Raw genomic sequence first — 230,686 nt, forward strand, 5'->3', positions numbered from 1 at the left:
ACCGAAAAAGCTTGTGTTGAAGTCTAAGCCAGCTCTAAAAAGAACTGTCGCATTTGGGTCTTCATTCGCAATCACTTCTTGAGCTTGCCCACCTTGGGGTTGTTCTGGATTGGGAGGTGTGGAAACGGTACGGGTAATGCGAGATCCATCAAATCCACCTGCGTTGACTGCAAGGATAACTTGACCAGTCAGTTTGGTGGTTGTAGAGAATTGATTTGCCTCTATTTTTGCCGTGTTGGCTTCCAACGCATCTACCCGTCCCCGCAACGTTGCTAATTCAGCAGAAAACTCCTGTTGTAGTCGTTGCAAAGTGGCTAGGTCATCGCGAGAAACTATTCCCTCTGTACTCGCTGCGATGAGCTCATCAATTCGCTCAAGGGCAGCATTTAAACCGGCAGCAAATTCATAACGCGTCATGGCACGATTCCCCCGAAATGTGCCATCGGGGTAACCTGCGATCGCTCCGTAGCGCTCTACTAACGACTGAAGTGCTTGAAAAGCCCAGTCAGTGGGTTGCACATCTCTAAGTTGGCTAACTGAGGTGACTCTATCGGCTGGATTAGAGGGGGATGGCGGCGTCTGAACAATGGGTTCTGCAATCGGTGTAGGAGCGGGATCGCTTTGAGCGATTTCCACAGTCTCAGCTAGTCCGGGATTGTGCGAAAAAATCACATAAGAGCAAGCAATCGCAAGGTACACCCCATGCTCGATGGTCTTTGGTCTTCCCTCAAAACTCTGCTTTGACGAAGTGAGAGAAAACTGACTTGGGCGAATAGGGGCGCACGCACCAGTGAAAGTTTGAAAAATCTTTCTCATAGAGAAGTTTTTATACTAACAGCTTACCCAACAGTATTTTTGAATTGAGTTATAAAACCGATTACAAAAAACTACCGCCCCTGTTCGTCCCGTGTAAAGCTTTTTTTGGGTAATCTTATTAAAAAATCATAGTTTTTGGGCTTTTTTCGCTCTTTTCCTGTGGGAGAGTTAGGATAGGACGGGCGAGCCGCCCGTTCCACAAGCTACCACAAGATACCACAAGGGGAATTCAGCAGTTCAAAGGATATCAAAAAAGTGGACTTAGGTGTTATTTAGTATCAACTGTTACAATTGCTGACAAACCGGGGGTCATTTTAGATTCATAACCCCGAATACTTCCAGGCTCAAACATAATTTTGACGGGAACTCGTTGCTCATCTGAACTCTTTATAGAGTTACCTGTAGCATTTTCTTGTGAGAGAGGAGCAACCTTGCCAAAAGAGGTGGGGAATATACTCTCTACCGTACCTTTAAACTCCCGATTGGGGAAGGCAGCCATTCTGATAGACGCTTTTTGTCCTGGCTGTATTTTTTCTAACTGAGTTTCCTTAAAGTTCGCTACTACCCAGGGGTTTGGCTGTACGACTGTCAGCAGTGTTTGCCCTGGTTGCACCTGTTGCCCTACTTGGACTTTTTTGCTACCTACCTTTCCAGGCACTAAGGCAGTTATGGTGGTGTAGGATAACCGGAGTTGTGCTTTTTTGAGATCTGCTTCTTTTTGAGCGATCGCAGCTTGTGCTGTTTTATATTGTTGTTGGTTTACGTCTCTTTGACGATTTAGGACTTGTGGTTGTGATTTGCTGTCGCTGTTAAGTGGCACAGGCATTGGTACATAGTTACTATCAGCAATTAGTTTGATATTTTCCTGTGCTAATGCTGCTTGCTGCTTGGCTAATTCGAGAGATGCTTTTGCCTGTAACACAGATGCTTGGTAGTCGCGGGGATCGATCTTTACCAACACAGTTCCAGGTGTTACAGTTTGATTATCATTGACAGCGACTTGGGTGACAATACCCGATACACGAGGTGTCACCGGGTGAATGTTTGCACTTACATAGGCGTTATCTGTTTGTGGATATCTTTGAGTATGCTGCCACCAACGATTTGTGGCAATTCCAGCAGCAACCGCCCCCGTAAATAACAACGTGCCCAATAACACTTTGGGTACGAGATGGCGGCGAGAGGGCGATGCAGGTTGAGCATCACTGTTTGATTCTGGTGCAACCAGAGCTGTATGCGCCTCCAAAGTTGCTCCCTGCTGAGTCTGATGTGAAGAATTTAAGCTTTCCATTAGTGACCTTAATTAAGGCAACGATTTTAGGAATATTAATATTTAGGATAGTAGTCAATATCTCAACAGATAGACTTTAACCTAGTTAGTAACATAAATTAGTATTGCTGCTGAGTATTGTGGAACACAAACACCCTCAGATTTGTCGGGAAATTTAAGGATTAGTTAATGATTGGAAATATGAATAGGTTGCTACAGTTTGTAAATGTTTGTTTTTTAGCTTCGAGTTTATTGACTGGAAGCATTGTCTATCTGTCAAAGCCAGTGTTTGCTGGTGAACCATTGTTTGATAAGAATTGCCGTCATTACCCCAGAACAACGGAAAACTTTAAAGGTCCATCTGCAAGGGAAGCAACCTATATATTCAGAACATTAAGTTTTACAGCTAATCGTGAAAAATTCTTTTTAACCGTTCTTCGCGCTCGTGATGGGAGAGCAGTTTTCTGTATCTCGCCTGCGAATTCTTTGCAAAAGAAACGTTTAAGCAATGTTGAAAGAATACAATCCAAATATATTTATCAAATCGTCAAAGAACAAAATAAAAGTGCGGGATTTTTGATTACCCTAAGAGAGGATAGCCATCGCTCTTGGCGCAAACCGTACCCTGCTGAACGCAAAACGAGAACCGCAGTTTATAAACTCAATTTAGAAAATCCCGATTTTCCAGTACTCGCACAAACAAATTCTAAGTAGATAGAGTATGATTTCTAACAATTTGCGGCATAACTACGTAACAGTTGTGTCCGAGCCATAACATTCACCTTGTTTTGTCGTTATTTCCAATTTAATATCTTGACTATATTAAGGTAGAACATTGAAGTACTAAAAACCTTTGGCGACATTATGTTGGGGGAAATATTAGACAGGCGTTACCGAATCATTCAAGTCTTGGGCGCTGGAGGTTTTGGTCAAACCTACCTTGCAGAAGACACAAAATTACCTGGGAATCCTAAATGTGTAGTCAAGCAACTGAAACCCACGTCTAACGACCCCAATACTTTGCAGATAGCAAGACGCTTGTTTGCCTCGGAAGCACAAGTCTTACAACAATTGGGTAACCACGATCGCATTCCCAGGCTTTTGGCTTATTTTGAAGAAAATAAAGAATTCTTTTTAGTACAGGAGTTTGTTGACGGTCAATCCTTAAGCTTAGAACTTGTCCCCGGTCAACGTTTGAGCGAACCAGAGGTTATTAATCTGTTACAAGGAATCTTGGAACCTCTTGCCTTTGTCCATCAACGTCAAATCATCCATCGCGATATCAAACCAGCTAATTTAATTCGACGCAATCAGGATGGCAAGATTGTTCTGATTGACTTTGGTGCAGTGAAAGAGGTTGCTTTAACTCAAGTTAATGCTCAAGGGTACACCACTCCAACAGTTGCTATTGGTACCTTTGGTTATATGCCCAGCGAACAAACAAAAGGGAGTCCCAAATTAAGCAGCGATGTTTATGCTGTAGGAATCATTGGTATCCAAGCCTTAACAGGAATAACGCCCAGCGACCTGACAGACGACCCCGTTACAGGTGAAATTGGTTGGCGTCACCATGTCAGCGTTAGCCCAGGGCTAGCAGATGTTTTAGATCTCATGGTGCGTTATGATTTTCGCGATCGCTATCAATCGGCAGTTGAAGCATTACAAGCACTGCAACAGCAGCAAGTTGTTTCCCAAAACATTTCACCGACTATCATTCCTGCTGCCACACCATTACACGAACTGACGTTACAGTGGTTTGAAGACCGACAGTATAGAACTCAGACAATTCTCGAAAATCAATTAACTAAAAATCCCGGTACTTTTCGCATTGGTCGCGATCCGGGAATGTGTGACCTCGTTTTCTCAGAACCAACGGTATCAAGGCTACACGTAGAAATCTTTTTTAACACATATCAAAAGTGTTTTTACTTACACTCTTTGAATCAAAATAACCCACCAGTAGTAGACGGGCAAGTCCTAATGACAGGAGAAGCCTTGCTTCAAGAAGGGAGCATTCTGCGGTTAGGACAAATGGAATTGAGAGTAGCAAGTATTGTTTTTAACCAATACCCTGGGGAATACGTACCAAATCAACCATCACCATACGCCACACCACAACAACCACTTCCTCCCACCCGGCGACCACCTTCAAGCGTTCCCCAACAACCGCAGTATTATCCGCCACCCGTGTTACCCCAGTATCGACAAGAAATTCCTGCTGAACCTCAGTTGCAGCAGCCTTATGCCACTCCCATGCAGGCTGCACGCCCAACTGTAGGATGGAAATTTTGGCTGAGGTGGGTGTTGGTAAATGGCATAGGCTTTGTGATGAGTCTTCCAGTTGGCATCTTGATTTTTTCTTTATTTTTCAACTCGTTACTCACACGTATAGCATTTGGTTTAATGCTTGGAGCAACCCAATGGCTGGCTTTGCGAGGAGTCGTTGAGAGGGGTTGGTTGTGGGCATTGGTAACCGGCGGGACAATTACTATCTTTGGCTGGACTTTAATAACTGGCGCGGTTATAGTTGATACTTTCTTCGCTTGGTTAATTGTTTTACCTCTCAGTGGGGGGGTATTGTTCTGGCGGTTGCGACGTGCAGCTTCTTTAAAGTGAATCGCCTCTCCAGAAGCGGAGAGGGTGTTGTAGAACGGAAGTGAGTGGCTGATTAGGTTTACAGCAATAAAAGCAGAAAGCCCATCGGCTTTTAGCGGTGGGAGGATGTCAACAGCTCAACAGTTTGCGTCGAAGATTATCTAATGCCGTACACGCGCTGACATGACGAATTAAAGACCGACCCCGCACCGCACCAAAACGATACTCAAAACTTTCTACTTCCTCGTTTGGCCCTGCTAATCCGATATAAACCAAACCGACAGGCTTGGTTTCCGTGCCACCCGTTGGACCCGCAATGCCCGTGATACTCAGCCCCCAAGTGGTTGCAAGATGCGATCGCACTCCCACAGCCATTTGCTCGGCGACAATAGAACTAACTGCCCCAAACTTTGCCAAATCTTCTGAATTAACACCCAAGAGTCTCTGTTTTACGGAGTTATCGTAAGAAATGACTCCACCCCAAAAGTAATCAGAACTCCCAGAAATTTCTGTCAACATCTGCCCCAATCCACCGCCAGTGCAAGATTCTGCAACAGAAAGAGTTTGCCCAACATTACGCAATAAGTGACCGACCACGGAAGCAAGGGAATCATCATCAGCACCGTAATAATCCAATCCAGCAATATCTTTAATTTGTTGCTCAACAGGTGCAATCAATTCTCGTGCTTGTGTCTGTGAAGCAGCTTTAGCAGCAACTCGTAACTTAACCTCTCCCCTAGCAGCATAGGGTGCAACTGTGGGGTTGGGTAAATTGAGGTAAGCCGAGACCTTTTCTGCCAAAGCTGATTCCGAAATACCCCAAAACCTTAACATCCGGCTGTAAATAATTTCTTTGCCCCAACCTTGACTTTTCAGATAAGGTACAGCGGTTTCTTCCCACATTCGGTGCATTTCACTTGGCACACCGGGAAAAGTGAGCACTGTTAACCCTGGTTGGGGTTGCCAAATAATACCGGGTGCTGTTCCAGTGGGGTTTGGTAAAATTTCTGCTCCTTTGGGGATCAAAGCTTGCTTGCGATTGCTTGGGCTCATCATCCGTCCGCGTTGAGCGTATTTTCGGGTAATATCCTCAAGAACTTCTGGATGTTCGACCAAAGGAACATCAAAAAATGCAGCGATGGTTTCGCAGGTTAGGTCATCAGGTGTCGGACCAAGACCTCCAGTAAAAATCAGAATTTGTGCTCTTTGACTGGCAATTTCTATAACCCGCTTTAACCTTTCTGAGTTATCTCCTACAACGGTTTGATAGTAGTGTGGGATACCTAGGTTGGCTAACTGCTGCGCTAAATACTGAGCATTGCTGTTAATGATATCTCCTAACAGCAGTTCTGTACCAACACAAATAATTTCTGCGCTCATTAAATTATTATGAAGTAGGTCGGTACAAATAAATTTAACTCGACAGAGCCGTCCTTAGTCACTTCTCAAGAGTCATTTCAAATGACACTGGACAAATAACCCATAACTAAGCCTGCCGAGAAATTCTCCACACTTTCCAAGTTGCGTAAGTCAGCAGTGAAGTAGTCCCACAGGTGTAAATAAAGCCACTGGGAATACCCGCAAGAGTCAATGCTAAAGTTCCAACCCATAGGGTTAAAGAGTAAATGAATAAAACAGTCAATCTGTGAGACAAACCCGCCCGCAGCAATCTATGATGCAAATGGCTTTTATCAGCAATAAAAGGTGATTTACCACGACCAATCCGCGCCAAAATGACTGCTGACATATCCACAATTGGTACTGCTAGAATCAAAAAGGGCAGTAATACGGCAGTAGCTGCCGTTTTGACCAGACCAACTACACTAACGGCGGCTAGAGTAAATCCCATAAAGTAAGCGCCGCCATCTCCCATAAAGATTTGTGCGGGGTTGAAGTTATAACGAAGAAAGCCCAGTGCAGCACCAGCCAGTGCTGCAGCTATTAAGGCGGCTGCGCTTTGGTGCATGAATAAGGCAACAACCAAAATTACCAAAGCCCCTATTCCCGAGACTCCAGCGGCTAATCCATCTAAACCGTCAATCCAGTTAATTGCATTGACCATTCCTACTAGCCATAGGATTGTGATCGGTAAACTCAACCAATCAAGGTGAAGGACTCCACCTGTAGGAATGCTCAAAAAATCTATACTTACGCCTGCTTTCCATGCGCCTGCAGCTACAATAATTTGCATCAACAGACGTGTCATGGGCGACAGGTTTAACAAATCGTCTGCTAAACCAATCAGAAAAAAGCCCACACCACCTAAAGTAATTCCCCAAATTTGCCATTCTTTTTCAGTTGGCAGAGTTCCAAATCCACCTATAAGCCAGACAATTAACAGGGAAATAATGGTACCTGCGAAGATAGAAACTCCTCCAAGGCGTACCATTGGGCGCTGATGAACTTTTCGGTCATTAGGTCTGTCTAGGTGTCCGCTCTTGATGCCAATGTTTTTAACATCAGGTGTCGTCCAGAGAACGACTACAGCAGCAACAAGAAAGGCAATCAGATGGTAAATCTGAACTGGCATCTGTACTCACAGTATATTGGGTTCTACGACAAAACTTTAGTAAATTTTTGTCTACATCTATCTACTTCATCAACTGCTTGTTATCAGCAAGAGATTTTTACAATTTGGATTTTAAAAGGCAGAAGTACGAGGGCAGAGGGCAAAGGGCAGCTATGTCATGCCCTTGTGCCATTTGCCTTCTTCACATTTCAGGGCTGCGATTGAGGACGGTCAAAAGAAAAATGTTAGGAATTATTAATGATAAATTCCTAACATATAAAAATTAATTATTTATACCCGCGCAGGCAGGGTATTGTCTACCATTGACACGAACAAAAAACCCTAAGTTAAGCTAGAGCAGGTACGGGAATCTCTATGTGGGGATACAAGGGGAAGCGATCGCACAACGCTTTGACACGTCGTCGGCAATCTTCAGCCACTGCCTCTGAATCTGGATTCAATAAGCGCTCGGCAATAATATTACCAATCTCAATGAATTCTTCGACTCCCAAACCTCGTGTTGTCATTGCTGGAGAACCCAATCGCAAGCCACTTGTGACAAATGGGGATTCTGGGTCGAAGGGCACTGTATTCTTATTAGCAGTGATATTGATTTCACTAACCAATTGGTCTGCTTGCTTCCCTGTCAGACCGATATTCCGTAAGTCTACTAGCATCAAATGATTATCAGTGCCATTTGATACTAATTTTAAGCCACGATTTTGTAATTGGGTTGCAAAAGCGCGGGCATTTTCAATCACTTGGGCAGAGTAGGCTTTAAACTCGGGTTTCAAAGCTTCTCCAAAAGCCACTGCTTTACCAGCAATGACGTGTTCCAAAGGTCCGCCCTGAGTACCGGGGAAAACAGATTTGTCCAGCTTTTTACCTAATTCTGGGTCGCGGGTTAATATTAAACCACCGCGAGGACCGCGTAGGGTTTTGTGAGTGGTCGTGGTCACGACATCACAATAAGGAATTGGGTTGGGATGATGACCGGTAGCAACTAAACCGGCAATATGGGCAATATCTGCCAGTAAGTATGCACCAACTTCATCAGCAATAGTGCGAAATTTTTCAAAGTCAATGATACGGGGGTATGCGGAGTAACCACAAATGATGAGCTTTGGACGCTCCCTAAGCGCCAGCTCTCGAATTTGGTCGAAGTCTAGTTGTTCTGTCTCTGGATTGACACCGTAGTGGCAAGCTTGAAACCATTTCCCAGAAACGTTTACAGGCGAACCGTGGGTTAGGTGCCCACCATGAGACAAATCCATACCCATGAATTTGTCCCCCGGTTCTAGTAGCGTTAAAAACACGGCAAAATTTGCTTGTGCGCCAGAATGGGGTTGCACGTTGGCACTTGCTGCACCAAACAATTGTTTGGCACGGTCTATAGCCAGTTGCTCCACCTTGTCTACAAACTCACAACCACCGTAGTAACGTTTACCGGGTAGCCCTTCAGCATACTTGTTGGTTAGTACAGAACCTTGAGCAGCCAGTACGGCAGCAGAGGTAAAGTTTTCACTAGCTATGAGTTCCAAGTGATCCCTTTGGCGCTGCAGTTCTTGGTTAATTAACTCCGCTACACCAGGGTCGGAGGAGGTAAGAAAATCTGAGTTAGTCAGAGACACTTTAGTTATCCTTGAGGAAATTTGCAAACTGCGATCGCGTAACCCACGCAAAGCACGTGTTTTACACTTGCTGAATTTCAAGTCTATGCCAAAAGTCACTCTTACGACTATTGACTTGACCTTTATCAATCGTGTATCTATCTTGGCTGAAATAGCTATGAGTTGGGTGTCTGGGTTCTAAAGTTTGTTATGTTTTTTAATTTTGAAGTTGTGGTGGCTTGTCAATGGTTGTGCATTAATTAATGTATTAGTTTTTACTACACCAAGAAAATTTCAACATACAATAAAGTAAAGTCTACTTGGGGATTTTGATTGGGCTGTCAACCCGCAGGATTTCAAAGTAAGCGTGGCAAGTTAGATAAAAGCAACAAAGACCACCATTACCAGTGTCCTCCCCAAGTGCAAAGTTGGGTCATAATTGAGGATTTACAGGAGGCATTGGATGCTAATGATTGTTATGGAAGACCAAATCTTGGCTCCTCAACAGGTTTGTCAGTCCTGTTTACTGGCTGATGGCACCGGGCAGCCTCGGTGGCGTCAAGGTCAACTGCGTTGCGGTCATGCTATCCGCAATACCAACGAACAGCAACCGGAACAGTATGAGTGTTTGATGGGTTTCCGTGTTGTTCATGTTGAATGATTCTGATGTTCTACCAGAAAGATAGACTAACTGCGTTATTCTAGGGTCATGTAGCTATTGAAATTTAACTATAGGAGAACGCACGATGGCTTGGCGCGGGTCTACCACGGTTCAAGATCGGATATTTGCTTGTTTACCCTATTTGCTTCCTCTGGTAGAGGTTTTAAAATACGGTTCATATTTGTTCACACAATTCCCACTTCTAGGAGTTCCGTTTTTTCCCCTTGTGCCATTAGTCAACATTTACCAAGGGATTCCTTTTGCAGGATTAATTGTTTTCTTTGCTCTATTTTTTTTGGTAGTGAGAAACGAAAAGCTCCCTCACTTCATTCGCTTTAATACCATGCAGGCAATTCTTTTGGATATTGTGATTATTCTGTTTAGCATCTTAACAGACCTCATTCAATCCATTCCTACAGGTGTTTTTGCTGTACAAACTCTGTATACAACGATTTTTATTGGTATCGTAGTAGCAGTTGTATATTCGGTGATTCAATCCGTGATGGGACGGTATGCAGAAATTCCTGCCATCTCTGATGCCGTTTATATGCAAGTGCGCTAATTGACGTTAACGGGCTTTCACGGTATTTTCCAAACGTCCAATACCTTCGATTTCCACTCGAATGCGATCGCCAGGGACGACTGGTCCAACACCTAATGGTGTACCAGTTAACACGACATCTCCAGGTAGTAAAGTCATGACCTGACTAATGTAGGAAACAAGAAAATCAGGGGGAAATACCATCCGATCTATACAGGCAGATTGTACGGGGGTTGGCTGCTCATTTAAAAACGTTTGTAATCTTGCGCCTGGGCTGACTTCCCGGACAATCCACGGACCTAGGGGGCAAAAAGTGTCAAAACCTTTAGCCCGCGTCCATTGACCATCACGTTTTTGTAAATCTCGAGCTGTTACGTCATTGGCAATAGTATAACCCCAAATTTTTGTTTGGGCTTCCTCTGGCGTACATCCAGTCGTGCGATCGCCAATTATAAGTGCCAATTCTCCTTCATAATCAACCCGTTGGGATTGTGGCGGATAGTAGATTTCTTCCAAAGAAGCAATGATAGATGTAGGCGGCTTGAGAAAAAGCAAGGGCTCACTGGGTACATCTGTTCCCATTTCGGCTGCGTGGTCTGCATAGTTCTTACCTACTGCCACAATTTTGGAAGGAGCACAAGGGGCAAGAATTTCGTAACTTTCTGGTTCCAGCACTAAATCGGTTGGTTGGCCCTGAAGCCAGGGTGGAGCATCTAGTACCTGTACATCAAGGGATAGTTGTAGTAAGCCGTAATACACCTGTCCTTTTTGATTTTGGACTCGCACGTAGCGTTGCGCCATAAGCTTGATGAGTATCCTTATATTCTCCAATCAAACGCTACCATGCAATCGCTCGTAAAAAACCTTGTAGGAATTTGGAAACGAGGGCGGCTTTAGCTAAGGGAGCAGTTTGCCCAAGTAATATGATGAAAAACTGCTAATATTATAAATCTATGCGGGGAGCTGGCTCACCCATGTGTTTGATTTACTAGCTGCCCGATTATAATCAGGAAGTATCTCAAATACCTTGCTGCTTTAAATGTGAATTGTTGTAGGTATTGTTAATGGCATTGCCTGTACAAATTTACACTAGCAGCCTTTTAGTCCAAAAGGAGACATAGACAATGGCAACAACAGCTTACGAAACAATGTATATCCTTCGTCCCGACCTGACTGACGAGCAGGTGGAGCAAGCAATAGCTAAATACGAAAACTTGTTGCGGGAACAAGGATCTGACAATGTGCAAATTCAAAATCGGGGAAAGCGCCGTCTTGCCTATGAAATTAATCGGCAGCGGGATGGTGTGTATATCCAGATGAACTATACTTCCCCCGGTAACGCAATTGCTATTATGGAACGCGCTATGCGTTTGAGCGAAGAAGTCATTCGTTATTTGACTATCAAGCAAGAGGTTGAAGAGCCAAAAGCTGAGCCAGCAACGTCAGCAGCTTAATCAAGGATAAGTGAATGGGGGCGAGTTTTTCCCCCAATGTCTGCTGTCCTACAGGGTTTGTATAGAACCCGTGTATGGGTGGTTAGTAGCAAAATATACATAGAGAAACGTGACATATCGCGTCTCTACAACTAACCACTCTATTTTTTAAATAAAGTAAAAAAATTAGTATATCTATGTATTGCCGATATGTCTGGTAATGCTACATTAACTATTACTTGTATTCATCATGAGTACTATAGTAACTCATAAAGTAAAAAATATTCTTCTTAACTGGATCTGTAAGCACTGTGAGCCAAACTGATAACTCCTCAATCCAAGCTCTCTCCGCAGAAGTATCGAAGCTTCGACAAGAATTGCAGCTCCGAGACCAACTGGTGCAACAACTGTCGCAAGAACTCTTCCGACTCGTCAAGGGCAATACTAATTTTATGCCCCAAACAGAGGTTTCTGAGCGTCATTTAACCCAGTTGCACGAATTGCGGGAACAACTGCAAGCTGTTGAGCAGCAGGTGACGTTTTACCAAGAACAAATATCGTCTCGCGATGCGGAAATTTACCAATTGCGACAGTCCGTTCAGGAACTCACAGACCGCAGTCGAATGCTAGAGCAAGTGGTACAAGAATTGCCCCATATTTATCGTCGAAAATTTGAGGAGCGAATGGCTCCAGTTAGGGAAAAGGTAGCAATGTTACAACGGGAAAATCGCCAACTACAAGCAGAACTGCAAAGTGTGAGTTACCGTTTGGCGTTAAAAACCCGCACTGCTAGCCATAGCGGCATAGATTTGCCAAATTTTCCTCGTGTTGCACCAGGGCAAAACAATATTTCGACCCAAAATGCTTAAATCAGTGACCAGTAACCAGTGAACAGTGACCAAAACTAGATAGTTGGTAACTGATAACTGATAACTGAACACTGCTAAAAATCTAGCATTTCAAGAGTTGTAAACTTTTTCCCAGTTGCAGGAGATTACTTTTTTGTCAGCCTGCGCTGTTCTTGCCAGAAGATATAGTTTGCTCCTTTTTAAAAATTGTTTCAGTTTGCCGAAATGTTTTCGGATGGCGTTAACATTCTTTTTGGCAACAACAAATAGATACAGCTAGCGCTTGATAATGGCTGCTTTTGGTTACCAGTGGTACTTCAAGGTAGAAAGCTACTTTATAAATTAAGCATTGCTTTCTCTTGGAAATTGATGGGGAAAAAGTTAGTGAATAACCTGTTGTTTGTTAACTTAACTTACTATTGAACTATCCATCTTTCAGATTTGTCGAACAAATCCTTCCCACAAGATGGCAGATAACCTCCTGCAATCTTTATCTAGCACCACCAGTCACTCCCACCCTTTTACGAGGTTTCAGTTGGCGTTGACTAAACTTTCCTCCTTGGCGTCAGTGAAAATATCTTCATAAGTGCTAAAAATCTCAAAAACTAAATCCAATTGAGTGAGTTCCAGTATCAACCTGACAGCAGCTTGGACATTACAAAGAACCAAGCGACAGCCGCTTTGACGAGCTTCTTTCAATCCTTTCACTAGGGAAACTAGCCCAGAACTATCCATGAAATCGACTCTAGCTAAGTCAATCACCCAGAGTTGATTACATTGGGGAACTACGGCAGCCATTTTTTCACTGAGAGCCACTCCACCCTGCAAATCTAGGCGTCCTTCGGGTTTGAACAAGATTACTTGACAGTCTGTTGTGATAGTCATGAAATTAACTGGGTAGTTGAAACATTTTACAGAAAATAGAAAACGGACACGAACACTGATAAATTTTCAACCATTAAAAATGCTGCTTCACCTAGCGATCTGGTGATTTGCAGCAATATGGCTAAGACAGATAAATTCAGTATCCATGCCGTATAATTTGTCCTAACTTTCCCCAATATAGGCATAACAATTTGTGGAATTCAGTATCAAACGTATCTTTTACGTAATTTTTACATTTAATTCGGTTTTTTGTAAAATTTCTGTTAAAAAGAAAATTTTTTCGTAAATATACTGTGAGTGTGTGATATGTCTTAAAGTAAAATTATAGTAAAAAGTCAATAAGAATTATTGATTTTTAATTATGGCTGAGAGACTGCACCAAATTCAGTTGATTGACACTTCGCATAAAAACAAGTCAACATAGTAGGGAAGGTAAAAATTTGTAACAGCGGTGGTGCTGGATGTCTCTTGAGTTTATATCGCTAGAAAACATCCAGAAAGTTGCCCATGAGTATGGGTATTGGGCAATTTTTTTGGGAATACTGTTAGAGAATTTAGGGATTCCTCTTCCAGGCGAAACAGTGACTATAGTAGGGGGTTTTTTGGCTGGTAGTGAGGAACTGAATTACTGGCTAGTTCTCAGTGACGCCGCAACCGGTGCCGCCCTTGGAGGTATCTGCGGATATTGGATCGGTAGAATTGGTGGCTGGTCTTTACTTGTAAGACTTGCTAGCATATTTAGAATTTCAGAAACAAGAATTTTGGCAGTAAAAGAAAAATTTAGTGAAAATGCTGCAAAAGCTGTCTTTTTTGGACGCTTTTTCGCATTGCTAAGAATTTTTTCGGCTCCTCTTGCAGGCATAGCCGAAATGCCATTTGGAACCTTCTTTTTATGCAATCTTGCAGGCGCATTTGCTTGGGCTGGTGTGATGGTCACATTAGCTTTCTTTGCAGGAAAGATTGTCTCTCTCGAACAACTAATCGCCTGGGCGAGCCAGTTCGCTTTCGCCGCATTGTTGATTTTAGTAGCTGCGATCGCGATTCCCCTATGGTTGGAATCCCGGAAAGTCAAGGAAATCAGCAACGAAGACTGAATAAGTCAGAAGAAGCGTTAATGGCTCAACACGTAGTAATCTGAAATTATTTACTATATCAAAGGCAGGGTGTTATTTGATGAGGAACCGCACCCTCATTAGTTTTCTACCTTGCCCGCACTGTTTTGTCATCTGTTAATAGTTTAGTTCCGTATAGTCAAATATAGGCAGACATAGCTTTCTATAACACCTACAATTCTTTCAAAGCTGTTATCCCCAGCTTAAGAAGACCGTGGAATTACGGCGATTCCGTTAAAATCGATATATGGTGACATAGGGTCTAGTTAAGCCAATCGGAAAGTGAACGCGGGTCAATTAAAGATGGATATAAAAAACGGTTTTGTAGGTGCTGTTGGGAACACACCGCTTATTCGCCTAAACAGCTTTTCTGAAGAAACTGGGTGCGAAATTTTGGCTAAGGCAGAATTTCTCAACCCTGGAGGTTCTGTGAAAGACAGGGCAGCACTTTACATTATCGAAGATGCTGAGAAAAAAGGATTACTTAGACCCGGTGGTACGGTAGTAGAAGGAACTGCAGGTAATACGGGTATTGGACTGGCGCACATTTGTAACGCCAAAGGATACAAATGTCTGATTATTATTCCCAATACCCAATCTCAAGAGAAAATGGACGCTTTGCGGGCATTAGGTGCAGAAGTTCGCCCAGTTCCCGCTGTACCCTATAAAGACCCAAACAACTACGTTAAACTCTCTGGCAGAATAGCCTCCGAGATGGAAAATGCTATTTGGGCAAATCAGTTTGACAACTTAGCAAACCGTCAAGCTCACTATGAAACCACAGGGCCGGAAATTTGGGCGCAAACCGACGGAAAAGTTGATGCCTGGGTAGCCGCAACAGGTACTGGGGGAACCTTTGCTGGTGTGGCGATGTACTTAAAAGAAAAAAATCCAGCAGTCAAATGCGTTGTTGCCGATCCTATGGGAAGCGGATTGTACAGTTATATCAAAACAGGTGAGATCCACATTGAGGGCAATTCTATCACTGAGGGGATTGGGAACAGTCGCGTCACCGCTAATATGGAAGGCGCACCTACTGATGATGCGATCCAAATTGACGATCGCTTTGCCCTAAGAGTCGTTTACCAGTTACTGCAGAAAGACGGCTTATTCATGGGAGGTTCCACAGGTATTAATGTAGGGGCAGCTGTTGCTTTAGCCAAACAGTTGGGACCGGGGCATACTATTGTTACCATTTTATGTGACAGTGGTTCTCGTTACCAATCGCGGATCTTCAACCCCGAATGGTTGGAATCAAAAGGGTTAGTAGTTGGTAGTTAGTCATAAAACACAATCAGTAGACCGAAAACTTTTGCGATAGCTTCGCTGCTGCCTTTAGGCACCTTGCTCTGAAGAACAGAGTAAAATTCAGATTTTTGTCGAAAAACTGTATTTTAAAATACAGTTTTTCGATTTCTGAGAGAAAGATATGATAAGCAACCCATAAGTAAACTCCAGAAGCAATGCAAAACAGAAATGCCAAAATCTGCTCAAGAGTGCCATCTGCCCTATGCTTTCTGCACGCTTTGTACTTTGGCTCGATAACGGCAATCAGGGCGATAGCTTCGCTCCTGCCCTTTAGGCAGATGGCGTTAACACGGATTCAGACGTAATGATAAACCGCTGAATATATACTGAAAAAAAATTCTCAATCCCAGTCATTGAATGAGTAACAGCACTCTAGTAAAAAAAATTTTGATTTTAGCAGCAAATCCGCAAGCGACAACATTCTTACGTCTAGGTGAGGAAATCCGTGATATTCAAGAAGCATTACGTCTGTCAAGAAATAGAGATCAATTTGTTATAGAGTCAAGGTTGGCAGTGCGTCATAGAGACTTGCAAAGAGCTATGTTGGAAGTCCAACCTCAAATTATTCATTTTTCCGGACATGGATCTGGAGTTGCGGGTTTGGTATTTGAGGATGAAATAGGACAGGTAAAGTTTGTTGATGCAGAAGGATTAGCTGGATTGTTTAAGTTATTTATCCAGCAGGTGGAGTGTGTTGTTCTGAATGCTTGTTATTCAGAAGTTCAAGCAGAGGCAATTGCTCAATATATTGATGTAATAGGTATGCAGCAGGCAATTGGAGATAAAGCTGCCATTGAATTTGCTGTTGGTTTTTACGGTGCTTTGGGAGCAGGACGATCCATTGAGTCTGCTTACCAATTTGCTTGTGCTGCAATTCGACTAGCGGGTTTACCAGAGCATCTAACCCCTATTTTGAAAAAAAAACCTGAAGGTAGTGAGATAGATGCTAAAGATTCGTTGCCATACGAGCAGCCTTCTATTGTTAACCAATCAACATTCGCTCTGATTGAACAATATTGCAAAAAAGTTGAAGAATGGGTTGTTGATGGCAAGATTTCTGATATCATCCGTGAAAGCTTAGAAGCGGAAAGGCAAAAACTAGGAATACCAGTCGAACAGGCTTTGGCAATTGAAGCTGAGGTTTTAAAACCTTATCAAGAGTACAATAAAAATTTAGAAAAATACTTGCGAACTTTTGTTAAAGAGATAAATAGAGAGTCAAGTATTTCAGAGGAATCGCGTCATGAATTGAAAATTTTACAGCAAAATTGGCAACTCAAAGATGAAGATCTGGAAAAAATGTATAATGGTTTAGGAAATGTTATGCAGAAAAAAAGTCTAGATAAGGCTATCATCATTTATAAAGAAGCAATTAAGATTAATAATAACAATGCAGTAACTCATAAGTACTTAGGATCGGCTTTATTTATTCAAGGCAAAATCAATGATGCTATCTTTGAGTATAGAGAAGCAATTTGTATAGAGCCTGATAATGCAGAACTGTCTGCAGAATTAGGAAATATTTTTCATTCTCAATCTTTACTTAATGAAGCAATTACTGAATACAAAAAAGCGATTAGCCTCAAACCGGAAAATGCAGAATTTCACAATGATTTAGGACTGGCTTTGTATTCCCAAGACAACTTAGAAGAGGCAATGACTGAGTATAGAAAAGCAATTGAGCTTAACTCTAATCTAGCAAAGGCTTATGATGGCTTGGGTATAGTGCTGTATAGAAAAGGTAATTTAGAAGAGGCAGTAACTAACTTTGAAACAGCAATTAAGCTCGAACCAGAAAATTCTGTTTTCCATAAGAACTTGAGTATGGTTTTATACAGCCAAGGCAATCTCAAAGAAGCTATTGGGAAGCTTAAAAATGCTATTCATATCAATCCCAATGATGCAATATCTTACACACACTTAGCGTTCGCTTTGCTTAAACAAGGTAAGCAAGATGACGCAAAATCTGAAATTGAATACGCTATAAATTTGTTTAAAGAGCAAGGTGGAGTCAACTGCTGCTGAAATAATAGCTGTTGTTATGCCACCTGAAATAAATACTACCTCTTTACGTTTCTGCCATTTCTCTAAACGTGGATAAAACTTTTGCTCAACTTCCTCTAGCATGGTCTTATGTACCTCATTCATGTTTACTTGATTTTGTATTCCTGACTGAACCAATCTAAAAGCTGTTGTCTCCGCATATTGGTTAGCATAATCGCTAACAAAATCTATCTCATTTAATACTTGCTCTGCAATCTCTTGGAATTTATTTTGAATAGTATATTGGTCAGTTGCATACTCCAACGATAGTTTCCCATTTTTAACAACTATTTTTCTGATTTCATCTTGCATTACTGATTGATTTTTTTGAGAAATGACTTTCTGCAAAATCGCCCTTTCCGCAAGTTTTTTTTCTGCTCGCTTTATTGCAATATGAGCTATTTCTATGTACCATTGCTCCTCATTAAGAGTTTTGGGTAAAGATATATCTAAGTTAGAGCTTGTTGCTTTCCTAGGCTTAATAGAGCCAAAATTGTCAAATTTCGGCGATTTTCTGGATCTAAAAGGTTTAGTTATGGGCAATTTTAGCGATCGTGCTGACCACGACATAATCATATTATGATTATTGGTCGTGTTCCACACTTTACCTAGATATTCTGAATTGGCTGAAAGCTTATTTGCAAATTCTGGACAATCTTGGCGATTTTTTTGAGAAAATGCTCGTTGATTATAAAATGATTTTCTATTACATCCTGTAGTTATCAGGAGGCTGTTAATTAAAACTAAACTTATTAAAGCTTTTCTAGAGTATTGGTATATTTTCATAGTTTTGCTCTTTTTTTAAGAAGTTTGGGCAATCAGCTACTCTTTCTTGGACGAATAATGCTGGCATTGCAATTTAGAGCAATTGCAAAAGGTATGCTTTAAGGTTTTACTATTAGCTTGCATTAAAATTTAGTAGTCACACAGTTATATACAAACTTACTGTACAATTTTCCAGATTTTTAGGTGTCTCCAAAGTACGGTTCTTTTAGGGATAATAGAGAGAGCATTCTACGAAATCGCATTCAAGTGGAATGCAGTCTGTATACTTGTTTACCAATGTATACAGTTAGCGCTAACATCCGGTAATACGGGTGCGCTTGAAGTTATCACTATTGCTTACCACACAGCGTTTCCTGCCTTACATCTTAATATCGTTATTGGAAGTACAAAGCGTGAAGAAAGCATAGGGCAGATGGCACTCCTGAACGGATTTTGGCATTTCTGTTTTGCATTGCTTCTGGAGTTTATTTATTAGGTTTGCTTATCATATCTTTCTCCCAGAAAATCGGAAAACTGTATTTTAAAATACAGTTTTTTAGACAAAAATCCGAATTTTACTCTGTTCTTCAGAGCAAGGTGCCTAAAGGCAGCAGCGAAGCTATCGCAAAAGTTTTCGGTCTACTGACAATTAACCACTAACCATCATCCACTATCCCCCATATTAAAAAATGAGCACAATACCTCAAGCATCCGATTCTTCCAAGTGCGTCCGCGTCTGCCAAAATCGTGCTTGCCGGAGGCAAGGTGCAGCAAAAGTGCTAGCTGCTTTTGAAGCGCAGCCAGTCCCAGGAGTAACCGTAACAGGTTGTGGGTGTTTGGGACAATGCGGCAACGGCCCGATGGTTTTGGTATTGCCAGATAGGGTTTGGTATAGTGGGGTTCGCCCGAATGAAGTACGTCTGCTGGTAGAACAGCATCTGCAAAGTGGTAAAAGAGTGACACAGATGCTCTATTATCGATTTCATCAAGATGAATAGTACTTGGTGGTTAGGAGTTAGTAGTAAGAAGTTAAAACAACTAACCAATAACCACTAACCCATAACCACTAACTCCGTTCGATGAATATTCAGCAACTCCGCCAGTCTTTGAAGCTTAAGTGGGTGAATTACTACTATAAAAATCGTGCTTGGCTAGTAAAAATGCGAGTTTGGGGAACCTACAATGGTTCGCGTCGCCCATCTTCTAGCTTTATTTTGGCTACTGTGTCTATTTTGGAACCCGAGCTTGAGCAGTTTCTTCCTTTTATTGTGGAACTCAATAGCGATCCCGATGGAATTGTATCAGCTTTAGGTCTTAACTTTAATCCAGAGGAGGAATTAGATCTAGTTAATTTGGAAGCCCCTACGGCAGAAAATCAGATTTCTAACTCTCTACAAGAGACATTGCTAAATGGTAAATCTTCTTCCAATAGAGTTGCAACTGTTGTAGAAAGTAAAAGCCAACCAGTGGGTTTTGTTGAAATAACGGGTGAATTTGAAAGCAAGTCTTTGCCTGAAATACTGTGCGATCGCAAACCTTGGATTTCCACTGTAGTTGGCATCTATGAGGAAAGCAAGACTGCACCATCACTTGTGGCTACCATAGGCATTGAGGAAAGCACGAGGAAATCTTTACCATTGGTGAGTGCTGGTGTTTCCCCTAAGATAGAAAGTAAAAGTGACACCGTGCCAACAGTTGCAGTTGAGCCCTCCACTGTCGAAAATGAAAGTACACTTGTACCATCATGGGCTTTTTTTTCTAAGGAGGTGGCGCTTCAAAGCAAATTTTTTCGCGCTGTTGACTTTGCTACAGAGTTGGAACTTAAAAGCAGCCCCATATCACCTGTTGCAGTTGCTACTTGTCATGGTGAAAATGACAATCAATTTAGGCAAATGGTTGCACTTTATGATAACACGGCGGCGAGAAATTGTGTATCACGTTTCGCCATTGATACAAATGTGGAAAGCAAAGACAGGTTTGTAACGATACCCCACAACCATATTCAAAAAGAGGTGAATCTACTGCCAAAACATAGAGTGCGCCATCTAGCTGATTGGATAGATGAGTGTTGTCAGGGTAGGGGGTAGTCTTGAGAAACAAAGGGAACTTCAACTATTTCACCCTCAACTTCTCCGACATGAACCTTTAACCCGGCACCACCAGCCTTAGTGCGGATGTAGCCAAGCCCGAAATGACCGTTAGTGGTTTCGGTGTAGCTGGTTAACTTGCCCACTTTTTCTTCCCCGATTGTAATTGTACTTCCTGGTTCGGCAGGGGCGGTGAGATGGATACCCCACAAATGTTGTTTGACGCCTTTATAAGTATTTAAACGGGCAATAGTTTCTTGTCCTATGTAGCAACCTTTGTTAAAGGAGATAGTCTGCCACAATCCTACTTCTAAGGGGTTGTAATCTTCGGTGAGTTCTTGGTCTGGGGCTGGTCGTCCTTGTAATATTCGCAATATATCCCAAGCGCGATCGCTCATCGGTACTGTTCCAGTTTCAGCAAGTTGACTCCAAAGTTGCTCTTTATCAGTAGCTGGCATAATCAAGGTGTATCCGGGGGAAGCTAAGCCACTTCCAACAGCAACTGTCACACTCCCGTCTCCAGAGGCTAAAGGGGAGATGTTGATATGAGTGCCGTAGGGTTGACCGATAATTGCTGATGCCCCTAGTTGTTTAATAATATCGTCACTTTCCGGTCCAATGAGGCTGAAGGTAGCAGTTTCCCGTGTGACATCTGTCAATTGCACTTTGTCAGCAAAAAAGATGTAGCGATCCAGCCATTGCATCAAAAACTCGCGGCGGTTGGGAGAAACTAGAAGTAAAACCCCATCTTCTTGGATATACGCTGTCACCAAGTCAAGAGTCCGGGCTGTAGAATTAACAAAAACCGTATCGCAGCCTTGTCCCGGCTTGAGTTGCTGTATATCGTTGGTGCTTTGGTTGTGCAGGAAGCGGAGGCGATCGTCATCAGATACTTTGATGCGTCCCCAGTGGGTGCGATCGCATACTGCAACTCCCTCTTGCGCTGCTTTGATAGCTGCTGCGTCTTTGGCGTCAATTGCAGATGTAGACATGGTGATGAGGTGTCCCGCTTTTGAATGTTTTGGCTTTAAAAATCTTATCAGATCGGGGTTTTTAGATTCAATTTCTTGATAGTTGTTAAACTAGATATTGTTTTTGTTACATGGGTTCAGGAACGGACGTCAAGTTCTTCTTCAACATTTTTCATAATTAACGCGTTTTTTTAAGACATAATACCGTTTAAAGTCTGCTCCCAATCTACTACTAACAACCTTAGTTTCTCAAAACGTGATATGTGTTTAACGTTGGTTGTTATAATGGTAACTTCATTAAAATTCCGTAATTGAAGAATAGCTTGAGACGCAAGAATTACATCTATATCCAAACTCTCTTTACTTGCTGTTGGTTTCCCTTGGTTTCGCACTTCTGCCCATAGTTCTGCTGCTTGTCGCATCGTTTCATTAGTCAGTGGAATAAGGAATTGACTAAGTTGGTCAAGGCGCTCAATACTTTTCTGTTTCTTTCCCCTAATCAATTCACGCCTAAGTTCGTAGTCCACTATTTCTGGTACTCGCATAACAACACCAGATTTTTGCAAGGAATGTAACCATTGTTTAACTCTCGTATCTCCTTTTGGGTGTGTTACTTCGCTTAATGGGTGAGAATCCAGCAATACGGCTCTTTTCATCTATTTTTCAACCAACCGATTTTGGTCAAGCCCTGCCTTAATCTCAGGAAGCACCGTTTCGTCGTACCCAGACTCATCAGACATCCATTCGTCAACAAGCTCTATAATTTTTTCCAAAGAATCATCTTTTTCCAAAGGGGACTTCTCTTCGTCTAATATCTGTTTAAAGTCAGATAAGGATAAAAGTCGATCTTCTTCCCACGACCTCATTAGCTGTTTAGCAAAGAGTTGAGACTTTTCAAAAGTTTTCAGTAATTCAGGAGTGTATAGCTGTCGTAAAGCAAGCCTTTGGAGAGCAATTGCTTCTAAAAGCTCTATACTTTTTTGCCCTTCGTCAGCAAGTGCTCTTAAAATCTCTAGATTTTCCATCGGAAGGAGAGCACTTTTTTGGTTGGTTTCCCGATTGTCTTGCTCAGCTTGTGATAATTTTTCTACAATTAACACGTCAACTTTTGCCCTAACAAGTTGCAACTCATCTAAAGAAAGGGCTGCTAATTGCTGGTTAATTGCATCAAACACTGATGTTTTGGGCATCACATCACAAGAGATAAACTTCTCTTCTTATGCTATCTCAAATCCATCAGAGCCACAAAATTGTTGTGAGTTACGGATACCATGTATCCTATAACACAATTTTTTATCTGAGTAGCATAAGCAGCATGAGATGATAGCATCACCTGATATCCTGATAGCATAACCTGCTAGCAATGGCTGATAGCACTGAGAACTAAAAGCAACCTGCAAGCCAAATGATACCTGCCCCATCCGTATAGATGGGATTTAACCGTTCAGTTGAAAAGACCAGAAGAATGAGGGATGTTGCTATCACGCATTGCCGTATTAACCATCATAAAAAACCTATTTTTCTATCTTTTTGCAATACATCCTGCTTCTAAAACCACCAATTCCCCTGCATGAAATGCAGTACAATTTTGCACCGCTTTCGATAAAGCTGGAACTTTTCCTTGCTGCAAACCCTCTAAAGTTTCTCTTGTGATTTTTGCCAGCATATCATCTGGTAATTTTGGAGATAGATATTGCCGCAACCATCGTGTTTTTGTGATATGTTCTGGGGCAAAGGCTGCTTTTTCTACTAAGAAGAAATCAACTCCATATTTTTGAATCAATTTCTGAGCATCTGCTATGTCAGGGCTGTAATGGGCACGCATAAAATCGGCTAGACGTTGGCGAAATTGGCGATAATAGCCAACATGATAAGCAAGAGCATGTTCGCCACTGACTAAAATAGGACGTTGGGCAAAGCTGGGTATGTTACTAGCTTCTCCTATCAAGGATGCTGTCAGGGTATCTTTAGGTTGCTGCTGGAAGAACTGATATAATGTTGGAAAATTACCAACTACATAACTATTTCTGGGAAATGCATTTTTCCAAAAAAGATGAGGATAAAAAACAATAACTCCTCCGACGATCGCTGTTGCACAAACTGCTAAAATCTTGCGCTTACTGTTTGTGTTAAGAATGGCATCAAGTATTAATGTCAGTGCGATCGCAGTGGCTAAAGCAAGAACAATTTTGAAACTATGTACTGTGAAACGACTGGGAAGATACAACTTGAATAGCAGAATATGAGCCGCGAAAAACAAAAATAGCGAAACGACGATGAGATGCAGCAAAATAGAAACATTCCCTCTTACCTGCTTCACCAAAGGAAAACGAGATTTTAATTGCAGTAACAGAGGCAAAAATAACCCCAAAACAATTATCGGTGGATTGAATGATAACCTAAGCCCAGCACGGCTTGCACCAAACCAAAATCTCAATGGATTGTCATCGTGAAAAAAGCTCATTCTTCCTGATGGTAGAAACTCTGGTAAAGCTCTCGCTTCTTTAACAGTAATTAAAGAACCAAATTGTGAAGTATCTAAAAAATAAGGGAGAAGGGTTCCTAAGCCAACCACGACTCCCAGCCCGCCGAATAAATAATCCTTGCGTTCTCTAGAAAGTCGCGGTAATCCATTTTCAAATTTGACAATTTGTAGAATTAATATGCCAACAGATATTAACAAAAAACCCGGATAGAATAATCCCAATATTGATAGAAATATAAGACATGGTAATAAGGAACGTTTTAATAGGTAGTACGCAAAGGCAAAAAATAAAGGGTATATAAAAGCTCTAGACGTTGCTGAATTGATATCATCTGCTAACCATAAATTTTGATTGAGCAATAATGTACCAAGAAAACCTGTAACTGGTATTGGCAAGATTTCTACACACACCCCAAAGCAATATGCTGTTGTCATTACTCCCAGAAATACTGGGACAATTTTACTTGCCAAAATTGGATTGATTCCTACTGCTGCTAGGAGTTGATAAAAAGCTTTGTATCCAGGTGGCGAGATGGATTGAAAGTAATCAGCAATCAAATCTTTTGGAAACAGTTGTTTATCCACAAATCTCTGCATCCAAAAAATATGCTGTCGGGCATCATCATGAATGATGTACTCATGTTGAAAAGCAGGTAATATAGCTCGAACGCTATAAATACTTGCCACTACCATACTTAAAGTTAACCAAAAAATTATGTTATTTTTATTTCTTTTGCTGGTGAGAAATGTAAAATTTTGATGTGTACTAGTCATTGCGATTTGTTTAATGTTTTAACATCTTTCAACTGAAGCTTCTTGAGTTTTAGAAAACTAGATAAAAAATTCTGAGTTCCCTTGATTATCTAATTAGCTTCTCCTATGCTTAAATGAACAAAGTTATAGATATAAGCCTGTTAAAAAGTCATCATGCAGCAAGACACGCGAACAAGTAAAGAAAGTTTATCCAATTCTGAACTGACAGCGTCTGTCTGTCCAGCTTTTTCGCTTGTCCTGCCCGTGTATAATGAAGAAAGAGGTATTGCAGCAACACTGAATAATTTGCGCCGCACCCTTGATTTGGCTAACTGTCAGTACGAAATCATTGTGGTTAACGATGGTTCCACAGATAGCACGGGTGATATTTTAGGCTCCTACAGCGATATTCGTATCATTGACCATATCAGAAATCGGGGATACGGTGCAGCTCTAAAAACGGGAATTCGTCAAGCTAAGTACCCCCTAATCGTCATTACAGATGCTGATGGCACTTATCCTAATGAGCGTATTCCCGAATTAGTGGCTCTGAGCGATCGCGCTGATATGGTTGTGGGGGCTAGAATAGGAAGTAATGTCACCTACTCCAATCTCCGTAAAATCCCTAAGTGGTTTTTGGTGCGCTTTGCTGAATGGGTTGCAATGAGGAGCATCCCAGACTTGAATAGTGGGTTAAGAGTGTTCCGTAAAAGTATTGTTGAGGAATTTCTGAATATTCTGCCAGATACCTTCAGCTTTACCACCACGATTACACTGGCAATGCTTACCAATCACTACATCGTTCATTATGTACCGATTGACTATCATCATCGTGTAGGTAAAAGCAAGATTAAACCCATTCAAGACACTTTACGTTTTGTACAACTTATTTTGCGAACGGGAGTCTATTTTGCTCCCCTACGAGTCTTCTTGCCTGTCGCTGGGTTATTTTTTGTTGGTTTTCTAATTACGCTTTCTCAAGATATCTTTATTAGACGGGATTTGACGGAGCGGACTTTGATTCTATTTGTTGCCGCTACTCAATTGGGAATGTTTGCTTTGCTGGCTGATATGATTGACAAGCGTAGTGGGAGAAAATATTGAGCGTTATTGACTCGCTAATCGGTCTGTTGACTTTACAAATTGGTAATAAAGTGAAATAGTATTAATATTACGCCTACGAAGTAAATGGCAATGGTTTCCAAACCACATAATTCTAAAGAATTGGAGTCGTGGCAGCAAGTTCGCGCCCCTTACGGCATGGGCTACCGCATTAAACTCCTTTCACAACTCCTTGCCCGCAAATTGACGGAACGGTTGGAGCCGTTTGGGTTAACGCCCTTTCACTGGGTAGTCCTGTGTTGCTTGTGGGAAGAGGACGGTTTACCCACCTCCAGTATAGGGGAAAAACTACAACAGGTTGGAGGTACGTTAACTGGTGTACTCGATAGAATGGAGGAGCGAGGGTTGATTCGCCGAGAACGCGATTCCCGCGATCGCCGTATATGGCGTATTTGGTTGACGGATGCAGGCAAGGAACTAGAAACTGTTTTACCACCTATTGCTGTCGAAATTCGCGAGCAAGCTATGCGTGGTACCACTTATGCAGAACGAGATATATTTTCCCAAATTTTAAATAAGGCTATCGACAATTTGTCATAAAAGTTTCACCTGATTGGGTGAGGTGGATAGAAAAGTCTTTCTTTAGAATATTACGTACACTAAATAAATGTTTTAAGGTTAAACTCAACCTAATATTACGGACTCGAAGTAATAAGAAGTTTTACTTTTACTCCTTTTCCGTTCTAAAAGTACCGCACAAAAGCGAACGGTGGGCAATGCCTACCCTACGTCTTGAAAAGTACTAAACAAAAGTAATCGGTGGGCAGTGCCTACCCTACATCTAATATTACGGGCTCGAAGTAATTAAAATTTTTACTCTTAAAATACCAGGGAAGCAAGTGACTATGAAATTCGCAAACACTAATGGTAACGAAAGCAACGGACATAAAACAATTGTTTTAGAACCAGAACTCGTAAAGGATATAAAGACGCGGGAAACAAGGACATTAGATAAACCTGTCAATACCGAGATTGTGACACTCACTCCAGAAACAGATGTAGACTCCCAGCCAGAGATTGGGGGTGAGGAACCCAAAATTCAACCACCGCAAACACCGAAGCGAAAAAAGCCAATAGGATTGATATTGGCAGCATTAGGCGTAGGTGGAATTGCTCTTGGTGGTTTTGGCTATCGTTGGTGGCAATATGCGTCTAGCCATCAGGAAACAGACAACGCTCAGGTGGCGGGACACATTCACCAAATCAGCAGCCGCATTCCCGGAACAGTGAGTCAAGTTCTGGTAAATGACAACCAGTTGGTAAAACCGGGGCAACTTTTGGTCAAACTAGATCCACAAGATTATCAAAGCAAAGTGCAGCAAGCAGAGGCAGCATTAGAGAATGCTCGCCGTCAAGCTGAAGCAGCAAGAGCAAATATTGCCCTAGCTTCAGAAACAACCACAGCTAAGACAACTCAAGCACGGGGAGATGTCACCGGTGCTTTAGCTGCGATTTCCACTGCTCAAGCCGCAGTGCAAGAAGCAAAAGCAGGGATTCCCGCAGCACAAGCTGAAGTGAAACTAGCTGAAGCAGGGATTCCCGCAGCCCAAGCACAGGTAGCACAAGCAGATGCTAATTTGCTAAAAGCTCAAGCTGATTACAACCGTTACAATACCCTCTATCAACAAGGGGCAATTGCCCGCCAACAACTAGATACAAGCAAAGCAGCATATGATGTGGCGCAAGCGCAAAGGAATGCTGCTGTTCAGTCAGTAGAACAAGCACAAGCAAGACTGGCGGCGGCAAGAGTTGGTGTAGCCAAAGCCCAATCTCAACTGGCACAAGCACAAGAAGGCGTCGTCAGCGCCCAAGCAAAACTGGCTGCCTCCAAGGGAGGATTGCAACAAGCCACAGCGAGTGGACAACAAACAACTGTAAACCGCAGTCAGTACGAAGCAGCAAGGGCAGGAATAGCCCAAGCAGAAGCATCCTTGAAAGACGCCAAGTTGCAGCTATCGTACACCAATATTACTGCTCCTACGAGCGGACGGATAGGGCGCAAAACAGTGGAAGTTGGTAACAGGATACAAGCGAGTACACCATTAATGGCGATCGTGAATAACGATTATTGGATTGTTGCCAACTTCAAGGAAACTCAGTTGGAAGACATGAAGTTAGGGCAGGAAGTAGAAATCGAACTGGATGCATTTCCCCATCATAGCTTCAAGGGTCATGTTGATAGTATTGCTCCAGCTTCTGGTGCTCAGTTTGCCCTTCTACCACCAGATAACGCCACAGGTAACTTTACGAAAATTGTGCAACGCATTCCAGTAAAAATCGTTTTCGACCAAGAGAGTATCAAAGGATATGAAACACGGATTACTCCTGGAATGTCTGCTGAAGTGAGCGTCAACGTTAAATAAGGATGAAGGATGAAGGGTGAAGGATAAAAATTTATACTTCATACTTCACACTTCATACTTTACTCTACGTCTAAGGAGAGGGGTTGAGGCTATGGTCTTATGGTCTGATGATATCTATAAATAGATATTAAGGATATAGAACAAACATTACATGAACACAAAATCAACTATAACCAAATTTCTGCCACCTGCATTAAGGTCAAGAAACTATCAGTTGTTTTTTCTCGGACAAGGCATTTCCCTAATTGGATCTTGGATGACTCAGCTGGCTACAATTTGGCTGGTTTATGACTTAACAAACTCCGCCTTTATGTTAGGAATTGTGGGTTTCACCAGTCAAATTCCTAGCTTTTTTCTAACTCCTTTTGGTGGGGTTTTTGTGGATCGCTTTTCTCGCCATCGTACTCTCATTGGCACCCAAATACTAGCGATGATTCAGTCGCTAGCGCTAGCAGGGCTGGCATTTACTGGGGTGATTCAGATTTGGCACATTATAGCCTTGAGTTTGTTTCAAGGATTTATTAATGCTTTTGATGCACCAGCCAGACAAGCATTGGTACCGGAGTTGGTAGAACGCAGAGATGATTTGGCAAATGCCATTGCTATTAACTCAACAATGTTTAATGGGGCGCGGTTAGTTGGTCCGGCGATTGGGGGTTTACTGATTGCCAGAGTCGGCACTGCGTACTGTTTTCTGATTGATGGTCTCAGCTACATTGCCGTTATTATAGCTTTACTGGCAATGAAAGTTAAGCCTTGGAGAATGACAGCCACCAATGAGAATCCTTTAATAAAAATCAAAGAAGGGTTTGTTTATGCCTTTGGGTTTGCACCGATTCGAGCGCTCTTGTTACTATCAGCTTTAGTCAGCCTTTTTGGGATGCAATATACTGTTCTTGCTCCAATTTTTGCAGAAGAAATTTTGAAAGGTGGTGCAGAAACTTTAGGCTTTTTAATGGCTGGTTCGGGAGTTGGAGCGTTAATGGGTGGAATTCATCTAGCGACAAGAAAAACTGTTGTGGGACTTGGGAAGTTGATTGTTTTAGGTCCAGCAATTTTAGGAATTGGTTTAATTGGTTTTGCCTTTTCGCGCTTACTTCCACTTTCTTTACTGGCAATGGTGTTTATTGGTTTGGGAACAATAATTCAAATTGCTAGTAGCAATACAGTTTTACAAACAATTGTTGAGGAGGACAAACGCGGGCGAATCATGAGCATATACACAATGGCGTTTTTGGGTACGATCCCCTTTGGTAATTTAATTGGAGGTGCATTAGCTCGCCAAATTGGTGCTCCTTCAACTTTAATTATTGATGGTATTGTTTGTATGTTAGGTTCTATATATTTTGCCAGACAGTTACCTGCTTTAAGGAAATTAGTGCATCCAATTTTTGTGGAAAAGGGTATTGTAGTTAGTGGAAAACGCTAATCTCTCTGCGCGATCGCAGTAAAGATATTAATAAGTAGGTGAGGCAGAATCAACAGAACTAAATTACAAAATGTAAATACGTTGGAAAACCTTACAAATGACTAAAAACAACCATTTTCAGTTACGTTTTTTCATACTGACTTACTTATCTTCCTATTGTAATATTTGTGGAGTCCTGCTGTGACTAATACAAATGCCGTTGACAATCAAGGCAATAGAGGTTCTGCCAATTCTCCTGCCAATCAAAAAATACCATTAAGAACCTGGATAGGCGTTTTAGCGAGTATGCTTGGCGCTTTTATGGCAGTACTAGATATTCAGATTACCAATGCTTCCTTACAGGAAATTCAGGCAACCTTAGGGGCAACTCTAGAAGAAGGTTCTTGGATTTCTACTGCCTATCTTGTTGCAGAAATCGTAGTGATACCCCTAACAGGGTGGTTATCTCGGGTGTTTTCTTTGAGATGGTATTTGTTAGTTAACACTGCCTTGTTCATCTTTTTTTCTATATGTTGTGCTTGGGCGTGGAATCTCAACTCCATGATTGTTTTCCGGGCTTTACAAGGCTTTGCTGGAGGTGTTTTAATTCCCACAGCTATGGCAGTTGTACTGACTTATTTGCCTCCATCCAAGCAACCCGTTGGTCTAGCTGCATTTGGACTTACAGCAGTTTTTGCACCATCTATTGGTCCAACATTAGGAGGTTGGTTAACAGAAAATTACAGTTGGCAATATAGCTTCTATATAAATATATTTCCAGGGTTATTGATGCTGGCTGGGGTATGGTATGGAATCAAGCAAGAGAGACCTCAATTGCAATTGCTCAAACAGGGTGATTGGTTGGGAATCATTTCAATGGCAATTGGGTTAGGTTCCCTGCAAATCGTTCTGGAAGAAGGTAGCCGCAAAGATTGGTTTGGGACCACAGGATGGATAATTTATTTTTTGGAAATCCCTTAACACATTGACTCGTAAAAAATCCCGGAGATAGACAAAAACTCGGACATTCATCCCACACCTCACTTTGTGTAGGATGTGGGGCTTCTGTCTGATTCAGCTAAAAATTTGTCAAAAAGATCGAAAAAATCTTCAACTGGGTCTAAAAGTTTGTCAAAATAAGTGCAAGAATGTATACCTGTTAATGTGCTATGAGTAAAGACATAGAACCCCAGGAGATTGAAATCACGACGGCAGACGCGATCGCTGCACAACTCACTCCCTATGAAGTTATTCAAAAATACCTTGAGGTTTTAGAAGCAGTACAGAAATCAGTAGGTGTTCAACCAGTAATTCAGCATCATCAAGTCATTGAGTCGGAACCTAAGAACGAGTTAATTGATTTAGAACCCAACTGGGAACTGAGTTCCGACATAACAGATAGCCAGCCTTCTTGTGAAAAAGATAGTACTTGCATTGTGGCTCAACTAGCCGAACAAAGATTTCGCCTAGCAGATTTAAAAGCACAGAATATGAAGTTGACGGCAGAAAATAGCAATATGATGGCTAGAAATCACCAAAAATTTATTGAGGCTCAATCTAGGTTTGCTGAATGTCAAATTCTATTTAAAAGTATTTCTGTTCGCAAAAAAAGCTAATATTTTGTCGTTCGGCTTCTTGCATCGCCAATTTAATTTAAGCTCGCTTAATTTTCGCCAGCCTTCAATCACTTATTAGAAGCCCAGTGGTTCATCGATCGCTCTACAGGCAGAGGAAGTGAGAGCGAAATTCCGTTCTAGGGCTGAGGAATTACTACCCAAATACTATCTAAAATGAAACCAAATTGAAATCTTAGGAGTGTAGCGATGACCCAAGAACGTCCTGATATTGACCAGCACAATTCTGAGCCTGAAAGAACTACCCCAGCTTCAGGTGGTAACCCAACTCCCGTTGACGAAAGCAAACGCAAGACGGGCATGGGTGTCGAAAGTGAAGCTAAGCAGTCTGCTAAAGCAGAATCCGGTGAAGGTAGTGGAATTACTACGGGCGCTGCCAACCAGGGAACTGATTCTCGCTAAACGAAGCTTTCTGGTTTTGATAGATTTTGTCGGTTCGGCGCGGGTGAAATAGAGAAGAGAGCGATCGCAACTGTTGGAAATTTCACTCTCTCTCTAAATTTCACCTTTCTATAGTAAGGGGATAAAAAGACTTTTTTAACCTGAATTTGATATTATAATCTTTATTTTATATTTTAAAATTCTTGAAAATTTGTTTCGATTTAGTGTTGTTATTTTTAATGGCTGCTTTGCCTGAAGTCGTAAATTATTAACTTATTTAATTGTTGGGTTTCGTTCCTCAACCCAACCTACGAGGTTTACCATAATGGTGTACAAGTTGAATTTACCTGCCTTATAAAGGGAGGATCTCTGCAGATCCAATTCCCTCCCCTTTATAAGGGAAATGTCGCTTATACCAATTTGAAAACAGAACGCGACAGATAGATTCACAAAACCTAGATACACAAAGTGATTGTCAATCCGAAATCCAAAATCTAAAATGGTATAACCATTGACTCTTGACTATTGACACCCTAAATAAAACCCCTTTCAGTTTGTAGCTGGAGGGGCTTTTTATTAATGTTTTAACGTTGCTACTTCAGCCATTACTGTCTAAATTGGGCTGCTGTGATTGTCTGTGGCTGTGTACCTTTGATCTGTCTAAACAAGAAATTCTGATAATTTCCATCTTTTTCAGCATATGTATATACTTCATATCGCAAGCCGTCCAGTTTTCCATCAGCTACCAGTTTGTTCCAGTCATTACCATTGACTCTTATAACGGCGGTTGGGGTACAGACATCATATTTAACATCTGTGGTAACAACTCCTTTATACCAACCAATTGTTGCGGTTGGTTGTGTAAACCAGCCGGCTTCAACAGTAGCAGATCCCTGATTAAGAACGTTTTCACAACTGTCTGCTGCTAGTGCTTGTCCCTGTTCTATAGAGAAAGTCAAGCAAATGACGAGTAATAAAGCGGCTATAAGTTTTTTCATGAGTTTTAAACCTCTAGCAAACTAAAGTGCAAATAACATTACATCAGCACCTTAACAAGAATTGAAGATTATTTAAAGTCAGAAAAGTAGGAAAATTATCCTATTTTTATTTGCATAATAATATAAAATCTTAAAAATAAATTAACTAATTTTAGCTAATTCGTCCAAGTGAAACTTGACAAAATAAACAGAATATATGTCTGAATATTTTATTTGAGGACAGGCATCTTACCCAACAATTAAAACGGATGAAACGCCCATCATGCAATAGTTTGCTAATACTAAAATTTAGCCTTAAGCATGACCAAAAATTTTTTGCTTCTTAGTTGAGAGAGAAAACACTATCTACCTATCTGTAGATTGTTCGACTATTAAATCAGATTGCTATAGCTTATTAAATATTAAGAAAAACACGCAGCAGAATAATAACCATTTAAGAAAAATCAGTAGCAGTTATCTTCCCACGAGTGTGGCAATACACGCTGCTAACACATCGGGGTCAATAGGTTTTTCTACGTACATATCAAATCCAGACTCAAAAGCTAGTGCGCGTCCTTCTTCTGTCATCCAAGCTGTGATGGCAATAGCCGGAAGCAGGTTAATTCGTTGATTTTCTTGGTGTCTGACAGAGCGCATCAGGGAACAACCGTTTTCACGAGGCATTGCAATATCAATAATCAAAACATCTGGCTGCAATTGTGTTAACACTTCTAAAGCTTCCTTTGCAGATATCGCTGTCGTTACCTGCACCGAAAACTCTTCAAGAATTAACTTAATCAATTCACGGGTATCTGTATTGTCATCTACTACAAGCACTCTTAAGCTACTAAGTGATAAAGATTTATTTTGATAAGCGAAACTACTGGGCATAAATGGTGTAATGGAATAAACAGGAAGGAATTAGGTAATTAAACTAAGTAGGTTGGTACAAATAAAGCGAACGGGTTAAGGTCGTCCTTTGTCATTTGTAAGGCTTATAGCATTTTTACAGTTCTTAATATAACTGCTTTTATTTCTGCTTACTTACTTATTTTCACAATCAATATTTAACACAGCTTCTATTTTTAAAATATAAAAAAATTCCAAGCTTTACCAGATGAGGCTTCTTTAACTGATTCCCCTACAACGTTGACTAAGTCAACGTTGTAGGGGAACCGCGATTTTTTTGATAGAATTTTCCTTTGAATGCCTCAATCAACAATTGTGACGTCAAGTGAGCCTTTAGCACCTTAGCAAAGACGCGATGCTCAAGATTTACGGTAGTGAAGAGGTGCATATCGGGTGCTATTTCACTCTTACCAAGAAAGAGAAAGCCATTTTCGTTGAGACTAAAGTAAAAGCGCACCAAAGTTCTTGTTTGCGCTTTTAGGTTAAAGTAAATCAGTGCGTTACGACATATCAAGAGGTCAATTCTAGGTATTGGAGGATTTTCAATCATGTTGTGACATTGAAAGACAAAGGAATGGCGCAAGTCATGGCGGAAAACATAGCAGTTATTGGTTAGTTGAAAATACCGATTAAGCAAAGAGCCTGGAATATTGTTGACTTCACTACTAGGATAACTGCCCTTACGAGCTCGATTCAGTACCTCTTGGTTTATATCTGTCCCATAGATTCGCACCTGTTGGCTGAACCCTTGTAAGCCCAAACTTTCAGCGAGAATCATTGCTACAGTATATGTTTCTTGTCCAAATGCACATCCAGCACTCCAAACTCGTATAGGTTCATTTAGTGACTTACTTGCAATAATTTGAGGAACAATCTGGTTGCTGATATAATCCCAAGCAGATCGATCCCTAAAAAAGCTAGTTACATTGATTTCTATGGCATTAAAAAGGGGAAGGATTTCTTCTGAATGGACTTCCAAATAGTCCTGATACTCCCTAAAGTCATTAATGGAAACCTGTTGCATGCGAGAGGAAATTTGACGCCTCAGACTAGAACTCTTATAACTGGTGACATCAAAATGGTGTTTTTCCTGCAGGTAGTTAAGTAATGCCTCAAAATTTTTTTGATCTGGTAGCAAAGACATTTGATTCCTTGTTTGTCTATCTTGTGATTTTCCCGACTTTGCGCTTACCCACTGGGAAGTCGGCTCGGCAAAGTTCCTCAGTTGGCAAGAACACCTTGATTTTCAGACAGACTAGTACAACAAGGCTGAAGTATGAAGGCTAAAGGATGAAAGTTATAGGCTGATACTCCAAGCTTTACAACGATCGTGCAATGGTAGCCTTATTTTCGCCAATGTGTACTAGAGTATTGGCGCTTTGAATGAAATTTATTATCATTTCTTAGTAAGTATAGGATTTCAAGCAAAGAATAACAATTAAAATTTACAATTTACAAAAACTCAAATTTAGCGGTGATATTTTATGCTCTTTGTCTTTTATGAGTGGATTCACCGAAGAACAAAGGGCGGAAGCCCCTGGCTTTAGACATGGCGTGTTGCCTTGCGTCTATACCGGGCAAAGACAGCGTAGGATATTCAATCAAAAAAAGACCCCGATATTACCGGGGTTTAGGCGTAATGTGATTTACTCCTACTTTGTATTCTGTTGCTAGGCAAGCAATTCCACCATAACCAAAAGGTACAAAGTCTAAATAGTAATGTTGTATACAAAGCTTTGAGATGCTGGTGCTGGCAAAGTGTAATAAAAAACCAACAAAGTTAACTTTGTTGGGTTTATAGCAGAACTTGATATATCTGCAATCATCAATCTATCTCTTTAAGAATTATGTGATTCTTTGAATCAAAACCAATTTTCCCTTGTTTTTGTAACTTGCCCATTAATCGTGTAATAGTTACCCTGGTAGTGCAACAAGCGCTGGCCAGGTCTTCATGGGTCAAGCGAGCCAAAAGGCGAGTACCCTCTGCCACTGGTTGACCAATTTCTTTCTTTAAAAGTTGCAGCAGACAGAAAAAGCGGTCTTCTACCCGTCTTCTGCCAGCAATGGCTAAAAAAGATTCTGTTTGCCGCAAGCGCTGGTTAATTTTGGGTATGAGAATTTGATTGAGCATTGGTGAAGCGGCAATTTCTCCCAGAGAAATTGACACCAAACTCACATCTGATAAAGCTGTTGCTTGGTAAGTGGGCAAAGTGGTTAGGCTCGAACCAAAAACCATGCCCGCTGAAACTAAGCCGACAAGCACTTCTTCACCCGTTTCACACACCGTACTTAGCTTGACTAAACCGCAATGAACATACCAAATTGTGTTCTGACTGAGAGGAACAACTTCCCCTTTACAATATTTCTGTAGAAGGCGTCCATCACTGAGATCGCAGTCATTGTTAACAGATGCAGACTCTGTCACCTTACGCTCAGTGATATCCCGTAAAAGCCAGCGTAAAGCTATTGCCTTACCCTGCTGATTGTAGACAACTCCTGCTGTAGAAGCGCCATCAAAAGACTCGCCATTGCGTTTTTGCCAGCGTACTGTTAAGTCTGTTATCTTGTGGTGTTGACATAAATGGATTAAAAAACTGCGAAAAGTCTGACGGTCTTGTAGTGTGACATAGTTAATCAGTGGTTTGCCCACGAGATTTTGCTGTGGAACGTTGAGTAACTTAAAAGCAGTAGAGTTGGCTTCTTGAATTATGCCGAGGGTATCAGTTACAAAGTAGGCGTCTGGTGCAAATTCAAATAAATCTTTATACCGTTTACGTTCCTTTTCCAGCAGATCTCGTGTTGTTATCAGTTCCTCATTCTGCTGGTATAGTTCCTGTGTAGCCATATTCACTATTTCTGATGCGCTACCAAGTTCTATAAGTGCTTGCGGCAACACCTCTGGTATTACAGGCACAGTATTTAGATGCTCGTACAAATTTGTTAAACGCCTGTGCATTCCTTGTGCGCGTCTAGAGAAGGTGTCTAAATCAATTTTTTGTATATCCACGTCAAGTTCTTGCTACAAAGCTTATGGGACTAGGAGATTTTCAAGCAATAAATTATCGACCTCGTGGGGTAGGCATTCCTATGGACTAAGACGGACGAAACACCCATCCCACTTATAAGTGGCTGAGTACTTTTTATTTAAATCTTAATTGCAATCACATTAAATCGTAACTCGCAATTACAAATTACGAATTACGATTTACAAAATTTAAAAACAAATTGTTTAGTACCTGGACTCAGAACGAGCTACTTCATTGGGATCGCGATATGCATGAGTTTGAGAGCGTTTGGGTATAAGACCCGAAAGACCAATCAGACCGAGCAAGCCAAGCCAGCCCCAATCAAAACCACGATTCCCCCTCACTTCGCTAGTTCCTTGATTTGTAGTGGTAGTGTCTGTTGTAGTTGTAGTGGTACCTGTGGTGGTGTCAGTTCCTGTTGTTGTTCCATCTGTAGTACCAGTGCCTGTGGTACCGGTACCGGTTGTACCAGTTCCTGTTGTGGTATCAATCCCTGTGGTACCAGTGCCAGTACCCGTTGTACCAGTACCTGTTGTACCAGTGCCTGTGGTGCCAGTACCCGTTGTACCAGTGCCTGTTGTGCCAGCTCCTGTGGTGCCAGTACCCGTTGTACCAGTTCCTGTTGTGGCGTCAATTCCTGTGGTGCCAGTACCCGTTGTACCAGTTCCTGTTGTACCAGTGCCTGTTGTGCCAGTGCCTGTGGTACCAGTACCCGTTGTACCAGTTCCTGTTGTGGCGTCAATTCCTGTGGTACCAGTACCCGTTGTACCAGTGCCTGTTGTGCCAGTGCCTGTGGTACCAGTTCCTGTTGTGGCGTCAATTCCTGTGGTACCAGTACCTGTTGTACCAGTGCCTGTGGTGCCAGTTCCTGTTGTACCACCAGTACCTGTTGTGGTACCAGTTCCTGTTGTACCACCAGTACCTGTTGTGGTACCAGTTCCTGTTGTACTAGTACCAGAACTTGTACCAGAACCGGCTGAACCGCTTTGTGCAGCAACAGGCAGAGATGTAGGTAAAGTAACTAAACTAAAAGCAAAGGCACTTGCCCAAACAAGTTTCGATAAATAAGAAGGTTTCATGGTTACAATTCCTTGGATATTCTAAGTTCTTTGTTTTGTCTTAATTTCCAAAAACGTTATTGTCTAACGTTCCCAGATGCTCCCTCGGTAATCATGACTTAGATAAATTAAGGAGATATCAATCTAATTGAGTAAAATTTGAAAACTATTACTTGCAAAAAGATGGAGCTTCAAAAATTTCATTATTCACTAGATTTTGAAATACAAAAATGATTAAATTAATAATGGTAGGATAACTTTTATTTTTCTACACAACTTCCTCTAAGGGCAGAAAGTTGCTAATCCAATAGGAATAGGCTAGGAAATAAGTAGGTCGGTATGAAAAAAGGTAACTGGGAATGGTCGTTATTTGTCATTAGTAAGGCTTTCCGGGGTATTGACATTTTATAATATAGTTCTGCTTATTCCCGCCCACCTACTTACTTCTTGAATTTGAGATTGGGTTGAAGGACGGGCGTCTCGCCCGTCCCACAAGAGTTTTACAAGAGTTGCACAAGAGTTGCACAAGAGTTCTACAAGAGATCCCCAAGAGTCCCTCAAGGGATTTTTGCAGACCTTTTTATTTGGAAACCCTTTATCTGAGAGTCTCTGGCAACATCTGTACGATCAGTTGGAGGGGAATTTCTACCCAGTCGGGGCGAGCGCTAATTTCAGAACCCAATGCATAGATGGTCTTCTCGAAAATAAAGGCATTCAAAAGCACTTGCAGTTCTGTAGTTGTGCTTGGCAAGAATGTATCTTCACCAGCGGTCAGTAGATAACTATTCAGGAAAGCAGCGCTCACCCACCCATACCAAAACTGACTCCAGGCTGCTATTAAGGGCAAGCCCTCAGTGCGAACCATTCCACTTTCTATTTCATTGCGAAGCCCGACTTGTGCAGCATAATGGAACGATAGTAGCATTCCTGCCACATCTCTCAAGGGAGAACGCTTCATGCGCCGTTCGCTCAAACTGCGACCCTCACTGCCCTCAAAGTCATGAATGATGAAATCCTTACCCGTATACAGCACGCGTCCCAAATGGAAATCCCCATGATAACGGGTACGCATGGCAGTAATTTTTTGGTTCACGATTAACTGGTAACGTTCCAGAATTTCCTGTTGGCGATTCAGAACGGTTTGTGCCAGTTTTTGGGTATGAGATGGCAAGGAATTGAGCTTATCTTCTAATATCAAGAAGACTTGCCCTGTTAAGTTGCGGGCGGATTGGTAAATGGAACGTTGGTAAAATGATGAAAATGGCTCAGGTGCAAAGTCACGATTCTCGAAATCGCAGGTTAGAGCAATATGGAGTTCTGCCGTACATTGACCCAGTAGTTGGGCACTTACAAGATAGGAACCAATGGTTTGGTTAACCAATTCCGGAGTTTCAAGACTCAGCAATTCTAATGGAGAACCTGAAGGAACGGGTACCTCTTCAATATCTGCTTGCTGCGTCGTTACAAGGTCAAAATAGTCCTGCAAGCTATCCAGGGTGTAGTCCCAGCCATTGCGGGTATCTTGGATATATTCTTGCAAGATTCCAATGGTCATAGGTTGAGCAAGATTTGCCCCTACTCTGTTTGAACTGCGGTACTCTAATGCCCCAGCAATCGGTGCAAAGTGTGTTATGCGTTTTTTCTCACTCAGGAAACGCCGCAGTTCTAAATCGGGATGCATCCCTTCGTCAAGTTTGCGGAGGATTTTTAGAAACAGGCGATTTCCATAAACGACATAAGTATTCTTGAATTCTCCCTGGAGAATGGTTGGTTCGAGGTAGGTATCTCCACTCAATTGGGGTAACAGATCCGTTGCAGTTGCCCCCAATTCTCCTGCCATTCCCTTGTAGGAGCGATTGTGAGTAATTGCATCCACCAATAGAGAGAGAAAGTTTTTGTCTGCTGTCGCATCGAATAAAATCCCTACTTCCTGCCTGCCCTGAACTTCTAGGCGAGCAACTACAGCTTGAGGGTTTTCTGCTAAAATCCCCCTTGCTTGCTCACCTTCTGCATAAGCAAAGAGCAAGAGGTAGGTTTGAGGATCTCCCTGGATGTACTCCAAGCGCAACCAAACTATCTTAGCCTCTGTGTCCTTATAGGACATTAAGACTGTCTCGGTGATATGTGTGGATTGAATAGTCAGGTTTTTACTGTCAAACCATTTACAGGTGTAGAGGTAGTCCTGCAAAATCAACTCTAAAGTGGCTTTTGCTTCTCTTTGGGTAAAAACATTTTGCCACTGACCGCTTACAACTAATGTTGTAAGTTCAGATTGGGGTTTAGGTGCCAAGGTGAGACTGGGTTTGACCGATAATGCAAACCAGTAGAATCCATAGGGACTGAGACTGAGGAAATAACACGAATCCCCAATTGCCGGAAACTCTGTATGACCAAAAATTTCCATTGGCACCAGCCCCTCAAAGGCTGATAAGTTTAATTCCACCGTTTGCACAAATCGGGACAAATTTGCCACTACTAAAATTGTTTCCCCATCATAAGTTCGGGTAAAGGCAAGAACTTTGCGGTTCTTAGGATGCAACAATTCAAAACTGCCCAAACCAAATGCTTGGAAACGCTTCCTAGTCGCTATCAGGCGTTTAGTCCAATACCATAAGGAATTGGGGTTGCCACGTTGTGCTTCTACGTTGATTGCCTCGTAATGGTATTCTGAATCAACAATGACTGGTAAATACAGCTTTTGAGGGTTGGCACGACTAAACCCAGCATTGCGATCCGAACTCCATTGCATTGGGGTGCGAACACCATTGCGATCGCCTACATAAACGTTATCCCCCATACCTATTTCATCCCCGTAATAAAGCACGGGTGTTCCTGGAAGAGACAATAGCAGACTGTTCAGCAGTTCTATTTGACGGCGGTCATTTCCTAAAAGCGGTGCTAACCTGCGACGGATACCCAAATTAACTCTCATTACTGGGTCTTGTGCGTATACCCGGTACATATAGTCCCGGTCTTCATCAGTCACCATTTCCAAGGTTAATTCGTCATGGTTACGCAGAAATACAGCCCACTGACAGTTCTCGGGAATGGATGGAGTCTGGTTGAGAATATCAATAATGGGGAAGTTATCTTCCATCCGCAATGACATAAACAAGCGAGGCATGAGGGGAAAATGAAAGTTCATGTGACACTCATCCCCTGCCCCGTAATATTGGGCTGCATCTTCAGGCCATTGATTTGCCTCAGCCAGAAGCATGCGGTTGGAGTATTTTCCGTCAATGTGCGATCGCAGTTCCTTTAAGAAATGATGGGTTTCCAACAAATTCTCGCAGTTTGTCCCTTCTCGCTCGTACAGGTAAGGCACTGCATCCAGACGCAACCCATCTACCCCCATCGCCAACCAAAAATCGAGAACCTCAAATACCGCCTGCCGAACTGCAGGATTATCATAATTTAAATCTGGCTGGTGGGAGTAGAAGCGATGCCAGTAATATGCCTTGGCTATCGGGTCCCAAGCCCAGTTTGAAGTCTCAAAATCCTTGAAAATAATCCGCGCCTCTTTGTATTTTTCTGGGCTGTCACTCCAGACGTAGAAATCCCGTTCTTTACTACCCTTAGGTGCGCGACGTGCCCGTTGAAACCAAGGATGCTGGTCGGATGTATGGTTGACAATTAATTCAATAATGACGCGAATGTCTCGTTGGTGGGCAGCCTCTAACAATTCCTGAAAGTCTTCCAACGTACCGTAAATTGGGTTAACGTTGGTATAATCGGCAATATCGTAACCATCATCCTTAAGTGGAGAGGGAAAAAACGGCAGCAACCAGATAGCAGTGACACCTAAGTCTTGCAGATAATCCAGTTTTTCTGTCAGTCCCCGAAAATCGCCAATACCATCACCATTACTGTCCGCAAAGGCGCGAACAGGGACTTCGTAAATAATTGCGTTTTTAAACCAAAGAGGATCGTTTTTCAAGATTGAGTTTTGCATTTTTCTTTCAACCGTTCTTAGGCGAGCACCTGTAAAAGTGAATTTACCAGAGCCAAAGCCCGCTTGGGGGCTTCGGTCATAGATTTAACTTGAATGTTAATTAACCTGGCTAATGTAACGGTATCAGTTAAGACCATAGCTGAAATACTTACGTTGCCCATCTAACGTAGGTAAGAGCAATATTGATTGATGTAATTTTACCAAATAAACAATTTTCAACAGATGCCAGTGCTAGTAAGTAGGGTTGTCACAAGTAAAATTATCTAGTTAGGGTTACCCTTTGTCATTTGTCATTTGTCAAATTTAATCTTTTTACATTTCTTAACACGGCTTTTTTTCTTTTCGTCTACCTACATTGAAAAGCAAACATTCTATAATGTAGTTTATGTTACATTTTGGCGAGGGCTTAAGAAATTTATATATTTTGACCCACAATCATTTAACAATATTTAGTTCTTGGGATAGACGTTCGTTAAATGAGTAAAGCTTAATTTGTTAATCAAATGAATTGGCAATTTGCAGCATCCATAAAGTACAAAGAAGTTGTTCATTTAGGTGTAGGTAGGGGCGAACGGTTGTTCGCCCTTACAACTGAATTGCAATCAAGTGTAATAAATCAATCGTTACAAATAAGGGTTGTTCTTTGTCATTAGTCATTTGTCTTGAGCAAAGGACAAAGGACAAATAACTAATAACTCTCAACATAAATTCTGTTGACCGACTTAATCGTGAATTTGTTTGTCTCTACTCCTAACTCAACTTGTGTAAGCCCTGAGATTGATGAATTTTCCAGCTTTGCTGCCAAAAATAGTAAAAGAAATTACAAAAAATAATGCGTATAAGTGCATTAACCTGAGAATAGAAGCAAATATGAGGAAGATATGGTTGTAACCCATGAAAAACGTGCCCTGGGAGTATTTAGCAGTCGTAGAGTAGCAGAGCAAGCACTGAATGAGTTGAAAGCATCGGGTTTTCCAATGGAGAAAGTCTCCATTATTGCTAAGGACGTTGACCAAGGCGAACACCTTGCTAATGCTGAGATGAGTTCGCAAATAGGTCAGGAAAATGTCAATACTGCCGCAGGAGTAGTTGGAGATACTCTCACAGCCACAACTTGGGGTAGCGTTTTAGTTGGTCTTTCAAGTCTGGCACTTCCGAGCTTGGGAGCAGTGTTAGCAGCAGGTTCCCTAGGTGTGGCTTTAGCAAGCAGTATTGGGGGTGTTGCTGTAGGAGCCGCAGCATCTCATAATGTGGTGAATGCGATCGCTAATTTAGGTATTCCTGAAGAACGAGCCAGAATTTACAGCGATCGCATCCATCAAAGTGAATTGTTAGCGATTCTAGAAGGCACAGATGAAGATCTCCAAACAGCAGAGAGAATTCTGAAGGATCGCGATATTCAATATTGGGGCATTTATGATTCCCCGACAGCGTAAATTAACTTATCCTACACACCTCTAAATTGTTAACCGATGTTAACGAAAATATCAATATGGCTCCACAAGCAGTACTTTTAGATGTCGATGGCACGCTGGTCTTAAGCAACGATGCCCATGCTCAAGCCTGGGTTGATGTATTCAAGGAATTTGGCTATGAAGTGCCTTTTGAGGGAGTTCGACCACTGATTGGCATGGGTAGCGATCGAGTCATACCAAGAATGGTACCAGGGCTTACGAAAGAGGAGGGTGAAGGAAAAGCAATCGCCGAGCGACGCAAAGAACTGATTATCAACCACTTTGGCCCTAAATTGACACCAGCTAATGGCGCAAGGCAATTAATACTGCATATGAAAGATGCTGGATTGCGCCTCATTGTTGCTACCTCGGCTTCTAGTCAGGAACTTTCGGTGTTGCTGAAAGCCGCTCAGGTTGACGATTTGCTAGATGAAGCCACTACATCCAGCGATGCCGAAGCATCTAAACCCTCACCAGATATTGTGGAAGCAGCACTGGACAAGCTGAAGATGAAGCCCGACCAAGTTTTGATGCTGGGCGATACACCCTACGATATCCAATCAGCTAATGCGGTAGGAGTCGATCTGATTGCATTGCGTTGCGGCGGTTTTGACGATGCTTCACTAAAAAGTGCTGTGGCGATCTACAACGATCCCGCCGATCTGTTGGCTCACTACAATGATTCGCCTTTTGGGAAACGCTCTTTAACTCAAGTACAAAGCTAGATATTGAGAGCAAACGCAATACACGTTAACTCTCTAGTAGGATGACAAATACAACTGGCAGGACCCTAACAATGACAGATAAGGCAACCAAATCAAATAATCATTTGATAGAGATAAAACAGTACGGTCAGAGTATCTGGATGGATAATCTGACCCGTGACATGATTCAGTCCGGGGAACTCCAAGGGCTGGTTGAGAATGGAGGGATCTGTGGGCTTACCTCTAACCCAGCTATCTTTGAAAAGGCGATCGCTGGTAACGCGATTTACGACGCCGATATTGAAGCTGGTATCCGAGCGGGTTTACCAACTTACAAAATTTACGAGTCGCTGATTTTTGAAGATATCCGCAATGCGTGTGATATTTTACGACCTGTCTATGAAACGTCAAATGGTTTAGATGGCTACGTTAGTATTGAAGTGCCGCCAACCATTGCCCATGATACTCAAGCGACAATTGAGGAAGCCCGACGCTACTTTCAAGAAATTGGTCGTGAGAATGTGATGATCAAAATCCCCGGTACTGAAGCGGGCTTGCCAGCTGTTGAGCAGGTTATTAGCGAAGGGATAAATGTCAATATCACTCTGCTGTTCTCAGTTGACAATTATGCAAAGACTTTCTGGGCTTACATTCGGGGATTGGAAAAGCGCTTAGCTGAAGGTAAAGACATTAGTAAAGTCGCATCTGTAGCGAGTTTCTTCCTCAGCCGGATTGATAGCAACATTGATAAGCGTATCGACCAGAAACTTAGCAAGGGCGTTGACGATCTCAACTTGGAGGCGAAGTTGAGGGCAGTGAAAGGCAAAGTGGCGATCGCTAATGCTAAAATCGCTTACCAGAAATACAAAGAGATTGCTAAGAGCGATCGGTGGCAAGCCTTGGTACAAAAAGGTGCCAAAGTCCAGCGGCTCTTATGGGCTAGCACCAGTACTAAAGACCCCAACTACAGTGATGTTATGTACGTAGATGAGTTAGTTGGTCCCGATACTGTTAACACTTTGCCACCAAACACAATTGAGGCTTGTGCCGATCACTGTGCTCCTGCGAATCGTATTGAAACTGATGTAAACCAAGCCTACAACCTGCTCGAAAATCTCAAAGACCCAGACATCAACATTAATCTGCACGAAGTAATGGATGAACTTCTTGTTGAAGGAATTGAGAAGTTTGTTCAGCCCTTCAACTCCTTGATGAAATCATTAGAAGGGAAGATTAAACAGCTCTCGCCTGTTTAAATAAATATTCGAGGGATTCCTCCTTTCATAGGTATGACCTAAAAAAGTAGGGTGGGCACTGCCCACCATTTAATAACAACAACAAACTGTAGTATTGCGTCTAGCTTAATTTGTTGGGTAGGAATTAATCAATTGATTGGGCTGCTTTCTTTCTCAGGAGCGCCCCTGCACCCCTGCAGCCTTAACCCAACATTTTAGTGCGGACACAGTACTACAATTACAACTTTGTTGCGAATAGATGATTGGTGGGCAGTGCCCACCCTACAACTACAACTACAACTTTGTTGTAAATAGATGATTGGTGGGCAACCCTACTACAATGTAGATGTTTGTGCAGCAGCATCATTATTAGTGCGCCGTGAAGTTGTTCGGCAAATCGGAGTGTTTGAAAATTACTTTTTACACTTTGATGATGTAGAGTGGTGCTTGCGAGCTAAAAAAGCCGGTTGGATTGTTGCAGTCAATCCTGCTTCAATTGTTTGGCACTGTTCACCCGATTTTAAATGCAGACCCTGGATTCATTATTACGATGAGCGCAATATTTGTTACTGTTGGCAAAAACACCGACCCGATCTGGTATTAAAAAGAGTTGTCGTCAGTATTCCTCGGCTAGTTTATTACGCTGCTACGGGACGTTACTTTCTAGCTGAGATTTCCATGAATGGTTTTCAAGATTTTATTAAGGGCGTTTGGGGGCCAATGCCAGGTAAACTTAATTATATTGAATATTCTCTAGAAGAAATTATTCATACACAAGCTAAAGTGTTTGTTCAAACTCCCATATATCAAGATGTTTTCCAAAGCCGGGTTTTAAGAAAGATGGAGGTCGAACAAAAACTAAATCTCTGGGATTTACCTAAGAAATTAATAGGTCGTCTTTGGCTTTGGCTGATGGCTTGGTTTCATAAGCCTATTGATGTTGCCCTAGTGAACTGCCAACATCCTAAACTTTACGCTCTACATCTGGCAAAACAGGTTTACTACTTTACAGGTAATGGGTACGTGCCTGTCTCAATCAATCCCTTTGTTCTTATAAAAGCAGTTATTAAAACCGGAAGCCAAATGTGGCAAATATACTGGCAAATTCATAAGCTTAAGTTATCGCAAATACCAAAACCAAGCCCAACTCCGTTGTTTCCTCTAGTTTCTATCATCATTTGTACGAGCGATCGCCCTAATTTTCTAGAAAAGGCTCTTCAATCACTTGAATGGAGTTGTTATCAAAACTTTGAAGTGATTGTCATTGATGCTTCATCTACAACAAAAACAACTGAAATAGTCTATCGGTTATCTACTAGCGAGAATAGATTCAAACTGAAATTTCTCAAAGTTGAGCAACAAAACATCAGCTACTCCCGGAATATAGGAACTAAATTAGCATCAGGCTCTATTGTTGCTTTTTTCGATGATGATGCAATTCCGCCATCTGAATGGCTAGAACAATTGTTGATTACCTATTCAATACACGGTGACAAATGCGCTGCGGTAGGAGGTAGAGTTCGAGACTTAACTCGTCCGGGCTTTCCCCTACAGTTCTGTCATGGCATCACCAATATTTTCAGCGAAACCATCGCGATCCGTTCTGCTGAAGCTGCCAATTTTAACCAACAAAAAGGTTTTTGGTTCAACAGTTTAATGGGTACTAACTCATCTTTTCGCAAAGACTTACTTGAAAAAATTAACGGCTACGATGAGTTTTTTGATTACTTTCTTGATGAAACAGATGTCTGCTTGCGCTTGATTCAGGCAGGGTATGAAGTTCACTACGCTGATGTTATTATGGATCACTATCCTCAACCCAGTCACAATCGCATTGACCAAAAACACCTTACCTGTTGGTATTCTCTAGCAAAAAATACAACTTACTTTGCTCTAAAACATGGATTAAAAAAAATTCCGTTTCTTATCTTTATCACTCGTTTGGGGTTACTTTTAATTTATCGTTGTCTGTTGAGAATTATTCGTCTTAAATTTACCCATCGTCTTCCAAACTCAACTTTAATTCAGTACATTCAGCAGGCTTCCGACGGGATGCATGATGGTTGGAGTGCTGGGCTAAACCTGCACAAACTCAATCTTGGGAAAGCTAGTTTTAGTGGGGAAACTTGTTGAGCCTTTAAACTTCATTTCTTAGATTTTTAATTTCTAAACTATTATTGGTGTGTGGAAATGCTCCTTTCCTGGAAACAGAATTTCAGACAGTCGGAAGTAGAACACTACTGGGAATTGCTACAAGTGTTAGTGGCGCGGAACCTCAAGGTGCGTTATCGAGGTTCGTTTTTAGGGGTATATTGGTCGCTCCTCAATCCACTTTTGATGACAGGAGTCTATACAGCAATTTTTGGGACGGCATTTGCGTCTTACTATAGCAATTCAATTTTTAACTACGTGCTGGCAGTGTTTACAGGACTGGTAGTCATTAATTTCTTCTCAGCATGTACAACACAAGCATTGTGGAGTGTGGTGAACAATGGGGCGCTGTTGAACAAAATTCGCTTACCCGTGAGTGTTTTCCCTGTCTCGCTTGTTGGAGCAAATGTATTTCAGTTTGCACTTGGAGTATTGCCATTACTCACAATTATGACGTTAGTCAAGTCTAAAAGCCTTAGAGAATAAATATTCCCCAGTGATGGACTATTATCTAAAAAGGAATGAACTGATTTTAAACGTTCTTTGTTCTGATACCTTTAATAAGCTAGATACAATAAAGCTGATTATCAAGTGTAGTCTCAGAGAGGCATTTTGCTACAGGTATAAAACGGCAGATATTATTCTAGAGGCAGCTTCTGATTTCCTCAAGGGTCCTTACTATCTGAAAACAATTGACCCTAAAGCAAAAAATATGGAAGTTTTGAAAATGGGAGAAAAAGCTGTAAAAATCCAGAGCTACCTTTTATATATGGAAAGTATGAGGAAAGTCGTAGGGAAACAGAGAAGACTTTTCATCGTTGGATAAGATTCATGACTTTCAATGGGCATCTTTTGCCTTCTTTCCTATTTCATAAAGATAGTAAATCGACGGGCAATGGATATAAAATTTCTCCCATGCAAGGTTACAGACCTATAAATGTTTTTAGAGCGAGAAAAGCTTTGTATTACAACTTAATCCATCAGCAGGGATTTGTTGTGAAAATTTCCCGATTAGAGTTCTTTAGAGTTTTCGTAAAGACAATGGCAGTGTCTTTAGCAATATTTTTCGATTTTTCTACATTAAAGCATCTTTACAGGCAAACGCTACCTGAACTTACTAATAGAGATTTCTGGGAAAGCTATTTGGAGATTGATTGAAATGTAAGTAAGTCGGTGCATGGGCTAAAGGGTTATTTATGCCGATGTTACAGGTGTAGAGACGTAGTATGCTACATCTCTACTCATACCTACTGCTGCAAAACAATATCAGTTTTTAAAGCTCTTAAAGCTGCTTCTGCCAAGATTCGATGAGCCATTGTTGTTGGATGAATACCATCCCAAAACAAAAACTTATCTGGATTATCGCAGACAGTATAATTATTTGAACAAGCACTGGTTACATTCGTTAAACCAAATTTCTCCGGTTTTCTAATAGCTTCTTGATATAAGGAGTAGGTATCAAGAATGGTAATCTGAGTTTTAGAACCTAACTTTTGGTTAAGCTCCTCAATAGACTTAGCTAAAGCAAGATTGTGGGCAGTTGTCAAAGAACTGAGAGCGCTGGCATTGCCACTATTGCAAGTAGCCGGAAGCTTTCCTAAATCGGGTAAGTTAGCAACCAAGATTTTTTTAGCACCTGCTTTTGAGAGTGACTGAATAGCTGCCGATATATTATTGACTGTTACTGTAGGATTGGCACCACTGTAAAGATAGTCATTTGCTCCAGCCCAAAGGACATAAAGAGCATTCGGACTAAGCTGTTGATTTGTTTTTGTAAAACCATAAACTTGCGTTAGCAAACCTGGTATTCCATTTACGCCATTCGTTCCGGTTGTCGCACCACCGTAGGCTAAGTTAGTGTTTTGTTCAGAAGTTGCCAATTTAGAGGAAAGATATTCTACCCAAACCAAACCATTAGAATAACGTCCTTGGAAGTAGGGAGGGTTTGGAGGATAGGCTCTACCTGTTGCTTGAAATACGTTACCAGCATCTGAGAGACTATCACCAAACACATACAGTTTGTTTATTTGATGAGAAGTCTGTGTCATATCAGAGTTTTCCATGGGAGCTGCGATCGCAACCAAAATGGAAGATAAAAAAGCAAGTCCTGCTACAAGAAATAGTTTTTTCACTTGAAATAAAACCTCTCGTTTAAAAGCTCTCCTCAGCATTAAAAAGGAGAGCTTTTATGGGGTATATAAATCCAATCCTATTTAAATCTTTTAGCTTACTGCCTACAGGCAATGCTGATTGGCTTACTCTCCAACTCTAACAAATCATTTAGCGAGGTGAGTGTAAGAAACCGAACACTATAGGGCTGATTTTGATTTTTTTCAGCTTTCAATTTCATACCGACCTACTGAATCAAGCTTTTATCCTCAAACAGCAGATTGCACGAGTTGTTGCTGAGCCTTTCGGTTTTTGACAACACGTGCAGGTACGCCTACAGCTACAGTATGCCGTTCAACTGAAAACTCTCCATCCTAAAGGCTGGAGAGATAGAGAAAAACAGGATTAATTGCACCACCAGTGTAAACTGATGCGTGAGTTAGGCAGGGGTTAGCCCAGTTTTACACTTCAGCTTTACAGCGCCGAGTTAATAGATGCTCTTTTCTCCAACTTTGAGGTGGAATACCGTGGTGTTGACGAAACTGTCGTGAGAAATGGCATGCATTTTGATAGCCAAGAGCAGAAGCAATCTGTTCAATAGTTTGATCTGTGTTTTGGAGTAGGGATCGTGCGGCAGTCATTCGGCGCTTAACAATCCAACCGTTGACAGTTTCTCCTGTAATTTTTGCTACTCGGTTAGTTAAGTAAGCTGAAGAGTAACCAACAGCTTCAGCGACATCGCAAAGCGTGATTCCTTGATCGAAATTTGCTTCTATATATTCAAAAACTTCTTTCAACTGGGGAACTGATGGAAAGATAGATTCAGAAGAAGCTTCTGATGAACCATTAGCAACATTGACTGGCTGTGCGAGTTGCTGGTAGCAAGCAGCATACCAATACTGGATGAGTTTAGCTTGTTTTTCCAACCTGACGGAAATAGCTCTTAATAACTGCTGGACTGTACATGGCTTGGTGATGTAGTCATCAGCTCCAAGCTCCATACCTTTACGAAGAGATGCTTTAGAATCACTACCAGTTAAAAAAATGAAAGGAACAATAGCTGTGACAGGATCTTGACGCAGTGCAGTCAAGACACCAAAGCCATCCATATCTGGCATTTTAATATCGCAAATCACTAAGTCAGGTACACACTCCTGTGCTTTTTGGATGCCAACACTACCATTTTCAGCACCAATCGTTTCAAAACCTTCAGCTTGAAGACCGTCCACGAAGATATTGCGAGTCATTACATCATCTTCAATAATTAAAATCTTTTTTGACGATTCCTGCATCATGTTTAATCACCAGAATATGTGGTAGTTGCTGAATTCAAGGTTCGAGTTATAGGAAACACTTATAGAGTGAGGAACTACGAGCAAGTTGATGGCAACTTAACGGTGAAAGTACTGCCTGCACCAACTACACTTTCTACAGAAATTTCACCTGCGTGTAGGTCAACAAGGGTTTTTACAATCGAAAGCCCCAGCCCAGTACCAGGTATACTGTCAACATTACTGCCACGATAAAATGGCTCAAAGATTTGTTGCTGATCTACAGCTGGAATACCGATACCAGAGTCTTTGATTTGAAAAATGACTTCTTGACTTTGACAAGTGAGTTCAAAAGCCACCTGACTCCCTGGCGCTGAATACTTGATAGCGTTTGAGAGCAAGTTCGTTAAAATATGCTGTAACAGCTTTGGATCTACATAAGCACTATTACAGACGCCGTTAGTAACAAAGTCAACTAACTTTTGGTTACCACTGGTTGACTGTATCTGTGCTACTATATCCAGACAAAATCTATTTAGGTTAATTAGTCTGGGCTCGCATATCAACTTTGCTGACTCTGCTTGACCATATAGTAAAATTTCATCAAGTAACTCACTAATTTGTTGAACAGCAACTTGAATCAAGTCGAGGTAAGAGCGGTTTTTTTCTTCAGTCCAATTATGAATGTGCCGTCTGAGTAAGTCGGCGGAAAAAGAGACAACGTTCAAAGGGGTGCGGAATTGATGGCAAAGCATGGAGACAAAGCGTTCCCTGAGTTCGCTGAGCCGTTTTGCCTGTTCGAGGGCTTGGCGAACTTCTGATTCTGCCTGCTTATAATCGGTAATATCAATCGCTGTAACTAGCTCAACTGAGTGATTTGAAAAATCCAGCACTCCATCAAGCGATCCCACCGTGCAAGCCAGCCAACGTTCTGTACCGTTTTTCGTCAGAATCTGCATCTCCTGATATTCACCACAGGCAGATCCATCCTGTTTGTGAACTTGCCTCAGCTTTTTATTTTTAATAAGTCTTTTAACTTCAAAGTTATTTAGCAATTCCTTTCTTGGGTAACCCGTAAGGCTCTCGGCAGCTGGATTTACATAGCAAATGCATCCATCATAAATGAGGAAGATGCTTGCTGCTGTGGTTTCTGCCAAAGTACGAAATCTAGATTCATTCAGCCTGAGGGCTTCTTCCGTTCGCTTGAATTCAGTAACATCCCATATACTCCATACTCTACCAATAATTTTGTCTCCAAGCCGTTGTGGTTTAGAGTAATGTGCAAATACCCTGCCATCTTTCAGTTCTACTAAATCGTAGCTCTCCTCATCTGATTGGCTGGACTTCTCCCAAACAGACCTGCGAAAAAGTTCTGCATCCTTAACCTTACTCTCAAAAAAGGTTTTAGCTTGGTTACATTTTTTGGAAAGATTGACGGATGGTGGCAACTGCCACATCTCTATTAACTTTTGATTATAGCAAAGAAAGTTCCCTTCAATATTTACTGCAAGTATACCATTTACCGTGGATTCTAAGGTAGAACGCAATAGAGAAAGAGATGTTTTTAGTTCCGTTTCTGTTTTTTTGTATTCAATAGCGTCCTGCTGCAAATCCTGTTGAACATCTAAGGACTTAGTAGCATAACGTTGCATACTTAATTCTACTAATTCATTACTGTTGTCACGGGCAAAAGCGCAACCAAACTCCCTACCTTGGTTTTTTGCGTAGTTAATAGTAATTTCTACTAGAAAAATTCTCCCTGCTTTGGTTTGGTGTCGCGATTTGAAGGTAATGGAACTTTGCCGTTTAAGGGTTGCCCATTGCTCTGACCAATTTTGTTGCAAAAAATCTATGTCTATGTTTTGGAGTGTCATCAGGAGTAATTCCTGACGGGAATACCCTGTCATTTGACAAAAGGCGTCATTGACATAGAGAAAGTGAGCGTTTGCATCCAAACAGAATGCGGCGTCTGCAACCTGATTGATTAAAATGTGTCCAAATTGGAACTTTTCTTCTGGCTCTTGGGCCGATTGAGAATTAGATTCAAATAACATATGGTCGCCAAAAGACATCGCCCCCCTCCCGCTTATTTGCATGAACCATCATTGTGGCGATCAATGGGCTTGTAATCTAGATTTCCTAAGTTGTTAGGGCTATTTTTTCCCCCAAAGATTAACTTATCAGAGTTTTAAGAAAAATTAATATATTTTTACAAAAACACTAAAAAATGAGACTTCCAATGCTTTCGACTAGCTTTGTGCTGTTTAACTCAACAGCTACTTGTAGCTTGTACAAGACTGTAGGAAGCAAAAACTTTAACAAACAACTTTAAGCTCTGAAGCACAGAGCTAAACCTGCATTTATAGTACTAAAGTACTATAAATGCAGTTGATTTGGGACGAAAGTGAAATAGCTATCATTTTCATGGAAAGACACTTTCTTTCATCAGCGTAACTTCTCTTAATTAACTCTTTCATGAATTCAACTACAAAATTATTTACAAAGTCATCCGTCATAAGAGATAGCCTTAAGTTGAACACCTATAGTATGTATCTCTAAGCATCTACCAACGGAAATAGCCTGTGTAAAGCTTGCCAGTGTATATGGCAACAGCGTTTTGGCAGATCCAAATTTAATGTTATATATTATACAAATAATCGTGGATTTTGAGGAAATTTGGCTAAAATATTAAGATTTTATTAAGAATAGTAGGTTTCCTACTTCTCCCATTTGCAATAGTTGCCCAATTGACTTGATTTTTCTTTTCAGATAATTAAATCTCTCAAGAAGAATTTGCAACTAAATTTTAGTATTGATGAGATAGAAGTCAAAATAAATTTGTCATCTGTCTAAAGTTATACAAATAAATTTTATAACTGATTGGCTTAATCTATCAGAAGACAGAAGAAAGTTGTTAGAACTTTCTCAGTAAGCGTTAAAATTAGCACAATGAAGAGCAAAAAAATTGATAACCCGATCAAAAGATTCTTCATTGCAGCAAGGTCTTGAGCTTTTGTAGTCTTGTTTCCATAAGCACAGGCTTGATTGTTTTATCTTGAACGTAAAGATTTATTTACTATCAAGAAAACGGAGAGATATCGTTCTCAGGATTCACCAAATATGGTGAGCCCTTTAAAAGAAGCAAACTTTGGCATGACAAATACCGGAGGCTGCGAGTGAAAGCGCAGCTAAGCAAGCTAACTGGCACCCTCTCCAAGATTCAGGGAGTACGTAGAAGCAATGAGCCAAAACTATACTCAAACAATCTCGAATAATGGCGCTCAGCCATACGAGGTATACCAACCAAATGGCGGTGTACAAACTGCACCGAATAGCAGTAAGCACCAAGCCAACGGACAATCGAAGGATACGAACATAGCCACTCTTGTTGTGGAAGACACACAACGCAGTCTTACGGTTGCGGATGCGATCGCAAGAATGATGGAAGCTTTGGGAGTAACCTCTGCCTACGGTGTTGCAGGCGGTGCGATGGCAACTCTTTGGGGTTCCCTATCGAACAGCCTCTTGGAAGTGCTAAACTTCCGTCATGAAGCAGGAGCTGCCTTTGCGGCAACTGAAACCTACTTTGCCACAGGTCGCCCTGCAGCAGTTTTCACGACAGCAGGACCGGGAATCACCAACGCTCTGACGGGGTTATTTGCTGCCCGTGGTGAAGGTGCAAAAGTGATTTTGCTCTCGGCTTGTACTTCAGCACCACAACGCGGACGGTGGGCTATTCAGGAAACCAGTAACGAAACATTGCCCAGTAATGGAATTTTTACATCTGGGACGATATTCAACTACGCAACTACTGTAGAAAACGCTGCACAACTTCCGCAGATTTTTCGCAAATTGGCTCTGGGTTTATCCCAACCTGGAGGTTTCGTTGCTCATTTGAGCATTCCCACTGCCGTACAAACAAGTTTACTCTCTGAGATGCCTTCATACAAAGGAGTTTACTGCTCTTTGGTCTCACCCAGCCAAGAAGCTATTCTGAAAGCTGCAGAATTGCTCTCAGAAGGACCGTTTGCCATCTGGCTGGGTTTTGGTGCTCGTGACGCAGCAGAAGAAATTCGCCAACTTGCCGAAATGACTGGAGCGGCAGTTATGTGTTCCCCTCGTGGCAAAGGCATCTTCCCCGAAGACCATCCCCAGTTTGTGGGCGTTACAGGTTTGGGCGGTCATGGTTCTGTCTTCACCTATATGCAACAGCAAACTCCTTTCCGGACGCTTGTGCTGGGAACGCGTTTGAGCGAGCCAACTTCTTTCTGGAATGAGACGTTGCTTCCTCCAGGAGGCTTTATCCATGTAGACATTGACCCTACAGTACCTGGGGTAGCCTATTCAAAGGCTGAAACCTTTGCTATTCAGTCTGATGTCAAAACCTTTTTACAAGCACTGTTGCAACACGAGCACCTAATTGCAAGTGCTGGCATAAAAGCTTTTAACTTACCCCGTCCCGAACAGCAGGTTCTTTCAGAAGGTCCAGACTCTCCAGTCAGACCAGAAGCCCTCATGCAGGCAATTCAAAAGGTAGTTGTTGAACGTAGCAATGCTATAGTTCTCGCTGAGTGTGGTAACTCCTTTACTTGGGCAACTCACCTTTTAAGATTTAACCAAGCAAACCGTTACCGTGTCAGCACCGGGGTTGGGGCAATGGGTCACGCCGTTACAGGAGTTGTCGGAGCTGCCCTTGGACGCAATGAGAAAGCTGTAGCTATTGTTGGGGATGGAGCAATGCTAATGAATAACGAAATCAGCACTGCTGTCAAGTACCAAATTCCCGCTGTCTGGATTGTACTCAACGATGCTCGCTACAATATGTGCCATCAAGGTATGGCAATGTTGGGGCTCACGGGTGCAGATCCATTAATCCCTGAGGCAGACTTTGTCATGATTGCTCGGGGTATGGGAGCTGAAGGAATCCGCATCAACAAAGAGTCCGATCTTGAGGCTGCACTAGAAAAGGCAATGGCAGCCCCCGGTCCATTCGTGGTTGATGTCATTATTGACCCCGATAAACGCGCACCATCCAAAGGACGAAACGCTGGTTTGGCAGCACAGGGAGTCAAAGCAGCTTCTAGCGAAAAGACCGTTTCATTTCCAAATGTTTCATTTCCAAATGTTTAGTCCTTAATCCTTTGTCCTTTGTCATTAGTTACTTTTCTAAGCACAAAGGATTAAAGACAAAGGACGAATGACACTGGACAAATGACGAATGTGAGGAGACAAATAGTGAACTTATTTGAAACAGTAACAGAAATGGGTCACGAGCAAGTGCTCTTCTGTAATGGCAAAGACCCAGAAATCAAAGCGATTATTGCCATACATGACACTAGTTTGGGACCTGCAATGGGCGCGACAAGGCTGTTGCCCTACCCTAATGAAGAAGCTGCACTCAGAGATGCTCTACGTTTAAGCCGTGGTATGACTTACAAGGCTGCTTGTGCGGGCATCCCAGTTGGTGGTGGGAAAGCAGTTATTATTGCCCATCCTGAAAATAAGAGTGAAGATTTATTTAGAGCTTACGGACGTTTTATTGAAAGACTCAACGGGCGTTTTATCACAGGTCAAGATGTGAATCTCACCCCCAATGATGTGAGAACCATCAGTAAAGAAACTCGATACGTAGTGGGGGTAGAAGAAAGGTCTGGAGGACCTGCTCCTGTGACAGCATGGGGTGTTTTTCTAGGGCTCAAAGCTGCTGTAGAGTTTCGTTTGCAGACCAAAGACTTGAAGGGTTTGAAAGTAGCAGTTCAAGGTTTGGGAAATGTAGGTAGCAATTTGTGCCAACACTTACATGAGAACGGGGCAAAGCTATTTGTTACTGATATCAGCCCAGAAAAGACAGAGCCAGTCAAGCGTCTTTATGGTGCAACTGTTGTTGAACCAGAAGAAATTTACTCCTTAGACGTAGATGTGCTCTCTCCTTGTGCTTTAGGGGGAATTCTCAATAGTGAGACAATTCCTCACATCAAAGCATCGGTTATTGCTGGTGCTGCCAATAACCAACTGGGAGTTGAGCAACTCCACAGCCAAATGTTATCCGCAAAAGGAATTCTTTACGCTCCTGATTACGTTATTAATGCAGGCGGGCTCATCAACGTTTACAACGAGATGATTGGCTACGACGAAGATAGAGCTTTCCAGCAAGTAAAGAATATCTACGACACTCTACTTGAAATTTTTGACAGAGCGAAAAAGCAGGACATCACAACCAACGATGCTTCCAAGCAGTTGGCAGAGGACAGAATCAAAAAAGCAAGACACCTCAAGGCTGTGGCTGTAGTGTAAAGGAGTAAGAAATGGTAACGGAAAAAAATACGTTTGCAACATCCGCATTTATTGCGACTGCGCCAGAAACTGCTTATGAGTACCTCTGTAGTTTAAAAAACCTCGACGAGTGGACACTTTATAGCCGGATGCAAGAGCAAGTTGACGAAGATACTTGGGTTGGAACTGCATCTGGTTATCAGACAAGGCTCTACTATCATGTTAAAAAACTGGAACACCCGGTTTTCCACGGTATTGAGTGGCACTGCGGGTTAGAGTATAAGAAATATTATCAGGTTTATCCTGTCCTGCTTTTCTCTCCCGATTACATTGAGCCGGGAACAGATGAAAAGGGCGTGTACTTACACTGGATCAGCTTTGTCGATCCAAAACGGCGCTCTCCATTAATTATGGAGGGAATTCACACGGTCCACACTTCCGAGTGCCGTTCCCTCAAAGGTAATTTGGAACGCAAGGCTGGTCTTACGACCGCAGCAAAAGGACGTTACTACATTGATACCGACACTATCTATGTTAATGCCCCGATAGAAATGGGGGTCGAGTTTCTGTCAGATCTGCGGACGATGGATGACTGGGCACACCTGCTGAGAGCAGATGGAGATATTGCTCCTCAGTCGGGTGAATTTCGAGATGAATATGACCAAAAGGTAAAAGTGACCCTGCGATCGCAACCTGTTAGCAAATGGCACTTGTTGGAACAGGAATACTATTATCCCGACCACAAATTTTATCAGCGCTGTGTAGTATTACTTATTCCCACATCCTATGCGTTTGGTGACCCTGAGGCTCCCGGCTTCATCCAGCACCGCATCGCATTCTGGAAAGTAGGCGAACAACTGCCTCACGGGAAACTCCAGATCGAAGACTTTGGCTCTGAAAGCTTGAACATCAAACGTCTTTTGGAAGCCAAAGCAGGTAACTTAAATAATTTAGCTCAAGGTCTGAGCTATATGCCAGAAGCAAAATAATTAGTGGTTAATAGTTAAGTAAATAACAAAATTAACTAATTATGTACAGATGCTTCAAACAGCGCGTCTCTACAACCACGATTTAAACAATCGTCAGGGTGACAACGCCGTTATTGCTTGTGCTGAGCAATGCAAAATTCAACCACCAACATCCAAATTCAACTCATGTTGTAACAGATGAAACTGAAGCAACTTTCGACTACATTTCTTTCGTTTTGCGTTGCCACTTTTTGTGGAATGAAAGCAGCAGAGGCTGCATCGTTTACAGTGCTTGCTGACGGTCTTGACAATGCACAAGGTCTAAGCGTGGGTCCTGACGGTAGTATTTATGTTGTAGAAGCGGGAAAGGGAGGGAATGGAGCTTGCGTTCCACCTCCAAGCGGTCAAGGTGATAACCTATGTTATGGAGCAAGCGGTGCAGTCACAAGAATTAAGGATGGTAAACAAGAGCGTGTCCTCACAGGGCTTCCCTCCATTGCAGCACCAAGTGGATCTCAAGCTGCCGGTTCTCGCGATATACTGTTTGATGCGAGTGGAAAGCCCTATGTTCTGATAGGGTTGGGAGCTAATCCAGCCGCTCGTAACGCTACGTTAAGTAATACTGACCTTGGGAAAATCATTGCTCCCGACTTTGAGACAAATTCTTGGATCGGTATTGCTGACATTGCAGGCTATGAACTTGCTAATAATCCAGATGGGGAAAATATAAGTAGTAGCCCGATATCTTTCTTAATAGATCGAAATAATTTTGTTTTAGTTGATTCAAGTGCAAACGACTTGCTGAGTGTAGGCACGGATGGGAGTAATTTGCAGGCGATTGCAGTTATTCCCAAGCAAACCATCACGAATCCAGTCTTCCCACCTTCCAACACCCCATCTGTTGAGCCATCAGAGGTACCAGATTCTCCCGAACCACCACCACTCACGGAAATTTCCACTCAAGCAGTACCTACAGGTGTTGCTAAAGGTTCAGATGGTGCTTATTACGTAAGCATATATACTGGTTTTCCATTTCTAGAGGGTGGGGCGAAAATCTATAGAGTTGGTTCTGATGGTCAACCAACAGTTTACGCAGATGGCTTTACGCAGTTGACTGACCTTGCTTTCGATGGAGAAGGCAACTTATATGCCTTGCAGTATGCTAATGAGTCTGCTTGGAAAGGAAATCTAGAAGGTTCTCTCATCAAAATAGCACCCGATGGCAGTCGTACAACACTCCTAAGTGGTGATGGATTGGAAGCACCTGGTGGTCTGACAATTGGTTCTGATGGTGCAATTTATGTGACAAACCGGAGCGGTCGCCTGGGACAAGGGCAAGTTTTACGAGTGAACAACTCAAAATCTGTTCCTGAATCTACTTCCACACTCGGCGTCCTAATATTAAGTGCTTTGGGCTTTTATCAGTTGCATAAAGGTAAGCGAAAAGCACTCGTAAATGGACTGGTGAAGAATAGCTAAAAAGTTTTGCCCAACACAAGAGCCTGACTCCTCACTCCTGGGTAAAAAGCTTCAAGTTGACAATGCTAGTTTCTCTCAAAAGGGAAGAACTGTAGCAGGAGACGCTTGATGTTTACGCCCCGATTACCGGGGTTCATTCTTAATAACGCTGATAAGACATTCCACAAACTACCAACTCTCAATTTAAACGTATGAAGTTTAAGTCATTTGCCCTTGCATTTCTCACGCTTTGTGCTGCGGCGAGCGGAACAAGTGCTGCACAAGCTGCATCATTCCAGGGAACTCCCGAAGTAGTTGCTAGCGGTTTTGATAACGCAAATCATGCTACCTTCGGTCCCGACGGCCTTCTTTACGTACCAGAAGGTGGTGTAGGCGGCGATGGTGATGGTGGAAGAAGATGTACGCCATCACCAAGTACTCAATACGTTCCTATATGTACTGGTGATACTGCTGCTATTTCCAGAGTTAATGTAGCAACCGGCTCATCAGAACGTATCCTTAGCAATCTTCCATCTTTAGCACAGCAACCATTGCAAGATCAGGGTGCGGGTCCTGCGGATCTTCAATTTTATAACGGTAAAGCTTATCTAGTATATGGCATGGCTGGCGATCCCAATAACCGGGATAGCATCCTGGAATCCCCTACCCTCGCACAGCTGTACGAAATAGACTTGAACACTGGTGAGAGGAAAAGCCTTGCCGATTTTGCAAAGTATGAAATTGAAAATAATCCCGACGGCACAGATTTGATTGTTAACCCCTACAGTCTAGCAATCAAAGATGGTTATGCTTACGTTACTGATGGGGGTGCAAATGTCATATACAAAGTGGGACTGAATGGCGAAGGCATTCTTAAAGCAAATGCTTTCCCCAAGCAACCCGCAGTCAATCTCAATTTCCCAAGCCCTGAGGCTTTGGGTCTAGGTCCAGAACAATCAATTGCTTTTCAGCCAACACAGCAATCAGTACCTACGGGTATCAAAGTTGGACCCGATGGTGCTCTATACGCAACGGAATACACTTATTTCCCATATCCAGAAGGACAAGCACGTGTCTGGAAAATCAGCGATGATTTGGAGCAATTCACCGCAGTTGCTGAGGGCTTTACCCAACTCACTGACCTAGCTTTTGATGAAAAAGGCGACTTGTATTTGTTGCAACACTACAACGTTCCAGAATGGGAAGCTCTTGCACCGGGCGGAGATAAGAGCGGTTCTATCATTAAACTAGCTGCTGATGGAACTCGCGAAACTATCTACAGTGGTGTAGAACTGGGTGCAGCTAGTGTTTTAGATTTTGGTCCGGATGGTAAATTGTACGCCGTAGCTGGCAGCCGATTCGCAAAACAAGGAACCGTCCTCGCTTTTGACCTTAAAGAAGGTGAGGGTGGAGCGAAGAAAGTGCCCGAACCTGCCACTGCAGTCGGCTTGGTCGCAGTTGCTGGATTTGCAGCTAAGATGCTGAAGCGCAAGCGCCAAGAAGATTTACTAGCTAAGGTAGAAACTCTCTAATTCCTCGTTTTTTGGCTCTTTCCAAGAAATGCCTAAGAAATAAGTTGCTGCCCAAAAAGGTCTTTAAAAAGGCAGCAACCCAAATTCAAAGTTCCCAGACAAAATCCGGGAACGACAAAACCTAAGTAAGAGTATAACTCGTAACACTGGGACTTCATCATGGGATTAGTAAAGAATTTATCAATTGCCTTGGTCAGTGCTGGCGTTATGGTATCGACAGTAGCTGCCCAAGCTAAAGCTGTCACCTTAACATACGATAGAAGTATTAGTGGTCCTGGCTTAGCTCCCGGACAACTCTTTGTTCCCCAGGGTGTAGGAGTGCAAGACTCGACTAACCTGTTCTTTGTAAGCAATGGTCGCGGTCTCAACCCGGACGGTTCTTTTAACCCAAATGTCGGTAACCGGGTTGATGTTTTTGACCAGCAGGGCAACTATCTGAGGTCAGTTGGCAGCGGTCGCCAAGGACGTGGAGAAGGGATTGACGAGCCAGCAGACCTAAAATTTGACTCTCAAGGCAACCTGCATATAGGTGATGTTTTCAACAGCGAAATTGATGTATACAATCCTAACACTGGTGAATACATCAGATCCTACGGTTCATTTGGCGGTCCTGTAGAAGGTAGGTTATTCTTCGGACCTGGTGGTATGTCCTTCGATCAAAAGGGGAACGTATGGATTACAGACTTTAGCACTGATGTAGTTAAGGTGTATGATGGTAACACTGGGGATTTAATTAAAACTATTGGTAGCAGTGGTAACGAACTAGGTCAATTTGTAGGACCTGCGGGTATAACCGTTTCCCCAAACACTGGCAGAATTTATGTAGGCGATCAATATAACGGTCGCATTCAAGTTCTCGATTCCGAAGGTAATGCTCTGTTTGCCTTTAGCGAACGGGGCTCCGCACCTGGGCAATTAAGAGAGCCAATCGGTGTAGAAGTGGACGAGTACGAAAACATCTACGTAGCTGATTCTCAAAACAGCCGCGTTCAGGTATTTGATAAGGACGGCAACTTCCTCACTGCATTTGGTGAACCTGCCCGCAATGCTGCGGGCGAAATTGTGCCGCCTCCAGGCCAGGGTGGTCTTCCCTTTGGCGATCCTCTCGTCCTCGAACCAGGCGTCTTTAACTGGACTGCTGGTCTACACTACGACAGAGGCAAACTCTACGTGGGTGATTTCTTCCAAGGTCGCGTCCAAGTGTTAAACGTGGACAACAAACCTGCAGCCAAGGTACCTGAACCTGCTTCCATATTAGGTTTAGGTGCGGTAGTAGCTGGGGCTGCTGCTATCCAATTGCGGAAACATCGGCAACGCAAGTTAGTAACTGGTTTAGAAGGATAACTACAAATCCTATTTAATCTTGTAGGCTGAGCACTGCTTACCACACTTTGAAACAGCGGTTAATGCTCACCCTACTCATAATCTTGCATTTCCTCAACCCCTAACCTCTTTACCAGGCAATGTCCACCAAATATTCAAGTGGTGGGCAATGCCCACTACTTAACTTCACATTCATTTTGTCATCAACTTTTCATCCGTTTATAGTAATTTCGTACTATTATTTGATGAACAGTTTAACTCCAAACATAATTTTTAACAAATCTCAACAAACAGAATAAACTTTATTACACATTATTTTCTTATTTTTTGTAAATTTTTAATAATTACTTACAAAATTATATTATTCTTAATTTTTTTTTTGATGAAAATAAACTAGATAACTGGCGAATACGCAGTGTTTATGACAGTATAAGTAAAAGCAAATAGACCAATATTTTCAGTTTAATTAACCAAATATCTTATGAATACTGAATTTTTGTTTTAGTCGTTTAACCAATATATTTATCAACTTACTTTTTTAGCTCATCAAGCTCGCATTAATTCTTTACTATGGTTTCTACAACTTGTTTAGAAAAAACCAATATTAAGATTACTGACTTACTGTATAGCTGGCTAAAACAGCGCCTTGCTAAAGAAACTCTCGACTGGTTAGATGCCAAAAAAGAGCAGATAGGAACTGGTACCAAAGTGCGAGTTTTTTTCAGTGCGTTCAGTGCTGTACCGCGCTACACAGGTAAAAGTGACTTAAACTTAACTGCAGAAGACTTGGAAGTTGCTTCCGGCATCAAGGCAGATTGGTTGCCCACTCATTGGAGTGTAGACCAAACAGCCCGAATATTCCTAGTCCTGTCTTTACCTCAAGACGACTCAGACAAGTTCTTGCAAACTTTAGAGCAAGTTTTTACTGCAGCCGATGTAGGAGAACTTGTTGCTCTTTACCAAGCTTTACCACTTTTACCTTATCCAGAAAAGTTTCGCGCTCGTGCTGCTGAGGGAGTTCGCAGCAACATGACAGCGGTTTTCAATGCTGTTGCTTTACGCAATCCCTATCCAGCAGAGTATCTTGATGACATCGCTTGGAATCAGATAGTCCTCAAAGCTTTGTTTGTAGGTAGTCCTCTACATCTCATCCAAGGGCTGGATCGGCGTGCCAATTCGGAACTAGCCAGAATGCTAACTGATTACGCTCACGAACGCTGGGCAGCTGGGCGTTCAGTATCTCCCGAACTTTGGCGATTGGTCGGGAGATTTGCCAACACATCAATGTTACCGGATTTGGAGCGAGTGATACAAAACCCCGACCCCGTTCAACAAAGAGCGGCTGCTCTTGCGTGCGCCGAGTGTCCTGAACCCTCAGCTAAAAAGTTACTCGATCGCTATCCAAACTTACAAGCAGAAATTCAAGCAGGGCTTCTTTCTTGGAAAACGCTATTAGTTAGTAGTTTTACTAACCACTAACCACTAACCATTAACCATTAACCATTAACCAAGATACGAATATGAACGGTCATATGATGTTTATAGATCCCCACATTCACATGAGTGCCCGCACAACTGACGATTACCAAATGATGCGGCAATCTGGAATTGTGGCGGTGATTGAGCCAGCATTCTGGTTTGGACAACCCCGTACTAGCGTTGGTTCTTTCCAAGACTACTTTAGCAGCTTAGTGGGGTGGGAAAGATTCCGAGCTGCTCAGTTTGGAATCAGGCATTATTGCACAATTGGACTAAACTCCAAAGAGGCAAATAACGAGCCATTGGCAGAGCAAGTTATGGAGCTTTTGCCCCTATACGCTTGTAAAGAAGGTGTTGTTGCCATTGGTGAGATTGGCTACGATGATATGACTCCAGCAGAAGACAAATATTTTCGCTTGCAGTTGGAGTTGGCAAAAGAATTAGATATGTTGGTGATGATCCACACGCCCCACCGAGACAAAAAGGCAGGAACCAGTCGCAGTATGGATGTCTGTCTGGAACACGGATTAAAACCATCACAAGTGATTGTAGATCACAACAACGAAGAAACCGTGCGGGAAGTTTTGGATCGTGGATTTTGGGCAGCCTTTACGATCTACCCCAATACAAAAATGGGTAATGCTCGTATGGTCGAGATTGTACGTCAATACGGATGCGATCGCATTATCGTAGACAGCAGCGCTGATTGGGGAGTGAGCGATCCCCTAGCCGTGCCCAAAACAGCCCAGTTGATGTTAGAAAGGGGAATTCCAGAAGCTCACGTGCAAGCCGTGTGTTATGAAAACGCACTTGCTGCTTACAGCCAAAGCGGTCAAATGCAAGAGTCCGACTGGCTCAACCCATCACCAATAGATCAACGCCAGTTGTTTAATGGTAACTCCGTACTGCGGGGACAAAAACCATTAGTAGAAGAGCCCAACCGCGAATATGCCCTTATTGAATAAAGAGTTAGTAGTTAGTAGTTAGGAGTTAGTAGAAAAATTCACCACCAACCACTAACCACTAACCACTAACCACCAACCACCAACCACCAACCACTCCTTCATAATGAACACTGCAACTCTAAATTCCCATCGGGTATGGGCGTATCTTCAGTTAATGAGACCTGCTAACATTGTCACTGCATGGGCAGATATTCTGGCAGGGTTTGCAGCTTCAGGGTGCGTTGTTTTTTCAAACGAAGTTGGGATTGCGGAGGCAACGCTAAATAACTTGTCCCCCCTCCTATGGTTGCTGCTAGCAACTACGGGACTGTACGGTGGGGGGGTTATTTTTAATGACATATTTGATACTGAAATAGACGCAATAGAACGACCGGAGCGACCTATTCCCAGTGGAAGGGCATCGCGTATGGGGGCAATTATTCTGGGAAGTTTGTTTTTAAGTGTTGGTGTACTTGCAGCCTCTCAAGTCAGTTGGTTGAGTGCAACTCTGGCAGTGGGTATTGCGGCAGCTGCGATTTTTTATGACGCCTATGGGAAGCATCACCCTGTTTTTGGTCCACTCAACATGGGAATTTGTCGCGGTGGTAACTTATTGCTTGGCGTCAGCGCGGTCTCAACAATGGTTTCAGAATATTGGCTTCTCAGTTTGATTCCCATTGTTTACATTGCTGCTATCACAACCCTAAGTCGGGGTGAGGTGCATGGAGGTAAAGCTAGCACTGGCATCATAGCACTATTACTTATTGGCACAGTCATTGCTGGGCTTTTAGGGTTGGGATTATTGAAAAATTATCACCTACTTGCAGTATTACCGTTTATTGTGCTGCTAGGCATACGGGTGTTACTGCCCTTTATGAAAGCAGCCAGCAACCCAAGCCCAGAAAACATCCGTACAGCTGTAAGAGCCGGTATCCTGTCGTTAATCGTCTTAGATTCTACAATGGCTGCTGGTTTCGCAAACTTGCCATACGGATTGTTAGTTCTGTTGTTATTACCTATTTCGATGGCATTGGCACAAATCTTTGCCGTCACTTGAGCGGGAATCGGTAATCGGTGGTCAGTTATCAGATTTTGGTTACTGTTCACTGTTTACCCTTCACTGGTCACTGGTCACTGGTTACTGTTCACTGGTCACTGTCAAATGCGAATTCTGATTTATTCTTACAACTATCACCCAGAACCCATTGGTATTGCTCCTCTAATGACTGAACTGGCAGAAGGACTGGTAAAGCAAGGTCACCAAGTGCGAGTGATTACGGGAATGCCAAACTACCCCCAACGTGAAATATACGAAGAGTATAGGGGCAAGTGGTTTGTTACAGAATATAAAAATGGCGTTACCATCCAGCGTAGTTATCTGCGAATTAAATCTAAACCCAACCTTATAGACAGGCTTTTATTAGAGTTGAGTTTTGTCTTTACGAGTTTACCGCAAGCTGTTAACGGTTGGCGACCAGATGTCATTCTTTTAACAGTACCACCACTGCTGGTATCTCTACCCGCAATTTTTCTAGGTTGGATATACAACTGCCCAGTCATACTAAATGTACAAGATATCTTGCCAGAAGCAGCTGTACGGGTGGGGCTAATTAGAAACAAATGGATGATTCGCGCCTTAGAAGCTCTAGAAAAATTTGCCTATCGCCGCACTCATATGATTAGTGTGATTGCTGATGGCTTTGTAGAAAATTTAAGAAACAAAGGAGTTCCAGCGCAGAAAATTTTTTGCATTCCCAATTGGGTGAACGTTAATTTCATCCGCCCCTTACCAAAACAGAATAACAACTTTCGAGCAGCTTATCAGTTAGAGGACAAGTTTGTGGTGCTGTACTCTGGCAACATAGCTCTAACCCAAGGTTTAGAAACTGTCATTGAGGCAGCTGCTTCCTTGCGCCACATCCCAAACATCGTGTTTGTCGTTGCAGGCGAATCAAGAGCGTTACAAAGATTAAGGAAATATTGCAAAAGTTGTGGGGCGGATAATGTTTTGCTGGTACCACTTGTACCTAGAGAAAAACTACCGGATTTGCTGGCAGCAGCAGATTTAGGATTGGTTGTGCAAAAACGCAATGTGATTTCCTTTAATATGCCTTCCAAAATCCCACTGCTCTTAGCATCTGGGCGTCCAATTGTAGCCTCAGTTCCCGCTTCTGGTACAGCAGCGCGTGCTGTGGGAAAAAGTGGCGGTGGCATAGTTGTTGCTCCTGAATCACCACAAGCAATGGCATCTGCTGTTTTGGAATTGTATACAAATCCAGCAAAAGCAGCAAAATTGAGCAAACAGGGAAGGCAGTTTGCTATTGAACGTTATTCTTTTGAGCAAGCACTTGCTGATTATGAAGCACTCTTCACTGAGGTTGTAACCAGTTCAACATCAACACCAGCCCCTTTAAACGTTTTGTCAAAACTAACTTCTACTCATTAGTTAGTAGTTAGTGGTTAGTAGTTAGTAGTCAAAAAACACTACTAACCATTAACCACTATCCACTAACCACTAACCATTAAAAAGTTTATGATCTCAGAAAAGCTCCAAAAAACAGATCAAAACCCGATCGAGACCCTGCGCGATCGCCTCTCTATTTTAGAAACATCAGAACTTCCGGATATAGAAGCACAACTTGCAGATGTCGCTGCCCTGCTTGCCCAAGCTGGTATTCCAGAATCAATTTGGGTAAATATACTTAAAAGCTGTCAGGCGGCGCGATCGCGAAACATTCCACCTGCAATAACTGACAACGTCACACCTCAAAAAATTACCATAATTGGAGGACATGGCAGGATGGGCAGATTCTTTACTTCCCAACTGACGATGGCTGGGCATAAAGTCGCTGTCCTTGAAAACGAAGATTGGGAACGAGCAGAGGAATTACTTGGTTCAGCCGACCTAGTAATGATTTGCGTTCCCATTCAATGGACAACACAAGTTATAAAACGTGCTGCGAAATATCTTGCGCCAACGACAGCACTTTGTGACATTACAAGTCTCAAGACCGAACCTGTCCGAGCAATGCTCGAACACCATTGCGGTCCAGTTGTGGGATTGCATCCCATGTTTGGGCCAAATGTTAAATCATTTGTAGGGCAAAAAGTAGTCGCGTGTCCCGGTCGCAACGAAGAATCACTTCAGTGGTTACTAGAGTTGATTCAAAAAAAGGGTGGCGAAGTTATTGTTTGCACACCCGAAGAACACGATCGCATGATGGTGATTATTCAGGCAACGCGTCACTTTTCTAGATTTAGCGTTGGTGTTTTCTTAGCACAAGAGAAAATAGACATAGAGCGCAGCTTGTCTATGTCTAGCCCCAGCTACCGTCAAGAGATTGAAATCATTAAAAGACTATTTGCCCAAAGCCCAGACTTATGTGCGGACATCATGCTGGCGACTTCAGACAGATGCCAAGCCATCGCCCGATTAACCGACACATATAAACGCTTGGCAATGTTAGTAGCACGCAAAGACCGACAAGCCCTGATCGAAGAATTTGAAACTGCTCAAAGGTTTTTTGGAAACGGGAACACAAATTCTTCCAACCAAAGCAATTTTCATCTGTCCTCCGCGAGATACCCCGTCCCTCTATAGGGCTCTGAGGGATAGCGGGTTAAAAAGTGGGGTTCGATGCTCCGGCACCTTTGACTATTGACGGTTAACAGTTACATAATTGAGTAACAAAGACCATGCCTATCGAGATAGATATCTTTCACGACACCGTATGCCCGTGGTGCCGAATCGGTAACAAACACCTTTTTGATGCCCTGGCACAATGGCAAGAGCAAGCGGTCAAGCTTCGGTGGCACCCATTCCTTTTAGACGTAAAAATTCCTGCTACTGGGTGGGAATTTCGCCGCTATATGGAACAAAGGAAAGGTATAAATTCACAAACACTGCAGCAGCTGTTTGATTTGACAAAGCAAGCAGGAGAAGCAGCCGGAGTCAAATTGAATTTTGACAAAGTTCGTTTGGCAGTCAATACCATCCTTTCCCACCAACTGATTGCTTTAGCACCAGACACCATCAAAAACAATATAGTGGAAGCAATTTACAAAGCTTACTTTGAAGACGGGTTAAATATCGGCGATCTTGATGTCATTATTGCCATAGGTACAGCAGTCGGTATGGATTCTACAGAGTTGCAACATCAACTCAGCAATAATGTAGCATTTGATACGGTTTTGGCTGAATCAACGTTTGCTCGTCTCAATGGCGTTAGTAGTATTCCTTTATACATCATCAACAACAAAGTTAGGGTTGATGGTTCTCACTCAGTAGAGGTGTTCCATCAAGCTCTAAATCGTGCGGCTATTATTGAAATATCAACAAAAATATGGTAAGGGAAATCAAGCAGAAGGCTACAGTACAAAATTTACAACCAATCCAACAAACCGTTACAGTTACTTTTAACTACAGAGTGCATTTTACTGTTGGTTTGTTTGACACCAAAAATCCCTTGCTAGCACAAGTGATTGCAGCCGATGGAGAACCCAGTCCGAAAAAGGTACTAGCAGTGGTGGACTCAGGATTATTGCAGTCCCGGCGTATATTACCCAGACAACTGGTACTTTACAGCGAGCACTACGCTGACAAGCTAACACTTGTGGCTGACCCAATTGTAGTTCCGGGTGGAGAAGAAGCAAAAAACTACCCACAGCTGCTAGAACAACTTCACTCTGCCATTGATTCAGTTGGGCTGTGTCGCCACTCCTACCTGTTAGCGATTGGTGGTGGTGCTATGTTGGATTTAGTGGGATACGCAGCGGCAACCGCACATCGCGGAATTCGTCTAATCCGCGTTCCTACGACTGTCCTGGCGCAAAATGATTCTGGTGTAGGAGTAAAGAACGGCATCAATGCCTTTGGTAAAAAGAACTTTCTCGGCACTTTCGCCCCACCATATGCAGTTATAAATGATACTTCTTTTTTAACATCCTTGGATGACCGGGATTGGCGTTCTGGGATCGCAGAAGCGGTCAAAGTGGCGCTTATTAAGGATAGTGGCTTCTTTGAGTATATCCGGACTTATGCCCATGCACTTGCTTGCCGGGATATGAACGCCATGCAGAATGTGATTTATAGATGTGCCCAATTACACATGGATCATATTGCTAAAGGTGGCGACCCCTTTGAAATGGGTTCATCCCGTCCTTTGGATTTCGGTCACTGGGCAGCACACAAGCTAGAACAGTTAACAAACTACAGCCTGCGTCATGGAGAAGCAGTGGCGATTGGTATTGCGTTGGATAGCACCTACTCCTATCTCATAGGGCTGCTTTCTCGAATAGAGTGGCAGCGTATACTCTACACTCTTTCAGAGCTGGGCTTTAAGTTGTATGTCTCAGAACTATCAGAACACATGGAAAACTTGGAACATCCGAGGTGCTTATTCCGAGGACTCAACGAGTTTCGGGAACACTTGGGTGGCGAACTCACAATTACACTTTTAGAAAGCGTTGGCAAGGGTATGGAGGTACACGAGGTAGACGTCTCTTTGTACAAACAAGCAATTTGGTTGCTCAGCGAGTTTTATGACTCCACATTACCAAGGTCTGGCTGGGAAGCGATCGTTAGTTAACAAACTTTTGGCAAAAGTTCATTTAATTCTCACGCAAAGGCGCATTCGTCGCAAAGCTACCTGATGCGTCTTTCCGTCTTGGCGTGAGATACAAAAATAACTAGTACAGAAAGGCTGAAGTATGAAGGATAAAGTATGAAATTAAAAGGCTTACACTGTAAGCTTTGGAACGATTTACAATGGTTGCCTTATTTACGCCCACTTGTACTAGTGACTTTTCACTAAAATTAAATAGGGAAAAATTTATGAAAATAGATACCAATAGTAACTTTCACTTAACATACTGTACGAATATTCATCCCGGCGAAGAGTGGAACAAAGTCTTTGCTAACTTAAAGCAATACATACCATCCCTTAAAGCACGTCTTCTTGGGTCAGATTCCCAACGTGTTGAAGAAGTTGAGAATCTTGCAGCCCATAAAAATCAATTTGGGATTGGACTGCGATTGGCAGATGTGGCAACCAAGGAATTACTGCAAGGAAACACCCTGCTAGAGTTTCAATCTTGGTTGACCGAACAGGGCTTATACGTCTTTACCTTAAATGGTTTTCCTTTTGGTGGATTTCACCGACAGGTCGTGAAAGACCAGGTTTATGCACCAGATTGGTCAAAGCAAGAGCGCTTGGACTACACTATAAGATTGGCAAAAATACTAGCACATCTTTTACCCTCGGGTATTGAAGGTAGTATTTCTACACTACCGTTGTCTTACAAGCCTTGGTTTCAAGGAAATCAACTTTTTCTAGCTTCTGTCACAAGGAGTGCCACTCTCCATATAGCAGAATTAGTGGCAGAAATGATAAGGATTAAAAATGAAACTGGAAAAAACTTACATCTGGATTTAGAACCAGAACCTGATGGGCTTATAGAAAATGCTGCGGAGGTTGTGGATTATTTCCAGACGTCTTTATTACCTATAGGTGGAGATTATTTAGCAAAGCATTTAGGTATATCTTTGGAAGCCGCCAAAGCTCATTTATTAAATCACGTGCGTATTTGTTACGATACCTGCCATTTTGCAGTGGAGTATGAAAACCCAATTGAGGTTTTCCAACAATTTCAAGCTGCAGGAATTCAAGTTGGTAAAATTCAAATCAGTGCAGCATTGCAGGTCAACATTCCAACAGATATTGAACGGCGTCGCCTTCTACAAGAGAGATTACTTCCCTTTGCTGAATCTACATATTTACATCAGGTTATTGCAAGAGACAGTAATAGCAAACTGCGTCACTATCAAGATTTAGAACAAGCTTTACCAGATCTAGAAAGTACGACAGCTTGTGAGTGGCGGATTCACTTCCATGTCCCCATTTTTATTCATGATTACCACTTATTCCACTCTACTCAAGACGATATTACTAAGGTATTGGAGTTATTACAGGATAATCATGCTTGTGACCACCTTGAAATTGAAACTTACACCTGGGAAGTGTTACCAAAGGAGATGAAGTTGGATTTACCATCATCACTTCAAAGAGAGTATGAATGGGTGTTGTCAAAGATGGTAGCAAATATTAGAAAAGAATTCGTAGTTAGCTGTTGAGCAAAGAAAATAAGGTGAGGGTTAGGGAGGGGTATTGCTTCACAAGATGCTCCCAAATAAATCGCATTTAACCCCTTCCTATAGCAATCATTGCCTCAAGTTCTTCCAATGCTTGAACGCTACCTACTTGCCAAGCACGTTCCACCAAAGCAGGAATAATTTGTGTTAATTGTATATTTTCAAAATTGGGACTGATATCAGATTTTATGTAATTTCCTTCTCTAAGCAAATAGATAGTAAGTATACCACTATCATAAATCCATACTTCTGGAACACCAATTGCCTTATATGCTTCAAGAGTAGTTTTAGAAGAGACATCGGTTTCAATTGCTAAATCCGGTGGTGGATCGTCCGCTTGTAACCGACGACGACCAATCATGCGTTGGTAATTTTCAATATAAAAGCAAGCATCAGGTTCAACTCCTGCTGTACCTTCCTTTTTAAAGGTGGTGGAACCAAAAGGTTCATATCTTTTGCCTTTAGCTTTAAGCAAGGTTTTGACAATATCTGAAATTAATTCTTTTGGCTTCTCATGTTCTGGTAAGGGAAGCATAATTTCTAAAGTCCCCTTGCTGTAAGCTATTCTGGCACTTCGCTGTTCGCCCAATTCCAGCAAAATCAACTCAAACTCCTCCCAACTCACATCTGGGATAGTCACTAAGCTACCAGGAGCCAATCGTATCTTGCTAACAGGTTTGACAACGGGAGCTACAGCAGTCATAACGAAGGATAAGAAACAAATTTTATCTTCATTTATTATAAAGTAGTTAAAGCCTTAACACTTTTTACCACAGGTTTTGCAACCATTTGCATTCCTTCTGATGGGACTAAGGTAAGACCACGGCGCACGGGGCGTGTCGGACGCTTGTTGGCTGCTGATAGCTGAAAGCTCGATAGAATTGTCGCCAATACTAATTTCATTTCATACAAAGCAAATGCCATACCAATACAGCGATGAGTTCCGCCACCAAATGGCAAATATTCGTATGGAGAAAATTGCCTTTCCAAAAAGCGTTCTGGTTTGAATTGCTTGGGCTGTGGATAAACTTCTTCCCGATGATGCGCTAAGTAAACACTGGGGAAAACAATTGTTCCAACTGGCAGATTATAGCCCATAATTTCAATAGGCGATCGCACAATACGAGGAGAGGCAGTGATTGCGACGGGGTAAATCCGCAAGGTTTCTTGGCAGGTTGCTGTCAGGTAGGGCAATTTGGAAATAGTACTCGGATCGGGGTCGTCACCTAGGGTATCGAGTTCCTCTAGCACTTTGTCACGAACCTCTGGTAAACGACTGAGCCAGTAAAAAGCCCATGTTAATGCCGAAGCTGTAGTTTCGTGTCCAGCTACCAGTAGAGTCATTAACTCATCGCGTAACTCAAATGACAAATGACAAATGACTCTCTAATATGACTACTTGGTTAAGTTTGTGCGGGGCAATTTTAGTCGTGGCTTACCTACTGGGTTCCATACCTACTGGATACACAGTCGCTAAGCTTCTTAAAGGGATTGATATTCGGGACGTTGGTTCTGGGTCAACCGGTGCAACAAATGTACTCAGAACTTTAGGCACGGGACCTGGGGCTTTTGTTTTACTCGTTGATTGTTTGAAGGGAGTCTTGGCAATATTCCTCGTTTACTGGTTTTTTAACTTTGCTCCCAGTCAAAATTTTGTCCCTCCTACGGTCAATACCCAAGTGTGGCAACCTTGGATGGTGACTTTGGCTGGTTTATTTGCTGTCTTGGGACATAGCAAATCTATATTTTTAGGCTTTAGTGGCGGGAAATCGGTGGCTACCAGTTTGGGGCTTTTGCTTTCTATGAATTGGGTGGTGGGTTTGGCAACAGCAGGTGTGTTTGCTGTTGTTGTGGCAATATCGCGGATTGTCTCTTTAAGTTCAATTGCAGGTGCGATCGCTGTTCCTATCCTCATGGTAGTTTTGCATCAACCGCTTCCCTACATCCTGTTTGGAGTTGTCGCTGGATTCTATGTCATTTTTCGCCACAAGGCAAATATTCAACGTTTGCTAGCCGGTACCGAACCAAGGATCGGTCAGAAAGTACAGGTTGAAGCGGAACAAACTGCGCCCCTCAGCTAGTAGATAGCTCATTTGCCAGCCAGTACTAGTTCGGCACTCAAATCCAACTCTGGAAACGTGGGAGAGATGATGCGTTCTTGTCCTCGGAATACCACAGCGTCATAAAACCCTTCTACTAAGGTACATACCGTTATCACCTCTTGAATGGGGTCAACAATCCAGTACTCGGGAATTTCAAGGACAGCGTACTCGGAACGCTTGCTGCGGTAATCTGTCGTTAGAGTAGATTCACTCACAACTTCTACTACCAGCACGGGGGGAGATTCGTTAAGTTCGATGACGGCTTCCCGGTTAAAGAGAGCTTCCCACTGTTCTATTGGTAAAACCACCACGTCTGGAACCCGAGAAGTATCCCACCGTCCCCCCCGTGGCGAACGAATCCCGACGGAAAATTTTTGTGCTGTCCAATTTCTTCCCATTTTGGCACTTTCATCATCGAAGGTTCTTTCTAAAAGTTTGGAGATTCCGCCGTGCTTCCCAGTGCCAAGACTCATGGCAATTAATTCTCCATCAACTAATTCGTATTGGGTATCCGTGCCATCGTCATACTTGAGATACTCTTCAAAAGAAAGTTTTTTGGTTGCTGCGGTCATCGCCATCGCACTCCTTATTGAGGCAATACAACAAGAAGGTACAATTCTACTCTAGCTAGTTAAAATAGAACTTTGGAGCATTGTGCATCCCTAATTATTATGCGTCTTCCTATTGTTGCTATTATTGGTCGCCCGAATGTGGGCAAATCTACCCTGGTCAATCGTCTTGCTGGGGAACAATCTGCTATTGTACATGATGAACCGGGAGTGACACGCGATCGCACCTACAAACCAGCTTACTGGCGCGATCGCGAGTTTTCGGTAGTAGACACTGGTGGTTTGGTATTTAATGATGACACGGAATTTTTACCGTTGATTCGCCAGCAGGCGATGGCTGCACTAACAGAAGCAAGTGCCGCGATTTTTGTCGTGGATGGTCAAACCGGACCAACACCATCTGATGAAGAAATTGCCGAGTGGTTGCGGCAACAACCAGTTCCTGTCTTGCTTACTGTTAACAAATGTGAGTCTCCAGAACAAGGTTTGATTCAAGCTGCTGAGTTTTGGGAGTTAGGATTGGGGGAACCTTTTGCTATTTCTGCCATTCATGGCAGTGGCACGGGAGACTTGCTTGATGCCCTGATGGCTTACCTTCCAGAAACAAAGGACATCCCAGAAGTTAATGAAATTAAAGTGGCGATTGTGGGGCGTCCAAATGTAGGCAAATCCAGTATGTTGAATGCCTTGGTGGGCGAACAAAGAGCAATAGTTAGCCCAATTTCCGGCACAACCCGCGATGCTATTGACACCGTCATTGAAAGAAATGGGCAAACATATCGCGTGATTGACACAGCAGGGATTCGCAAAAAGAAGAACGTGGAATACGGCCCGGAATTCTTTAGCATTAACCGTGCTTTTAAAGCAATTCGCCGTGCTGATGTGGTTTTATTGGTTATAGATGCCCTAGATGGCGTGACCGAGCAAGACCAAAAGTTGGCTGGACGCATTATTGAAGAGGGTCGAGCTTGTGTACTGGTTGTGAATAAATGGGACGCGGTCGAAAAAGACTCTTACACAATTTACGATTACCAGAAACATTTGGAAGAGCGACTGCACTTTACTGAATGGGCAGAAATCATTTTTGTCAGTGCTTTAACCGGGCAACGGGTAGAGAAAATTCTGGAATTGGTGAATAGGGCAGCCGAATCACACAAACGCCGTGTGAGTACATCCGTGATTAATGAAGTTTTGGAAGAAGCGGTTGGCAGGCATAGTCCCCCAGTTTCTCGCGGTGGGCGTCAGGGCAGAATTTATTACGGTACCCAAGTCAGTACTCAACCGCCTACAATAGCATTGTTTGTTAACGAAGCCAAACGCTTCAATGACAACTACCGCCGCTACATAGAGCGACAATTTCGCCAAAATTTGGGCTTTCAAGGCACCCCCATTCGCATATTATGGCGGAGCAAAAAAACTCGTGATGTTGAAAGTACTAATACAAATAGAGCCACACGCGTGTAATAGTTGTCGTTTGTCATTTGTCATTTGTCCTTTGTCCTTTGTAATACTAATGACTGATAACTAATGACCAATGACCAATGACTAATGACTAATCACCAATCACTAAAATGGATTTACTGCGATCGCTACCCATTGGTCTTTATCTAGAACAACCACAAACTTGGCTGCACAAACTAGATCCGCGAGTCAAGTTAGTCTGGTTGATGAGCTTTTTGACAACCTATTTGTTTGCCAACAACTTGTGGCGCGTACTGCTGGTAGTCATTTTAATTCTGGCGACTTTAATCGCTCGAATTCCCAAACGAGTTTGGGGTCAGCAAATGGGTTGGCTGTTAACTCTATGCTTTTTTGTTCTCCTTATTTTAACTGTTAGCCCTGATGGTTACGGTATAAATTATTATCCCCGTTTACCGACTAACCAACAAGTCTTGGCGGAAAAATCATCTCCCAATCCTCCCACTCCTGTACCTTTGCCCGGTAGTAAAAAACAGGACTACACTTATGTATTGTTTGACAGAGGTCCAGTGAGAGCAACTCGCCACTCTTTGGACTTGGCAATACGTGTCAGTACAATGGTTTTTACTTTAATTTATAGTACTAATTTATACTTATTAACCACTGCCCCAGAGGAAATTACAGCAGCTATAGAAAGTTTAATGCAACCCTTGCGAAAGCTAAAGTTACCCGTCACCGAAATCACTTTGACACTAACTTTGTCTTTGCGGTTTATACCCCTGGTTCTAGAAGAAATTCAGAACTTAATTCGTTCTGTCATGACACGGGCAATTAACTGGAAAAAACTTGGATTGAAAGGGGCAGTGAAAATTTGGTTGCTCATTGCAGAAAGGCTGTTGGAAAATTTACTCCTTAGGGCAGAACAAATGGCTGGCGCGATGATGGTGCGAGGCTTTACCAGCCCTAATGAACATAAAGTGCAATGGCATGACTTACGGTTAGCAAGGCGTGACTGGCTGGCTATAGGATTTCTTATCTTATTTTGGGGGGTACGGCTGGCAATAGGAACGGAAGTTTAGAACGATGGAGATTCAATCGTCAGGGTGTATTTATATCTCTAAAATTACCAAATTTATTTTTGCCACACTACCAATATGACTCCACTCACAATTAAACTCAAACCTACTAAACGGGTAATGGGGATGGTTTCTTTAAACACAAAGTAACCTACCAATACAGAAAAAACATAGACCAGGGATATAGATGGACCAGCGATGCTGAGATTGACTCTAGTCAGCAGAAGAATATATGCTAAAGCGCCCAGGGCATAACTGGTGAGACCTGCTAAAAGTTCAGGGATTGTAATAATGCTCAGGATATGACTAACAGCGTTTTCAACGTTAACCCTTCCTAACTTGGTTGCTCCTGCTTTTAAAAGAAACTGCCCTGCAACACTTGTTAGTACTGACATGAACAGCAAACCAAATTCTTGCGGTGTCACAAAAACTTCCTCAAGGTTTCTAATTCTAACTTTAATATTATGTCAATTTTTCTATGGGTTATTGCTGATGATTGAGATTTATTTGCTAAATGTCAATCACCAGCATAAACTTGAATCAAAGTTTTGATATCAAATTGGATTCTTTTTTGCTCTCCTTGCAATTAATATGTACTTGCGCTTACTCTAAATCTAGATGTTTGGGCATTATAAATGTCTTCAAGAATGTCTTGAATATTATACTTGTAATGCCACTGAGGGAAGTGAGATTGAAACTTGCTGACATCAGAAATATACCAAATGTGATCTCCAGAGCGGTTGTTATCTGTGTATGTGTACTTGAGTTTCTTACCTACAAGATTTTCACAAATAGAGATCGCTTCTAGCATGGAGCAGTTGCTATGGCGAGAACCACCTATGTTGTACACTTCTCCACATTTGGGATTGAGATAAAAATGGTGGAAGGCATTGACTAAATCATGGCTGTGAATGTTATCTCTAACTTGCTTGCCTTTATATCCATATATTGTGTACTGAGAGGATGTAATTGTACACTTCATTAAATAAGCAAGAAAGCCATGTAACTCGGCACCTGAATGATATGGACCTGTGAGACAACCTCCTCTAAAGCTGGCTGTCTTCATACCAAAGTATTTTCCATACTCTTGAACTAAAACATCTGCGGCAACTTTGGAAACCCCAAACAGAGAATGTTTTGAATTATCAATTGACATTGATTCATCAATACCCTTTGCATATCTATGATTGGGAGCGATTTCCCAGCGGGTTTCTAATTCCTCAAGGGGTAAAGAGTTTGGCGTATCTCCATAGACCTTATTGGTTGAGGTAAAGATAAAAACAGCATCTGGGCAATATTTCCGAGTTGCTTCCAGTAGAACTAAAGTGCCATTGGCATTGACAGTAAAATCCGTATGAGGGTCTTTTGCTGCCCAATCATGAGATGGTTGTGCCGCTGTATGGATAATCAATTCAATATCAGAAGAATACTCCTGGAAAATACTTTCAATACCTTGTTGGTTGCGAATATCTAAGTTATAGTGTGTGTAACGATCTCCATATTTTTCTCTGAGCAAATTTCTGTTCCAAATAGTTGATGCCGATTTGCCAAAGAAAAAAGAACGCATATCATTGTCAATCCCGACAATGTTAAATCCCAATTCGGCAAAAAAGTGAACTGATTCCGAACCAATTAATCCAGCAGAACCTGTCACGATAACTACGGACATAACACTCCTCAATAAATAAATTTAAGACAGAACAGGAGAGAGTATTGCTTCGTTGTCAGATATCCACTTATAAATATCTTCTAAAACTTCTTTTGGCTTAATGGTAGGTTGCCATGAAGTTTTGCTGATTATTTTGGTGGAATCCGTGATAAATATAGGTACGTCACCGGGACGTTCTTCCAAAGTTGCTGCAATCTGAGTTGACTTACCCGTAATTTCTTGGCATACCTGAGTCGTTTCTAAGAGTGATAGACTGTTACTCGCTCCTCCACCCACGTTCAGTACGTCACCATCTAGTTCTGCAAAGTGCTGTAACTGATAGTCAATTAACCTCAATAAGTCCTGAACGTGCAGTAAATCCCGTACTTGCTTACCTGTTCCACCGTAGCCAATGTAACTAAGAGGTTTTTGAAAGTAATGGGCTGCAACCCAGAGAACAAAAACTCCTTGATCGACTTTCCCCATTTGCCAGGGCCCTGTAATGACTCCACAACGGTTAACGATTGCGGGTATATTGTAAGCTTGCCTGTATTCTTCAATCAAAAGTTCGGAAGCTAGCTTTGTTGTGCCATAAAGAGAACGATAACCGTGCAAGGGGAAATTTTCGGAAATGCCCAATTCGGAGACACCGGCTAAGGTTTGTGCGGGTGCGATCGCAAACCGTGTGGGCAATTCTATAATATTTATGGATGAGAGGGCTGCGATCGGATACACGCGACTCGTAGAGAGAAAGAGTAAACGAGCTTGTGTCATTCTGGCTAACTCCAGAATGTTGATTGTGCCTAGCAAATTGGTTTGAAGCACGTACTGTGGTGACGAAAAGCCTGCTAGTACTGAAGGTTCAGCAGAGCAGTCAATGATATTGTCTACCTTAAAGACAGTTGGATCTAAATCCGTTGGAGAACGGATATCACCGTGAACAAACTCAATTCCCATCTGCTTAAACCTCGGAAGGTTTAACTCAGAACCCCGACGCCGCAGGTTATCAAGACAAATAACTTGCCAATCCGGATAATTTTCTTTTAAACCAATTGCTACAGAACTGCCAATAAACCCCGCACCGCCCAAAACTAAAACCTTCTCAGGCACTTGGTTTCACCTCTGCTAGTCTTTTGTTCCGGTGGTAGTCTCCCCGTGATAGATGCTTTTCTAACCAAACATAAAGAACAATAAATAGATAGCGGCTTCCCATCTCTTTAATTTTGAGTTTTGATACCCCTGTTTTCCGGTTGTACCATCTCATGGGAATCACTGTATAAGAAAATCCCCTAATGATAGCTTTGAGGGGAAGCTCTACAGTAAGATTGAAGTGATGGCTGAGAATTGGTTGCACCCCATTTATAACTTCTCGCCTGTATATTTTAAAAGCGTTAGTTGTGTCGTTATAACGTAATCCGAAAATTGTTTTCACAAACCAGTTTGCCCAACGGTTAATTAACAGTTTGTGAATGGGATAGTCAACCACCTTACCCCCTTTGATAAAGCGCGAACCAAACACGCAGTCATAACCTTGTAGAAGCTTGTAATACCCTGTTATTAAATCTTTTGGGTCATCTGAAGCATCTGCCATCATAATTGCAACTGCATCGCCTTCAAACTCAGCCAATCCGCGACGCACTGCAAACCCAAACCCATTCGGTGGTTGATTGTTAATGTATCGTACAGTTTTAAATGTTTGAGACAGTTGCTGGCAAATAGCTTGAGTATTGTCTCTACTGTTGTCATTTACGAGCAGAATTTCGTGTTGAATACCTTCTTGCTCAAGAGTATCAACTAAGTTACTTACTGTTCCATAGAGACAGCCCTCCTCATTGTGAGCAGGTATGACAACTGAAATTTTCATCACTCACTCCACCACTTTAACTTTTGGTTCGCCAATTAACTTGACCAACTGTTTTCCATCTGAGTCGTAGACCCAAGCTTGAATAAAAGCTTCTCCCAACAGCATTGCTCTAGGGGAAACTTCAATTGATAAACCAGATTTTTAATGAAGGCTTGAGTTCAAAGCCTTCACCATATCGGTTTTGTCTAATTGTACAACGGCAATTGCCAAGAATAATTGATTACTTCCACATGACAGTAAAACTGTGTTTGGCTGTTCCTGCTTTTGATATGATAGCCCAACCTAAAAATTGAACGTTATCTTTTTTCGACACAATTTCAAGCTGAGCAGTTGTAGAGGGGCTTTCAAGATAGCCGTGATTCCCTACAGGATTAGTTACAAAAGTTAAAGTGTTTCAACCTTCTCGAAAGCTCAATCTTTCAAGAGCTTCAGGAAAATATTAAATTAAATAACTATTCGATTTTTACACGATAGCTTCCCGTGATAGGTCGTGCGTAGTTACCCTTTGGGTCGTAAACCCAAGCCGTTAACTTACGATCTCCTGGAGGCATATCTTGAGTACTAATAGTAACAGACCAGCCCGAATTCAGGTATTGACTACCAAAACCACTAGCAATATCTTCTCTGGGTGACTTTGTTTTCGTAATACCCAAAGGTTTAGGCTGTGAACCATAGGTTATGAGAACCCATGTTGGATCTGGATCTCTTGACTGACGCACAGCCCAGCCCGATAGCATAATTTTCTTTCCTTTTTTCAGAGGTCTATCTGGCTTATTATTGCTGGTATCAACGAATCCGATGGCATCATTATCATCTTTATCAAGAAACTTGATATCTTTAAGATTTTTTACCTGTATGATGTCAGAACCTACATTAGTTTGTTTGATAGAACTGTCTAAAAATTTAACAGGAGTTAAACTTATTTCAATATTTGGTTTATATAAGATAGAATTTTGTGCAGAAAAACCGAATGATTGAATGTATGGCGGTAAATTTCCTTGGAAAAAGGATAAAGCTTCATTTTTATCAATAGGGAGATGACTCAAAATAACACCATTTTCGGCGTTTTCTGGAATAATCCTGTAGGAAGACATTTGACCATTTGCATAAGTCACATCCATCATGGCTGGCGGGCTTCTAAAGAGAGTTTTATAAATTTTCCCTATCAATGAATATTCGATTTTAATGCTAGCCCGTACCAAAAATCCATAATCAACGTCGAGAGAACGAGTCGCATCCCAGGGGAGAGAAAATTTCTCCTTAGCAGAGGAGGATGCACACATACTCACAGGACGTTTTTCTAGAAGTAGGAAGTTAGGAATCTTGGCTGTAGATACGAAATTAGGTATCTCTGAAGACAACCTGTAATTACAAAAAATATTAAAGAATGTTTCTGGTTCATCAAAGAAAGGATGCCTGTTATCAATGGCAACAAATTGATAAATAATATAATCTCGAAGATTTTGTAATAAACTTTGTGAATTTTGTTTGTCGAGAAAACTCGTATAAGCTGAATAAGATTGAAATATAGGTCTTGGTTGCCAATTTAAACGGTTGGCTTCTACTAGTGAAATTTCCCATGGAACAATATCTATTGGTTTCTTTTTGACTATTTCTAGCAATTTTTCAGGTAGTTTAATTTCAGAAAAGTTCCTTTGACTGCTTGCATTGATTTGCTCTCGTGTTTGATTCAAATTGAGTAAAGACGTTACATTATTCAATACATGAGTAGGTTCTAACTTTGATAATGCTATTGGTGGGGAATCTATAACTAACAAGAAGACTGATAAAGTGTATAAGTGTATTAATACAGCCAATACTTTACTAAAGGTTCTTTTCAGTTGAATAATGCATAGGGCAACGACAAGCGGTGTCACGCAAAAAAAGTAGAAAATGTGTCCTTCATCTTGTCGTACATAGCCATGCTTAAAAGCGAGAAATAATGTCAAAGATAAAGCTAGGGGTAAACTGAGATTTCCTTCTTGGGCTGTTACAAAAAAGAGTATTAGTATCAAAAATATTTGAGAGAAGGCTAATTGTAATTCCCATTCAGGACCCACTAGACTCATAGCGCTAGAGTAACCAGAGGAAATTTCCCATGAACCTTTTAGATAGGCTGTTAGTGAAGGAAAAGAATAATGAACTAAAGCCAAAAGACCTAGGCTGTAACATAGGTAAAAGAGAGTTCTACTTAATTTGATAGAAGTTGTTTGACGACGAGTAAGGGCTCCATAAGCTAATTGAATACTTAAGGCTAAAAAACATGATACAATAAGAAATATTAGACTTTTGATAAAGTTAATCGTATAAGTCTTAGAATTTAAAAGTATAAAAGCTGTTGAAGCGATCGCCAATAAAGCTTCTATGAAAAGATAACAGCTATTTCTGATATCTGATTTTAATTTGACAGATTCGTAAATTTTGCCTGCAAGTAGTAAAACAAGAGACCCAAAAGTATATATGCCTAATGTAAACTTAGTTAATAAACAAAAACCTGCTGAGATACTAAGACCTAAAACCCAAAATCTTGTAAGGTTTTTATTTTTCCAGATTGAATCAAAAGAGAGAATAATTAAAAATATAAATAATATTTGATATTCAGGTACCAAAGGTAAAACTTTTAAATAGGCTGCTAAAACGCTAGCACCTAAGGAGAGCTTTAAAACATGATTTTTCAGCGTTAATATTCTAACTACAGTCACTGCACATAAAGTAAAGTTTAGCAGCAGACGAAATGCTAGAATATCCCAAAACCTATTCTCTGTAACGGAGCCTTGGATCAAGTAACCAAAAGGCCCGTAGGTGAATATAATGTCTTTGCCAAAAATCAGGCTTCTTTCTGTTGCTTTACTCAGTGCATAAAACCATGAAGAGTCTAAGCCTGTACCTATAGCAGAAGGCATTGAGATAAAGGACAGGAAACAATAAACTCCCAAAAACACCCAAATTAGATAAACTAAAAAATTAGGGAGAGCCAAAATTTTCTTTTGAATTGGCATGCTAGTAGAGAAAGGCTAAAGTATAAAGGATAAAGGATGAAATTAAAAGGCTTACATTGTAAGCTTTGGAACAATTTACAATAGTTGCCTTATTTACGCCGACTTGTACTAGTTGTTTTGTTTTTCTTTACTTTGTAATATTGTGAGTACCATTCAGCTTGTAAGCAAATCCTGATTTAGCATCAAATGCCCATGCATTTATATTGGTCGAGACAGTTGGTAGCTCATTGATAGAAAATGACTTTTGCCATCCTGTTTTGATATATGCATTATTGTTTAAGCTTTTAGCCACGTCATCTCTGTTAAGTTTTAGATTATCTGCAACTAACGCAAAGATATTTTGACTTCCATTCGGGTCATCGTAAGTGAGAATTATAGCATCAGCCGGTTCACTTCGATAAGGCAACCGTGCCCAACCAGAAGCTACATATACATCCTTATCTGCCTTTGTTAAGGTATCGAACCATCCATAATCTTCTCGTGTTACTTGTTGAGTGGGGATGAGACCTTTAATGTTTCGGCTCTTAATTAAACTTGGTTGTAATAAACCTAGACTATCAAGAGAAGTGGCTGTTTTGTGGAGAAAAGTAAGATCTATGGGAGCTATTTTCTGTGTTATACAATCTTGTTGTGGCAAAATATTTATAAATAGCAAGCAAGCCTTACCTTCTAATCGAGATGTTTTTGCGTTGCTCATTTCTCTAATTCCTAGGTTGAAACTAGACAGGTGTAAAACTAATAAAACACCCAACAAGAAAAATAGAAATTTGTAGTAAATAGACTGGCTGTCTAAATTATATTTTTTATCCTTTCGAGAATCAATAATAATTATTATTAAGTGAATTAGTGCTACAGTTAAATACAAGGAAAAGGTCGTATATCTGGGACTAAGAGACTGTTCTACTCCAAAGCCAACTCTTCCAGATGTAGTTATCATTCCACTTATAATCGTATACATACCGATAATAAGCCAACACGCCACAGAGTTTAAGAAAACAGTATCCTTTCTCTGAAATAGAGTATAAACAGATGAAAACAAGAAACCTAAGAAAAGTGTTAAACCTACAATGGTTGTAGCTGTTAAAGTTTCTATGAAATTTACCCTTCCAAGGGGACTACCTAAAAAGGAGAAAAAATATTGAATTGCTTTTAGGGGATTTACAAGTGCTTCCGTAAATTTGGGATGTGCTGCTGGTTTATGATAATTATAAAAATAAAAAGCAGCATTCATTGCAAACAACAATAACCATCCCACAGCCAATTTGATATTTTTGTTACTGAGCCAGCTACTACCTGATTTCAGCAAGAGAATAGGTAAAACTAGAAGCCAGCACAGTATGCCATTTGCGTAGGAGAAAGTGCTAATTGTGCAAAGGCACATACAAACAAAGAACTTTGTTTTAATCCTGGCGTTAGAATAAAGAACGAGGAGACAAGATGTTAAGCAGACTATTGGGACAAACACAACAATTTGTATGCCCCATAACCAGTTTTCAGACTGTATGGGACTAAAGATGAGAAAATTAGAAATAGCAGCTATAAATAACTTCTTATTTGTACTGCCAGAAATTGTACGTTGAGTTAAACAATAAATGTTAATAGACACCAAACAGGCAAGTAAAAAAATGATTAACATTTCATATTTCACGTTCCAATGGGTTAGAAACCCTACAGAAAGAAATATTAATCTAGGAAAAAATTTTCTACTTTCATTATGTTGTGCAATTAAATCATTAAAGCTAAGAGTTCCATTACTAGCTTTCTCAAACAGAGGAGCAATGTGCCACTGATCCCAAAAAGGAACGTTAACCCCATATTTTAGAGTCATTATTCCGAGTAAGAACGCTGGAAGAACAGCTAGAAAAAATAGAAAAATTTTCAACTTATTATCGCTAGTAGATGCGTGAATCTTATTAAGAGTCATTTTTTCAGGAGATGTATTAGTCATTTTTAAATCCTATTTTTTCGTCTATTATGTAGTAAGGTCGCTGTTTAACTTCATCATATATTCTGCCAATATACTCTCCAAGAATTCCCAGAAAGAAAAGTTGAATTCCACCTAGAAAAAAAGTTGATGTTAAGCCAAATGCCCAATTTAAAAATGCTTGATTTAAAAAAAGTTTAAAATATAATCCTATTAAACCTAATACAAAGGCAAATATGGCAGACACTAAACCAAAGATAGTAGCTATTCTCAGAGGAACAGTAGAAAAAGAAAATATGCCATCTGCTGCTAGCTTGAATAACTTGGTAACGGTTACTTTTGGCTCACCGCGATATCTTGGTCCACGTTCTACCAGAACACCTGTCTGTTTGAATCCTGCATAAGCTCTCAACCCACTGATGTACTTATTTTTTTCTGGCATAGAACGTAAAGCCAGAACTACCTTTCTATCAATAAGAGAGAAAATACCAGCATATAAAGGAACTTGTAATGATGAAAGGGATTGCATAATTCGATAGAATAAATTAAAAGATATCCTTTTTAATAGTTTTTCTTTTCGTTTCTGCCGAATTGCATAGACCACCGCATATCCCTGTTTCCACTTTTCAACGAAAGTCAAAATTGCTTCAGGAGAATCTTGTAAATCTCCATCCATCATGACTACAGCTTCTCCCTCAGCAGAGTCAATACCTGCTGAAAGACTAGACTGATGACCAAAATTTCTTGACAAATTGATAATTTTCACTTCTGAATTCTCATGACTTAATTTTTTTAAAATTTCAAGAGAATTATCATAACTTCCATCATTAACGAATATGACTTCACTCTTGCCATCAAGTTGACGCAATACCTGTGAAAGCCTATACCACAATTCAGGAAGAATTTCTTCTTCATTAAAAATTGGTATGACAATAGAGTATTTAATTTTATCTATCACTTTTTTCTCCTTCGCTCAAGATTTGTTGATAAAATTAATGTTTGGAAAGAACCGCTTCCTTAGCCAGTAACAAATGTTTAGGTACGAGGTCTTGATTATCAAACACTCTACAGAATCTGGCGTAAGCATTTTTGGCCAACTGCGAAGATAACTCAGGTTCTTTTAAACACGTCCAAAGAGCATTTGCTAAGGCTTTTGGATTCCCCGGTTCCACAAGATATGCATGATGTCCATCATTGACTATCTCAGGAATCCCGAATACGTCAGTACTAACTATTTTTAACTCAAAAGCCATTGCTTCTAGAACCACTCTTGGGAAAGATTCTTCAAAACTCGCACATACAAAAATATCGCTCAACACATAGAAGTCATAAACCTCTTTAGTCTCCTCAACAATTTTTACATTTTTAAGTTTAAGTTCATCGATCTGTCGCTTGAGTAAGTTCAAGTAACTGCTGCTTCGAGAACCTACTATTAAACAAGTGATGTTTGCAAACTGGTCTGGACAAATTGTCTTCAATTCTTTTAGAGCTTCGAGAAGAATATGTTGACCTTTTCGTTCACAGGTGGTTCCAATTATTGAGATAACTATATGGTTTTGATTGATTCCATGTTTATCCCGCAACTCTGATTTGCTGTGAGAACTACGAAACTGCTTTATCTTTTGCAAATCGAGCCCACCAGGTATTGTACGGAAATGTCCTAGAGTATCAAATTGATGAAAAATTCTGCGTGTTGCGTCAGCTTGGAAAACAACCCTAGTCGCATTTGACAAACAATCAGGTAATAGTTTTTGCATAACTTCTTCAGATGCAGCACCAAAAAAGCTGTTGATACTCATACTTACACTTTGGCTTTCATGGATATGCCAAATACTTGGTAAGTCGAACAGTCTGGCTAACTCTACACCCCAGAAGGTAACTAACGTGTTACACACAACTAAGTCAAAAGAACTCACCTCAAGGTTCTGTCCCATTTTCTTGAGTCGTTTGTGGAACTTGTCTATACCTTCTCCAGGCATTGGTAGTGGCTGCTGGATCGTTTTGACAGGAATATTTAGCTTTTCATATTCCTGTCGTAAAACTCCATCGGAATGAGAGATGACCTGTACTTCGCAGTTACCTTCACAAGCAAAGTAACGGGCATAAGTATAAACAATCAGACTTGCACCTTCAAGATTGAGATTGTGAGTAATAAATAATACTTTTAATTTTGATATTCTATCCGCATGGCAAAAATGGTGCGGATTGACAGACATTAGCATGCAGTTGATGTCTAAACTCTCATTAAAAAAGGTGTCCGTAAAATTTTTGTATTTCTCTAAAAAATTTACGTGTTCTTTCGGGTTGTACTTGTTGCCTCTAGAAGCGCTAGTTTTATGTATGAGAACTGCTTGAGGAGTGTAAACAATACGTTTTCCAGATTGAAGAACTCGCAGGCAATAATCTACATCGTTATACTCCACTGCAAAATTTTCTTCATCAAACCCACCCATTTCTCGGTACAACTTTGTTGAGGTCAGCAGACAAGCCCCTGTAACCGCTGAAACATTTCGCGCAGCATGAGGTAAACAGATATAGCCGACTTGGTCTTTATGTAAATCCTTAAACAAGTGATCTGCCAATCCACCATGAGGTCCAACTACAACACCAGCATGTTGGATGGTTAGATTGGGATACAATAACTTGGCTCCCACTACTCCTACACCATCTATTGACATCCAGCCAATCATTTCCTCTAACCAACCTGCTTCTGTAGCTTGAATATCGTTATTGAAGTGCAACATATAGGGTGTATCTACGTACTCAGCACCCACATTCATTAAACGAGCGTAATTAAAAGAATCTTCTTTTCGCTTTGCGTGAATAACTCGACATTGCAACACATTATCTTGTTGCAATTTCTTGAAATATTTGTGGGTGGCTGCTTCTGTAGAAGAGTCATCTACTATGATTAACTTGACAAACCTTTTATCTACAGTTTTTTCCAAACTAGATACGCACTTTTCTAAAAGGTCAACCCTATCTCTTGTCGGAATGACAATTGTTACAGGGTTTTCTGCTAATAGAGAATTATCCCACTTAAGTTGGTACAAACACAAACCATGCTGCTGAGCTATCGCAGGCAAAAATGCTTTTGCTCTGAGACCCCTACGTTGAATTGCATCTTCTATAGCACGATAAGCACTATCAAAAACATACTGCTTTTGGGTACCACTAGAGGCTGTGCTTCCTGCATGAGTTCGCCAATGGTAACAAATATGGGGAATATGCTGAATTTTATCTGGTGTCGTCTTTTCACTAACACGCAAAAATAAATCTAAGTCTTGTGCTCCCTCAAATCCCTTTCGCATCCCTCCCACCTCTTCAATTAAGGTTCTTCGGATAATCGTCAGGTGGTGAGTATAGTTGTGAGCGATCGCCATTTCCTGGCTCCACTTTCCTTTCATTTGTGGATCGCAGTGCTGTCCGGAATCGTTGATTTTATCCTCATCTGTATAAATCCAATCTACTTCTGGATGATTGCTGACACACTCAGCAATGTGCAAAAGTGCATCTATTGGTAAGATATCATCGTGATCTAATAAGGCAACGTATTCACCTGTGGCAATTTCTAATGCAGAATTAGTTGCCTCCACTATATGACCGTTCTTCTGTCTAAACACTACTTTGATTCTTGAATCTTCTGCTGCGACCTGTTCCAATATTTCTCGAACATGGGGTTCAGAAGAAGCATCATCAGCAAGGCATAATTCCCAATTTGAGTAAATTTGGTTTCTCACTGAGTCAATCATTTCTATGAGAAACTGTTTGGGTGTATTGTAAACAGGTATGACAATACTGATTTTGACACCATTTTTCTCTAAAATTTTAGCATCTTCTGTCATGCGAGCAATTAACTTTGGTGTCAAATCATTCATCTGAATCCATCTCTGAAATGGCTCTTGCATCTGCCAGGGATGAATAATATTTGAATACTCGATCCCTGCATTTTGAACACCTTGAATTTGCTTATAATGCCGTCGGAGATAATGAATCAGTAAAGAAGGAGAAAGAGGTAATCTTCCTGTCCGATAAGCCTTTATTGCTTTAACTGCAGCAGTTTGCAAAAATAGTAAGGAATTAACGCGATCGCGCTTCGGTGTATTTGGAGCTTTAACTTCAACCTGTCGCCCAAAACAACAAACTATTTTTCCATCTTCCAAGATTGCCCAAATTTTTATATCTACTTTTCCAGTATATTTAGTACTTAACAAAAGAGTTTTTTTGAATCCAGACAAACCAGCTTCTACCACATCAGGGTATGATGATGCTACATCTGGACGAGACATTCCATATTCAAGAATTTCTTCTGGCTGGTTATTTTTCACTAAAATTAAAGAAGCAATTTTTCCACTTCTGCTAAAAACCCAACCCGAAACTAGTAATGTTCCATTGGCATTACTCTCAATGTAGTTTGGTGAGTCTAAATGACCCTGCAATTCTCCACTTGGAAATATTTCTGAAAAGGTAGAGCTTTTGACTTTTAGCAAGCTCCTACTTTTCCTAATTACCTTAACGACTAATCCTTTAAACTTCTGAAGCAGCTGAATGGAAATCGATGGATAGCTTGCCATAATGTTTAATATCTAAAAAGAGTAGCTAGGTTGGATTAAAATGTAAGAAAAATGTGTGTTATGACGATAGACTGAGTCAGGTTGATGGAATTAATCACATCATCGCTCAACTAGGCTTACTCATTTGCCTTACTCTCCCAAGCTTTCTCAATGAAATCAACGGTGCGATCGATAGCATCATGGGGTACGGCATTGGGAATAATGACATACCCCTTATTAATCCAAAAGTTGAGGAGTTCTGCCTGTTCTCCATCGATCCAACCTCCATCTAATCTGGCTTGAACTTCTTCACAGGCATTCGCCATATATGTCCAAAGATCACCAAATTGACTTCGGTACTTGGCTGCGTTCAAAAGCATAAACTTCCCCCCACCACATCCTTAAATTATTTTGCACCAAAATTGATGTTCCTAATTCACTCGGAATTTTTTAAACCTAAAGATTTTTTGAATTTAAACCAGACTGTTCGTAATTTCCAAAACTTACTGCTCTCCATTGCCTTAATTCTGTCTCGGGCTTGTTGTAATTCAATTTCTCTATCTTGACGCTGTTGTATATGGCATTGAACAAGCTCCAATTCAGCCTGTCTTTGTTGCAATTGTGAATGAGTTTGCGCTATTTCGTTTTGTGTTTGTTGCAATTGTTCATAAGCCTTGAGCAGTTCTGTCTGTACCGTTTGTAAATCCGAATTAGACTGAGCTAATTCTTCTTTTGTCAGTTGAAGTCGTAAATAAACTTGCGCTAATTCTTCTTGTGTTTGTTGGAGTTGCGAATGGGCTTGCGCTAGTTCTGTTTGTGTTTGTTGAAGTTGCGAATGGGATTGCGCCAGTTCTGTTTGTGTTTGTTGGAGTTGCAAATGGGATTGCGCCAGTTCTGTTTGTGTTTGTTGGAGTTGCAAATGGGATTGCGCTAGTTCTGCTTGTGTTTCTTGGAGTTGCAAATGGGATTGCGCTAGTTCTACTTGTTTTTGTTGGAGTTGCGAATGGGATTGTACCAGTTCTGCTTGTGTTTGTTGGAGTTGCGAATGGGATTGCACCAGTTCTGCTTGTTTTTGTTGAAATTCTAAATCCGATTGTTCCAGTTCTACTTGTTTTTGTTGCAACTGCAAATGCGATCGCCCCAGTTCTGCGTGTACTTGCTGCAATTCCAACTGCGATCGCTCAAACTCTACTTGAGTGTGTTGCACGTGACGTTGCATTTGCTCCAGGCTTGCCAAAAACTGCTGCCTTTCAGCATACAACTTTTGTAACTCCGTATAAAATTTTTTAAATATATCATCAGAGCCATCGATATATATTGAATCAATATTGTGTTTTGTTACAGGCTGTTCATCTGAACATACAGCAATAAAGTAAAGCGGTGATTCTAAGGGATAAATTCTGTGACTGACATCATTAATACTCCCCGTATATGCCTTAAAACTACTTTCCTTGTCATTTTCAGTAGAAAATATAAAAGAACCTACAGCCAATTTTTGACCGTAAATTTGCACGTACTTAAAATGCTGACTTAACAAACATATAAACTCTTCATAGTATAGCTCTTTAATATGAAAAGGATTCTTATAGTTTGGTTCATCGGAATAAGTTAAGCGATTGGGAGACGAAATAATAAGTACGCCCTCTGGCTTCAAAACTCTCTTAATTTCCAGCATCATCTCTTGGTGTTTGTCATGATGCTCAATAGTTTCAAAAGATGTGACAACTTCTACTGAATTGTTTGGTAAGGGTACGGCATCGCACGAGCCCACGATAAACTTAAGATTGTGGTAGTTGCTATACTCCTGTGCGGCATAGTCTATAGCTTCAGGGCTAATATCCACTCCTATCACTGATTGGGCATATCTTGCCAGTAATGCAGAACCATACCCTTCGCCAGAAGCTATATCCAGTACTTTTTTCCCCTGAATAAATTCTATACATAGAGCATATCTATGTAAATGTTCGTACTTAATTTCACCACCGAGAGAAGGAACGTATCTCTCACCCGTAAATTCCATAGTTTTAATGTATATATAATTACTTAACTGCGACTAATGCTTGAGCAGAAGGATACTCAAGAGAGAAAATCCGGCACTCTTGAAATCTTGTTTGCATTACATACTTCCATGCATCGCAGCCAAACTCCGTATAAACTAAAAAATCTGCCTGATTTTCTCCAGCACCATGATAGCTTGGAGGTAGACCTTCTCTAAAGAGGGTTAACCTATCAACAATTATAGGTATGGTGAAAGCACAGTAGCCCCCTGGCTTTAAGACTCTGTAGCACTCCGATAAACCTCGAACTGGATGTTTGATATGTTCTAAAACATCGGAATGAATGACCAAATCAAAAGTCATATCCGCAAAATTAATGTTCATCATATCTATCTCCGGATAGACTTTGAGGTAATGACCTGGTATTTGGGTTAAAAATTGAGTTAAACTACCTGCTTCGTTAATTTCTAATATCTGTAAATTTTGGAGCTTGCTTTCTTTAACAAAATCCTTAAATAACCCTTTATAACCAAAGCATTTCATAAGGGAGACAGACAAGGCTATTGAACGTAAATTAGAATTACATTCTGTACAATGCAGCCCTTGCTGCCTGTTTATATATTCTACTTCATGGTGCCCTATGCGCCATTCATCAATTAATTCTTTCCACAGAACATTTTGTTCCTTAAAGCTTGTAGAACCGCAACAATAGCAAATCATTTCATTAAGGTATCCACAGATAATATATCGGAGCTAATAAAAGTATCCACAGCGTGAGAGACTTTAACGTCAGAAAATCTGATAAAACCAAAAGTTAAATCTGTAACTCCTGATTCTAATGCCACAGGATGTTGAATCCAATCCATCATCTCGTGATTTTCTTGACTACCATTTGCAATCGCCGGCTCAAGAGAATAACTATCGCTCTTGATGTGAGGCCACTTTATTTGGAACGACACGCTAATGAGGTCGTTTTTTTTAAACTGGGGTAGTCGATGCTTGTACTGTGTTGTATTCCAACCAGCTATAGCAACCCTTAACCTGTCAAACATCATAATGCCAAAAATTGGGCTATCGATTTCATCATGACTAATAATTTTTGCTTGAAGTACTAAAATATCATTAGGCATAACAAAACCGATTTTTTGCCCTTGGGAATTTAAAATATCCAAGCTAATAATTTCACAACGTCCCGTACCAAATCTTTTCACATTGGGATATGACAAGTAAGATTGTTCCGTAAATGGATTTCTCTTCACATCTTCAGAAGAATTTGGTTGAACTTCCAAACAGACCTTGAGATCTTTAGCAAGATCCTCATCTATTGGCGAAGATTCAAGGGAATCATCTGACTTTTTCTTAATTCCCTCATTAATTTTTTCATATATCCAAGCTTGATATGATTTACTCACATCTATCGGCAACCCTCGTTCAACAACCTGACCATCATTAATCCATATTGCCTCAGAACAAAGGCGAGTGACTGAGCCAATGTCGTGAGAAACAAACAAAATTGTTCCTCCAGAATTCTGAAAATCTTTTATTTTCGCCATACAGCGGTGTACAAAAACTCCATCTCCTACCGATAAAGCTTCATCCACGATTAAAATCTCAGGATTAACATTAATTGCTACAGCAAAAGCCAAACGGACAAACATCCCGCTAGAGTATGATTTTACTGGTTCATCAATAAAATCTCCTATTTCTGCGAAGGCAGCTATTTCATCAAACTTATCTTCAATTTCTTGTTGATTTAACCCTAACAATCTCCCATTAAAAAATACATTTTGCCGTCCGGTAAACTCCGGATTAAATCCGCTACCCAACTCCAGCAGTGCCGACACCCTACCCTTAACTTTTACCTCACCAGTCGTAGGTGTTAGAGTCCCGGCAATAATTTGCAGTAACGTACTTTTCCCAGAGCCATTTCGCCCTACAATCCCTATGGTTTTTCCCTTAGAAATTTCTAAATTAATATCCTTCAGTGCCCAAAACTCATCAGATCTGCTCTTTCCTGGTAACAACAGTTCCTTAAGCCGATCTACAGGATGAGCATACCGCTTGTAGCACTTGGAAACATTATTCAGGGAAATTACAATTTCCTCGCTCATGCTCGTGCTATTAATCCTTAAAACTTACACACCACTATACAATTTTTCATCTTTGCTGAAATTGTTCAGCCAAAATCACAACTCATACCATAAACGGCTTCAGTCTAGCGTCATCATGAATATTAATATTAAATTTTACCTGTCCATACTGCTTTCAAACTTACAGGACATCAGCAAAAGCAGGTTGCAGACGCTTGTAAGACCACAAACCACCGTAAAACACGGCGATTGCAACCAATGAAGCAACTTCCCATTCTCCCCAATGCTTTACTTCTCCAGCTAAAATTAAGTCGCGGTAAACTTCTGCAATAGCTGTCATGGGATTGAACCAGAAAACATAAAACCGCCATTGTTCTGGTATTGCTGATGCTGGATAAATAATAGGTGTCAAATAAAACCAAAGGTTTAAAATGACTGTCAAAGTTTGCGGTATATCGCGCAAAAACACTGTTAGCCCAGCAACAAAATAACCTAACCCTGCTGTTAACAATAGCTGCGGCACCCAAACTAACGGTAGGAGAGCTAGGGTTATATGCAAAGTATGAGAAGTAAGCGCTACAAAAAAAATTAACGCTACTAAGCCAAAAGAACTCTCAATAAACGCTGATAAAATTGGCACTAGTGGTAACAAGGCAAGAGGAAACACGACCTTCTTAACCAAATTTGGTTGTACAATCACAGACGTCGCTGCCTGCAGTAAACCATTATTGAAAGCAATCCAAGGTAATAATCCAGCAAATAGCCACAAACCAAAGGTAAAATTATTATCTGGTAAGGTTTTCAGGTTGACTTTCAGCTTGAGCACAATTGAAAACACATACACGTAAATTAGTAACTGTGATAACTGATTCAACAAAGGCCATAAATTACCTAAAACAGAGCCTTTGTACTTTGCTTCTAAATCGCGCCTTACCAGGGTTCTCAGCAAGTCGAACTTTACCCACCAGATTTCGCTAACAGGCAGTACTCGCCTCAGTCTCCCTACCTTTCGTACTACTCCTCGCATTGTTTGCAACAAGTTCAGCTTCCTCGCTCACTACCTACACACCAAATTCCTTTCAATGAAGCTTACTTTCTATGAAAGTTCCTGTTTCGTAAACTATTGTCTCATGTGGAAGGCAAGTTATCCGGATCGATTCTTTAAGAGCGTTAATACTGGTTGGTGCTTGTTGGTTGGTGGTTAATTAGTGGATAGTGGTTATCACCCTTAAACCGCTAACCACTATCCACTATCCATATAATCCCTACTCCCTGTAAGTACCAGATTCAGCTACACTGATTTTTGGTTTATCGTTTTGTAAACTAGCATGGAAATTGGACAAAAGGTTAAAGTCTTTCGTTTGCGCGATCGCGTTTCGCCCCCTATTGCAAAAAGGCTTGGAAAAGTCGGTACAATTGAAGCTTTCAAAATGACCGATGGTAGCGGCGTTGGAGTTGTGGTGAAATTTGAGGATAATTTTGCCACGTGGTTTTTTGAAGACGAACTCAAAGTTATGCCGTAGAGGGAACTCTTTTCCTGTTAGCTTGATGGCGCAGATGCCCTCTTGTGAGGGCAAGCCATTGGTATTGCTAACTTAGGGGGAAGTGGGTAGCGGTACGCCAGTGCTAAGTTGGAGTTGAAAAAATCGGTGGTATAAGTAGGAATAAAGTAATGTCCCTGATATTGACATTTTTAGGCAAGGGCGGTACAGAACGCACAAAAATAGCGATCGCTGCGGCTAAATTACTAGCAAGCCAAGGCAATCGCGTACTTCTAGCAGGACAACCAGAACCAACACTGCCAATACTGCTAGATACAACCCTAGGTCCCGATCCCCAAGAAATTGCTCCCAATTTGCAAGTCGTGCAATTGAACGCAGCAGTGCTTCTAGAAAGAAGTTGGGAGGACGCGAAAAAATTTGAGGCGCAATATCTCCGCACGCCAATACTAAAAGACACTTACGGTCAAGAACTGGCAGTTTTACCAGGAATGGATAATGCCCTTATCCTAAACGCCATTCGAGAGTACTATGAGAGCGGCAAATATGACGCGATCGTCTACGATGGCACGGGGGACACTACCACCTTACGGATGTTTGGAATGCCTGAGTCTATGAGTTGGTACATCGGGCGATTGCGGCAACTGTTGATCAATTTCAACATAGGAAAAACAATTTCCGAATCCCCCTTAATTCAATCATTTCTTAGCAGCTTCTTAAACGCTAGCTTGGTAGCAGATAACTTCTCACAACCCATAAATAAAGTCAATAATCTCTTAGACAGAGGAAAAGCAGCCCTTGCCGATTCCAAAAAAGTGGCTGCATTCTTAGTGACTACCGATGACCCTTTGGAAATTGCAACAGCCCGCTATCTCTGGGGTTGTTCCCAGCAAATCGGTTTAGCTGTTGGGGGTGTGATTCACGTCTCATCTGATACAACTAACAGCCTAAGAGAAGAGTTTTCTCCACTCTCAGTCAGTGTTGTACCCGACTTAAAAGCAGGTGACTGGCAACCTCTGGTAAATGCTCTACCTAACTTTATAGAGCAAACCGCCACAGCTCCAAGACCCATTGAAATAGATGCCAACTCCCGTCAAGTACGCTTATTTCTGCCTGGATTTGATAAGAAACAGGTCAAACTTACCCAGTACGGGTCAGAAGTCACGGTAGAAGCAGCAGACCAACGACGGAATATCTTCCTCCCGCCTGCCCTCAGTGGCAAATCTATCACTGGCGCGAAGTTTCAAAATCATTATTTGATAATCTCGTTTTAGGTATCAGGGAATGGTTAATAGTTAGTAGTTAGTAGTTATTTGTGACAACCAACCACTAACGCCTAACTACTAACAAATCCCTACTCTCTATTAACAACTACATTCTATGCCTGAATTAAGTCCCATTACCCCAGACCCAAATTCGCCTCAACCAGTAAACACCGCAGTACCAATAGAAGAGGTTAAAGTTGCCGAACGCAGTGCAAAAACCAGGCAATTGCTGGGTATGAAAGGTGCCGCGCCTGGGGAAACTGCAATGTGGAAAATCCGCCTGCAACTGATGAAGCCCATTACCTGGATTCCTTTGATGTGGGGCGTGGTTTGCGGTGCAGCTTCTTCCGGTCATTATGTATGGACATTGGAGAATTTCCTAAAGTCAGCAGCTTGTATGTTGCTGGCTGGTCCAATTATGGCAGGCTATACTCAAACTTTAAATGAGTATTACGATCGCGAAATTGATGCCGTCAACGAACCCTACCGCCCAATTCCCTCCGGCGCAATTCCTTTACCTCAGGTTGTTACACAAATTATAGTTTTACTGATTGCTGGCATCGGACTGGCATTTATTCTAGATGTTTGGGCAGGTCATGATTTCCCAAATATCACGGTGCTGGCTTTGTTTGGTGCTTTCGTTGCATACATTTACTCTGCACCACCTCTGAAACTCAAACAGAACGGTTGGTTAGGTGGTTATGCCCTTGGTGCTAGCTACATCGCATTGCCTTGGTGTACGGGTCACGCTTTGTTCGGTACACTCAATTGGAAAGTTGTGGTTTTCACAGTGGTTTATAGTTTGGCAGGTTTGGGTATTGCCATTGTCAATGACTTTAAAAGTGTTGAAGGCGATCGCCAGTTCGGATTAAAATCACTACCTGTCATGTTTGGTGTAACCACAGCAGCTTGGATTTGCGTGATTATGATTGATGTTTTTCAAGCAGGAGCTGCTGCATATCTCGTTTACCTCCACGAAAACTTATACGCAGCTATTCTTGTCTTGCTCATTATTCCACAAATCACACTCCAAGATATGTACTTCTTGCGCGATCCATTAAAAAATGACGTGAAATATCAAGCAAGTGCCCAACCATTTCTCGTTTTAGGCATGCTTGTGGCTGGTTTAGCCATTGGTCATGCTGGTATTTAATTTATCCCTCTCTAGCGAGAAGTTAAAAATCAGGTGTGAAAATAAAGTGAGGAGTTAAGAGCACAGTCAAAAGTCGAAAATCAAAAGAAATTTTACTTGACTTTTGACTCTCCAACTCCTTATTTCTCATTCATAATTTGTACAGAGACTTGCCGTGTTGCTACTACTGAATCAATTATTTCACGCAATTCAACCTTTTATAGTACCTGTTTGCTTTTCCTGCGCTTGGGCGTTAACTTTCATCGTAGTTTGGAGTCTTTGGACAGCAGCGAGAGACAGTTTGACAACAGCAAAGCAAATGCATCAAATTCCCTGTTCTGGTTGCCAGTATTTTACGGGTGATTATCGTCTTAAATGTACTGTCCATCCTTCTATTGCCAATACAGAAGAAGCTATAACTTGTTTGGACTATCAAGCAAAAACTAATTCTTTGCTTTATTAAAAATGGATAGTGGATAGTAGTTAGTAGATAGTGGTTACAACAACTAACCACTAACCACTAACCACTAACCCATTTCTAACAAAACTTTTAAAACACCTTTTGTTTGAGCTCGTTCAAAAGCAGCAAGCCCTTCCGTAAGTGGATAGCGAGCATGAATCAAAGGTTTTACATCCACTTTCTCTTCGGCTAAAAGCTCAAGTGCAGGCGCAAAAGAACCGCAACGGGACCCGATAAGAGTGATTTCGTCTACGACTAAAGAAGAAGCATCAAGGCTGAGTTTACCAGCGTAGGTACTTTTGAGTACTAGAGTACCTCTTGGACGCAAAGCACGTTGAGCGATCGCAAACCCTTCTGAATTACCGGTACACTCCACTGAAATATCAAAAGCTTTATCAGTCACGGCATCACGCAAGCCAGTTTTAATACCTCGTGCCTCCAAATAAGCAAGTTTATCTTGATGACGCCCAACGACTAAAAGGTCGCATCCAGTCAAAGCTAGTGTTTGGGCTACCAATTGTCCTAGCTTGCCATCTCCAACAACCAGCACCCGGTTATCTGAGTGTAACTGTACCTGCTGCTGAATTTCCAGTGCGGCTGCTAAAGGTTCGGTGAAGGTTGCAATTTCTGTTGGAACATTATCGGGAACGAGGTGTAGGTTCTCTACAGCTAAACAGAGATAATCAGCAAAGGCTCCATTGCGATTGACGATGCCAAGAACAGTACGGTTTTCACAATGAGTGGGTTCTCCTCTCAAACAAAACCGACATTTCCCGCAAACAGCATTTATTTCTCCGACAACTCGCCGATTGACTAAATGTTGCGGACCTTGTTCAACAACACCGACAAATTCGTGCCCTAAGATACCACTGTACGGGTAGTAACCTCGTTTCAATTCCAGATCTGTGTTACACACACCAGCACACAAAACACGTACTAAAGCTTCTCCTACTGGTGCTTCGGGAATCGGGATATCAGTACGTAGTTGAAGCTGGTTGTTTTCGAGCCAAAGTCCTTTCATTATTCTTTATAAAAGCGAGAAAAAAGTTAGTGTCACCTATATAATTGAGGCAGGAGAAATAAGGATGCTGCTATTGTATTTTATAAAAAATTTCTAATGTGGGTTTTTCTCCTGCCAAACTCCTGTACTGACTCTAATTTTAAAGAAATAAGCGGCGGTTTTGCGTTGTGAGCGAAGAAGAATTTACTCAGTGTATCCTTATTATCTGTCAGCAGATAGAGGCAATGCACAACTATATTATGTTGTTGCCAACACAGCAACGGGAAGTCTTAGCTAAAGACATAGAGAAGATTACCACCTCTGTTGGGAACCTCCAGTTAGTTCAAGAGGAAATGCAGGCTAGCTTAGAAGCAATGGAGGTGATTGAGGAAGAATTGCTAGGGCAGAATCAGTATTTAGCAGAAGAAAGTCGGCGTTATTATGACCTGTTCCACTTTGCACCTGACGCCCATTTACTAACAAATACTAAAGGAATGATTCTGGAAGCTAACCGCGCTGCGGCAGAATTATTCAACGGCTGGCAGAACTACCTCATTGGCAAACCAATAGTCTATTTTGTGGCTGAGACAGAGCGTTCGGTCTTTCGGGCAAAATTGAACCAGATATTACAGGTATATTCTTCCGTGCAAGAGTGGGAAATAACTATGTGTCCCCTTGGCGGTCAACCTTTTGATGCTTCGCTTTTGGTAGCACCTGTCTGCGACTCTTCCGGGTCACTTGTTTCCCTACAAATTGCTATACGCGATGTTACTAAGTACAAACGGGTGCATTTACAACAATTCCAATCAACAGCGAGCCAGCTGCCTTTGGCAGCAGCTGTAGGAAGCCCTCTTTTCCTTGATGGGTTGCGGGTACTATTTGTCGATGATGAAGCCGATGCCCGCGAGTTTATTACCACAGTTTTGGAGCAAGAAGGGATATCTGTAACAGCAGTTGCAACAGTTGCTGAGGCACTCCAAGAACTGGAGCGATCTCGCCCCGATGTGTTACTCAGTGACATCAGGATGCCCGATGAAGATGGCTATGCGTTGATTAAGAAAGTACGGGCACTGGAGGCTCAAAAGGGATGGCAAATTCCCAAGGCTGCGTTGACAGCTTATCTTGCAGAAGACCGAGCAAAGGCAATAAAAGCAGGTTTTCAGTCCCACTTGCACAAACTTGCTGAGCCAACAGAGTTAGTTGCAATGGTTGCACAACTTGCTGGGCGAAGCTACCGTTAGTTCAATAATGGGCTATTATGGGCGATCGCAAGACCGGGCGCACGATGGATTATCTGGCTCTCTATCAACATTGCCTGGAGTCAGTTTTCAGTTTAAGGCAGGAGAAATTTTATGAGCGGGAACGGGAAATCCTCAGCCACAGACTGGCTCAGTAGCGGCGGTGAAATGAGCAAATTGATTCGCTCTATGGACTGGTCAAAGACGCCACTGGGTTCGATTGAATCTTGGCCGCAAAGTTTGCGAACGGCGGTCAGCCTCTGTCTTGCCTCCAACTTACCAATTAACATCGTTTGGGGATCTGGGCGCGTTCAGATCTACAACGATGGCTATTGGCCCATCTGTGGCGACAAGCACCCCCACTCAATGGGACAGGACTACAAAGAATGCTGGCTCTCCGCCTGGGATGCGGTTGGGGAACCCTATGAGCGTGCCACTGCAGGAGTTACTGCCTTCCTGGAAAATCGGCGGATGTTCCTGGATCGCAACGGCTACCTGGAAGAAACCTTCTTCACGTTCTCCCTCAGCCCCATCCGCGATGAAACGGGCGGTGTGGGTGGGCTGTTTCACCCGGTCACAGAAATGACCCAGCAAATCCTAACAGAACGGCGGCTCAAAGTGCTGCGTGACCTGGTAGAGCGCACCGCCGATGCGAAGACCATCGAAGAGGTTTGTCGCTTGAGCGCCCAAGCCCTTGCGGCTCATGAACTCGATTTGCCCTTCGCGCTGTTCTATAGGCTTGATACGGACGGCAAACAGGCGTATTTAATGAGCATGACTGGGCTAGCTCCGGAAAGTGCGGCTTGCTCAACGGTTGTAGATTTAGAGACATCGCCAGAACTTTGGGCACTCGCAGATTTGGCGCAATGGTCTCCGACCGATCGAAAGTCATCCGATCCAGTCCGACAGGTCGATGACTTGGAACAACAGTTCGGCTCACTTCAGTGCAACCCTTACCCGGAATGCGTTCGGTCTGCTATTGCCATTGCCATCACCCTGCCAGGGTTAACGCATCCGTGGGGCGTGTTTGTTGCTGGGGTAAGTCCCAGGCGGGCGTTAGATGAAGCTTACCAAACGTTTTACACGTTGCTGGGTAAATCAGTGAAAACGGCGATCTCCAATGCCTATGCCTGTGAGGAAGAACGCAAACGAGCTGAAGCTCTAGCAGAACTGAACAGAGCCAAAACGACTTTCTTCAGCAACGCCAGCCATGAATTTCGCACACCGTTAACTCTGATGCTGGGTCCTGCCGAAGATGCTTTAACCGATCGAGATAATCCCCTTTCACCGCATCAACGACAGCGCATTGAAATGATGCAGCGCAATGGGTTGCGTCTGCTGAAGCTGGTCAACACCCTGCTCGCTTTCTCGCGCATTGAGAGCGATCGCGTTCAAACCGTTTACCTGCCGACCAATCTAGCAACCTTTACGGCTGAACTCGCCAGTATGTTTCGCTCGGCGAGCGAGAAGGCAAATTTGCGCTTGGTGGTTGATTGCCCTCCCCTAGCTGAACCAATCTATGTCGAGCGCGAAATCTGGGAAAAGATTGTCCTTAATCTCCTTTCAAACGCTTTCAAGTTCACCTTTACGGGTGAGATTATCGTTCGCCTGCATCAAGTCGGCGATCGGGTTGAGCTAGCGGTACAAGACACGGGCATTGGCATTCCCTCTAAAGAAATCCCGCGTCTGTTTGAGCGGTTCCACCGGGTAAAAGGGTCACAGGGACGCACGTTTGAAGGATCTGGTATTGGCTTATCACTGGTGCAGGAATTGGTAAAACTGCATGGTGGAACCGTTCAGGTCAGCAGTGTTGAAGGGGAAGGCAGTTGCTTTAAAGTGTCAATTCCGACCGGATGTGCCCATCTTCCCCCTGAACGGATTGGGGTAACTCGTACCATTACCTCAACAGTAATAGGAGCTTCTCCCTACGTGGAGGAAGCATTACAGTGGCTGACCCAAGAGGAGAAGGGGATCGGGGGAGGGGGAGATGAGAATAATTCTACCATCTCACGCCCTGACCCTCTCATCTCCTCACCCTCAAGATCTCGCATTTTGCTGGTCGATGACAATGGTGATATGCGTGACTATATGAGGCGGTTGTTGAGTGAACGCTGGCAGGTAGAAACTGCTGCCAATGGTGCAATCGCCCTCAATTTACTCCAACAACAACTCCCCGATCTGGTACTGACGGATGTAATGATGCCAGAGGTAGACGGATTTCAACTGCTGAAGGCGCTGCGGGCTGACCCAGTAACCAAAAGTATTCCGATTATTCTGCTATCAGCACGGGCAGGAGAAGAAGCAACGGTCGAAGGACTCCAAGCGGGAGCAGACGATTATTTGATCAAACCCTTCTCAGCCCATGAATTGATGGCGCGGGTGGAGACGCAACTGCAAATGTCACGCCTGGGCTTTGAGCAATCGGCAAACCGCTTGCAGGATGAGTTTTTAGCCACAGTTACCCATGAACTGAATGCCCCCCTAGCTGCAATTCTCACCTGGGCACGCTTGTTGCAGACGAAGCCGTTCGAGCGCCCCATGATGTTACGGGCTTTGGAGGCGATCGAGCGCAATGCCAGCAATCAGGCAAAGCTGATTGAAGATTTATTGGATGTCTCCAGCATTTTAGCTGGCAAACGCAGCTTGAATCGTCAGCCCGTTAATATGGTTTTCATCATTGACGACGTGCTCAATACTCTGTATCCAACGGCTCAAGCAAAGGCGATAGCTCTTGGATATGAGATTGCCGATTTTGGATTGGATTCGGACAACCCAGCCTCATCAGGAGTTAACTCCAAATTCAAAACCCAAAATTCACAATTTACTGTCAAAGGAGAACCCAAGCGCCTCCGACAAATTATTGCCAATTTGCTCTCCAACGCCATCAAATTTACACCACAAGGCGGAAAAATTGCAATTCAACTGTCACTAGTCAGCGCTCAACAGTCAGTCGCTAGTGGTCAAGAGGAACAACAAACAACGGACAAATTCGCTCAAATCCAAATCAAAGACACAGGCTGCGGAATAAATGCGGATTTTCTCCCCTATGTCTTCGATCGCTTCCGTCAGGCTGAGGTGCCAAGCCGTCATTCACCAGGGGGTGTGGGAATTGGACTGGCGATCTCTCGTCAACTCGTTGAACTGCATGGAGGTACAATCGAGGCAGCGAGTCAGGGAAAAGGGCTTGGGGCAACATTTACCATCAAGTTGCCGTTGTCAAATTAAATTGTGGAAACCCTCGACCCTCAAAGAAATTTTTGTACGCTACATCAAGACGTTTAACGTTTTGTTGCAACACAGTAGAATCGATATTCGCATACCAGGGTCTAGCCTGCTTAAGTATCGGTAAACTGGTTATCTGAATATCTCCTGCACTTCTTCGAGGATTTTTAAGATTTCCCTCTTTATTTAGCTTTCCATCTTTCCATGGGAACCCTGTAGCACCATTCTTGCTAACAAAACACGTTATAGGACAAGCTTCAGATGCCGTTCTAATATCGCAATAGTCCCCTTGAATGAATTGCTGATTACCTACCGCAATCCTATCATTCAAGCACCAGTTGTAATGACTTCTGAGCATATCAACCCAGTTGTCCATTTTTTCAGATTGAGACTTATTAGGACGTAGCTTATACACGTAGTTTGTTAGCAAGTTTTACCACCTCCTGTTTTATTTCGTGCTATAGTTGGTCTGTCAATTTCATTATATATAGGTCTGTAAGACTTGACAACTGCTTTACGCCGAGAAAGACACTCTGTTTCTGACCTAAAAGTTCATTTGGTCTGCATGACGAAATACCGTAGGTCTGTATTTACAGGCGAAAGTCTTGCATTAATTGAAGAATCATTCCGTGATGTAGCAAAAAAGATGGATTTTCAAGTACTCGAATTCAACGGCGAAGCCGACCACATTCACGCTTTAATCGAATATCCTCCAAAACTCTCAATCTCTCAAATCGTAAATTCCTTAAAAGGTGTATCTAGTCGTAGGTATGGAAAAGCTGGATTTAAAAAGCCCGATGGCAAGGATGCTCTTTGGAGTCCTAGCTATTTTGTCTCTTCTGTGGGTGGAGCACCAATTGAAGTTCTTAAAAAATATATCCAAAATCAAGAAAAGCCGCTCCTTTAGGACGGGGTTTTAAACCCATTTTTTTCGATAAATGATGAAATTTGACTATATTCTGAACGAAGTTTCGCAATATCTGCTTAATTACCAAAGCCGTAACTGCTATGCAAAGACCTCAAAGAGAAACCCCTCGTCCTGTAAACTTACTCTCAGAAAATCAAGCGTTGAGTAGACTAGCACGGCAATTGGTAACTCAGCCGGAAATGATGCTCCAAACGACGGTTGACACTGCACTAGAGTTATGCAACGCCGGAACCGCAGGACTCAGTTTGCTTAAAGTGTTGACTAATGGAGAAGAAATCTTTCGCTGGAATGTATTAGCAGGCACATTGTCGCAGCATATAGGCGGCAGTACACCCCGCAACTTTAGTCCCTGTGGAGTTTGCATAGACCTTTTGAAGAACGTCAAGAGCAATTACTAGCTATATTTATACTTCCATTGGTATCTGCATTTATTGTTTTGCCAGTGGAAGTTTTGTACAGCCCGCGCTTAATTCGCTTGTGAAGGGCTTGAGCTGGGTCTACGATCGCCCGTCACCTAGTAGAACTCCACAGTGGCACCATCTGCCGAGAGCCCTTGAGTTGGGCAGGGCGCGACTCTTACTGTTAATTTACCTGCGATTGGTGTTAACCTTGAAGAAATATCTTAATAAATTATTAAGCTTTCATATAACAAAGAATATGCCGTACAATACCTTGTCAAATATTTTGCTTCCACTTTTTGGAAATACAGCTTTAAGTAGAGTCAGCACTTGAGCGATAAAACTAACCCTTCCCGGTAATGATACCATGAGCACATCAAATTTCAACCCAGAGTTTGAAGCCCTATTAGACTATATCAAGCAAAACTGTGGTTGCGATTTGACAGGTAACAAACGTGATTCTTTGACGCGTCGGTTCCAACGCCGGATGCAGCAGTTAAATATTGAAAACTATAAGAATTACTTGCAATATCTCATTAAGCATCCCGAAGAATGCACTTTTCTACTTGATACCATCTTTATCAACTTCTCTGGCTTTTTTCGCGATCGCGACCACTGGAATTATTTAGCTAACAACATCATTCCCAAAATCATTGCAAACAAGCAACCTGGAGAAAGAATCCGAGTTTGGAGTGCTGGCTGTGCTTCTGGGCAGGAAGTTTACACACTAGCTATGTTGTTGGCAGAAGTACTTGGCATCGAGCAATATTTGCAGCGAGTGCAAATTTTTGCTACGGACATAGATGAAGATGCACTCAATCAGGCACGGCAGGGCAGCTATAACAATCTTGAGATAGCAGGGATTCCGAGCGACCTACTGTCTAAATACTTTCAGCAAACCGAGCTGGGCTATGTCTTGCGCCCACAACTGCGACGCCCAACCGTATTTGGTCACCATGACTTGGTTGTTAATGCCCCCATGTCAAAAATTGACCTGCTTGTGTGCCGCAACGTGCTTATTTACTTCAAACCCGAAACCCAAGCAACTGTTCTGGTTCGCTTTCATTTTGCCTTAACCGATAACGGCTTTCTTTTCTTGGGCAAAGCAGAAAGCTTGGCTAACAACCAACGAATCTTCGCCCCTGTCAGTCTCAAGCATCGTATTTTTGCCAAAGCGGAGAAGCTCAGTTTGAAAGATCACTTGCTGATCCGACCTCAGACTCCTAACAAGACAGAGGTTGACCCTCTAACTACCCAAATCCAAATTACTCAAGCAGCTTTTGAGAAGAGTCCATTTGCCCAACTAGCAGTTGCTCGCAATCATCGTCTGCTTATGGCTAATGAACAGGCATATGCCCTGTTTGGTTTGACGAAGGCCAATTTAGGTGCGCGACTGCAAGATTTAGAAATCGGGCAAGTTGTAAATTCCATTGCTTTTATGAGGCAGCTAGAGCGATCGCGCCACCTGCTCAGCTTGAAAAATGTAGAGTGGGTCAGTAAATTTGGCACAACTTATCTAGATGTTTACATCATACCGATATTAGAGTCGAGTGGTAAGCTACTAGGCGCAAACCTCACTTTTATTGATGTGACTGGGTACTTATCCCTTGTAAATGATGTTGAACGTTTAAGCTCAGCTCTTTTAGAAGTGACTCAGGAACTACAGAGTACACAAGAGTTATTAGACGCTACTAGTGCAGAACTAGAATTTACTTACAAGGAGCTAGAAAGCTTGCAACGGGAGATTTAAATTTTGGCTTTTTCTACAAAAGGAGAAAACACTGGAATCAATTTCTGACGACTTACAACTAGAGTAGGAAAAGAGCGAGTCGTATAATCTTCTCCCTTTGTTAAAGGAAATGGTTCTGATTCAAGTGATATCCAGCTACCACCTGCAGCTTTCACAATAACCCAAGCCGCTGCGAAATCCCATATTTTGGGTGTCGCTTCAACACCACCCAGTGTAGAACCAGCCGCAACAGTCAGAAAGTTGTAGCTTGCAACACCTAGCATTCGGATTTTACACGGAAACCCTTTTTGAATCACTGAGGTGCTGCGAGAACAAAGGTTGAAAAAATGATTGTTGCTGGGAGCATCATCACTTGTCTGAATGGGCTTATGATTGCGAAATGCTGCATCTGGTAAATCTAACTCAGAGTCACCTTTCCAGAAACCATGAAAAGCTTCATTCACTGGTGGCACGTAAACGTAACCAAAAACTGGTGTCCCTTGGTAGAGCAAACCCAATGAAATTCCCCAAATGGGAATCCCGCGAGTAAAATTGGTTGTGCCATCTAGGGGATCTATAACCCAGCACCATTCTGTACCGGGAAAAATCCTGTTGCTTTCTTCAGTGAGAAGACCGTGATTTGGAAAGGTGGATGCTATCGCGTCTTGAATTTCCCGATCCGCCCATTTATCCGATTGGGTTACCAAAGTTCCATCAGCTTTTTTATCGGCTTGCACTTGCCCAAAATCTTGCATCAATTGCTTGCCAACTCTGGTAGTTGTCGTTTGGGCAAAGTCGATAATGGTAGTCCAAAATTCGTTCATGGGGCAACGGATAGGTAACAGATATAACGGATAGATTTATTGTATGGCTTGGAGTTGAACTATCCGCTAAATCTGTTAGGAAATCTGTTACTGGATCTAATCCAGTTCATTTTCTAAAATAGAGGCGATCGCTTTCTGAGCGTTGATCTGAAATTCTTGAACGTTCACTCTGGTAAGGAACCAAATTGCTAGGAGTATGCCCAGTGCTTGCAGCCCAAAAACCAGACTATATGCCATTGCTTTTTGAGCAAACAAGTATTTGCCTACATCCAGTACTGCACCACCACTGACTGTAGCCAGTGCCCTTGCCATCGCTTGTGCCAGACCCCATGCACCAATGAATGTTCCTGCAGTTTCTGCTGCCGTTAAATCTAGCATGAGGCTAAGTGCTCCTGTTGTGGTGATACCTGAAGTCAAACCAAACAGCAATAAAGCTCCTTGTAGGAATTTCTGATTGGCAGTAAATCCCGATAGTATGATGAATGATATGGAGAAAGCGACTGTTAAGCATCCTAACATAGCAGTTTTTTGTTTGCCCAAGCGTGGCACGATTAAAAACCCTGTTGAACTAATACCTATTAGGGTTCCTGTTCCCCAAAACGCATTCAGCTTGGTTGTTTCCGAAACACACATTCCAAACACTTCGCCACCATAAGGTTCCATCACAGCCTCTTGCATAAACAAGCTGATTGTCATCACCAATAAAAAGGTGAAAAACAAACCTGTTTGACGGCTAGCAGTTAATACCTTGAGTGCTTTTTTGAGAGTAATTTGGTCTTCTCTTTCTACGGCAGTGGAGCGTATATTATATCTAGAGTATTTTTTTTCTACGCCTGCTGTCGCCAATACTGCTAAACCAAAAACAACCCCTGGGAGAATCAAGAACAAGCGGTTAATAGAATTTTGTAGTGCTGCAAGTTGTTGGGGTTGGCTGTATAAAGAGACTGTTCCTACTGCTGCTTCTTGGCAAGTTGTTGCCGCAGGGAGTAACTTTGAGCTGGTGATTGCGCCGATCACAATGCCTACCATCAACATTGACCAGACAACACCAACCAGTTTAGAACGGTTGTCTTCATCGGAAACATCTACTAGCAATGCTGCAAAGGGCGTGGAACTTGAACTCAATGCCAATCCGTAGAAGGCAAAAATCCCTGCTAACAGAGCAATCCAACCGTAGGTTTGACTCGTCCAACCTGCATTGTAAAAACTAGCGCCCAGTTGCCAAGTGACTTGTACTGCTAAAAAAGCTGCGATCGCAAATAAAGCGGTACCCAGCCAGACATAACCAGTGCGGTGATAGTTCAGAAAAGGTTTAGCATCGGATCTCTGTCCAAACCACAGCCTAGACGGTGCCACCAGCTGATGCATTGCTATGGTACCCGCTACAAGTGTCGCTGGGATTGCCAATTCCTTAATCATAATCCGATTCAGCACTCCCAAAGTGAGAACCGACATGATGCCCAACCCCATCTGAAATAAGCCCAAGCGAAACATGGTAAATACGTTAACCTTGGGTAACGTTACTGGCTTTGCTGATTTATTTGATTCAGAATCGGGTGAAAATTCGCTGGTTGCCATAGCCCACTACAAGCCGTTAAAATTCAAAATTTCAAGTTTAAGCTGGAGGAAAGCTAATAATAGCAAACACCAAGCCCTTATCTGTCCGTTATTTCAAAGCTTAACAGTTCACAGAAAATAAATTATCGCTCGAGATAACTCTATTGAAAGTTTCTAAAGAATTTCACAAGAAGATACACTGGAAATGTAAAGAAGTGTAAATTATAGAGCTTTACAACGTGGAAAGTATCACACTGGGACAAAAAGGTCCGGCTGTTACACCCCTGTGCATTGGGACTTGGGCTTGGGGTGATAAACTCTTTTGGAATTATGGCAACAACTACGGGTCAGAAGAGCTCGAAGGAGCTTTCAAAACAGCATTAGAAGCAGGCGTCACCTTTTTTGATACTGCTGAAGTTTACGGATTTGGTCTTTCCGAGGAATTGTTAGGGCAATTCATGCAAAAGACCGATAAACAGGTGCAAATAGCCACAAAATACGGGCCTGTGCCTTGGCGATTTACAGGTGGGGCTGTTGGTGATGCGCTGACAGCGAGTCTCAAACGCTTGCAACTAGAGCGAGTGCCTTTGTACCAAGTTCATTGGCCCTTCGCCTTTTTTATGAGTCAAGAAACTTTGATGAATGCTTTAGCAGATGAGGTGCAACGGGGCAGAATTGAGACTGTAGGTGTAAGCAATTATTCAGCAGAGCAGATGCGAGAAGCCCACCAAATATTAGCTGCTCGTGGCGTGCCTTTAGCTGTCAATCAAGTCCGCTATTCTTTACTGAGCCGTCAGATTGAAAGCAATGGTATTCTGAAGACTGCCCGTGAGTTGGGTGTAACAATACTGGCATACAGCCCATTGGCTCAGGGGTTATTAACAGGCAAATACACAAGCAGCAGCGCTCACGATTTTAAAGATGCCAGAAGAATAGACCCCCGATTTAGTCGAGAAGGTTTGAAAAAAATTGAGCCCTTGTTATCCGTGCTACGTCAGATAGGAGAGAAACACGGGCGCACTCCTGCTCAAGTTGCTCTGAATTGGTTAATTGCACAAGGCAATGTCATTCCTATTGCTGGAGCAAAAACCGCCGAACAGGTACGGCAGAATGCAAGTGCTTTGGGATGGACTTTGACTGACGATGAGGTTGGGCAGCTAGAAGAGGTTAGCCGCCCCTGGTTGAGATGAGATTTTAGCTGGGTTTGATACTAATTCTTTTGTAAGATGGATTCTTTTGTAGGACGGGCGTCCCGCCCGTCCACCCCACGTAGGTAGGGCTAAAGCCCACCGTTTTCAGCTGTTTTTAACGATTATTGCCAGAAGGCTTATGTTTTACTTTCCTAGCTACGACTGAAAATTGATTATGACGGCTTCTTCTGAACACTTCTCTTCTCAATATTTCTAAGGAACGAGGTGATCTCAAAGAGATAGGTCTAAGTCTTGTTATCTTAAATACTTTCTGTAAGCCAGGACGGGAAGCTTTGGATAAATCAAAATACTGTAGAATATCTTCCTCGCCTTCATCAAAAAGCTTATCCAATTCCTCCGCCTTCATAAGCAGCTACCTCATTTTCTCGTGAACGTCTTACAGAAATGATGCGAATATTATCATTTCTATATGTAATAACAGCACTCCAATGCTTTGTCCCTATTTTACCAATAACAAGAAATCTTGGCTCATCTGTAGTGACTGATGAAGGTATTTCTAACCTGTTACTATCAAGCCATAATTCTTGAGCTTCAATAAAATCAATTTTATGTTTGTCTTTATTGATACTACTTTTTTTGGGATCGTACTCAAAAAATAACATAACTGGTTAGATATACAAAACGTTGTAATTATAATGACATAGGCAAAAATACGATGAGTAATCAATTTCAGGGAAGTAAAGACTTACTGAAAAAGCTAACCGTTCAACACTGACCATTAACTAGAAGAAAAATTTTAAAACTCAGTTTTAAAATTTAGTAAGTATAAATATTGAGTAAAAAACACTTCCATATCTCAGAGAGTGATTTAGGGAGTCATTCAAAATGCAGGTGTCCCTCTTCTGTCAGTTTCCGAGAGGGCAATCTCTAGAAGTCTTATCAGCAAATCAATACAAGCTATCCTATTACAAAAACTTGGTTATTGTATTTGTTATTAGCAAAAAATCTTGCGATTGCTTCGTATACAAAAGCTCTAAAATTCAGAAATAGCAAAAGTTGTTGGAGAGTGACAGAGGAGGAAAACCTGCACCTACTTACAATAAACAAATGCAAGTTTTTACCGATGGTGGGCACTGCCCACCCTACATCTAACTTTTGTAGTCCGGGCGTCCCGCCCGTCCACCCCACGTAGGTAGGGCTAAAGCCCACCGTTTTCAGCTAAACAAATCCAGGTCTGTCACTGCACCGAGACTGCTAGAAGATACTAATTTGGCATATTTTGCCAGTACACCCCTGGTGTAAAGGGGTGGGCGTGGCTGCCAATTAGCACGACGACGGGCTAATTCTTCATCAGACACGTCTAAGTGTAACAACCGAGCATGGGCGTCAATTGTAATGGTATCGCCTTCTTCAACCAGAGCAATAACACCGCCCACAGCTGCTTCTGGTGCAACGTGACCAACAACCATGCCGTAAGTCCCACCGGAAAAGCGTCCATCGGTAATCAGCCCTACAGAATCACCCAAGCCAGCACCAATAATTGCTGAGGTAGGAGCTAGCATTTCTCGCATTCCGGGGCCACCTTTAGGACCTTCGTAGCGGATAATAATAACGTCCCCTGGGTTAATTTTCTTTTCCAAAATTGCATTCAAGCAGGATTCTTCCGATTCAAACACCCTTGCAGGTCCGGTAATTTGTGGTGTTTTTACCCCAGTAATTTTTGCTACTGCTCCTTCTGTTGCCAAGTTACCTTTCAAGATAGCAAGGTGTCCTTGTTGATACATGGGGTTATTCCAAGGGCGGATGACATCTTGATTGGCAAGTGGTTCCTCTGGAATGTCTGATAGGGTTTCCGCAATTGTTTTTCCAGTAATGGTGAGGCAGTCTCCGTGGAGAAGGTCGTGGGTAAGTAGCATTTTCATAACTTGAGGAATTCCACCAGCTTTGTGCAAATCCGTAGCTACATACCGTCCGCTTGGTTTTAAATCACACAGAACTGGAATACGGGCGCGGATAGTTTCAAAATCATCTAGGGAAAGCTCTACACCCACAGCATGAGCAATTGCCAGCATATGTAACACGGCATTAGTTGAACCACCAACTGCCATGACAACGGAAATAGCATTTTCTATAGATTTGCGGGTGATAATTTGGCGGGGCAATATTTGCTTGCTAATTGCTTTTACCAGGTACACGGCTGATTGTTCTGCACTATCAGCTTTTTCTTCGTCTTCTGCTGCCATTGTGGAAGAATAGGGCAGGCTCATACCCATTGCTTCAATAGCGCTAGACATGGTGTTTGCCGTGTACATACCACCGCAAGAACCTGCACCAGGGCAAGCTCTACGCTCTACTTCCATGAATTCCGTTTCGTCGATTTTCTCCGCAACGTATTGACCTACGGCTTCAAAAGCGCTGACAACGGTTAAGTCACGTCCGTTGTAGTGTCCGGGTTTGATTGTACCCCCATAAACAAAGATGGCGGGAATGTTCATCCGAGCAATGGCAATCATCGCTCCTGGCATATTCTTATCGCAACCGCCAATAGCTAGGACACCATCCATGCTTTGTCCATTGCAGGCAGTTTCTATAGAATCAGCAATGACTTCCCTTGACACGAGGGAATATTTCATCCCTTCGGTTCCCATCGAAATACCGTCGCTGATGGTAATTGTGCCAAACAATTGTGGCATTGCACCAGCGTCTCTCACCCCGATTTCTGCTCGTTCTGCCAGTTTGTTTATCCCCATATTGCAGGGAGTAATAGTGCTGTAGCCGTTGGCAATCCCAACAATCGCTTTGGTGAAATCCTCATCTTTAAAACCAACGGCACGCAGCATTGCTCTATTTGGCGATCGCTGCACTCCCTGTGTAACAACTTGGCTTCTGAAATTCTCTGACATTTTGACATTCCCCAGCGCCGTCATCTTTCCTATGGCGCATTTGCTCTATAGATTATCTCAAAATATCAGAAATAGTACATTTGCTAACAGTTGACAGTTAACACTTAACAGTCAACTGCCAAAGATCAACTGTAGCTCTTACCATCTGGCATAATTGCGCCCTGGAGCTGAGTCCCCATCATGTAGGCTCCATACAGATTGGCTCCCTGTAAATTTGCCACAGTCAAGTCTGCATCTATCAAATCTGTCATTTTCAATTCCGCCCCATCAAGTATGGCTCCCGTGAGCTTGGCTTCAAACAAATTGGCTCCACTCAGGTTAGCTCCTGTGAGGTTAGCTCCTGTTAAGTTGGCTCTCACAAGAGATGCTTCTGTTAAATCAACGCCAACCAAATTTGCTCTACTCAAATCAATCTCACTAAGAGAAGCCCTTTGTAAATTAGCTCCGCTCAGATTAACTTCTGTTAAGTAACTGCCTATCAGATTTACACCCTTAAAGTTTCTCTCACCTTCCTGATAGCGTCTCAACAATTCATCCACATCCATAGCACGATTTTCACAAATTTCTTTGCAGTAAACCTCAGACAGCATATTTTACAGTTAATTGCATTACAAGATGGTAATCTGACAAATATTGTCATTATTTACTACAAAATTACCACCACAGCAACTGGAACAAAGTCATTTGTGAACAACTGACATATGCAGATTTGTTAGGGAATGAGCCTAAGATCGGCGATTGGTAAAACGGTTACTAGCGACCAAAATTGATAAACTATAATCGAGCATAATTCAGCGATCGCTGTTAAAACTCCATGCTGCTTGGAAAAAATCTTGCTCGCAAAACATAGCATAGCGGTATGTTGAATACACTACTCCTGTATGACTGGCGTAACGCTCAACTAAACTTTCTAATTGTTGAGTTAATGGTAAAAAATCACTGCTACTGTAAGTACGAATCCAATCTCCATATTGATGATTCGGAATGCCATTACGAGCTAATTGTTCGCCTAAAAAAGCATATAAACGCATACAGGGGGACATAGCAGCAGCAGTTGTACCCACATCAGAAGTCCAAGCGGTTGATAACAAAAAGTCTGTATAACGGCGAGTTGCTGCTCCTGGTTCTACAGAACGTAAATCTATTCCCCACTTAGCCGCATAACCTTCATGTAACTTAAGTTCTTGTAACACTCCACTTGCTAAAGAGTGAAACGTAAGAAATTCTGAAAAGTCCGGTACTTTAGCAGCAGCTATGCTATACGCACGAGCAAAAGCTTCAAGAAAAAAGGCATCTTGCCCAACATAATAGGCAAATTTCTGAGGAGCGAGAGTACCGTCTCCAATACCTCGAACAAAGGGATGTTCTAAACAAACTTGGGCTATATCAAGATTTGCTTCCCACAATTCACTGGAAAGAGTCATAAGTGACTTGTTAGTAGTTAGTAGTTAAGAATACCACCAACAACCAACCACCAACTACTTTTAAAACGGCAAAAATTGTAGTAAGAGAGAACCAATACTGCCTACAAAATCAACAAAAGTGGGTTTACTAGGCTTGATAGCTGGGTCGGTATAAGGTGTTTGCAATTCTTGGATAAATGCCTGTGCTGTTTGCATTCCTGCAGCATTCTTTTCAGCTGTAAATAGCTTGTCCGCAACCTGAGCATCTTGGAATGCACCTTGTTTGTCCATGATTTGATAGCGAGCAATACCACGAGCGAGATATGCTCCTGCATAATCTGGTTTCACGGCAATTGCCTGATTGAAATAGTCGATGGCTTGTTGATGGTTACCTTTCTGTGCTTCAGCAATACCCCAAGCATAAAATTCCTCTGGCTTGGCGTTTTGCAAGGGGATACCTATTGCTCCTTGTAAGTTAGCACTTTTGAGATCTATACCCGTTAACTCTGCACTGTGTAAGTAGCTGTGTCTTAAATCAGTACCCACTAGAGTAGCCCCAGTGAGTTTGCTAGCAGTGAGGTTGGCACCAAACAAACTAGTACCGCTTAAGTTAGTATTCCTTAAATCGGCACCTGTTAAATTAGCACGGCTGAGGTTAGCTCCGGCTAAATTGGCTCCGCTTAAATCTGCTCCTGATAAGTCAGCCATGACCAAACCAGCACCAGATAAGTCACAATTGGGACATTTTTTGCTTGAAAGTAGCTGTCTGAGGTGTTCGGGATTGGCTGCGTGGGCAGTTTGGCTGGTACTAATGATAGTTAAAAGTGCGGCTGTGGCAAGAATCTGGCTTTTCATAACTGAGTATTGCTATATTTTTTCCTGGCTAGTTAAGAAACAGGAAAATAGTTTATAATTTTTTTAGACTTTCGGCAGTTACACTGCAGTAAAAGTACCTATTCAGTTTTGATTTTGAGTCAAGGCGAAAACATTTTGATTTTGCCCTTTCCCCGTTCTCACTGTTTGCAATGAAGAAGACAAACTCAGATCTGCAAATAGACTTAAGGCAAAGGTTAAAGTAGCCGCTAATAATAGTTTTTCAAGCATAACAGTCCCCGCAACCGCTTATTTATACGTTCGTTTCTATATCTTGGGATGAAAATAACCTGTTTCCATCCCAACCTAAGAGATAAACGAATTTGGGGAAAGTGACCCATATCGCCTGCATCGGTGACTATCGTCACTGACACAAATCAACAGCTTACTATACGTACCCTATGGTAAAGTTGCACCACTGAGGTTTGTACCATCTAGAAGAGTTCCTCTCTAATTAGCTCCCTTAAAGTTAGCATCATGAAGACAGGAACCTCTAAAGTTGGCACTACCTAAATTAACACTGCTCACCTTGGCATTGTCAAGATTGTCACCACTGAGATTGGCATTGCTTAAATTAACACCTTTTCAGTGAGAATTCGCAAGATTGGCACTAGCTAGTAGAGAAAGGCTGTTCGCGTAGCGTCTCCTCTGGAGAAGTATCAAGGATAAAGGATGAAATTAAAAGGCTTACACTGTAACGTAGGTTGGGTTGAGGAACGAAACCCAACATTGACTGCGTAAATTTTGCATAAAAATACGAAAATACGTAGGTTGGGTTGAAAAACGAAACCCAACATTGACTGCGTAAGTTGTGCATAAAAATACGAAAATACGTAGGTTGGGTTGAGGAACGAAACCCAACATTGACTGCGTAAGTTTTGCTTGAAGAACGAAACCCAACATTGACAGGCATTTGTTGAGTTTCTCCACGGCGATCGCAACCCACAAAAATTCTCAGCCCTTGTAGTATTGGATCGGTAACAAAAAACGTAACTGGTAAGAACCGTCCTTAGTCATTTGTCATTGGGAGCCACTTGCTATCACGGGTGAAACCCGTGATAGCAAGTGGCGTTCATTAGTAAGGGTTTCAGATGCATTTACATTTTGTAATACAATTCTGTTTATTCCGACCCACCTACTGAGTAGAGCAAACTGTCTTAGAATTTCATAGTTTCTAGTTCTAGGAGCAGTAATGCTTCTGCATCTTCTTCTGAAAGCTGTTCGATTTCTGCTGCAGTCATAGTTTGCTGATGATGATTGTTCTGTGAAACTGTTTGTAAATTGTCATCGTCAGTTTCTTCAGGAAACATCTCACTGTTCAAATACGCAGCAAGAGCATTGAGAGTTGGATAGTCAAAGATGAGTGTGGAAGAAAGGGAGTGCCCTAAAGAAGCTTGGAGACGGTTCCTTAATTCCATCGAAGTCAGAGAATCCATGCCAAGGTCAAAGAAACCTTGATGCGCTTCCAATCGATGGGATGAAGTTAGACCCAAAACTTTGGTAACTAAGTCTTGAATGTGAGCAAGTAAAAGTTCTTGGCGATCGTGGGAAGAAACTTGCTTTAATTTCAGCAAAAACTCAAGTTTTGGTACTGTTAGTTGCTCGGTGTTGACCTGTACTCGCTCAGGAGTTAACTCGGTGAGAAGGGGTGGAGCGGTCTCAGGTGTAAATTGCTGCATGAACTGCGCCCAGTTGACGGGTATCACCCCAACTTGGGCAGAGGGCTGTTGGAGTAACTGCTCCAGCACTTGTAATCCTTGCTTTGGTGCAATGGTATCCATCCCCATTGCAGCTAAACGGTTTTGGTTGAGACTGTCTAAGCCAGCCGCCATCCCCATATTTGCCCAAAAGCTCCAATTGATACTCAAACCTGGTAGCCCCTGTGCTCGACGATGATGGGCAAGTGCATCCAAAAAGGCATTGGCTGCTGCATAATTTCCTTGTCCGGGTGAGCCAAGCAATGAGGCGACTGACGAGAACATCACAAAGTAGTCTAAAGGCAAGTTTTGTGTCAGAAGGTGCAGGTTCCAAGCTCCTTCAACCTTCGGAGCCATCACTTTGTGAAAGCGTTCCCACTCCTGTTGGCGGAGTACCCCATCGTCAAGGATACCAGCTGCGTGAATGACTCCTCGCAGTGGCGGCATTGATTCACTGATTTCCCCAAGGATTCTCGCAACATCTTTCTGTTGAGAGACATCTCCCTTTGCAACCAAAACTTTGGCACCTAAACGTTCTAACTCGTTCAAAGCTTCGCGGGTAGAATCAGAAGCACCACTGCGTCCTACCAGCACTAAGTGCCGTGCGCCTTGCTGCACCATCCACCCAGCAAGCTGAAGTCCGAGACTGCCTAAACCACCAGTAATTAGGTAAGTGGCGTCTTGGCGCAAAGATAATGGTTTTGCTGCTTTCTTGCTATGGCTGCTGGGAACTAGACGGGCAACATAACGCTGCTCGCCTCGAAAAACTATATGATCTTCTTTATCGGGCTGTGACATTTCTGCAAACAGCAAGGAAGCTGCCTTAGCAGAGGTGCTTGCCTCCAAATCTACCATTCCTCCCCAAATTTCGGGATGTTCTAGGGCGATAACACGACCTAGCCCCCACAAGGTGGAGTGGGCGACGCCCGGTGAAGTTGTTCGCGATTCCACTGGTTGAGCACCCCTTGTGGTTAACCAAAGCCGAGGAGATGCTGATTTATCATCAACTTTGGCTAGCTCCTGCACTAGATACAACACACTTTGAGAGCCTAAGGTCTGAGCAACTTTGAGAGAATCTACTGTCATCGCTTCTTCTAAAGAGCTATCCAATCCCCATAAGTGAACTACTCCACGTAACGGGGCTTTATTTCTCTTCAAGACCTCGTTAAACAGTTTCTGAAAATCTTGTGTAGAATCGGGGTTGATTTTGTAGTGTCCTTCCTCTGAAACCTCATAGGCTTCACCGGCAAAGACCATGAAACAATTGTCGCCTTGGTTCTTCAGTAGTTCTGCTACCTCTGCTGCTGTCCCTTCTCGGTCGGCAAAGAGCAACCAGTTACCCGGATGGTTTGCTTGGTGCTGCAAGTTGGACTCACGCGCCTGAGGTCGCCATTCTACTTCATAAAGCCAATGACTCAGGTTTTTTTGAGCAAATTGTAGGAGCATCTCACGCTTTGCACGCTTGACGTGGAAACCCTCTATCTCTGCTATAACCTGTCCCGCATCATCAAACAGCCACAGATCCCCTGTGAGGGTTTCTTGATTTAAACCATCCTTGCGCCGTATCTGACCGTGAATCCACAGTTGAGTATCAGCGCGATGATAAAGCCGCAAATTGTCCAAACCTACCGGTAGATAAGTATTTTCTTCACCTTCGCCAGCCAAGGCTGCAAACAAAAGCTGGAAACCAGAGTCCATCAACACTGGATGCAGATGATAGGCTGTTGCTTCTGATACTAATGCCTCAGGAAGTCGAATTCGCCCCAAAACCTCTCCATCGTACCGCCAGAGTTGTTCAATTCCCTGAAAGCTCGGTCCATACTCCAGTCCCCGCTCTTGCAGCTGTTGATAGTAGGTTCTAACTGATACCTGTTCTTGAATACGTGCTTGCAGGTCTTTCAGAGAAACGGATGTTTGCACCAAATTTGATTGCCCAGCATTGACTTTTCCCGCAGCATGCTGTGTCCAATTATTGGCGTCATTTGCTCCCTCGGCTTCAACGCTCACTATACGAAAAGACGTTTGCCCATCACCTAAGGGTGTTAGTATTAACTGTACAACGCGACTGCTATTTTCTGGCAAGATGAGCGGTTCTTGAATTGATACTTCTTGTAGGCAGTACGGTTCTAACCCAAGAGCTGCTGCCGCCCCGGCTAAGGCTATTTCTAAATAACCCGCTCCTGGCAGCACTACCATACCATACACCTGATGACCGACTAGGAAAGGTTGCAAATCAACACTTAACTCGGACTCGAATAAGGTTTCCTTAAGTGGCGATCGCAGGCGTTGACCGAGCAGGGGATGTAACGATGTATCCCTAGTTTGCAAAACTGGCAACGGATTTTTCCGTTCAAACCAATATCTTTGGCGTTGCCAAGGGTAGGAAGGTAGACTAACAACCGAGCCTGCAGATGGATACAGCTGCTGCCAGTTCACTGAAAATCCTTGAGTGTAAAGGTTTCCTAGAGCACTCAGTAACGTAGCTCGTTCTGGTTGTCCCCGTCGCAGAGAGTGCAGGACTGTACCTTCTTTATTCAGATGACCGAGACACTGGGAAATATAACCTGAAAGTACCGGGTGCGGGCTAACTTCTATAAAGATTGTTTGACCTGCGTTCACCAGTTCCTCAATCGCTCTTGCAAAGCGGACGGGTTGTTCTAAATTTCGACCCCAGTAAAGCGCATCTAAATCTGCACCGTGACTCTTCTGACCGGTAACGGTGGAGAAGAAAGGAATCGTTTCTTTTTGTGGTTGAAGTTGTTGCAGCCGTTGTACTAGTTCCGTAGCAAAGGGAGACATCTGCGGGCTGTGAAATGCATAATTCACAGGTAACAGCTTGCAGAAAACTTGTGGTTGCTCTTGCTCGAGTAACTTGAGCACTGATTCGACCGCGAATGGTTCTCCTGAGATGACAGTGGAAGTCGGACTGTTCATTGCTGCGATCGTAAGACGGTCTTCGTATCCAGACAACAAACGCTCTGTCTCTTTTGCTGGGAGTTCGATCGCCGCCATTTTGCCGTTACCAGTTGCTTGTTGCATCAAGCGTCCTCGATGGCAAATCAAGTACGCTGCATCTGCTAAGGTTAAAGCACCAGAGATATGGGCTGCTGCAACTTCTCCCAAGCTGTGACCTACAACTGCATCTGGGTCAATACCCCAAGAACGCCACACCCGAGCAAGTGCTACTTGCAGTGCAAAAATAGCTGGTTGGGCAAACTCTGTTTCTTGCAAGCGGGATTGGGACGCATCTTCCTCGGTCAGTTCTTCTAACACAGACCAACCAGTATGCGATTTGATGAGTTCATCGCACTCCTCTATAGCCGAGCGAAACACTGGTTCCTGTTCTAGTAACTCCCGTCCCATAGCCCACCATTGAGGACCTTGACCGGAAAAAACGAAAGCTAACTTCGGGCGGCGACGGCGGTTTTTCCGACCAACGGACAGGTTAACGTCTGCATTGCCTTGTATAAAATTTTGTAAACTTTCCTTGACCTGTGCGGGAGAGTTAACGACAACTGCTAAACGGTGTTCGTGGTGCGTGCGCCGAACACTGGCTGTGTAGCAAATATCTTGCAATGCAGCAGCATCAAATTCTTGAGATCCTAGAAAGCTTTGATAAGTTCGTGCAAGAGATTTGACAGCTTCCGGGCTATGGGCGGACAGGGGCAATAGGAGGGAGGAAGGGGGGGAGGGAGCGAGGGAGGGAGGGAGCGAGGGAGCTTCTTCAAGGACGACATGAGCATTGGTTCCAGCAAAACCAAAAGAGCTAATGCCAGCAAAGGCTGGGGTAGACCCAGTAGACCAAGGCGTCAGAGCCCGTGATACCCGTATTGGCAAAGTTTCAAAAGGAATGTAGGGATTGGGCTTGTGAAAATGCAAATTTGGTGGTATGAGTTTGTTTTGAAGCGATAGTGCAACTTTAATTAAACCAGCAATCCCAGAAGCTGCCTCTAGATGCCCAATATTGCTTTTCACTGAACCTACAGTGCAGTAGCTCTCAGGCGGACGCTCTTTAGCAAGCACATTTCCCAGCGCCATCGCTTCAATTGGATCGCCTAAAGGAGTTCCCGTACCGTGCAGTTCGATGTAGCTAATTTCAGCAGGTGCCACCCCGCTTTTCTCCAATGCTTGACGAATGAGTGCTTCCTGAGCAGGACCGTAAGGCACAGTCAATCCCTTGCTGCGACCATCGTGGTTAATAGCACTACCTCGAATCAGCGCATAAATCCGGTCTTTGTCTGCTAAAGCTTGTGATAAAGGTTTGAGAACAACAAAACCTACTCCCTCACTCCGAACATAGCCGTTTGCTTCGGCATCAAAGGTTTTGCAGCGACCATCGGGAGACAACGCTTTCAGCTTGGTCAGACCAATGTTACCAGTGGGTGAAACGATGACGTTCACGCCACCAGCCAAAGCCATGGTTGCATCTTTGTTCCATAGATTTTGGCAGGCGAGGTGAACGGCAACGAGTGAGGAAGAGCAAGCAGTATCAATTGCCATGCTCGGTCCCCTCAAATTAAATTGGTAAGAAATACGACCAGCTGCAATGCTCAGTACGTTACCCGTTAAATCATAACCTTGAGGTCGCTGAGAATATTCCTCCCCCTGAATGAGAGTGTAATCGTTTGTGGAAATGCCAACAAACACACCAGTTTGCGAGCCAGACAACTGTTCTTGTACCTGTCCGGCATCTTCCAATGCCTCCCAAGCCACCTCTAGTAAGAGTCGTTGCTGGGGGTCCATAGAAACCGCTTCTCGTGGTGAAATTCCAAAAAATTGAGGGTCAAACTGGTCTACCTGCGGCAAAAAGCCACCGCAGCGCGAGTTCATTTTACCGGAAATTTCTGGGTCTCGGTCATAAAATTGGCGGATATCCCAGCGACTCGAGGGTATTTCTGTAATAGCATCGACTCCATCGCGCAGAAGTTGCCAAAAAGCTTCTGGATTATCTGCACCCGGAAATCGGCAGCTAATGCCTATAATTGCAATTGGTTCCATTTTTGTTAATATCTTAATTAGATGAGTCTTGAAAACATAAGTCTTTCATAAAACGAACTTTGCTTCCTGTGGCTTTTGTCCTCTTAGCGTCTATGCTTCCTTCGTTGCCAAGCTCAGCAAGAAGCTCGCTCTCTGCGATCGCGACCCAAAATATTTAAATAACCACGAAGACGCCTGTAGCCCTGCGGGGATAGCCTACGGCAACGGGAAGCGTCCCCGCTAGGTGAAGGTCGCTAAGAAATATTCAACTGTCACTTTGAAAAATCCAGCAAAGTTCTGATGACTGACATCTTGCACCTTCTCAATAACGGAGTGTGCGGCATAGCCCTACCTACTGAATAATAAGCTTTTTGGGCTTTCATTTTTGCAAGAAGGCGATGGTGCAAGATATAAGATGACAGACTGCTCATTTATTCAGCTAACCGCTCGGAAAGTTCTGCAATAGTTGGATAATTGAAAATCAAGGTGGGATTCAGTTTGCTTCCCAACCACTTTTCCAGTTTTCCAAGTAGAATCATCGTCTCGGCAGAATTCAGGTCGTAGTTATCAAATGGTTCATTCACATCGATTTCATCTTGTGGAAGTTCAAGTCTTTCAGCAAACTCATTGACCAACCAAGATTGAATTGTTTCTGCGGTTTGAGACTGGGTATTTGAAATAGCCATGCACCGATTCCTTTAAATATGAGTTGACGTTGAAGTTTATTAAGTGATATTCCTGAGGCTAAGTCTTAAAGGTTGATTTTTGATGCTTTGTAAAAATAATCAACCGTTATTAATTTCTTCACTTCGAGAAAGTAGAATTACGCGAAATTTACAAAACTTTATATAAAATTGGAGAACTTGGGGTTCCCACGAAGTGGGGATGAGGGACATAGGAATTGGCTATCATTCTTTCCCCACTCCCTTAGAAACATACCACTACAACTCTCTACTCCCCAGAAACTGGGTGGTAGTAGCTGAAGTGGGCTGGTAACTGCAAGCCTTGCAGTTTCAAACTTTGCAATCGGTATAAATAAGCGGCTCCGGTCATTATATGATAGGCAACATCTGCTACGTGCCGTGCTTCTGGGGCGGCTAGGTAAGTTCCTTGAACCCATTCATTGAAGGCACCGATTGCAGGTCCGCACCAAATTTGATAATCCATCTCCCGGTTGTTTTCCCCAGAACTAGCCCATCGGGAGGACAACCCCAGATACCACCGGAAAATAAGAGCCATTTTCCGCTTGGGATTGTTGTTTGCCCTGGTGATTTGCTCTGGATCTCGTTCGGTGAAAAAGGCAACCGTATCTTGCCAAACTGCTTCCAAGCTTCTTCTAAAGATTTGTTCTTCTAATTTTTGTCTTTCTTCAGTGGGAATTTCGTCAATTGAATTATAGTTTCTATAAAGGTCGTATAACTTTTGTGCCCGCATTGGGAAAAGAGTACCGCGTTTGAGCAGTTGGACTTTCACTCCCATTTCAAACATATCGGCACATGGAGCCATAGTGACATCTGCTATGCCAGCTTGAGCTAACAAACGTTTTGTATGGGCAGAGGTTCCAGCTTCGACGCAGGCTTGATTAACAGACCCCGTCACCACATAACTAGCGCCCATCATAAAGGCAGCTAATGCTGATTCTGGTGTTCCAATACCTCCTCCTGCACCAACCCTAACCTGTTTTTGGTAGCAGTACTTTTGCTGCATCCGATCTCGCAAAGAGATGATAGAAGGAAGCAGACAAACCAAGGGACGATTGTCTGTATGACCACCTGAATCGGCTTCCACCGTGATGTCATCAGCCATCGGAACTTTTTGAGCTAAAGTAGCTTGTAACTCTGTAATCAGTTGTTCTTCAACCAACTGCTTGAGAATTTTTGCTGGCGCTGGCTGTAAAAACTGCGAGGCAACTTCTGGGCGAGAAATTTTGGCAATGATTTTGTTTTTTATCTCAATTTGACCGAGTGCATTGACACTCAAACCTGCCGCCCGGTAACGCACAATATGGGGTGTCAAATCCATAAATGCAGAAGCTTCTACAGTCCTCACACCATATTTGAGGTACAAATCCACAGCCCGCCTTTCCAAGGCTTCTTCGCTGGGGCTGTGAATGAGGTTAAATGCGTAAGGTCCATTAGGAAGGGCTTGCTGGATTTGCTTAATAGCTGCTTCAACTCGCGACGGAACCAAGCCAGCAGCGCCAAAACTAGCCAGAAAGCCTGCTTTCCCAAGGGCTATGACTAATTCTGCTGACGCAATGCCACCTGCCATGGCACCAGCCGCATAAGCATATTTGACCCCGTGAAAATCTAAGAAGTTGCGATCGCCTAAGTGTTGAGGTAGCATTGGTGGGGCAACCATCAAAATCTCTATCAACCCACCTTGACTGTTGTCAAAATCGTAGGAACAACCGTGGTTGGCAATACCAATTCGATCTCGATCTTTAAGGATGTAACAAGGTTGATGCAAATTCAGAAGTCGAGCCTTGATTCCGATTTCATCAAAGGAAATTAAATCTAAATAACCTTTCCAAGCTTTGTTTTTATCGTTGAAATAGCTTGTCACATTACCGCCACTCTCGATGAGAGATGTAGGCAGATTTTGTGCTTTTTTTCCATTACCATTGCCATTAGTTAACATCTTGAAACCCCTATGATTCTAATAAAGAAATTGCTATGTCTTTAACTTCGTAAATTCTCATGTTGTCTTTCCACAAACTTGCATCACCAACAATGATGACTCGTTCGTTATTAACATCAATCTTTGAGATATGAACCTCAAAATACATTTTGTGATTTTCAGGAGTAACCTGACCGCGATACTTCCAGGTCATCTCATGGTTAAATACTTGTCCGAATCGAGGAGATTTAAACTGTCTTCCCAAGTCAAGCTGTAATGCATAAACTTGCATTGCTTGCAAGATAGCTTCAATACCTAACGACCCCGGCATAACAGGGTCTTGATAAAAGTGATAGGGGAAATACCAGTCTGTTGGGCTAATATCCTTACTGCCATAGATGTAACCTTGTTGGTATTTTCCGCCTGCTTCAACAATCAACACTTCATCGAGAAAATTTAACTGCCCGTGAGCTAGATGGTAGTATGGTTTACTAAGTGGAGCTTGATAGAATTTCTCCTGAAAGAGGGGATTTTTGAGATTGATAGCGATCGCTGATAAATACTCATTCTTGTCATCCTCATACCAAGGACGTACAACTTTTCCTCCATCCAATCCTACTTGATTAGCCAGCATTTGGTCGCTAAAATAGCCAAACACCATCTCACTTTGATAAAAAAGTTCGCCATCGCACAATAACTGAAAATCAAACTTTTGAATGATTGCTCCTTGGACTACAGTTGATGATTTTAAATGCACCTTGTCGGTAATAGTCTTACCACGTACATCCACATCCCTCAGAATTGTGCCTTTACCATCAAGATTGCGAAAATGAAGATTTTCCTCTGGCAATAATAAAGGGGCTCCAAGGTAAACACCCAAGAAAATACAAGGCTGACCGGCTATTTCAATATACGTACAGTAGGGCAAATAAGGATAAGAATTATGACGGAAAAACCAGGCTTCTGGAGAAACATCGTATTCAGTCACCAGATTGGCAGTTTTTGTCAAATCGTGTCGTTTGCCCTCAAATTCCAGAATACGGCTGACCAAACATAAATCTCTGTTTGGCAGACACACCGAACGACGATTGTCATAAATTTGATATTCTGGACCCAAACAGGTAGCAACAGCACCTTTAGTCAGTTCTTGAACTTGTGATTCATTAAATAAAACTGGTTTTTGAAGCAAATTTTGTTTTACCAATAATGTTTGTTCTGGCTTTTCAGATAATTGCCACCCCAAGTTTTGAGCGGTAGCAATTGTTTTGTCCCCAAAGATAATATCGACGTTACATATAACGAAAGGTGTTGGGGACAGACTGATTTCCATAACTTCCAATCGGTAGATCAATTTTCCGGAAGTCGGAGTCACTTGTCCGCGAAAACGCGACACTTGAGGACGCTGGGAAATTGGTTGAAACCGAGCATCTAAAGTACACTTTTGCAGTCCCAAGAAAAGAGTGTAAAATTGCAATACCTGCGAACTCCCTTCAATCATCAGGCTACCGGGCATGGTAGGGTCATTTTTGAAGTGACAGAGAAAATACCAATCCTTTGGCTCTACAGTTTTTTCAGCAATGACTAGACCCAATCCTGCAACACCTCCTTTGGGATCGACAGATATCACGCGATCGACCATTGTCAGCATCTTTGAGGGTAACCGGAGTGACGGATTCAAACCATTTTGTTCGTAATTATCTCCAAAGCAAGCAGCAATATTACCCTGGCTTAAGTGAAGTAAATCGTCCTTCTCAAAAGTAGATTTTTGGCACAACAGTAATGGTTGAAAAGATTTCTTTTGAATGCGGCTTCTTTCTTTCTCTTCACGCTCGGTAACAATAATACCTTGACCTTGCTCAAGCTCCTCCTCAGAAAATAGCCCAGCACAGCCTCCAGAAATTTTTATAATCTGTTTATCCCCAACAAAACAATCTGCGTGAAAAAAGACAATTAAGTTGCTTGTCGTCCTTACATAAGAATCAATTTTGATATCATAACGAAGTGTTTTTACTTCTTGAGGCGGCTCACATAGAAATGTAGCAGTAAGATCTAGTAAGCGAAATGACCTTTTCCCTTGATTCTCAAAGTCCGTTCCTAAATAACCGAGTAAAAGTAAGATTCCCTGTCCCGCTTCTTCATAGATTCCTAAGGGAATTTGACCATCAACTGAATACCAAGCATCTTGAGGAACATCATACTCTGTTTGAATAAAACCAGTATCGTACTCACCTCGTTGACCTTCAAGTTTGGTAACTCTACTGACAAACAGATAAGGCGGAGACGGAAGGCGGACTCTTTTGGTATAGGGGTCGATACTTTCAAAGTCTTTACCCAGTACGCGTGAAACCTGTCCTTTGGCAAACTCCAGTACCTGAGATTCATCAAGAACGATATTCGATGGCTTTTCAACGGCAGAATTTTCAGAGCGTTTGGTCTCAGATGTGGTATTATTGGCGGGAATAAGCGGTAAACTATCCGGAGTGACAGTTTTAATTAGAGTTTTCTTTGTCTTAACACTCTCCAATATCGGGGAGTAAAGTGGGGATAAATCCATCGAAACCCGATGGCTGAGGAGTTGTGCCAAAACTCTGACGATCGCAGTGAAATCATCAACCCCCCTGCGATTGACGGACATGGTTATATGTTCTTTCTGTTGAAGGTTCTCAGAAATCCATCGGGAACAGGTATTCCCAGGACCCAACTCAATAAATATTCTCGCTCCATCCTCATAAACTTGGTGAACGAGTCGGGGAAAATCGACCAGCTGGGAAAATCCTTGACTAATGCTATGAGCCAGGGACTCTTTATCAAGACGAAGCAAGTCGTAGTGAGCCGAAGAATAGAAATTAATATTCTTTACATTATTAACATCTGTAGTATTAAGTTTAATTAACTCTCTATATTCAGAGACTGTCGGTTCGCAGTGCAACACCATGTCAGCTGGTGCGCGGAAGGCTTCACATTTCAAAGCTTGAATCACCCTAAGACAAGCTTGAGGTTCGCCACCGATAACAACTTCTGTAGGGGTGTTAATATTTGTCAAATAGACTTGACTTTCCCGTTCCAAGCAGGTTTTGACTGCAGATACTGGAGCCATGAGAACATAACTGTGCCATAAATCTTCGCCAGCATTTGCTTGGGATAAGCCCCAGTAATCGTGAAGTACAGTTTTAGAACCTGCTAACCGCGTTTGAAAAATGGGAGACGAATGTACAAAATTGCTAACTTCTTCGGCACTGACCCAAACATTTAAGGCGTAGAGCATACTGCTTTCGCCCATGCTATATCCAAATGCGACTTGAGGTTGCACTTGAAAATATTCTTTCATGATGAAGGTCCACAGTACAGAAAAACCCGTTCCAGAGACCTGTAATCCCAAGGTATCGCTGAGGAATTGTGTTTCGAGGTCTTCGAGTTGCCTTTTCGATAATTGGTGTAAACTTCTGGGATAAAGCTGTTTATCTCTAAAAAATTGGCTTTGATCGCAGACAAAACTGGCAACGCGATCGTAAGTTTTAGGAAACAAGTTGAAAAGTTTTCGACCCATGCCAATGTAGGAATTAAAAGCGCCTGGGTAAACAAAGGCAACAGTACCCTTTTTACCCAAGGGCTTGGCGGTAAAATAACTACCTACAGGGCTTTTCCACTCTTTGCCTTGAGCAAAAGCATCTGCGACACCCTTTCTTCCGCGCTCAATTTCCCGCAGCAATTCCTTTTTGTTATGTCCCACAATTGCTAGAGCATAGGTTGCTTGGGAATTCGAGTGAAAAGCGCTCCATATTTCGCTGGCTGTAGCAGATAAAGAGGAACTGTTTTTAATCTTCTGTTCTAGTACATCAAGTTGTTCGAGTAAAGCCGATAGCTCGTTTGCTGCAATGGGACAAAGATAACAAGCACTTTCTTGTAAAGATTTGTTGCTGCGGTTTTCTTGACTTGGGTCTTCTGATATTATGGCGTGTGAGAAATTAGCATTTTTATCCAAACTATTAATTGCAGCTACCCTCTTTGTTTGTTCTTTTGTCAATAACCACGGTCTCGACTCCGTGGGGACATAAAAAGGGCTGTTCTCCCAAATCTCTGGTTTTTTGAAACCAGACCATTGTGGAGTTGCGGGAATATAGCGATTGTAAAGGCAAAGAGCAGTTTTGATTAAGCTAGCAATTCCAGAAGCAATATAAGTGTGTCCTATGTTTGATTTGACACTGCCAATCGCGCAACTTAATTCTGCACCAGGGACGTGATAAGCTTGGAGTAAGCCGTTGATTTCAGCCTTATCTTGCTCTTCAATCCCACTGCCAAAAACTTCAAGATAACCAATGTCTGTTGGTTCAACTTCTGCTTCCTCAAAAGCCCTGTAGCAGCATTGGCGGGCTGATTCACTCGGGGTCGCAGAAGCTTTATGAGTGACAACAACAGAATCAATGACAGCATAGATGCGATCGCTATCTTGCTTAGCCTTTTCGTAGCGCTTTAACACGATCGCTCCAGCACCTTCCCCCAACATCGAACCGTTACCATTACGGTCATAACTTAAGGTTGGTTTGCCAGTATTCATGCTTGCTAGGCGATCGTACCACAAAGCAGAGTTGTTAGCCAAATTCACAGCACCTACAACAACAGCGTCTGCAGAACCAACTGTCAGAAGCATTTTTGCTATTTCCAGCGCATCAAAGACGGAATTTTCTTCAACACATACACTGAAATTCGGTCCGGAAATATTCCACAAACTAGAAATTTTATTGTAAACAAGATTTTTTTGCTGCTTGAGAAAGCTTTTGTCACTAGAATCGGAGCCAGTCTTCATTTCTAAAACGGGTTCATCTTTTATGACTGTGACAATAGCCATATTTTGCAGCAATTTACCCTTTTCATCTAAATCTGCATCCCTTAAAGCATTGTCAATAACCTTAAGCATTAACAGCTGCTGAGTGTCATATTTATCTAGATCGTGGGGTGGAATTTTGAAATAAAAGGTATCGATTTCAAAGTTTTCAATGTATGCGCCCAATGAGCTTTGTTCGCTGTCAAAATCGTTTTTTGAATGTATATTTTGCGTTGTTTGTATGTTTTGATATCGTGTATGAGGAACAGGAATAAAATGTTGATTTGCCTCATAAATACTATGCTGAAAGTTATCCAATCCATAACAGTTTCCAAAAAAACTTTCCATGCCAACAATTGCAAGCTTCACCATTATTTAGACTCCTTAAAATAGGGTTATTGGTTAGTATTTAGTGGTTGATTGTTGGTAGATAGCGAGTTACAACCAACAACTAAGGAAGTGGGCGGGAATAAACAGAATTACTTTACAAAATGTAAATATATCTGAAGCCCTTACCAATGACAAATGACTGAGACGGCCCTTACTAGTTACGTTTTTTCTTACCGACCTACTTAACAACTAACCAAAGAATTGTTTAAAAACAGATGATTGAGACGTTCGCTAGCAGTCACTTGCATATCAAAAGTCTGCATGTAGATTTGACCTTGAGAATCATACACTGTACTGCTAGCAAAGAAATTTGTCTCTTGATTTGAGGTAATTTCTAAAGAAATATAAAATTCTTTATTGAAAGGAATTTCTTGGAATTGTTCGAGCTTTTGAATTTGTAATGGCAAACTTGCTAAATTATAAAAATGCCTGACCCAAACTAAAAAACATTGAAATAAAAGATCGGATGTGTAGGGATTAAATGTTTGTACTGGGAATTGACCTTGTGTTTTGATGTCAATGTTGTCTAGTTTACACCGAGCAATCAGTCTTTCAGAAGTCATATGGAGAATTTGCTTTATTCCTTGAAAATTACGTTTATGAAATAAAGTTCCATCTTGATAAGGGAAAAGACTGAGAAGCGCTGGGTCTTGCGTGATATTTAAAGATTGAGAAGGGGTGGGGGGAACTTCCTTGATAAGTCTAACTTGAGTGCTGTAATGATAATAGGGTATTCCTTTTGGGCTTTCGCTCCAGACCAATACCTCAAAATCTATTTCCCCAGAATTTAGTTTCTGAATTTCTTTTACATCTAAAACGTATTCTGTGGCTAAACTTTGGTCGAAAATAATCCCTTTCAGAACTTTGTAGTTGCTACAACTGAAAAATGTGTAACCGGGATAGATTTGCTCGCAAGCACGAGCAATCCATGCTATACTACACATGGCGGGTAAAACAGCTTTGCCACCAAATGCATGATCGCAAACAAAAGAGTTGGCTGCTAAGGTTAATTTACGGCGAAATCGAAATGTTCGTGATTGAGAATAGAGAGGCTTGGGTGAAGCTGCGATCGCACTGCTCATAACTAGAGTTTGTGCGGTTCCGTGATGGGAAGGCTTAAGTTCATCAACTAACATTTGAGCGCCAACTTCCAGAGGAATCAGTTCCATGTTGAGTTGAGAGAAAACCTTTTTTAATTCTGGTGTCACCATACCGCCATCCCAAGGTCCCCAACCGATGGAAACAACGTGACAAGATGGATATTTCCTTTGAAGCAGATAAGCTGTTTTATTAAGAATTTCGTTAGCCAGCGCATAATCAGACTGACCTGCATTGCCGTAAAAAGCTACGAAAGAGGAAAATAAAACAATGAAATCTAATCGATTGGGTTCTACACAGTTCAGTAAATTTTCTAAGCCTTCAATTTTAGCAGCGTAAACAGTATCAAAATCTCGCTCTGTTTTGTTTTCAATGAATTTATCTGCTAAAACGCCAGCGCCATGAATAATTCCTGTAATCTGTCCGGTGCTTTGAACAACTGACGCTAGTTCTGCTTGTAAAGTAGACTTGTTGGTAATGTCTGCACTAAGGTATTTTACCTGTCCGCCAGCTTGCTGGATTGCAGAAATGGTTGTCGAAATTTCTCGTTGAGCTAGCAAGGAATTGAAGACCTTTTGGACTTTTACAGGTGTAGGCTTGTCACCTCGGCTGATGAAATCCTGCATAATGCGCTTTTTCAATTCAGCTTCCTCGAAGCACTCCCTAGCCCATGTCGGTTCGGATTCAGTCAGTTCGGAACGACCAAGCAGAATAAATTTACATTGATATTGTTCTGCTAGCTGGATCGCACATTGCGCCGTAACCCCTCTTCCTCCACCGCTAATGAGAATAACTGATGATGAATTAATTTTTGTGTTTATATTCATTGTGCTTATCCTAATGTTCTAATCCAGGGATTTGGATGGTGGGCTTCTTGCTTCAAGAAACCCAATAAGTGAACCATCGTAGAATTTATCAAAGTTAACCCCGTGGATGATTAGGCGGCGGCTGTTTCGCACGCCAGAGTCACTCTTCCCTGTAAGTTGTATCCAACTTCTAAAATTAAGGAATTTGGATCGTGCATTTCACTCAAAATGCAGTTTGCCATTGCTTCTGGGTTTAATTCAGGGCTCAGGTCAATGGCTCGGCAAAATACCTCTTCCCACTCTAGATTGAGAGTTTTTGCGAGACCGAACAAACCACCACTCAGGGCGCTGAAGTCAATTCTTGCTCCCAGTCCAAACTCACCATCAAGCCGAGCAACAGTAAGAAAACTACTACGTCCTGTTTGTGCTGCCTTGTTAAGGGATTGCTTTAGGTGTTTGGCTAAAAGAAAGACGTACTTAAGGATTGACATTTCTGATTTGGGATAAAAGAGTCTCTGTGTTTGTAACTCTTGACTGACAGGGTGTAGATGGATGAAAGAACCAATCGAACCGTAAGTGTTAGCGATCGTTGCCAGTTGCTGTTGCAGTTGCTCCTCGCTTAAATCAGTGAGTGCAATGCGGTGAACTCCTGGAGGTAGAGGTTGACGTTCTGCTATTACACTTAGAGGAAAACTTAAAACAACTACCTGCCAACCTCGTTCCATTAACATCAGAGCTAACGTATTGGTAGTAGAAGAACCGTCATCAGTGAGCAAGCAAGTACGAGACTCAGGTAAAGTAAATTCCCAAAAATCAGGTGTAGGTAGAGGCATAAGTTTGACCAGACAGCGCCGAATGTTGTGGTTTACCGGACATTGCTGTTTATCATACGTGACTAAGGCATTTTTTTTTAGTATCCGCTATCTTTTTGCCCAAGTAATTTGCAATTTTGCCGATGGTGCGATGTTCTCCCAATTCATCTGGACTTAACCTGGGTAAGTCGGGGAATTGGTTTTGCATTGCACCGATAATTTCTACCCTTTTAATTGAGTCAATACCCAAATCTGCTTCTAAATCCATTTCCATCTCTAACATTTCTGTTGGATAGCCCGTCTTGCTACTAATCGTCTCTAAGAGGGATTGGGTGATAGAAAGGTCATTGCCGGTCTCTACCGATGGTGGGGTCAAGGTGTCATTAGAGACAAATTGAGGAGATGGACTGGCTTGTGGAGTGGGGGTTGGAACATACTCAACAGGTGCTGTTACTTTTGCTGCAGGAGACTTTGCTTCTATGTCTGGCTGTGTCAATGTAGTGTCTGATGTCTTGACTGGGGTAGCCTGTGGTTGAGCAACTGGTACGGTAAAAGCCAAGGTATGGTCGGTAGCCTGCGGTTTATTGTCTCGCTCAATTGTATGAGTCACAACCGAATTAGGGTGTTCTTTAGCATCTGGTTTAGAGACTTCATTTGCAACTAAGCTAGCTTGTGGAGGGTTAGTTGATGCGATCTCTGGTGCAAACTGTACCCAGTGGGAGCTGTTATTACCTGTTAAATGCGAATTGTATTGTTGCATCAACTGGAAAAACGAGCGAGAAGATTCTGCATGGCTCTTAAGATATTGCTCGTGTACCCGCAGTACTTCTGTCTGATGAGTATAAAAATGAAGCAAGATTTTCTCTACAGTATTGTTTGTGCCTTGCATATTAGAAGAGGAAGGTTGAGTCAGAGTAGGTTGCAACATGTTTTTTGTCTCAATGATAGGTACAATGGTTTCAAAATCCGTTGAACTGTGAGTCTCTGTGAACGCGTACTGAGATGTTGTAGCAATAACTTCAGTTGGTATCGCGTCGGTGTCGAAGTTTGTAGCTTCAGACAACTTCCAAGACATCACGTCTTTATTGATAGTTATAGCTACACAGTCAGCATTGGATATTTCGGATGAAATTATCTCTGCATTAATATCTGTAGCTAAAGGAGTAGCTTCAGGCATTTGCCAAGAAATGATATCCGTGTTGACATGAGCAGCTACAGGAGTCATTTCGGGGGAACTGGACACAGCAGCAGGAGACCCTATTTTATGACCATCTCGCAAAGCTTGCTCAAAAGCTGCTTTTGTTTTCTCGCTGACATAATTACTGCCACTGAGGACTATATTCAATGGGCTGCTTTTTACAACTCCAACCGCAGAAGGCTCAAGTTGATAAGAGTCTGGATCTTGTAAAGGTAATCCAGCTACACGCAATTGCATCATTGCTTGTCGCAACTGTAAGTCCCCGTCTTTTTCCCGACTGGGATTCAAGGCTATAGCTAGATGGGGGCGACCGCCAAGGATACTCTTGACAAAATTGGTAAGAATCTGCCTCGGACCAATTTCCACAAAGCAATAGCCACCAGCAGCGTAAAGATTCTCAATTTCTTGCGTAAACCGAACTGATTTGAGAAGATGAGCTTCTAAAGTTGTTTTAATCGTTTCAGACTCGCTGGAATAAGCTTCCCCTGTGGTGTTGGAATAAACTTGGATTTTCGGGCTATTGAAGGTGACAGACTGAATAGCCTGAGAAAATGGTTTGCTGGCATGATTGACAAAACGGGAATGGAATGCTGCTGATACGGGTAGTGGAGTGACAGAATAGCCGCGTTTGGTCAGAATTTGTTGTACAACTGCGATTTCTGGTTTAGCTCCAGAAAGCACGACCTGATTTGGGGAATTGTAGTTGGCAATACTCAGATGAGACAGAGGCTTGATAATCTCCAGGATAGAATTCACATCCCCATTGACAGCCAACATGGTTCCCGCATCACAATCAGCACCATTATGTGGGCTACTCATTGCCTGACCCCTAGCTTTGATGAGGTAAAAGTAATCTGCGTCACTTAAAACCCCAGCAGCCCAAAGAGCCGTTAGTTCTCCAAAGCTGTGACCTGCAACAAAATCTGGCTTAAACCCGGCTTGTTGCAGTATCTTATATAGACCTGCACTAAAAGCGCCAATAGCTGGTTGAGCATTTTCTGTTCGCTGCAGTTTTTGAGCTTGCTCAGCTTTTTGATTGCTGTCAAATATGGGATTTGGGAAAACCACTTGAGACAGGGGTTGCAAACCATCTTGAACGAAGAGATTGTCCAGAGAGTTGTAGACTTGGCGCAGGACGGGAAAGTTAGTAGCTAATTTCATTCCCATATTTACATATTGGGAGCCCTGTCCTGGAAAGAGAGCCACTACTTTGCCTTGGAGGGACATACCCGTCTTGCGGTAGTAGACACCACGGGGATGTTCCCAAGATGCGGCTTGCAGTTGTTTTTTCAGCTGGTTAATTGCTATCTGTAACAATTCACTCGTCTCATCCTGGGATGTTGCAACAAACCCCACCCTAGCAGCAGCGACAGGAACGACAGATTTACAAGAGTTAATCAGTTGGTTGTAATACCGATTGCCAGTATCGGATTGTAACTGTGAATGTGCATTTTCACACTTTTCTAACAACTGTTCTGGACTTTCAGCCCAAATTAGGATTGACTGAGGAACAGAGTGCAAGCGATAGGCATCTTTATGTTCGCTGGTGTACTCTTCCAAAACCACATGATAATTTGTTCCACCAAAACCAAACGAACTCACTGCAGCGCGTCTTGGTGTACCGGGTTCTGTTGGCAACCAAGGTCTAGATTCCGTATTTAGGTAAAACGGAGATTCCTCAAGCTGAAACTTGGGATTCGGTTGGGTCACATTCAGAGTCGGTGGTAAAATCTTGTGGTGTAGAGATAGAGCAGCTTTGATTAAACTTGCAGCTCCTGCTGCTGCCTTTGTATGTCCTATCTGGGATTTAACACTTCCAAGGGCAATGTGCTGTTTATTGGGGTTATTTTCGCTGAAAACCTCTTTTAAGGCAGTGATTTCGCATAGGTCACCTGCTGGGGTTCCCGTACCATGAGCTTCGAGCAGACCAATACTTGCAGGGGGGACGCCTGCATCTTCATATGCACGACGCAAGGTTCTAGCTTGCCCTTCCGGACGAGGAGCGTAAATACTCTTGTATCGACCATCACTGCCAGTTCCTATTCCTTTGATAACTGCATAAATGCGATCGCCATCCCGTTCTGCATCCTCAAGACGTTTCAGCACTAACATCCCGATCCCTTCACCTATCATCATGCCATCCGACGTTACATCAAAGGGATTCAAAAAATCTTTTTTAGATGCGGCGGGCGTTTTGCTAAAACACATATAGTTGAAAGCAGAAGCATCCGCTTCAACCCCACCAGCAATCATCATGTCGCTTCGACCCTCAATCAACTCGCTCATTGCCATTTTGATGGATGTGAGCGAACTGGCGCAGGCAGCATCCACAACACAGTTCATGCCTCCCAAATCCAGACGGTTAGCAATACGTCCAGAAACTACATTAGCTAGCCAACCAGGAAAGGAATTCTCTTCCCAGCCCACATACGCCAACTTCATTTTCTCAATAATTTTTTGTGTATCTTGCTCCGACAAACCACTGCTTTTGAGAACCTTTTCCCAAACAGGATATTGCAATCGGGTAGTCAGAGGGACAATCAATTGCATACATCCCCCTACCACGCCCAGGACAACTCCAGTGCGTTCTCGACTAAAATTTCGAGATTCACCGTAACCCGCATCCTCTATCGCTGCTTTCGCAACAACAAGCGAGAGTAACTGGGCAATATCAGTCGCTTCCAGAATACTGGGAGGCAACCCAAACTCCATTGGATTAAACTCAGTGTCTGGAAGGAATCCACCTCGCTTGCAGTAGGTTTTGTCAGGGGCTTTGGGGTCTGGATCGTAGTAGTCTTTTATGTCCCAACGGGAAGGGGGAACATCCGTTATACAATCGACTTTGCCAACAATATTGTTCCAATATTCTTGCAAATTCCTAGCTTTGGGAAATAAGCAAGCCATGCCGACAATCGCAATGGGGACTTGTTGCCGTTGATAATGGGATGACTTCTCAGTTTGAGTCGTTATCTTGGTTGTTTCTTGTTTTTGGGAAGTATTTTGCTCCACTGTCATCAACTCCTGATTTACTTTATGGTTTTGATTGCTTTACAATTATCAAGGGGAACTTTAGCTAAATAATGCAGTCAATACATGTAACTAATAGGTGGTGACCGAATGAACACTTGATAAAAGTTCTTCTAAATGTCGCGATGTTCCAAGACAATTTACCCATCGAGTTAGTCCAAAACACGAGAAAAACGCCAACTTTTATTAAAGAAGTCTCAAGGATAAAAGATGAAGTCAAAACGGAGTAGCTGTACGGTCACCCTTGATAGGCGAAACCAATGACACCCTTTTGTCTTCATACTCGTTCCCTTTACGGGTGAGGTAAATTTGTACTTCTAACTTCAGTTGGTAGCTCGTGTATTAACTTCACTCACTAGTCTAGGAATTCCGAAAACAATTGGACAGAGATATTCTTTCGGCAAAATAGGAGATTTTGTTGCTTTGTAAGAAGGAAAGGTTCGATTACAGCAACCGTGATTATTTTGCACTCGTACTATTCCGCCCTGAATCCTTACGGTTAATTGCTAAAGCTTACGGATTTTGCAGTTAAGACGAGTACCCACTTTTTAAGCAACCACTTCAGTAAAGTGTGAGTGTATTTTTGTAGCAAAATTGGTGGATGCAAGTAGATTGCTATCGACAGCCTCTTAGCTGCCTGATTGACTGCATCAAAGCTGTTTTCCTTGCGCTGTAAATATTTTTGAGTGCAATACTGATAAACTCGAGCCAAGCTTTGATTTTTGAGGTATCTTAGGTTAGTAGGGGCGTTTTCAAATGCCTTTTCCACCACCGCCATAGCTGACTTTTCCACTACCTCAATGTTGGATGATATAGAGTTGGGAGAGACACGGTAATAAACTTGGTGTTTGGGAACTACAACAAAATCCCAATTAACTGCTAACCTAATCCAGTAGTCCCAGTCCGCACATGAGATGAGTGTCGGATCGAATTCCCCTGTTGATTCAATTGCTTGTCGGCGAATCAAAGTATTGGAACCGCTAGAAATGAAGTCATCAACCAATAAATTGGCTTGTACATTGCCTTGAAAGAATATAGGTTTCCCCTCGTATACAGATTTTTTTTCATGCCAGAAATAAGTCCAGCTATAAGCAACTCCAGCCTTTGGATGTTTTTGTAAAGCAGCTAATTGTAGTTCGAGTTTATCGGTTGTCCACAAATCATCGGCATCAAGAAAAGCAATAAATTCTCCCCTGGCGTGAGAAATTCCGTAATTGCGAGCTGTCGAAATTCCTCCATTTTTATAGGAAAAAACTTTTAAACGTTCATCACAAACACTTTTAAGTAATTCTAAGGTGTTATCTGTGGAACCATCATTGATGACAATGATTTCAAAATTAGAAAAGGTTTGCTGCTGAACGGATTGGATAGTGTCTAAAATGGTACGCTCGGCATTGTAAGCTGGAACTATAATTGAAACAAGAGGATTATTATTCACTTCATTTACTCCTATAGACATCCCTGTTTCCTTGTACTAATGATTTAGGAGTGCTTTAGAGCATCTGGAAAGCCATTTGTTAATTGGTGTCAGAAAAATGTAACTTTCTATTAAATGCGTATCGATGAGTCCATATGATGAAAGGAGGCAAAACTAGAACATGAGATAACAGGACTACTGCGGCTACCCAAAAGATTCCCCAATTGACTGCCAAGACTATAGAAACTGCAAATACAACAGTGAAAATTATGTCTACATAAAGCCGAATATGGGTTTTATCTATAGCATTGAGTAACAAAGAAGCAGCCCAAGCAAAGGTGCGTGGTATAACTGATAAGCAAATCATTATTAATACTGGAGTGGCTTCTACCCATTTTTGTCCAAATATAATTGGCACGTAGAATGGAGCTAGAAATGATTGAGCTAGAATCAGTGGCACGACAACTAAGGTAATTTTTCTCAGACTCTTAAAGTATCTCTGCTTAAATTCAGTATAATTAGAACGCACAGCACAAATGTAAGGATACAAAGCTGACATGAATGTATTTATAACATTCATGCTAATTCCCAATCCGGCATTAAAGGCGAAATAGTAAATACCTAAAGCATTAATTCCTAAAAAATTACCAATTACTAAATAATCTATGTTCATCCTAAGGTTATTTAATAATTCTAAAAAAAGAATATTTTTACCAAATTCTAAAATTTTCTGCCATCCTTGTAATTGAAACTTTTTAGGAGGTCGCCAAGAGTGATTTCTCCAGTTAATAACAATCCATATTGGAGTTGTTAAAACCATAGACCAAACTATAGCCCAGATTCCCATACCTAAAACAGCTAAAATGACAGTAATGAGGTTCCCAAGTATTGATTGAGTCGCATTACATATTGCGGTAACTTTCAGCCGATTTTCTCTTTCAATTAATGCACTGTGTATTGTAAAGAAAGGTAACATCAAATACATTAAACCAACAGTGCAAACAGGCAAAATAATTTGGCTATTACCTACCCAAGATGCAATAATAAATGCGCCAATACATTGAAGAATAAACAGTGAAACAGATAAAATACAATTCAACCAATAGGCTGTATCACAGATAGTTTTAACATCTTCCTCATCAGCCTGAATAATCTTAGCCCCAATTCCACCTCGAAGGGTGACAACCTTGGAAAAGTCAACAATTGTGTAAACAATTGCTACTAAACCGTAATCTTGAGAACTGAATGTGTGAGCGAGAGTGACTGTCGTTGCCAAACGAAAAATCCTATTGACTAACTCTGCTCCTCCAAGCCAGCCAACGTTGCGAATAAATTGACCGGATAGTATTTGCTTAAATTTAGCGATTCTTAAGTTATTGCTTAGCATTTAGAGGTATTGAAAGTGAAGGTCATAAATGGCATTTTGCTTGCTGTTTGCACAATGCGTGTATTAGCACATTGTTTGACTTCTAGTTGCTGTTAATAGTAAATCTCGTAGTTGCTTGCCAATGACCTCAGGTGCAAAACCAGTTATGGCGCGATCGCGGGCACGCTGTCCCAACTTTAAGCCAAGGGCTGGGTTATCTAGAATTTCACCAAGCTTTGTTGCTAATGCTGCAGCATCCTCACGAGACACAATAATGCCACCAGAATCTTCACCGTATTCGAGGATATCAGGTATACCAGGTGCTGCAGCGGCTACTAATGGCAAACAGCAGGACATGGCTTCAATTGGGGCAACAGGAAAGCCTTCTTTTCGAGAGGGAAAAGCGTAAACATCACCGGCACAAAGGTATTTTTGTATTAAGGTGCGATCGCTAACAAATTCGTTGAGCCACATCACGCCCTGAAGTTGCTCTCGATCGATTTGTTGCTGAAATCTTTCAGCCTCGCTCCCCGTTCCTATAACCAACAATCTTAGGTCTTGTCCGCAGCCTCGGTCGTACAGTTGCTGCCAAGCTTGCAAAAGGATATCCAATCCCTTACGATTAATTTCAACACGTCCGTGCCACACAACAACTTTAGCATCTAAGGGAATGTTCAGCATTTCCCTTGCCAGCTGGCGGCTTATCGGTTGCCAAGAGGTGACATCTAGGGGATTGAAAATTCTAGCAATTTTGAATGCAGGTATTTGATAGCGATCGCAAACACGTTGAATTTCTGTTTGTGTTGCGATAATCACCCCCGTACACCCTCGAAATGCCAGTTGTCGTAGAGGAGATTCAAGCCAACTCAAGGTGCGATCGCCGCCTTGAAAAGTAGCAAACACTGGTATACGCATTAACTTTCCTAAAAGCACACACACATCAAAGCGAGCATACTCGTACTCTTGACATAAGATGGCTTGGCAACCCTCTAGCGCCAGTTCGCGGGCTAATAAGTTCAGGGGTGTAGATAAGTAAGTTCCTAAACTTTTTGCTAAATCCTTAATTGGTGTAAGTAAAGAACGGCGCAGGTGATTATCATCCTGAATATCTTTAAAAGATTGACCTTCACTTGCGCCATAAAGCTTAAGTGAATTGCGCCGGAGTTTTCGGAAACCCCTATATATCCGAGTTGGGGGCAAAACACAGATAGTAGCGCCAGTGGGTTTATGGGTGAAACGCGACACTGTAGCAACCTGAGCCGAAAAGCAGAACAGGATCGTTCGTACACCAACCCTTTGCAGAGCATCGACATATCCGAACATCCAGCTACCGACAAACTCGTTACAGAAAGCCTCGAATGAAATCCCAATGCTGTCCAGAAAGTCTTCGAGCAAATCCCCCACAGGAAATAAAGCAATTGTCGGCTCTGGGTCAGTGGTTTTGAAAAGTAACTCCTGATATTCTAAATCACAATGCTTGGTGTTTTGATAGTCTATTGGTGACATAAAGATTGGCTGATTTTACACAGGTACTATGTTTTTTGATGAGTTTATTGCAGGATTTAAATTTTTTATTGCCTAAAAGCAACTTAACTATGGCGTGTGTTAACTGCTCCTTGAGAGATTTTGCTTTATACACAACCTTTTGTCTTATTCGCTCTAAAAGAGAAGGATTTAACAAGGATAAGCCTAGTTCTTCCTCGCAGCAAACTTTGGCAGTACATACATTTGCCCGGTCTAGAGCTGAGATAAATTCATCGCGCACATTGTGAAATTTTGAGAGTTTTCATGCTTGAAGTCGTGGATTGCTTATAGCAAGAGCTTTTCGTATCCAGTAGAATAAATGCCTGGTAACATTTGGTGGAAATATTCGTTTCACCAACAACTTGATCAGCAATTTTTGAGTAGCTCGTTCAAGTAAAGTTTGAGGGTGTAAGTAGATTGCAGACCACAAATGTTGCTGTGCTTGATTGAGACCATCTATATCTGTGTGATATTGCAAGTACAAACTAGCACAGTATTTATGAAAATTAGTAAGGGTATATTTTTTGAGATATTGCAGTTCTGGTGGGGCAGCTTTATATGCTTTTTCCATTGCAATGAGTGAGGCTTGCTTCATGACCTCAACTTTGGAGGACATTGCCCCAGGAGTGCGGCGGTAGAAAATTTGATGCTTGAAAACTGGAACAAAATCCCATTGGGCTGCTAAACGCAACCAATAGTCCCAGTCCTCACATGATTTCAATGTGGAATCGAATTCTCCTGCTGACTCTATAGCTTCCTTGCGGATCAACGTATTTGAACCGCTATGTATAAAATCACTAACCAACAAGTTTTTATAAACATCGCCTACAAAACAATATGACGGAGAAGGAAGAAATGAGACTGGATTACCTTGTTCATCCACATCCATAAAATAAGTCCAGCTATAAGCAACTCCAGCTTCTGGATTTTGCTCCAAAGTTAGTAACTGTAGTTCTAACTTATCTGATGCCCATAAATCATCAGCATCAAGAAAGGCAATGTATTCGCTAGTGGCGCGAGCAAGACCGCGATTCCGAGCAACTGGTAAACCACTATTTGCATAGGAGAAAATTTTTAATCGTGCATCTTGAATACTGTGAAGCAGTTCTAAAGTGTTATCTGTTGAACCATCATTAATGATAATTAATTCAAAATCTCTAAAGGTTTGTTCCAGAACAGAATCTATAGTAGCCCTGATAGTTTTTTCTGCATTGTATGCAGGTATAATAACAGAAATTTTGGGCATATTGAAAAACCTCAGAATAATTTACTAGCGATGAAAATTAAAGATTTAGCGTACAACAGCTACTCCATATCGACGTAAAGTGTGAAATATTGCAAGTAATTGCTTGTAAGTATCTGCTCCCAACCAGCGCATAACAGTCACGGCTACACTTAAACGAATAAATTCCTTAGAAAAGCGTATTTTAGGAAAATATGCTAAGGCTTGCTCAAGAAAATAAATTGATTTTTTATACTCTTTTTGCTGACTTTGTAGTGGTTTCCAAGCTAAACAAAGGTTCGCTGCAGCATAACTTTTATTCTTTAAAGGCTGTAACTCCATTGGGGCTGTCGCAAACGCTTTTTCAATTACCATTTGAAAACTTTGTGCCATTGCTTCCCAATTTTTAGACGCACTGTTTGAGCGCTGACGGTAGTAAACTAAAGGTTCTTTTACGACTTTAAAGGGATATTTAGATGCTATGCGAAGCCACATATCCCAATCTTCTACGTAGGAACCTAAATTTCTATCAAATACCCCACAATCTTCAAAGCAGGTGCGACGTACCATTGCAACACTACCGCACTCCACAATATTGTGTTCTGTCAGCTGCTTCCAAACATTACCCTCTGACTGATTTTTGAATACTTTTCCAGTCGATTGGCTTTGCTCGTTAATGTAAGCAACCCATGTATAAACCAAACCAACTTCTGGATTGCGATCGAGGATACAAGCTTGTTTTTCTAATTTTGTTGGTTCCCATGTATCATCTGCATCGAGAAATGCTATGTATTCACCCTTTGCATGTAAAATCCCTGTATTTCTTGCTCCTGCCAAACCTTGATTTTCCTGTGAAATCAGTTTAACTCTAGAATCTTGAATCTGAGAAACCCAATTTTCTGTTTCATCTAAACTCCCATCATTAACAACGATAACTTCAAAACCATTAAAAGTTTGGTTGAGAACACTTTCCATTGTTTCTCGAAGATAAGGCATCGCATTATAGGCGGGAATGACTACAGAAACTTTGTACATATTTTGAATCTCCAAAAAATCATTGTGAATAAATATCGCGAAAAGTGCTTTTTTCACTATTAGGTTTTACTGTAAGCAATACCTAAAGTCAGTAATGCTGGCCAATACACATATGTAAAACCTTCAAGATTTTCAGCAAAACTAAATAAACCCATAATTATCAGAATACTAAGACCCAACCGGGCAAAATGGTTATCTTTTGCTTTAATAAGTAAGTAAATAAAGCTAGACAATAAAGCTAACACTAAGGCTAAACAACCAACCAATCCGTGAGCATATAAAATTCCAAACCAGGTATGATGGGAACCAATTGGCATTCTGCCCACAAGTGCTGGCCCATATTCTTCCAAACGTCCATGTCCCCAAATAGGAGCCTCATTCCACCAAAGTTCTACTGCTATACGTTGTAGAGTTTCGCGCACTTTTGAAGAACCAGCACGTGCTTTACTAAAATCCTCTTTAAGAGTTGCTATTAAACTTATTAAAGTTGGAGCAGATATCGTTACCAGAGTACTTGCAAAACCTGCTGCTAACTGTACCCAAGGTCGGAGAAAATTTGTTAGTAGCCACCCTACTCCTAAAACCAAGGGTAAGCACAACAATGCTAATCTAGAGACAGATGCAATAATCATTGCTACACCACCAGCCATCCCAGCCAATCGCCACTTTTTATTGCTTTCCTGTAAGGCGATACAAAAGTATAAATTACCTATCATGCCTAAGGCAGGAGGCCAAGGAGCAAATAATTGCATGCGTTTTTGACCGTCATCAAGAATATGAAATAAATAAACTTCGTAACTATTTCTCACCCCTCCAAAAATTTTTAATGGAGAAATATAGTAAAGATCTGGTAGATGTAAGATATTAGCAATGTAGGCAATGATGACTATAATTAAAGTTTGCAATCCCAGTATGCAAATAGAACGATATATTAATTGAGGTCTGATATTGAGATGACCTGCTATTAGAAATAAAACTAATAATACCCAATTTCTATACCAGTTTAATGTGGATTTCAAAATTTGACTAATTCCTAAATCAAAATTTGAATGTCCAACAATTAAAGCAAATTCTATAACAAGTACGGTAATGAGCCACACCCAAACGATGGGTGAAATTTGTATTCTTTCCTCTAAGGGTGTACCTTCATTTTGAAAGCACCACTTTTTTAGGGTACAAAATGCTAAAAAAGAAGCCAAAATAGGGGCAAGTACAAATTGCGCTCCCAGCAAATATATAAGATAAGTAAATATAATGTAATACCAAATGAGAACTTCAGGTAAATTTTGTGGCTTGATTGGGTTATCGTTCACTTTTTTAAAATGTAATTAAATGTTCTCTTAACTATCATTTAGACTTACCATTTTTTAGCTCTAATACGTTTATTTTTGTTAGTAATTAACCATACAGATATCGTTCCTGTTGTTAGAAAGAGAGAACCTATAACTGTACCTAACACAACAAATTCTTCTTTAAGACCACTAGTTTCTTTTGGTAAATTTGGCATCGATAAGACTGCGGTTTCTGGATAAGAAGCAGTAATATTAGATTTGCTAACATCTAATCTTGTTAAAGTAGAAGAAAAAACTGCTTCTGCAATTTTGGTATCCCGCTGCAAGCTATCCAATTTTGAAGCCTGCTGGGTGAGTATTGTTAACCTAGATTCTAGTTGCTTAATTTGTTGCCCAAGTTCTTGACCTTGCGCTTGCAGCCCTTGTTGTTGTGTCTGTAGTGAAATTAATTCTTGGAAGAGGGTTGCTCGTTGTCCGGGCAAGCTCGCTGAACCACCTCCACTGATGTTTAATTGTTGTAGGTAGGATGAAGAAACAGACCGCCCTAACAGGGATTTTGCCTGTTGCAACAGTGCTGTCAACGCAGCTTCTTTTTCTTCCTGCTTGGTGATAATTGTGGGGTGAGAAGGCAAATATTTAGCGCTTAAATTAGCTAACTCAGCACTGACTTTGCTGTAATCGGCTAGGTAAAGCTGAAATATCTGATTGGATTGCAGTGTTAAAGCATCAACGGCTTGTTGTGAAGACAAGCCTAAACTTGCCGAAAGTTGTCTCAATCTTGCACTGACAAGTCCCAATTGCGCGAAAGTTTCTGCTTTCTGCCGGCGTAATCCCTCAATATTCTGAGATAGATCTTGTAGCTGTTCGTTGGAACTTAAGCGGGAACGAGTTTGATATTCAGCAAGGCGTTGCTGGGCTGCTTGCAATTTTTTTTCCGCTGTACCCAATACAACCTCTAAATTGCGGTCTTGTTTGCCTATTTCTGTTTTTCTTAATTCGTCTAATTTAGCTTCTAAGGCTTTTTGAAGAACAATTGCCTTTTTTTGAGCCGCTTCTGGACTATCTCCCTCAATTTCAAACTGTATGAGAGTTGTATTATCTAAAATTTTGATTTTTGGTTTTCCAAATTTCTTAACGGGTATCTTGAGTTCATTGGCAGCTGCTGTAAGAACTTCTTCAGTTTGAGCAAGAAATTTGTAATTTTCTCTGGGATCGGATGACTGGCTCCCAAACGGAGAATCGCTTGAAGAAGATGCTTCCCCAATGCCCGGTACACTGATGTTTGTAGATGACTTAGCAATAGGCAGACTAATAGTCCATTGACTTTTGTAAGTAGGAGATTGATTTTTTAAATAAAGTAAAGCCACACTCCAAATCATGAAATTCATCACGAGCCAAAGTAACAAATAACCTTGCCATTTTTTGAAAACCCAAGGACTATGAGAACTAGGAATTGTTATGGTCTTAGTCATGAAATTTAATTACTTGTTATCAGGATTTTTTAGAAAAATTAATAGTTCTTCTGAAAAACTTTTTGAAAGTAAACTCCTCTGCCACTCGTACCCATAAAAACCAAACCAAACTGTTGTAGACTTGCTTCTAAAACATTCACTTGTTCGCCAAGAGGAGTGGATGATTGAGTTATATTTCTCCAAGTTTTACCTTTATCTAGAGAGGCAAAAATTCCTTCTGCTTGGTTAGTCATAGTTCCATAAACATATAAAACAGATGTAGAACTCTCTTTTGGTGCTTTACCAAGGGAAAAAAGTTTCGCTCTTTTAACCTGGGAAATTTTGTTAAAGGTCTTACCCCCATTTGTGGAGTGATATAGACCGTGTTTATCCAAACTAACCCAAACTTCTCCTTCAACATCTGGTGTACTTTTGACGAGGTAATAGTCTGCTTTTGGCAAGGAAGTGTTTATGGTGTTGAAGGATAAACCCCGATCGCCACTTTGGTAAAATTTGCCGTCAGCATAGTAGTAATATTTATCTCCGTTGACTCCATCGGCGGCTAAAGGTTGAGACCAGTTCCAAGGTCCGCGAAATTTAGAACCGGGAAAGCCTTTTGGTAAACTGGAAATTGCTTGCCAAGAAAGACCGCCATCACTTGTTTGCAATGGTTGACCTTCTTTAACGACAACCACAAAGTTTTTAGGATTATCGGCTGACATGGATACTCTTAGAGGTATGGTGTTCGTCGGAAATGTTGAAAAGGGTTGCCATGTCAAACCTCCATCTTTGGAAATTGCTCCACCATAAGTAGAGTTCCAGCGATTTCCTCCAACGCGCACGAGATATTGGGGTTGGTTGGCACAAAAGGCAATGCTATATGTGTCTTGCAAGTATTCTTGAAAGAAGCCTAATTTTGTATAACCAAGGCGTTGGGTTGGATAAGTGTACAAAGAACCGTGGTAGAACCCATCGACATCAGCTACACCACTTAACAATAATGCGCCAGATGGAGGGGAAACTAGGGTAAAAGTGACAAGTTGTTCGTGTCCTTTGGTGTAGTTTGTCCAACGAGCAGGATTGGTGTTGACATTTTCCGTGCGCCACACTCCAAACCAATCAGTTAACCACACCCGATCTGGAACCAGGGGGTCAAACTCAATAGCTGAGGTATGGTCGCTGAAAAATTTCTCAGACCACCAAGCGACTGTGTTGTTAATCTTGGCTTGCTTTTCTGTCCAAGAGGCTCCTCCGTTTTGAGAATGGAAAATTTTGGCAGAACCAGTCTCTCCTAGAGCAACCAGTACCTCTTGAGGGTTTTTTGGATGAATGCTCAAACCATTGAAAACTTTATGGGCAAACCAAGAGGGAGTAATATCATGCCACTTTCCGTTAACAAATTTACTAACACCGGGAGAACCCGCAGTTGTTACGTATAAGATGTCATCAGTACTAACGACCAATTTCATCGCTTTTGTGGGGCTATTTGGTATTTTGTTCCAGGTTATTCCCCCATCTTTGGATTGATATATCCCATCTCCGTAAGCACTTAAGTAAACTAGGTCGCGTACTTTTGGATTGAAGGCGATCGCTAAAATTCCAACTTCCGGGTCAGGTTTTGCTGATAAACCCTTCACCTCAGACCAAGTCATTCCCCCATCTTGAGAGCGCCACAAACCGTTTTGTCGCGAACCGAATAACAATATGTTGGAGTCAATTGGATTGACTGTGAGTCTATTTCCCGTCCAACGCTTATTAAGATCGCCTCCCATTGGTAGTTGCATATCTGATTTCACCCAAGTCACACCCCGATTTATGGATTTAAAGACCGCACCTGGATACCCTAAATACTTACCCACTGCTATGTACACTAAATTTGGATTGTTGGGGTCAATAGCTAACGCTTCTCCGCCAGAATAATTAATATCCGAAGAAGTCAGATGGTCTGTAAGTGCTATCCAACTTTCTTCCTTGGGATTCCAACGAAAGAAACCACCATTGTCTGTTCTTATGTAAACCAAGTTTGATTCCTTTGGGTGGAGGTATATATCAGTGACATAACCCCCCCCGCCTATGGCTACATTTTGCCAATCAGAAGTTAACTTTGGTTGTACAACTTCCAATCCTGTAATCTTATTCACCTTAGCACTATTAGCTACTATTGTTTTCAGCAAAAACACTGATAATAGTATGAAGATTGGAGCAGTATAAAGCAAGCAAAGCCAGTATTTAGCGCGTGTTTTCGATTGCAAAAGCAAGTAGCGCTGGACTGTTCCGGTGACTGGCTCAAGCAGTAAAAACAACTTTTTTAGGTATAATCTTTGGGATTTTTTTTCCATCGGTGCAATCCCTACGTTGTTTTCCAGATTGCATTTGTGGGTATAAAAACGTCATGCTTCACTTCGTTGCATTCACATTCTCAGATTGCAAAAATGCTTTGCGGAGGGAACAATGACATCTGGGGCTAGCACTAAGTATTGGCGGGTTTTAATTGGAAACTCTCATTTTTCTCGTTAAAGGACTTACCAGGTAGGCCAGAGAGAGTTTCATACAGTTTTAAGTTGTCAGTTGTAATCCGTTCCCAACTATAGTTCTGTTGCACATACTTTTGTGCTTTACTACCCATGAGCTTCATCTTGTCATGATGCGCGATCGCCCAATCCAAGGAACGAACACAAGATTCTACATTTCCAGCTTCAAACAACATTCCCCGATCTTCATCAATCAATTGCTGGTGGGGTGGAATATCACTAGCTACCACCGGTACCCCTTGCTGCATTGCTTCTAACATGGCTAGAGGTAATCCTTCCAAATCTGATGGCAGAACAAATAAGCCAGCGCCACGGACAATCTCCCAAAGTCGGGATGAGCGAAGTTCACCCGCAAATACGATATCGCCATTCTTTGCAATTTTCTCAAGAAGTTGGGAGGTAAATGCTTTAGTATCGCTAACCCCTCCAGCTAATACCAGTTTCCATCCAGAGGGTTTCAAGCGGCTAAAGGCTTCAACAAGAAGATCGGGGCGTTTTTCGGGTACAATTCTTCCTAAAAATAAGATGTAGCGTTCTTGCTCCAAACCAAGGGAGGTACCGTAGGTAAACTCTGGATCTGATTCACCGTAGGTAGCAGGACCGTTGGGAATATAATAAGTTTCCCTACCATAGGTTTGTAAAAAGTAATTTTGAAGTGCATCAGATACGACAACTAGCCCATCGGCAAACCTGACAGCTGCCTTTTCTCCCATTTGAATCAGGCGAGTCGAAAAGGTACCCCACTTTGCACGTTGCCAGTCTAAACCCTGACAGGTAACGACAACTTTTGCAGAGGTGACAATTTTCGGTAGAAAAGTAAATAGAGATGGCCCGAGAGCGTGGAAATGTACGATATCATATTTTTTGCCTGTCGCGGCGATCGCTCCTAACGCTGAAGTAACAAAGGCGTCTACTCCTCTCACATCGAATCCAGGTAGAGGGATAACTCTCACTCCTTGATAGTCGTAACTTTCCGCCCAACCACTGTCAGTATAAGAACATCGCGCAAACAAATCTACTTCATTGCCTCGTGCCACCATGCGAGGATAAATTTCTGCACAATAATGCTCGATACCACCTTGCTTGGGAGGAAGACCCTTTGCGCCAATAACAGCAATTTTCAGACTCATTTGTGTTGCTCCAAATATTAGGTGTACGTAAGATAAAGTGTTTATTTATCCCTCAATCCAGGGATTTCATGTGAAAACTTCAACAGAGGAAGAAAAAACCTTAGCTAGCAGTAGCGAGATAGCGCTGTTCCCAACGTTGCCACATTTGATTGTAGACTTGGGTCACAACAGCACTTGCTGCATAGGGGCTAGCGCTATGTACGCAAGCCTTGCTTGGGTATTTTTCTGGATGTAGCAGTACATTTTTTAAAGCATCAGCTATGCAAGTTGGGGTACGTTCAGAACACACAACTCCGCTATTTGGCGTCAGTAGTTTTGGAGTGTCCCCACATTGAGTTGTCACAACAGGTGTGCCACTTGCAAGCGCTTCCAGAACTACCAAAGGTAAACCTTCATAAGCACTCGTTAAAACAAAGACATTGGATATACGATGTAACTGTGCCAATTCTCTTTGGGTCACTGCACCCAGCATGGTGACTCTACCAGATAACCCCAAGCGACCAATTTCTGCACTGACTTCTGCTTCTAACTCCCCATGACCTGCTATAAGTAGGTGAACGTTAGGTTCTCTTAAAGTCGTCAGGAGTTGTGCTAACGCACGTACTAGCAAAATTGGATCTTTTTGTGGATGGAGTCTACCAGCAAACAAAATGAAACTTGTGCCCTCTGACAAACCTAACTTAGAAGCCAACTTGCGTCTTTGAGCTTCCCGGTCTGTTAAATTCAAGGGGTAGAAAATTTCATCATCGAATGAATTTTTTATGTAAGCAACACGATCTGCAATCTGTGGATAACGCTCTCGATATAACTCTGTTGCATTCGTATTGCATGACAGTATTTGGTTAAACTGGCTGACTAAAAACTTTTCTAGAGTAAAATAAGCAGCAGGAAATTTCCGCCAAAGTATTGCCTTTGCATCACCTGCTCCTTGCATCTGTGTCTGAATATCATTGTGAATAAACAGAGTTTTCTCACCACTCCAACGAAGAGATGCTAAGGTGGGTTCCAACCTATGGAAGTGCAAAAAGTCCGAGTCACAACAATGCTGTAAAAGAGAAGCTGTATACTTGAGAGTTGTTGGTATTCGGCTTCTAACGTTATCATTCTCTAATGCAAATAACGGCAGAAAACTAATTCTTTTACCAGCAAATTCTGTGACTTCCCATTTACCGATTGCTCCATCGCGATCGCATCCCGTTCCTACCAGTCTTACTTCAAATTCACTAGGAGCATATTTAATAAAAGTTTTGATTAGTGTTTGAATTCCTCCGATTGTACTATTCCAAGGATTGAATTGGTAGAAAATTGTCAGCACAGGCTTGCGTATAATCATCACTCGGCTCTCTCAGCGTTCCCATATATTTGTTTTTTCAGCAATTTTTGATTTTATTAATGAGTAAAAACTCGCAAAATCAATAAAACAGAGCTAGCGTTAGCAATGTTATTTCAACAAGTTCTAAATGCCTTTTCTGATTGCTTCTATTACGCACCAATTTACAATTTTTCACTTAGAACGTCAAGATTTAGTAGTTTTTATAGAGTCTCGTCTTTTGATATCCAGTTTAGATTCCCTCTATTATATAAGTTCATTCATTGCCTTTTCAGTTAAGTGCTTTTGCGATTCACTGAATATAGTGATATCACAAAAAAAATAGCTCTGTGTATAAACTTACGATTAAAAACCTAGTTTTTCTATAATTTTGTCTTTAATATATTTTTCAGTAAAATTACTGATTTGAGGGAATTACTTATATATTTATAGATACTTTTAAGATAATTTTAAAATCGATCTATTGTTTAAAATTTTCTCTTTTAACACGAAAAGTAATTTAATTATAATTACTGAATTTCATCAAATAAAGCCGAACCGATATATCTTCTTATCAAATTTATGGTAGTTTTACTTACAGCCTTTACTATTAAAGGCTTTCAAATATAGTTAAATATAGGTACAAATAGCTTTCCAATTAAGAAGTGTACTTAATTTACCTGTAATTTATACTTACATTATTTTTCTTAAAATTTGACGCCTTCCTTTTGGTAGAAACGCTGCAAAAATGTCTTTACATTATTGATATGTATTACAAGCAACGCAAATTTGGCATCCACCTTTTTGTAGAGATACTTCAAAGATGTCTTTCCCAAGACTATGTGACAAAATTTAAATTTACCTAAACTCCCTCTAATGACGAATGGAAATCCTGCAAAGGAAGACCTTCAAATATCTTCTAAAAGTGCCTTGTTTTTAAAATTCTTCTATTTCTCCCATCTTTTCTAACCAAGACTTAGCTTTTGATTTAGGTAAAATCGCCAAAATCTCAACTGTTGTTTCTGTCACAGTGTAAAAAATACAAAAGTTATCCACAGCCATTTGATACTGCACTTGAGATAGATGTTGTAAGCTGCTTATTTGAGCGTTGCTGTTTTTAATTGGTTCATATTTTAAATTTTCTGCTATGGCTTTGCGTATATGAAGGCGGACATTTCCTTTTAAACCACGTAAATCTTTAATAGCTGCCACTGAAAAAATGATTTCATAACCAGTTCTAGCTACAAGTGCTGCTAAAATGAGGGCTTTTTTAGATGAAAATGCAGGGGGATTGGGCATATAATTTAACCCTGCTCAAATACTAAGTTTTCTGTTCTTTCTAAGATTATCAAATCAATTCCCAATAGTCTCTTCCTGCTTTAGGAGTATGGGATATTGAGCTATAAGTGTAGCTGTGTGGGTAGGCACTTTCAATTCTCTCTGGCGACAGAGATGATATACTTCGGCAGGAGCGATAGATGAATTCGTGGTTTAACCTGTTTGGGCGATGCGAGGGACTTTACATAAGGAGTAACCTAAAACAATTAAGGCACTTATGGTTGGTAGCAATCCCTCTTATATGTACATTTTTCGGGGCATTATCTGGTTGCACGACCGACAATAGCATTCGCTATAGTCATAAGCTGTCAGCAAACTCTCCAACGCAACAAGAAATTAGGATTGTTGGCGATGCTAGCACTTATCTAGCTATGAACATACTAGCTGATGCCTATATATCTCAGGTTAAAAACGCCCAAGTCTCCTTTGTGCCAGCAAACCAATCAATGGCTATTCTGGCTGGAGTGAAAAATGACCTGTTTGATATTGGAAGTGTGAGCGAACAGTTGACCTTAAAAGATAGGACATTGGAGTATCGGGAAGTTGCTAAGGATGCCATTTTAGTTGCCACTCATTCTAGCGTCGAGGGTATTACTAACTTGACAACGGACAATCTCAAGGCAATTTACACCGGCACTCTTAAGAATTGGAAAGAGATGGGGGGACCAGATGCTGAGATTATTGTGTTGGATTTACCTGAGGAGGAGTCAGCTAAGCGCCTTCTTCGTTCATACTATTTGGGTGAAGATTTGAAAAACTCAAAGACAGCAATTTTGCTTAGAGAAGAAAACGATGCAATCGCGGCAGTACAGAATGTTCCCTATAGTATTGGGGCTTTCTCCTCTGGGTATGCGACTTCTAAACGTTTATCTGCGAACAATCTTAGCCTGAATGGTGTAGCAGCCACTCCAGACAATGTACAGACAGGTAAATATCCGATGGTACGTACCATTGGAATTATCTCAAAAAAATCTTCTTACCTTAAGGTTAAAGGTTTTCTCGCATTTGTTCGGAGTAGACAAGCCGCTGCGGTTCTATGTAATTCTGGTTTTCTGCCACCTTCCCACTAGGATTTTCCCTGCCCCCATGCGATCGCAACGTAGTAAGATTTGCGTACAAACCCAAATCTTTAGATTTTCTTCACTTTTTTTTAAAAAAATAGTATCGGGAGTACTATCCTCAAAAGCACAAATGATGATACACCATAGATATAACGATCCAATACCAATATTGGGTCTTGACACAAAACCCTATCTCAGTATATAATCTTAGTTTGTCTTTTTTATTAGGGTCTCTACCGACTAAGGAGTACACATTATGGCAAGACAACACAGATCAATCGGAAGTAGCGATCGCCTGAGCGAAATCATTGCCAAAGTCGATTCTTCTTCCAACACCAACCGTCTCAAACTGCTTGAACCGCCTCAGCCCATACAACAGTTGCCCAAAAAAAGTAACTAGTATCGTTGAAGCTGATGGTGCGACCAAGTTAACCAAAGTGAGCGGGCTAACTCCCCGACACGGGATTTTGATGTTGATTTTTTGTTCTGCGTTATTCTATACGCTAACCCAGTTAAAGTTCAAGTAGTTGTAAACCGTTCTTCATGATATTGGTAAAAAACGATCCCCCTTGACTCCCCACTCTTGAGTCAAGGGAATTTGCTTTTTTTACGATAGCCTCCACTTCTAGCACAATACTCATTATTGATAGTTATCCGTTTTCAGTGGATTCCCACTCCATTGATGTAGGGAGGTGAAAAGTAATTTTTCTCATTGACGAAGGAAGTTAGGACATTGTTTCCGTCCTAATTTGATTTATTAGGATGTTCACTGTTGACAATTTCAGCCAAAATAGGTAATTATCTCCCCTCACATGGGCTACCTATGACTGCTGCTGTTTATTTAGAAAACGTTTGTAAAGTTTATAATAATGCTCCGGTGGTGAATGACCTCTCATTTACTATTAATGAGGGCGAAATGTTTGGCTTACTCGGTCCCAATGGTGCAGGAAAATCTACTACAATTCGGATGCTAACTACGTTGACCAAACCCACACAAGGAAGAATTGAGGTGTCTGGTTATGACGTGGTTCGGCAATCAGTACTTGCCAAGCAGCAGATCGGCGTGGTTTTGCAGCAACTGAGCGTGGATGGTGATTTGACTGTTTGGGAAAATATGGAACTTCATGGGAGGCTACATCATATTCCCAATCCCCAACGACAACGACTGATTAATCAATGGCTGGATTATGTTGAACTTGCATCCAGACGCAATGATTTGGTCAAAACCTTATCTGGGGGTATGAAGCGACGTTTACAGATAGCAAGAGCTTTGTTACATCAACCACAAGTTCTGTTTCTCGACGAACCGACTGTTGGACTAGATCCCCAAACAAGGCGACGTCTTTGGGAGATCGTTCGGGATTTGAACAAGCAGGGCATGACCATGCTACTCACGACTCATTATATGGATGAGGTTGAGTATTTGTGCAATCGTATCGGAATTATGGATAGTGGTCGGCTCATTTCTTTGGGCACTCTACAAGAACTGCGTTTCCGTCATGGAGAGGGTTTAGTCATGAAGCAAGTAGAAGACCGGTGGGAATATCTTTTTTTCCCCACTTTAGAAGATGCAAATCTGTATCTCAATCAGCAGGAAGACAAAACAGGGATGATGGTACGTCCCTCTAATTTGGAAGATATTTTTGTAGAACTTACCGGGCGTAAGTTGGATTAAACAGTAAACAGTTAACAGTTAACTGTCGATAGTGAATTATTAACAGTTAACTGTTAACCGATCAAACACCTAAGTCACGCAGCATGGCTTCTAACCTTGCTACGCTCTCAGACTTACCCTGCTTTTCATACATCTCGCGGGCTTTTTTGAATACTGCGATCGCTTCTTTTGATTTTCCTTGCTTCATGAGAATGTTACCCCGTAACTCATAAACCTGAGGATTTTTAGGTTCCAAGTTTAGAGCTTGTTCGTATGCCCATTTAGCACTGTTGTATTCTCCAAGGCGAAGCAGAACTGTTGCTAACCCTACATAAGCATTAACGTTAGTTCTGTTACTTTGGATTGCTCGCCGATATGCGTCTTTGGCTGTTTTGTTATCTCCCAAATTGCCACTGACGTAACCCAAAGCGTATTGATAATCGCTATTGTTGGGATTTAAAGCAACAGCACGCCGATAAGCTGCCAGTGATGCGGGAAAATTCCCTTGCTGGGCGTAGAGATAGCCAATGCCAGAATAAATCGTGGCATTTCTTGGTTCTAGAGTAGCGGCTCTTTGATAAATGGCGATCGCACCACTGTAATCACCTGTATCCACTAGCCTGCGCCCCTCGTTTAGCAGTTCCTTCAACTCCTGACTGCTTTGTTGTTGTGGCATAATGCTTTGAGCCCGAGCCACGGATGGAATTGTTGCTGCAATATTGCTAATAATGAGAACACTTACTATAAAAGCTGTTGGTTTGTACACAGTAATTTTCCTGATATTTTTTGCAACTTTTTAAAGATTTCTTGATTGCTTGTCCATTAAAACAAAAATATCTGGTTTTGCACACTGCTTGCATTTACTTTTGCACAAGATTTATGAAGAATTTCCATTGCTCTGTGAAAGTACGTTAATCCCATAGTTTTATTTAATACAATTCTTGAACGAGCAACAAAACATCGCTGGTAGTTATGCCTAAGACATTAACCTCAAGAAGTTGAAGTCTCAGCATCGCTACCCGCTGACACTGACCTTATGAGCGGGCAAAAACTATTTTCCTACAAGTGTGTACCGTAATTCATCTATTCCATAGGCTTTTTGCTCCTTCAGGAAGTTTTGCTGCATTCTTACACTTAAGGAGTGAGCCCAATTATGAACTATCGAAGATGAAACCTTTACCCTTAAGAGTTCATACTTTGAGAGTCCCTTACCCTTAATCTTTGTGTTGTCGAGGTTCAATCTATGATTTTGACTACAACTGATGTCATCCAGGGAGCCGTCATTCAGTCATATTTAGGCATTGTGACGGCAGAAGTTGTCTACGGTAGCAACTTCCTACGAGATTTTTTTGCTGGTATTCGCGACATTGTTGGTGGACGCACTGGTAGTTACGAACGCCTATTTGAGCAAGGTCAACAGAAAGCGCTACAAGAATTATCGCAACGAGCACAACGCTTGGGGGCAGATGCTGTTATCGGCATTGAAATTGATACTGGCACTATCAATGTTGACCAATCCGGCGTACTCATACTTATTACAGCAACAGGCACTGCTGTAAAAGTGCGTTAGTTAGTAGTTAGTGGTTAATGGTTAGTAGGAAATACAACTAACTACTGACCGTTAACCTATTTCATTATTTTGCACTAACCCATCAATGAAAATGTTATTGAATAACAGGAAATAGATATTTTTAAAAAATATTAGATATTGAGAAAATATTAACTATAATTGGGATATAGCTGAAAACCAAACTAAAGCCACATTATCATTTCACTCTTTTTACAATAGAGAAAGAGGAATTATCATGAAGATTCTCTACTTAATATTTTTTAAACAAATTTCTAAATTTATATTTTTTTTATAACCAAAGATAGATACAATAAGTATTTCCAGTGATAGATATTGAAAAGCCTAAAAAGTAATTTAATTTGAGTAAATAGTTATCTATTTAAAGAAACAACTTTACTGGAGTGGTAAGGGGAAAGTAAATTATGTCATACACAAATCGAGTAGGTGACGAAGTTATTACCGAACCTGCTGTAGTTGGTCGAGTCGGCGATTACCATGACCGCGTTCGTTGGGGTCCCATCATTTCCGGTCTATTAGTTGCTTTAGCGACTCAATTAATTTTGAGTTCTATGTTTGCTGCAATTGGGGCTGGCACAATTGAAGGTTCAGGAGCGCCTAGATCTCTTGCACCAAATGTTGCAGGAAATGTGGGACTTTGGTCAACAATTGCTTTGTTAATTTCACTGTTTACTGGTGGTTGGGTAACAGCTCGTGCTTGTGGTCCGATGAACCGCAATACAGCTCTTCTCAACGGTGCAATACTTTGGGCAACTACTCTAGCTGTTAGCTCATGGTTATTAGCAAGTGGAGTATCGGGTGCTTTTGGTATTGCTGCTTCTAACGCTGGTGAAGTTGTTAACCAAGTACAGCAAGGTGGTGTGAATGTACCCCAAAACACTCCTAACGTCAGTGCTCAACAAGCCGCTGAAATTGCAGGCAATTTACGCAGAGGATTGTGGTGGTTTGTTTTTGGTTCCTTATTAGGTTTACTGGCTTCCATGATTGGGGCTGCTGCAGGAACCCGGAGTCCACGCAATAACGCCAGCTACTAACAATCAAACCTCAGAATTTTGTTGAAAAACTCTAATATTAAAGCTTTTGCTCTTAAGAAAGTGTTTTCACCTTGGAAGGGTGCTGCTACACGAACAAAGTCCGCACTGGCGGGCTTTTTGCTTTGAAGAAGGGAACAGGTAACAGAGGAATTTTAACTACTAACTAATAACTTTATTTAAGTATTTTCTGCAAATAAAGATTCTAAATCTCGATAACCGCTAACTACACGCACAATTTCAATCCCACTATCTATAATTCGGTAAAGAATAATGTACCCATTTAAAGGAACACCCCTCAAATCAGGTTTAATATTGGCATAACTCCTTCCATATTCGGAAAATTAGCTAAATATTTACATTTTTTTTCAAACTCATCAACAAAACGCTCTCCAGCTTCAATATTTCTGACAGTAAAATAATCAATAATTTCTAATAAATCAAGGCTGGCTGCAGGAGAGATAATATGTTGTTTCATCCTTGTGCCTCTCTTGCTTGACGCAATTTAGAGCGCAATCTTTCAATGACAACTTCCCCCTCAATGCCTTCCCCTCTATCCAACTGTTCAATAGCCACTTCAACTTTTTGTCGTGTTTCTTCTACCCACTGTTGATAACCTTGTTCCCACTCTAATAACAGCTTTAATGCTTTACTAATTACTTCTTCAGGATTGCTATATCTACCTGTAGCAATTTGTGCTACGATAATTTGCTCTAATTCAGGTTTAAGTTGGATATTCATGATTTTTACTTTAGTTGATGAACAGCTTTAATCTTGTTATAACAAGACTTAATTATTTCCTGTTAGCACTTGGATAAGTTTGTTGAGGAATTGGGAGTTGGGGGAAACCACGACAAAACAGGACTTCCTTCTCTACGAGTACACGCGAGTGTGCCTTCGGGTACTCGTGGGTTTGGGTCTGACACGTAAGACTAGGGGGTAGAGGCAGTCGTAGGCTGCCTCTACCCCTCCTCTCCTTCTTTTATGATTATCATTATTTAACAAGTTTATTTCTACATTTGGACGGATTGACAAAATGCACTTATTTTTAAGTTGTTACTAATGACTAACTGACTAACCACTAACCTTTACCACTTCAAATAAGCGGCTTCTATTCCCTGCTCTCGACGAATTTTGCCATCTTTTTCAAACCAAGCAATGACTTGTTCTGCAGTTAAATCCTCAATAGCCACGTCATATTCTTGAGCTATATGCTTCAATAATCTCAGTGATGAAATAGTTATTCTTGTTAAAAATTTCTCGGGATTGGACAGCAAAGCAGCATCGACTTGTGCTGACTCTTCTAGTGTTAAAAATTGTGGGGTCGATTGCGATGGTAAGTTCATAGGAAGTATGAAGTATGAAATATGAAGTATGAAGTCAATTTCATTAATAAATTAAGGAGGCAGTGCGTTGGGTTTCTGCTCAAAGCTTAAAGCAACTGCCTTCAGCTTTTATCCATCTATCAACCTATTTTTCATCCTTTATCCTTTATCCTTCATGCGGTTCTCTCAAGCAAAACCTACTGCGAGCAATTCGCTTGTGGGTGTGGTTGCGTTCTTTGTACGGAGAACCGCCAGACCGCTTGCTGCTGGATGATTTTACCCTAGCAGACTGGCGGGATGCGTTCTTCAGCCCGACACACCCTAAGGGCGAAGCCATTCCCAACTGCCATGACCCCAATTGCTATTGCGCTCAAACTACTGCTGCATGGTTGTTTGATGCCAAAACAGGACTTTGTGAGCCACAATGGAAGCGATCGCTCCTATCTCATGCTGCTATCTCTGAATCGGATTTGGAGAAACTTCTACAGCGCCGCTTGTTTGGGGTCACCCGTCGTTCTCTCCAAGGAGATTTAGAAATTCTGCAAGAACTGGGCTGGTTGGAGTATCAACAGCAGAAATATCACCGTGTCAGCAACTTACCCTCTCGTCCCACAATCGCAACTCCACCAACCTCACACATCAAAGTCAGCAACTACGATCTACATTTTCTCAATCAAGAAGATTTAGCAGCGATCGCCCAAAATCACAGCCAAAAAATTGCTGGTGTACAAAGGTTTTTCTTCAAACTCGACTACGTTATTCCCCGCACTACCATAGACCTAGTTGATGACTGGCAGCATCAATTGAGGGAACTTTGGGGAAAAACCCCAGTGCCTCCTATCAGATTAACTTACAATAGTGCCAGGTTAGGAGATGCTGTTGAATGTGTAGTCTACCCAGTCTGTATCTACTACGTACAACGTGCAGTTTACCTCTGTGCCTTTGGAGAAAGCCCGGATCGAAAAACCGATTGGTACAACTATCGTCTAGACCGAATTCAAGAAATTACCCCTATTAAATGGTCAAACTCTGCCATTCCCAAACTTCTGCAACAACGCAAAGAGCAAGCAACTTTACCCGTTCCAGAAATCATTGAAGTGCAAATGTCTAAAGCTTGGGGTTTTGATTTCTACTTGCCGCCGCGACTGATGCTGCTGCGATTTGACCGAGACTACCACGAGCGGTATATTCAGAATACCGTTCGACATGAAACCTTTAAGCTCATTAGCTATCCTCTTGCCAAGAATCTGATTCGGCAACAAACCCAGCAACCAGAACAGCAAGAATTACTCACACTTCTGGAACATCGTTCAGCCAAAGATGCATACTATCGCCTCTATTATCGACATGGAGATAACAATGTCAGTATGCGTTTGCGAGCATGGCGACCAAAAGCTGAAGTCATCATGCCTTGGGAATTGCGAAAAAGTATTGCTGCTGATGTTGCTGCGGAATTTCACCTTTATCATAATGAATTGAGCCATGACACCAAAATTGACAGAACGATTTGAAGCGGCGTTAGTCTACGCCACTCGTCTCCACGCTCATCAAACCCGTAAGTTTGGCGGCACTCCTTATATCGCTCACTTGCTGAGTGTAGCGGCATTGGTTCTGGAGGCAGGAGGAAGTGAAGATGAAGCGATAGCAGCCCTGTTGCATGATAGTATCGAAGACCAAGGCGGCAAAGCCATCCGTGAGGAAATCCGCCAGCACTTCGGCGAAACAGTTGCGGCAATTATTGACGGCTGTACGGAGTGGGATACGCCACCCAAACCACCGTGGCAACAGCGCAAGAATCGATACCTAGAAAACCTCCGCCTAGCTAACCCCTCTGTGAGATTGGTATCCCTGGCAGATAAACTGCACAATGCCAGATCCTTACTAGCAGATTGGAGAAAATTGGGAAATTCCATCTGGACTGAATTTAGCAGTGGTAAAGAAGGAACATTGTGGTTTTACCAATCCTTGGTGCAAGTTTATCGAGAAACAGGCTCCGATTTGATGACAGAAGAACTCGAAGGAATTGTCAAACAACTGTCTCAAGAAAATATCCTATAACCGTGCCCTGCCTCCGGTCGGATATTTGAGAGTAAAATGGTATAAGTGTACTGTATAATAACAAACGCTAGGCAGTGCCCACCCTACGTTCAAAATTTGTTACATGATTGACCACGACAGATTATTCAAAGAACTTCTTTCAACATTTTTTATTGAATTTCTCGAATTATTCCTTCCCGAGGTGGCAAGCACAATCGACCGGAATTCTATTCGTTTTCTTCCCCAGGAGTATTTTGCAGATTTGACATCTGGTGAAGATAAAATCATTGATTTATTGGTGGAAGTCAAACAAGCAGGTGAAGATGTAGGTTTTTTACTTCACGTGGAAGCTCAATCCTATCCCGAAACAGATTTTCCTCGTCGTATGTTCTTCTACTTTGCTCGTTTGTATCAAAAGTATCTACAACGTGTATATCCTATCGTCGTGTTTTCCTTTGATGAACCTCAGCGTGAGGAAGTTCACACGCATACAGTAGAGTTTACTAATTTGAAGGTGTTAGAGTTTAACTTTGTTTCAATCCAACTAAATCGCTTAAATTGGCGAGATTTTGTGCAGCAACCTAACCCGGTAGCAGCGGCTTTGATGGCAAAGATGCAAATTAAACCAGATGAACGACCAAGAGTCAAAGCTGAGTGTTTGCGGTTACTAGCAACATTGCGATTAGACCCAGCAAGGACACGATTAATTTCTGGATTTGTCGATGCGTATCTGCGCTTGAATCCTCCTGAGGAGCAAAGGTTTCAAGAAGAAATTGGTAAACTGAAAGAATCAGAAAGAGAGGGAGTTATGGAGATTGTTACTAGTTGGACAGAACAGGCAACGCGATCGCTTGTCCTTAAACAACTGAATCGACAAGTGGGACAACTTCCAGAAACAATAACAGAGCAAGTGAAAACTTTATCTGTACCGCAACTAGAAGCGTTGGGAGAAGCACTGCTTGATTTTACAAGTCTTGCTGACCTTGAAACCTGGCTGGCAACCAATCATGGAGGATAATATTTTTTAAGTAGAACGTGGAATTTTGCTGAACCTTGAAGGAGATAGTTAGCAAGACTGGTGGGATTCTAGGTGCAAACTCTTGCTGTTTCACGTCTGCTTGCCTTATAGGTTGAATAGTTGCAGCTTCCTGCTAAGTTTGAAATTTGCTGTAGCTATCACTAGTTAATATATAAAGTAGAGCAAGTGTCTATTCCCGTATCGACGCTATGAAGCCTTTCCCCGTTCCTCAAAGCGATCCGCCCCTCCCTGCTTGGCAAACCCTGCCAACGATGTACGATCTCAAAAGTGAAGATCCAGAGGAACCAGGCTTGCCAGACGAATTTCATTACCTCCAACCCCAACTGTTGAGTCGTAGCTTACGCCTGAATAACTACACGACAGAGCAATTCTTTACAGGAACAGACCTCAATCTCTACTATGATGTGGCACATCCCCTGTGGCACAAACGCCCTGATTGGTTTTTAGTTGTGGGTGTGCCACGCTTATATGCAGAGCAAGATTTGCGAAGAAGCTACGTAGTCTGGCAGGAACAAAGAAACCCCTTTGTCGTGGTTGAACTCCTCTCGCCCGGTACTGAAAAAGAAGATCTTGGCATCTATGCTGAATCAGAACCCGATACGGCATTACCGCTTCAACCGCAAGCTAACCAAGAGTTATCTTCCCCAGAAAGTCAGAATGCATTAGTAACTAAAGATACACCACCTACTAAGTGGGAAGTGTATGAGCAACGTTTACGCGTGCCTTACTATATCGTCTTCAGTCGCTACACAAATCGCGTGCGATTCTTTAAATTAGTCGGTGGGCAGTATCAGGAACAGGCAGTAGATTTTGAAAATCCCCGCATTTGGATTCCAGAACTGGAAATTGGACTTGGCTTGTGGCAAGGAGAGTTTGCTGGGATTCCTCGCCTGTGGTTGCGCTGGTATGATGCTCAACTCAACTGGATACCAACTGACACAGAACAAGCCTTGGAGCAAGTGGAACAAGAACGAGTCCGGGCAGAACAAGAACGAGTCCGGGCAGAGCAAGCAGTAGAGCAATTGCGACAGGTAGCGCGGAATTTACTTCAGACAGGAATGTCAATTTCACAAGTAAGCCAACTGACTGGCTTAGCTGAAACTGAGGTGCAAAAGTTGCAAGAATTGTAAGTGGCGATGGAAGTTTTTCTACGCGCACTTCACACAAAGTCAATCTAATAATTATCTCTGGTTGTTTTGTATTAACAAGGACGAAAGTACGGGCATTCCCTTTTTGAATATGCTGTTTTGCAGTTTGCTTGAAGAATTGCTTCAATGCTTCATTGCCACAGTTAAAGCGATCGCGATCGTAATGCTCACAGAGCAGTTCAATGATTCTCGCTCAACAATTCCTTGCGTTTTCTCATTGCCGCCTTTAGCCTCGGATTTGTTATTTGGAAGTCCTTGAACTGAACATATGTACTATTTTCTTGTAAACAATCTATTGGAAACCTTGCTGCTATATCAGATATCTCCAACAAAGAATGTAGAGACTAGTCATGTTTAGTCTCTACAACGATTGTAGACAAAGCATAGTTAATTGCTGGAGATGCCTATTGAAAAACATAGACTTTTGAAGTAGAGACATGACAGAATAATTTGTAATTCGTAATTAGAATAACAACTACGAATTACCTTCGCGGAGCGCATACTACGAATTAGCAATGGGAGCAAAGCGACATGACTGCGTTTGCCCAAGTTAACAAACTCCCTGTATTAACTGAATTGGAAATTCAGCAATACTTATCAAGCGCAATTTTTAGGGGAATCGGAAAAAAAACGGCTTTGAGCCTTGTAGAACACTTTGGTAGTAATACCTTACAGGTTTTAGACAAAGAACCAGAGAAACTGTATGAAGTTCCAGGGCTAAATAATTATAGGATTCAAAATATTATTCAAGCATGGGCTGAAAGTAAATCCAATCCCAACTCGGGGGTTGTGGCTAAACTTTTGGGTGTAGGGGCGTCTCTTAACTTAACTTTAAAAATCTGCGACTATTACGGTTCTAAAACCGAGTCGGTGTTAAGAGAAAATCCCTATCGTTTAATTGATGACATTGATGGGGTAGGCTTCAAGACTGCTGACGAATTAGCATTATTGCTTGGAACACCAGAAACAAGTGAAAAGCGATATGAAAAAGGACTAATACAAGCCTTAAAAGATGCACTCCTTGAAGGTCACTGCTTTTTACCGGAGTTTCAAATTATTAAGAAAGCCATATTTTTGTTAAAGCGTCCCACTCACGAACCCAAACTTGAATCTCTAAAAACAGTTTTAAACGGGCTAATTGAGAATAAGGTATTGGTTCAAGGCAGTATACCAAACAGCATTTATTTGAAAGCTGCTTATCGAGCAGAAGTCTCGGTAGCATTCCAAATTAAAGCTCTCCTCAATCAAAAAAATAACTCAACCGAATACTTAGAACAATGGCTGACAGAGTATCAAAACGTTGATTATCGGGAGTTATCGCGTTTAAGCCAAGAACAAATCAATGCCTTGTATATGGCAGAACGCAGCCCGATTAGCATCCTTACAGGTGGTCCCGGTCGCGGGAAAACTCATGTTCTTAAAACTTTGGTAGCTTGGCTTACTTTTAAGAATGCTTCGTTTGCGCTTGTTGCTCCTACAGGGAAAGCCGCCAATCGGATGCAGGCTGCAACTGGTAAGGAAGCACGTACAATCCACAGACTGTTACAGTGGCGGGGTACCGAGCAGTCTTTTGTCTACAACGAGCACAATCTGTTGCATTTAGATTGGCTAATTGTTGATGAATTTTCAATGGTGGATTTATTCCTATTCAACTCTTTGTTAAAAGCATTACCTCTCACAACAAAAATTCTGCTTGTTGGTGATTCCGACCAATTGCCTAGTGTTGGTGCTGGGATGGTGTTAAGAGATTTGATCAATTCGGAATTAATCCCAACAACACGATTGGAAACTATATTCCGACAGAAACATGAAAGCGCAATTATCTATGCGGCTAGCGATGTTAATATCGGAAATCTTCCCGCACTCCACAAATTTACTCGCGTATCTCAATGGATGGATGTGGGGGATTGCGCGATGATGACAGCAGAATTAGCACAAGACACTGCGAATACCATTGTGGAATTAGTCAAAGCAATGGCAGCAGAAAAGGTAAATTTAAAGGAACAAGTCATGGTACTTGCTCCTCAAAAGGAAGGTGCAGCAGGTGTCCATAATCTCAATAAACTTTTGCAACCTATTTTTAACCCTCCAACATCAAATAAACCAGAAGTAGTAGTTGGTTCTGTAATTTATAGAGTAGGCGATAGGGTCATACAACTAAAAAATAGATACGACACATCACCAGCAGTCATGAATGGTGAAAGTGGAGAAGTGATTGGCGTAGATCCAGAAAAAAAGATTGTTAAAGTTTTGTTTGAGGAAGGTGCCATTGTTGATTATTTCCCCGGTCATTTTGAGCAAATAATGCACGCCTTCACGATGACTTGTCATAAGAGTCAGGGCAGCGAATTCCCATATGTGATTTTTCCATTACTTAAGTCAAACTATCTCATGCTGACCCGTCAGTTGCTGTATACAACAATGACTCGCGCTCAGGGTACTTTCATTGCAGTTGGGCAAGAAGAAGCCCTGAAAATTGCTGTCACTACGGATAAACCAGCGCGACGCCTCACGGGATTGATTGATTTCCTCATATCTCCCGAATCGTCGCTTAATCAAGCTTTTTCTGAAATGAAAAGCAGCAAAACTACTGCAACTCATTCCAATTTAATTACCATTGCCAGTAGATTGCGAGAAATGGGAATTGAAGCAACTCAAGGACAATTGACTTCTATTGGAACTCTTGTCCTAAAACTGTATGAAGATAGATATGGGCATCGACCTTGTAAACAACTAGAACAAGTGGGTAAATTTAAGTTTAAAACTTACCACTACGAATTACACGCACTTGACTTAATTAACTCTGCGATTGATTTAGTTTTGAATAAATAAATTTGGCTGTTATACCTATTGGAAAAAAGAATGCAATACATGAATAATATTAAGTCCGGTTAATTAGTTATTATTAAACAATAATCGCAAAAACCGGAAAACCCTCTCCCTATCTCCCCATCTCCCCCTCTCCCCATCTGCCTTTATGATAAGTCTTTACCCGGACATGAATAATACCCCTCTCCCAACTGTGTCCTTATACAGGCTTCTGGTGGGCAGTGCCCACCCTAAGTCTACTGCCTTGGGCAAGTGTTAGTTTTACCCCTCCCTAGCCCTCCCCTTATTAAGGGGAATTTTCCCTCCTTAATAAGGGGGGTATATCCACATCTTGCACCTTCTTAAGAAGGGGGCGGTGGGCTTTAGCCCTACCTAGGAAATAACAAGCTTTTTGGGCTTTGATTTTGGCTTGGGAGTTGATGATGCAAGATATGAGTATATTTCCTTAATAAGGGGGGATTAAAGGGGGTATTTAATAATGACTTTTTAGAACCCTTTCTTCAGCTACAGATTGTACGAACATTTCCTCCATACCTTGAGGAGGAGTGGCTGCAACAGGAATATTTTCTTTGAGAAATCGTTCCTGAATCATTTGAATCACTTTTTCATGAACTCCCCAATAGTCTTCGGTTTTTGTCCATCCACCAACCCCTACAGAAAAATAGTATTCTTCGACTGACCAGATAAATGTTTCCGGTTTGGGGTCTTGGAGAATTTTGGGATGGGATGTAATAATTTCCATCAGCAAGTTTTGTACGCGCTCTAAATCTTCTTGAAAGCCAATCCGCAACCAAATCTGCACGCGGCGAATTTTAGTATGAGTTAAATTTTCTACCATCTCGCCCCAAACTGTATTATTGGGCATAATAAACATCTGACCTTGGAAACCTTTAATTTTGGTACTGGCTAGAGAAATAGAATCTACATAACCCCAAACGCCACCAACTTTTATTTCATCACCAATATCAAAGGGTTTGTAAAACATAATCATCAAACCACTGGCAAAGTTACCCAAGTTACTTTGTAGGGCAAAAGCTAACACGAAACTCACACCCCCAATTAAGGCTAAAATTGGACCCAGGCTGACTTCCAGGGCTGTCAGCGCTAACATGAGACCGACAACAATACCACCACGCTTAACCAGCATGACTGTAAAGTGACGCAATAGTTCAGATGCACCACCCATCCTTTTTAAAATGCGGTTAAGAATAATTCCCAGAATTTGAGAAACAATGATAGAGGCAATGACAATACCTACGAATTTGCCTACGTTTGTAGCCCACCGCAAGCCACCTTCTCCCGACTGAATCCAACTCAGGAGTCGAACTCCTAAACCCTCAGAATCTTTCAAGTCAACTGCAACTATACTGATGGCTTCAATGTACTGTTGATACGATTTAGAATCTCCTCCTTTAGCTTCTAGTTCTGCTAGAACAACTTTGAATCGGTCAACGATCGCTGTTCGATCTGACTGAAGTTCTGTAACGTTGACTACGATTTGGTTCTTTAATTTTGCTTCAACATCAGCATTTTTGTCCAACTGCTCTGCTGCTTTTTCTATTTTATCTCCCTTGTCTTTGAGATTTTCTTTATTGTTAATAGTATCAATTGGTCCAGCAACTTTTGTGCTACCATCACCTTCTACTTTGGTGTTGTCTATTACACTTGCAGCTTTATTTAACTCTTGGGAAGATTTTTCCGTGGTCTCTGAGGTTTTTATCCCTTCTATTTCCTCTCGCACTTGTTTGAGGGATTTCTCGGCTGCATCTAGCTTTTGAGTTGCTTCTTTAAATTCTGGTGAATCGGGTACAGTTCCTTTTTGTTTGGTTTGGGCTTCTTCAAAAGCTTTGATTGCTATTTCTAATTTCTCAATCTTTTTCGTAGCTTCATTATAATCTGACGAACCAGCAGTTAATTCTTCTCGCTGTTTTTTCACCTTCTCTAAGGCTTGTTTTGCTTTGGACAATTCTTCTGTTCCTTTAGCATCTTCTACAGCCTTTTTTAAGGTTTCATCCTTTTGGATTTCCTGTTTGGCTTCTTTAGCCTCCTGAATGGATTCTTGTCCTCTTTTCAGGTTTGCTTTGGCTTCTTCTACTTTTCTTATAGCCTCTTCATATTCGGGAGAACCGGGAGTTGCAGTCTTAAGTTGCTCTTCTGCACTTTTGAGGGCTTCCTGTGACTTCTCTAAGGAATCAGAGGCTTCTTTCTGTTTGTTAATGCTTTGATTTTGCCTTTTGATTGCTATTTCTGCGTCACTAATTTTTTGAACTTTATCTTTTAATAAGAGCAGCCAACCTGCTGATTCATTTTGTAGTTCTTCTACAGTCAGAGGTTTAACTAATAATTGCAACTCGTCAACGGCAATTGTGGGATTTTTAGTTGTAACCGCAAGTTTGGGATTTCCACTGGGAGCAGATTGAACTTTTTCTGTTTTCTGTTCTTCTGGACTCTGTTCTTCGGTTTTTCCTGGTGTACTCCAGAATGCAAATACACAAACTACACTTGTTAAAATAATAGCACGAATTCGATAGTCAATCAATGCCTTTTCCTTCTTTTTACAAAGATTTTACAAAAAATTAGAGAATATAATTAATAAGTGCATTTAAGCAGAAATGTTGCATATGAAAAAATGCTTAAATCAAAGTACCCCAGAAGATGGGAACTCGATCTTACGAACAAAAAACAGATAAGTAAGTGGGCAGAAATAAAATCAGGTATGTTAAGGACTGTAAAAATGCTATAGCCCTTACAAATGACAAGTGACAAATGACAAAGGACGACCTTAACCCGTTAACTTTATTTGTACCAACCTACTTATTTGTTCATGATTCTATATTTGTTCCTCAAAATTGTCAAAACAAGATTTATATTTATTATGATTAACGTGAAAATCTGCGGGGCTGGGGACGCCCGTTCCACTTTCCGGCAGAATTTATTTGTTGGAATTAAGTTATCCAAAAAAAGATAATGAGTAGGAGAGAACGGATTGCAGCGACTACCAATCCATGCGATCGGATCGCACCGATTACCAATCCATGCGATCGCAGATAGGAAAGAGAGAAGGTTCACCTTCGAGCTATCTTGAATCAACCTCATCCGCAGATGTCTTCGGTGGGATATTAATGCTCTCTTGGCTGGCGATTGCGGGAAGTTGAATCGTAAAAGTTGCCCCCTTACCCTCACCGTCACTATCAGCCCGGACTGTCCCACCATGAAGCTCGACCAAGTGACGGACGATCGCCAGCCCCAGCCCCAAGCCTCCAAATTTCCTTGTGGTTGAGCCATCAGCTTGGCGAAAGCGTTCAAAGACATGTGGCAAGAATTCTGCGTCGATCCCCACACCAGTGTCGCGCACTCTGAGCTGGACAAATGAGTTAGTCCCAGAGAGATCCACCTCAATCCGCCCACCTTGAGGAGTAAATTTAACCGCATTCGAGAGGAGATTCCATACGACCTGCAGGAGGCGATTCGGGTCTCCTAAGACAGGTTCTAGTTCGGCAAGTTGTAGCTGCAAATCGATATCTTTGACTTCCGCTGCGTGGCGCACCGAATCGAGGGCACTGAAGACCACGGTAGCTAAATCTAGCACCTGTGGTTCGAGGCGGAGCTTGCCGATGACGATCTGCGATGTGTCGAGGAGATCGTCTACCAATTGTGCCTGAGCTTTTGCATTTCGCTCAATGGTAGCGATCGCACGCTGTGTCTGTTCTTGGTTGAGCTTCCCGGCTTGCAGCAAGTGCGCCCAGCCGGAGATGGCATTGAGAGGGGTTCTGAGTTCGTGGGAGACAGTAATTAAGAACTCGTCTTTGAGGCGGTTAGCTGCCTCTGCCTCAGCCCGTGCTGCTTCAGCCTGCCTTAAGTTTTCGTCCCGCTCGCGCTCGCGCTGCAACAAAAGGTCAGCCGAAAATTCTAAGGCTTTGGCTAATAGGGCGACTTCCTGAATCGGTGAGGGACTGATGCGCGGATATTCACCTTTGGCGAGTGCTTCTGCGGCAGATGCAGCCTCAGTGATGCCTTGAGAAATCCACCGAGAAAGGACAAGTGCCCCGACACCACTTACCAGGAGCAACGCCATGCCAGATCCAATAACAAACCACATCGCACGGCGAGACGGACCTTCAATAACATCAATGGGAACGACAACGGCGGTTGTCCAGTCAGAGAAATTGATTCTTCTGAAGGCAACGTACACTGGGTTTCCCTCCAAGGTGGTCTCGCGGTAGACTCCCTCGGTTGTTGCCGCGATTCGCTTCAGAAAAGACGGGGTACCGGGTTTTCCCACAAAGCGCTCGGGATTGCGAGTTCGGGCTACAACAACGCCGTGACCGTCAACGACAGTACGCGTCCACTCCCCATCAACAGTTGTCTGGGTTTTGACGAGGTGAATTAGTGCTTCTGAGGTGATGAGGGCGGTAAGCACATACCGTAGCTTGTCGTCGCGCATGACTGGAACGCGGATGGGGAAAGCCCATATTCGCTTGAGACGTGAAAGGGCGAGGTAACCCACTGTTGGCTGACGTGTTTCGACAACACGCCACACACTTTTAGGCTCATTCGCCAAGGATAATGCGGTGCCGAAGGGACGAGAGGTGTTGAAGACCTGCCGTCCATCCGGGGTTAGGAGGATCGCACCTAACCAAGTCGGCTGCGTCTGCACTGTGCGCTGCGCCTCATGATAAAAATCTTTTAATTTACTTTGGTTGAGTCGGTCAGAAGCTGCCAGTGCTTGGAGTGTCCTGGTTGTGCTTGATATCTCCCGCTCGACATCTTGAGCGAGATTGCGTGCTGCTAGAAGCAAGCGGCGCTCTGATGCCGCACGCTCGTTGAGCGAGAGTTTGTGTACAACAGTAACAGCAAAAAGGACAACTGGGAGTAAGACCCCTGCCACGAGTAACACTAGGTGCCACTTAAGAGTCAGCGTGCGCCCGCCGAAAGGCTTCAAGTCGTGATTTATACTTCTTTTCTGCCAACCGACTCCCAAGTGTGGGGGAAATTCGGTTTTATTTAATCTTGTCACGCTCTTTTGCTGAAAGCATACTATGTCATGTATCTGCTTTCATCATTGGATTATAACCCGGATTTCTTAGCTGTGAGAAAAATGCATTATCATGAACGACTGTAGATGGATATTATCAGTAGTTTTACTGAAAACTTTATTATTCTAGTTACCAGTTGGGTGAAAACCATGAAGATATTCCAATCAATCTCATGGACTTTAACCAAAACTCATTTTGGAGTGTAACCAACTATAAGATTTGAGCGCTAGCCTTGGTTCCTTGATTAGAACCAGTCAATTGCTGGTTGGGGGTAGTCTTTCGCTCTAACGGTTTTTCCTCAGATCTGCTTGGAACAGACACATCACCATCATAGGTGTAAACGAATAAATCTGCTGGAGTGATAATGAGGTTTTCTCCTCTGCCACGATAAGCCTTCGTTAAGCCATTACACAAGCTGTTAAGTACTCTGCCGCTAATCTGCTCGATCTCATCCACGTTTTTTAACTTTGAAATAGAAGTGGGATGAACGCCTGAAAGCTCTGCAAGTTCTTTGTTGCTGATTTTTTTCTCTGCCATTAGCATCCTAAGCCGCCAACGAATCATTTGTTAAGAGTTTTCCCTTTTGTTGTTTACTCTCATAGTTTCCTCTAAATCTTAGTTTTATAGCCAGCCTACTCCGTGAATGACATAGTATCAAAACTTAATTTATAGTTTGTATCAATATTAAGTAGCAAGGACGCTATATACTAGAGTGTGAAAAAGGCGATCGCCCAGATTCGGTTCAGAATTTTTGCGATAACTTCGCTCCTGTCCGCAGGGCAGATTGCCTTCCATAAAAACTAGAATCACCTACTATGATGCCACAGATACAAGCCGTTGCACCAAACGAACAAGTTATTGCTCAACAAGAACTAAACCAATACACCCAAGACCAAGCCAACGCCGTAGCGGCGGAAACCAAGGCTGGCTCTTTTGATGACTTAGCCCAATCCACTTCATACATCCTGAGTCATGCCCTGTGGCTTGCCCAACAGAAGGAGCATTTATCCAAGTCTGAATATAGAAAGCTACTCAAATACTACGGTTGGCAGAATGAGGATCGCAAGTACTTAAAAGTCGCTGCAGCTTTCAAGGAATGTTCCCACGCCGATTTAGCTCAAATCGAGCCTGCAACTCTGTTTCGGTTGGCGAACAGTCCCAAGAAGTACCAAGGCGTTATCGATGGATTGCTTTCTTCAGCAGTAATTACCCAACAAACAGTTCGAGAACTGATTGCCAAACATCGACAGCCCAAAAAACCAAAACAGGAAGTCCCCAATATTTGGCGGCGGACAAAAAATGGCGGGAGGTATTGCCAAATTCCACCGATTCACGAGACTGATGAAGAAACCGGGACGATTTTACAAAAGATGGTGGAAGAGGAGGGACTGACCCCACAGCGTATTGTTGCGGAAGCCATAGCACTGCGGCAAGCCTATAAAGAAGGACGATTGGTGTTGGTGGAAAGCCCTGAGTTATCTTGTGAAGAAGTTTCATCCGATGTTTGGGTTGATGATGTCTACACAGAAACAAATACCGGGGTGTTAGAGGAAAACATAGAAAGTAGTTGGACCGATCCAGAACCCCAAAGGGATGATGTTACGGACGATGATGCTGTTGTGGAAATAGTTAAATCGGAATGCTCTACCCAGTCTCCCCTTGAGTTGTTGATTGAGACGTTTCAAAATGCCACCACTTGGGAGCAAATTCGAGAAGCTTTGCTCGTTCATGAAGACTACAAGCAACAGGCATGGGAGGCATTAACCCCAGTTGAGAAAAAACGGTTGAGGGAATTGACGCCAATTGAAGTCAGGAAACTATCTGAGGCGAAGAAGGCAGGTTTGATTGTTGATTTTCAAGAATTGAGAGAGGGCGTTTACAAGGTGCGACAAATAGGAAATGTCTTGGAGGAAGTGGTGAGTGCATCCAGGTTGGATGCTTTTTTGGCTCAGTTGCATTTGAAATGGGAGTTTTGACACCTGAAACCTCGCTTTCCTACTTAATAATTGCCTCCCAGTAAAATCTTGATAGCTTGCTCCTTTTGAGGGTCTGCACCTTGAGCGTATTCTAATGGGAATGGGACGCTGATATCTGGTGTGACGCCTTTGCCTTCCAATCTTTGATTTTCATCAACAAATACGTTGGCAACTGCTAGGTATAGAAAATTACCATCTTCCATCAGAAAAAGACGACCGGCAACCACTGCACCTGTTGTTTTAGAACCAACTACGGGGCCAATTTTGTGTTGCTGAAAACCATATGCCAAGATTTCCTTACTACTTCTGCTTCCCTCATTAATAATCATGACAGTGGGCTTCTTCCACTGGGAAACAAACGTGTATTTCCTGCCATCACGAGAAATATTAGTAATACTTGGTCCTGCTTTTGCAGTAAACAAGTTGAGATAGTTAATATCTCCTCCACCCCAACCATCTCTCATATCCAAGATAAGACCGTCTGCTTCTCTTAAGGAACCGTAGATTAGGTTTTCCCGTAACTCATCCCGCTCGGAATCGGCTGCATTTGACCAAATATGAACGTAACCAATTTTTTTACCGTTTCGTTCAATGACCTGAGTACTGGCTTGCTGCGCTTCCATAAACATGGTGCTTGCATCTAGCATCTTAGGTATCACGGTGATTTTTTGACGGCTGTTCGTTTCAGGTGTTCGCTGAATTAACAGTGTTACTTTTTTGCCTGCTTTCCCTGCAAAAGACTCTATTGGTTGGTAAGGGCGATCTTCCACACCGAGCAATTGGTCACCTACTTTTAACCGGGCTTTAGCAGCGGGACTTCCATCAAGAATAGTATTGATAAAGGTTTTGCCGTTAATATCTTTGGTAGTTACACCAATACCACTATATTCAATCTTACCTTTTGGAAAAAACTTTCTTAATTGCTTTTGAAATTCAGGGTTCCTTGCTTGAAAAATCCCTAACAGCTGATAGTATGCTGGCTCATTACTTGTGTAGAAGCGAGTGTGAGATGTTTTCAGTTCGGCAAGCATCTGATTGATAACCACAGCAACTTCTTGAGTTGACTTGGTTTGCGCGGCTTGCGGCTCATACTTTTTCCGCATTGCTTTCCAGTCTACGCCATTAAAGTTGGGGTCGTAAAAGTTGTCGTTGACGGTTTGCCAAACTTTTTCAAAAACTTTTACTTCTGGCTGGGCGAGTATTTTGGACAATGGCGAACCTAACCAGAGGAGAAGTAAGACTGCAACACTCATGAGTATTGCTACAGCCAGCCTCTTAAATTGAGTCAGTGCAACTCTTTTCATGGAGTTTGTCCTTTCATGAATGGACGGGTAGATGGGTTGCGGCTTGTACTCAGACAATACCCATAGATGATTAGTTCCGCTGTGACCGTATATTTATGTGTAACTAGGCTGCTAACATCATTCTTTTCCTGAAACAAGAGAATTTTTAGCAGAAATACTGAAGCCAAAATTCAGTAAAATCCGCTAGCGTGAGAAGGTGGCAACTGTGTTTAAGAAGACTTAATGCTAGAACTTTTAAAAACCCTTTTTGCTTACAAAGAGTTTATTCCCCACGGTCACTGCTTCCTTTGGAAGCCAGAATTAGTCAGTCTGCATATTGTATCTAACTGTTTAATTGCACTAGCTTATTATTCAATCCCCATCACCCTATTTCATTTTGTCCGCAAACGTCAGGATTTGCCATTCAATGGCATATTTTTATTGTTTGGAGGGTTTATTATCGCTTGTGGCACCAACCATATCATGGATATTTTGACACTTTGGTATCCCACCTATTGGCTCAGTGGCTTTACCAAAGCTATCACTGCATTAATTTCACTGTACACAGCTTTTGAACTGGTACCGTTAGTTCCCAAGGCACTTGCTCTACCAAGTTCTGCACAGTTAGAGGCCGCTAACGAAGAACTGAAGCGTGAAATTAGCGAGCGCATGCGTATGGAGGAGGCATTAAAAGAAAGTCAAGCGAAATACAAAACCCTGTTTGAAATACTCCCAATTGGGATTTCTATTACAGATGAAGTGGGGAATTTAGTTGAAGCCAATCCAGCTTTCGAGAAAATTTTAGAAATTTCAACCACCGAATATACTACACTTCGTTATTCTGCTCCAGAAAAGGTGATTATTCGTCCTGATGGCACCCCGATGTCACCAGAAGAATTTGCTAGCGTCAGAGCTTTAGCAGAAAACCGAGTCGTTGAAAATATTGAAACAGGGTACCTCAAAGCAAATGGTGAGATTACTTGGATTAGCGTTACGGCTGCACCAATTCCCTTACCAGGATATGGGGTCGCGATCGCCTACATTGATATTACCTGTCGTAAACTTGCTACGGCATTACGGGAAAGTGAGGAGCGCTTCCGCCGTGCATTCGATGATGCAGCGATAGCCCAAGAAGCCTTACAACAGGCACTCTTGGCAGCCCAAGCCGCATCCATTGCCAAAAGCCAATTCTTATCTCACATGAGTCATGAACTGAGAACACCACTGAACGCCATTCTTGGTTTTAGCCAACTGTTAGCTCGTAGCAATTCTCTTTCTCCTGACGAACAAGAACAGCTAAAAATTATTAATCGTAGTGGAGAACATTTACTGGGGTTAATTAATGACATTTTGTCAATGTCCAAAATTGAAGCAGGTCAGGTCACTCTTCATAAATACCGCTTCGATTTGTATCAATTGCTTTGTGAATTAGAACAAATGCTGCAGTTGAAAGCCACCGCTAAAAACTTACAGCTTATCTTTGAAAGGGCAGCAGATATTCCCCAGTACGTGGAAACTGACGAAGGTAAATTACGTCAAGTCCTCATCAACCTCCTGGGAAACGCTATCAAATTTACGAAATCTGGCAGTGTTACGCTTCGCGTGTCATTAGTTCAACACAAAAAACCAATGCTCAATGACACCCAACAAATGACAATCCAGTTTGCAGTAGAAGATACAGGACCTGGAATTTCACCAGATGAGATGGATACCTTGTTCGACCCCTTTGTACAAACGGAAACAAGCGATCGCTCCATGCAAGGCACCGGTTTGGGTTTACCCATTAGCCGACATTTCGTGCAATTGATGGGAGGAGATATCGCAGTCAACAGTACACGGGGTAAGGGCACAATATTTACATTTGACGTTCTTCTCAATCAAGCTACTGCTGCCGATCGCAAAAAAGCATCTACTACAAGCCAAGTCATTGGATTACAGCCCAACCAACCTACCTACCGCATCTTGGTTGTTGAAGATGTAGAAGACAACCGCTTGCTATTAGTTAAGCTGCTTGAACCTTTAGGATTTCAAGTGCGCCAAGCAGTTAACGGTACCGAAGCAGTTGCCTTGTGGTCAAGTTGGGAACCTCATCTTATATGGATGGATATGCAGATGCCGCTCATTGACGGTTATGAGGCAACCAGACAGATTAAAGCCACTCCTAAAGGTAAAGACACCGTAATTATTGCTCTAACTGCCAGTGCTTTTGAGGAAGAACGCTCAAAAATCTTCTCAGCTGGCTGTGATGATTTCATATCCAAGCCCTTCCAACAATCGGTGTTGTTTGATAAAATTTCCGAACACCTGGGGGTTCGCTATATCTATGAAGATAAAAACCAACTTCCTTTACAATCGGCGACGTTGCCCAGAAAATTGACAGCCGAGGATCTCAACGTTATGCCTCCTGATTGGCAGGCAAAGCTTTACCAAGCGGCACTTTGCTTGGATGACGAGCTGGTTTTACACCTGATTGAAGAAATTCCTGAGAATGAGGCTTTTTTAGCTCATGCTCTCACAGATTTGGTTCAGAATTTTCGTCTAGACCTGCTTTTAACTTTCACTTAAAAATCCATACAAGTACAAGGCAACGGGGACTGTATGGCATCGGGATTCATCTCACACCTCCCTTGCGGGTAGATGTGGGTATTCTCGCGGATTAAGCTAATTTGCGCCAAGGTTTAAAGCCGTTATCCAAACCTAAAAATGCGGGTGCAAGTTCGGGATAGTGGCGCTGCAGCACAGTCAAAAAGGTATTATTTTCTACCCAATCTAAACCCAGCTGCGTGTAAACTTCTGCCCGATAATCTTTTGTGAAGAAGCGATCGCTTTTGAGTCTTCGCGAAGCCATTAGGATAAATACCCGGAAAGCAGTATCGCTAAAACCAAAACCTTCTGGTAACTCTTCAGCAAATAAACCCACCATTAAATCTACACTGTCGATATCATTGTGATACACTTCCCGCAGTTGCTGTGCAATTTGTCTGTCAGAAGTGATTTCTTCAAAAGTTTTAACGCGATCGCGACCAACAATTTCACGGAAACGATTGTATCTTGGTACACCTCGTTCTCTATCCCGCAGAATATCAACAGATGCTAAATCAAATATTTGATCCTCTTTCACTAATTTCCGCAAAAAGTTAGGGTAATTATGCAGAGTCACAGCTCCTGGATGGGCGATACCAAAGGAGTAGAATAAATCTGACATCGGAATTTCTTCCATCAAGGGGCGCGTTTGTTTGTCAAAACCTGCTGTGAAATCCTTCTGTGTTAAAAATCTGCCGTTTTTGTGAGAATAGAAATTAAAGTCATCCGGAATTAGGGGGTGCATCCGGTACACGGAGACAAATTCCTCTGTAAGATAGTAAGGTGCGTTATGGTGGTCGGTTGCTGACCCAATAATTCCGCTGAGTAATTCATCATCGCCGATACGCCCAAAGATTTGTTTGATATCTTTACCAAGCAGACCCCACCAGTTGCCATTCATTGCTATTTGTAAAGCTGGATGGGGTAGGATAGCTGTTGTCCATTCAACTGTATGAATTTTCGCCATCAAAGCGGCGTTAATTAAACGAGCTTTATCAAAGAGTTGGTTGTCATCCCAGCTTGGATATACTTGTTTGAGGCGATCGCAAATTGCGTTATGTTCTTTAGTAAAGAGGGTGTGCAACATACTCAAACCCACCCACCAAGTACCGGCAAAACCTACATCATCGATCTGTTTTTCCGGGTCAAGTGGTAAAAACCCATCTTCATCTATCCGCATTTTCCCATCTACATGGGAACGAAGTCTGTTAATAGTTGTAACATCACTACCATAAATCTGCGAACCATCCCACCAATGGGTCACTCTATTAACAAACGTTGCAGGATTGTTGTTCCCATCGGGGCGGCTGGTATCTTCTAAGGTTTTCCGAATCTCTAATTTCCCGTATTCTTTTTTCCAAGGATCGTCCTCAGCTAGTGGTATTTGGAGTTTATCATTAGGTTTATCGCCATGAACAAACCAATCATGGGTTTGAAACTGAATCCATGACGCAGCGTGAAGATTTAAAATTGTAGCCGGAATAAATTCATCTCTCTTTAACAACACCTGACTCACAACCCGAGGACTGGGGTGCATCAGATTTTTTTCATCAACTGTGGCATCTTTTAACGGTACATTACGTCCAAATCGAGTCCCCGCCATTCCCATCTCTGGGTGGTCGAGGTCATTGTAACTTCCATCCGCAGTACGAGCTACTAAATACCAACTATCTTCACGCGGAGCCGGTTTTGGCAACTCTTCTTTATTTGGTATTTGTGAAGTATCGTGCAAATTCTTTTGACGCAATTCATTGCGGAATTTGAGTAACTCTAACAAAGCAAGGGGAGTTGGCAGCCGATGCCAGGGGATTCCAAACATGGCAAGATTCCTAAAATATAAGTATGATGAATGGGATAGAGAATGGGCTTAATTTTGACTGAGAGCAATAATTAACAAGCAAGAGCAGCTAAGAGAAATTTAGCATTTTTTTTTTAAGCAGACGGTACCCTTTAAGGTACTATTAATAGTTTCATGGTAATTTTTCAACTGGAGAACAGATAACAAGTTATTAGGCGATCGTGCTTTCTTTGATCGTTACCATCCAATCCATAATAGATGTCTTGCTATTTGACTTATGCACTTGATAGTAAAAGATTGGTAGCCAGGGGTTTCCACCCTTCAATTCTGGTGTTGAAACCCTGGTCGCCAAACCACTCTTTTTTACTCCTGAGGGGCAACGGTAGCCCGTACCGAAGAACCCTCCTGCTTTAATTCCTGCTGTAAATCTTGCATAAAACTTAAGAAAAAATCTTTAAAAACACAGGCTCGCTCTGAACTCCCAGTGCCAAAAGTAAAGGATAGATCCTGGGTTTTTGCAGCAGCTTTGCCAATCATAAACAACACCACAGTTTTTCCTGGAACTATGGGAGAAGATAGCAAACCATCAAAAGTAGATGATTTGACTGCAATTCTGGGTACTTGTGGTGTGGGAGCGTGTTCTGAAAAGATTTCCTCAATTGGGCGATCCAGGTTATCTTTTAATATTCTTAATGCTCCTGCTGTTGCCTGTACTACCTCACCTATATTATGTCCTACATCTAAAATATGGACATCTTTTCCAAGGTTTTTTTCACAGTAGTTCATAATTTTTTGCTGTGATTTCTTCCCCCGAAGATACTTCCAAGGAAGAAGAGCTTCGCTAAATTTTTGTACTGTATATTTAGCAGTGTCCGTCATTTCTTCTGGAATATCTTTCTCAAAAAATCTCCTATTCACAACCTGTACCATTTCATGTGCCAAAACTTCATCCGAGGCATTTGTTCTTAAAAGCTCGGCAATTCTTTTAACATCGTCTTGGCTGTAACGAGTTGCCACCTTTGCTTCTAAATACTCCCTTCGTGGCTGATAGGTTGGATTAGAAGTTGATTCAAACGGGCAAAACCATAAATCCCGTTGCGAGTCATGAAACTTCGTCGAAGGAAAATAAAACTTTACCCACCACGGTAGAGATGCAGTATCGTAGACGTGTAATCTGTCAATATCCCCTGATGTCTCCATTTGGCGGATTGTCTCGGGGTGTGAGACAATAATAACGTCTAGCAAGAATGGGATTCTAATCCGCAATGGCTTAGAATTAGTTGTATTAAACATTGTTGAGCCTGCAGTATACTACTAAATTTCGCTAATACTCCCCTAAGCAAAGGCTCTTGCTTGTTGTCACCGCTCAAAGTCTTGTTAATCTGATTACTGTTCTAACACAAATATGCTAGCTCTGTAGAAATTTTTAACAAACCATAGCAATCCTCTTTGATTTCTAATTTTTTACCAACGATTTGGCATTGTAGTAGGGTGGGCACTGCCCACCAGAAACGGGTTTGATAAACAATACCCATGTAGGATTTTGAGATTAAGTAGTCGGTAAAATCTAGTGGTCTATCCCAAAAGTTTTGATAGGTTCGTAGTTGCGCTGTCTTCGCTATTACAACTCAGCATGACCCAGCAAAATTAATGGGACAGACCACTAGTTTCACGATTTACAGTAAGCGCGTTGTGCTAATGTAACATCTAATACAAAGGGATTCTCATTCCCTTGAAAGTCAGCGATCGCATGACTGCGTGCAATTTCAGCAGCATCAGGAGGGTCTTGCTGGTTCCATTTACACAAAGTTGCACGCTGTTTCTGAAAGTAATTTGGGTCTACTGCGTCAGCCCGGTCGCGGTAGATAGTATAGAAGTAAAACATTGCCCTGGCAATATCTCCTTTAACCTGCTCTCTAGGTTCAAATCTAGAAAATGTTGCTTCGCTGAATTCGTCAATGTTACTAGTAGGAATCGTTTTTAAACAAACATCATTGCGATACCATTTCTCAGTATCCGTGTCGGCTATATCATTAAAGGGTTTATTGCCGCGAGCGCTATTAATATTTTTTCGAGCGGGAAATAAATGATGAAGGTCACTTCGGGCATTACCTCTGTCAGCTCCTTTGCTTTGCGGCCAAACGTGTTCGGTATTTTGTCCTAGGGTGTCAGCTTCTTGACTTGGATCGCCACTGCCTGTTAAACGAATTGGGAAACCAGCATAAATGTCTGTAACTATACCTGCTTGGTTGTCAATAACACCGAACATTTGGTCTCTTGCGGGATCGTAGCTCAATTTTTGGCTGGGCTGATACTCCTGGGCGAGTTCCTCAATTAAAGCTGACTCCGATAACTCAGATAATAAAACTCCTGACTCACTTGGGCGGGTTGCTTGGCTAACGGCACCAATTGTAGAAGAATTTTGGTTAGCAGGTAGTGTAAATGCGGCGATGACTGGATCGTGGTCGCTTACCGATTTCGGAAAATCAACATTGACATGCACAATATCAATCTCGGGCTGAGCCACACGGGAAAGATTTTTACTCACCAACAAGTAGTCAATAAGCTGGCGATTTTCTCTAAAATTGTAGGTATAGCGATCGCTAGCAGGTAAACGCTCTGTAAGATTCTCAAGAATCTCACCCTTCAAAGTTTTGAGAGGTGGAGAGTCTGGCAAATCGTTCAAATCACCCAGTACAATTGCGTTGGCATCAGGGTCAACCTGCAACAATTGCCCGACAAATTGATTCACAATTTGGGATTGCTTCTCCCGTTTGGCATCGTCAGGGGGACCACCCAGCTTGGAAACAAAGTGGTTGCCAATGACGAATAGCTTGCGATCGTTAAAGAGAAATTCTGCTGCAAGGGGCTTGCGGCTTTCATCGAAAGCATCATTAGTAGGGTCAATACGCCCTGGATTCAGAGTCAGATCGACACCATTTGAACCCAGACGAACAGCCACAGCATCTAATGAACCACCTCTTCTGGGTAGCCTAGCTAGGGTGACTCGACTGGGTCGAAACAGAAAACCGGTACGGATATTACCTCCTGGTTGTCCGCCATCTTGGTCATCGCGGGGCGGAATGTCAGTAAAGTCGTATGCTGGACCGCTGATATTTTCGATAGCGGCAATCAGTTTTTGGTACGTCCGGTTAGCACTAACAACGCTATCATTCTTTGTACCGTTATTATCTTGAATCTCAATTAAACCGATGATATCAGGCGCTTTCAAATTATTGACAATGACTTTGGCAATATCAGCAAAGCGGTTATCACTTGGATCTAAATTTTCAACATTGAAAGTGGCAACGGTCAGTACATCCTGTGAGTTTTCTAGAGATGTTGTTTCGCGTTCTTGAACTGTAGGTACAGAGATTGGCACTTGAGCTAACGGACTCGCTTGCAATGGACTTATCCCAACAAAGAACATGAGACAAATGCCCAGCAATAGCAATTTGATGAATTTCATTCTCTTTTCCAAGGAGGTGCTTTCTGGAAATACACTTGCATACTAGCAAGGAAAAACCGTGTATAAATAGCTGCAACTAAAATTCACTTATGCACCTTTACGAGGTGAGAGTACATATAAATGGGCGCACCCACATCAAAAACACCCGTTCTGGGTTTCTCATGAAATACCCCACCGTGTAGACGGGTGGGGAATTCCGTGGACTTTGTTAAAGTTTTGATATAGGCAAATTTTGTAAGCTGGGTGTCCGTCTTCACGATGAGTATTGACCGGGGCTTGATATTACCCACGAAGCTCTCTTCATCAGACCCATGTAATTCCTACATTATATGTAGTTTTTTAGCAAGAAGGGAATAATGCTCTTTTACCAACAACTATTTGAGCAAGCGATAAAGGACGATACACTGACTGCGATGTGTACTTAGTACGCACCCGTCTTTTGCAAAACAACCCTAACAGTTTGCAACAAAATTTTGAAGTCCAGCCATATTGACCAATTTTCAATGTATTCCATATCTAATTTGACTGCATCTTCAAAATTATCAATATTTGAGCGTCCAGAAACCTGCCACAAACCAGTGATACCGGGTAAAACTTCTTGACGGATAAAGTGCTTGGTTTTAAACTTCTCTACATCGCGGATAGGTAAAGGACGAGGACCAACAAGGCTCATTTCCCCAACTAAAACATTAAACAGTTGTGGCAATTCGTCTAAACTGTAAAGGCGCAAAAATTTGCCAACTTTTGTAATGCGTGGGTCGTCTTTTATTTTAAAAAAGACACCATCTTTGATTTCATTTTTCACTTCTAAAGAAGCTTGAATTTTCTCTGCATCTGCAACCATTGTACGGAATTTCCAAATTTTAAATTCTTGACCGTGTAAACCAACGCGTTTTTGCCTGAAAAATACTGAGCCTGGAGAATCTAACTTAATCATGATAGCAATCAAGAGATACACGGGCAAAAGCAGCAAAATTAGAGTTATGGATACACAAAGGTCAACAGCCCGCTTGAGCCAAAAATCGACACCGACAACAATTGGTGCAGTAATTGTTGGATAAGGAACATCTCCAACCATGCCAAATGTAAATTTAGGAAGAGAAAGTTCACCCATTGTTGGCAGTATGCGGAGAGTAATACCAGCATTATAGAAATGCCAGCAAAGGAACAGACGATTTTGAATAGCACTCCAAGAAACAAATACTTCCTCTACATTTTGACTTCGGAGATATTCAAAAGTTGTTTCTCTGTTGGCTAAATCCAGACATTTAGAGTCAGCAAAACCTTGAATTGTATACCAATAATCTTGTTCTATCATTTTCATGCCGTGTTCTTTTTCTTCAGCATTAGCAATGATAAAAATGGGATGCCGCATTACACCCTTCTGACGTAAAAAAACGGTAAAGATATGAAATAAAAAACGAAAGATGCAAATGAAAACAACAGAGAAGAACCAGTATGCCAGGAAAGCAAAATGAGAAATAGAGGCACCTAACTCATGGGTATAGACAATAAACAACAAAAGCAAATATGACAGAGAAATTGCTTTGACAATACCTGAATAGTTACGACGATAAATACCTGCTTTGTAAAGACCCGTCGTGTCAAATATAACAACTGGCAAGCTAAGCTTTAGCAGTTGAAATAAGAAACTTTGTGTCCAAGGAGACTCAAAGGGGGTGTCATAAAAGGCTGTTATATTCCATGCAAAGCACATACACATAGCATCAAAAATCATCAGTACAACTGCACGCAGTAGTCTGATAAATAATCCTCTCTGTATTCTTGTGCCTTTAGGGGAACGTAAGTCTGGTTTTAAACTATCTATGAACAAATTCATGGAAGTCATGATTGTGAATTCTCCTAATTCTCAATATGCATGAAAGAGATAAGCAAGCCAGTAAAATCAAAACAATGTAGCCAATGTGAAATAAGTTATTTCTACGTTGTTTGCAAATTTTCTATTTTGTGACATTGATTGATTTTTTAACACCGACTTACTCAATCTCAATTGAATTAATTAGAAAATGACTGCATTTTATTTCACTTGACTTGGAAGACTCCAAATTTCTTGTAAAAATAATCCGGCTAGAAACCAAGGCTCTAGTAAATAACGCCTCCAAAGTCTTTTCGGTTCGCTGAACAAACGATAAGACCATTCCAAACCACATTTTCCCATCCAACGAGGTGGAGTAGGAACCACTCCCGCTACGTAGTCCATACAGGCTCCACTCGTCAAGATAGTGTTGGTTTGAATTTGCTCTAGATTGTCTAGAATCCAATACTCCTGGCGTGGCATACCCATTCCCACCATTAAGATATGAGGTTTATAAGCGTTGATTTTAGCCAGAGTAGCGAGATTGTTTTTACTGTCTTGATGCGTGTCGATATAACCGTGGGCGCAAGCAATCTGTAACCCAGGAAATTGCTGGCGCAAAATACTTGCTCCTTGTTCAGCGACTCCTGGCTTTGAACCTAAATAGAATATTCGCCAGCCTTTACTAGCGGCTTGGGCCATCAAAGGCCATACCCAGTCAGCATAGGTCACTCTTTGTTCTCGCTTGATTGGAAAACCTAATAACTTGCCAATCAACACTAAAGGCATCCCATCAATATGGGTATAGTCTGCCTTAGCATAAAAGGCTCGCATTTTTGGCTCGTTATGATAGAGATAAAGGCTGTGTAAGTTGTGATTGGCAATAATCCATTTTTGGTTCTGCTGAATAGATTCGGCAATCAAGGAATTTAACTCAGGAATGGAAAGTGGATTTACTTGAACGCCAAGGTATTTGTAAAGTGAAGTTTGGAGCATGACTGTTTTCAGTGTTAAATTGTATGAGTAGAGAAATGATTGCGCTAAATGTGCGATCGCTGTTTTTTCAATATTTCTTCAGCACCTGCGATCAAAGTCTGCACCCTAGCTGTCCAACTGTGATGATTGACTATTTCAAGGCGAGCACACTTTCCCATTGAAGGTAGTATTTCTCTCTTTTGATAGGCTTCTACCAAGGCACGTTTTAAATCATCTTTGTCGCCTGGTTGAAATAAGAAACCTTTTGTGTCATCGCACAGACGTTTAGCATCTTCAAAAGCTGATGCTATGACTGGTTTAGCCATCGCCATGTATTCATAAAGTTTCATAGGCGACAGATACATCTTTCCCATCTGTAGTTGAACTTGCCCTGAATAACCAACATCAAAGCCCGCGATGTACTGTGGAACATCCTGCCACGGAACTCGACCTAGAAAGGCGACATGAGGCAAAATCCCGAGTTCTTCTGCCTGTTTTTCCCAGGTAGATTGCATTGCACCATCACCTACGACTACCAGCGATATATCCAAACCTTCAGTTCGTAAATCTGATATCGCTTCTAGTAGCAAATCTAATCCTGCCCAGGCATATAAACTGCCAACAAAACCTATTGTAAACCCTGAAAATATTCTCTTCTGTATATGTAATTCTGGATTAATAAAATCAATATCAACACCATTTGGCACTAAGACAATTTTTTCACTATTAATACCAAAATCACGTACTAATATTTCTTTGAGAGTTTCACTAACACAGGCTAAAACATCACATTTTTGATATGCTCGAATCTCCATCCATCGAGCTAAACCATCCAGAATCAATGCTTTTCGTTCTGCCTTAGCCTCATAAAAAAGTAAAGCTTCAGCTTGCAGAATCCAAGGGATTCCTTGACGTTGAAATATCCAACCCAGACATTGCAGCGTTGCAGCGTATTCATAAACCCAATCTACTTGATTCTTAAGTTCCTTCCAGCTTTTCCAAGAGTTGATAACACCCAGTCCAATACGCATAAAATCTACTGCTAAGGTGTGGAAGAAACCCTTGCTAATGACTTCACCCGAACCCTTTGCTGACCATTTTTTTGAGACTCTATCCCCCACAATAAATGTTTCGATTTTCCAATCTAGTGTTTTAAATCCCTTGCAGATTCCTAAAATTCGGGAACGGGGACCAGACATCTCTGCCTCAGGATGTGTTGAAATTCGAGGCGCTGCTGCTAAAAAACCAAGCCGCTGTTGCATTTTTTTATTCCTTAATCGCCTTAACCTTGTGAAGTGCTTTGTGGAATATCTTCAGTAAATGTGGGAGATGCAGCCAAGTTTTTGTAACCAATAATGGCGCGTATATAAGGTAGGCACCAATACATTAGCCAAAATGGACCAGAATGACGGCGACAGAATGTAGCCCAAGCTTTGGGTGGAAAAGCTTTGACTTGTACGACTTTTTTTAAACGTTCTAAAACAGATAATTTTGTATCGACCCAGCTATTGCGGATTGAGTTTTTACTACAGGTTCCGACATATTCAGGTGCAACCCAAACAGAGTAACCTAATTTTCTTGCCCTTAACCCGTAATCTAAGTCCCCTAAACTGTGGATGAAGGCTCCATCGATATTCTCTAATTTTACCGCAATAGCACGAGGAATTAGTACACAGTTACCAAACATGGTGTCACATTCCTGGAGAAACTGAGTTGCACCCACAAACTCATATTTATTGGAGTACCATTTGCCAGATCTAACTGCACCACCGTAAGAAGCTTTTCCAGTCAGAGAATCTTTAGTCGTTCCAACTAATATTGAGTTTTGATGACCTTTGTTTGATAACTCTTGATGAAAAGCTAATAAACGCTCAAAGGTTTTTGATTCCAGTATCGTGTCATCATTTAACCAAAGATAGTAGTCATAATCTCTTTGCATTGCTTCAGCAAATGCCAGTCTCATTCCTCCAACCCAGAATAAATTTCCATTTCCTTTAAGAATCTGAACTTGTGGATACAAAGCTTTGACTGCTTCTGCAGTACCATCAGAACTTCCATCATCGGTTAAGTAAACATCAAAAGGTTTTGTCTGCTGGTATAAAGCACGCAAACAGGTAAGAGTTGTCTCGCGTCTGTTGAAACAGGTCATTATGACTGCTAACTGTGGTTGGTTCATGTCATTAGTGATTGATAAGGGTTTGAGGCGTACTGACACCTCGTAATCTGGTTTTGTTGATTTCTGTCTGCTTTTTTATATAGAGAAGGCAGCGTTGAATTCTTCAAAATTAAATTGATGCAATTCCTCTAACTTGATATAACGAGATTGGATACCATTTGGTGGCGCAAAGAATTTTTCCATCATGGCTTCTGGTTGTTTTTTTCCACCACCTTCTTGTTCAATGAGTTTAGCGATGTAAGCGCAGTACTCTAACCTCCAAGCGTTCATTTTTTTTAGAGTTTGTTCTCGAATTTTTTGGGGGTCTAGATCTCGCTTTTTTAAAGTTTGTACAGCTTGAGCAACGGCTTGAGGGTCTGGGGGTACAATGATGGAATTTTCAGGAGTAAAGAATTCGTCTCGTCCACCTTTACTTGGGGTACTGATAACAGGAATTCCACAAAGTAAGTATTCGCTAGAGGCTAGGTTTGCTCCTTCGACTGCTGAAAGAATTAAACCCGTATGGGACTGGTTATACTTCTTGGCTAATTCTTTACGTGGAAGAAAAGTTTTGTTGAAATCGGCGTGTTTTAATTCCGGGCAGAAAGCATGCAAGTCGCCACCATAGGATACAACCATTAGTTTTGCTATATTTTTTGCCAGCCAAAGACGCTTTGAAAGATTGAGTTGTGCTGTGTAAATTGCATCATACAACTTTGGTTGTTCTATTATTTGATACAAATGCTCATTTATATAAAAGTTTTGGTTAAAGTGTGCTCCCCGAACGAAAAAACGTTTTCTTAATTCTTCTTCATCTGATGCATTGACCATTAAATGATGGGTTCTTCCTTCCAAGGTATGTAAAGTAGATTTTATCTTTCTGAGTAACATTTGCTTGGGGGTTCCGCACCATCCAGGAATGTGTTCCAAAACGTGTTTTGGACGAAACCATTTGGGTAGAGGTTTATATGTGATTTTTTTTTGTTCGTAAACCATTCCACCAAGGAAAGGATAGCTTCCAAGAAAGGAAACAATCAGAGGTTGAGTACTAAATATATAAAATCCGTGAAACAACATAAAGATATTTTCCCTAACTTAATTACTTCAGTTAAAAATTATTTTTCGGCAAGTTATTTATAAATTTGCAACCTTTTCTATCCAATTGCTCACGTTAATATTCAAATTAATAACACGGAGCTTTTGCTCTATTTTCCTGACAGTCAACAGATGCCGGTGCATAACTGATGTACGGGGCATCTTGTGTCTCACAACCCCTTCACATAACCATTGATATTTATCTGAGTTTCGATTAAAATTTTTCAGACGTTTAATTTGTGTATTCCAATCGTTATAGAAAAACAAGTTGAAATAATGAATTGAGACTATTTCATCCCAAGCTTTAAGTCGCGATTCTTTTGACAAGCGATTGTGTAAGGGTAATGGATAGCTATAAGCAGAAGAAAAATGAGAGATATTTTCTTCTAAAGAGCATAAGGTGACAGACAAGACGGACTGTTCTACAAAATACATCCCTTGGGGAGGGGTTACTTGCAGACGCATGACTTTTTCAAAGTTTTCTTTCCAGGCTGTGAATATACCAGCATTTCTTCTCACCGCAACTAAACCAGAATTCCAGTAACCTCTAATGGTTTTGTTGCCAATTGGTGTCTTGACAAATATCTCGCGTTTTACCCCAAGTACTTCATACAGTTTCATCCAGTACGAGTCTTGGATATCTTGACTTCCAGTAGAACCAATCCCTTGACCGTACTCGGAACGAATCCGAACGTTACAACCTTCTGGTAATAAAAACTCGTCAGGCTGTGAAAAAAAGCATTTATCGCTGTCTAGAAATACTAAGATTTCTGCATCTATGTTCTGTTCTGCATAAGCACAAACCAGAGGCTTATTGGCTAAATAATATTCATGGAACTCCTGATTGATGGGAAGTTGCTGGTGAATAACGTCCAATGCTGTAAAGGCTTTTTGAGTTTCTATAGAAATAGGTTCACCCACTCTGGGATGAAAACTATATATTGGTGTACTGTTTAAATTGCCACAGAACTTGCGAATACTCTCTGCAAGCAATAAAGATTGTCCTTCTAAACGACCGGGTTCTGTGCAAATAATAAAAGCTATAGGCACTGACATATTTTCATCTTCCTTTTCAAACTGATACCTTTTTCGTTTCTCTGAGGATTTCTTGAAATAAAGCTGAATAGCGTTCTGCTTGAATTTGCAAAGTAAATTCTCGTTCTGCTTTCTCACGAGCATAGAAAGATAGTTTTTGATACCTCTCAGGATTTTCCAGTATCCAGTTAATTCCTTTAGCAAAGTCCTTAACTTCATAAGGTTTCGCCAAATAACCGTTTTGCTCGTGATCGATAATATCTTTTAAGCCTGTGGCATTAAATGCGACAACTGGAGTACCGCACGCAAGTGATTCAGATGCTGTTTGTCCAAAAGATTCTTGCAACGACGGCATCAGCATCACATCAGCTAAAGAGTAAACTGTTGCTAGAGAGATATCATCATAGAAGTGTCCTAAATAGTGTGTTTTGAAGCCTAGGTCGGGTGGGTTATCGGGTTGAGATGCTCCAAAGATTACCAACTCCCAGTCATCCTTTCTACCGGATTTGCTTAACTCTTGTAGAGCGGGTTGTAATAGATGAAAGCCTTTGTTTCGATCGCTTGTTGCTTCTATTGCTCCAAAGAGGATTATTTTTTTATCTTGAGGTAAATTGAAAATCTCTCTTCCTAAAGCTTTATGAAGAGGTCTATATTTTTGAGTGTCCAATCCGTGAGGAATGACCTCAATTCGCAAATTTTGGAATAAAGAACTGGAACGAGCGCATTGTGCTAACCAAGAACTCGGTGAAACCAAAGTTAAATTTAAGTTTTTCCAAGCTTTTGCTTTGCGCTGCCATACCCAACGAGATAAATCGCCATCGCTATGACTGTTAAGTTGCGGACAGTTGCCACAAGATAACTTGTAGCGATCGCATTCTCCAATGACATGGCATCCACCTGTAAACCCCCAACTATCATGAAGAGTCCAAACTAGAGGTGGCTTCAACTTCGCTAGAGTTTCTATTTTTACAAAAGACGCGCTAATCCAGTGTAAATTGATAATATCTGGATTAATATGAGCAACTTGAGGAACAACTCTATCTGGCAACCATTGAGTAAAAAATGGCGTCTTCTTTCTTTGATTATATATCTTTAACGGCAAAGTTTCAAATGTTAGCTTTGTCTTCGCTATTCCTTGAAATAGTCTAACTTTAGGTGCAAAAACTGTTTTGTCATTGCTCAGTTTTTCTTGCACCAGCATTTGCGAATCTAATCCTGCATATTGTAACCCTTTATGCAAACGATATGCAGCCCTAGCCGCACCTCCACCAATATCCTGAGTGCTAAGATGCAAAATTTTCACTGTTATTCACCTCGCGATCGCTAAACTTATTAGGCAATGAAAACTTAGTCCTTTCATAATCACAACTTAAAGATAAGTAAGTTGTGACATACATTAACCAATTCCAACTGGGAGTTAATAATCTGGCTTCGGAAAAATTCACTATGACAATAATGAGTAACATTTGCACTGGCCAGTAATCTTCTGGTTTTTTCGCCACTAAAACAACACGAGTGACCGCCATGAGAAAAAAACGACTAAAGCCTGCAATAAAAGTCAAAAATCCTGCGAAACCCAGGTCTAATAACATTTCTAAAAAGCCATTATGAGAATTACTAGCCCAATCATGAGTGGCTTTGAGATTAGATGCATCGGGACCAGCCCAAAATCCATAAAATCCGTAACCTAGCAAGGGTCGTTCCAAAATCTTTTCAATTATCAATTCCCAGAGATCGGAACGTCCGCTAAAAGTCAGGTCTTTACCGGAAGTACCGATTAAAGCTTCTGCATTATTCGTAATAAATATTGAAGAACTTATAAGTAGCATTAAAACCAAGGTAATCATAATCACTCGCAGCTTATAGTTATCTTGATTAATAAGTTTGTAAAAGGGTAAAAGAATTATCATTGCTAACAGAATCATCAAAGATGTTGTTGACCGCGAGAGGATAATCAAGCATATTGATACTCCGCAAAGCAACCACATTAACCATTGATACCGCTTAACACTCAAACCAAGGTGCAGAAAAACGCCTGCACTCCAAGCCATCATGTATCCCAACTCGTTCTTATGACCGAAAATTCCACTCCACATACCTGCTAATTCTGATGATACGTGAATGTAGTCCGGCATAACTGCGGAAAAGAACATAGATAACGATGCTGCTGTACCCAGTCCCCAAGCTATTAACCGCATTTGTTCGGTAAGGCTATAACGCATCGCCAAATAAATCGCAATCAAATATATTCTGATGAGACCTCTTAGATAAGTGAGACTGGTGCTTATATCTGGCGACCATAATATAGAAAATAAAATTATTGCTAGTAACAAAAACTGTATCTGGCTTTTAAGCATTACATACAAAAAGCCTTTCCAATATAAAAGTATGAAATAAAATAGAATGATATATGAAATTACATTGAGTAAATTATCTACCATGCTACCTCCCAATGGAGATAGAGAAATTTCTTGTGCAGGACGTATTGACAGGGTGCCTACAGCAATAAACACTAGTAAGATAGTTAATAGTCTTTCTGAAAATTTAACCGTCAACTTTACACCTCAAATTTACTTAAAAATTTATTACAAATATCACTATCTTCTAAGTTTTGATTCATTTATAAATTTCTTCAATCTTTCTTTGAAAATATCTAAAGCAGTTGCCTTGTAGACAGTTTTCTGCGTGAAATTATCTGCTTGTGCATTACGAATAATAAACGGTGGATGCTTCAAGGGAAATTCCATTGCTTGTGTTGGCAAATTGATAAACGAGAATTTTTGCTTGGAATTAAAATGAGTTGCATCTGCACCAACACCAACATTAGAAACTAAATTTACATTGGGAATAATGCTTAAGCTACCCTGCATCCAGCAAGCGAATGTCCATTGGTAATCCCAGGTGATACCTGTAGGATTTTCATAAACAGATTGAAATATTCGCCGCCAATAGTTGACTGCTTTCGGGTCTATCAAAATGTCATTTAAGAGATTTTGTGCTTTTACCTCTTTCCAGAGTTTGATATTAAGATCGTAATGTTGCCAAGCACGTCTCCAACTCGCCCAGCCCCAACAATGACTGTAGCGAGAAAAATAGTAACTGTGATTTGTGCGTTTGTAGCCAAATTGAACATTTTGAGCAGAAATTGTAGAAATTCTAGTATCGTGTCTGTATTTTTCGAGTAATTCTTCACAAAAACGGAAAAAGGATAGATGGGGTATGCAATCATCTTCTAAAATTATAGTCTCTTCTGTCTGATTGAAAACCCAATCTAAACCACTAGAAACTCGTTTTGCACAGCCTAAGTTGATATCAGAATAGTTCTTGATAACTTCACAATTCCAATCCACTCTTTCAATAATTGCTCGGGTTGCTTCACACTTTTCTGCTTCACCTTCACGGTCAGCGCGAGGTCCATCTGCTATCACAAAGAGCTTTGAAGGTTTGACTTGGCGAATAACTTCAAAAACTTTCTCTGTGGTTTCCGGTCGTTTAAAAATAATACAGGTAACTGGTGTTTTCATGTTGGGTGGGTTGAAGGTTTCTCTTTGATATAAAAAAATTAATTAAATAATGTGTCACTCGAAGCAGTTTCTACAAATGCAAGGTCTCATTAAACCAGTTAAGATTTCTTAAGATACATCATAAAAAGGAATATTGACTGAATCTGGAGTTTGAAGATTTTTTGGGTTCTTCTATCAATTGCATTGCTTAAGAAAGCAGCAACAGCTTGAGATATTATGGTGGCGATCGCTGCACCTAGACCTGCGTATTGAGGAATGAGTAAGAAGTTAAGGATGACATTTAGAACAGCACCAAGTAAAGTCTTACCTAAAGAAACATGGTTCAATCCTTCAGCAATAAACCAGGTTGATGTTGCAACACCCATAAATACAAATAAGGAAGTCCAGATATGAACTGCTAATATTGGTCCCGCCTCTGCATATCCACTTCCAAACATCACCATAATTATCTTGTCCGACAAAAATGTCATTGGTACAGCAATTCCAATAGATATCAATGTCAGTAAAGAAAGTAATTGTCCGAGGCGCTTATAGTAAAGACTTTCTGATGTTTCCTTTGCTGCATAGATTGAAGGAGCAACGGAAGCAACAATAGTCGTTGGGATAAAATACCAAATTTCAGAAATTCGGACAGCAGCAGAATAAATACCTACTTCGCCATCTCCTATCATTTGACCCAGCATGATTTGGTCAATTTTCATAAAAATTAGAACAGCGAACCCTGAAAACATCAGAGGTAAACTCTCTTTCAAAAGAGTTTTGGCAGTAGAAAAACTCCATCTCCACGACCACAAGGAACTGCTTTTGTTCTGGTAAATCATGACCAAGCTCATTGCATTCATCGCAGATTCTGCCAATGTTACCCAAGCAAAAGCTAACAATGGTGCTTTTGTTAAAATGAGCCAGACTTTAATAAGAGTGTTTAGCAGATAAGCTACGTTTTTTGCGATGACAGTGTATTTCGACTTCACCTGAGATTGAAACCATATTTCAATAGTATCCGCCGCCCTAAAAACTCCTGCCATTGCTAAAATCGTCACCAGCCATATCTTCAGTGTGTCCGTCTCACCGAGGAAAAACGTACAACCTATTGCTAGTAACACAGAGACAATTCCACCCAGCAGTTTTAGCCAAAAAGTAGTTCCTAAAAGTTCTTCTTTGTTTGCTGATTTAGAGACAAGATAGCGCACTACGACATCATCCAGCCCTAAGGTGAAAATTGGACTAAATAAGCTGACAAAGGCTAAAGCGTAATTGAACAGACCATACTGCTTGACTCCTAAGTAACGTGCTACCCATACTCCTACAACCAAGCTTGCGCCCATACGTAGAATGCGATCGCTAAACAACCAACCTGTATTGGAAACAATTGCACGCAGCCCGGAACGAGATTTAAATTGTGATAACTTTTCTTGTTTCAGTTTTCTTAGCATTACGTTTTCTTTTCACTCTGTAACAAAGCCATCTCCAGTTGTGTCAACAATTGCTAATTTCATAAATAAAATTAACCAAACTTTATTGATACTTTTAGAAAATCATTTTTGACCTTAATTATAATTTTCCAGATACCAAATTTTTTAGCAAATATCCAAACAACGATACTATACCCTTCATTTTTGAATAGAAATTTCGTTCAAACAAAAATACAATTTTGAAATACACAATAAAATCCTTCAATTTCGGAGAAGGTATTGTTTTAAATTCATCCAATGATGTTAAAGACACGGATAACGGAAGACTAAAATTATTCTTTTGAATGATGTAATTGAATAAAGAGTTACATTTTAAAAACCGCTTGTATTCGTAATTCGTGTCTATTGCCAATTTACTGCTATGATAGTGATTATTTCCATGTATTCTGTACCTGACTAAAGGTTTAGACATATAAAACTTTTTAGCTCCCACCAATGAAGCTCCCCATACCAGACAGTCATCAGCCCTGACACGCCAATCTTCTATATATGGAATGGGTAAAAATTTTCTGAGTATTTCTCTACGCATAGATAATGTTGAAGTGATAGAACCAATCCATTCACCCATGCATAAAGTTCTCATAACCGAATAACCCAAATCTAAATCAACTGCATCAGCTTGAAATGTTCCTTCTACTGCTCCAAATTTGTTATAGGCACAAAACATAAAATCGCATTCACGATGTCTCCTATAAAAATTTAGAGCGTGTTCTAGGTATTGACGCTCGTACATATCATCTGCGTCTAAAAAAAAGATAATATCACCAGTTGCCGCTAAAAACCCTTCATTAAAGCATGATAGCTGTCCTTGATTTTTTTCCTTTAAAATACACTTAATATTAGTTTCCCGAACGAGTTTAGCTGCTATTTCAGCCGAATTATCTGTAGAGGCATCATCAACAATAATAATTTCATCAAATTTCACTGTTTGATTTAAAACACTAGATACTGCCTCCATCAGAAATCCAGCGTAATTATAATTATTAATCAAACAAGATGTTTTCATTGTTTTTGTATCCATAGCTGGAAAAACCCCACGTGTAAGAAAAAGAACAGGGAACAACAAATCAATAAGTTCCAGTTCTAAAAGCTTTTTTATTGACCGGGAATTAGGCTTCTGTCGTTAATGAAGGCTTTCTCTTAGAGCTAATACCTGGCTCGAGCGCATCTTTGGTGTAATAAAAATAACTATCTGGTTCCCTTTTAGTATTCACACTGTTGATGACTATTCCCAAAACCTTCTGACCTGACTGAGTTAAAAACTCTTTCGCGGCGTTGGCGCTGTCCAAATCAACCACTCCAGGACGAACTACTAGCAACAGACCATCAGTGAGATTGCTTAAAACAGCTGCATCTGCCGTTCCTGAGAGGGAGGGAGTATCAAAAACTACGAAATCGTAATCTTCGGTAAAGCTGTGGAGCAATGTTGCCATACGTTGTGAATCTAGTAATGCCATTGGGTTTGGAGGCACAACTCCAGACGAAAGAACATCTAGGTTGGGCATTACTCTTTGAACGGCTTCATTTAAAGAGACTTGGTCAACTATGATATTGCTAAGTCCCACAGCATTCGTTAGTTCCCAGATATGATGCTGTACCGGATGGCGCATATCTGCATCTACCAACAACACCCGACGCCCTATCTGAGCCATAGCTACAGCCAAATTTGCAGCTACTTCAGATTTTCCTTCTTTAGGAACGGAACTCGACACTACAATGCTTTTCAGCGGTTTATCAGAACAGAGAAACTTCAAGTTCGCTTGCAATATTTGGTATGCGTCACCAAAAGGGAACTGAGGAACGTCTCTGCCAATGATTTTGGGAACAGATTTGCTTCCTTCAGAAAAATGGTTTTTCCCATTCCGATTCATCTCTGGAATGATTCCTAACAGGGTATATCTCATCACCTCTTTAGCTTCTTTAACTGTCTTCACCGAGCGATCCATCAAGTCTAAACTAAAAGCGGTAATGACACCCAGAAAAAGACCCAGACCTCCTCCACCAATAACAAACAGGGCTTTGCGAGGACCTGCTGGTTTATCAGGTACTAAGGCGTAGGAGATGACACGAGCATTAGGAATCTTTTGATTTTCGGCAACAGAAATTTCTTGAAGTTTTGTCAAGAGTGTTTCGTAAGTCCTTTGAGCCGCATTCAGCTTGCGTTCTAACTCTCTTTGAAACTGTTCTAACCGTGGCAAATAATTTGCTCTTTGTCTGTAGGCTTCTACTTGTTGAGAGAGTGTAGCAATTTGTCTTTCTAGACCGACACGTTGCGCTTCAGCACGGGTAATATCTGCAATCAGACCTTGTCTGAGCTGTCCAATCTGCATATTTCCTTGTGTGACCTGTGCTTCACCTGCGACTTGTTCTGTCCGCTCTTCTAACAAGAGCCTAAGAGCAGCAACTTTTTCTTCTAAATTAGCCACTGTTGGGTGTCCGGCTTGGAAACGAGCCCGTTCTAGTGCTAGTTGGCTTTCTGCTTCTTGAAGTTGACCGAGGACTTTCTGAACTCCTGGTGCTTGACTCAATTCCGATGCAATGAGACCTTGCTGTGAATCTACCTGAGCTTCCTTGCGTAACTGTTCTAAACGACCTTTGACATCATCTAGTTGAGCCTGAGCTTGAGCAATTTGGTTGTTTAACTTAGAAATCGTATCAACTGCGGCATTTGCTTCTTGGTCTAGTACAATAATTTTGTTATACTCTTTGAAACGCCGCAAATCTGATTCGGCTCTGACGACGCTTCCCTCGGCTTTAGGTAATTGCTTTTCAATAAATTCTCTAGCTGTCAGCGCTTCACCCTGATTCGCCTGTACGTTCTGCTTGATATAAGTGTCAATAACCGTGTTGACAACTTTACTAGCCAATACCGGATCGTTATTTATATAAGAAATTTGTATCACATCGCTGCCTTTGATTCCTACGATTTTGAGCGCAGCAGCTAAGTCGCGAATTGGCAGGGGATTGCCTTTACTATCTTTAAGGTTGAGTGAACGAATAGTCTCCTGAAGCACTGGATTTGATGAAACAATTTTTACCTGAGTTTCTAAAGGATTGTCGTTCTGATTCAATGCTTCCAAACGTCCTATGTCTTGGGGTAAGCCTGTAAGTGAGGAAGTGCGATTTGTTTTAATCATCAAACTTCCTTCTGCCCTGAATGCAGGTTTCAGGGAAAGCGCGTATAAAGCTCCAAGGGTAACAGCTATTCCAAAAACTCCTACTACAGATAGCCAACGTCGTTGCAAAACCTGTAAGTATTTTTGAACATCTACTTCTTCAAACTTCGGTAAAGATTCCATTGTCATATGTACAAACGTATAGAAAACAAGACTGTTTGCAGCAGATTGTTTCTAACTATTCTCCTTGCAGATATTAATAGTTTTCACTAAGAGTCAATTATTTGAGTAAGGCTCTTTTAGGAAGACAAAAAAGGGTTCAAACAACTGCGGTTGCTCTGTCGCTACCAGAGCGAGCGCCTTTTTCTTCGTCACTTCGCCTGTTGTAATACTCTCGCAATCACCGTCTTCATAATTCGCTTCCTTTGACTTGCAGCATTTTCTCCCATTTACCATGTTCTAGCTCCCATACGCTATAGGAACTCAAGCAATTGATTATTTCCTTGAATCCTTCCCTTGCGCGTGCGAAATACCTATTTTCTGAAGCGGTAGATACTCACATATGTCTTGGTTGTTGTCTGACGGTTGGCACTTTTCCCAGTTGTCGTTTTGTCCCGATAATTGATTCTTTATCTTGACTCGACAACCATGTGAGCTTTTGCTCTTTGTTGTCCTACCGTCTGCTCAAAAGAGCGGCACCCCTATGTATTTTCGCTTTAAACTATGTCCCTGGTAGATAAAAATACGGAAGAGTTTTGTTTAATATTCATCAAACCTCTCTACCGTGTAGTAACGGAGATCGACAGGTCGCAATTTTGATTCCGTTATCTACATACTGACAGTACACAATACACGACCCACAGTTTTTCTCAATGTCAACATCTTATCATTCCATTCCCTTGAGAAAACACTAGTTAAGTAACTTTATCAAAAATTTATTTATAGCAGTATGTTCTCTTTACATACATAACACAACATACTTAAAAGTTACGTAGAAAAAAAGAAGTTTTCAAAGTCACTTCTATCAATTGTTCATAAAACAAACCCGCCCCATGAGGAATCACACCTTTGCAACACAAAGCTTTTGACTTCTGCTTAATTTTTTTCTCGATTTTTTAAGTAAACTCAGTAAACTCAGGGTTCTCTAATTCCGCCAGCTTGAGAATGCAAACAAGCAAACTCTGTCCACTGTTTCTTAAATTCGAGTAAGCAATTTTGCTGTTCTAGGTAACTGATACTCTTTTTATGTTAAAAACACGTCTATTGCTGGGTCTTTCGTAAAAAACACAATCTTTCCTTACACCTCTAAACCTATAAGGGTGAACTTTGATTCACCCCTATATGCGACACCATACACAGAGTGTTGTTTAAGAGAATGGCAACTCAATTTATAACCAAACCACTTGCTTGCGCTCTTCTACCACCCGTTTGTAAACATCCTCTGTTTGTTTTGCTAATTGAGTCCAACAGAAACGACGTTCCAAGTCCTCATAAGCATTATCAATTAACCATTGACGGTAGCCTGGGTTCTTTAACACCTCTAAAATTCCCCAAGCTAAGGAATCTGGATTGTTAGTATGAGTCACAATTCCAGTTTTCGTATGCTGCACAACCTCTGGGAACCCGCAGGTATCGGAAACAACAACAGGAACGCGAGAAGCAAAGCTTTCTAGAGCAACAATACCAAAGGGTTCGTAGAGACTGGGAAAAACAGCACAGTCAGCTACTGTTTGGAATTTATCTAAGTATTCATCCGATATAAAGCCCGTGAAATAGCATTTATGCCAAATTCCTGTATCCCAAGCTTGCTTCTTAAGGTGGTCTGTGTTACCACCACCGATGATAACAAACTTAACATGTCCTCCCATTTCCCAAAGTACTTTAGGAGCAGCACTTAGAAGCACGGATACACCTTTTTCATAGGTCATGCGACCTACATAGTAGACAATTTTCTCATCATCCCGAGCAAATTGACGGCGAAAATCCAGAGCGTGGAAATGTTGGTGGTGTTTTTTCTTTTCTGGTCGAATACCGTTGTAGATAACGTTAATCTTATCCCAAGGACAGTGCAAAGCTCGTTCTACCTCCCGGCGCATATAGTCGGTACAAACAATGACCCGCCAAGCGTTGTAGGCTAGCAGTTCCTCTTTGCCACTAATATAACGTTGGATATCAGTGTAAATACCATTATAGCGTCCGTACTCGGTAGCATGAATCGTAGCAATTAGGGGAATTTTAAAGTTATGCTTGAGAGCGATCGCCGCATCTCCAACCAGCCAATCATGAGCATGGATGATATCAAAAGACCCTTCCTCCAGTAAGAGCTTACCACCGTGATGCCCCATGCTCTGGTTTAAATTCACCACCCAATGAAAAAAGTCGTTGCTAGATGCAACGGGAATGCGATGTATCCGCACTCCTTCTACTTCCTCATACAACGGTGCATGACCAAATTCCGGTGTAATTAAGTGGATTTCATGCCCTAACTTTACTAGTTCCGGGTATAACTCTGCTACATGACGAGAAATTCCCCCAACTATTCGAGGCGGAAACTCCCAACTCAGCACTAGTATTTTCATCTCCTGCTACACCCTACCTGTTACAAATCTCTAATTTTTTACATTTACTCCAAAATACAAACTTGGCTACTGCTACAACACAAACCATAATTTTTATTTTGTTTTAGCATTTTCCAGTAAAGAGTAGTGGAGGTGACATTTGAACATCAGGTAGATTGCTGCAAAATGGGCTGAAGTTGTTGGCGGAAAGATAACCAAGCCTCTGTTGCTTGTGTGTCAGATACAGCAGCTTTCTTAAGTAAAATGACCCCATCTCTAAAGCCGATAATTCCATATTCCCGATTGCCAGTCAATTGGTCAATTAATGCTACTACCTCCCGCAGTAAATTGCGATCGCTTTTAAATGCTGGTTGATACTGTTGCAATTGCCAGAGGTCTGCGATCGCATAATCTACTTTTATCACTTCCCGAGCATCATTACGCAGTTGCAGAGCTGGCAAACGAAGAATTTCGCGACGGCTGGAAAGATGAGGGACAAGATAAGTCGTTGCAGATACACTAGCGTTTGCTGGAATTTCCGATAGCAGTGGGCGGAACTGGGAGACATGATGCCATTGTTGAGGTAAAGACACATACACCCAAGGCTTCACCGAGTCAGGAATCACAAAGTAAAAAGTTCTATTGGGATTCGATGTAAAGCTTAACAATAAAGAAACACAGATACAGCCCACCCAAAAACGGCGAAATGATGGTTTAAAAGATTGACGGTGCTGCGACCACCAAAGAATCGCCCCGTAAAACAGCCCTGGTACGACAGTTAAGGCATAACGAATCGTGATTGCCAACACCGATTCTCCCTTACCCAAAAAAAGTTTGAGCAAAGGAAAGCCGGCTATCATCCAGGAAGCAGGAGCAACAGCTGGTACAAACGCTAAAGGCAACCATTGTCCGAGTAAGTACCTAATTGTTCTGTCTACTGGTGTCACAAATTCCACAATCAGTCGCCAGGGGTTGCGGATCATTCCCCAAATAATATCTAAGGTAGAGGCTTCATTTCCATCTGCATATTGCCCAAACCGTTCCAACATAAACCGCCGCGAAATATCCTCAGAAAACAGCGGCATGATGGCATTGGTCAGAACCAACATATAACCAAAACTGAGGGTACAGACAGCCAGCCCAGCGCGGGGAAAGCGCTTGCTGAGAATCATGTAAACTCCGACACCAAATAACCCCACACCTGAATCTTCCCGTACAGCCAAAATAAAAATTGCTAGCAGCCAAAAAAGCCGCCACCAGCGCTTTTCCATTGCCAGAAGCAGCCCAAAGACAAACAACGGAATCTGGCTAATGTCGTGAAAGTTGCTTAAAGTCGGACCGATAACCGCATTAGCAGCGTAATAGCTAGCAGAAATCATCACTGCTATGGGCGGTTCTAAGTACTGTCGCGCTAACACGTACAAGACTATACCCGCAGCCGTTATCAGGGTTACCTGCAACACCGTCAAAGTAGCGGGAGAAGGAAAGAGAGCGTATATGGGTAGCCAAAGTAACAACGCTGGGGTAAAGTGTTGACCTAGCCGATGGTAATAAACTGCGGGAACTTCTCCAGAGTGAACAACATTCGTTGAAAGACTCGAAGAAAGAGAACTTTGAAAGAATCGACCGTGAAGGTTATTCCAAAAAACTTGGTTAAAAATGCCTTGGTCGAAGGAGGCATAAAAACTGTAGTAACGATGCAGGGTAAATAATAAACACAGGACAAAGAAGACGGCTGCCAATGGCAAGACTAATGAAATATCGCTTTGTGTCCCTAAGTCCAAATCTGGGGTTAGTCGCAGCTTTTTTTTCAATTTCGACAACATTACTCACTCACTCACTTACCCTGGTTGCGGTAAACGTGGCAACAATTATTGTAAAACGTTGTTACTTGTAAACTCCAGCAGGAGCAGGTTTAAATCTTACAGCAAGACGCCCCTGAGTGGAGAGAGGTTCCCACCCCTCAAAAAGATAATTGTCAGAAAATACACGAAGGAATGCAAAATAAATGCAGTTCCTCATTATTTGTGTCCTAATTACAAATGCAGACCTTACTGGCTGACGCCCAAAATTTGCTGTCTGACCTTATCGCCCGCTACTCATCAAAGGTGGATTATTTGATGATTCGCCTTGAAGAAGCTGAAGGAACTGATATCTTATTGCGGGGCGACAAGGTAGAAACCCTGAGCGAAGGTATCTCCATTGGCGGACAAATTCGTGCTTGTTATAAAGGTGGATGGGGGTTTAGTAGTTTTAACCAGCTTTCCACAATTCGCGATCGCATTGAGGAAGCCATTAACGCTGCCAGAATAGTTGGCGATGAAGAAACTGTGTTGGCACCTATTGACATAGTTCAAGCAGTGTGCAGTTTGCCCCTAACCGGCACCGATCCCAGGAAAATTTCGCTGAAGCAGAAAAAACAATTGTGCGATCGCTACACGGAGTTGCTCAAAAGCGTTGACCGACGCATTACCACCACCTCAGTCCGTTATGCGGATAGCACCCAAAGGGTCATCATTGCCACCAGTGAAGGAACCTTTATCGATCAGTCCTGGGTAGATATGGAAATGCGCTTTGCTGCTACTGCTAGAAATGGCGAGACAGTCCAAACGGGAAGGGAAACCACCGGTTCGCGCAAAGCTTTTGAAGATTTAACAACTTTAGATAAACAAGTCCAACAAGCAGCACAGAGGGCAATTGCGGCTTTATCTTTGCCATCAGTCAAAGGTAACACCTACACTGTGGTGATTGACCCGATTCTCACCGGATTATTTGTCCATGAAGCTTTCGGGCATCTTTCCGAGGCAGACATGGCTTACGAAAACCCAGATTTATTAGAAGTCATGACCATTGGTCGTCGGTTTGGACCAAAAGAATTGCAATGTGCTTCAATATTTGCCTTAATTTGTTGATAAGCATTGGTTGGTGTTGTCCTTAACTGACCCCGACAAATCACTGCCTGAGCTCGATACTCAATGTTTTGTAGGTAGTATACGGACCAGGGAAAACAATTTCGCAGCTGAGTTTCTTCCGTTGGTTCTATAGGACGCACTGGTACTGGTTCTACGGTAGTATGTATATCCGATTGTAAATTGAGAGATTTTTGAACTTCAGTCTGTGTTTCTTTGAGAGAACGACGCCCCCACTGAAAAAACACCCAGTATAACAGAGGACAGATGATGAGCGGCAAAATCACCAGTGCTCGCGGTGGTGGTTGTTGCGCCCCGTATACTGCAGTCCAAGCAGTCCATAAAAACGCTGGTGTCATCAAGACTAACCATAAAAGCCAGACAGGCGTTTTGGTTATTCGAGCGACACTACGCTGCACCATTAAGTAGGTTATGAGTCCCAGTAGCAGAAGAAACCAAAAAGTCATGTTATCTTCAATTATTTATGAAATGTTCAGTCCTGCTGGTAGTTAAAAACTTTACAGCAGTTGCCACAAGCGTATACCCCCAAATGTCAGTTTTTCATCCCACAGCCAACAGTGCTGGTAAATTTTTAAGCTAACTTTCCTAAAAATTACACACTCTAGCTGCAATTTTTCACAACTCCTTCACAACAACGGTTTTCCTCATGTATACCTTGCCTCAAGAATCAAATTATACAGCTAAGTCACCACGAGCAATATTCTCCGATGAAGTACCAATGGGAGGGAGTCTCGGTTCAGACTTCTCGCCAGATACAACAATTTTTGCATTTTCACCAAATAGGGACACATTAGGGGGGACTTCTTATTTTATTGTAAGAAATGAAGGCAATATCCTGATCGATTGTCCGGCAATTGACCAAACAAATCAGGATTTTTTGCATTTACATGGCGGAGTCAGGTACTTATTCCTAACGCATCGCGGTGCGATTGGTAAGACACAGGAAATTCAGAAAATTTTTAACTGTGAGATTTTGATTCAAGAACAAGAAGCTTACCTCTTACCAGGCTTAACTGTTACTACTTTCACTCAGGAATTTACATTAAATTCAACACTACAGTTGATTTGGACACCCGGTCATTCTCCCGGTTCGTCCTGTGCTTACTATACTGGCAGGGGAGGCGTACTGTTTTCCGGACGGCATCTTATACCAAATCAATACGGAGACCCCATGCCATTACGGCAGAATAAAACTTTTCACTGGTTCCGACAGGTCAGAAGTACTCAATTGCTACTTGAACGTTTCACAAAAGAAACACTCCAATACATTTGTCCTGGTGCAAACACGGGCTTTCTTAGAGGAAAACGCGTCATAGACAATGCCTATCAACGCCTTGCTTCTTTAGATTTAACGGCTTTGCTTCAGAGTCAACCGTTGCTTTAGATTGAGGGAGTGAGGGAGTGGGGGAGAATGGATAACTGAGTAACAGCTTATTATGTTCAATTTCTCCTACAATTCGTTCATTTTCTTGCCCTCTTTCCCTCTTTCCCTCCCTCTTCTTAAGCTGTTCCTGCCACTACTGAGTTTTTCGTTAACAGTTCTACGGCTGCCTGATATTGGGTATCTGCTTCCGTACCAATCTGTTGGCGGGTGATTGATTCCGAAGGAATTTTCCTATCTGGCTGAATTCCTAGTTTGTTAATGTCGTGATGGAGGGGAGTTTCATATTTAGCAATGGTTACAGCTAAGCCAGAACCGTCAGATAGCTCAAACAAAGACTGAATTAAACCTTTGCCAAAGGTAGTTTCTCCTACCAACAGGGCGCGTCCGTTATCTTGCAGTGCCCCAGCAAGAATCTCACTGGCACTCGCAGTACCTTGATTTACCAGAACCACCAAGGGGTCGTCTGTTAACGCCGGACCAAAGGCATCAAAGCCGCCTTGAATCCCTTGGCGATTCACGGTGTAGACAATGGTGCCAGAGTCCAACCACAGCCGAGCAATCTCAATCCCAGCCTGCAATAGTCCACCAGGATTATTTCGCAAATCAAGAATGTAGGCATTAGCGCCTTTTTTTTCTAGACTAGAAATAGCGTGTGCCAACTCCATTGGAGCGTTGGCATTAAATTGTGTGAGGCGAATGTAGCCTATGGATTTTCCTTGGGGGGAAGAGCGCAGTTCCGCAACAACTGGGTTGAGCGAAATGCGATCGCGCACTAGCTTAACTTCCAAATCTTCCCGTCCATCTCGTTCTATGAGCAGCGTGATCAAACTACCAATTGGTCCGCGCATTCTGGCTGCGGCTTCGTCGAGGGTAAGTTTTTCTGTAGGAAACCCTTCGATTTTCAGAATGCGATCGCGTGGTCTAATACCAGCTTTTTCTGCTGGTGACCCGGAGATGGGAGCTACAACTTCCAGCTTACCCGTTTCGGGATTCAGGGCAATTTGCAAGCCCACTCCCGTCAGTTCCCCAGAGGTATTTACCTGCAAACTGCGGTACTGTTCCGGGTTAAGAAACCGGGTAAAAGGATCTTCAAGGCTCTTGAGCATCCTTTGAATGACTGAGTAAGCCGTTTGGTCGTCTTTGATTGGCTTCTCTAAAGCCTTTTGCCGGACTGCTGCCCAGTTTTGATGATTAAACGTGTCGTCCAAGTATGTACGATTAACAATTCGCCACACCTCTGATATCAACTTTTGTTGTTCCGTCAAAGCCGTCGCTGGTTGACAAAAGCTGCAAAAGCTTATCCAAAAAGCGATAAGGAATGACAATCCCACACGAAAAACTTGTTTGTGCATGAACCCCATTTTTACTTTCACTTCAACCCAAATTGCCAGAATTAAGCCAGCTACGTTGCATATGTGAAATCTATCTCTCGTCTATGTTACTTTTTTTATAGAAGCGGTGCATCGCTGTCATCCAACCATCTCGTCGTTAGATTCAGCACGCATTCCACTTCCATAAACCCAAAATCTAGTTTGTCTCCATCACCTAGTGTTTGGCTGCAAACAAAACGCAATACATTTCCTCTTTTCAGAGTGTGAAGTTTTTTTTTAAACTATTAACACTCTGACCGTTGAAAAGCAAACGAGAATAAATACTCTTTGCTCAAATCCCAAAGTTGGAAACAGGGGAAAAGTCTGAGCAGCGCCTTAGCTTGAACTACAGAGCGAAGCAAAGTTCAGAACTTCGGTAGACTGATTAACTGCGAGTCGATTTTTAGGAACTTGAGATTGTATGGCCAACGTTTACGACTGGTTTCAGGAGCGCTTGGAAATTCAAGCGCTGGCTGACGACGTCACCAACAAGTACGTCCCGCCCCACGTCAACATCTTCTACTGCTTGGGTGGAATCACACTGACGTGCTTTCTCATCCAGTTTGCTACTGGATTTGCCATGACATTCTACTATAAGCCAACTGTCACCGAAGCTTATGCTTCCGTGCAGCAGATTATGACTGAAGTCAACTTCGGCTGGCTGATTCGCTCCGTCCATCGCGGGTCTGCCAGCATGATGGTGCTGATGATGATTTTGCACGTCTTCAGGGTTTACCTCACAGGCGGTTTCAAAAAGCCCCGCGAACTGACTTGGGTAACTGGTGTTGTCCTGGCTGTGATCACCGTTTCCTTTGGTGTGACTGGTTATTCTCTGCCTTGGGACCAAGTTGGCTACTGGGCTGTAAAAATCGTAAGTGGTGTACCAGAAGCCATTCCTGTGGTAGGTACCCTCATCGCTGACCTATTGCGCGGTGGTGCTAGCGTTGGTCAATCTACACTGACTCGTTATTACAGTGCCCACACTTTTGTACTGCCCTGGCTGATTGCGGTCTTCATGCTGTTGCACTTCTTGATGATTCGCAAGCAAGGCATTTCGGGTCCATTGTAATTTCAGGCTTGGTAGGCGCATAGTTAGTAGTTAGTAGTTAGTAGAACTCATAGCCACTAACCACTAACCACTAACTAAAATGTATTTAAGTTAGGAGAGCACATTTAAAAATGGCTACACTGAAAAAACCAGACCTCAGCGATCCAAAGTTAAGAGCCAAATTGGCATTGGGTATGGGTCACAATTACTACGGTGAACCCGCTTGGCCCAATGACCTACTTTACATCTTCCCAGTGGTAATTATGGGATCTTTCACTGCGATTGTGGCTCTATCTGTGCTAGACCCAGCAATGGTTGGAGAACCAGCAAATCCCTTCGCAACTCCACTGGAAATTCTGCCAGAGTGGTACTTGTATCCTGTGTTCCAAATTCTACGTTCAGTTCCTAACAAGCTCCTGGGAGTCTTGTTGATGACTGCCGTACCCCTGGGATTAATTCTCGTTCCTTTTATTGAGAACGTTAACAAGTTCCAAAACCCCTTCCGCCGTCCAGTAGCAACTACAGTGTTCCTACTGGGAACTTTGGTGACTCTATGGTTGGGGATTGGTGCGACTTTCCCAATTGATAAATCCTTCACCTTTGGACTGTTCTAAACCAATCGCCACATAGTACTATGACGCCTGTAAATTTTTCAAAAAGTGCAAGCTAATGTACTTTTGAGAAAAGTAAACAGGCGTCAGTTTTAATAATCTAGGGTGTATCATAGATTTTCATTTTGGACTACAAATGTAATTCCAAAATCATAAATCTGGTATAAACAAGAGGTATCAACATTTTTCGTTCACTTACATTTAAGTCAAGGTCAATGCTTAGCATAGTGCAGCAAGACCATCTGACGGTTAAGAGCGAACTCAAGCTTCTTAATCAAGTACAGCAATGGTTTGAGGAATTTTGCCTGCAAAACCTGCCGCCACTTGGTTGGTCGGAAAGCCAACTCTATCGCCTCAACCTAGCATTAGCAGAAGGCTTTACCAATGCCGTTCGTCACGCTCATCATGCCTTACCGCCGGAAACAACTATAGAAATTGATGTTTCTTTATGGGTGGATCGCTTGGAGATTAGAATCTGGGATCGCGGGAATCCCTTTAATCCCGATGCGATCGCAGAGCCAGAGCCTGGTACTCTTCAAGTAGGGGGATATGGATGGTTTCTTTTACGGCGATTGGCAGATCGAGTTATTTACGAACGCGGTGCAGACGGAAGGAATTGCCTGCTCATCGTCAAGTATGGTTTACAAGGGCAACAATAAGGACAACAAAAACCTGATGAGTGCAGGGTACTTCAAAGATTTTTACAGTCGGGGGAGTGGCGCTTGAAAAGCCCTCCCTTAGTCTACTTGTAGAAGGAGCCCATGACAAATAGGTTTACTGTTGAATTTTTTTGTGTCATTTTTAGAAAAATTTAAGTAATTTTGTAAAGATTGTAAAATTTTGTGTACAAAAGCAACATTTAATACTATAAGGGCATCATTAGAGTTAGGATTTATGATTTCTTAGCATTTGGCAGCAGGCAAGCAGAACTCTAGGGAAAGAGGCTTATTAGTAAAATAGGCAATGCCTACCCAATAAATTAAAGTCTGCTGCAATCGAGTATTGTAAAAATCTACATATTGAGTACTACTGAAAAGCAGCAGTTTTACCTAAAATCAACTAAGATGCCGAGCGCTAACGTTGGAGAAAACATCAATTTAACTCGGGATTGGAAGCCAAACACCAATCATGTTTTCGTGTTTATAGAAATTTTTGAACGCGAAGGAGGCATTCAATCCTATGTAAAAGATATTTTTAGAGCCTATCAAACATTCAGCGAACCTTTCCGTGCAGAAGTTTTTTTGCTAAGAGATAGTCCTAACGTATCAAATCCCTTTGAATCCAAACAATTAAAATTTCATTATTTCAAATCCCAATCTCCACACATCGAACGAGTCAGAATTTCGATAGCTTTACTCTCGTGTCTGTTACGAGGACGACCGCAACACGTCTTCTGCGGTCATGTTAACCTTGCACCCCTCGTAAGTATGTTTTGCCAACCTCTTGGAATTCCCTATACGGTAATGACTCATGGCAAAGAAGTTTGGCAACCGTTACCCAAAGCTATGAAATTAAGCTTGCAAAAAGCAACAAACATTTGGGCGGTCAGTCGCTACACTTGTCAAGTCGCCTGTGCTTCTAACGACTTAGACCCCAGTAAAGTGAAAATCATGCCTTGTGCAGTAAACGGCGATCGCTTTACACCAGGTTCAAAGTCACCTGCACTCATAGAACGTTATGGTTTAGCAGGGGCAAAAGTGTTAATGACGGTGGCGCGGCTTTGGTCGGGCGATATATATAAAGGTGTGGATATCACTATTCAAGCATTACCACAAATAGCTAGTGTTTTCCCAGAAGTCAAATATTTGGTGATCGGTCGTGGTGATGACCAACCAAGATTAGCGCAACTGGCAAAAGATGCAGGTGTCAGCGATCGCGTTATCTTTGCTGGATTTGTTCCTACAGAAGAATTAATAGAACACTACCGCCTTGCCGATGCCTACGTCATGCCTTCCCAAGAGGGATTTGGTATTGTGTATTTGGAGGCAATGGCTTGTGGTGTGCCCGTGCTATCCGGTGATGCTGATGGATCGGCTGACCCATTACAAGATGGTAAGCTGGGATGGCGAGTCCCACACCGCGACGAAAAAGCGGTAGCAGCAGCTTGTATAGAAATGCTCAAAGGAGAAGACCAACGTTGTAACGGGGAATGGTTGAGACAACAGGTACTCAATTTATTTGATATGAATGCTTTCTACAGACGGTTAAAAGAGCAACTTTTGTCCTAAGTCCTTTGCCTGAGTGATTTGTAACTAAAAACTAAGGACTTATGACTCATGACTAATAACTCGTGAATAAAATCGCTATTGTATAAGGAGAGCAAGACGATATTTAAAAAATGAGCCTTAAAACTTTTCAGGTTAATCTGTCTAATCTCCGCCCTTGGCTGACTGTGCTAATCGTCATGTGGTTGCTAGGAACCCTGGGCTTGGGCTGGCTGGTTAATTCCGTATTAATTATTGTTGGGCTACTGTTGTTGGCACCTATTCTTGCCGTTTTTGGGTTTCGCCTGTGGCTGCAACGTAACTTAGTGAGCGATCGCTGTCCCGTTTGTCATTATGAATTCACAGGTTTAAATCAAACACAGTTACAGTGTCCTAATTGTCAGGAACAGTTGTCGGTGCAGAACGGTCATTTTCGACGCTTTACACCAGATGGCACTATTGATGTCACAGCAACGGCTGTTGAAGTACAAAGCCAAGTCCTTGAAGAGTAGTTGACCTCGCGTCTGTGCCAAAATCGTGCAAATGCAATTCTTGTGATGCAGGCTTTCACACCCCCATTCTCATAGGTAAGGGAGGCAGGGGGTGAGGTCGAGACAGTGCGCGATGTTTAACAGTTAAAACGCAACCAATCTCGCCCATCCCACAAAAACTGCTTTTTATGAAATACCTTGGGCGATTGTAAAGCATTCAAGAAGTTATTTGCTCGTTAATGTTTAGCCAGTTTTGGTCATACAAACGCTGCCAAGCTTTGCGAATATGTTCAGGCTTAAATAGCTTGCGCTTGCGATCTGCCCAGAGGGCAGGAGCGAAGCTATCGCTCCATTCATGTACCAGGGCAATTGCTTGCTCGCTATCTTGTGCTGGCTCAGATTCTTTAGTAGCAACCCAGTGAACTGTTGCTAACAGTTCCATGCCGTAAGGCGTTTCAAAGCCATATATGAGGTTACTTACTCGTTGTGAACGCTTCTGGGCTTCTGGTTCTGTGTCTAAAAAAGCTTTAGCTGCTTCTCTGCCTTCAGCCAATACATAGATTTCAGCACTTTCAGCTTTGCTAGTTCCATCACCGTAGCCCCGAATGTAATGCCCCTCAATATGTCTCAAGACGTGATTGAGGTTATTAGCGTAGGGACCATACAAATGTTTTACATAAGGTAGCTTTAAAGTTTCTCCAGCTTCTTGCAGGAAATAGGCAAGTTTTTGAATTTCTAGCTTGGTCAACTCATAACCAGGAATTCCGTAGGCTTCTAGCAAGTGAATTATTAAGGCACGACCACGGGTCATCTTGGGTTTGGTAGTCGCAACAGGCATTTTTTCGGCTGCTGGAGAGATTCAGTTGAAATAGCCGTGGCACTACACGTTTTCAAAAGTGACAACATCCCTTTGAATCAAACCATCAATCGTCGAGATTAGCTCATGTTCCAAGTAGGGCTTAGTTATGTAAGCCTTTGCTCCTAACTCCAGGGCAAGACGGCGATGTTTTTCAGAACTGCGAGAAGTCAGAACAGCTACAGGTATATTGGCTAAATTTGGATTTTGCCGAATCTGGGACAAAAGCTCAAAACCATTCATACGCGGCATTTCCAAATCGGAAATCATCACTTGTATATCAGGATGCTGTTGTAACTGTTCTAAAGCTTCTATGCCATTTTGGGCTTGTAAGATTTGATAACCAAATTTTTGCAAAGTCAAAGACAAAGTTTGGCGCAGACTAATGGCATCATCTACCACCAAAACCACCTTTGGTGTTTTGTAAATTGAATTTCGAGAAAGACTAAACTCTACTTTTGGAGCATTTATGGTTGAAGCAGGAGGTAGGGTGTGAGATTGCACAAATGACATGGGCAAAGCTTTCCTCTGAGAAGTGGAAGCTGCTGGCAATGCCCTGACATCAATTGCTGCTTGCATCTGATGAGATGTGTCTAACAGCAATGCACCATCAATCACTAAAATCAGGTTTCCATTTGCTAGGCTACTACAACCATAAACAAATTTTGGAGGAGAAATTGTTTGACCTAAAGGTCTAATAACTAGTTCTTGTTCGCCAATGATTTGGTCAACTTCTAAACCCAAAAGCCCTTGATTTTGTCTTATCAAAAGCACGGGATTTTTCATGACTGCTCCCGTGTCATCAGTCATTAATTTATTTTGAAGAGTACTAGTTCTAACAAAATAGTTGTTATAGTAAATCAACTCAGAAAGCGGGCATATGCTGATTATCCGTTCATCATTGCCCGTATTCCAATGTAAGACTTTTTTCCCTTCAAATTCCTTGATTGTATGAGCAGAGGGAAGTAATATTTTTTCGATACTGTCTAATAGCAAGGCATAAACAATACCCCCTGCTTGCACCAGCATTAATTTATCTGTTGTCATAGAAAAAGGAATTTTAAGTATAAATGTTGTTCCTTTGTAGGGAAATGATTGAACGGCTACTGAACCATTAAGAGAGTGTAATTGAGAGCGAACAATATCCAAACCAACACCGCGTCCAGAAATCTCACTTACCTTAATAGCAGTAGAAAACCCAGGTAAAAACAGTAACTCTAACAGTTCTTCTTCAGTTGGGGTAAAAGTGTAGTTTTTAGTAGCATTATCGGCTGATAGAAAACCAAGTTCAATTGCTTTGGTATAAATCTTCTCTAAATCTATCCCCTGACCATCATCCCTGACTTCAATAATTGTTTGGCTTCCCTGATGATAGGCGCAAATTTCGATTAAACCTCGTTCTGGTTTTCCAAACTCACGACGACGTTCTGGCAATTCAATACCGTGGTCGAAAGCATTGCGTACTAATTGCAACAAGGGATCGTAAAGCTTTTCAGCAATTGCTTTATCCACAAGCACTTGAGTGCCAGTCAGTTTCAAGTCTATAAGTTTGCCATACATATTGCCTAGGTTTTTTATCATCTGGGGGAACCTGTTGAGGATATTCTCCAAAGGCAACATTCGAGCCTCTACCAAGTTGTCAATTATATTAATTGTTAATCGCTGTTTTTTCTCCTGAATTTGAATGGATTGTTTGATGAGCAAATCAATCGAATCTGCCGTTTCTTGTAGTTGCAAAGATTCTTCTAATGCTGAGGATAATGTAACATTAAATTCTGTATAATTCTCCATTTCTAGGGAGTCAAAGTCTACATTAGCAAAGTTTTGCTTTTGTTTGGCTGCACAATTTTGCATTTGCAGTGGCAGTTCGCGTAGTTCGTTTAAAGTTTTTTGATGTCTTTGGAGTTGGTGGAATAATTGCTCAATAATTTCTCTGAGTTGTTCGTCATGTAAATTCCGCCGTCTTTGGTAGATTAGCAATTCTCCTGCCAAATAATTAAGCCGTTCCAATTCCTCTACATTCACTCGGATAAAAGAATTTTGTCGGGAATTATTCGCTGGCTGTTCTTGATTTTCTACTTGTTTGGAAATTTTTAGAGTAGAATCGGGAATGACTTCAATGACTTTTCCAGTTATCTCTGTAACTATTGGCTCTGGGATGGTTAAAGATTGGGCTATTTGTGCAGAATCATGACTTATAACTTCTTCACTTTGGGTTCTATCCACTTCAATGCTAGAAATTGAGCTTACTGTCTCTCCCCATATTGTCTCTATTAAGTTAGTTTCAGGCTGTACAAAATCAGGAGGCAATATTTCTTTGATTTCTAAAAGCTTTTGTAGTTTTTGACTGTTAAGCCAATTTTTATCTTGGGAGTTGATAGGAGAATTTTTTTTATATTCCTTAGATAAGAAATTAATTTTGTTTTGGAGATTTTTTATCAAATCATTATTGTCACCATAGTGAAATATGGCAACACTGAGAAGAACTTTTAAAATAATTCCTTGGCGATAAATACAAAGGCTTGGGCTGTCTTTTTCGTCTGGTAAGAATTCAAAGAATGGATTCAGCCAATTTTCAATACAATTATGTTTTTCCTGCGATTGCGGAATCAGCAGAGACAAACAAAGTTCCTGAGGTGGGACTTGTAGCTCGTGATTAAACCATCCTAAAATGTAACGGATGACTTTTAAATAAAACTTAGCTGTCGTAGGTTTTAAAGGCTGGTTTTTAGCAATGCCATATGTAATTAAGAATTCATAGAATTCACTAATTTCACTTCTTAGTTCGGTGGAAACAATGGATGGGTTAATAGATGGAATGGATGAGTTATCTATGGGCTTGACAGATATTTCTGTAACAAAATCTTTGATTTGAGAGAGTTGTTGCAAAGCGGGAGAAGGCTGTCCCCCAATGCTGCGATCGCCTGCCAAAATAGCTTCTTTTCCCTGTTGAAAATCTGCTAGGGCAAGTTCTGCAATTTTGAGTGTAGAAGTAGGATTAGCTTCCAGTGCAGCAAGAGTGGTTTGGGCAATGTCTCCAAACCCAGGCAAATTTAAAGATTCTGCCAAGCCGAGAAAGACTTCAGCTTGAGACCGCAAAAAATCAGCCAGTTCATTTGTATTTTGTGAGTTTTTAACTGCTTCAGCAATACTTTCTAGCCGTTGAGTAACTCCTGTCTCAAATATAGATTGCACAATATCAAATCCCAGTTCTACTGAAGTGGGGATATGAGTGCCAGTATTGAGAGCATCACCCAGTTTTTCATGTAACTGTGCAAATACAGAAGCCGCTCGTTGGAGAACTTCTTCATTATTAATACTGCTTCCTGTCAATTCAGCAGTTATTGGAAGACGAAGAGACTCATAGGCTTGTAGCAGTAGCGTTTGCAATTCGGCATCAATTACCACATCTGGGTTATAGAGAGCCCTAATTACATCCTCTAAAGAGTGGGCGATCTTGTTAATAACGTCTAACTCAACGATCGCAGCTCCGCCTTTGATCGTATGAGTTGCCCGCATTATATTATGTACTTTAGCAATACTGTAATTTTCTGGTAAGGTGAAAAGCTCCTGTTCAATCGTTTGGAGTAATTCTGGAGCTTCACTTAAGAAGTATGTATAGCTTTGTTCGCGAATTGAAACGTCAGTCATCATAAGTGGAAATGGAGAGTGGGGAGTGGGATATGGGGGGCTCCCCAATCCCGCGTCTTTTTAATTGACTTTAAATTTAGTCGCAGTTGCCAATAATTCCTGCGCCATACTTGATAGTTGTTGGAAAACCGTGGCAATTTCGTTAGATTTGGCAAAAGTCTTATTGGAAATTTCAGCAACATCTTTCATGGACGTTGTGACTGAAACAGATTGTGACATTTGTGTTTGAGTGGCTTCGGCAATCCCTTGGAGTATCTGAGTGATTTGACCGGTGGCGGCAACAATTTCATTGAGGTTTCGCCTAGTTTCATTCACTAGACTTGTGCCTTCCAGTACCTGCTGAATGCCTGTTTCCATAGCGACTGCGACTTCGCCAGTTTCTTCTTGAATCTCTTGGACTAATTTCTCAATTTCTATAGTTGCTGCTGCTGACTGGCGCGATAAAGAACGGACTTCATCTGCAACGACTGCAAAACCTTTACCATACTCACCAGCACGGGTTGCCTCAATAGCGGCATTCAAAGCTAAGACGTTTGTCTGAGTCGCAAAATTACCAATCAAATTCACGACTTTAGAGATTTTTTGTGAGGATTCGCTCAGGCGCTTAATCTTTTTGCTGGTTTGGGCAACGGTCTCTCGAATTGCCTGAATAGCTTCTACAGTCAGGTTCATTGCCCGATCGCCTGATTCTACTGTTTGGTTGGCTTTTTGCACTGCGACTTGTACCAATCCGGCACTATCAGCTACCGCTTGGGTAGAGTTGAGCATTTGTTGTAACTCGCTTAAAGCCACAGTAATTTCCTCAAACTGTTGCTGTGCCTGGTTTGTCAGTCCCCCCACCCCAACATTGCTACTGCTGGACGTTTCCGCGACTTGTTGGGCAGCATTTTGTACTTGGATAACAATCTGCCGTAAGGCTTGCAGGGTGTTGTTGTAGGCGTCAGCTATTGTGCCGAGGATGTCCTCCGTGATGGGCGCACGTACTGTCAAATCGCCGTTGAGAGCCGGTCTGACTGCTGTTAAAAGATGAATGGCTCCTTGTTGCAATTGCTCCTTAGCTGCTTTTTCTCGTTCGGCTGCTTCTGCAAGTTTTGCTGATTGTTCCTGTAGTTGTTGCAAATATTCAGCTTGTTGTAACGCAAGCCCCAACTGGTCTCCAATACGTGCTAATAGGTTGACTTCTATTTCTTCCCAGTCACGCGGTGCAGAATTTTGATATGCAGCAAGTAACCCCCACAATTTGGCTCCAGAGAATACAGGCGCAAGAATATAGGCTTTAGCTTCAAACTGCTCTAAAACCTCAACATGGCAGGGTGAGTGCCCAGCTTTATATATGTCATTCACAGCAAAGCTTTCACCTCTGGCGTAGCGACCCCCTTTGATGTCTTGCAAGTAAGTGTCTTCCCAAACGGTTTTGATATCCGGTCCTACCAGTTTTACCCATCCGCTAGCTACAGACTCTGTAATATACTCGCCACCCCAGTCAGGATTGAAGCGATAGACGGCTACGCGATCGCATCGCAGTAATTGGCGGACTTCTTGAGTCGTTGTTTTGAAAATAGTATCCACATTAGAAGATTGTCGGATGCGGTTGACGACCTTTGCCAGCGCTTTTTCTTGTTCAGCAATGTGAACGAGTTTCTCGGATTTCACACGCACTTGTTCTAGATATTCTGCTTGGGCGATCGCAACACCAAATTGCATACCAATCTGAGTCAAAAAGCTGACTTCCCAAGGTTGCCAATCACGAGGTGCAGAATTTTGATATGCTGCAAACAATCCCCACAATTTGGCTCCAGAAAATACAGGGACAATCACATAAGCTTTGGCTTCAAACTGCTCTAAAATCTCAATATGGCAGGGGGAATGACCGATTTTGTAAATGTCATTGACGGTAAAGCTTTCGCCTTTGGCATAGCGACCCCCTTGGGTGTCTTGCAAGTGGGTGTCTTCCCAAACTGTTTTGATATCTGGTCCTACCAGTTTTACCCAGCCACTAGCTACAGACTCAGCCACAAACTCACCACTCCAGTCAGGGCTAAAGCGATAGACGCCTACGCGATCGCAACGCAGTAATTGACGGACTTCTTGAGTCGTTGTTTGGAAGACTTTATCAATCTCTGATACTCTTAGAATTTTATCGACGACTTTAGCAACGGCTTTCCTTGCTTGTGTTTGCTGTTGCTGTTGTTTTTGAATGTCGATATGTTGCAATCTGTAGGTGAACTCTGTTGAAATTTGAGACAGTAGGCTGATTTCTTCCTCATGCCACTGGCGTGCTGCTGCACAATGATTGACCACCAGCAATCCCCAAATTTGACTTTCTACTAAAATTGGTAGGCTCAGACTCGCTTTGATTTGATATTTTTCTAATAGTTGCTTTTGATAGGGAGTGAGTTCTATAAGATTGATATCATCAATGACTACTGGCTCTAAATAGTCCTGACTTTTATTGAATCCAAAGGTAATATTTGGTAAATTGTCATCCTTAGTAGGTGTCCAACCGGATGTTCTTGATTCTTCTAAGACAACACCGGATTCTGGGGAATGAAAGTGATAAATGACAGTGCGATCGCAGCCGATTTTCTCTCTGATTTCTCTAGCAGTGACTTTAAGGAGCGTTTCAATATCTGAAGCTTGGCGCATTTGACTTATCGTGTATTGCAACTGTTGACGCCAAATTTTAAATCTTTGAGAAATTATATTTAATTCCGATATTTCCTTTTTTGAGTCGGAGTGACCGTTAGTATGATTATTTTCTTCTTGACTCACCAAATGTTCTGATTCTTGATTAACCTGATATAAAATTGTCATTTCATGCACCTCGAAAACTTTAATTTATTATAAAAACTTAATTGTGCAATTTCCACAAGGGATATTGGAGAATTGCTGTAGAATCTAGGGAGATAGTGATTTCCTCCAAATCATTAATAAAATATCCCTGTAAAAAAGGGGACATTTCTGAGGAAAATAATTTGATTTCTGGATGTTTCATTTGCATTGTATTGAGGAACTCAATATCCATGAGCTGCCGCACCAAGACTCCCAAGGATTTTCCTTCGCTTTGCAGCACAATCGCCATAAGTTTTGAAAACCGATTTGTTTCTTGGGAAAGTGGTGCGTAACCCAGCATCTCTTCTATATCAACCAACCAAAGCATTTCGCCTCGCCAGTTATAGGTACCCAACACACAACTGGGCATCTGAGGGACAGCACATATTTCTGCTAATGAAATTTGAAACACTTCTATAATGTGTTTTAAGGAAATAACTGCTGTATCTTTTGACCCTAAAATAAAACTTAAAAACTTTTGCTGTGTTTCCAAAATTTATTTTCCTTTGTCTTGATTAATATTGGTTTTTATGCGACAATTAAGGAGAGTATATCAATGAAAATTTGGAAAAAGAAAAATATTAATTCTTTATATTTTTCAATAAGCCTAATTTTTGAGATGTTTCAAAGTCAGCAAGAGTTCCTCGCGATCGATTGGTTTAGAAATATAAGCATCAGCACCTAACATAGAACCCCACATTTTATCAACATCAGTGTTTTTTGTAGAACAGAAAACTATTGGTATTTTGCTAGTACTGGGATCCGTTTTCAATTCACGACAAATTTCAAAACCACTTTTCCCAGGAAGAATAACATCAAGAACTATCACATCGGGCTTGTTCTTTTCTATTTTTTCTTGAACTTCTTCACCATTTGTGGCGCTAATCACGGAATAGCCCGCAAATTGCAAGTAACGAGTCAGAACTTGCATATCAGTCAAGGCATCCTCAACGACTAAAACAGTAGACATGGCAATCACCTTTTAAATTTGTTTAAGAAATAAAATTTGAATTGAGCAATCAATACAGAAATAATTTTTATCTTTATTCTATATTGCTATTTTTGTGTTTAGGTTCGGTAATACTACGCATAATCGCGCACTGGAACTTCAGTAAGAACTGCTGATGGAATCGCCAAATACTTACGTATTACAGCCAGGACTTTATCAGCCATAACTGGTTTGGTGATAAAATCAGTTGAACCAACGACTTTGGCACGAACTTTATCAAAAACACCATCACTGCTTGTTAAGATAATCACAGGTGTGTTGGCAAAGGTGGAAATTCGTCGCAGCTGAGCGCAAATTTCGTAACCACTCGCTACAGGCATGACCAAATCCAAAAAAATCAAGTCAGGTTTGCTCTGAATGAGTATTGGTAGGGCTTGCACAGAATCTTCAATCTTAAGCGACCTCAACCCATGTGAAATGAGAACCCCCTCTAGCATTTGACAAACCTGGGGACTATCATCCACGCAGGCTATTAAGGGAGCAGTTGATTTTGTTGGTTGAGTGGCAGTCTTTTTGTCTTTGACTCTAGTCACTTGTAAGGACAAGTCTGGGACTTCTACCAATTCAATGATTCCTTTTTGAATATAAGGAAGCAAGGAACGAGTTACAGGCAACACGGTTTGCTTCATTTTTACTGCTAAATCCCGCAGAGTGTGTTTGCCATTTAGTAGAGTCACAAAATGTTTGTAGACAGTTGCGCTGATTTTCTGCTCGAGGTGCTCTGGTTTTTGCAGTACTGGTGCTGAGTCAGGAGAAATACTCCCCAAACTAAATTCCAACCAAGTTTGCCAGGAATCTTCCATAAGCTTCATTGATGTGTCTGCACCTGTAAAATTGAAGAGTGGGTCGAGAACGACCTCTTGGCTTCGCTTGGAACTTGTAGATGCAAAACTTGCCTGCTGAGCTACGTCAAACAAAAGTTCTGCTATTGTATTGTCCACAATCGCTTTAATGGATTCTCGCCTAATTTTTCTGGTTTTATATAAGTAGGTTAAGAGTCGATAATCCCAGTAGTCTTTTGATATTTCTTCAATGCGTAATTGTATTTCCTCAGTTTTAATATCGGTACAATATCGAGCCATTTGTCTGTACCAACGTCGCAAGGGATGAGTTCCCCCCGTTGCCCAAACTATCCTTCCTAACCGATAGAAGAAAGTCCATGTTTGTCCTTTATTGTTCCTAATATCTAACTTGCCGCTGTACTGTAATTGGGTACAAGTTTTAAATTCCTCAAATGGGTTATTTGGTATTAGTAGTCCCTGTTGGCTCATGCTCGCTCCCTTTAATTAACAAATTAGCCATTGTGCATCCAGACGAGCCATAAAGTTAGGTAAGCAGCGAGCATATTATGAATGCTGGCAAATATGGCAAATCGTTCCGGATATTTGCTATTGATTCTGTATTTGTTTGTATATAGCAAGCTATCTCTTAATAAAATTTTGACGAAATCATATATTTACGTAAAGTATCTAGCGTAGAAATTGTTTTTACTACGCTAGCAACTTTTGCCAAAACCCCATTTTTCAAAAGAGTTGCTACGTTTTAAAATTTTAGATGTATCAGAATCTGCTTTTAAATATTAAACCCGTGTAACGAAAAATAAATCCGTGTAAGCTCTGAAGTCTGATTTACAGCATTTTTTTATTTTCTATATATTTTTATCACTATCTTTAATTTAGCTACAAAATCAATACAGTATTCCTGTTTTAGGGAATAAACTTGTAATAAGCTTTGCTCGCGCCCATTTAAAATATCCCAATTTAAACGGAATATTCCCAAATAAGTTTTTTAATATATCTGTGATTTTTTAGTAAAGATAAGTAGCCAGATATTTGAACAAAAATTCGCATTTATCAAGAACAAACCAAGGGCGCTGTTCGTAAATTAGATGTACTCTTAGCTGGCGACGAAACTTTTAAATACTTACGCACTACATCCATGACCTTATCAGCTGCTATGGGTTTGCTGACAAAGTATGTAGAGTTGACTACTTTGGCACGGACTCTATCTACAAGACCATCACTGCCCGTTATGATAACGACTGGTGTGTTTGCGAAGGCGGACACTCGTCGCAATTGAGCACATAATTCGTAACCACTAACAACTGGCATGACCAAATCTAGGAAAATCAAGTCTGGTTTCTGCTGAATGAGAGTTGGTAAAGCTTGCACGGGATCTTGAATTTTGAGAAACCTCAGCCCATTGGAGGTGATTATTTCCTCTAGCATTTCACAAACTTGGGGGCTATCATCTACGCAAGCTACCAGCGGGGCAGTTGGTGCTACTGGTTTGTTGGCGGTAGAGTTGTTTTGAGCTTCAATAACTTGTAAGGGTAGGTCAAGAACTTCTACCAGTTCAATAATTCCTTTTTGAATATAGGGCAGCAAGGAACGCGTAACCGACAAAAGGTTGTGATTCATTTTGACAGCTAAATCCCTCAGGGTATATTTGCCGTTCAATAAAGCCACAAAGTTTTTGTAAACAGATGAACTCACTTGTTGCTGGAGTTGTTCCGGTTGACGCAATATTGGTGCTAAATCTGGAAAAATATTCGCTAAACCATTTTCTACCCACATCTTCCAAGAGTCTTCTACCTGCTTGAGACAGAAATCGGTATTTGTGAAGCTCATGGGCGCTTCTAGGATAACTTCTTGACTTTGTTCGCAAGTCACGGGAAGAAAACTCGCCTGCTGTGCCATGTCAAGCAACACTTCAGCAATTGTGTTGTCCACAATAACTTTAACTTGTTCCCGTTTTAGTTTCTGTCTTTGATGCAAGACTGCTAAAAGACGATAATCCCATTGCTCAATTGATAAGTCCTCTACGCGGAACCGCATCTTATCAATATCCATATCGGGAAGATGTTGAAGCATATGTCTGCGCCAACGCCGACAAGGATGAGTTCCACCCGTTGCCCAAACTATTCGCCCCAGTCGATAGTAAAGGCTCCATTTATGTCCCTGAGAACTTTTGATTTCCAGTTTTCCACTATATTGGAGTTGAGAAGATGTTATAAATTTATTAAGCAAATTGTTAAGTGAAATTAATCCTGAGTGGTTCATGCTTTTTCCTTGTATTCATTCAGTAGTATTTCTGAACTCAAGACTAGCGATATTGCCAATCAAAAAAATTTTTAATTAATGAAAAAAAATGGTAACCCCGCTTGGATGGCTGCCATTAATGCGAGTCATTCTCAGAAACACGAATCCTTGCTACCATGGGTCGGTGCAGAATTAAGTCTATCCAAACTCCAAACCATGTTATTTTTCAAGACCGCTCATTTTAACTGAACCGTATCGTGTTATTTTGTGCTAGATATGTGGGCTTGCTCTAAGTCTAAAGCAAAAATTTATTTAGCTGTAATCATCTATCATAGGGATTGAATGGCTGAATCAAATCAGTGTAAATTCTGATTTATTTAACAATTGATTAGAAGTTTCTATGTAAAATGTCTGCGTTTATTCAAGTACCAATATTTATTAACTTTAAGAAAGATACAAAATTCCTTTAAATACCTGAAGTGTTGCTTTTGGCGACTGATGACAGAATATTCAGCTTTACACTGCACAAAAATTATTGTTTTAGTATATTTAGATTTCACCAGCCCTGTGGGTGATACGGAGAGTTGTGTTTAACTGACCATTAAGTCAATTTTAGTCTTGTAGGGCAGTTCTCAATGGTGAGGTTGTTTGAAGGTAGAAAGCTTTAGTTAGCTTGAGAGGTTTTGAACTCTTGTACTTTAATAATTGTATACGATCTTAATATATTTTAGCAATGAGATTGTGACTTATTTCAAGGTAACCTAATGCTAGGAACAGTTTGTTTGGAGTTAAGCAATAAGTTAAGTAGGGTAACACAAATAAAGTTAACTCATGAAGACCGTCCTTAGTCCTTAGTCCTTTGTCATTGGTAAGGATTTCGGCTTGGTTTGCATTTGTAACACAGCTCTATTTATTTCTGTCCACTTACTTATTTAGCTACAACTGCTAAAACAATTTTTAAGCTTGGCTGTGGCTTTTATAGCTTGTAACTGCTGCCCTAAGATTGCCTTGGTGTTCTGATAAGAGTTTTAAACCCTCCTCTTGCTCTAAACCAGTCCAATGCATCAAAAGCGCTAATTTTACCCATTTACCACTACGTTCTAACAAGAAACCAGCAGCTTCTCGACTTAAGCCTGTTAAGTCTTGTAAGATTCGCAAAGCGCGATCGCGTAACTTTTGATTGGTTACCGCTACATCCACCATGCGATTGCCGTAGACTTTGCCCAGTTTAACCATGACCCCTGTAGAAAGGATATTGAGAGCAAGCTTTGTGGCTGTACCTGCTTTTAAGCGAGTCGAACCAGCAAGTATCTCCGGTCCGGTCAATAAGCGAATATCAATATCGACATCAGCGCTCACTTGTTCGACAGGGACACAGGCGATAAATATAGTTGCTGCGCCCCTTTGACGGGCTGCGCCGATCGCACCTTGAACAAATGGCGTTGTACCACCAGCTGTAATACCAACGACAACATCAAGTTGAGTAATTTGGCGTTGAGCGATCGCCGCTTCTCCATCTTGAGCGCGGTCTTCTAAATCTTCGGAACTGCGGACTAATGCGCCAGCACCTCCTGCAATAATTCCCTGTATCATTTCTGGCGGCGTACAAAACGTGGGCGGACATTCTGCTGCGTCCAATACTCCTAACCTACCGCTTGTCCCCGCGCCAATGTAAAAAAGACGTCCCCCATGAGCTATACGTTCTGCAGTTATTTCAATCGCTTGTGCCAACTGAATTTTAGCCGCAGCGACAGCCGCCACTGCTTTTGCGTCTTCGCGATTAAATAATTCCACCAATTCTAAAGAACTGAGCTGGTCTAAGTTAAGACTGTCGGGATTGATTTGCTCAGTTAAAAGATGCCCGCGCTCCTCTAAATTTGTCATTTGTCCTTTGTCCTTTGTCCTTTGTCATTGGTGGATTGTCGGTTGTTGGTTGTTAGTCACTAATGACTGCTTACAATAACCCTTCTAACTTGCGGCGAATACTGTCTAGTTCCGACGGAGAAAAGTCCTCTGGTTTCTCCTCTGGTTGTTGGTTGCTAGCTATAGTTTCCTCTTGAGATTCTGGTTTCCAGTCGGGTTGATCGACATTGGTTTCTGGAGGAACGAGCAAATGACTGCTGTCACTAGGCACTATTTCCCAGTCATAGTTTGCACCTTCACAAAATTCTTTGACTTCCTCTGAATCAATTACCTCTACCGCAGGTGTTGGAAAGTCCTGAGCTTCTAACATAAGGGCAAAACGTGTAGCATCGTCTTCTGACTCGAACATCAGAACCTTATTGCGATCGCCCACCCGAATGGTATGAATCCCCTCATTTTCTGTTCCCGCATTAAACAGTAGTACAAAAACACGCATTTTGGTAGTCTTGTATTGTTGCATCTTGAGTTTAATCATACTTATTAATGTTGAGAGTTGACAGAGACTCAGCGGTCAAAGCCCAGCCCTTCAGCAAAACATACTTACAGTAGCAATCAAGGCGTGAAAAAAAAATGCACATCTATCTTTAAGCACGATCGCTAGTCCCGTATTGAGTATCGTCGGTTATCCTTGAGTAGGCATAGCCATGATTCTGCCAGCTAATGTTTATGGCTGTAGCAGGTACACCCGGTAAGTTAGCAGTGATACGAAATGACTAAGGCTTGCAATCCAGAACATCCCCCCAACTCCCCCCGTATTACCTTTGGTATAAAAAAGCGCACATGGTTCCTAATTTTTAGTAGGGGCGGCATTGCCTTGGGTGGGTTTTTGGTTGTTGGAATAGCAGGCGGAACATGGCGACTGTGGAATTTTATTCATCAAGAGTTAGTGCCACTGGCTGAAACTAGCCTGACAACAACACTTAACCGCCCGATAGAATTGGGACAAGTCAAAGGTTTTTCTCTGACAGGAGTGAAATTTGGGGCTTCAGCTTTACCTGCAACACCTACAGATACGGATAAAGCTACCGTTGAGGCGGTGGAAGTGGGTTTTGACCCGTTGCAGTTGCTATTAACCAGAAATTTAAAGCTAGATGTTACCCTAGTCAACCCCGATATTTATATTGAACAGGACGAACAAGGAAATTGGGTAACCACCACCATTGCACCGCCCGGTAAAGAAGGACCGATTAAAACCGATTTAGATAAGCTTCGGCTTCGCAACGCCCGGTTAGTTTTAGCACCACGTCAGATGGAGAGTGGTAGACAAGGGGAGAAGGGGATAAGTGTTGTAGAATTTTCAGAAATCAATGGAACTGCCCAATTTCTGGAAAACAACGCGCTGATTAAATATAATGTCACCGGGTTACCAAAAACTGGTGGTAACATTTCCATTGACGGGGAGACTCGTCCCAAGACATTGGCATTTGAAACCAACTTACATTTACGAGGAGATTTGCTGGCAAAAGACGTCTCTCGTCTGATAAAATTGCCAATTTTTTTACAGGATGGTCGAGTTCAAGCCGACTTAAAGATTCCAAAGCTTCAACTGAGACAGCAGCCAGGGAAGGCGCAAAATCCGTGGATATACGGAACCGCCCGATCACAAGAGGTAACACTTCAGATTCCCAAAATGCCACAAGCATTTATGAAATCTGTAGGGAATTTGCAGTTTAATGGCAGCCAAATTCAGTTAGATAATGTTGCTACTTATTACGGCAAAATTCCCCTCATAGCCAACGGTATTATTGACACTGAAGCAGGCTTTAAGTTAGGAGCACGTGTCAATGCTGTGAATGTTGCCACAGCCCGAGAAACTCTTAACATACAATTGCCTTTCCCTACTATTGGGGCAGTTAGAGCAGATTTACAAGTCATTGGTTCGGCAGAGAAACCTATCCTATTGGGTTCGGTTGCTACCATCAGACCCGCAAAAATTGACAAAGTAGATTTTGATAGCATCCGCGCCCAGTTTGAGTTTTCTCCTGTTGCTTCCGTCATGACCTTTAAAAACATTCAGGGCAAAGCAACAGTCGGTGGTGAAGTTACGGGGTCTGGGAAACTTGAACTCGGTCAAATTCCCCAACTTAACTTTAATTTTCAAGCAAAGAATATTTCAGGGGATGCGATCGCTTTTCTCTACGGTACGCAACCTCCAATTCAAATTGGCAAAGTTTCAGCGGTAGGCAAATTAACAGGTAGCCCCGAAAAGGTTCAGACTTCCGTGGAATGGCAAGCACCCCAAGCCACTTACCCTGCAACGGGTGAACTCACTGTCGCACCGGATAAAACTGTTTCATTCCGCAATGTTGCTCTTAGTGTGGCTGGCGGAACAGTACGGGCTTACGGAACTTGGAATGAGCAGCAATGGCAAGCAGTAGCAGATGCCTCTAGAATTGAGGTACAACGTTTTGTCAATCCGTCTCAAGCACAAAATATCTCCCTCAATGATGCACGGTTCAACGGTCGTCTGCGCCTGTCAGGAACCTCAGCCCCATTTCAAATCGCGACCATTCGTCCTGAAAATGCGAGAGTCCAACTTGCTGGGGGTACAGTTAAAGTTTCTAACCTCCAGTTTGGAGAGGAAAACTTTTCCGCACAACTGGTTGCGGATAATATCAGGTTGGGACGTTTGTTGAAAACTCCGATACCCCCTGCTTTAACAGGAGCCCTATCAGGTCAAGTACAAGTATCGGGAAATAGCAGTAACTTTGATATCAAAACTTTCCGTGCTAGTGGTTCTGGGCTTATAGGAGTTGGTAATGGAACGGTAAAAGCCGACCAGATCCAAGTTGAAAATGGTTTGTATCAAATGCAACTTCAAGCTAATGATGTAGCGTTGCAGGAGTTAGCAGAATTACCTAGAGAATTCCACGGGAAGTTAACCGGTCAATTCAATGTAGCTGGTTCTGTGGAATCTTTCCAACCACAAGCTATCTCAGCAGTCGGTCAAGCACGGGTCAAAATTGCAGATGGCACGGTAAATGCTGCTAATATTCAACTGGCTAATGGTCGATATCGAGTACAACTCCAAGCTAATGATGTAGCGTTGCAGCGACTAGTACCGCAGTTACCCCCACAGTTTCGAGGAAGGTTAACTGGTTTATTTAATGTGGCGGGTAGCGTTGGCTCATTTAGCCCGCAAGCTATCCAAGCTATCGGTCAGGCAAGGGTCAATTTTGGTAGCGGTACGGTCACAGCCTCCAATATTCAAGTCGCTCAAGGTCGCTACCAGGCGCAACTTCAAGCACAAAATATACCTTTGCAGCGATTGACACAGTTGCCACCGCAGTTTTACGGAAGTTTAACGGGTCGGTTGACTGTTGCTGGTTCCTTAGAACCGACACAAATGCAAAGGATTCAAGCCGTTGGTCAAGCAAAAGTTAATGTCGCAGGTGGTACGATCGCTGCTTCTAACATTCAAGTGGCTAATGGTAGCTACCAGGCTTTTGTGGATGCGGCTGGTGTGGAATTGAAACGATTTTCGCCGGATTTGCGCGGTTTGTTCCGTGGGAGATTACAATTGGCAGGCAAGGTGGGGGGTTTTAATATAGCTGATGTCCGTGCTGTAGGTAAGGTACAGTTTTCCCAAGGGATCTCTGTTATTGAGCAACCACTTACGGCAACGATTGGCTGGGATGGACAAAAAGTCACTGTTGAAAAAGCGACTTCCCCAGAGTTAAATGCTAACGGTTATATCTTGGCTAAATCTAATGCTACTGGTATGCCGGAAATCACTGGTTTAAATCTCAATGTCCAAGCACAAAATCTCAATTTGCAAAAGTTACCTTTAAATCTTCCCAATGCGGCAACTTTAGTAGGCAAAGCAGATTTTGGTGGCAGAATCAGTGGGAAACTTCCAGTACCAGATATACAAGGGCAACTGAGATTGCGAGATTTGGCAGTCAATCAGATATCTTTTGAGCCAGTGTTAACCGGAAATATCCAGCTGGTACAGGGACAGGGCTTTAATTTAGATGTGGCAGGAAATCGCGATCGCATTGCACTGAATGCAGATGCCAAAGGTAACAATAAAGACGCGCCATGGCGGGTCTCTACGTTTAATGTTCGGTGGCAAGATGCTTTGGCATCCGGTGAATCTAAAGGGGATGTTTTGGCAATGAAGGTGGCAAACTTCCCGCTAAAAATATTAAATGTAACTCCTCCCCCTAGTGCTCGCCTTGGGACTGGTGCGATCGCAGGGCTATTAACTGGAAATGTGGAATTTAATCAGAAGACATTTGCAGCCCAAGGGAATTTTGCAATTGATAAACCGCAGGTCGGTAGGATTAAGGGCGATCTCTTGAGTGCTCAATTCCGTTATGGGGATGGGAAAGCGATCCTGAGCAACAGCGAATTTGCTAAAGGAGTGAGTCGATATGCCCTAGCAGGTACTTTTACTCAAACTGCTAAAGGTCCGCAAATACAAGGTAAGCTCAACGTCACTAAAGGTGAAATTCAGGATCTCCTCACTGTACTGCAGTTATACGAATTACAAGATGTTCAACGCGGTATGGTAGAGCCAAGTTACGCTACCGCCGCCGATTTGAGAACTATCAACCCAGTTGGTTTGCCCAATCAACCTTTAATAGCGCAAATTCAGCGCTTGACTGAAATTGAATATCTCCTAGAACAACAGCAACAAAAACGGCGAGAAGCCTCTCCCCTACCAGAATTAGCGGATTTAAACGGTACTTTCAGCGGAGAAGTCAGCGTAGATACTGCAACAGCAAATGGATTGTACGCAAACTTTAATCTTAACGGTCAAAACTTTGCTTGGGGTAGGGGAGATGACCCAGAGCGTTACTATAAAGCCGAACAAGTAATTGCCCAAGGTAAATTTGAAAATGGGGTTTTGACGTTGTTACCTTTGCGACTTGAGTCTGAGAACAGGCTCATTGCTTTCACAGGTAACATTGGCGGCAAAGAACAGACCGGTCAGTTACGGGTAACAAATTTCCCCATACAGGTTTTAAATAATTTTGTGAAATTACCAGTTGGTTTAACAGGTAATCTCAATGCCACAGCAGCTTTGGCAGGTAGCGTTAACAATCCACAAGCCAAAGGGGAATTGGAAATCACGGAAGGAACATTGAATCAGAAGGGAGTTGATTCAGCAAATGCGAGTTTCAGCTATAACAATGGTCGCCTGGATTTTGGCAGCATTGTTGCAACTTCTGGTAAAGAGCCAGTGAACATTAGCGGTAGCATACCATACAAATTACCTTTTGCCACCGTAGCACCAGATAGCGATAAAATTAGTCTGGATATGAAGGTCAAAAATGAAGGTTTAGCAGTTTTAAATCTGTTAAACAATCAAGTCGCATTTGAAAGTGGTGAGGGAGAAATAGACCTCAAAGTGCGGGGAACTTTACAACAGCCCACTCTTAACGGAATTGCGACTATCAGTAAGGGGATCTTTTCATCCCAAGCTTTACCAGGAAAGATTACAGACGTTATAGGAAAGGTAAACTTTGATTTTGACCGTGTTATTGTGAACAATCTTCAAGGTCAATATAATAACAAGGGCGCGATAGAAGCAAAAGGACAAATTCCCATTTCCAGCCAGGGAAAACTAGAAAACCCCCTCACAGTTAGTCTGCAACAGTTAGCAGTGAATCTGAAAGGGCTGTACCAAGGAGGAGTTGGCGGTAACTTAGAGATTACAGGTTCTGCTCTTAGCCCCATAATTAGCGGTCAAATGGAATTAGATAATGGTGAGGTGTTGCTAGCAGAATCCACTGATGGTACGACAAGCCCTGGAATGAGTACTGCAATCAGTAGTATAGACGATACACGTATCAAACAAAACAAGCAAAAAACACCTGAGCCAGAAACCACAGAAACCAGCTTAAAGAACCTGCAGTTAAATCTGGGCAAAAATGTAAAAATTACCCGCCAACCTATTCTCAGTTTCCGGGCAACTGGTACCCTGAATGTTAACGGGCTGTTGAGCCAGCCAGTCCCAGAAGGAACAATCCGGCTGAAGGAAGGAAGCGTAAATTTATTTACAACCAGGTTTAACCTTGTTCACGGTTACGGGCATAAGGCAATATTTAGAGAAAATCAGCCACGGGACCCAGATTTAGACATTCAACTGTTTGCCAAAGTGCTTGATGTGACTCAAGGCACTGACTTGAACAGAGCAGGTACTACAGGGTTAGCATCTTTAGAGACGGTGCGTGTTGAAGCCAGGGTCGAAGGTCCTGCAAGTCAACTCGATAAAAATCTTGAATTGGTAAGTTCTCCCGCACGCAGCCAAACAGAAATCGTTGCCCTGCTAGGCGGTGGGTTTATAGATACAGAAGGGCGCGGTGGTGACAGTACCCTAGGACTTATCAACATAGCAGGGTCAGCTGTTTTGAATAATTTACAGGGTCCGCTGAACCAGCTTGGGGCTGCATTGGGCTTAAGCGAATTGCGTATATTCCCAACGATTCTCTCTGATAATCCAGAAGCAGGTCGGAACAGTTCTAGCTTGGAGTTAGCAGCAGAAGCAGGAGTGGATCTTACCCGCAGGATTTCTGTTTCCGGTCTTAAGATTTTAACCACTGGCGACCCGGTGCAGTGGGGTGTTAATTACCGCCTCAGTGACTCGATTCGTCTCCGTGGTACTACCAATTTTTCTGATGACAATCGTGCCGTTGTTGAGTATCAAAATCGGTTTTGATGGCAGGTTGAAGGATGCGATCTGCTCCTATGCTGTAGCGAAGCGATCGCATTTGCAAGAGGTCTAATAAAAGCAAACCAAAATCAGAAAGATATTATGACCCAAGCCCTAACAAAAATAGTAACTTTTGATGAATTTATTAGCTGGTATCCAGAAAATTATGGGGTACGCTATGAACTGCATAATGGGGAAATTGTCGAAATGTCGCAACCTACAGGGAAACATGAAAAAGTCAAAGGTTTTTTGATAAGAAAGCTATCTGTTGAGTTTGACCGATTGAATTTACCTTATTTTATCCCCAATCAAGCAATAGTCAAACCGCCTAACAAAGAGTCAGGTTACTTCCCAGATGTATTAATACTAAATGATATTGCTAATGAAACGTAAGGCGAGACACAGGTTGGGGTGGTTTTGGTTTGCAATTCCTGCGTTGGATCGTCAAGTCATAACTCAGCAGAAACAATTAGCTTGAGTTTTCGGATACGCCGTGAGGCTAAGCGTATACAGATAATGCTAGTCTTGCGATTTTTATTTTTCAGCTATTATGACTTTGTTGCAGTCCTCGCAGCCAACTAAAGAAAGAGATATACGTACAGTTGGGCGGGCTTA

171 protein-coding genes and 6 pseudogenes (2 of these 177 cut by a window edge) are annotated in these 230,686 nt (G+C 41.9%); 74 read left to right on the forward strand and 103 right to left on the reverse strand.

From position 1 onward, the window contains the following. Together ACYRY3_RS41285 and ACYRY3_RS41290 are read right to left on the reverse strand one after the other, a co-directional pair. Positions 1-816: the start of an iron uptake porin gene (locus tag ACYRY3_RS41285; protein ID WP_460207637.1), read on the reverse strand. The gene continues 1,005 nt to the left of window position 1, outside the view; only the first 816 of its 1,821 coding nucleotides appear in the window; its start codon is at positions 814-816; the stop codon falls past the left edge of the window. A gap of 268 nt (positions 817-1,084) precedes the next feature. After that, the gene (locus ACYRY3_RS41290) at positions 1,085-2,107 is read right to left on the reverse strand and encodes an HlyD family secretion protein (protein WP_460207638.1); all 1,023 of its coding nucleotides are present in this window, start codon (positions 2,105-2,107) and stop codon (positions 1,085-1,087) included. Positions 2,108-2,275: 168 nt separating this feature from the next. Between ACYRY3_RS41290 and ACYRY3_RS41295 the strand changes: the two genes are divergently transcribed. Continuing rightward, positions 2,276-2,800 carry a hypothetical protein gene (locus tag ACYRY3_RS41295; protein WP_460207639.1) on the forward strand — a complete coding sequence of 175 codons (525 nt, stop codon included), beginning with the start codon at positions 2,276-2,278 and terminating at the stop codon, positions 2,798-2,800. A gap of 150 nt (positions 2,801-2,950) precedes the next feature. Then, positions 2,951-4,702: a protein kinase domain-containing protein gene (locus ACYRY3_RS41300; protein WP_460207640.1), complete on the forward strand. Its 1,752-nt coding sequence runs from the start codon at positions 2,951-2,953 to the stop codon at positions 4,700-4,702. A 108-nt stretch (positions 4,703-4,810) separates the two neighbouring features. On the opposite strand, the gene ACYRY3_RS41305 is transcribed toward ACYRY3_RS41300, so the two are convergent. The 3 genes from ACYRY3_RS41305 to glyA form a co-directional block, all read right to left on the reverse strand. Continuing rightward, complete coding sequence (locus ACYRY3_RS41305) at positions 4,811-6,061, reverse strand: competence/damage-inducible protein A (protein ID WP_460207641.1); 1,251 nt, start codon at positions 6,059-6,061, stop codon at positions 4,811-4,813. A gap of 106 nt (positions 6,062-6,167) precedes the next feature. Continuing rightward, positions 6,168-7,211, reverse strand: coding sequence for a glycosyltransferase family 4 protein (locus ACYRY3_RS41310; protein WP_460207642.1), 1,044 nt, complete (start codon positions 7,209-7,211; stop codon positions 6,168-6,170). Between the two features lie 326 nt (positions 7,212-7,537). After that, on the reverse strand, positions 7,538-8,821 hold the full coding sequence (gene glyA / locus ACYRY3_RS41315) for a serine hydroxymethyltransferase (protein WP_460207808.1): 1,284 nt from the start codon (positions 8,819-8,821) through the stop codon (positions 7,538-7,540). Between the two features lie 442 nt (positions 8,822-9,263). Here glyA and ACYRY3_RS41320 point away from each other — a divergent pair, with 442 nt between their 5' ends. Further along, on the forward strand, positions 9,264-9,461 hold the full coding sequence (locus ACYRY3_RS41320) for a hypothetical protein (protein ID WP_460207643.1): 198 nt from the start codon (positions 9,264-9,266) through the stop codon (positions 9,459-9,461). An 85-nt stretch (positions 9,462-9,546) separates the two neighbouring features. Further along, the gene (locus ACYRY3_RS41325) at positions 9,547-10,023 is read left to right on the forward strand and encodes a Tic20 family protein (RefSeq protein ID WP_460207644.1); all 477 of its coding nucleotides are present in this window, start codon (positions 9,547-9,549) and stop codon (positions 10,021-10,023) included. A gap of 6 nt (positions 10,024-10,029) precedes the next feature. Here the strand turns inward: ACYRY3_RS41325 and ACYRY3_RS41330 are convergent, their stop codons facing one another. Then, positions 10,030-10,803, reverse strand: coding sequence for a fumarylacetoacetate hydrolase family protein (locus tag ACYRY3_RS41330; protein ID WP_460207645.1), 774 nt, complete (start codon positions 10,801-10,803; stop codon positions 10,030-10,032). Positions 10,804-11,126: 323 nt separating this feature from the next. Here ACYRY3_RS41330 and rpsF point away from each other — a divergent pair, with 323 nt between their 5' ends. Both rpsF and ACYRY3_RS41340 read left to right on the forward strand, forming a co-directional pair. Then, positions 11,127-11,456: a 30S ribosomal protein S6 gene (gene rpsF, locus ACYRY3_RS41335; RefSeq protein ID WP_460207646.1), complete on the forward strand. Its 330-nt coding sequence runs from the start codon at positions 11,127-11,129 to the stop codon at positions 11,454-11,456. Positions 11,457-11,746: 290 nt separating this feature from the next. Further along, positions 11,747-12,304 carry an Npun_F5560 family protein gene (locus tag ACYRY3_RS41340; RefSeq protein WP_460207647.1) on the forward strand — a complete coding sequence of 186 codons (558 nt, stop codon included), beginning with the start codon at positions 11,747-11,749 and terminating at the stop codon, positions 12,302-12,304. Positions 12,305-12,814: 510 nt separating this feature from the next. Here the strand turns inward: ACYRY3_RS41340 and ACYRY3_RS41345 are convergent. Continuing rightward, positions 12,815-13,168, reverse strand: coding sequence for an STAS domain-containing protein (locus ACYRY3_RS41345; protein ID WP_460207648.1), 354 nt, complete (start codon positions 13,166-13,168; stop codon positions 12,815-12,817). Between the two features lie 461 nt (positions 13,169-13,629). Here ACYRY3_RS41345 and ACYRY3_RS41350 point away from each other — a divergent pair, with 461 nt between their 5' ends. The 3 genes from ACYRY3_RS41350 (at position 13,630) to ACYRY3_RS41360 (ending at position 17,613) form a co-directional block, all read left to right on the forward strand. Beyond that, entirely contained in the window at positions 13,630-14,262 is a 633-nt protein-coding gene (locus ACYRY3_RS41350) for a DedA family protein (protein ID WP_460207649.1), read from the forward strand. Positions 14,263-14,583: 321 nt separating this feature from the next. Then, positions 14,584-15,561: a cysteine synthase A gene (locus ACYRY3_RS41355; protein ID WP_460207650.1), complete on the forward strand. Its 978-nt coding sequence runs from the start codon at positions 14,584-14,586 to the stop codon at positions 15,559-15,561. A gap of 384 nt (positions 15,562-15,945) precedes the next feature. Continuing rightward, positions 15,946-17,613, forward strand: coding sequence for a tetratricopeptide repeat protein (locus ACYRY3_RS41360; RefSeq protein ID WP_460207651.1), 1,668 nt, complete (start codon positions 15,946-15,948; stop codon positions 17,611-17,613). On the opposite strand, the gene ACYRY3_RS41365 is transcribed toward ACYRY3_RS41360, so the two are convergent. Continuing rightward, complete coding sequence (locus ACYRY3_RS41365) at positions 17,509-18,417, reverse strand: hypothetical protein (protein ID WP_460207652.1); 909 nt, start codon at positions 18,415-18,417, stop codon at positions 17,509-17,511. The genes ACYRY3_RS41360 and ACYRY3_RS41365 overlap by 105 nt on opposite strands. A gap of 668 nt (positions 18,418-19,085) precedes the next feature. Between ACYRY3_RS41365 and ACYRY3_RS41370 the strand changes: the two genes are divergently transcribed. Both ACYRY3_RS41370 and ACYRY3_RS41375 read left to right on the forward strand, forming a co-directional pair. Continuing rightward, entirely contained in the window at positions 19,086-19,394 is a 309-nt protein-coding gene (locus ACYRY3_RS41370; RefSeq protein WP_460207653.1) for a (2Fe-2S) ferredoxin domain-containing protein, read from the forward strand. 81 nt (positions 19,395-19,475) lie between these two features. Then, positions 19,476-20,483: a DUF5331 domain-containing protein gene (locus tag ACYRY3_RS41375; protein WP_460207654.1), complete on the forward strand. Its 1,008-nt coding sequence runs from the start codon at positions 19,476-19,478 to the stop codon at positions 20,481-20,483. On the opposite strand, the gene ygfZ is transcribed toward ACYRY3_RS41375, so the two are convergent. The 4 genes from ygfZ to ACYRY3_RS41395 all read right to left on the reverse strand — a co-directional run bounded on the left by ygfZ (position 20,468) and on the right by ACYRY3_RS41395 (position 24,713). Further along, a complete protein-coding gene (gene ygfZ, locus ACYRY3_RS41380; RefSeq protein ID WP_460207655.1) occupies positions 20,468-21,475 on the reverse strand; it encodes a CAF17-like 4Fe-4S cluster assembly/insertion protein YgfZ in 1,008 nt (335 codons plus the stop codon). The two genes, ACYRY3_RS41375 and ygfZ, sit on opposite strands and share 16 nt — an antisense overlap. A 170-nt stretch (positions 21,476-21,645) precedes the next feature. Next, the gene (locus ACYRY3_RS41385; protein WP_460207656.1) at positions 21,646-22,110 is read right to left on the reverse strand and encodes a type II toxin-antitoxin system VapC family toxin; all 465 of its coding nucleotides are present in this window, start codon (positions 22,108-22,110) and stop codon (positions 21,646-21,648) included. Beyond that, positions 22,111-22,644: a hypothetical protein gene (locus tag ACYRY3_RS41390; protein WP_460207657.1), complete on the reverse strand. Its 534-nt coding sequence runs from the start codon at positions 22,642-22,644 to the stop codon at positions 22,111-22,113. Between the two features lie 332 nt (positions 22,645-22,976). After that, positions 22,977-24,713: a hypothetical protein gene (locus ACYRY3_RS41395; protein ID WP_460207658.1), complete on the reverse strand. Its 1,737-nt coding sequence runs from the start codon at positions 24,711-24,713 to the stop codon at positions 22,977-22,979. Positions 24,714-24,866: 153 nt separating this feature from the next. Between ACYRY3_RS41395 and ACYRY3_RS41400 the strand changes: the two genes are divergently transcribed. From ACYRY3_RS41400 to ACYRY3_RS41430, 7 genes are all read left to right on the forward strand, one after another. Continuing rightward, complete coding sequence (locus ACYRY3_RS41400) at positions 24,867-25,796, forward strand: glycosyltransferase family 2 protein (protein WP_460207659.1); 930 nt, start codon at positions 24,867-24,869, stop codon at positions 25,794-25,796. 90 nt (positions 25,797-25,886) lie between these two features. Next, the gene (locus tag ACYRY3_RS41405) at positions 25,887-26,354 is read left to right on the forward strand and encodes a MarR family winged helix-turn-helix transcriptional regulator (protein WP_460207660.1); all 468 of its coding nucleotides are present in this window, start codon (positions 25,887-25,889) and stop codon (positions 26,352-26,354) included. Between the two features lie 305 nt (positions 26,355-26,659). After that, complete coding sequence (locus tag ACYRY3_RS41410; protein ID WP_460207661.1) at positions 26,660-28,177, forward strand: HlyD family secretion protein; 1,518 nt, start codon at positions 26,660-26,662, stop codon at positions 28,175-28,177. A 151-nt stretch (positions 28,178-28,328) separates the two neighbouring features. Then, positions 28,329-29,606 carry an MFS transporter gene (locus ACYRY3_RS41415; RefSeq protein WP_460207662.1) on the forward strand — a complete coding sequence of 426 codons (1,278 nt, stop codon included), beginning with the start codon at positions 28,329-28,331 and terminating at the stop codon, positions 29,604-29,606. Between the two features lie 180 nt (positions 29,607-29,786). Beyond that, entirely contained in the window at positions 29,787-30,566 is a 780-nt protein-coding gene (locus tag ACYRY3_RS41420) for an MFS transporter (protein WP_460207663.1), read from the forward strand. A 188-nt stretch (positions 30,567-30,754) separates the two neighbouring features. Beyond that, positions 30,755-31,201, forward strand: coding sequence for a hypothetical protein (locus ACYRY3_RS41425; RefSeq protein WP_460207664.1), 447 nt, complete (start codon positions 30,755-30,757; stop codon positions 31,199-31,201). 207 nt (positions 31,202-31,408) lie between these two features. After that, on the forward strand, positions 31,409-31,621 hold the full coding sequence (locus ACYRY3_RS41430) for a hypothetical protein (RefSeq protein WP_460207665.1): 213 nt from the start codon (positions 31,409-31,411) through the stop codon (positions 31,619-31,621). Between the two features lie 584 nt (positions 31,622-32,205). On the opposite strand, the gene ACYRY3_RS41435 is transcribed toward ACYRY3_RS41430, so the two are convergent. The 6 genes from ACYRY3_RS41435 to treS all read right to left on the reverse strand — a co-directional run bounded on the left by ACYRY3_RS41435 (position 32,206) and on the right by treS (position 41,522). After that, complete coding sequence (locus ACYRY3_RS41435) at positions 32,206-32,598, reverse strand: hypothetical protein (protein ID WP_460207666.1); 393 nt, start codon at positions 32,596-32,598, stop codon at positions 32,206-32,208. Positions 32,599-33,051: 453 nt separating this feature from the next. Then, positions 33,052-33,468 (reverse strand): response regulator, encoded by a 417-nt coding sequence (locus tag ACYRY3_RS41440; protein ID WP_460207667.1) that lies wholly within the window; start codon positions 33,466-33,468, stop codon positions 33,052-33,054. Positions 33,469-33,730: 262 nt separating this feature from the next. Further along, positions 33,731-34,630, reverse strand: a complete 900-nt coding sequence (locus ACYRY3_RS41445) for a CheR family methyltransferase (RefSeq protein ID WP_460207668.1) — start codon at positions 34,628-34,630, stop codon at positions 33,731-33,733. A 681-nt stretch (positions 34,631-35,311) separates the two neighbouring features. Further along, a complete protein-coding gene (locus tag ACYRY3_RS41450; RefSeq protein ID WP_460207809.1) occupies positions 35,312-36,478 on the reverse strand; it encodes a PAS domain S-box protein in 1,167 nt (388 codons plus the stop codon). A gap of 237 nt (positions 36,479-36,715) precedes the next feature. Then, positions 36,716-37,591, reverse strand: coding sequence for a WGxxGxxG-CTERM domain-containing protein (locus ACYRY3_RS41455; RefSeq protein WP_460207669.1), 876 nt, complete (start codon positions 37,589-37,591; stop codon positions 36,716-36,718). 574 nt (positions 37,592-38,165) lie between these two features. Then, positions 38,166-41,522: a maltose alpha-D-glucosyltransferase gene (gene treS, locus ACYRY3_RS41460; protein WP_460207670.1), complete on the reverse strand. Its 3,357-nt coding sequence runs from the start codon at positions 41,520-41,522 to the stop codon at positions 38,166-38,168. A gap of 881 nt (positions 41,523-42,403) precedes the next feature. On the opposite strand from treS, the gene ACYRY3_RS41465 reads away from it, so the two are divergent. The 6 genes and pseudogenes from ACYRY3_RS41465 to ACYRY3_RS41490 all read left to right on the forward strand — a co-directional run bounded on the left by ACYRY3_RS41465 (position 42,404) and on the right by ACYRY3_RS41490 (position 47,892). Next, complete coding sequence (locus ACYRY3_RS41465; RefSeq protein WP_460207671.1) at positions 42,404-42,958, forward strand: general stress protein; 555 nt, start codon at positions 42,404-42,406, stop codon at positions 42,956-42,958. A gap of 56 nt (positions 42,959-43,014) precedes the next feature. Then, on the forward strand, positions 43,015-43,701 hold the full coding sequence (locus ACYRY3_RS41470) for an HAD family hydrolase (protein WP_460207672.1): 687 nt from the start codon (positions 43,015-43,017) through the stop codon (positions 43,699-43,701). A 71-nt stretch (positions 43,702-43,772) separates the two neighbouring features. Then, the gene (gene tal / locus ACYRY3_RS41475) at positions 43,773-44,936 is read left to right on the forward strand and encodes a transaldolase (RefSeq protein WP_460207673.1); all 1,164 of its coding nucleotides are present in this window, start codon (positions 43,773-43,775) and stop codon (positions 44,934-44,936) included. A gap of 294 nt (positions 44,937-45,230) precedes the next feature. Next, the gene (locus ACYRY3_RS41480) at positions 45,231-47,048 is read left to right on the forward strand and encodes a glycosyltransferase (RefSeq protein ID WP_460207674.1); all 1,818 of its coding nucleotides are present in this window, start codon (positions 45,231-45,233) and stop codon (positions 47,046-47,048) included. Positions 47,049-47,105: 57 nt separating this feature from the next. Next, a pseudogene (locus ACYRY3_RS41485) lies at positions 47,106-47,543 on the forward strand (ABC transporter permease); the annotation flags it as partial. A gap of 22 nt (positions 47,544-47,565) precedes the next feature. Next, positions 47,566-47,892 carry a hypothetical protein gene (locus tag ACYRY3_RS41490; protein ID WP_460207675.1) on the forward strand — a complete coding sequence of 109 codons (327 nt, stop codon included), beginning with the start codon at positions 47,566-47,568 and terminating at the stop codon, positions 47,890-47,892. 421 nt (positions 47,893-48,313) lie between these two features. On the opposite strand, the gene ACYRY3_RS41495 is transcribed toward ACYRY3_RS41490, so the two are convergent. The 3 genes from ACYRY3_RS41495 to ACYRY3_RS41505 all read right to left on the reverse strand — a co-directional run bounded on the left by ACYRY3_RS41495 (position 48,314) and on the right by ACYRY3_RS41505 (position 52,518). Continuing rightward, positions 48,314-49,198 carry an SGNH/GDSL hydrolase family protein gene (locus tag ACYRY3_RS41495; RefSeq protein ID WP_460207676.1) on the reverse strand — a complete coding sequence of 295 codons (885 nt, stop codon included), beginning with the start codon at positions 49,196-49,198 and terminating at the stop codon, positions 48,314-48,316. A gap of 438 nt (positions 49,199-49,636) precedes the next feature. After that, positions 49,637-50,470 carry a response regulator transcription factor gene (locus ACYRY3_RS41500; RefSeq protein WP_460207677.1) on the reverse strand — a complete coding sequence of 278 codons (834 nt, stop codon included), beginning with the start codon at positions 50,468-50,470 and terminating at the stop codon, positions 49,637-49,639. A 74-nt stretch (positions 50,471-50,544) separates the two neighbouring features. Continuing rightward, positions 50,545-52,518 (reverse strand): scytonemin biosynthesis sensor histidine kinase, encoded by a 1,974-nt coding sequence (locus ACYRY3_RS41505; protein ID WP_460207678.1) that lies wholly within the window; start codon positions 52,516-52,518, stop codon positions 50,545-50,547. 1,168 nt (positions 52,519-53,686) lie between these two features. Here ACYRY3_RS41505 and scyA point away from each other — a divergent pair. The 14 genes from scyA to eboE all read left to right on the forward strand — a co-directional run bounded on the left by scyA (position 53,687) and on the right by eboE (position 71,555). After that, a complete protein-coding gene (scyA, locus tag ACYRY3_RS41510) occupies positions 53,687-55,576 on the forward strand; it encodes a scytonemin biosynthesis protein ScyA (RefSeq protein WP_460207679.1) in 1,890 nt (629 codons plus the stop codon). A gap of 105 nt (positions 55,577-55,681) precedes the next feature. Further along, positions 55,682-56,740, forward strand: coding sequence for a tryptophan dehydrogenase ScyB (scyB, locus tag ACYRY3_RS41515; RefSeq protein WP_460207680.1), 1,059 nt, complete (start codon positions 55,682-55,684; stop codon positions 56,738-56,740). 11 nt (positions 56,741-56,751) lie between these two features. After that, the gene (gene scyC, locus ACYRY3_RS41520) at positions 56,752-57,708 is read left to right on the forward strand and encodes a scytonemin biosynthesis cyclase/decarboxylase ScyC (protein WP_460207681.1); all 957 of its coding nucleotides are present in this window, start codon (positions 56,752-56,754) and stop codon (positions 57,706-57,708) included. Positions 57,709-57,885: 177 nt separating this feature from the next. Next, positions 57,886-59,166: a ScyD/ScyE family protein gene (locus ACYRY3_RS41525; protein WP_460207682.1), complete on the forward strand. Its 1,281-nt coding sequence runs from the start codon at positions 57,886-57,888 to the stop codon at positions 59,164-59,166. 191 nt (positions 59,167-59,357) lie between these two features. Then, positions 59,358-60,677 (forward strand): ScyD/ScyE family protein, encoded by a 1,320-nt coding sequence (locus ACYRY3_RS41530; protein ID WP_460207683.1) that lies wholly within the window; start codon positions 59,358-59,360, stop codon positions 60,675-60,677. Positions 60,678-60,836: 159 nt separating this feature from the next. Further along, positions 60,837-62,021 carry a scytonemin biosynthesis PEP-CTERM protein ScyF gene (gene scyF / locus ACYRY3_RS41535; RefSeq protein WP_460207684.1) on the forward strand — a complete coding sequence of 395 codons (1,185 nt, stop codon included), beginning with the start codon at positions 60,837-60,839 and terminating at the stop codon, positions 62,019-62,021. A 549-nt stretch (positions 62,022-62,570) separates the two neighbouring features. Beyond that, complete coding sequence (locus ACYRY3_RS41540; protein WP_460207685.1) at positions 62,571-63,479, forward strand: EboA family metabolite traffic protein; 909 nt, start codon at positions 62,571-62,573, stop codon at positions 63,477-63,479. A gap of 41 nt (positions 63,480-63,520) precedes the next feature. Then, positions 63,521-64,444, forward strand: coding sequence for a TatD family hydrolase (locus tag ACYRY3_RS41545; protein ID WP_460207686.1), 924 nt, complete (start codon positions 63,521-63,523; stop codon positions 64,442-64,444). A 103-nt stretch (positions 64,445-64,547) separates the two neighbouring features. Continuing rightward, positions 64,548-65,480, forward strand: a complete 933-nt coding sequence (eboC, locus tag ACYRY3_RS41550) for a UbiA-like protein EboC (protein WP_460207687.1) — start codon at positions 64,548-64,550, stop codon at positions 65,478-65,480. Positions 65,481-65,585: 105 nt separating this feature from the next. Beyond that, positions 65,586-66,869, forward strand: a complete 1,284-nt coding sequence (locus ACYRY3_RS41555) for a glycosyltransferase family 4 protein (protein WP_460207688.1) — start codon at positions 65,586-65,588, stop codon at positions 66,867-66,869. 87 nt (positions 66,870-66,956) lie between these two features. Next, on the forward strand, positions 66,957-68,024 hold the full coding sequence (gene tyrA / locus ACYRY3_RS41560; protein WP_460207689.1) for a bifunctional chorismate mutase/prephenate dehydrogenase: 1,068 nt from the start codon (positions 66,957-66,959) through the stop codon (positions 68,022-68,024). Positions 68,025-68,119: 95 nt separating this feature from the next. Continuing rightward, the gene (locus tag ACYRY3_RS41565) at positions 68,120-68,773 is read left to right on the forward strand and encodes a DsbA family oxidoreductase (protein WP_460207690.1); all 654 of its coding nucleotides are present in this window, start codon (positions 68,120-68,122) and stop codon (positions 68,771-68,773) included. Then, on the forward strand, positions 68,767-70,011 hold the full coding sequence (locus tag ACYRY3_RS41570) for a 3-dehydroquinate synthase (RefSeq protein WP_460207691.1): 1,245 nt from the start codon (positions 68,767-68,769) through the stop codon (positions 70,009-70,011). The genes ACYRY3_RS41565 and ACYRY3_RS41570 overlap by 7 nt, the downstream gene beginning before the upstream one ends. Before the next feature lie 245 nt (positions 70,012-70,256). Next, a complete protein-coding gene (gene eboE / locus ACYRY3_RS41575; RefSeq protein ID WP_460207692.1) occupies positions 70,257-71,555 on the forward strand; it encodes a metabolite traffic protein EboE in 1,299 nt (432 codons plus the stop codon). A 67-nt stretch (positions 71,556-71,622) separates the two neighbouring features. Here eboE and ACYRY3_RS41580 read toward each other — a convergent pair whose 3' ends face one another. Further along, positions 71,623-72,276 (reverse strand): Uma2 family endonuclease, encoded by a 654-nt coding sequence (locus ACYRY3_RS41580; RefSeq protein WP_460207693.1) that lies wholly within the window; start codon positions 72,274-72,276, stop codon positions 71,623-71,625. Positions 72,277-72,311: 35 nt separating this feature from the next. Continuing rightward, positions 72,312-72,935, reverse strand: a pseudogene (locus ACYRY3_RS41585) (cytochrome P450); the annotation flags it as partial. Between the two features lie 29 nt (positions 72,936-72,964). Between ACYRY3_RS41585 and plsY the strand changes: the two are divergent. Beyond that, positions 72,965-73,654: a glycerol-3-phosphate 1-O-acyltransferase PlsY gene (gene plsY, locus ACYRY3_RS41590; protein ID WP_460207694.1), complete on the forward strand. Its 690-nt coding sequence runs from the start codon at positions 72,965-72,967 to the stop codon at positions 73,652-73,654. A gap of 8 nt (positions 73,655-73,662) precedes the next feature. On the opposite strand, the gene ACYRY3_RS41595 is transcribed toward plsY, so the two are convergent. Then, a complete protein-coding gene (locus tag ACYRY3_RS41595) occupies positions 73,663-74,247 on the reverse strand; it encodes a Uma2 family endonuclease (protein WP_460207695.1) in 585 nt (194 codons plus the stop codon). A 99-nt stretch (positions 74,248-74,346) separates the two neighbouring features. On the opposite strand from ACYRY3_RS41595, the gene der reads away from it, so the two are divergent. Both der and ACYRY3_RS41605 read left to right on the forward strand, forming a co-directional pair. Next, positions 74,347-75,708, forward strand: a complete 1,362-nt coding sequence (gene der, locus ACYRY3_RS41600) for a ribosome biogenesis GTPase Der (RefSeq protein ID WP_460207696.1) — start codon at positions 74,347-74,349, stop codon at positions 75,706-75,708. A gap of 107 nt (positions 75,709-75,815) precedes the next feature. Further along, a complete protein-coding gene (locus ACYRY3_RS41605; RefSeq protein WP_460207697.1) occupies positions 75,816-76,742 on the forward strand; it encodes an energy-coupling factor transporter transmembrane component T family protein in 927 nt (308 codons plus the stop codon). Positions 76,743-76,795: 53 nt separating this feature from the next. Here ACYRY3_RS41605 and ACYRY3_RS41610 read toward each other — a convergent pair whose 3' ends face one another. The 13 genes from ACYRY3_RS41610 to ACYRY3_RS41670 all read right to left on the reverse strand — a co-directional run bounded on the left by ACYRY3_RS41610 (position 76,796) and on the right by ACYRY3_RS41670 (position 94,841). Next, positions 76,796-77,164: a DMT family transporter gene (locus tag ACYRY3_RS41610; RefSeq protein ID WP_460207698.1), complete on the reverse strand. Its 369-nt coding sequence runs from the start codon at positions 77,162-77,164 to the stop codon at positions 76,796-76,798. 161 nt (positions 77,165-77,325) lie between these two features. Further along, positions 77,326-78,408, reverse strand: coding sequence for an NAD-dependent epimerase/dehydratase family protein (locus ACYRY3_RS41615; RefSeq protein WP_460207699.1), 1,083 nt, complete (start codon positions 78,406-78,408; stop codon positions 77,326-77,328). A 21-nt stretch (positions 78,409-78,429) separates the two neighbouring features. After that, positions 78,430-79,497 carry an NAD-dependent epimerase/dehydratase family protein gene (locus ACYRY3_RS41620; RefSeq protein ID WP_460207700.1) on the reverse strand — a complete coding sequence of 356 codons (1,068 nt, stop codon included), beginning with the start codon at positions 79,495-79,497 and terminating at the stop codon, positions 78,430-78,432. Beyond that, positions 79,490-80,251 carry a glycosyltransferase family 2 protein gene (locus tag ACYRY3_RS41625; RefSeq protein WP_460207701.1) on the reverse strand — a complete coding sequence of 254 codons (762 nt, stop codon included), beginning with the start codon at positions 80,249-80,251 and terminating at the stop codon, positions 79,490-79,492. The genes ACYRY3_RS41620 and ACYRY3_RS41625 overlap by 8 nt, the downstream gene beginning before the upstream one ends. Before the next feature lie 452 nt (positions 80,252-80,703). Then, positions 80,704-83,250: a hypothetical protein gene (locus ACYRY3_RS41630; RefSeq protein WP_460207702.1), complete on the reverse strand. Its 2,547-nt coding sequence runs from the start codon at positions 83,248-83,250 to the stop codon at positions 80,704-80,706. Between the two features lie 127 nt (positions 83,251-83,377). Next, the gene (locus tag ACYRY3_RS41635; RefSeq protein WP_460207703.1) at positions 83,378-85,198 is read right to left on the reverse strand and encodes a hypothetical protein; all 1,821 of its coding nucleotides are present in this window, start codon (positions 85,196-85,198) and stop codon (positions 83,378-83,380) included. Further along, a complete protein-coding gene (locus tag ACYRY3_RS41640; protein ID WP_460207704.1) occupies positions 85,191-86,132 on the reverse strand; it encodes a glycosyltransferase family 2 protein in 942 nt (313 codons plus the stop codon). The genes ACYRY3_RS41635 and ACYRY3_RS41640 overlap by 8 nt, the downstream gene beginning before the upstream one ends. Before the next feature lie 34 nt (positions 86,133-86,166). Next, positions 86,167-89,748 carry a glycosyltransferase gene (locus ACYRY3_RS41645; RefSeq protein ID WP_460207705.1) on the reverse strand — a complete coding sequence of 1,194 codons (3,582 nt, stop codon included), beginning with the start codon at positions 89,746-89,748 and terminating at the stop codon, positions 86,167-86,169. Between the two features lie 116 nt (positions 89,749-89,864). Beyond that, positions 89,865-90,107 carry a hypothetical protein gene (locus ACYRY3_RS41650; RefSeq protein WP_460207706.1) on the reverse strand — a complete coding sequence of 81 codons (243 nt, stop codon included), beginning with the start codon at positions 90,105-90,107 and terminating at the stop codon, positions 89,865-89,867. A 56-nt stretch (positions 90,108-90,163) separates the two neighbouring features. Continuing rightward, positions 90,164-91,747 (reverse strand): class I SAM-dependent methyltransferase, encoded by a 1,584-nt coding sequence (locus ACYRY3_RS41655; protein WP_460207707.1) that lies wholly within the window; start codon positions 91,745-91,747, stop codon positions 90,164-90,166. Between the two features lie 19 nt (positions 91,748-91,766). Further along, positions 91,767-92,444 carry a class I SAM-dependent methyltransferase gene (locus tag ACYRY3_RS41660; RefSeq protein ID WP_460207708.1) on the reverse strand — a complete coding sequence of 226 codons (678 nt, stop codon included), beginning with the start codon at positions 92,442-92,444 and terminating at the stop codon, positions 91,767-91,769. Beyond that, the gene (locus ACYRY3_RS41665) at positions 92,441-93,835 is read right to left on the reverse strand and encodes an ABC transporter ATP-binding protein (RefSeq protein WP_460207709.1); all 1,395 of its coding nucleotides are present in this window, start codon (positions 93,833-93,835) and stop codon (positions 92,441-92,443) included. Before ACYRY3_RS41665 ends, ACYRY3_RS41660 begins: the two co-directional genes overlap by 4 nt. Positions 93,836-93,995: 160 nt before the next feature. Then, entirely contained in the window at positions 93,996-94,841 is an 846-nt protein-coding gene (locus ACYRY3_RS41670) for an ABC transporter permease (RefSeq protein ID WP_460207810.1), read from the reverse strand. 301 nt (positions 94,842-95,142) lie between these two features. Here ACYRY3_RS41670 and petP point away from each other — a divergent pair, with 301 nt between their 5' ends. From petP to ACYRY3_RS41690, 4 genes are all read left to right on the forward strand, one after another. Further along, positions 95,143-95,337, forward strand: coding sequence for a cytochrome b6f subunit PetP (gene petP / locus ACYRY3_RS41675; RefSeq protein ID WP_460207710.1), 195 nt, complete (start codon positions 95,143-95,145; stop codon positions 95,335-95,337). A gap of 149 nt (positions 95,338-95,486) precedes the next feature. After that, positions 95,487-96,587: a Get3/ArsA fold putative tail anchor-mediating ATPase NosAFP gene (locus ACYRY3_RS41680; protein WP_460207711.1), complete on the forward strand. Its 1,101-nt coding sequence runs from the start codon at positions 95,487-95,489 to the stop codon at positions 96,585-96,587. Between the two features lie 106 nt (positions 96,588-96,693). After that, positions 96,694-97,731: a chlorophyll synthase ChlG gene (chlG, locus tag ACYRY3_RS41685; protein ID WP_460207712.1), complete on the forward strand. Its 1,038-nt coding sequence runs from the start codon at positions 96,694-96,696 to the stop codon at positions 97,729-97,731. A gap of 154 nt (positions 97,732-97,885) precedes the next feature. Beyond that, positions 97,886-98,173: a hypothetical protein gene (locus ACYRY3_RS41690; protein WP_460207713.1), complete on the forward strand. Its 288-nt coding sequence runs from the start codon at positions 97,886-97,888 to the stop codon at positions 98,171-98,173. 64 nt (positions 98,174-98,237) lie between these two features. Here the strand turns inward: ACYRY3_RS41690 and ACYRY3_RS41695 are convergent, their stop codons facing one another. Continuing rightward, positions 98,238-99,191 (reverse strand): MDR/zinc-dependent alcohol dehydrogenase-like family protein, encoded by a 954-nt coding sequence (locus tag ACYRY3_RS41695; RefSeq protein WP_460207714.1) that lies wholly within the window; start codon positions 99,189-99,191, stop codon positions 98,238-98,240. 167 nt (positions 99,192-99,358) lie between these two features. Between ACYRY3_RS41695 and ACYRY3_RS41700 the strand changes: the two genes are divergently transcribed. Together ACYRY3_RS41700 and ACYRY3_RS41705 are read left to right on the forward strand one after the other, a co-directional pair. Then, positions 99,359-100,411: a response regulator gene (locus tag ACYRY3_RS41700; RefSeq protein WP_460207715.1), complete on the forward strand. Its 1,053-nt coding sequence runs from the start codon at positions 99,359-99,361 to the stop codon at positions 100,409-100,411. Positions 100,412-100,522: 111 nt separating this feature from the next. Continuing rightward, entirely contained in the window at positions 100,523-103,633 is a 3,111-nt protein-coding gene (locus tag ACYRY3_RS41705; protein ID WP_460207716.1) for an ATP-binding protein, read from the forward strand. On the opposite strand, the gene ACYRY3_RS41710 is transcribed toward ACYRY3_RS41705, so the two are convergent. Next, positions 103,611-104,060 (reverse strand): helix-turn-helix domain-containing protein, encoded by a 450-nt coding sequence (locus ACYRY3_RS41710; RefSeq protein WP_460207717.1) that lies wholly within the window; start codon positions 104,058-104,060, stop codon positions 103,611-103,613. The genes ACYRY3_RS41705 and ACYRY3_RS41710 overlap by 23 nt on opposite strands. A gap of 72 nt (positions 104,061-104,132) precedes the next feature. Here ACYRY3_RS41710 and tnpA point away from each other — a divergent pair, with 72 nt between their 5' ends. The 3 genes from tnpA (at position 104,133) to ACYRY3_RS41725 (ending at position 106,706) form a co-directional block, all read left to right on the forward strand. Further along, positions 104,133-104,537 (forward strand): IS200/IS605 family transposase, encoded by a 405-nt coding sequence (gene tnpA / locus ACYRY3_RS41715; RefSeq protein WP_460207718.1) that lies wholly within the window; start codon positions 104,133-104,135, stop codon positions 104,535-104,537. Between the two features lie 101 nt (positions 104,538-104,638). Continuing rightward, positions 104,639-104,956 (forward strand): hypothetical protein, encoded by a 318-nt coding sequence (locus ACYRY3_RS41720; RefSeq protein WP_460207719.1) that lies wholly within the window; start codon positions 104,639-104,641, stop codon positions 104,954-104,956. A 367-nt stretch (positions 104,957-105,323) separates the two neighbouring features. Continuing rightward, complete coding sequence (locus ACYRY3_RS41725) at positions 105,324-106,706, forward strand: CheR family methyltransferase (RefSeq protein WP_460207720.1); 1,383 nt, start codon at positions 105,324-105,326, stop codon at positions 106,704-106,706. On the opposite strand, the gene ACYRY3_RS41730 is transcribed toward ACYRY3_RS41725, so the two are convergent. Together ACYRY3_RS41730 and ACYRY3_RS41735 are read right to left on the reverse strand one after the other, a co-directional pair. Beyond that, positions 106,703-107,509, reverse strand: a complete 807-nt coding sequence (locus tag ACYRY3_RS41730; protein WP_460207721.1) for an inositol monophosphatase family protein — start codon at positions 107,507-107,509, stop codon at positions 106,703-106,705. The genes ACYRY3_RS41725 and ACYRY3_RS41730 overlap by 4 nt on opposite strands. 96 nt (positions 107,510-107,605) lie before the next feature. Further along, positions 107,606-109,087 carry a BCD family MFS transporter gene (locus tag ACYRY3_RS41735; protein ID WP_460207722.1) on the reverse strand — a complete coding sequence of 494 codons (1,482 nt, stop codon included), beginning with the start codon at positions 109,085-109,087 and terminating at the stop codon, positions 107,606-107,608. 218 nt (positions 109,088-109,305) lie between these two features. Between ACYRY3_RS41735 and ACYRY3_RS41740 the strand changes: the two genes are divergently transcribed. Continuing rightward, entirely contained in the window at positions 109,306-110,256 is a 951-nt protein-coding gene (locus tag ACYRY3_RS41740) for an aldo/keto reductase (protein WP_460207723.1), read from the forward strand. 344 nt (positions 110,257-110,600) lie between these two features. Here ACYRY3_RS41740 and ACYRY3_RS41745 read toward each other — a convergent pair whose 3' ends face one another. The 25 genes and pseudogenes from ACYRY3_RS41745 to ACYRY3_RS41865 all read right to left on the reverse strand — a co-directional run bounded on the left by ACYRY3_RS41745 (position 110,601) and on the right by ACYRY3_RS41865 (position 152,418). Then, positions 110,601-110,879 carry a BrnT family toxin gene (locus tag ACYRY3_RS41745; RefSeq protein WP_460207724.1) on the reverse strand — a complete coding sequence of 93 codons (279 nt, stop codon included), beginning with the start codon at positions 110,877-110,879 and terminating at the stop codon, positions 110,601-110,603. 552 nt (positions 110,880-111,431) lie between these two features. Further along, positions 111,432-113,120: a dihydroxy-acid dehydratase gene (gene ilvD, locus ACYRY3_RS41750; RefSeq protein ID WP_460207725.1), complete on the reverse strand. Its 1,689-nt coding sequence runs from the start codon at positions 113,118-113,120 to the stop codon at positions 111,432-111,434. A gap of 125 nt (positions 113,121-113,245) precedes the next feature. Continuing rightward, positions 113,246-113,665 (reverse strand): pentapeptide repeat-containing protein, encoded by a 420-nt coding sequence (locus ACYRY3_RS41755; RefSeq protein ID WP_460207811.1) that lies wholly within the window; start codon positions 113,663-113,665, stop codon positions 113,246-113,248. 246 nt (positions 113,666-113,911) lie between these two features. Next, positions 113,912-114,544 carry a TenA family protein gene (locus ACYRY3_RS41760; protein WP_460207726.1) on the reverse strand — a complete coding sequence of 211 codons (633 nt, stop codon included), beginning with the start codon at positions 114,542-114,544 and terminating at the stop codon, positions 113,912-113,914. A gap of 60 nt (positions 114,545-114,604) precedes the next feature. Then, positions 114,605-115,378, reverse strand: coding sequence for a pentapeptide repeat-containing protein (locus ACYRY3_RS41765; protein WP_460207727.1), 774 nt, complete (start codon positions 115,376-115,378; stop codon positions 114,605-114,607). Between the two features lie 468 nt (positions 115,379-115,846). Beyond that, positions 115,847-115,966 (reverse strand): annotated as a pseudogene (locus ACYRY3_RS41770) (pentapeptide repeat-containing protein); the annotation flags it as partial. A gap of 40 nt (positions 115,967-116,006) precedes the next feature. Further along, positions 116,007-116,342, reverse strand: a complete 336-nt coding sequence (locus tag ACYRY3_RS41775) for a hypothetical protein (RefSeq protein WP_460207728.1) — start codon at positions 116,340-116,342, stop codon at positions 116,007-116,009. A gap of 211 nt (positions 116,343-116,553) precedes the next feature. After that, positions 116,554-122,091: a type I polyketide synthase gene (locus ACYRY3_RS41780; RefSeq protein WP_460207729.1), complete on the reverse strand. Its 5,538-nt coding sequence runs from the start codon at positions 122,089-122,091 to the stop codon at positions 116,554-116,556. A gap of 410 nt (positions 122,092-122,501) precedes the next feature. After that, positions 122,502-122,756: an acyl carrier protein gene (locus tag ACYRY3_RS41785; protein ID WP_460207730.1), complete on the reverse strand. Its 255-nt coding sequence runs from the start codon at positions 122,754-122,756 to the stop codon at positions 122,502-122,504. Between the two features lie 265 nt (positions 122,757-123,021). Then, a complete protein-coding gene (locus ACYRY3_RS41790) occupies positions 123,022-124,710 on the reverse strand; it encodes a PfaD family polyunsaturated fatty acid/polyketide biosynthesis protein (protein ID WP_460207731.1) in 1,689 nt (562 codons plus the stop codon). Between the two features lie 10 nt (positions 124,711-124,720). Continuing rightward, positions 124,721-129,883, reverse strand: coding sequence for a PfaB family protein (locus ACYRY3_RS41795; protein WP_460207732.1), 5,163 nt, complete (start codon positions 129,881-129,883; stop codon positions 124,721-124,723). 200 nt (positions 129,884-130,083) lie between these two features. Continuing rightward, entirely contained in the window at positions 130,084-131,826 is a 1,743-nt protein-coding gene (locus tag ACYRY3_RS41800) for an SDR family NAD(P)-dependent oxidoreductase (RefSeq protein WP_460207733.1), read from the reverse strand. A gap of 110 nt (positions 131,827-131,936) precedes the next feature. Next, positions 131,937-132,638 (reverse strand): Rossmann-fold NAD(P)-binding domain-containing protein, encoded by a 702-nt coding sequence (locus tag ACYRY3_RS41805; RefSeq protein WP_460207734.1) that lies wholly within the window; start codon positions 132,636-132,638, stop codon positions 131,937-131,939. Between the two features lie 52 nt (positions 132,639-132,690). Continuing rightward, the gene (locus ACYRY3_RS41810) at positions 132,691-136,830 is read right to left on the reverse strand and encodes a beta-ketoacyl synthase N-terminal-like domain-containing protein (RefSeq protein ID WP_460207735.1); all 4,140 of its coding nucleotides are present in this window, start codon (positions 136,828-136,830) and stop codon (positions 132,691-132,693) included. 511 nt (positions 136,831-137,341) lie between these two features. After that, on the reverse strand, positions 137,342-138,301 hold the full coding sequence (locus ACYRY3_RS41815; protein WP_460207736.1) for a glycosyltransferase family 2 protein: 960 nt from the start codon (positions 138,299-138,301) through the stop codon (positions 137,342-137,344). A gap of 58 nt (positions 138,302-138,359) precedes the next feature. Beyond that, positions 138,360-139,646 (reverse strand): lipopolysaccharide biosynthesis protein, encoded by a 1,287-nt coding sequence (locus tag ACYRY3_RS41820; RefSeq protein ID WP_460207737.1) that lies wholly within the window; start codon positions 139,644-139,646, stop codon positions 138,360-138,362. A gap of 63 nt (positions 139,647-139,709) precedes the next feature. After that, positions 139,710-141,131 carry a glycosyltransferase family 4 protein gene (locus tag ACYRY3_RS41825; protein WP_460207738.1) on the reverse strand — a complete coding sequence of 474 codons (1,422 nt, stop codon included), beginning with the start codon at positions 141,129-141,131 and terminating at the stop codon, positions 139,710-139,712. Positions 141,132-141,411: 280 nt separating this feature from the next. Next, positions 141,412-142,395: a glycosyltransferase gene (locus tag ACYRY3_RS41830; RefSeq protein WP_460207739.1), complete on the reverse strand. Its 984-nt coding sequence runs from the start codon at positions 142,393-142,395 to the stop codon at positions 141,412-141,414. A 45-nt stretch (positions 142,396-142,440) separates the two neighbouring features. After that, entirely contained in the window at positions 142,441-143,406 is a 966-nt protein-coding gene (locus ACYRY3_RS41835) for a glycosyltransferase family 2 protein (protein WP_460207740.1), read from the reverse strand. 59 nt (positions 143,407-143,465) lie between these two features. Further along, positions 143,466-144,719 carry an O-antigen ligase family protein gene (locus tag ACYRY3_RS41840; protein ID WP_460207741.1) on the reverse strand — a complete coding sequence of 418 codons (1,254 nt, stop codon included), beginning with the start codon at positions 144,717-144,719 and terminating at the stop codon, positions 143,466-143,468. Positions 144,720-144,763: 44 nt separating this feature from the next. Then, entirely contained in the window at positions 144,764-146,170 is a 1,407-nt protein-coding gene (locus ACYRY3_RS41845; protein WP_460207742.1) for a GumC family protein, read from the reverse strand. 38 nt (positions 146,171-146,208) lie between these two features. Beyond that, a complete protein-coding gene (locus tag ACYRY3_RS41850) occupies positions 146,209-148,488 on the reverse strand; it encodes a WD40/YVTN/BNR-like repeat-containing protein (RefSeq protein ID WP_460207743.1) in 2,280 nt (759 codons plus the stop codon). A gap of 131 nt (positions 148,489-148,619) precedes the next feature. Continuing rightward, complete coding sequence (locus ACYRY3_RS41855) at positions 148,620-149,804, reverse strand: glycosyltransferase family 4 protein (RefSeq protein WP_460207812.1); 1,185 nt, start codon at positions 149,802-149,804, stop codon at positions 148,620-148,622. A gap of 106 nt (positions 149,805-149,910) precedes the next feature. Next, positions 149,911-151,137, reverse strand: a complete 1,227-nt coding sequence (locus tag ACYRY3_RS41860; RefSeq protein ID WP_460207813.1) for a glycosyltransferase — start codon at positions 151,135-151,137, stop codon at positions 149,911-149,913. A gap of 918 nt (positions 151,138-152,055) precedes the next feature. After that, positions 152,056-152,418 carry a type II toxin-antitoxin system RelE family toxin gene (locus ACYRY3_RS41865; protein WP_460207744.1) on the reverse strand — a complete coding sequence of 121 codons (363 nt, stop codon included), beginning with the start codon at positions 152,416-152,418 and terminating at the stop codon, positions 152,056-152,058. A gap of 260 nt (positions 152,419-152,678) precedes the next feature. Between ACYRY3_RS41865 and ACYRY3_RS41870 the strand changes: the two genes are divergently transcribed. From ACYRY3_RS41870 to ACYRY3_RS41880, 3 genes are all read left to right on the forward strand, one after another. Then, the gene (locus ACYRY3_RS41870) at positions 152,679-153,527 is read left to right on the forward strand and encodes a substrate-binding domain-containing protein (RefSeq protein ID WP_460207814.1); all 849 of its coding nucleotides are present in this window, start codon (positions 152,679-152,681) and stop codon (positions 153,525-153,527) included. 247 nt (positions 153,528-153,774) lie between these two features. Further along, complete coding sequence (locus ACYRY3_RS41875) at positions 153,775-153,918, forward strand: hypothetical protein (RefSeq protein ID WP_460207745.1); 144 nt, start codon at positions 153,775-153,777, stop codon at positions 153,916-153,918. A 423-nt stretch (positions 153,919-154,341) separates the two neighbouring features. Then, the gene (locus ACYRY3_RS41880; RefSeq protein WP_460207746.1) at positions 154,342-155,193 is read left to right on the forward strand and encodes an ABC transporter ATP-binding protein; all 852 of its coding nucleotides are present in this window, start codon (positions 154,342-154,344) and stop codon (positions 155,191-155,193) included. A gap of 61 nt (positions 155,194-155,254) precedes the next feature. On the opposite strand, the gene ACYRY3_RS41885 is transcribed toward ACYRY3_RS41880, so the two are convergent. Then, positions 155,255-155,938 carry a tetratricopeptide repeat protein gene (locus ACYRY3_RS41885; RefSeq protein WP_460207747.1) on the reverse strand — a complete coding sequence of 228 codons (684 nt, stop codon included), beginning with the start codon at positions 155,936-155,938 and terminating at the stop codon, positions 155,255-155,257. A 477-nt stretch (positions 155,939-156,415) separates the two neighbouring features. Here ACYRY3_RS41885 and ACYRY3_RS41890 point away from each other — a divergent pair, with 477 nt between their 5' ends. Together ACYRY3_RS41890 and ACYRY3_RS41895 are read left to right on the forward strand one after the other, a co-directional pair. Beyond that, positions 156,416-156,742: a YbjQ family protein gene (locus tag ACYRY3_RS41890; RefSeq protein WP_460207748.1), complete on the forward strand. Its 327-nt coding sequence runs from the start codon at positions 156,416-156,418 to the stop codon at positions 156,740-156,742. 422 nt (positions 156,743-157,164) lie between these two features. After that, positions 157,165-157,794: a hypothetical protein gene (locus ACYRY3_RS41895; protein WP_460207749.1), complete on the forward strand. Its 630-nt coding sequence runs from the start codon at positions 157,165-157,167 to the stop codon at positions 157,792-157,794. 295 nt (positions 157,795-158,089) lie between these two features. Here ACYRY3_RS41895 and ACYRY3_RS41900 read toward each other — a convergent pair whose 3' ends face one another. From ACYRY3_RS41900 to ACYRY3_RS41910, 3 genes are all read right to left on the reverse strand, one after another. After that, entirely contained in the window at positions 158,090-158,269 is a 180-nt protein-coding gene (locus tag ACYRY3_RS41900) for a type II toxin-antitoxin system RelE/ParE family toxin (protein WP_460207750.1), read from the reverse strand. Then, positions 158,266-158,532 (reverse strand): ribbon-helix-helix domain-containing protein, encoded by a 267-nt coding sequence (locus tag ACYRY3_RS41905; RefSeq protein ID WP_460207751.1) that lies wholly within the window; start codon positions 158,530-158,532, stop codon positions 158,266-158,268. The genes ACYRY3_RS41900 and ACYRY3_RS41905 overlap by 4 nt, the downstream gene beginning before the upstream one ends. 347 nt (positions 158,533-158,879) lie before the next feature. Further along, positions 158,880-159,137: a hypothetical protein gene (locus ACYRY3_RS41910; protein WP_460207752.1), complete on the reverse strand. Its 258-nt coding sequence runs from the start codon at positions 159,135-159,137 to the stop codon at positions 158,880-158,882. 110 nt (positions 159,138-159,247) lie between these two features. On the opposite strand from ACYRY3_RS41910, the gene ACYRY3_RS41915 reads away from it, so the two are divergent. From ACYRY3_RS41915 to recD2, 6 genes are all read left to right on the forward strand, one after another. Further along, complete coding sequence (locus ACYRY3_RS41915) at positions 159,248-160,627, forward strand: TIGR03985 family CRISPR-associated protein (RefSeq protein ID WP_460207815.1); 1,380 nt, start codon at positions 159,248-159,250, stop codon at positions 160,625-160,627. After that, on the forward strand, positions 160,599-161,174 hold the full coding sequence (locus ACYRY3_RS41920) for an HD domain-containing protein (protein ID WP_460207753.1): 576 nt from the start codon (positions 160,599-160,601) through the stop codon (positions 161,172-161,174). Before ACYRY3_RS41915 ends, ACYRY3_RS41920 begins: the two co-directional genes overlap by 29 nt. Before the next feature lie 103 nt (positions 161,175-161,277). Next, positions 161,278-162,171 carry an Rpn family recombination-promoting nuclease/putative transposase gene (locus ACYRY3_RS41925; RefSeq protein ID WP_460207754.1) on the forward strand — a complete coding sequence of 298 codons (894 nt, stop codon included), beginning with the start codon at positions 161,278-161,280 and terminating at the stop codon, positions 162,169-162,171. Positions 162,172-162,380: 209 nt separating this feature from the next. Next, the gene (locus tag ACYRY3_RS41930; protein ID WP_460207755.1) at positions 162,381-163,322 is read left to right on the forward strand and encodes a Uma2 family endonuclease; all 942 of its coding nucleotides are present in this window, start codon (positions 162,381-162,383) and stop codon (positions 163,320-163,322) included. A 109-nt stretch (positions 163,323-163,431) separates the two neighbouring features. Then, positions 163,432-163,599, forward strand: a complete 168-nt coding sequence (locus tag ACYRY3_RS41935) for a hypothetical protein (protein ID WP_460207756.1) — start codon at positions 163,432-163,434, stop codon at positions 163,597-163,599. Positions 163,600-163,871: 272 nt separating this feature from the next. Next, on the forward strand, positions 163,872-166,172 hold the full coding sequence (gene recD2 / locus ACYRY3_RS41940; RefSeq protein ID WP_460207757.1) for an SF1B family DNA helicase RecD2: 2,301 nt from the start codon (positions 163,872-163,874) through the stop codon (positions 166,170-166,172). A 469-nt stretch (positions 166,173-166,641) separates the two neighbouring features. Here recD2 and ACYRY3_RS41945 read toward each other — a convergent pair whose 3' ends face one another. From ACYRY3_RS41945 to ACYRY3_RS41955, 3 genes are all read right to left on the reverse strand, one after another. Then, the gene (locus ACYRY3_RS41945) at positions 166,642-168,708 is read right to left on the reverse strand and encodes a mechanosensitive ion channel family protein (protein WP_460207758.1); all 2,067 of its coding nucleotides are present in this window, start codon (positions 168,706-168,708) and stop codon (positions 166,642-166,644) included. A 537-nt stretch (positions 168,709-169,245) separates the two neighbouring features. Beyond that, positions 169,246-171,186, reverse strand: coding sequence for a sensor histidine kinase (locus ACYRY3_RS41950; protein WP_460207759.1), 1,941 nt, complete (start codon positions 171,184-171,186; stop codon positions 169,246-169,248). 229 nt (positions 171,187-171,415) lie between these two features. Continuing rightward, positions 171,416-171,769, reverse strand: a complete 354-nt coding sequence (locus ACYRY3_RS41955; RefSeq protein WP_460207760.1) for a helix-turn-helix domain-containing protein — start codon at positions 171,767-171,769, stop codon at positions 171,416-171,418. A gap of 251 nt (positions 171,770-172,020) precedes the next feature. Here ACYRY3_RS41955 and ACYRY3_RS41960 point away from each other — a divergent pair, with 251 nt between their 5' ends. Then, positions 172,021-173,181, forward strand: a complete 1,161-nt coding sequence (locus ACYRY3_RS41960) for a hypothetical protein (RefSeq protein ID WP_460207761.1) — start codon at positions 172,021-172,023, stop codon at positions 173,179-173,181. A 23-nt stretch (positions 173,182-173,204) separates the two neighbouring features. On the opposite strand, the gene ACYRY3_RS41965 is transcribed toward ACYRY3_RS41960, so the two are convergent. Further along, entirely contained in the window at positions 173,205-174,485 is a 1,281-nt protein-coding gene (locus ACYRY3_RS41965) for a S41 family peptidase (protein WP_460207762.1), read from the reverse strand. Between the two features lie 222 nt (positions 174,486-174,707). On the opposite strand from ACYRY3_RS41965, the gene ACYRY3_RS41970 reads away from it, so the two are divergent. Next, entirely contained in the window at positions 174,708-177,029 is a 2,322-nt protein-coding gene (locus ACYRY3_RS41970; protein WP_460207763.1) for a hybrid sensor histidine kinase/response regulator, read from the forward strand. A 91-nt stretch (positions 177,030-177,120) separates the two neighbouring features. Here the strand turns inward: ACYRY3_RS41970 and ACYRY3_RS41975 are convergent, their stop codons facing one another. The 17 genes from ACYRY3_RS41975 to ACYRY3_RS42055 form a co-directional block, all read right to left on the reverse strand. Further along, positions 177,121-178,866, reverse strand: a complete 1,746-nt coding sequence (locus tag ACYRY3_RS41975) for a peroxidase family protein (RefSeq protein WP_460207764.1) — start codon at positions 178,864-178,866, stop codon at positions 177,121-177,123. A gap of 342 nt (positions 178,867-179,208) precedes the next feature. Then, entirely contained in the window at positions 179,209-180,138 is a 930-nt protein-coding gene (locus tag ACYRY3_RS41980) for a hypothetical protein (RefSeq protein WP_460207765.1), read from the reverse strand. 376 nt (positions 180,139-180,514) lie between these two features. Then, positions 180,515-182,314 (reverse strand): endonuclease, encoded by a 1,800-nt coding sequence (locus tag ACYRY3_RS41985; RefSeq protein ID WP_460207766.1) that lies wholly within the window; start codon positions 182,312-182,314, stop codon positions 180,515-180,517. 421 nt (positions 182,315-182,735) lie between these two features. Further along, positions 182,736-184,163, reverse strand: a complete 1,428-nt coding sequence (locus ACYRY3_RS41990) for a sugar transferase (protein WP_460207767.1) — start codon at positions 184,161-184,163, stop codon at positions 182,736-182,738. A gap of 189 nt (positions 184,164-184,352) precedes the next feature. After that, positions 184,353-185,126, reverse strand: a complete 774-nt coding sequence (locus ACYRY3_RS41995) for a WecB/TagA/CpsF family glycosyltransferase (RefSeq protein ID WP_460207768.1) — start codon at positions 185,124-185,126, stop codon at positions 184,353-184,355. Between the two features lie 44 nt (positions 185,127-185,170). Next, positions 185,171-186,367 carry a glycosyltransferase gene (locus ACYRY3_RS42000; protein WP_460207769.1) on the reverse strand — a complete coding sequence of 399 codons (1,197 nt, stop codon included), beginning with the start codon at positions 186,365-186,367 and terminating at the stop codon, positions 185,171-185,173. Between the two features lie 20 nt (positions 186,368-186,387). Further along, positions 186,388-187,281, reverse strand: coding sequence for a glycosyltransferase family 2 protein (locus ACYRY3_RS42005; RefSeq protein WP_460207770.1), 894 nt, complete (start codon positions 187,279-187,281; stop codon positions 186,388-186,390). Positions 187,282-187,356: 75 nt separating this feature from the next. Beyond that, positions 187,357-188,337, reverse strand: a complete 981-nt coding sequence (locus ACYRY3_RS42010; protein ID WP_460207771.1) for a glycosyltransferase — start codon at positions 188,335-188,337, stop codon at positions 187,357-187,359. A 57-nt stretch (positions 188,338-188,394) separates the two neighbouring features. After that, a complete protein-coding gene (locus tag ACYRY3_RS42015) occupies positions 188,395-189,411 on the reverse strand; it encodes a hypothetical protein (RefSeq protein ID WP_460207772.1) in 1,017 nt (338 codons plus the stop codon). 16 nt (positions 189,412-189,427) lie between these two features. Continuing rightward, positions 189,428-190,693 (reverse strand): glycosyltransferase family 4 protein, encoded by a 1,266-nt coding sequence (locus tag ACYRY3_RS42020; protein ID WP_460207773.1) that lies wholly within the window; start codon positions 190,691-190,693, stop codon positions 189,428-189,430. Beyond that, positions 190,674-191,612, reverse strand: a complete 939-nt coding sequence (locus tag ACYRY3_RS42025; RefSeq protein ID WP_460207774.1) for an O-antigen ligase family protein — start codon at positions 191,610-191,612, stop codon at positions 190,674-190,676. The genes ACYRY3_RS42020 and ACYRY3_RS42025 overlap by 20 nt, the downstream gene beginning before the upstream one ends. A 375-nt stretch (positions 191,613-191,987) precedes the next feature. After that, positions 191,988-192,914, reverse strand: coding sequence for a glycosyltransferase family 2 protein (locus ACYRY3_RS42030; RefSeq protein ID WP_460207775.1), 927 nt, complete (start codon positions 192,912-192,914; stop codon positions 191,988-191,990). Between the two features lie 98 nt (positions 192,915-193,012). Next, positions 193,013-194,347 (reverse strand): flippase, encoded by a 1,335-nt coding sequence (locus ACYRY3_RS42035; RefSeq protein WP_460207776.1) that lies wholly within the window; start codon positions 194,345-194,347, stop codon positions 193,013-193,015. A 118-nt stretch (positions 194,348-194,465) separates the two neighbouring features. Beyond that, the gene (locus ACYRY3_RS42040) at positions 194,466-195,407 is read right to left on the reverse strand and encodes a glycosyltransferase family 2 protein (RefSeq protein ID WP_460207777.1); all 942 of its coding nucleotides are present in this window, start codon (positions 195,405-195,407) and stop codon (positions 194,466-194,468) included. 88 nt (positions 195,408-195,495) lie between these two features. Beyond that, positions 195,496-197,691 (reverse strand): GumC family protein, encoded by a 2,196-nt coding sequence (locus ACYRY3_RS42045; protein WP_460207778.1) that lies wholly within the window; start codon positions 197,689-197,691, stop codon positions 195,496-195,498. A gap of 1,199 nt (positions 197,692-198,890) precedes the next feature. Beyond that, a complete protein-coding gene (locus ACYRY3_RS42050) occupies positions 198,891-200,081 on the reverse strand; it encodes a glycosyltransferase family 4 protein (protein WP_460207779.1) in 1,191 nt (396 codons plus the stop codon). Positions 200,082-200,227: 146 nt separating this feature from the next. Further along, a complete protein-coding gene (locus ACYRY3_RS42055) occupies positions 200,228-201,886 on the reverse strand; it encodes a DUF2079 domain-containing protein (protein WP_460207780.1) in 1,659 nt (552 codons plus the stop codon). A 216-nt stretch (positions 201,887-202,102) separates the two neighbouring features. On the opposite strand from ACYRY3_RS42055, the pseudogene ACYRY3_RS42060 reads away from it, so the two are divergent. Further along, positions 202,103-202,942: pseudogene (locus ACYRY3_RS42060) on the forward strand (TldD/PmbA family protein); the annotation flags it as partial. 2 nt (positions 202,943-202,944) lie between these two features. On the opposite strand, the pseudogene ACYRY3_RS42065 reads toward ACYRY3_RS42060, so the two are convergent. Then, positions 202,945-203,436, reverse strand: a pseudogene (locus ACYRY3_RS42065) (site-2 protease family protein); the annotation flags it as partial. 200 nt (positions 203,437-203,636) lie between these two features. Here ACYRY3_RS42065 and ACYRY3_RS42070 point away from each other — a divergent pair. Beyond that, positions 203,637-204,374 (forward strand): MBL fold metallo-hydrolase, encoded by a 738-nt coding sequence (locus tag ACYRY3_RS42070; RefSeq protein ID WP_460207781.1) that lies wholly within the window; start codon positions 203,637-203,639, stop codon positions 204,372-204,374. Between the two features lie 116 nt (positions 204,375-204,490). On the opposite strand, the gene ctpA is transcribed toward ACYRY3_RS42070, so the two are convergent. Beyond that, a complete protein-coding gene (gene ctpA / locus ACYRY3_RS42075) occupies positions 204,491-205,735 on the reverse strand; it encodes a carboxyl-terminal processing protease CtpA (protein ID WP_460207782.1) in 1,245 nt (414 codons plus the stop codon). 86 nt (positions 205,736-205,821) lie between these two features. After that, on the reverse strand, positions 205,822-205,947 hold the full coding sequence (locus tag ACYRY3_RS42080; RefSeq protein WP_460207783.1) for a hypothetical protein: 126 nt from the start codon (positions 205,945-205,947) through the stop codon (positions 205,822-205,824). 218 nt (positions 205,948-206,165) lie between these two features. On the opposite strand from ACYRY3_RS42080, the gene petB reads away from it, so the two are divergent. The 5 genes from petB (at position 206,166) to ACYRY3_RS42105 (ending at position 210,119) form a co-directional block, all read left to right on the forward strand. Further along, on the forward strand, positions 206,166-206,813 hold the full coding sequence (petB, locus tag ACYRY3_RS42085) for a cytochrome b6 (protein ID WP_460207784.1): 648 nt from the start codon (positions 206,166-206,168) through the stop codon (positions 206,811-206,813). 110 nt (positions 206,814-206,923) lie between these two features. Then, entirely contained in the window at positions 206,924-207,406 is a 483-nt protein-coding gene (petD, locus tag ACYRY3_RS42090; protein ID WP_460207785.1) for a cytochrome b6-f complex subunit IV, read from the forward strand. Between the two features lie 212 nt (positions 207,407-207,618). Further along, positions 207,619-208,062 (forward strand): ATP-binding protein, encoded by a 444-nt coding sequence (locus ACYRY3_RS42095; RefSeq protein ID WP_460207786.1) that lies wholly within the window; start codon positions 207,619-207,621, stop codon positions 208,060-208,062. A 405-nt stretch (positions 208,063-208,467) separates the two neighbouring features. Next, complete coding sequence (locus tag ACYRY3_RS42100; protein WP_460207787.1) at positions 208,468-209,631, forward strand: glycosyltransferase; 1,164 nt, start codon at positions 208,468-208,470, stop codon at positions 209,629-209,631. A 110-nt stretch (positions 209,632-209,741) separates the two neighbouring features. After that, positions 209,742-210,119: a hypothetical protein gene (locus tag ACYRY3_RS42105; protein ID WP_460207788.1), complete on the forward strand. Its 378-nt coding sequence runs from the start codon at positions 209,742-209,744 to the stop codon at positions 210,117-210,119. Positions 210,120-210,315: 196 nt separating this feature from the next. Here ACYRY3_RS42105 and ACYRY3_RS42110 read toward each other — a convergent pair whose 3' ends face one another. The 9 genes from ACYRY3_RS42110 to ACYRY3_RS42150 all read right to left on the reverse strand — a co-directional run bounded on the left by ACYRY3_RS42110 (position 210,316) and on the right by ACYRY3_RS42150 (position 223,846). Further along, positions 210,316-210,936 carry a hypothetical protein gene (locus ACYRY3_RS42110; RefSeq protein ID WP_460207789.1) on the reverse strand — a complete coding sequence of 207 codons (621 nt, stop codon included), beginning with the start codon at positions 210,934-210,936 and terminating at the stop codon, positions 210,316-210,318. A gap of 42 nt (positions 210,937-210,978) precedes the next feature. Beyond that, positions 210,979-214,608 (reverse strand): hybrid sensor histidine kinase/response regulator, encoded by a 3,630-nt coding sequence (locus ACYRY3_RS42115; protein WP_460207790.1) that lies wholly within the window; start codon positions 214,606-214,608, stop codon positions 210,979-210,981. 57 nt (positions 214,609-214,665) lie between these two features. Beyond that, positions 214,666-217,419, reverse strand: coding sequence for a GAF domain-containing protein (locus tag ACYRY3_RS42120; protein ID WP_460207791.1), 2,754 nt, complete (start codon positions 217,417-217,419; stop codon positions 214,666-214,668). A gap of 37 nt (positions 217,420-217,456) precedes the next feature. Continuing rightward, positions 217,457-217,930: a chemotaxis protein CheW gene (locus tag ACYRY3_RS42125; protein WP_460207792.1), complete on the reverse strand. Its 474-nt coding sequence runs from the start codon at positions 217,928-217,930 to the stop codon at positions 217,457-217,459. Between the two features lie 114 nt (positions 217,931-218,044). After that, positions 218,045-218,407, reverse strand: coding sequence for a response regulator transcription factor (locus ACYRY3_RS42130; protein WP_460207793.1), 363 nt, complete (start codon positions 218,405-218,407; stop codon positions 218,045-218,047). Between the two features lie 113 nt (positions 218,408-218,520). After that, positions 218,521-219,717 (reverse strand): response regulator, encoded by a 1,197-nt coding sequence (locus tag ACYRY3_RS42135; RefSeq protein WP_460207794.1) that lies wholly within the window; start codon positions 219,715-219,717, stop codon positions 218,521-218,523. Between the two features lie 582 nt (positions 219,718-220,299). Further along, complete coding sequence (locus tag ACYRY3_RS42140) at positions 220,300-221,508, reverse strand: response regulator (RefSeq protein ID WP_460207795.1); 1,209 nt, start codon at positions 221,506-221,508, stop codon at positions 220,300-220,302. A 936-nt stretch (positions 221,509-222,444) separates the two neighbouring features. After that, positions 222,445-223,371, reverse strand: coding sequence for an N-acetylmuramic acid 6-phosphate etherase (murQ, locus tag ACYRY3_RS42145; RefSeq protein WP_460207796.1), 927 nt, complete (start codon positions 223,369-223,371; stop codon positions 222,445-222,447). 70 nt (positions 223,372-223,441) lie between these two features. Continuing rightward, on the reverse strand, positions 223,442-223,846 hold the full coding sequence (locus tag ACYRY3_RS42150) for a DUF3110 domain-containing protein (RefSeq protein WP_460207797.1): 405 nt from the start codon (positions 223,844-223,846) through the stop codon (positions 223,442-223,444). A gap of 273 nt (positions 223,847-224,119) precedes the next feature. Here ACYRY3_RS42150 and ACYRY3_RS42155 point away from each other — a divergent pair, with 273 nt between their 5' ends. From ACYRY3_RS42155 to mrdA, 3 genes and pseudogenes are all read left to right on the forward strand, one after another. Beyond that, a complete protein-coding gene (locus ACYRY3_RS42155; protein WP_460207798.1) occupies positions 224,120-230,077 on the forward strand; it encodes a translocation/assembly module TamB domain-containing protein in 5,958 nt (1,985 codons plus the stop codon). A 96-nt stretch (positions 230,078-230,173) separates the two neighbouring features. Further along, a pseudogene (locus tag ACYRY3_RS42160) lies at positions 230,174-230,452 on the forward strand (Uma2 family endonuclease); the annotation flags it as partial. Positions 230,453-230,621: 169 nt separating this feature from the next. Further along, positions 230,622-230,686: the 5' portion of a penicillin-binding protein 2 gene (gene mrdA / locus ACYRY3_RS42165; RefSeq protein WP_460207799.1), read on the forward strand. It continues 1,795 nt past the right edge of the window; 65 of the gene's 1,860 nt are visible here — the first part of the coding sequence; the start codon lies at positions 230,622-230,624; its stop codon lies beyond the right edge, outside the window.

The organism is Scytonema sp. NUACC21 (genome assembly GCF_054684315.1).

Coding starts and splice junctions, on each gene's coding strand:
- plsY (WP_460207694.1), top strand. CDS start 72,965: ATGACTACTTGGTTAAGTTTGTGCGGGGCAATTTTAGTCGTGGCTTAC.
- ACYRY3_RS41955 (WP_460207760.1), bottom strand. CDS start 171,769: ATGATTCGTTGGCGGCTTAGGATGCTAATGGCAGAGAAAAAAATCAGC.
- ilvD (WP_460207725.1), bottom strand. CDS start 113,120: ATGTCAGAGAATTTCAGAAGCCAAGTTGTTACACAGGGAGTGCAGCGA.
- ACYRY3_RS41850 (WP_460207743.1), bottom strand. CDS start 148,488: ATGGAAAAAAAATCCCAAAGATTATACCTAAAAAAGTTGTTTTTACTG.
- ACYRY3_RS42105 (WP_460207788.1), top strand. CDS start 209,742: ATGAGCCTTAAAACTTTTCAGGTTAATCTGTCTAATCTCCGCCCTTGG.
- ACYRY3_RS41345 (WP_460207648.1), bottom strand. CDS start 13,168: ATGACTATCACAACAGACTGTCAAGTAATCTTGTTCAAACCCGAAGGA.
- ACYRY3_RS42095 (WP_460207786.1), top strand. CDS start 207,619: ATGCTTAGCATAGTGCAGCAAGACCATCTGACGGTTAAGAGCGAACTC.
- ACYRY3_RS42055 (WP_460207780.1), bottom strand. CDS start 201,886: ATGTTGTCGAAATTGAAAAAAAAGCTGCGACTAACCCCAGATTTGGAC.
- ACYRY3_RS41310 (WP_460207642.1), bottom strand. CDS start 7,211: ATGCCAGTTCAGATTTACCATCTGATTGCCTTTCTTGTTGCTGCTGTA.
- ACYRY3_RS41895 (WP_460207749.1), top strand. CDS start 157,165: ATGTCATACACAAATCGAGTAGGTGACGAAGTTATTACCGAACCTGCT.
- ACYRY3_RS41980 (WP_460207765.1), bottom strand. CDS start 180,138: ATGTTTAATACAACTAATTCTAAGCCATTGCGGATTAGAATCCCATTC.
- ACYRY3_RS41875 (WP_460207745.1), top strand. CDS start 153,775: ATGGCAAGACAACACAGATCAATCGGAAGTAGCGATCGCCTGAGCGAA.
- ACYRY3_RS42120 (WP_460207791.1), bottom strand. CDS start 217,419: ATGACAATTTTATATCAGGTTAATCAAGAATCAGAACATTTGGTGAGT.
- ACYRY3_RS41430 (WP_460207665.1), top strand. CDS start 31,409: ATGACCCAAGAACGTCCTGATATTGACCAGCACAATTCTGAGCCTGAA.
- ACYRY3_RS41595 (WP_460207695.1), bottom strand. CDS start 74,247: ATGACCGCAGCAACCAAAAAACTTTCTTTTGAAGAGTATCTCAAGTAT.
- ACYRY3_RS41480 (WP_460207674.1), top strand. CDS start 45,231: ATGATTGGTGGGCAACCCTACTACAATGTAGATGTTTGTGCAGCAGCA.
- ACYRY3_RS41730 (WP_460207721.1), bottom strand. CDS start 107,509: ATGAACGAATTTTGGACTACCATTATCGACTTTGCCCAAACGACAACT.
- ACYRY3_RS42100 (WP_460207787.1), top strand. CDS start 208,468: ATGCCGAGCGCTAACGTTGGAGAAAACATCAATTTAACTCGGGATTGG.
- ACYRY3_RS41790 (WP_460207731.1), bottom strand. CDS start 124,710: ATGTTAACTAATGGCAATGGTAATGGAAAAAAAGCACAAAATCTGCCT.
- ACYRY3_RS41985 (WP_460207766.1), bottom strand. CDS start 182,314: ATGAAATTCATCAAATTGCTATTGCTGGGCATTTGTCTCATGTTCTTT.
- ACYRY3_RS41865 (WP_460207744.1), bottom strand. CDS start 152,418: ATGCCCAATCCCCCTGCATTTTCATCTAAAAAAGCCCTCATTTTAGCA.
- der (WP_460207696.1), top strand. CDS start 74,347: ATGCGTCTTCCTATTGTTGCTATTATTGGTCGCCCGAATGTGGGCAAA.
- recD2 (WP_460207757.1), top strand. CDS start 163,872: ATGACTGCGTTTGCCCAAGTTAACAAACTCCCTGTATTAACTGAATTG.
- ACYRY3_RS41785 (WP_460207730.1), bottom strand. CDS start 122,756: ATGGCTATTTCAAATACCCAGTCTCAAACCGCAGAAACAATTCAATCT.
- ACYRY3_RS42035 (WP_460207776.1), bottom strand. CDS start 194,347: ATGCTAAGAAAACTGAAACAAGAAAAGTTATCACAATTTAAATCTCGT.
- ACYRY3_RS41410 (WP_460207661.1), top strand. CDS start 26,660: ATGAAATTCGCAAACACTAATGGTAACGAAAGCAACGGACATAAAACA.
- ACYRY3_RS42155 (WP_460207798.1), top strand. CDS start 224,120: ATGACTAAGGCTTGCAATCCAGAACATCCCCCCAACTCCCCCCGTATT.
- ACYRY3_RS41905 (WP_460207751.1), bottom strand. CDS start 158,532: ATGAATATCCAACTTAAACCTGAATTAGAGCAAATTATCGTAGCACAA.
- ACYRY3_RS41645 (WP_460207705.1), bottom strand. CDS start 89,748: ATGGCAAGCTATCCATCGATTTCCATTCAGCTGCTTCAGAAGTTTAAA.
- ACYRY3_RS41545 (WP_460207686.1), top strand. CDS start 63,521: ATGAACGGTCATATGATGTTTATAGATCCCCACATTCACATGAGTGCC.
- ACYRY3_RS41370 (WP_460207653.1), top strand. CDS start 19,086: ATGAGCACAATACCTCAAGCATCCGATTCTTCCAAGTGCGTCCGCGTC.
- ACYRY3_RS41995 (WP_460207768.1), bottom strand. CDS start 185,126: ATGCTCCAAACTTCACTTTACAAATACCTTGGCGTTCAAGTAAATCCA.
- ACYRY3_RS41625 (WP_460207701.1), bottom strand. CDS start 80,251: ATGAAAATTTCAGTTGTCATACCTGCTCACAATGAGGAGGGCTGTCTC.
- eboC (WP_460207687.1), top strand. CDS start 64,548: ATGAACACTGCAACTCTAAATTCCCATCGGGTATGGGCGTATCTTCAG.
- ACYRY3_RS41810 (WP_460207735.1), bottom strand. CDS start 136,830: ATGACAGTGGAGCAAAATACTTCCCAAAAACAAGAAACAACCAAGATA.
- ACYRY3_RS41970 (WP_460207763.1), top strand. CDS start 174,708: ATGCTAGAACTTTTAAAAACCCTTTTTGCTTACAAAGAGTTTATTCCC.
- ACYRY3_RS41565 (WP_460207690.1), top strand. CDS start 68,120: ATGCCTATCGAGATAGATATCTTTCACGACACCGTATGCCCGTGGTGC.
- scyF (WP_460207684.1), top strand. CDS start 60,837: ATGGGATTAGTAAAGAATTTATCAATTGCCTTGGTCAGTGCTGGCGTT.
- ACYRY3_RS41385 (WP_460207656.1), bottom strand. CDS start 22,110: ATGAAAAGAGCCGTATTGCTGGATTCTCACCCATTAAGCGAAGTAACA.
- ACYRY3_RS41490 (WP_460207675.1), top strand. CDS start 47,566: ATGGACTATTATCTAAAAAGGAATGAACTGATTTTAAACGTTCTTTGT.
- ACYRY3_RS41705 (WP_460207716.1), top strand. CDS start 100,523: ATGAGCGGGAACGGGAAATCCTCAGCCACAGACTGGCTCAGTAGCGGC.
- ACYRY3_RS41290 (WP_460207638.1), bottom strand. CDS start 2,107: ATGGAAAGCTTAAATTCTTCACATCAGACTCAGCAGGGAGCAACTTTG.
- ygfZ (WP_460207655.1), bottom strand. CDS start 21,475: ATGTCTACATCTGCAATTGACGCCAAAGACGCAGCAGCTATCAAAGCA.
- ACYRY3_RS42110 (WP_460207789.1), bottom strand. CDS start 210,936: ATGCCTGTTGCGACTACCAAACCCAAGATGACCCGTGGTCGTGCCTTA.
- ACYRY3_RS41360 (WP_460207651.1), top strand. CDS start 15,946: ATGAGTAACAGCACTCTAGTAAAAAAAATTTTGATTTTAGCAGCAAAT.
- ACYRY3_RS42030 (WP_460207775.1), bottom strand. CDS start 192,914: ATGAAAACACCAGTTACCTGTATTATTTTTAAACGACCGGAAACCACA.
- ACYRY3_RS41695 (WP_460207714.1), bottom strand. CDS start 99,191: ATGAAAGGACTTTGGCTCGAAAACAACCAGCTTCAACTACGTACTGAT.
- ACYRY3_RS41305 (WP_460207641.1), bottom strand. CDS start 6,061: ATGAGCGCAGAAATTATTTGTGTTGGTACAGAACTGCTGTTAGGAGAT.
- ACYRY3_RS41465 (WP_460207671.1), top strand. CDS start 42,404: ATGGTTGTAACCCATGAAAAACGTGCCCTGGGAGTATTTAGCAGTCGT.
- ACYRY3_RS41300 (WP_460207640.1), top strand. CDS start 2,951: ATGTTGGGGGAAATATTAGACAGGCGTTACCGAATCATTCAAGTCTTG.
- petD (WP_460207785.1), top strand. CDS start 206,924: ATGGCTACACTGAAAAAACCAGACCTCAGCGATCCAAAGTTAAGAGCC.
- ACYRY3_RS41425 (WP_460207664.1), top strand. CDS start 30,755: ATGAGTAAAGACATAGAACCCCAGGAGATTGAAATCACGACGGCAGAC.
- ACYRY3_RS41440 (WP_460207667.1), bottom strand. CDS start 33,468: ATGCCCAGTAGTTTCGCTTATCAAAATAAATCTTTATCACTTAGTAGC.
- ACYRY3_RS42150 (WP_460207797.1), bottom strand. CDS start 223,846: ATGCGTGTTTTTGTACTACTGTTTAATGCGGGAACAGAAAATGAGGGG.
- petP (WP_460207710.1), top strand. CDS start 95,143: ATGGAAATTGGACAAAAGGTTAAAGTCTTTCGTTTGCGCGATCGCGTT.
- ACYRY3_RS41650 (WP_460207706.1), bottom strand. CDS start 90,107: ATGCTTTTGAACGCAGCCAAGTACCGAAGTCAATTTGGTGATCTTTGG.
- ACYRY3_RS41390 (WP_460207657.1), bottom strand. CDS start 22,644: ATGCCCAAAACATCAGTGTTTGATGCAATTAACCAGCAATTAGCAGCC.
- ACYRY3_RS41880 (WP_460207746.1), top strand. CDS start 154,342: ATGACTGCTGCTGTTTATTTAGAAAACGTTTGTAAAGTTTATAATAAT.
- ACYRY3_RS42070 (WP_460207781.1), top strand. CDS start 203,637: ATGTATACCTTGCCTCAAGAATCAAATTATACAGCTAAGTCACCACGA.
- ACYRY3_RS41405 (WP_460207660.1), top strand. CDS start 25,887: ATGGTTTCCAAACCACATAATTCTAAAGAATTGGAGTCGTGGCAGCAA.
- ACYRY3_RS41890 (WP_460207748.1), top strand. CDS start 156,416: ATGATTTTGACTACAACTGATGTCATCCAGGGAGCCGTCATTCAGTCA.
- rpsF (WP_460207646.1), top strand. CDS start 11,127: ATGGCAACAACAGCTTACGAAACAATGTATATCCTTCGTCCCGACCTG.
- ACYRY3_RS41395 (WP_460207658.1), bottom strand. CDS start 24,713: ATGACTAGTACACATCAAAATTTTACATTTCTCACCAGCAAAAGAAAT.
- ACYRY3_RS41605 (WP_460207697.1), top strand. CDS start 75,816: ATGGATTTACTGCGATCGCTACCCATTGGTCTTTATCTAGAACAACCA.
- ACYRY3_RS41665 (WP_460207709.1), bottom strand. CDS start 93,835: ATGAGCGAGGAAATTGTAATTTCCCTGAATAATGTTTCCAAGTGCTAC.
- ACYRY3_RS41920 (WP_460207753.1), top strand. CDS start 160,599: ATGACACCAAAATTGACAGAACGATTTGAAGCGGCGTTAGTCTACGCC.
- ACYRY3_RS41925 (WP_460207754.1), top strand. CDS start 161,278: ATGATTGACCACGACAGATTATTCAAAGAACTTCTTTCAACATTTTTT.
- ACYRY3_RS42135 (WP_460207794.1), bottom strand. CDS start 219,717: ATGAGCCAACAGGGACTACTAATACCAAATAACCCATTTGAGGAATTT.
- ACYRY3_RS42005 (WP_460207770.1), bottom strand. CDS start 187,281: ATGAACCAACCACAGTTAGCAGTCATAATGACCTGTTTCAACAGACGC.
- tyrA (WP_460207689.1), top strand. CDS start 66,957: ATGATCTCAGAAAAGCTCCAAAAAACAGATCAAAACCCGATCGAGACC.
- ACYRY3_RS41780 (WP_460207729.1), bottom strand. CDS start 122,091: ATGGAACCAATTGCAATTATAGGCATTAGCTGCCGATTTCCGGGTGCA.
- murQ (WP_460207796.1), bottom strand. CDS start 223,371: ATGACAAATTTAGAGGAGCGCGGGCATCTTTTAACTGAGCAAATCAAT.
- ACYRY3_RS41455 (WP_460207669.1), bottom strand. CDS start 37,591: ATGAAACCTTCTTATTTATCGAAACTTGTTTGGGCAAGTGCCTTTGCT.
- ACYRY3_RS42025 (WP_460207774.1), bottom strand. CDS start 191,612: ATGCGTTATAGCCTTACCGAACAAATGCGGTTAATAGCTTGGGGACTG.
- ACYRY3_RS41720 (WP_460207719.1), top strand. CDS start 104,639: ATGCAAAGACCTCAAAGAGAAACCCCTCGTCCTGTAAACTTACTCTCA.
- ACYRY3_RS41400 (WP_460207659.1), top strand. CDS start 24,867: ATGCAGCAAGACACGCGAACAAGTAAAGAAAGTTTATCCAATTCTGAA.
- treS (WP_460207670.1), bottom strand. CDS start 41,522: ATGCAAAACTCAATCTTGAAAAACGATCCTCTTTGGTTTAAAAACGCA.
- ACYRY3_RS41615 (WP_460207699.1), bottom strand. CDS start 78,408: ATGTCCGTAGTTATCGTGACAGGTTCTGCTGGATTAATTGGTTCGGAA.
- ACYRY3_RS41990 (WP_460207767.1), bottom strand. CDS start 184,163: ATGACTTCCATGAATTTGTTCATAGATAGTTTAAAACCAGACTTACGT.
- ACYRY3_RS41525 (WP_460207682.1), top strand. CDS start 57,886: ATGAAACTGAAGCAACTTTCGACTACATTTCTTTCGTTTTGCGTTGCC.
- ACYRY3_RS41795 (WP_460207732.1), bottom strand. CDS start 129,883: ATGGTGAAGCTTGCAATTGTTGGCATGGAAAGTTTTTTTGGAAACTGT.
- ACYRY3_RS41570 (WP_460207691.1), top strand. CDS start 68,767: ATGGTAAGGGAAATCAAGCAGAAGGCTACAGTACAAAATTTACAACCA.
- ACYRY3_RS41660 (WP_460207708.1), bottom strand. CDS start 92,444: ATGATTTGCTATTGTTGCGGTTCTACAAGCTTTAAGGAACAAAATGTT.
- ACYRY3_RS41800 (WP_460207733.1), bottom strand. CDS start 131,826: ATGAATATAAACACAAAAATTAATTCATCATCAGTTATTCTCATTAGC.
- ACYRY3_RS41505 (WP_460207678.1), bottom strand. CDS start 52,518: ATGTCTTTTGGCGACCATATGTTATTTGAATCTAATTCTCAATCGGCC.
- scyA (WP_460207679.1), top strand. CDS start 53,687: ATGAGCCAAAACTATACTCAAACAATCTCGAATAATGGCGCTCAGCCA.
- tal (WP_460207673.1), top strand. CDS start 43,773: ATGACAGATAAGGCAACCAAATCAAATAATCATTTGATAGAGATAAAA.
- ACYRY3_RS42000 (WP_460207769.1), bottom strand. CDS start 186,367: ATGCAACAGCGGCTTGGTTTTTTAGCAGCAGCGCCTCGAATTTCAACA.
- ACYRY3_RS41325 (WP_460207644.1), top strand. CDS start 9,547: ATGGCTTGGCGCGGGTCTACCACGGTTCAAGATCGGATATTTGCTTGT.
- ACYRY3_RS41655 (WP_460207707.1), bottom strand. CDS start 91,747: ATGGAATTTACGGGTGAGAGATACGTTCCTTCTCTCGGTGGTGAAATT.
- ACYRY3_RS41935 (WP_460207756.1), top strand. CDS start 163,432: ATGCTGTTTTGCAGTTTGCTTGAAGAATTGCTTCAATGCTTCATTGCC.
- ACYRY3_RS41320 (WP_460207643.1), top strand. CDS start 9,264: ATGCTAATGATTGTTATGGAAGACCAAATCTTGGCTCCTCAACAGGTT.
- ACYRY3_RS41500 (WP_460207677.1), bottom strand. CDS start 50,470: ATGATGCAGGAATCGTCAAAAAAGATTTTAATTATTGAAGATGATGTA.
- ACYRY3_RS41900 (WP_460207750.1), bottom strand. CDS start 158,269: ATGAAACAACATATTATCTCTCCTGCAGCCAGCCTTGATTTATTAGAA.
- ACYRY3_RS41835 (WP_460207740.1), bottom strand. CDS start 143,406: ATGTACAAAGTTTCTGTAGTCATTCCCGCCTATAATGCGATGCCTTAT.
- ACYRY3_RS41555 (WP_460207688.1), top strand. CDS start 65,586: ATGCGAATTCTGATTTATTCTTACAACTATCACCCAGAACCCATTGGT.
- ACYRY3_RS42010 (WP_460207771.1), bottom strand. CDS start 188,337: ATGTTGTTTCACGGATTTTATATATTTAGTACTCAACCTCTGATTGTT.
- ACYRY3_RS41735 (WP_460207722.1), bottom strand. CDS start 109,087: ATGGCAACCAGCGAATTTTCACCCGATTCTGAATCAAATAAATCAGCA.
- ACYRY3_RS41960 (WP_460207761.1), top strand. CDS start 172,021: ATGATGCCACAGATACAAGCCGTTGCACCAAACGAACAAGTTATTGCT.
- ACYRY3_RS41415 (WP_460207662.1), top strand. CDS start 28,329: ATGAACACAAAATCAACTATAACCAAATTTCTGCCACCTGCATTAAGG.
- ACYRY3_RS41350 (WP_460207649.1), top strand. CDS start 13,630: ATGTCTCTTGAGTTTATATCGCTAGAAAACATCCAGAAAGTTGCCCAT.
- ACYRY3_RS42040 (WP_460207777.1), bottom strand. CDS start 195,407: ATGGATACAAAAACAATGAAAACATCTTGTTTGATTAATAATTATAAT.
- ACYRY3_RS42050 (WP_460207779.1), bottom strand. CDS start 200,081: ATGAAAATACTAGTGCTGAGTTGGGAGTTTCCGCCTCGAATAGTTGGG.
- ctpA (WP_460207782.1), bottom strand. CDS start 205,735: ATGGGGTTCATGCACAAACAAGTTTTTCGTGTGGGATTGTCATTCCTT.
- ACYRY3_RS41680 (WP_460207711.1), top strand. CDS start 95,487: ATGTCCCTGATATTGACATTTTTAGGCAAGGGCGGTACAGAACGCACA.
- ACYRY3_RS41355 (WP_460207650.1), top strand. CDS start 14,584: ATGGATATAAAAAACGGTTTTGTAGGTGCTGTTGGGAACACACCGCTT.
- ACYRY3_RS41330 (WP_460207645.1), bottom strand. CDS start 10,803: ATGGCGCAACGCTACGTGCGAGTCCAAAATCAAAAAGGACAGGTGTAT.
- ACYRY3_RS41445 (WP_460207668.1), bottom strand. CDS start 34,630: ATGTCTTTGCTACCAGATCAAAAAAATTTTGAGGCATTACTTAACTAC.
- ACYRY3_RS41580 (WP_460207693.1), bottom strand. CDS start 72,276: ATGACTGCTGTAGCTCCCGTTGTCAAACCTGTTAGCAAGATACGATTG.
- ACYRY3_RS41630 (WP_460207702.1), bottom strand. CDS start 83,250: ATGCCAATTCAAAAGAAAATTTTGGCTCTCCCTAATTTTTTAGTTTAT.
- ACYRY3_RS41295 (WP_460207639.1), top strand. CDS start 2,276: ATGATTGGAAATATGAATAGGTTGCTACAGTTTGTAAATGTTTGTTTT.
- ACYRY3_RS42140 (WP_460207795.1), bottom strand. CDS start 221,508: ATGAACCACTCAGGATTAATTTCACTTAACAATTTGCTTAATAAATTT.
- ACYRY3_RS41540 (WP_460207685.1), top strand. CDS start 62,571: ATGGTTTCTACAACTTGTTTAGAAAAAACCAATATTAAGATTACTGAC.
- ACYRY3_RS41725 (WP_460207720.1), top strand. CDS start 105,324: ATGAGCACATCAAATTTCAACCCAGAGTTTGAAGCCCTATTAGACTAT.
- ACYRY3_RS42130 (WP_460207793.1), bottom strand. CDS start 218,407: ATGTCTACTGTTTTAGTCGTTGAGGATGCCTTGACTGATATGCAAGTT.
- ACYRY3_RS41765 (WP_460207727.1), bottom strand. CDS start 115,378: ATGAAAAGCCAGATTCTTGCCACAGCCGCACTTTTAACTATCATTAGT.
- ACYRY3_RS41670 (WP_460207810.1), bottom strand. CDS start 94,841: ATGCGAGGAGTAGTACGAAAGGTAGGGAGACTGAGGCGAGTACTGCCT.
- ACYRY3_RS41760 (WP_460207726.1), bottom strand. CDS start 114,544: ATGACTCTTTCCAGTGAATTGTGGGAAGCAAATCTTGATATAGCCCAA.
- scyC (WP_460207681.1), top strand. CDS start 56,752: ATGGTAACGGAAAAAAATACGTTTGCAACATCCGCATTTATTGCGACT.
- ACYRY3_RS41530 (WP_460207683.1), top strand. CDS start 59,358: ATGAAGTTTAAGTCATTTGCCCTTGCATTTCTCACGCTTTGTGCTGCG.
- eboE (WP_460207692.1), top strand. CDS start 70,257: ATGAAAATAGATACCAATAGTAACTTTCACTTAACATACTGTACGAAT.
- ACYRY3_RS41805 (WP_460207734.1), bottom strand. CDS start 132,638: ATGCCTCTACCTACACCTGATTTTTGGGAATTTACTTTACCTGAGTCT.
- ACYRY3_RS41830 (WP_460207739.1), bottom strand. CDS start 142,395: ATGCCCAAAATTTCTGTTATTATACCTGCATACAATGCAGAAAAAACT.
- ACYRY3_RS42015 (WP_460207772.1), bottom strand. CDS start 189,411: ATGTCAGTGCCTATAGCTTTTATTATTTGCACAGAACCCGGTCGTTTA.
- ACYRY3_RS41975 (WP_460207764.1), bottom strand. CDS start 178,866: ATGTTTGGAATCCCCTGGCATCGGCTGCCAACTCCCCTTGCTTTGTTA.
- ACYRY3_RS41755 (WP_460207811.1), bottom strand. CDS start 113,665: ATGGATGTGGATGAATTGTTGAGACGCTATCAGGAAGGTGAGAGAAAC.
- ACYRY3_RS41815 (WP_460207736.1), bottom strand. CDS start 138,301: ATGTCTATAGGAGTAAATGAAGTGAATAATAATCCTCTTGTTTCAATT.
- ACYRY3_RS41825 (WP_460207738.1), bottom strand. CDS start 141,131: ATGTCACCAATAGACTATCAAAACACCAAGCATTGTGATTTAGAATAT.
- ACYRY3_RS41965 (WP_460207762.1), bottom strand. CDS start 174,485: ATGAAAAGAGTTGCACTGACTCAATTTAAGAGGCTGGCTGTAGCAATA.
- ACYRY3_RS41845 (WP_460207742.1), bottom strand. CDS start 146,170: ATGACTAAGACCATAACAATTCCTAGTTCTCATAGTCCTTGGGTTTTC.
- ACYRY3_RS42045 (WP_460207778.1), bottom strand. CDS start 197,691: ATGACAATGGAATCTTTACCGAAGTTTGAAGAAGTAGATGTTCAAAAA.
- ACYRY3_RS41365 (WP_460207652.1), bottom strand. CDS start 18,417: ATGAAAATATACCAATACTCTAGAAAAGCTTTAATAAGTTTAGTTTTA.
- ACYRY3_RS41745 (WP_460207724.1), bottom strand. CDS start 110,879: ATGTTATTTTTTGAGTACGATCCCAAAAAAAGTAGTATCAATAAAGAC.
- chlG (WP_460207712.1), top strand. CDS start 96,694: ATGCCTGAATTAAGTCCCATTACCCCAGACCCAAATTCGCCTCAACCA.
- ACYRY3_RS41820 (WP_460207737.1), bottom strand. CDS start 139,646: ATGCTAAGCAATAACTTAAGAATCGCTAAATTTAAGCAAATACTATCC.
- petB (WP_460207784.1), top strand. CDS start 206,166: ATGGCCAACGTTTACGACTGGTTTCAGGAGCGCTTGGAAATTCAAGCG.
- ACYRY3_RS41910 (WP_460207752.1), bottom strand. CDS start 159,137: ATGAACTTACCATCGCAATCGACCCCACAATTTTTAACACTAGAAGAG.
- ACYRY3_RS41470 (WP_460207672.1), top strand. CDS start 43,015: ATGGCTCCACAAGCAGTACTTTTAGATGTCGATGGCACGCTGGTCTTA.
- ACYRY3_RS41435 (WP_460207666.1), bottom strand. CDS start 32,598: ATGAAAAAACTTATAGCCGCTTTATTACTCGTCATTTGCTTGACTTTC.
- ACYRY3_RS41375 (WP_460207654.1), top strand. CDS start 19,476: ATGAATATTCAGCAACTCCGCCAGTCTTTGAAGCTTAAGTGGGTGAAT.
- ACYRY3_RS41635 (WP_460207703.1), bottom strand. CDS start 85,198: ATGACTAATACATCTCCTGAAAAAATGACTCTTAATAAGATTCACGCA.
- ACYRY3_RS42115 (WP_460207790.1), bottom strand. CDS start 214,608: ATGATGACTGACGTTTCAATTCGCGAACAAAGCTATACATACTTCTTA.
- ACYRY3_RS41930 (WP_460207755.1), top strand. CDS start 162,381: ATGAAGCCTTTCCCCGTTCCTCAAAGCGATCCGCCCCTCCCTGCTTGG.